The organism is Enterococcus sp. 4E1_DIV0656 (assembly GCF_002140695.1).
GTDB classification, from domain to species: Bacteria; Bacillota; Bacilli; order Lactobacillales; family Enterococcaceae; genus Enterococcus_D; species Enterococcus_D entomosocium.
The window spans coordinates 623,890-854,575 of the sequence record NZ_NGLF01000002.1; the positions used below are offsets into that span (position 1 = coordinate 623,890).

The 230,686-nt window shown below is 43.8% G+C and carries 213 protein-coding genes, 1 tRNA gene, 1 riboswitch and 3 other annotated features (1 of these 218 cut by a window edge); of the genes, 58 read left to right on the top strand and 156 right to left on the bottom strand.

The features are described 5' to 3' along the window. Positions 1-456: 456 nt before the first annotated feature. Positions 457-1,926, top strand: a complete 1,470-nt coding sequence (locus A5882_RS16215) for a helix-turn-helix domain-containing protein (RefSeq protein ID WP_005234967.1) — start codon at positions 457-459, stop codon at positions 1,924-1,926. A 300-nt stretch (positions 1,927-2,226) separates the two neighbouring features. Here the strand turns inward: A5882_RS16215 and A5882_RS16220 are convergent, their stop codons facing one another. From A5882_RS16220 to A5882_RS16230, 3 genes are all read right to left on the bottom strand, one after another. After that, positions 2,227-3,423, bottom strand: a complete 1,197-nt coding sequence (locus A5882_RS16220; protein WP_005234966.1) for a 3D domain-containing protein — start codon at positions 3,421-3,423, stop codon at positions 2,227-2,229. A 205-nt stretch (positions 3,424-3,628) separates the two neighbouring features. Beyond that, entirely contained in the window at positions 3,629-4,396 is a 768-nt protein-coding gene (locus A5882_RS16225; protein WP_005234965.1) for a putative ABC transporter permease, read from the bottom strand. Between the two features lie 138 nt (positions 4,397-4,534). Continuing rightward, on the bottom strand, positions 4,535-4,912 hold the full coding sequence (locus A5882_RS16230; RefSeq protein ID WP_005234961.1) for a hypothetical protein: 378 nt from the start codon (positions 4,910-4,912) through the stop codon (positions 4,535-4,537). 489 nt (positions 4,913-5,401) lie between these two features. On the opposite strand from A5882_RS16230, the gene A5882_RS16240 reads away from it, so the two are divergent. Continuing rightward, positions 5,402-6,025 (top strand): hypothetical protein, encoded by a 624-nt coding sequence (locus A5882_RS16240; RefSeq protein WP_005234960.1) that lies wholly within the window; start codon positions 5,402-5,404, stop codon positions 6,023-6,025. A 62-nt stretch (positions 6,026-6,087) separates the two neighbouring features. Here the strand turns inward: A5882_RS16240 and A5882_RS16245 are convergent, their stop codons facing one another. The 3 genes from A5882_RS16245 to A5882_RS16255 form a co-directional block, all read right to left on the bottom strand. Next, a complete protein-coding gene (locus A5882_RS16245) occupies positions 6,088-7,953 on the bottom strand; it encodes a glucosaminidase domain-containing protein (protein ID WP_086373134.1) in 1,866 nt (621 codons plus the stop codon). A gap of 33 nt (positions 7,954-7,986) precedes the next feature. Beyond that, positions 7,987-9,477: an NlpC/P60 family protein gene (locus tag A5882_RS16250; RefSeq protein WP_086373135.1), complete on the bottom strand. Its 1,491-nt coding sequence runs from the start codon at positions 9,475-9,477 to the stop codon at positions 7,987-7,989. 368 nt (positions 9,478-9,845) lie between these two features. Next, positions 9,846-10,466, bottom strand: a complete 621-nt coding sequence (locus A5882_RS16255) for a TetR/AcrR family transcriptional regulator (protein ID WP_005225615.1) — start codon at positions 10,464-10,466, stop codon at positions 9,846-9,848. Positions 10,467-10,575: 109 nt separating this feature from the next. Here A5882_RS16255 and A5882_RS16260 point away from each other — a divergent pair, with 109 nt between their 5' ends. Then, positions 10,576-11,178, top strand: coding sequence for an ECF transporter S component (locus tag A5882_RS16260; protein ID WP_086373136.1), 603 nt, complete (start codon positions 10,576-10,578; stop codon positions 11,176-11,178). Between the two features lie 132 nt (positions 11,179-11,310). On the opposite strand, the gene A5882_RS16265 is transcribed toward A5882_RS16260, so the two are convergent. From A5882_RS16265 to A5882_RS16300, 8 genes are all read right to left on the bottom strand, one after another. Then, positions 11,311-11,670, bottom strand: a complete 360-nt coding sequence (locus A5882_RS16265; RefSeq protein ID WP_086373137.1) for a DUF1304 domain-containing protein — start codon at positions 11,668-11,670, stop codon at positions 11,311-11,313. Between the two features lie 2 nt (positions 11,671-11,672). Further along, positions 11,673-11,960, bottom strand: a complete 288-nt coding sequence (locus A5882_RS16270) for a putative quinol monooxygenase (protein WP_086373138.1) — start codon at positions 11,958-11,960, stop codon at positions 11,673-11,675. Between the two features lie 14 nt (positions 11,961-11,974). Then, complete coding sequence (locus A5882_RS16275; protein ID WP_008378805.1) at positions 11,975-12,610, bottom strand: nitroreductase family protein; 636 nt, start codon at positions 12,608-12,610, stop codon at positions 11,975-11,977. Between the two features lie 14 nt (positions 12,611-12,624). Next, entirely contained in the window at positions 12,625-13,032 is a 408-nt protein-coding gene (locus tag A5882_RS16280) for a MarR family winged helix-turn-helix transcriptional regulator (RefSeq protein WP_086373139.1), read from the bottom strand. A gap of 209 nt (positions 13,033-13,241) precedes the next feature. After that, a complete protein-coding gene (locus tag A5882_RS16285) occupies positions 13,242-15,908 on the bottom strand; it encodes an HAD-IC family P-type ATPase (protein ID WP_086373140.1) in 2,667 nt (888 codons plus the stop codon). 771 nt (positions 15,909-16,679) lie between these two features. Then, positions 16,680-17,597, bottom strand: coding sequence for a cation diffusion facilitator family transporter (locus tag A5882_RS16290; RefSeq protein WP_086373141.1), 918 nt, complete (start codon positions 17,595-17,597; stop codon positions 16,680-16,682). A 176-nt stretch (positions 17,598-17,773) separates the two neighbouring features. Continuing rightward, positions 17,774-18,901, bottom strand: a complete 1,128-nt coding sequence (locus A5882_RS16295) for an LCP family protein (protein WP_008378814.1) — start codon at positions 18,899-18,901, stop codon at positions 17,774-17,776. A gap of 193 nt (positions 18,902-19,094) precedes the next feature. Continuing rightward, the gene (locus A5882_RS16300; protein WP_086373142.1) at positions 19,095-19,559 is read right to left on the bottom strand and encodes a VOC family protein; all 465 of its coding nucleotides are present in this window, start codon (positions 19,557-19,559) and stop codon (positions 19,095-19,097) included. 77 nt (positions 19,560-19,636) lie between these two features. Between A5882_RS16300 and A5882_RS16305 the strand changes: the two genes are divergently transcribed. The 5 genes from A5882_RS16305 to A5882_RS16325 all read left to right on the top strand — a co-directional run bounded on the left by A5882_RS16305 (position 19,637) and on the right by A5882_RS16325 (position 25,228). Beyond that, positions 19,637-20,569: a YafY family protein gene (locus tag A5882_RS16305; protein WP_086373143.1), complete on the top strand. Its 933-nt coding sequence runs from the start codon at positions 19,637-19,639 to the stop codon at positions 20,567-20,569. Between the two features lie 73 nt (positions 20,570-20,642). Beyond that, complete coding sequence (locus tag A5882_RS16310; protein ID WP_005234941.1) at positions 20,643-21,002, top strand: hypothetical protein; 360 nt, start codon at positions 20,643-20,645, stop codon at positions 21,000-21,002. A 149-nt stretch (positions 21,003-21,151) separates the two neighbouring features. Further along, complete coding sequence (locus tag A5882_RS16315) at positions 21,152-21,694, top strand: GNAT family N-acetyltransferase (RefSeq protein ID WP_034878476.1); 543 nt, start codon at positions 21,152-21,154, stop codon at positions 21,692-21,694. Between the two features lie 52 nt (positions 21,695-21,746). Continuing rightward, positions 21,747-23,477 carry an ABC transporter ATP-binding protein gene (locus tag A5882_RS16320; RefSeq protein WP_086373144.1) on the top strand — a complete coding sequence of 577 codons (1,731 nt, stop codon included), beginning with the start codon at positions 21,747-21,749 and terminating at the stop codon, positions 23,475-23,477. Continuing rightward, positions 23,474-25,228 carry an ABC transporter ATP-binding protein gene (locus A5882_RS16325; protein ID WP_061054371.1) on the top strand — a complete coding sequence of 585 codons (1,755 nt, stop codon included), beginning with the start codon at positions 23,474-23,476 and terminating at the stop codon, positions 25,226-25,228. The genes A5882_RS16320 and A5882_RS16325 overlap by 4 nt, the downstream gene beginning before the upstream one ends. Before the next feature lie 69 nt (positions 25,229-25,297). On the opposite strand, the gene A5882_RS16330 is transcribed toward A5882_RS16325, so the two are convergent. The 6 genes from A5882_RS16330 to A5882_RS16355 form a co-directional block, all read right to left on the bottom strand. Beyond that, positions 25,298-25,570 carry a GNAT family N-acetyltransferase gene (locus A5882_RS16330; RefSeq protein ID WP_005234932.1) on the bottom strand — a complete coding sequence of 91 codons (273 nt, stop codon included), beginning with the start codon at positions 25,568-25,570 and terminating at the stop codon, positions 25,298-25,300. Continuing rightward, positions 25,558-25,836, bottom strand: coding sequence for a (4Fe-4S)-binding protein (locus A5882_RS16335; RefSeq protein ID WP_008378829.1), 279 nt, complete (start codon positions 25,834-25,836; stop codon positions 25,558-25,560). The genes A5882_RS16330 and A5882_RS16335 overlap by 13 nt, the downstream gene beginning before the upstream one ends. Before the next feature lie 190 nt (positions 25,837-26,026). Continuing rightward, positions 26,027-28,219, bottom strand: coding sequence for an alpha-galactosidase (locus tag A5882_RS16340; protein WP_086373145.1), 2,193 nt, complete (start codon positions 28,217-28,219; stop codon positions 26,027-26,029). Between the two features lie 40 nt (positions 28,220-28,259). Then, a complete protein-coding gene (locus A5882_RS16345) occupies positions 28,260-29,081 on the bottom strand; it encodes a carbohydrate ABC transporter permease (RefSeq protein ID WP_008378833.1) in 822 nt (273 codons plus the stop codon). After that, positions 29,078-29,953 (bottom strand): carbohydrate ABC transporter permease, encoded by an 876-nt coding sequence (locus A5882_RS16350; protein WP_005225588.1) that lies wholly within the window; start codon positions 29,951-29,953, stop codon positions 29,078-29,080. The genes A5882_RS16345 and A5882_RS16350 overlap by 4 nt, the downstream gene beginning before the upstream one ends. Positions 29,954-30,014: 61 nt before the next feature. Further along, on the bottom strand, positions 30,015-31,304 hold the full coding sequence (locus A5882_RS16355) for an ABC transporter substrate-binding protein (protein ID WP_005234924.1): 1,290 nt from the start codon (positions 31,302-31,304) through the stop codon (positions 30,015-30,017). A gap of 168 nt (positions 31,305-31,472) precedes the next feature. Between A5882_RS16355 and A5882_RS16360 the strand changes: the two genes are divergently transcribed. Together A5882_RS16360 and A5882_RS16365 are read left to right on the top strand one after the other, a co-directional pair. Then, the gene (locus A5882_RS16360) at positions 31,473-32,996 is read left to right on the top strand and encodes a response regulator (protein WP_086373146.1); all 1,524 of its coding nucleotides are present in this window, start codon (positions 31,473-31,475) and stop codon (positions 32,994-32,996) included. Then, entirely contained in the window at positions 32,993-34,696 is a 1,704-nt protein-coding gene (locus A5882_RS16365; RefSeq protein WP_086373147.1) for a sensor histidine kinase, read from the top strand. Before A5882_RS16360 ends, A5882_RS16365 begins: the two co-directional genes overlap by 4 nt. 106 nt (positions 34,697-34,802) lie before the next feature. On the opposite strand, the gene A5882_RS16370 is transcribed toward A5882_RS16365, so the two are convergent. From A5882_RS16370 to A5882_RS16395, 6 genes are all read right to left on the bottom strand, one after another. Further along, positions 34,803-36,230: a 6-phospho-beta-glucosidase gene (locus tag A5882_RS16370; protein ID WP_086373148.1), complete on the bottom strand. Its 1,428-nt coding sequence runs from the start codon at positions 36,228-36,230 to the stop codon at positions 34,803-34,805. 16 nt (positions 36,231-36,246) lie between these two features. Then, positions 36,247-38,118 carry a beta-glucoside-specific PTS transporter subunit IIABC gene (locus tag A5882_RS16375; protein ID WP_086332550.1) on the bottom strand — a complete coding sequence of 624 codons (1,872 nt, stop codon included), beginning with the start codon at positions 38,116-38,118 and terminating at the stop codon, positions 36,247-36,249. Between the two features lie 116 nt (positions 38,119-38,234). Then, complete coding sequence (gene licT / locus A5882_RS16380; RefSeq protein ID WP_005234912.1) at positions 38,235-39,071, bottom strand: BglG family transcription antiterminator LicT; 837 nt, start codon at positions 39,069-39,071, stop codon at positions 38,235-38,237. 228 nt (positions 39,072-39,299) lie between these two features. Then, the gene (locus A5882_RS16385; RefSeq protein ID WP_176462044.1) at positions 39,300-40,346 is read right to left on the bottom strand and encodes a hypothetical protein; all 1,047 of its coding nucleotides are present in this window, start codon (positions 40,344-40,346) and stop codon (positions 39,300-39,302) included. A gap of 347 nt (positions 40,347-40,693) precedes the next feature. Further along, positions 40,694-41,806, bottom strand: coding sequence for an NADH-dependent flavin oxidoreductase (locus tag A5882_RS16390; protein WP_086373150.1), 1,113 nt, complete (start codon positions 41,804-41,806; stop codon positions 40,694-40,696). A 171-nt stretch (positions 41,807-41,977) separates the two neighbouring features. Beyond that, positions 41,978-42,349: a MarR family winged helix-turn-helix transcriptional regulator gene (locus A5882_RS16395; RefSeq protein ID WP_086373151.1), complete on the bottom strand. Its 372-nt coding sequence runs from the start codon at positions 42,347-42,349 to the stop codon at positions 41,978-41,980. A 321-nt stretch (positions 42,350-42,670) separates the two neighbouring features. On the opposite strand from A5882_RS16395, the gene A5882_RS16400 reads away from it, so the two are divergent. Further along, a complete protein-coding gene (locus A5882_RS16400) occupies positions 42,671-43,330 on the top strand; it encodes a hypothetical protein (RefSeq protein WP_016613535.1) in 660 nt (219 codons plus the stop codon). A gap of 43 nt (positions 43,331-43,373) precedes the next feature. Here the strand turns inward: A5882_RS16400 and A5882_RS16405 are convergent, their stop codons facing one another. From A5882_RS16405 to A5882_RS16450, 10 genes are all read right to left on the bottom strand, one after another. Next, positions 43,374-44,750 (bottom strand): TrkH family potassium uptake protein, encoded by a 1,377-nt coding sequence (locus A5882_RS16405; RefSeq protein ID WP_086373152.1) that lies wholly within the window; start codon positions 44,748-44,750, stop codon positions 43,374-43,376. A 77-nt stretch (positions 44,751-44,827) separates the two neighbouring features. After that, a complete protein-coding gene (locus tag A5882_RS16410; protein WP_077452708.1) occupies positions 44,828-45,457 on the bottom strand; it encodes a V-type ATP synthase subunit D in 630 nt (209 codons plus the stop codon). Next, on the bottom strand, positions 45,438-46,835 hold the full coding sequence (locus A5882_RS16415; RefSeq protein ID WP_061054381.1) for a V-type ATP synthase subunit B: 1,398 nt from the start codon (positions 46,833-46,835) through the stop codon (positions 45,438-45,440). The genes A5882_RS16410 and A5882_RS16415 overlap by 20 nt, the downstream gene beginning before the upstream one ends. Continuing rightward, on the bottom strand, positions 46,819-48,606 hold the full coding sequence (locus A5882_RS16420; RefSeq protein ID WP_086373153.1) for a V-type ATP synthase subunit A: 1,788 nt from the start codon (positions 48,604-48,606) through the stop codon (positions 46,819-46,821). The genes A5882_RS16415 and A5882_RS16420 overlap by 17 nt, the downstream gene beginning before the upstream one ends. A 15-nt stretch (positions 48,607-48,621) precedes the next feature. After that, positions 48,622-48,930 (bottom strand): V-type ATP synthase subunit F, encoded by a 309-nt coding sequence (locus A5882_RS16425; protein ID WP_005234891.1) that lies wholly within the window; start codon positions 48,928-48,930, stop codon positions 48,622-48,624. Further along, positions 48,920-49,906 carry a V-type ATPase subunit gene (locus A5882_RS16430; RefSeq protein WP_074535045.1) on the bottom strand — a complete coding sequence of 329 codons (987 nt, stop codon included), beginning with the start codon at positions 49,904-49,906 and terminating at the stop codon, positions 48,920-48,922. Before A5882_RS16430 ends, A5882_RS16425 begins: the two co-directional genes overlap by 11 nt. Positions 49,907-49,909: 3 nt before the next feature. Then, a complete protein-coding gene (locus tag A5882_RS16435) occupies positions 49,910-50,494 on the bottom strand; it encodes a hypothetical protein (protein ID WP_086373154.1) in 585 nt (194 codons plus the stop codon). Between the two features lie 13 nt (positions 50,495-50,507). Continuing rightward, positions 50,508-50,978 carry a V-type ATP synthase subunit K gene (locus tag A5882_RS16440; RefSeq protein WP_005225567.1) on the bottom strand — a complete coding sequence of 157 codons (471 nt, stop codon included), beginning with the start codon at positions 50,976-50,978 and terminating at the stop codon, positions 50,508-50,510. Next, positions 50,975-52,936, bottom strand: coding sequence for a V-type ATP synthase subunit I (locus tag A5882_RS16445; protein ID WP_086373155.1), 1,962 nt, complete (start codon positions 52,934-52,936; stop codon positions 50,975-50,977). The genes A5882_RS16440 and A5882_RS16445 overlap by 4 nt, the downstream gene beginning before the upstream one ends. Then, positions 52,914-53,246 (bottom strand): V-type ATPase, subunit F family protein, encoded by a 333-nt coding sequence (locus A5882_RS16450; RefSeq protein ID WP_254908535.1) that lies wholly within the window; start codon positions 53,244-53,246, stop codon positions 52,914-52,916. The genes A5882_RS16445 and A5882_RS16450 overlap by 23 nt, the downstream gene beginning before the upstream one ends. Before the next feature lie 111 nt (positions 53,247-53,357). After that, positions 53,358-53,411, bottom strand: a sequence feature (sodium ion sensor (DUF1646 type); this cis-regulatory element may regulate processes involved in with the transportation of sodium ions). Positions 53,412-54,131: 720 nt separating this feature from the next. On the opposite strand from A5882_RS16450, the gene A5882_RS16455 reads away from it, so the two are divergent. The 9 genes from A5882_RS16455 to A5882_RS16490 all read left to right on the top strand — a co-directional run bounded on the left by A5882_RS16455 (position 54,132) and on the right by A5882_RS16490 (position 59,236). Further along, positions 54,132-54,344: a hypothetical protein gene (locus A5882_RS16455; protein WP_008378885.1), complete on the top strand. Its 213-nt coding sequence runs from the start codon at positions 54,132-54,134 to the stop codon at positions 54,342-54,344. 24 nt (positions 54,345-54,368) lie between these two features. Next, positions 54,369-54,896, top strand: coding sequence for a GNAT family N-acetyltransferase (locus A5882_RS16460; RefSeq protein ID WP_016613544.1), 528 nt, complete (start codon positions 54,369-54,371; stop codon positions 54,894-54,896). A gap of 57 nt (positions 54,897-54,953) precedes the next feature. Next, positions 54,954-55,439, top strand: coding sequence for a tetratricopeptide repeat protein (locus A5882_RS16465; RefSeq protein ID WP_086373157.1), 486 nt, complete (start codon positions 54,954-54,956; stop codon positions 55,437-55,439). A gap of 257 nt (positions 55,440-55,696) precedes the next feature. Beyond that, entirely contained in the window at positions 55,697-56,068 is a 372-nt protein-coding gene (locus A5882_RS16470) for a hypothetical protein (protein ID WP_008378891.1), read from the top strand. A gap of 116 nt (positions 56,069-56,184) precedes the next feature. Next, positions 56,185-56,769, top strand: a complete 585-nt coding sequence (locus tag A5882_RS16475; protein ID WP_016613547.1) for an AAA family ATPase — start codon at positions 56,185-56,187, stop codon at positions 56,767-56,769. A gap of 103 nt (positions 56,770-56,872) precedes the next feature. Beyond that, the gene (locus A5882_RS16480; protein WP_016613548.1) at positions 56,873-57,295 is read left to right on the top strand and encodes a VOC family protein; all 423 of its coding nucleotides are present in this window, start codon (positions 56,873-56,875) and stop codon (positions 57,293-57,295) included. Between the two features lie 213 nt (positions 57,296-57,508). Further along, the gene (locus A5882_RS19890) at positions 57,509-57,667 is read left to right on the top strand and encodes a hypothetical protein (RefSeq protein WP_167823014.1); all 159 of its coding nucleotides are present in this window, start codon (positions 57,509-57,511) and stop codon (positions 57,665-57,667) included. 124 nt (positions 57,668-57,791) lie between these two features. Then, positions 57,792-57,980 carry a hypothetical protein gene (locus A5882_RS16485; protein ID WP_005234854.1) on the top strand — a complete coding sequence of 63 codons (189 nt, stop codon included), beginning with the start codon at positions 57,792-57,794 and terminating at the stop codon, positions 57,978-57,980. Between the two features lie 404 nt (positions 57,981-58,384). Further along, the gene (locus A5882_RS16490) at positions 58,385-59,236 is read left to right on the top strand and encodes an Rgg/GadR/MutR family transcriptional regulator (RefSeq protein WP_086373158.1); all 852 of its coding nucleotides are present in this window, start codon (positions 58,385-58,387) and stop codon (positions 59,234-59,236) included. 72 nt (positions 59,237-59,308) lie between these two features. Here A5882_RS16490 and A5882_RS16495 read toward each other — a convergent pair whose 3' ends face one another. The 4 genes from A5882_RS16495 to A5882_RS16510 form a co-directional block, all read right to left on the bottom strand. Beyond that, positions 59,309-60,535 carry a glycoside hydrolase family 3 protein gene (locus A5882_RS16495; protein ID WP_086373159.1) on the bottom strand — a complete coding sequence of 409 codons (1,227 nt, stop codon included), beginning with the start codon at positions 60,533-60,535 and terminating at the stop codon, positions 59,309-59,311. A gap of 130 nt (positions 60,536-60,665) precedes the next feature. Next, positions 60,666-61,196, bottom strand: a complete 531-nt coding sequence (locus A5882_RS16500; RefSeq protein WP_005234846.1) for a folate family ECF transporter S component — start codon at positions 61,194-61,196, stop codon at positions 60,666-60,668. Positions 61,197-61,222: 26 nt separating this feature from the next. Continuing rightward, positions 61,223-61,324, bottom strand: a riboswitch (THF riboswitch). A gap of 223 nt (positions 61,325-61,547) precedes the next feature. Further along, a complete protein-coding gene (locus tag A5882_RS16505) occupies positions 61,548-61,730 on the bottom strand; it encodes a hypothetical protein (protein ID WP_005225550.1) in 183 nt (60 codons plus the stop codon). A gap of 31 nt (positions 61,731-61,761) precedes the next feature. Continuing rightward, entirely contained in the window at positions 61,762-63,027 is a 1,266-nt protein-coding gene (locus A5882_RS16510) for an MFS transporter (protein WP_016613551.1), read from the bottom strand. A gap of 222 nt (positions 63,028-63,249) precedes the next feature. Here A5882_RS16510 and A5882_RS16515 point away from each other — a divergent pair, with 222 nt between their 5' ends. After that, positions 63,250-63,906, top strand: a complete 657-nt coding sequence (locus tag A5882_RS16515; protein ID WP_086373160.1) for a Crp/Fnr family transcriptional regulator — start codon at positions 63,250-63,252, stop codon at positions 63,904-63,906. Positions 63,907-63,960: 54 nt separating this feature from the next. On the opposite strand, the gene A5882_RS16520 is transcribed toward A5882_RS16515, so the two are convergent. The 15 genes from A5882_RS16520 to A5882_RS16590 form a co-directional block, all read right to left on the bottom strand. Beyond that, positions 63,961-64,353 (bottom strand): OsmC family protein, encoded by a 393-nt coding sequence (locus A5882_RS16520; RefSeq protein WP_016621556.1) that lies wholly within the window; start codon positions 64,351-64,353, stop codon positions 63,961-63,963. After that, a complete protein-coding gene (locus tag A5882_RS16525) occupies positions 64,350-65,240 on the bottom strand; it encodes an ATP-binding cassette domain-containing protein (protein ID WP_008378908.1) in 891 nt (296 codons plus the stop codon). The genes A5882_RS16520 and A5882_RS16525 overlap by 4 nt, the downstream gene beginning before the upstream one ends. Next, positions 65,240-66,118, bottom strand: coding sequence for an ABC transporter ATP-binding protein (locus tag A5882_RS16530; RefSeq protein WP_005234835.1), 879 nt, complete (start codon positions 66,116-66,118; stop codon positions 65,240-65,242). Before A5882_RS16530 ends, A5882_RS16525 begins: the two co-directional genes overlap by 1 nt. 3 nt (positions 66,119-66,121) lie before the next feature. After that, positions 66,122-66,952 (bottom strand): ABC transporter permease, encoded by an 831-nt coding sequence (locus A5882_RS16535; RefSeq protein ID WP_005234832.1) that lies wholly within the window; start codon positions 66,950-66,952, stop codon positions 66,122-66,124. Continuing rightward, positions 66,952-67,911, bottom strand: a complete 960-nt coding sequence (locus A5882_RS16540) for an ABC transporter permease (protein WP_005234830.1) — start codon at positions 67,909-67,911, stop codon at positions 66,952-66,954. Before A5882_RS16540 ends, A5882_RS16535 begins: the two co-directional genes overlap by 1 nt. A 72-nt stretch (positions 67,912-67,983) precedes the next feature. Continuing rightward, on the bottom strand, positions 67,984-69,564 hold the full coding sequence (locus A5882_RS16545; RefSeq protein ID WP_016613557.1) for an ABC transporter substrate-binding protein: 1,581 nt from the start codon (positions 69,562-69,564) through the stop codon (positions 67,984-67,986). 50 nt (positions 69,565-69,614) lie between these two features. Then, a complete protein-coding gene (locus A5882_RS16550; RefSeq protein ID WP_005234826.1) occupies positions 69,615-70,445 on the bottom strand; it encodes a MetQ/NlpA family ABC transporter substrate-binding protein in 831 nt (276 codons plus the stop codon). A 255-nt stretch (positions 70,446-70,700) separates the two neighbouring features. Continuing rightward, a complete protein-coding gene (locus A5882_RS16555; RefSeq protein ID WP_086332559.1) occupies positions 70,701-71,795 on the bottom strand; it encodes an aminotransferase class I/II-fold pyridoxal phosphate-dependent enzyme in 1,095 nt (364 codons plus the stop codon). Next, on the bottom strand, positions 71,785-72,984 hold the full coding sequence (locus tag A5882_RS16560) for a MalY/PatB family protein (RefSeq protein WP_086373161.1): 1,200 nt from the start codon (positions 72,982-72,984) through the stop codon (positions 71,785-71,787). The genes A5882_RS16555 and A5882_RS16560 overlap by 11 nt, the downstream gene beginning before the upstream one ends. A gap of 6 nt (positions 72,985-72,990) precedes the next feature. Beyond that, positions 72,991-73,941 (bottom strand): homoserine O-succinyltransferase, encoded by a 951-nt coding sequence (gene metA, locus A5882_RS16565; protein WP_086373162.1) that lies wholly within the window; start codon positions 73,939-73,941, stop codon positions 72,991-72,993. A gap of 399 nt (positions 73,942-74,340) precedes the next feature. Beyond that, the gene (locus A5882_RS16570) at positions 74,341-75,111 is read right to left on the bottom strand and encodes a C39 family peptidase (RefSeq protein WP_016613561.1); all 771 of its coding nucleotides are present in this window, start codon (positions 75,109-75,111) and stop codon (positions 74,341-74,343) included. A 138-nt stretch (positions 75,112-75,249) separates the two neighbouring features. Next, on the bottom strand, positions 75,250-75,861 hold the full coding sequence (locus A5882_RS16575; protein WP_005225537.1) for a hypothetical protein: 612 nt from the start codon (positions 75,859-75,861) through the stop codon (positions 75,250-75,252). A 120-nt stretch (positions 75,862-75,981) separates the two neighbouring features. Then, positions 75,982-76,869, bottom strand: coding sequence for a 16S rRNA (adenine(1518)-N(6)/adenine(1519)-N(6))-dimethyltransferase RsmA (gene rsmA, locus A5882_RS16580; protein WP_008378923.1), 888 nt, complete (start codon positions 76,867-76,869; stop codon positions 75,982-75,984). After that, the gene (gene rnmV, locus A5882_RS16585; protein ID WP_005234813.1) at positions 76,866-77,438 is read right to left on the bottom strand and encodes a ribonuclease M5; all 573 of its coding nucleotides are present in this window, start codon (positions 77,436-77,438) and stop codon (positions 76,866-76,868) included. The genes rsmA and rnmV overlap by 4 nt, the downstream gene beginning before the upstream one ends. After that, positions 77,431-78,201 carry a TatD family hydrolase gene (locus tag A5882_RS16590; RefSeq protein WP_016613564.1) on the bottom strand — a complete coding sequence of 257 codons (771 nt, stop codon included), beginning with the start codon at positions 78,199-78,201 and terminating at the stop codon, positions 77,431-77,433. The genes rnmV and A5882_RS16590 overlap by 8 nt, the downstream gene beginning before the upstream one ends. Before the next feature lie 185 nt (positions 78,202-78,386). Between A5882_RS16590 and A5882_RS16595 the strand changes: the two genes are divergently transcribed. From A5882_RS16595 to A5882_RS19895, 3 genes are all read left to right on the top strand, one after another. Continuing rightward, positions 78,387-79,103 (top strand): hypothetical protein, encoded by a 717-nt coding sequence (locus A5882_RS16595; RefSeq protein WP_005234809.1) that lies wholly within the window; start codon positions 78,387-78,389, stop codon positions 79,101-79,103. A gap of 173 nt (positions 79,104-79,276) precedes the next feature. Continuing rightward, complete coding sequence (locus tag A5882_RS16600) at positions 79,277-80,137, top strand: metallophosphoesterase (RefSeq protein WP_005234806.1); 861 nt, start codon at positions 79,277-79,279, stop codon at positions 80,135-80,137. Between the two features lie 134 nt (positions 80,138-80,271). Then, the gene (locus tag A5882_RS19895; RefSeq protein WP_010747796.1) at positions 80,272-80,445 is read left to right on the top strand and encodes a hypothetical protein; all 174 of its coding nucleotides are present in this window, start codon (positions 80,272-80,274) and stop codon (positions 80,443-80,445) included. Between the two features lie 28 nt (positions 80,446-80,473). Here the strand turns inward: A5882_RS19895 and A5882_RS20240 are convergent, their stop codons facing one another. Further along, complete coding sequence (locus A5882_RS20240; RefSeq protein ID WP_086373163.1) at positions 80,474-82,231, bottom strand: metal ABC transporter permease subunit; 1,758 nt, start codon at positions 82,229-82,231, stop codon at positions 80,474-80,476. A gap of 1 nt (position 82,232) precedes the next feature. Continuing rightward, on the bottom strand, positions 82,233-82,955 hold the full coding sequence (locus A5882_RS16610; RefSeq protein WP_008378931.1) for a metal ABC transporter ATP-binding protein: 723 nt from the start codon (positions 82,953-82,955) through the stop codon (positions 82,233-82,235). Between the two features lie 572 nt (positions 82,956-83,527). Between A5882_RS16610 and A5882_RS16625 the strand changes: the two genes are divergently transcribed. Then, positions 83,528-85,042, top strand: coding sequence for a flavocytochrome c (locus A5882_RS16625; protein ID WP_008378933.1), 1,515 nt, complete (start codon positions 83,528-83,530; stop codon positions 85,040-85,042). Positions 85,043-85,133: 91 nt separating this feature from the next. Here A5882_RS16625 and A5882_RS16630 read toward each other — a convergent pair whose 3' ends face one another. The 4 genes from A5882_RS16630 to A5882_RS16645 all read right to left on the bottom strand — a co-directional run bounded on the left by A5882_RS16630 (position 85,134) and on the right by A5882_RS16645 (position 90,703). Continuing rightward, complete coding sequence (locus A5882_RS16630) at positions 85,134-87,191, bottom strand: beta-galactosidase (protein ID WP_086373164.1); 2,058 nt, start codon at positions 87,189-87,191, stop codon at positions 85,134-85,136. Between the two features lie 9 nt (positions 87,192-87,200). Further along, positions 87,201-88,055 (bottom strand): sugar ABC transporter permease, encoded by an 855-nt coding sequence (locus A5882_RS16635; protein WP_008378938.1) that lies wholly within the window; start codon positions 88,053-88,055, stop codon positions 87,201-87,203. A 1-nt stretch (position 88,056) separates the two neighbouring features. Beyond that, positions 88,057-89,292 carry a carbohydrate ABC transporter permease gene (locus A5882_RS16640; protein ID WP_086373215.1) on the bottom strand — a complete coding sequence of 412 codons (1,236 nt, stop codon included), beginning with the start codon at positions 89,290-89,292 and terminating at the stop codon, positions 88,057-88,059. A gap of 139 nt (positions 89,293-89,431) precedes the next feature. After that, positions 89,432-90,703: an extracellular solute-binding protein gene (locus tag A5882_RS16645; protein ID WP_086373165.1), complete on the bottom strand. Its 1,272-nt coding sequence runs from the start codon at positions 90,701-90,703 to the stop codon at positions 89,432-89,434. A 255-nt stretch (positions 90,704-90,958) separates the two neighbouring features. Between A5882_RS16645 and A5882_RS16650 the strand changes: the two genes are divergently transcribed. Beyond that, a complete protein-coding gene (locus tag A5882_RS16650; RefSeq protein WP_086373166.1) occupies positions 90,959-91,957 on the top strand; it encodes a LacI family DNA-binding transcriptional regulator in 999 nt (332 codons plus the stop codon). 82 nt (positions 91,958-92,039) lie between these two features. Here the strand turns inward: A5882_RS16650 and A5882_RS16655 are convergent, their stop codons facing one another. From A5882_RS16655 to A5882_RS16735, 17 genes are all read right to left on the bottom strand, one after another. Continuing rightward, on the bottom strand, positions 92,040-92,561 hold the full coding sequence (locus A5882_RS16655) for a GNAT family N-acetyltransferase (RefSeq protein WP_086373167.1): 522 nt from the start codon (positions 92,559-92,561) through the stop codon (positions 92,040-92,042). A gap of 17 nt (positions 92,562-92,578) precedes the next feature. Beyond that, positions 92,579-93,340 (bottom strand): YibE/F family protein, encoded by a 762-nt coding sequence (locus tag A5882_RS16660; protein WP_086373168.1) that lies wholly within the window; start codon positions 93,338-93,340, stop codon positions 92,579-92,581. Next, complete coding sequence (locus tag A5882_RS16665) at positions 93,337-94,368, bottom strand: YibE/F family protein (protein ID WP_086373169.1); 1,032 nt, start codon at positions 94,366-94,368, stop codon at positions 93,337-93,339. Before A5882_RS16665 ends, A5882_RS16660 begins: the two co-directional genes overlap by 4 nt. A gap of 168 nt (positions 94,369-94,536) precedes the next feature. Next, entirely contained in the window at positions 94,537-95,496 is a 960-nt protein-coding gene (locus A5882_RS16670) for a D-2-hydroxyacid dehydrogenase (RefSeq protein ID WP_086373170.1), read from the bottom strand. Further along, positions 95,493-96,824 carry an APC family permease gene (locus tag A5882_RS16675; protein ID WP_086332566.1) on the bottom strand — a complete coding sequence of 444 codons (1,332 nt, stop codon included), beginning with the start codon at positions 96,822-96,824 and terminating at the stop codon, positions 95,493-95,495. The genes A5882_RS16670 and A5882_RS16675 overlap by 4 nt, the downstream gene beginning before the upstream one ends. A 123-nt stretch (positions 96,825-96,947) precedes the next feature. Next, positions 96,948-98,168, bottom strand: a complete 1,221-nt coding sequence (locus A5882_RS16680) for a sugar MFS transporter (RefSeq protein ID WP_042890478.1) — start codon at positions 98,166-98,168, stop codon at positions 96,948-96,950. 188 nt (positions 98,169-98,356) lie between these two features. Next, positions 98,357-98,956, bottom strand: coding sequence for a YitT family protein (locus A5882_RS16685; RefSeq protein ID WP_005234774.1), 600 nt, complete (start codon positions 98,954-98,956; stop codon positions 98,357-98,359). A gap of 107 nt (positions 98,957-99,063) precedes the next feature. Continuing rightward, positions 99,064-100,548 carry a response regulator transcription factor gene (locus A5882_RS16690; protein WP_086373171.1) on the bottom strand — a complete coding sequence of 495 codons (1,485 nt, stop codon included), beginning with the start codon at positions 100,546-100,548 and terminating at the stop codon, positions 99,064-99,066. Beyond that, a complete protein-coding gene (locus A5882_RS16695) occupies positions 100,541-102,289 on the bottom strand; it encodes a sensor histidine kinase (protein WP_016621577.1) in 1,749 nt (582 codons plus the stop codon). The genes A5882_RS16690 and A5882_RS16695 overlap by 8 nt, the downstream gene beginning before the upstream one ends. Beyond that, the gene (locus A5882_RS16700) at positions 102,282-102,902 is read right to left on the bottom strand and encodes a DUF624 domain-containing protein (RefSeq protein ID WP_086373172.1); all 621 of its coding nucleotides are present in this window, start codon (positions 102,900-102,902) and stop codon (positions 102,282-102,284) included. The genes A5882_RS16695 and A5882_RS16700 overlap by 8 nt, the downstream gene beginning before the upstream one ends. A gap of 278 nt (positions 102,903-103,180) precedes the next feature. Continuing rightward, the gene (locus A5882_RS16705) at positions 103,181-104,650 is read right to left on the bottom strand and encodes an ABC transporter substrate-binding protein (protein ID WP_016613578.1); all 1,470 of its coding nucleotides are present in this window, start codon (positions 104,648-104,650) and stop codon (positions 103,181-103,183) included. 27 nt (positions 104,651-104,677) lie between these two features. Further along, positions 104,678-105,598, bottom strand: a complete 921-nt coding sequence (locus A5882_RS16710; protein ID WP_005225516.1) for a carbohydrate ABC transporter permease — start codon at positions 105,596-105,598, stop codon at positions 104,678-104,680. Between the two features lie 13 nt (positions 105,599-105,611). Further along, complete coding sequence (locus tag A5882_RS16715) at positions 105,612-106,493, bottom strand: sugar ABC transporter permease (protein WP_086294872.1); 882 nt, start codon at positions 106,491-106,493, stop codon at positions 105,612-105,614. 240 nt (positions 106,494-106,733) lie between these two features. Continuing rightward, positions 106,734-108,125: a glycoside hydrolase family 1 protein gene (locus A5882_RS16720; RefSeq protein ID WP_086373173.1), complete on the bottom strand. Its 1,392-nt coding sequence runs from the start codon at positions 108,123-108,125 to the stop codon at positions 106,734-106,736. Then, complete coding sequence (locus A5882_RS16725) at positions 108,118-108,993, bottom strand: ROK family protein (protein ID WP_086373174.1); 876 nt, start codon at positions 108,991-108,993, stop codon at positions 108,118-108,120. Before A5882_RS16725 ends, A5882_RS16720 begins: the two co-directional genes overlap by 8 nt. Before the next feature lie 3 nt (positions 108,994-108,996). Beyond that, complete coding sequence (locus A5882_RS16730) at positions 108,997-111,675, bottom strand: alpha-mannosidase (protein ID WP_016613581.1); 2,679 nt, start codon at positions 111,673-111,675, stop codon at positions 108,997-108,999. Between the two features lie 73 nt (positions 111,676-111,748). Further along, positions 111,749-113,038, bottom strand: a complete 1,290-nt coding sequence (locus tag A5882_RS16735; RefSeq protein WP_016613582.1) for a glycoside hydrolase family 125 protein — start codon at positions 113,036-113,038, stop codon at positions 111,749-111,751. Positions 113,039-113,193: 155 nt separating this feature from the next. Here A5882_RS16735 and A5882_RS16740 point away from each other — a divergent pair, with 155 nt between their 5' ends. After that, a complete protein-coding gene (locus A5882_RS16740) occupies positions 113,194-114,246 on the top strand; it encodes a substrate-binding domain-containing protein (RefSeq protein ID WP_016613583.1) in 1,053 nt (350 codons plus the stop codon). A 5-nt stretch (positions 114,247-114,251) separates the two neighbouring features. Next, the gene (locus A5882_RS16745; RefSeq protein ID WP_034872311.1) at positions 114,252-116,402 is read left to right on the top strand and encodes a GH92 family glycosyl hydrolase; all 2,151 of its coding nucleotides are present in this window, start codon (positions 114,252-114,254) and stop codon (positions 116,400-116,402) included. An 85-nt stretch (positions 116,403-116,487) separates the two neighbouring features. On the opposite strand, the gene A5882_RS16750 is transcribed toward A5882_RS16745, so the two are convergent. Continuing rightward, positions 116,488-117,294: a Cof-type HAD-IIB family hydrolase gene (locus A5882_RS16750; RefSeq protein ID WP_042890481.1), complete on the bottom strand. Its 807-nt coding sequence runs from the start codon at positions 117,292-117,294 to the stop codon at positions 116,488-116,490. A 172-nt stretch (positions 117,295-117,466) separates the two neighbouring features. Here A5882_RS16750 and A5882_RS16755 point away from each other — a divergent pair, with 172 nt between their 5' ends. From A5882_RS16755 to A5882_RS16775, 5 genes are all read left to right on the top strand, one after another. Then, positions 117,467-118,462, top strand: a complete 996-nt coding sequence (locus A5882_RS16755; protein ID WP_016621584.1) for an ROK family protein — start codon at positions 117,467-117,469, stop codon at positions 118,460-118,462. Positions 118,463-118,499: 37 nt separating this feature from the next. Continuing rightward, on the top strand, positions 118,500-120,341 hold the full coding sequence (locus A5882_RS16760) for an FAD/NAD(P)-binding domain-containing protein (RefSeq protein ID WP_086373175.1): 1,842 nt from the start codon (positions 118,500-118,502) through the stop codon (positions 120,339-120,341). A 192-nt stretch (positions 120,342-120,533) separates the two neighbouring features. Beyond that, the gene (locus A5882_RS16765; RefSeq protein ID WP_086373176.1) at positions 120,534-121,472 is read left to right on the top strand and encodes a MoxR family ATPase; all 939 of its coding nucleotides are present in this window, start codon (positions 120,534-120,536) and stop codon (positions 121,470-121,472) included. Positions 121,473-121,474: 2 nt separating this feature from the next. After that, a complete protein-coding gene (locus tag A5882_RS16770; RefSeq protein WP_005234735.1) occupies positions 121,475-122,518 on the top strand; it encodes a DUF58 domain-containing protein in 1,044 nt (347 codons plus the stop codon). Continuing rightward, positions 122,515-124,653 (top strand): transglutaminase family protein, encoded by a 2,139-nt coding sequence (locus A5882_RS16775; protein ID WP_016613590.1) that lies wholly within the window; start codon positions 122,515-122,517, stop codon positions 124,651-124,653. Before A5882_RS16770 ends, A5882_RS16775 begins: the two co-directional genes overlap by 4 nt. A gap of 58 nt (positions 124,654-124,711) precedes the next feature. On the opposite strand, the gene A5882_RS16780 is transcribed toward A5882_RS16775, so the two are convergent. After that, positions 124,712-127,363, bottom strand: coding sequence for a cation-translocating P-type ATPase (locus A5882_RS16780; RefSeq protein ID WP_016613591.1), 2,652 nt, complete (start codon positions 127,361-127,363; stop codon positions 124,712-124,714). A 349-nt stretch (positions 127,364-127,712) separates the two neighbouring features. On the opposite strand from A5882_RS16780, the gene A5882_RS16785 reads away from it, so the two are divergent. Then, positions 127,713-128,456: an NADPH-dependent oxidoreductase gene (locus A5882_RS16785; protein WP_008378980.1), complete on the top strand. Its 744-nt coding sequence runs from the start codon at positions 127,713-127,715 to the stop codon at positions 128,454-128,456. A gap of 120 nt (positions 128,457-128,576) precedes the next feature. Here A5882_RS16785 and A5882_RS16790 read toward each other — a convergent pair whose 3' ends face one another. Continuing rightward, complete coding sequence (locus A5882_RS16790) at positions 128,577-128,927, bottom strand: hypothetical protein (protein WP_008378982.1); 351 nt, start codon at positions 128,925-128,927, stop codon at positions 128,577-128,579. A 160-nt stretch (positions 128,928-129,087) separates the two neighbouring features. Here A5882_RS16790 and A5882_RS16795 point away from each other — a divergent pair, with 160 nt between their 5' ends. After that, entirely contained in the window at positions 129,088-129,396 is a 309-nt protein-coding gene (locus tag A5882_RS16795; protein ID WP_008378984.1) for a DUF5960 family protein, read from the top strand. Positions 129,397-129,527: 131 nt separating this feature from the next. Further along, positions 129,528-129,734, top strand: coding sequence for a glycine zipper family protein (locus A5882_RS16800; protein WP_086373177.1), 207 nt, complete (start codon positions 129,528-129,530; stop codon positions 129,732-129,734). 143 nt (positions 129,735-129,877) lie between these two features. On the opposite strand, the gene A5882_RS16805 is transcribed toward A5882_RS16800, so the two are convergent. After that, positions 129,878-130,171 (bottom strand): hypothetical protein, encoded by a 294-nt coding sequence (locus tag A5882_RS16805; RefSeq protein ID WP_061054403.1) that lies wholly within the window; start codon positions 130,169-130,171, stop codon positions 129,878-129,880. Positions 130,172-130,392: 221 nt separating this feature from the next. Further along, the gene (pepV, locus tag A5882_RS16810; protein ID WP_005225493.1) at positions 130,393-131,817 is read right to left on the bottom strand and encodes a dipeptidase PepV; all 1,425 of its coding nucleotides are present in this window, start codon (positions 131,815-131,817) and stop codon (positions 130,393-130,395) included. Between the two features lie 159 nt (positions 131,818-131,976). Between pepV and A5882_RS16815 the strand changes: the two genes are divergently transcribed. Next, positions 131,977-132,813: an NAD(P)H-hydrate dehydratase gene (locus A5882_RS16815; protein ID WP_086292014.1), complete on the top strand. Its 837-nt coding sequence runs from the start codon at positions 131,977-131,979 to the stop codon at positions 132,811-132,813. A gap of 74 nt (positions 132,814-132,887) precedes the next feature. Here the strand turns inward: A5882_RS16815 and A5882_RS16820 are convergent, their stop codons facing one another. From A5882_RS16820 to A5882_RS16860, 9 genes are all read right to left on the bottom strand, one after another. Continuing rightward, a complete protein-coding gene (locus tag A5882_RS16820; protein ID WP_086373178.1) occupies positions 132,888-134,942 on the bottom strand; it encodes a beta-galactosidase in 2,055 nt (684 codons plus the stop codon). Further along, positions 134,939-137,176, bottom strand: coding sequence for an alpha-galactosidase (locus A5882_RS16825; protein ID WP_086373179.1), 2,238 nt, complete (start codon positions 137,174-137,176; stop codon positions 134,939-134,941). Before A5882_RS16825 ends, A5882_RS16820 begins: the two co-directional genes overlap by 4 nt. Before the next feature lie 8 nt (positions 137,177-137,184). Further along, on the bottom strand, positions 137,185-137,652 hold the full coding sequence (locus A5882_RS16830; protein WP_086373180.1) for a hypothetical protein: 468 nt from the start codon (positions 137,650-137,652) through the stop codon (positions 137,185-137,187). Positions 137,653-137,705: 53 nt separating this feature from the next. Further along, entirely contained in the window at positions 137,706-139,040 is a 1,335-nt protein-coding gene (locus A5882_RS16835; RefSeq protein WP_008379001.1) for a PTS sugar transporter subunit IIC, read from the bottom strand. Positions 139,041-139,139: 99 nt separating this feature from the next. Continuing rightward, complete coding sequence (locus tag A5882_RS16840; protein WP_016613602.1) at positions 139,140-140,174, bottom strand: LacI family DNA-binding transcriptional regulator; 1,035 nt, start codon at positions 140,172-140,174, stop codon at positions 139,140-139,142. A gap of 141 nt (positions 140,175-140,315) precedes the next feature. Continuing rightward, on the bottom strand, positions 140,316-140,918 hold the full coding sequence (locus tag A5882_RS16845) for a hypothetical protein (protein ID WP_016613603.1): 603 nt from the start codon (positions 140,916-140,918) through the stop codon (positions 140,316-140,318). Further along, complete coding sequence (locus A5882_RS16850) at positions 140,915-141,775, bottom strand: carbohydrate ABC transporter permease (RefSeq protein ID WP_086373181.1); 861 nt, start codon at positions 141,773-141,775, stop codon at positions 140,915-140,917. The genes A5882_RS16845 and A5882_RS16850 overlap by 4 nt, the downstream gene beginning before the upstream one ends. Then, positions 141,775-142,686 carry a carbohydrate ABC transporter permease gene (locus tag A5882_RS16855; protein ID WP_086373182.1) on the bottom strand — a complete coding sequence of 304 codons (912 nt, stop codon included), beginning with the start codon at positions 142,684-142,686 and terminating at the stop codon, positions 141,775-141,777. Before A5882_RS16855 ends, A5882_RS16850 begins: the two co-directional genes overlap by 1 nt. 132 nt (positions 142,687-142,818) lie before the next feature. Continuing rightward, the gene (locus A5882_RS16860; RefSeq protein WP_086373183.1) at positions 142,819-144,135 is read right to left on the bottom strand and encodes an ABC transporter substrate-binding protein; all 1,317 of its coding nucleotides are present in this window, start codon (positions 144,133-144,135) and stop codon (positions 142,819-142,821) included. Positions 144,136-144,377: 242 nt separating this feature from the next. Here A5882_RS16860 and A5882_RS16865 point away from each other — a divergent pair, with 242 nt between their 5' ends. Continuing rightward, a complete protein-coding gene (locus A5882_RS16865; protein ID WP_016613606.1) occupies positions 144,378-144,881 on the top strand; it encodes an isochorismatase family cysteine hydrolase in 504 nt (167 codons plus the stop codon). A gap of 70 nt (positions 144,882-144,951) precedes the next feature. Here A5882_RS16865 and A5882_RS16870 read toward each other — a convergent pair whose 3' ends face one another. Then, entirely contained in the window at positions 144,952-145,236 is a 285-nt protein-coding gene (locus A5882_RS16870) for a hypothetical protein (protein WP_005234711.1), read from the bottom strand. Positions 145,237-145,524: 288 nt separating this feature from the next. Here A5882_RS16870 and A5882_RS16875 point away from each other — a divergent pair, with 288 nt between their 5' ends. The 4 genes from A5882_RS16875 to A5882_RS16890 all read left to right on the top strand — a co-directional run bounded on the left by A5882_RS16875 (position 145,525) and on the right by A5882_RS16890 (position 148,290). Beyond that, positions 145,525-146,658, top strand: a complete 1,134-nt coding sequence (locus tag A5882_RS16875) for an alcohol dehydrogenase catalytic domain-containing protein (RefSeq protein ID WP_034872378.1) — start codon at positions 145,525-145,527, stop codon at positions 146,656-146,658. Between the two features lie 19 nt (positions 146,659-146,677). Then, positions 146,678-147,022, top strand: coding sequence for a YrhK family protein (locus tag A5882_RS16880; RefSeq protein WP_005234707.1), 345 nt, complete (start codon positions 146,678-146,680; stop codon positions 147,020-147,022). A gap of 28 nt (positions 147,023-147,050) precedes the next feature. Continuing rightward, positions 147,051-147,266, top strand: coding sequence for a DUF378 domain-containing protein (locus A5882_RS16885; RefSeq protein WP_008379021.1), 216 nt, complete (start codon positions 147,051-147,053; stop codon positions 147,264-147,266). 181 nt (positions 147,267-147,447) lie between these two features. Continuing rightward, positions 147,448-148,290 (top strand): hypothetical protein, encoded by an 843-nt coding sequence (locus A5882_RS16890; protein ID WP_086373184.1) that lies wholly within the window; start codon positions 147,448-147,450, stop codon positions 148,288-148,290. Positions 148,291-148,341: 51 nt separating this feature from the next. Here A5882_RS16890 and A5882_RS16895 read toward each other — a convergent pair whose 3' ends face one another. The 10 genes from A5882_RS16895 to A5882_RS16940 form a co-directional block, all read right to left on the bottom strand. Next, positions 148,342-149,205, bottom strand: coding sequence for a formylglycine-generating enzyme family protein (locus A5882_RS16895; protein WP_016613608.1), 864 nt, complete (start codon positions 149,203-149,205; stop codon positions 148,342-148,344). A 15-nt stretch (positions 149,206-149,220) separates the two neighbouring features. Further along, complete coding sequence (locus A5882_RS16900) at positions 149,221-149,997, bottom strand: sulfite exporter TauE/SafE family protein (RefSeq protein WP_016621059.1); 777 nt, start codon at positions 149,995-149,997, stop codon at positions 149,221-149,223. Further along, positions 149,994-151,106, bottom strand: a complete 1,113-nt coding sequence (locus A5882_RS16905) for an SPASM domain-containing protein (RefSeq protein WP_086373185.1) — start codon at positions 151,104-151,106, stop codon at positions 149,994-149,996. Before A5882_RS16905 ends, A5882_RS16900 begins: the two co-directional genes overlap by 4 nt. A gap of 18 nt (positions 151,107-151,124) precedes the next feature. After that, positions 151,125-152,630, bottom strand: a complete 1,506-nt coding sequence (locus A5882_RS16910) for a sulfatase-like hydrolase/transferase (protein ID WP_016613611.1) — start codon at positions 152,628-152,630, stop codon at positions 151,125-151,127. 47 nt (positions 152,631-152,677) lie between these two features. After that, positions 152,678-154,579 (bottom strand): beta-glucoside-specific PTS transporter subunit IIABC, encoded by a 1,902-nt coding sequence (locus tag A5882_RS16915; protein ID WP_034872328.1) that lies wholly within the window; start codon positions 154,577-154,579, stop codon positions 152,678-152,680. Between the two features lie 97 nt (positions 154,580-154,676). Beyond that, positions 154,677-155,501: a PRD domain-containing protein gene (locus tag A5882_RS16920; protein WP_225869304.1), complete on the bottom strand. Its 825-nt coding sequence runs from the start codon at positions 155,499-155,501 to the stop codon at positions 154,677-154,679. Between the two features lie 215 nt (positions 155,502-155,716). Continuing rightward, positions 155,717-157,030, bottom strand: a complete 1,314-nt coding sequence (locus A5882_RS16925) for a DUF438 domain-containing protein (protein WP_016613614.1) — start codon at positions 157,028-157,030, stop codon at positions 155,717-155,719. Continuing rightward, the gene (locus A5882_RS16930; protein WP_008379040.1) at positions 157,027-157,260 is read right to left on the bottom strand and encodes a DUF1858 domain-containing protein; all 234 of its coding nucleotides are present in this window, start codon (positions 157,258-157,260) and stop codon (positions 157,027-157,029) included. The genes A5882_RS16925 and A5882_RS16930 overlap by 4 nt, the downstream gene beginning before the upstream one ends. Positions 157,261-157,373: 113 nt before the next feature. Further along, complete coding sequence (locus tag A5882_RS16935) at positions 157,374-158,108, bottom strand: ABC transporter permease (RefSeq protein WP_008379042.1); 735 nt, start codon at positions 158,106-158,108, stop codon at positions 157,374-157,376. Further along, positions 158,105-158,824 (bottom strand): ABC transporter ATP-binding protein, encoded by a 720-nt coding sequence (locus A5882_RS16940; protein WP_034872330.1) that lies wholly within the window; start codon positions 158,822-158,824, stop codon positions 158,105-158,107. Before A5882_RS16940 ends, A5882_RS16935 begins: the two co-directional genes overlap by 4 nt. Before the next feature lie 96 nt (positions 158,825-158,920). Between A5882_RS16940 and A5882_RS16945 the strand changes: the two genes are divergently transcribed. From A5882_RS16945 to A5882_RS16955, 3 genes are read left to right on the top strand one after another with little or no spacing between them, the layout of a single operon-like run. Then, positions 158,921-159,673: a polysaccharide deacetylase family protein gene (locus A5882_RS16945; RefSeq protein WP_176462045.1), complete on the top strand. Its 753-nt coding sequence runs from the start codon at positions 158,921-158,923 to the stop codon at positions 159,671-159,673. Further along, positions 159,670-160,647: an ABC transporter substrate-binding protein gene (locus A5882_RS16950; RefSeq protein ID WP_016613617.1), complete on the top strand. Its 978-nt coding sequence runs from the start codon at positions 159,670-159,672 to the stop codon at positions 160,645-160,647. The genes A5882_RS16945 and A5882_RS16950 overlap by 4 nt, the downstream gene beginning before the upstream one ends. Before the next feature lie 50 nt (positions 160,648-160,697). After that, positions 160,698-161,102, top strand: coding sequence for an arsenic metallochaperone ArsD family protein (locus A5882_RS16955; RefSeq protein ID WP_086373216.1), 405 nt, complete (start codon positions 160,698-160,700; stop codon positions 161,100-161,102). 21 nt (positions 161,103-161,123) lie between these two features. Here the strand turns inward: A5882_RS16955 and A5882_RS16960 are convergent, their stop codons facing one another. Continuing rightward, complete coding sequence (locus tag A5882_RS16960) at positions 161,124-161,783, bottom strand: YitT family protein (protein ID WP_034872334.1); 660 nt, start codon at positions 161,781-161,783, stop codon at positions 161,124-161,126. A 92-nt stretch (positions 161,784-161,875) separates the two neighbouring features. Between A5882_RS16960 and A5882_RS16965 the strand changes: the two genes are divergently transcribed. Continuing rightward, the gene (locus A5882_RS16965; protein ID WP_086373186.1) at positions 161,876-162,547 is read left to right on the top strand and encodes a cyclic nucleotide-binding domain-containing protein; all 672 of its coding nucleotides are present in this window, start codon (positions 161,876-161,878) and stop codon (positions 162,545-162,547) included. A gap of 121 nt (positions 162,548-162,668) precedes the next feature. Here the strand turns inward: A5882_RS16965 and A5882_RS16970 are convergent, their stop codons facing one another. The 20 genes from A5882_RS16970 to A5882_RS17075 all read right to left on the bottom strand — a co-directional run bounded on the left by A5882_RS16970 (position 162,669) and on the right by A5882_RS17075 (position 184,342). Next, positions 162,669-164,111 (bottom strand): glycoside hydrolase family 32 protein, encoded by a 1,443-nt coding sequence (locus A5882_RS16970; protein ID WP_016613621.1) that lies wholly within the window; start codon positions 164,109-164,111, stop codon positions 162,669-162,671. A gap of 43 nt (positions 164,112-164,154) precedes the next feature. Continuing rightward, complete coding sequence (locus tag A5882_RS16975) at positions 164,155-165,531, bottom strand: PTS transporter subunit EIIC (protein WP_016613622.1); 1,377 nt, start codon at positions 165,529-165,531, stop codon at positions 164,155-164,157. 146 nt (positions 165,532-165,677) lie between these two features. Next, positions 165,678-166,673 carry a LacI family DNA-binding transcriptional regulator gene (locus tag A5882_RS16980; RefSeq protein ID WP_008379063.1) on the bottom strand — a complete coding sequence of 332 codons (996 nt, stop codon included), beginning with the start codon at positions 166,671-166,673 and terminating at the stop codon, positions 165,678-165,680. Positions 166,674-167,046: 373 nt separating this feature from the next. Continuing rightward, positions 167,047-168,357, bottom strand: coding sequence for an NCS2 family permease (locus A5882_RS16985; protein ID WP_008379064.1), 1,311 nt, complete (start codon positions 168,355-168,357; stop codon positions 167,047-167,049). A gap of 160 nt (positions 168,358-168,517) precedes the next feature. After that, positions 168,518-169,117 (bottom strand): NUDIX hydrolase, encoded by a 600-nt coding sequence (locus A5882_RS16990; protein WP_008379067.1) that lies wholly within the window; start codon positions 169,115-169,117, stop codon positions 168,518-168,520. 206 nt (positions 169,118-169,323) lie between these two features. Next, positions 169,324-169,944: a zeta toxin family protein gene (locus A5882_RS16995; RefSeq protein WP_016621396.1), complete on the bottom strand. Its 621-nt coding sequence runs from the start codon at positions 169,942-169,944 to the stop codon at positions 169,324-169,326. Further along, positions 169,945-170,811, bottom strand: coding sequence for a class II fructose-bisphosphate aldolase (locus tag A5882_RS17000; RefSeq protein ID WP_016621397.1), 867 nt, complete (start codon positions 170,809-170,811; stop codon positions 169,945-169,947). A 22-nt stretch (positions 170,812-170,833) separates the two neighbouring features. Further along, a complete protein-coding gene (locus A5882_RS17005; protein WP_005225457.1) occupies positions 170,834-171,226 on the bottom strand; it encodes a hypothetical protein in 393 nt (130 codons plus the stop codon). A gap of 18 nt (positions 171,227-171,244) precedes the next feature. Next, entirely contained in the window at positions 171,245-172,534 is a 1,290-nt protein-coding gene (locus A5882_RS17010) for a PTS sugar transporter subunit IIC (RefSeq protein WP_008379073.1), read from the bottom strand. A 31-nt stretch (positions 172,535-172,565) separates the two neighbouring features. Then, positions 172,566-172,868 (bottom strand): PTS sugar transporter subunit IIB, encoded by a 303-nt coding sequence (locus A5882_RS17015; protein WP_015509266.1) that lies wholly within the window; start codon positions 172,866-172,868, stop codon positions 172,566-172,568. Between the two features lie 24 nt (positions 172,869-172,892). Further along, entirely contained in the window at positions 172,893-174,962 is a 2,070-nt protein-coding gene (locus A5882_RS17020; protein WP_086373187.1) for a BglG family transcription antiterminator, read from the bottom strand. Positions 174,963-175,197: 235 nt separating this feature from the next. Beyond that, positions 175,198-176,247, bottom strand: coding sequence for an FUSC family protein (locus tag A5882_RS17025; protein WP_005234658.1), 1,050 nt, complete (start codon positions 176,245-176,247; stop codon positions 175,198-175,200). Between the two features lie 648 nt (positions 176,248-176,895). After that, positions 176,896-177,606 carry a deoxynucleoside kinase gene (locus A5882_RS17035; RefSeq protein ID WP_034872337.1) on the bottom strand — a complete coding sequence of 237 codons (711 nt, stop codon included), beginning with the start codon at positions 177,604-177,606 and terminating at the stop codon, positions 176,896-176,898. 114 nt (positions 177,607-177,720) lie between these two features. Further along, positions 177,721-178,056, bottom strand: a complete 336-nt coding sequence (locus A5882_RS17040; RefSeq protein ID WP_016613630.1) for a nucleoside 2-deoxyribosyltransferase — start codon at positions 178,054-178,056, stop codon at positions 177,721-177,723. Beyond that, entirely contained in the window at positions 178,053-178,631 is a 579-nt protein-coding gene (locus tag A5882_RS17045) for an LOG family protein (RefSeq protein ID WP_086373188.1), read from the bottom strand. The genes A5882_RS17040 and A5882_RS17045 overlap by 4 nt, the downstream gene beginning before the upstream one ends. Before the next feature lie 322 nt (positions 178,632-178,953). Then, positions 178,954-179,361 carry a helix-turn-helix domain-containing protein gene (locus A5882_RS17050; protein ID WP_061054425.1) on the bottom strand — a complete coding sequence of 136 codons (408 nt, stop codon included), beginning with the start codon at positions 179,359-179,361 and terminating at the stop codon, positions 178,954-178,956. 246 nt (positions 179,362-179,607) lie between these two features. Beyond that, a complete protein-coding gene (locus tag A5882_RS17055; RefSeq protein ID WP_016613635.1) occupies positions 179,608-180,831 on the bottom strand; it encodes an amidohydrolase family protein in 1,224 nt (407 codons plus the stop codon). A gap of 16 nt (positions 180,832-180,847) precedes the next feature. Continuing rightward, positions 180,848-182,209, bottom strand: coding sequence for a citrate transporter (locus A5882_RS17060; RefSeq protein ID WP_086373189.1), 1,362 nt, complete (start codon positions 182,207-182,209; stop codon positions 180,848-180,850). A 348-nt stretch (positions 182,210-182,557) separates the two neighbouring features. After that, the gene (msrA, locus tag A5882_RS17065) at positions 182,558-183,481 is read right to left on the bottom strand and encodes a peptide-methionine (S)-S-oxide reductase MsrA (RefSeq protein ID WP_086373190.1); all 924 of its coding nucleotides are present in this window, start codon (positions 183,479-183,481) and stop codon (positions 182,558-182,560) included. Between the two features lie 315 nt (positions 183,482-183,796). Continuing rightward, a complete protein-coding gene (locus A5882_RS17075) occupies positions 183,797-184,342 on the bottom strand; it encodes a cysteine hydrolase family protein (protein WP_034872341.1) in 546 nt (181 codons plus the stop codon). 102 nt (positions 184,343-184,444) lie between these two features. Here A5882_RS17075 and A5882_RS17080 point away from each other — a divergent pair, with 102 nt between their 5' ends. Then, positions 184,445-184,870, top strand: a complete 426-nt coding sequence (locus tag A5882_RS17080; RefSeq protein WP_016613640.1) for an Lrp/AsnC family transcriptional regulator — start codon at positions 184,445-184,447, stop codon at positions 184,868-184,870. Between the two features lie 229 nt (positions 184,871-185,099). Here the strand turns inward: A5882_RS17080 and A5882_RS17085 are convergent, their stop codons facing one another. The 4 genes from A5882_RS17085 to rlmH form a co-directional block, all read right to left on the bottom strand. Next, on the bottom strand, positions 185,100-186,620 hold the full coding sequence (locus A5882_RS17085; protein ID WP_016613641.1) for a C40 family peptidase: 1,521 nt from the start codon (positions 186,618-186,620) through the stop codon (positions 185,100-185,102). A 406-nt stretch (positions 186,621-187,026) separates the two neighbouring features. Next, the gene (gene map / locus A5882_RS17090; protein ID WP_034872343.1) at positions 187,027-187,800 is read right to left on the bottom strand and encodes a type I methionyl aminopeptidase; all 774 of its coding nucleotides are present in this window, start codon (positions 187,798-187,800) and stop codon (positions 187,027-187,029) included. Positions 187,801-187,842: 42 nt separating this feature from the next. Next, positions 187,843-188,580 carry a tRNA pseudouridine(38-40) synthase TruA gene (truA, locus tag A5882_RS17095; protein WP_005225435.1) on the bottom strand — a complete coding sequence of 246 codons (738 nt, stop codon included), beginning with the start codon at positions 188,578-188,580 and terminating at the stop codon, positions 187,843-187,845. Positions 188,581-188,645: 65 nt separating this feature from the next. Beyond that, complete coding sequence (rlmH, locus tag A5882_RS17100; protein WP_008379108.1) at positions 188,646-189,125, bottom strand: 23S rRNA (pseudouridine(1915)-N(3))-methyltransferase RlmH; 480 nt, start codon at positions 189,123-189,125, stop codon at positions 188,646-188,648. A 373-nt stretch (positions 189,126-189,498) separates the two neighbouring features. On the opposite strand from rlmH, the gene A5882_RS17105 reads away from it, so the two are divergent. Further along, positions 189,499-190,803: a S1C family serine protease gene (locus A5882_RS17105; RefSeq protein WP_008379110.1), complete on the top strand. Its 1,305-nt coding sequence runs from the start codon at positions 189,499-189,501 to the stop codon at positions 190,801-190,803. A 67-nt stretch (positions 190,804-190,870) separates the two neighbouring features. Here A5882_RS17105 and ytpR read toward each other — a convergent pair whose 3' ends face one another. The 4 genes from ytpR to pepA all read right to left on the bottom strand — a co-directional run bounded on the left by ytpR (position 190,871) and on the right by pepA (position 193,759). Next, complete coding sequence (gene ytpR, locus A5882_RS17110; RefSeq protein ID WP_005234600.1) at positions 190,871-191,485, bottom strand: YtpR family tRNA-binding protein; 615 nt, start codon at positions 191,483-191,485, stop codon at positions 190,871-190,873. A gap of 272 nt (positions 191,486-191,757) precedes the next feature. Continuing rightward, the gene (locus A5882_RS17115; RefSeq protein WP_086373191.1) at positions 191,758-192,219 is read right to left on the bottom strand and encodes a universal stress protein; all 462 of its coding nucleotides are present in this window, start codon (positions 192,217-192,219) and stop codon (positions 191,758-191,760) included. 12 nt (positions 192,220-192,231) lie between these two features. Continuing rightward, a complete protein-coding gene (locus A5882_RS17120; protein ID WP_008379116.1) occupies positions 192,232-192,552 on the bottom strand; it encodes a thioredoxin family protein in 321 nt (106 codons plus the stop codon). A 130-nt stretch (positions 192,553-192,682) separates the two neighbouring features. Further along, positions 192,683-193,759: a glutamyl aminopeptidase gene (pepA, locus tag A5882_RS17125; protein WP_086373217.1), complete on the bottom strand. Its 1,077-nt coding sequence runs from the start codon at positions 193,757-193,759 to the stop codon at positions 192,683-192,685. Positions 193,760-194,051: 292 nt separating this feature from the next. Here pepA and A5882_RS17135 point away from each other — a divergent pair, with 292 nt between their 5' ends. Beyond that, on the top strand, positions 194,052-194,396 hold the full coding sequence (locus A5882_RS17135; protein WP_005234590.1) for a peptidase: 345 nt from the start codon (positions 194,052-194,054) through the stop codon (positions 194,394-194,396). A 60-nt stretch (positions 194,397-194,456) separates the two neighbouring features. Here the strand turns inward: A5882_RS17135 and A5882_RS17140 are convergent, their stop codons facing one another. From A5882_RS17140 to A5882_RS17150, 3 genes are all read right to left on the bottom strand, one after another. Beyond that, positions 194,457-195,491 carry a hypothetical protein gene (locus A5882_RS17140; RefSeq protein ID WP_086373192.1) on the bottom strand — a complete coding sequence of 345 codons (1,035 nt, stop codon included), beginning with the start codon at positions 195,489-195,491 and terminating at the stop codon, positions 194,457-194,459. 77 nt (positions 195,492-195,568) lie between these two features. Beyond that, positions 195,569-195,970, bottom strand: a complete 402-nt coding sequence (locus tag A5882_RS17145; protein WP_005225423.1) for an Ohr family peroxiredoxin — start codon at positions 195,968-195,970, stop codon at positions 195,569-195,571. A 181-nt stretch (positions 195,971-196,151) separates the two neighbouring features. After that, positions 196,152-196,400, bottom strand: coding sequence for a GlsB/YeaQ/YmgE family stress response membrane protein (locus tag A5882_RS17150; protein WP_005225422.1), 249 nt, complete (start codon positions 196,398-196,400; stop codon positions 196,152-196,154). Between the two features lie 454 nt (positions 196,401-196,854). On the opposite strand from A5882_RS17150, the gene A5882_RS19900 reads away from it, so the two are divergent. Both A5882_RS19900 and A5882_RS17160 read left to right on the top strand, forming a co-directional pair. Continuing rightward, on the top strand, positions 196,855-197,046 hold the full coding sequence (locus A5882_RS19900) for a hypothetical protein (protein ID WP_176462033.1): 192 nt from the start codon (positions 196,855-196,857) through the stop codon (positions 197,044-197,046). Between the two features lie 13 nt (positions 197,047-197,059). Further along, positions 197,060-197,248, top strand: a complete 189-nt coding sequence (locus A5882_RS17160) for a hypothetical protein (protein WP_034872345.1) — start codon at positions 197,060-197,062, stop codon at positions 197,246-197,248. A 71-nt stretch (positions 197,249-197,319) separates the two neighbouring features. Here the strand turns inward: A5882_RS17160 and A5882_RS17165 are convergent, their stop codons facing one another. Further along, positions 197,320-198,261, bottom strand: coding sequence for a magnesium transporter CorA family protein (locus A5882_RS17165; RefSeq protein ID WP_005234580.1), 942 nt, complete (start codon positions 198,259-198,261; stop codon positions 197,320-197,322). 186 nt (positions 198,262-198,447) lie between these two features. Here A5882_RS17165 and A5882_RS17170 point away from each other — a divergent pair, with 186 nt between their 5' ends. Next, positions 198,448-199,275: a manganese catalase family protein gene (locus A5882_RS17170; protein WP_034872349.1), complete on the top strand. Its 828-nt coding sequence runs from the start codon at positions 198,448-198,450 to the stop codon at positions 199,273-199,275. Between the two features lie 128 nt (positions 199,276-199,403). Continuing rightward, positions 199,404-200,243, top strand: coding sequence for an aldo/keto reductase (locus A5882_RS17175; protein WP_016613649.1), 840 nt, complete (start codon positions 199,404-199,406; stop codon positions 200,241-200,243). Positions 200,244-200,594: 351 nt separating this feature from the next. Here the strand turns inward: A5882_RS17175 and A5882_RS17180 are convergent, their stop codons facing one another. The 8 genes from A5882_RS17180 to A5882_RS17215 all read right to left on the bottom strand — a co-directional run bounded on the left by A5882_RS17180 (position 200,595) and on the right by A5882_RS17215 (position 212,743). Further along, a complete protein-coding gene (locus tag A5882_RS17180) occupies positions 200,595-202,124 on the bottom strand; it encodes a hypothetical protein (RefSeq protein ID WP_016613651.1) in 1,530 nt (509 codons plus the stop codon). A 67-nt stretch (positions 202,125-202,191) separates the two neighbouring features. After that, positions 202,192-203,733, bottom strand: a complete 1,542-nt coding sequence (locus tag A5882_RS17185; protein ID WP_016613652.1) for a hypothetical protein — start codon at positions 203,731-203,733, stop codon at positions 202,192-202,194. A gap of 132 nt (positions 203,734-203,865) precedes the next feature. Continuing rightward, positions 203,866-207,993 (bottom strand): S8 family serine peptidase, encoded by a 4,128-nt coding sequence (locus A5882_RS17190; protein WP_086373193.1) that lies wholly within the window; start codon positions 207,991-207,993, stop codon positions 203,866-203,868. Between the two features lie 399 nt (positions 207,994-208,392). After that, the gene (locus A5882_RS17195) at positions 208,393-209,130 is read right to left on the bottom strand and encodes an SIS domain-containing protein (RefSeq protein WP_005234557.1); all 738 of its coding nucleotides are present in this window, start codon (positions 209,128-209,130) and stop codon (positions 208,393-208,395) included. Continuing rightward, positions 209,131-210,381 (bottom strand): PTS ascorbate transporter subunit IIC, encoded by a 1,251-nt coding sequence (locus A5882_RS17200; protein WP_005234555.1) that lies wholly within the window; start codon positions 210,379-210,381, stop codon positions 209,131-209,133. Positions 210,382-210,383: 2 nt separating this feature from the next. Continuing rightward, positions 210,384-210,665 (bottom strand): PTS sugar transporter subunit IIB, encoded by a 282-nt coding sequence (locus A5882_RS17205; protein WP_016613655.1) that lies wholly within the window; start codon positions 210,663-210,665, stop codon positions 210,384-210,386. Positions 210,666-210,677: 12 nt separating this feature from the next. Further along, positions 210,678-211,106, bottom strand: a complete 429-nt coding sequence (locus A5882_RS17210) for a PTS sugar transporter subunit IIA (RefSeq protein ID WP_016613656.1) — start codon at positions 211,104-211,106, stop codon at positions 210,678-210,680. Continuing rightward, positions 211,103-212,743 carry a PRD domain-containing protein gene (locus tag A5882_RS17215; RefSeq protein WP_086316425.1) on the bottom strand — a complete coding sequence of 547 codons (1,641 nt, stop codon included), beginning with the start codon at positions 212,741-212,743 and terminating at the stop codon, positions 211,103-211,105. Before A5882_RS17215 ends, A5882_RS17210 begins: the two co-directional genes overlap by 4 nt. A gap of 201 nt (positions 212,744-212,944) precedes the next feature. Here A5882_RS17215 and A5882_RS17220 point away from each other — a divergent pair, with 201 nt between their 5' ends. Beyond that, positions 212,945-213,835, top strand: coding sequence for a neutral zinc metallopeptidase (locus A5882_RS17220; RefSeq protein WP_016613658.1), 891 nt, complete (start codon positions 212,945-212,947; stop codon positions 213,833-213,835). A gap of 284 nt (positions 213,836-214,119) precedes the next feature. Here the strand turns inward: A5882_RS17220 and A5882_RS17225 are convergent, their stop codons facing one another. The 6 genes from A5882_RS17225 to A5882_RS17250 form a co-directional block, all read right to left on the bottom strand. Beyond that, positions 214,120-214,935 carry an ABC transporter permease subunit gene (locus A5882_RS17225; protein ID WP_086297638.1) on the bottom strand — a complete coding sequence of 272 codons (816 nt, stop codon included), beginning with the start codon at positions 214,933-214,935 and terminating at the stop codon, positions 214,120-214,122. Further along, positions 214,932-215,816, bottom strand: coding sequence for an ABC transporter ATP-binding protein (locus tag A5882_RS17230; RefSeq protein WP_016613660.1), 885 nt, complete (start codon positions 215,814-215,816; stop codon positions 214,932-214,934). Before A5882_RS17230 ends, A5882_RS17225 begins: the two co-directional genes overlap by 4 nt. A 445-nt stretch (positions 215,817-216,261) precedes the next feature. Continuing rightward, positions 216,262-217,092, bottom strand: a complete 831-nt coding sequence (locus A5882_RS17235) for an energy-coupling factor transporter transmembrane protein EcfT (protein ID WP_005234547.1) — start codon at positions 217,090-217,092, stop codon at positions 216,262-216,264. Next, positions 217,082-218,791: an ABC transporter ATP-binding protein gene (locus tag A5882_RS17240; RefSeq protein WP_086373194.1), complete on the bottom strand. Its 1,710-nt coding sequence runs from the start codon at positions 218,789-218,791 to the stop codon at positions 217,082-217,084. Before A5882_RS17240 ends, A5882_RS17235 begins: the two co-directional genes overlap by 11 nt. Before the next feature lie 26 nt (positions 218,792-218,817). After that, the gene (locus A5882_RS17245; RefSeq protein WP_005234545.1) at positions 218,818-219,372 is read right to left on the bottom strand and encodes an ECF-type riboflavin transporter substrate-binding protein; all 555 of its coding nucleotides are present in this window, start codon (positions 219,370-219,372) and stop codon (positions 218,818-218,820) included. After that, positions 219,369-220,217, bottom strand: coding sequence for an S-adenosyl-l-methionine hydroxide adenosyltransferase family protein (locus tag A5882_RS17250; protein ID WP_008379156.1), 849 nt, complete (start codon positions 220,215-220,217; stop codon positions 219,369-219,371). The genes A5882_RS17245 and A5882_RS17250 overlap by 4 nt, the downstream gene beginning before the upstream one ends. A gap of 92 nt (positions 220,218-220,309) precedes the next feature. Continuing rightward, positions 220,310-220,549, bottom strand: a binding site (T-box leader). 631 nt (positions 220,550-221,180) lie between these two features. Here A5882_RS17250 and A5882_RS17255 point away from each other — a divergent pair. Continuing rightward, positions 221,181-221,262 (top strand) — tRNA-Leu (locus tag A5882_RS17255). 93 nt (positions 221,263-221,355) lie between these two features. Here the strand turns inward: A5882_RS17255 and A5882_RS17260 are convergent. After that, positions 221,356-223,008 (bottom strand): peptide ABC transporter substrate-binding protein, encoded by a 1,653-nt coding sequence (locus A5882_RS17260; protein ID WP_086373195.1) that lies wholly within the window; start codon positions 223,006-223,008, stop codon positions 221,356-221,358. 111 nt (positions 223,009-223,119) lie between these two features. Then, positions 223,120-223,348: a binding site (T-box leader), on the bottom strand. 221 nt (positions 223,349-223,569) lie between these two features. On the opposite strand from A5882_RS17260, the gene A5882_RS17270 reads away from it, so the two are divergent. Next, positions 223,570-224,022 (top strand): DIP1984 family protein, encoded by a 453-nt coding sequence (locus tag A5882_RS17270; RefSeq protein WP_005234539.1) that lies wholly within the window; start codon positions 223,570-223,572, stop codon positions 224,020-224,022. Between the two features lie 234 nt (positions 224,023-224,256). On the opposite strand, the gene A5882_RS17275 is transcribed toward A5882_RS17270, so the two are convergent. The 4 genes from A5882_RS17275 to A5882_RS17290 all read right to left on the bottom strand — a co-directional run bounded on the left by A5882_RS17275 (position 224,257) and on the right by A5882_RS17290 (position 227,526). Next, the gene (locus A5882_RS17275; RefSeq protein ID WP_086373197.1) at positions 224,257-224,973 is read right to left on the bottom strand and encodes an NADPH-dependent F420 reductase; all 717 of its coding nucleotides are present in this window, start codon (positions 224,971-224,973) and stop codon (positions 224,257-224,259) included. Then, positions 224,966-226,027 carry an LLM class flavin-dependent oxidoreductase gene (locus tag A5882_RS17280; RefSeq protein WP_086373198.1) on the bottom strand — a complete coding sequence of 354 codons (1,062 nt, stop codon included), beginning with the start codon at positions 226,025-226,027 and terminating at the stop codon, positions 224,966-224,968. Before A5882_RS17280 ends, A5882_RS17275 begins: the two co-directional genes overlap by 8 nt. A 153-nt stretch (positions 226,028-226,180) precedes the next feature. Beyond that, the gene (locus A5882_RS17285) at positions 226,181-226,543 is read right to left on the bottom strand and encodes a TIGR02328 family protein (RefSeq protein WP_005234536.1); all 363 of its coding nucleotides are present in this window, start codon (positions 226,541-226,543) and stop codon (positions 226,181-226,183) included. Positions 226,544-226,557: 14 nt separating this feature from the next. Continuing rightward, positions 226,558-227,526 (bottom strand): NADP-dependent oxidoreductase, encoded by a 969-nt coding sequence (locus tag A5882_RS17290; RefSeq protein ID WP_034878421.1) that lies wholly within the window; start codon positions 227,524-227,526, stop codon positions 226,558-226,560. A 267-nt stretch (positions 227,527-227,793) separates the two neighbouring features. On the opposite strand from A5882_RS17290, the gene A5882_RS17295 reads away from it, so the two are divergent. Together A5882_RS17295 and A5882_RS17300 are read left to right on the top strand one after the other, a co-directional pair. Beyond that, entirely contained in the window at positions 227,794-228,873 is a 1,080-nt protein-coding gene (locus A5882_RS17295; RefSeq protein WP_061054440.1) for a PotD/PotF family extracellular solute-binding protein, read from the top strand. After that, positions 228,874-230,478 carry an amidohydrolase gene (locus tag A5882_RS17300; protein WP_086373199.1) on the top strand — a complete coding sequence of 535 codons (1,605 nt, stop codon included), beginning with the start codon at positions 228,874-228,876 and terminating at the stop codon, positions 230,476-230,478. A gap of 117 nt (positions 230,479-230,595) precedes the next feature. On the opposite strand, the gene A5882_RS17305 is transcribed toward A5882_RS17300, so the two are convergent. Continuing rightward, positions 230,596-230,686, bottom strand: partial view of a glycoside hydrolase family 1 protein gene (locus A5882_RS17305; protein ID WP_086316434.1) — the 3' portion only. The gene runs 1,340 nt beyond the window's last position; only the last 91 of its 1,431 coding nucleotides appear in the window; the start codon falls outside the window, past its right edge; its stop codon occupies positions 230,596-230,598.

Consider the following 230,686-nt stretch of genomic DNA (forward strand, 5'->3'; position numbering starts at 1 on the left):
GTTATTATAAATTAATTTGGCAAAGCTGAATTCTTTTCTTGGCGCACTTAGGGTTTCCATTGCGGCTGCTATTTTTTTACGTCAATCGTTCCTGTTAAAATTATAAGTTGTCTTTCGCAAAGTGACTTTTTTCTTCAATTCTATTCCCCTTAATATTCAATCGCCCCCCGAAAAACAATAATCATTTAATTTTTATTCCACCACTAAAAACTTATCGTCTCGCCCCTCTCTGGCTATTCAATTTCCATCAATCTTCTTCGACATGCTGGAAAAAAACGTGTTTCTACCTATATATATGCCGATCGTCAGTTGATTTATAGAAAATGCAAAAAATCTCGCATAGACTCAGGTATAGATTTCACCAATCGATGAAATACGTGATTTGTTTTTTCTTCCCTATCTTCTTTAAGATGAATAAGTAAGATTTGCGATTTTGTTCATGAAAGGAGCCACGTCTTGAGAAATTTTCAAATAAATTTTATTACTAACACTGCAACGATTCGATGGCTGAAAATTTTGAGGGCATTCGAGAAAAATTATCAATGTTCGACTCAAGGTTTGGCAAAAATTTCAGGAAGTACCACGCGAACGATCGTTACGGATGTGACGGATCTAAAAGAGTACTTTGGCGATTGTTTATCGATCGACTCTTCTCACAAGGGGTATATTTTTTCGATCAAACATTCCACTGTTTATTTAACGAAAAAACGTGCGCTGATTGCCAATGAGATTCTGTTCCATATCATCGAAAGTATTTTCCACAATGATCTTTATAGCTCATCTGAATGGGCAGAGAAGTACCATATATCAGAAAGCACTGTTCTTCGCTATTTGCGGAAAGTGCAACCGATTTTTTCTTTCTATCGTTTGGAGATCCAAACCAATCCTATTTGCTTTATTGGTGAGGAGATCAATATTCGCAAGTTTTTCCATGATTTCTATTACGAATCGGAAATTACTGCCCATACGATTTTCCCGCCGATCGCCATCCAAAATATCACTGCTAGCGCTTTTTCTAGATGTTATCAACTTGACCAGCATGCTTGTTCGTTTGGTGAATTCAATTATTACTTGTATATCACCTTTGAGCGCCATTGTGCGGGTCAAGGTATCGAGTTGCCTAAGCAAATAAAAAAAATATTTGAGCAATATAATGATTTTCGGCTATTTTCTGAAATCAACGAGGCAATGAGTGAACAATACCAAAAAGAACTTCCCTATGAGGAAGTCCTTTATTTGTTCTTATTGGTGAAAACCCGTCGCTCGATCAGCAATTTGGCGATCGAACAAACCTTTTGTAAAGAGTATAATCATTGGCTTGAAATTAAGCAGCTTGCTGCAGCCTTTGTCAAGGATTGTTTGCCAGATACTCAAGATAGCGCTCGTGACCGGCTCTTAGTAGAATCCTTTTTTACGGTAGCAAAAATCAAGCAATTATTATCCCCCTTATTAAACCATATGATTTCGGATACCGTTCATTTTGTCGAAGAGGCGTATATGGATGATTACCATCTATTTAAAAACTATCTGTTGACGCAACCATTAGCCAGAGAAATTTGGGACAGTATCACACTGGAACACTTAGGAACGAGTCTTACGATGTACGTTACCTCTATTAAATCTTTGTACTGGCAAGCAAAGAAGAATATCGCTTTTTTGTTTGAAGGCCCCTTTTATTTATGCCAATTATTAAAATGCAAATCTGTTCGTTATTTGCGCAGCTCTCGGACATTTTATTTTCCAGACTCCAATGAATTGTCGGCAGGCTATTTGGAAAAAAATCAAATTGACTTGATCGTCACCAACTATACGGAATACATTACCGAATATGCCCAAGACATTGATTATTTGCTATTCAAAACTTTTCCCGATGAGCATGACTGGGAAGCTTTAGAAGAAAAACTGAATGCCAACTTCAATCCTTGATAAATGAAAATCTTGACTCTTTAATTTATGGGACTGAGGAATCATAACTGATTCTTCAGCCCCATTTTCATTTTAGGTATTAAAAAGCATATCGTTCTCTAGTATGATTAGATCACCACAAAATAAATAACTGAGAGAACGATTGTAAGGACTTGTGAGCAATTTAAATCAAAATAGAGCGTATCGTTCGGGTCGGCACTGACACAGCGATACGCTCTCTACTTATGCCTTATTCTATTAAAAGCAAAAAAAAAGAAGCAGCCACTTCATTCAGTGAGCTGCCTCTTGCTAGTTGATTGATTAATCGAGAATCGTTACTTTTACTTGACGACGTCCCCATTGGATACATTGTGCTACGTTATCAAAGTGAACATCAATGATATTTCCTTTGATCGCGCCACCAGTATCAAGCGCTAGTGCTACGCCATAACCTTCAACATTGACTAAGGTGCCTAACGGAATCACGCTTGGATCCACGGCAACTGCCATTGGATTTTTACGTAAGTCTGTACCGCTTGCTGTAAAGAAACTGGAGCCAGCTTCTTTATAAGAGTAGGCAGTTGATTCCATCATCAATGTCCGACCACTGCTTGTATTGCTGTTGTTGCTATTGTTATTGTTATTGTTTGTATTGCTTGAGCTGCTATTTGAGCTATTGTTACTGCTTGAAGAGCTGCTCGATGATGAGGTGCTGCTTTCAGTCGTATCGCTGCTCGATGAAGCAGCCGCTTGTGATTCAGAAGCGCTTGAACGTTCGGCAGCTTGGGCTGCTTCTTTTTCTGCTTTTTCTTTCGCTGCTTGTTCTGCCGCTTCTTTAGCTGCTCGTTCTTCTGCTGCTTTTTCAGCAGCTAAGCGAGCTGTTTCAGCTTCTTTGCTTGAAGCGATTTGTGCCAAGGTTGATTCGTTTTCTTTCAATTGGGCTTGTAGATTCGCAATTTTTGAATCCAGTGTTTTGGCTTCTGATTCTAATGCGGTTTGATTTTCTTTCAATGATTGCTGTGTTGACTGTGCTTTTTCTTCTAAAGCTTCTAGCTTTTCTTTTTCAGCTGTTAATGAATCGATCTTTTCTTTTTCCAAGTTTTGTAACATCGTCATCGCATAGGCACGATTGATAAAATCTTGGATGTTTGATGATTCTAACAGTACCGTCCAGTCTCTGGTAGCCCCGCCATTGACTTGGATGTCTTTCATACGTTCCGCAACGACTGCTTCACGCTTTTCAATTGTTTCTTGTGCAGTTTTGATTTCTGCTTTGGTTGTTGCTAATGATTCTTCATTTTCAGCGATTTGAGCTTTTAGCTCTTCTACCTCACTGTATTTCGCATTCACATCAGTCAATGCAATCTGTACTTCCGTACTGATTTCCTGACTTTGCTGCATGACGGCACTTTCTTGCTCTTGCAATGATTCAAGTGACTCAGCCTGCGCAAAGATTGGAGAAACGATTCCTGCCGCAAAGACAGCGACAACGATTGTTCGTAGTTTCTTTGCCTTCAAAAAATTCCCTCACTTCTCACTATGTTTTCCAACATATCCTATTATACAAATTCTTAAGAAGAATTTTATTGCAGGACCTTTACAATTTGTTACAAATTATCGTAATAGTGGGTGTTTTAATCGTCTTTTTCAACTGAAATCAGTCAGAAGTGGGAAGAATCAGCATTGATAAGGGTTTATTGTTTGTAATCTTACCGTAACAAACCTATTTTTTCTTACGGATCGCTTCAATAAATCGAGACAATTCCTGACTGCTTTTTATCTGATTGATTTCTAACTTTTGAAAGTTTTTTAAGAGTCTTCTTTGATGGAAATTCAATCTCGGTAGATTCTGTTTTAATACGCGCCATTCTTCTGGAAACGCTGCGAAGCGCCCTTGCCAATCGTTTTTATATTGCTCAATATTTTCAGCCAATTCTTTTTTGTGCTGTTCAAAGGCTTGATTGACCTGTTGCACCGCTTTCTGAAAGGCAACCAAGTTAGCTAGGGTATAGCCCATATCAAAAGAGAGAACCATTAATAAGAAAACTGGCAATAAGAATCCTACGCGAGCACTCAATGTTTGAACAATCTCCAGCATTTGCGGATGAACAAATCGAACAATGAGCACACAGCACACGCCCCAAAAAAGAGAAATCGGCAATGCCACCCGTCCATTGATATTTAATGGGACTTCTTTATAATCCCACCATGAGGCATGAAAAAAACGCTCAAGTAAATAACTTGTCACATATTCAAGCACGGTAACCAACAACGCTGCCGCAAAGAACAGTGGAATCACTTGCTCATGCAATGGCCGCAATAAATAGACAACGCCAAGAATCCCAAAGCCGTAGATGGGTGTGATGGGACCAACAAGGAAGCCCCGATAAACAAAGTGCTTGGCTTTTAGTGAGCAATAAATGGTTTCCCAAAGCCAACCGATAAATGAGTACAAGAAAAATAATAAAATGATCCGTTCAAATTGAACCATACCTATCCGCTCCTTTTCAAACTGTCACAATGATCTGTGCAATCGTACTTGTCATCACAATCATACCACAAATCAATCAGTCTTATTTTGAATCAGTGCAGTAGCTTATTCCCTGTTTGAACGTTCTTTTTTCGTTGCTTATTGATCACCAAAAATAATTGATGGGTGCACTTGTTCTTTCAAACTATAGCCACATAGTTCTTTGTTAAAGGTAAAATGATCTTGTTCCACATTTGCAATGATCTCATCTTCGGAAAATCCGTGAAAATCGTAGTCATTGATATAACTGCGAAGTAATACTAATTTTGCATCGATCAAGAGAACTCTTTGGATATCCATCCAAAAAGCCATGTCTTTGTTTTTCAATATTTTTTTCAATTCTGCTTCCTGTGCTAACCAGTACGCATAGACTGATGGCATTTCACCTTTAATGGTTTCAGCAGATAATCCTTCTCTCATTTTTACTAGATACTCATTTACTGATTGATAAAACAATTTCCTTCCCCCTAGTTCCATTATTTTTAAACGTAGATCTTATGTTTCTTCTATTCCTCGCCGCTTTGAGCTATCTTTCTCTATCCGGCTGTTGCTGATGTCGCCCTACTTTTTGTATCGAAAGAAGCCATAGTATTTCGCAACAAAATTCTGACAATTATTCAAAACAAATAGATAAATAAAAAACACACTATTATTTTATAGATATAACCGACACAATTTTTAACTTCACTATTCTTTTAATGCTTCCTTTCTTTTCTAAAGCATAGCAAAAGTCGCCCCGTATTTATAATCAACTTTTGCATCAATCTAAGAAAAAAGTGAAAATAAGCGGTAACAGTCAGTTATTTCGACTTCATTTTTTTAAATTTATTATTTAACAATCCTTTATTTTTTTCTTTTCATGCAGTAACTGAGAATATTTTATTGCGTTATTTCCTTTCCTATTATACGATTAACTAAATAATGTTGGTTATTTGAAAATAGAAAACAAAGGGGAACGTGAGAATAATGAGAAAAAGTGTTGTTTTTAGTTTATTGGGGTTCACACTTCTTTTTGCTGGCTGTACGCCAAAAGAGGAGAAACCAGCTTCAGAAAGCACGGAAAATGCAAGCGCTACAAGCTTATCTATGACTTCGTCAACAGAAGTCGCGCAAGAATCGACGGGCTCTTCCAGCGAAGCGGCTTTACCGAGTTCGGAACAAACCATCACAGGCGTGAGTGGAACAAACTATACCATCGATTTGCCTAGTAATTGGCAAGAGGTACCCGATTTCACTTCATTGAATCCTGACAATGATTTCATGTTGTCAGATGCGTTAGAAACGAAATACTTAGCTGCAGTCGTTGAATCGAAACAAGATTTTGCCGATTTAGAAACTTATCTCGGATTGGTTCAAGAAAATTTGGCAACAAGCTTCGATACGACCGCCACCTTTTTACCAATTCCTGACACGAAGGCCTATTTCGTTGATTTCCCAGCGACAGTTGAAGGGCTAAATATCCACTATATTTATTATGTACTTGAAACCGACAATAATTATGTTCAGTTGTATGGTTGGACGTTAGAAAGCTTATACGACTCTTCAAAAGACGAGCTAACAGCGATCATGAACAGCTTCAAAGAAGAATAAACAAAACATCTGGAACCATTTTGGCAAATAGCCGCAAAAATGGTTCCAGATGTTTTTTCATTTTATCTACGGACTACAAGACGCTGTCCTACAAGAATCAATGAGCCAGAAAGATTATTCCACTGCATCAACTGATTCACAGTCACACTGTAGCGTTGCGAAATGCCCCATAGAGTGTCTCCCGAACGTACGGTATAGGTGGTGCTGTTTGATGAGGAAGTGTTCGTTTCTTGAACATACGCTGCACTTACCCAGCCACGCCCTTCAATTCGATACCAGACGTTGTTGCCATTCACACTGGTTCCGGTCTTTTGCGCAACCGCGCGAAAAGAGGAGTTGTTTAACAAAGAACCAACTATTCTGGCACTGGTAGACGCATCAGAGCGAATATTCAATGTTGCGGTTGTACGAAACTCTTTGTTGATGCTTTGCTCAGAGCTATTACTTCCAGCGTTCACTTCTGTCACGTACGTAGCACTCACCCAGCCGCGTCCTTGAATTCGATACCACACATTGTTTCCGTTGACACTCGTTCCCGTCTTTTGAGCGACTGCTCGAAATGTCGCATTACTTGCCAAGGAGCCAACAACAGAAGCGCTAGTCGATGCATCTGAACGGATGTTCAAGGCAGCAGTTGTGCGGAACTCTTTGTTGATGCTTTGTTCGGCATTGTTGTTATTGTTGTTATTGTTGTTGTTACCATTATTATTGTTGTTATCATTCCCACCCGTATTCGATGAGATCTCCGTCACGTGAGCAGCACTTACCCAGCCACGTCCTTGAATTCGATACCACGTCGTATTGCCGTTCACACTGGTACCAGTTTTTTGCGCTACTGCTTCAAATGTTGCATTGGCAGCCAATGAACCAACGATCGAGGCGCTAGTGGAAGCATCCGAACGGATATTGAGTGCTGCATTTGTTCTGAATTGCTTATTGATCGCCTGCTCAGAATTGTTATTGTTGTTATCATTTGAACCGCCACCACTTGATGTATCGTACTGGGTCAAATTGTGCGTTTCAATCAAGTTGTTTAGCTTACTTGCATAAGAAGTATCGGTGGCATAACGTCCTTGCAGCCATTGAGTCGCGTCACGATAAGAATTTGTATTAGACTTCCATGCCCCATGGTAGAAGAAAACACCCGGCGAAAATGAGGTAGTTCTCAAAACGTGCGCATTGTCTTGAAAAGATTCTTTTAATGAGGGGTATTTACGAAACCTAGCAATAATCGGATAGAGATTGCCATTCCCGTCATCTTCCATGGTTTGCATCTCTACAAATTGTCCATTGTAAGATCCCTTGATACCAAACATATTATTTGCAAGAGTGGTCAGCGTGGATTGCCCCCAACCTGATTCTAAGATCGCTTGGGCAATCATGACCGAAGCGTAGAGGTCATTTGCCCCGGCAACTTCTTGTGCCATTGGTCCTACTTGCTGAATAAATGCTTGCTGATTGTTGGAACGTGCCATTGGATTGTTGTAGTTGGGCATGACCTTCGTTTCAATGGCGATCCGCTCTTCTTCTGACAGAACAGGAATATCACTATCGGTTTCTGCTTCATTCTGTTCAGAAGCATCATCTGCTGGTGCATTTTCGGGTACCTCTTGGATTTCTACTCCATCCGCACTTTCAGCTTCTGATGGATCGGTACTATCTTGAGTTGCTGGTGATCCCTCGTTCACTTCTTGATCTTCTACAATGCTCACTGAATCATGCGTCGATGTGTCTTGGGTTGACTCTGCTGTTTCAACTACTTGAACACCATTTTGGGCTTCTGCTGACTCGAGTGTATCTGCTAAAACATTCATCGGCAAAATATTCACCGTACTAACAAGTGCAGCGGTTGCCGCCGCACTTTTACGGTAAAGAAGCCCTCTTTTTTGTTTCTTCGCACGATAACGAAGTTGTTTTCTTTCTTCCATTTGTCTCTCCTTAAAACTACAGCTAGCTACTTCTTACATTCTTACTGCAAAGCTAGGTGTAAAATGAGCGGTGCTGCCAACAGAAACATTTTGTCCTGGGCGTGGTGCATGAATGTATTGTCCGCCACCTAAAGCAATGGCTACATGATAGGTGCTACCTGATGAACCCCAGAATAAAAGATCTCCTGGTTGTGCTTGGCTAACGGAAATCACTGTACCGGCTGTTTCTTGTGGCACCGTCCATCCACCAATATCTCTCCCTGTTACTTGTAAAAAGACATAGCGAGTAAACCCAGAACAGTCAAAGCTGTCCGGTCCTTTGGCACCCCACACATAGGGTTTTCCGATATGCTTATAAGCTTCTGCCACGATTGCAGCACCATTTGTTGATGCTGGTGCAGAAGGTGCTGGCGGCGTCACGATCGGTGCAGGTGACGGAGCAGGCGTTGGCGCCGGTGTTGGTGTAACTGGCGTCGGTGCTGGCGTTGGTGCAGGAACTGCAGGTGCACTGTCCGCTGGCGTCTCCGGTGCTGCAGGTGTCACTGGTGTTTCTGGCTCTTGAATTTCTGGTGTATCTACTGGTGTTTCCTCTGGAACCTCTGGTGTTTCAACCGGTTCAGATTCTTGCGTTTCCTCTGGTTGCGTTTCTGCTGGTGCTTCTGGCTCTTCCACTGGCGCTGGGCTCTCTGTTTCTGCGTCAGGTTCTGTGCTCTCTACTTGAACAGCTGCTTCATTCAAGGCTGCTTCTTCCGCTGCAGCTTGTTCTGCCTGCTGTTGCGCCGCTTGTTCCGCTTGGGCTTGTAAAGCAGCTACTCGGGCAGCTTCTTCACGAATTCTTGCTTGCTCCGCTTCATAGGCTTCTTTTTCCGCACGCAGCTGTTCTTTTTCTTCTTCTTTCGTTGCTTCTTCGTAGGCTAAATTACTAACTAAGACATTTAATTCTGCTTGGCTTGCTTCCAAAACACCTTTTTGTGCTTCCAGATGGCTCTGTGCTGCTTGCAATTCTGCCACTTTTTCTTGTGATTCCGCACGCTTTTGTTCAACAGCTTGTTGGTCGGCTTTTTGCTGTTCGATCACTTCATTATTCGCTCGAATGATCGTCGTCATCGCATGCAAACGACCGACTAGATCACTGACAGAGTCCGCCTCTAGTACCGCTGTTAGAAAATGGTCGCCTTTTCCATTAACTTGTGTTTCTCTGGCTTGCTTTTCAATGTTTTCTGAGCGTTTGGCAATGCGCTCTTCTAACTGACTGATTTCCTGATCCAATCCTTCGATCGCTTGCAACAAATCACTTTGCTGCGCTAAAATGATTGCTGCTTCTTGATTTAACGAATCAATTTCTGCAGACAATCCGTCAATTTCCCCTTGTACGCTTTGACGTTGCTGTCTCAACTGATCAATTTCGTTATTTTTTTGTTCAATCAATTGATCGTGATTCGTAGCAAAAACGGTCACAGGTCCGCCGAATGATGACAATACAATGCCGCACATACACACTGTTGCAAAGATTTTCTTCTTCATCTGATCCTCCAAATTCAATTTTAAAACTTTTTTTTCATTTATTTGACCATTTTCATTTTACCATAGTTCAGCAACAAACCCAATCCGTAAGCGATTTACATTTTAGTTACATAAATAAGCTCTGTTTTTTTATTACATGTTCCCCACTCCTATCCCACCGACACGCCGAGTGAATCCCTATGTATCAACTGTTCAAGAAAACTTCATAGAAAAAGTCCTTTTTCTTAAGAAAAAATAAATAATGTTGTAGATTTCACTTTTATTACATTAATTTTCTGCAAAATATGCTTGATTCACAAAGTTATAAACAGACGAAAAAAGCTCCTTCCTAGTGTTTTCTAGAAAAGAGCGAGGTTTTTTTGTCTGTGTTATTCACGATAAGGGAGTAGTTGTCTCATTACGGCGATTTGGTCATCAATGGTCTGTTCTGTGATGTGACCGGTCAGAGCCAAAATCCCTAATCCTTCAATCACGAACATATAGTTTTCTGCAATCACTGCCAAGTTTTCATCTTTTAATACACCTTGCTGAACGCCCACTTGAAAAATCTCATGGATCGTCCGTTTCGTCTCAGCGAGTTGAGCTTGCTGCAGTGAACTGGAGGCTTCGGTTTTATGCGTATAGTAATACTCATAGACGGCTCGCAGCATACCGTCAGAAATGCTGTGGAGTAGACGCTTGCGATGGTCGGAAAAATATTTGTTTAAAATCGTTTCAAAGGGTACTTGCTCCATGATCATCTCTCGTACATCATCAAATTTTCGTTTGGAACGCTGCTCTAACACTGCCAAAAAAATCTCATCCACCGAACGAAAGTACAAATAAATGCCGCCGCGACTAATGCCGCACTCTTCGATAATGTCCTTCATTGTCGCATCAATCAAACCTTTCTTACTAAAGACGACTTTGGCACTTTCAAGAATCAAATCACGCTTTTGTTGTTTTTTCTTTTCAGCTGTAGTCAATTCGCTCTGCTGCTTCTTCGCCATTTTTTTGGCTCCTTTCATCACATTATTAATGACACTCGTGTCATTTTGTTGTATAATCAACCTAACTTAAAAATGACACGAGTGTCATTATAAAAAAGGAGTTTTTACAATGAATACAAAAAGCAAAACCTATCGCCTTGTCATTCGTGCCATTTTGACTGCTATTATTATTTTACAGACGATGGTGCCTTTCCTTGGATTTATTCCGATCGGTATCACTAGTTTGACGATCATCCATATCACGGTAATCGTCGCTGCCATCGTTTTAGGGACAAAAGACGGGATGTTCATTGGCTTAGTCTGGGGCATTTTTACCATGATCCGTGCGTTTACCTCCCCGACAACGCCCTTGGACATTGCCGTTTTCACCAACCCAATCATCTCAGTGGTCCCCCGTGTGTTGGTTGGCTTAGTGGCTGGTCTCTTATTTACGATCATTTACAAAAAGACCAAAAAAGTCGTCGCTGCTTCGATTGTTGCAGCGATCTTTGGGACCATCACAAATACAGTTTTGGTCTTAACCCTAATGGGAACCTTATATACTGGGTTAGTTGCCAATACCTATGGTGTCGATGCTTCGGCTTTATTCGTGACCCTCGGTGGAATTGCTATAACGAATGGAATCTCTGAGGTGATCACAGCTGCGATCTTAACACCCATTCTAGTAAAAGCCTTATTTGCGGCAACCAGTTTACTTCCAGAAAATCGTTAGTCCCTTCTCTTATCCTATCATTTTTTTCACGTTCTGAGTACTCTTTGCCCAAACATTAAAAGCCCCCGATTTAAGAAAGCTTCTATTGTATAGAAAGGCTTTCTTAGATTAGGGGGCTTCTTCTTTTATTGGTTAAAAAAAGGTGGACAGCAAGGCAAGGATCGCTAGACCGCCTTGGGTCAAAATAATTTTCTTGTCGCTAGTCACACTGCCATATGCAGCTACTAAGATAATGTAGATCAGCGACAAGCGACTGATTTCCAATGGTGCTGAAGCAAAGGTAATACTATACAGTAACCCCAAACCAATGAGTCCATTGTAAACCCCTTGGTTTTTGAACAAGGTCAAAACGATCGGTCGTTCAAGTTCTGCTTTCGTCACGTTGAAGACCCGCGCCGTTGCTTTGGACGTAGTGGCAAATGTTTCTAAATAGAGAATATAGAAAAACTCTAAGGCAACCAGTACAATCAAAATCGTCGATAAAATCGTCATCTTTATTCTCCTTGATGAGCGACAACGATCTCGCTCGGTTTGGCTGCAAAGTCAGGCATTTGTTGGAATAATTGTTGCAGCAGCGGGTTTTGATTGTGAGCGGTGATCGCTTCTTGATTCGCCCATTTTTCGACCATGACAAACCGATTGTTCTCTTCCAATGATTCATAGAGATGATAGCCGTGGCAGCCATCCTCAGTTCTTGCCGATGCTATTAATGGGGTAACAGCGGCTAAAAAATCTGCCCGCTTTTCTTCTTTGATGTAAAACGTTGCATTGATGATTTCCATCGTTTTCCCTCCTCTTATAGAAATGTCGTAATTTGTTCTGCGTCTAACCGAACGGATTCATAGCCTAATTCTTTGGCTTTTCCGACTGAAAGGATCATGACAGGAACATAACGTTCTTTGTCTAAGCCAAAAGCTTCTGCTAATTGATCTGCTTCAAAACCGCCGATTGGGTTGGTTTCATAGCCATGCGCCCGCGCAACTAACATAAATTGCATCGCTGCTAAACTAGCGTCGATCTTCACCACATCATTCATTTGTTCTTTTGTAAGATTTTCGTAATGAGGAATGATCGCTGCTAATTGTTGGTCACGTACTTCCGCTGGCATTTTGCCTTCTGCTACTGCTTTGTTATAAATTTCTTCTCCTAGTTCATGACAAAGCATATCGCCAAAAATCAAGACCATTGCAGAAGATGTATCATTTTGTCGGACGTTGAAACGAATCAACGGTTTCAATTTTGCTTTTTGCTCATCGCTTTCCACAACGACAAAGCGCCAAGGCTGCATATTGACTGAGGAAGGTGCTGTCGTTGACTCTTGGATCATGGTCAACATTTCTTCATGAGGGATTTTGTAGGTTTCATCATAGACACGGACCGATTTTCGGCCAAAGGTAATCTCTGAAAAATTGTTATTGCTGTATTCTGTCATGGGTTTGCCTTCTTTCATGGAACTAATTTCATAAGTAATGTTAGAAGCTGTGCTTCTTCTTCTTCGGTCAAATTGATGCCTAACGTCTCCTCAGAGCTGGCATGCTTTGAAGCACAACTAGCCAAATCGGCTTGTGCTTTCGGTGTCAAAGAAACAAAAATCTCGCGGTTATTGTCTTTGTTTCGTTCCCGTGTCACAAATTGTTTTTCTTCGAGAATCTTCAAATGCCGAGTGACCGCTGCACTATCGATCTTCAATTCATTCTGTACTTGATTTTGGGTACAGCGTCCTTGCTCATTCAAAAACTGCAGCAACTGATAACGGGTCAGACTAAAGCCAGTCTCTTTTTCAAAGATCGCCGTTAATTCTTGATTCACGATTTTCATCCGATACAGCAATCCGCTTAGCTCACGTAAATTCATTGCATAAACCGCTCCTTTCATCATTGACTTGTCAACTGTTGACTAGTCAAGTATAAATCATTTTCTTTTGCTTGTAAAGAGTAAGCAAAAAAGACCCGCAGCTAGGCGAACTTCATCAAGGATCGAATCAAGAATCCTTTGGCGAAGTTGCGCCATTAGGCTGCGGGTCTTCGTTACTCCGGTATTGAGAAAATACTGGAGAATTTATTTTATTTTAATTGGAAGAGTTTCTTCAAGCCCATCACAATCAGTGTAGAGATCGCTGCAGCAGCGAAGATGATCCCCCACGTGCCGGCTTGAATTGGCATCGTGTCTAATAGCTCATTCATAAACGGTACATAGACTGCTGAAAGCTGCAAACCTACGGAAAGGAGCAATGCCCCCATCAACGGTTTGTTTTTCAAGAGAGTTTTGTCTAAGCCAAAACCGCTGCTCTTACGAACGTTGAAAATATGCATCAATTGCGCTACTGCCATAAAGGTAAAGGTCGCTGTTTGTGCATAAAGCAACTCGTGATCCGTCAACATCAAGAAATTGAAGAAGCCAAACGCCACCAAACCAATCACAACACCACTTAAAATGATGCGTCCTAAGAAGCGTTTGTTGACGAGGCCATCAGCTTTCGACCGTGGCTGACGTTTCATGATATCGTCTTCTGCTGGTTCAAAGGCTAACGCCATTGCTGGCGCAATATCGATGACTAGATTTAAGAAAAGGATATGCAGCGGTTGGATCGGCATTGGCATCAAGAAGATGACACTTAAAAAGATCGTCACGATCTCAACCATATTACATGAGAATAAGAAAGAAACATATTTTTTGATGTTGTCAAAAATGATGCGTCCTTCTTTGATGGCATCGACGATTGTTCCAAAACGGTCATCCGTTAAAATCATATCGGAAGATTCTTTGGCTACTTCTGTCCCACGAATCCCCATGGCGATCCCGATATCGGCGCCGTTGAGTGCCGGCGCATCGTTAACGCCATCGCCAGTCATAGAAACGATATCGCCTTCTTCACGCAAGGCTTCCACAAGTTGTAATTTATTTTTTGGAGAGACTCGAGCAAAGACAGCGACTTCTTCGATTTTTTCGTTAAAGCCTTCCTGCCCTGCCAATTCATCGATCTCGCGACCTGTCATGGTTTTTTCATGATCTTTTAAGCCAATTTCTTTGGCGATCATGGATGCCGTCTTCGGATGGTCCCCCGTGATCATCTTCACTCGGATCCCCGCTTCTTGGGCGACCTTCACTGCCTCTTTGACATCTGTTCGTGGCGGATCGACGATGCCCGCAAAGCCTTGGATCTTGATTTCCTGTAATGCTGCTTTCAGTTCTGCTTCGTCCGTCCCACCTTGATAATCCTTGATGCAACCGACAGCGATCACCCGCTGCCCATGACTGGCTAATGTGTCATTGTATTCATGAAGTTGTTCTTTTTCTGTGGCATCAGCATCAGCTAAATCAATTAAGACATCTGGTGCCCCTTTGATGATCAATGTCCGTTGCTCTCCTTCATACACGGTCACCATGTATTTGTTGTCGGAATCAAAGGGCATTTCTGCGATTTTCTTCAGCCCGCTGTCCTGCTCTTTTTGCCGATCGATGCCAATCTTTTGACCTAAAACGACAAACGCCCCATCCGTTGGATCACCGAGGATCTCGTATTGCCCTTCCTTTTCACGTAAAGTGGCGGTGGTACATAAAGCGCCATTTGCAACCATCCCTTGCAGCGCATCATGATTGGCTGCATCGATCTCGGAATTATCATCCGAGTCTGCCTTATAGAATTTTCCGTTGGGTTCATACCCATTTCCTGTCACTTTGAACATTTCTCCTGAACCTAAAATGATCTCAGCAACCGTCATTTGGTTTTCTGTCAGCGTCCCCGTTTTGTCACTGGCAATGATACTGGTTGCGCCAAGAGTCTCTACGGCTGATAACGATTTGACGAGTGCTTTGTGCTCGGCCATCGTCCGCATGCCTCGAGACAATGTGATTGTCGAAACGGCTGGCATTGCTTCAGGAATGGCTGCGACCGCTAAAATAATCGAAATATGGATCATTTCGACAAATGGCTGATTCGTCAAAATACCTGCGACCAAAACTGCCACCGCAGCAAAGAGCGCTGCAATAATGATTGCTTTTCCAAGCTTGTCCAATTCGATATCTAACGGCGTTTGACGCTTTTTATCCCCCGTCAGCATGTCACTGATTTTTCCGACCTCGGTCTTCATGCCGGTTTCTGTCACTACTGCATAGGCATTTCCCCGAGTTGCCGCAGTTCCTGCGAAAACGACATTGCGGCGATCGCCTAATGGAACATCTTCTTCATAAGTTTCTCGTGCATCTTTTTCAACAGCTTCTGACTCACCGGTCAGCGCTGATTCGATGCAGGCAAAGTTGCTCGTTTCAAGTAAGCGGGCATCTGCCGCAATAGCATCCCCTTCTTCCAAAACGAGAATATCGCCTGGAACGATCTTTGCCGACTCGATCTCCATTACTTCTCCATCACGAATCACTTTTGCGGTAGTGTAAATCATGCTTTGAAGTGAATCAATTGATTTTTGTGCTCGTAATTCTGTAATGAAACCGGTCATTACAGCAATCACCACGGCAATCAATACTGCAATTCCTTCAACCGTTTCCCCCATCGCAAAAGAGAGTAACGCAGCTGCTAGCAAGAGATAAACAATCAAGTTGTTCAAGTTATGCCACAGCAATTCCCATACAGAAAGGGATTCTTGTTGCTGGATCGTGTTTTCTCCGTATTTTTCTAAGCGTTTGTCGGCTTCTTTCCCGCTTAGGCCTTGCTTGCGGTCACTTTCAAAATGTTTCAAGGTCTCTTCAGTCTTTTGCTGGTAAAATTTTTCCATCAAATTCCTCCTTTTAATTGTAAACTTCTTGCCGAGGGTTTCCACGTTTCTGAAGGGATAAATCGGTACAGATACCTTGCACAGTCACTTTTTGATTTTTAATCGGTTCAGGCAATTGCTGATCGAAGGGAATATAACCAATAAGAAAAGCAAGCGCAGATTGACTGGCTGAGGGAAAAGGTATGTGTGATGAGCATCGATCATTTTGCGAGCAGTGAAGTAACTTTTTTTGGTAGTCGCAAGTGATCTTTCTATGTACGTACTTTGTGAAAAAACCATTCGGCCTATTTCTAACCTATCATGGATGAAGATGTTCGCAAAGGATTTTGCTTCACAAGTAAAGTAAAAAAACAGTCGTAACAAAATTAGCACCACCGCTTTTGGTGACGATTGGGCAGCATGTCAGTAATGGCAAACAGGCACTCGTTTCGGCGTTTTCTTAATAACCTCAGCTTTCGCTATGTTGTGATTTACAATGTTACAACTCTAGCAAAAAAATAACTTCAAAAAGAGAACACTCGCTGCCCTTACTTTATTTTAACAAAAAAACACAAAATTTTGAACAAAAAAACTGTTTACTGCTAAAAAAATAGATAAATCACTGGATCTTTCCGCTTACAATCTAATTCCTGATCGTCAGAAAAGCCTAAAGTTAAAACAAGCCATTGATCCTTTGTGTTCATTCAACACGAGCTCACCACTACCCAAAACAAGCATTCATCGGTTGATTGATGAATCACCAGCCGATGAATGCTTCGCATTTATTCTACTTTAAGAGGTAATTTCCTCACTCTCGATATAGCAATAGACCCTCAGTTCAGGCAAAGCCTGCTTTATTTGCTGCTCAATGGTATCAATAAACGTGCTTGGTTCTTCATCCGGCGCTAGTTTCAAGCTAAGGTCGGCGACGATCAAAAGTTCCTCTGGGCTTAGATGGAGGGTTCGTAAATCTTTGATTTGAATGATGGCAGGGTTGGCTAAAATTTGTTTGATCGCCATTAAATCTGATGCGGATGCCCCTTCGCCAATCAAAAGGCTATAAAATTCTTTGGCTAAAAAGACAGCAGCAGCTATCAACAACAATCCACCTAAAATGCCCCCGAGGGAATCAAATACCGGATTGCCTGTCAAAGCAGTCAATGAGATTCCTGCGATGGCGATCGTCACACTACCTAAGGCAAACAAATTTTCCGTGAAGCCTAAAAGCAGATCGGAATCGCGGCTTTCTTTTAAGAAACGGACGAGGGGCTGGTTTTGCTTGTTTTGTTCTTTGACTTCTTGCCATCCCTCTTGTACAGCCGTCACTTCAATGAACAAACTGACAAATAAGATCGCTGCCACCAGCTGGAGCTGTTCCACTTCGTGGGTTGGGTCTAGTAGATCACGGCTGGCTTCAACAACCGCTAAAATCCCACCGCCTAAAAAAACTGTCATGGCAACTACGGTACTAAAAAAATAGGTCGCTCGTCCTTCACCAAACTGATGCAGTTCACTGCGTCCTCGCTGTGCTCGGTTTTCACCGATGGCCAAAAGACCTTGATTGATGCAATCGATCATACTGTGAATACTTTCGTTCATTAAAACTGCACTGCCGCTAAGGAAGTACCCGATGGCTTTCATGAGCAACCCTAAGACATGGGTCAACAAGACGATTCTTCGGGCTTTTTGTTCTTGCTGTTTTTCCATCATGGTTCCTCCCCCAGTGTATGACTTGCTGCAACAAGCTGTCTCTTTTCTTAAGAATAGCACTGCACTTCTGAGATGCAAACGAAAGCGGCTTGAGAGACTGAACTTGTTTTCAATCGATTTTTAAAGGTCTGAGGGTACAAAAAAAGTCAGGAATGTTCCTGACTTTTTTCTCTTGATTAGTAGCCGGTTCCGTCATCAACGACATCCGAGCCGTATCCGTCACCAGTTCCTGCACCTGTCTCGTTTCCAACACCGGTTTGTGTTTCTGTATTGGCATCTGCTTGCGAATCTGCTGGTGCTTGACCTAATGCTTTCAACATATCATTACGGATTTCATTGTAAGAATAGTCTTGAATATATACGATCGATTGACCATCATAAGATTCCCCATCGTACCATTCAAAGGTATGTTTTTGAATATCGAACCCAGACAACATATTGCCCGCTAAAGATACTAAGTCTTCAAACTTAAAGTTTGTATTCACATCTTCGCTGACAGAATCTAAAATTTCTTGGTACTTGGTGACATTATTGATTTTCAAAGCTTGGTGGATCGCTGCTTCAATAACTTCTTGCTGACGGTTTCCTCGATCCACATCAGTATCCATTTTCCGGATACGGGCAAAAATCAAGGCTTGTTCACCGTTCAACAATTGACGTCCTTCTGGAATCAACGTTTCTCCCGTGTTGTCTGAAGTATATTTCTTGTTGATGTCGTAAGGCACATCAACAGTGATTCCGCCAATCGCATCGATTATTTTTTCAAAACTTGTAAAATTGATGTTTACGTAATAGTCAATTGGCAATTGCAGGTAATTTTGGACTGTTTCAATCGTTGCGTCTTCCTCACCAATCGTGAATGCACTATTGATTTTGGCTGTAGTAGCAATTGTCCCAGTTCCTGTTCCATCATAAATATTGGTCCAAATATCTCTAGGGAGACTAACCATATCGATTTTCTTGTTTTCGCCATCATATACCATGTAAATCAAACTGTCGGTACGGGCACTGTCCAAATGTTCTGTCTTTTCACGTTCCGCGTCATTATCGACACCCATCAGCAAGATCCCAAACTTTGAATTAACATCAGAAGCTTTCAATGAGTTGTCTTCTTTACTTTTATTGGAACTGATTACAGCGGATTCTTTAAACATTTTATCCACTGAATTTTTTGCTGCATAATACGTATAGCCGGCAAATAAAACGATGCCTGCAATGGCGAAAAGAAAGATTCCTCCAATAATCACGCGTTTGTTGCGCGCTTTGTGGGCTCTTTGCTGTTTATATCTCGTCTTTCTATCCATAGTGCCTCCTTCATTTCTCCTGAATTGCTCTCCCCGATTGTACCAGAATTTTTGCGATCCGCCTATTTTTTTAAGAAGTTTTATTCTTTTTCTGTGAAGTCCTTTAAACATTCCTTAAAAATAATTCTGATGATGAAAGAAAGCTGGATAATTAGTCAACTTCTATGGATATTTTATTAAAAAACGATTTTTTTCATTCACCCTTTTTTGATGGATCAACTTCTTTTTCGACAGTAAGCTGAATAATTACACCAAATGGATCGCGAACACTTGCATAAAAAAACGCAAACGGATTTTCACTAGGTGCCTGGATCACCTGACTGCCCTTTTCCACTAGTCGTTGATAAAGCTTTTGAGCTGTTTTGGTGTCGTCTATCGTCAAACTCAAGGATAAGTGATTCCCTGCTTGAATGGGCTCCCCTTCGATCAATGGATTGTCAGCCAGCTGCAACTGGAAATCTCCGATTTGTAGGATGGAATGAGAAAGATACTGTTCTTGACCTGCAAGAATCTCCAATGTTGGATCAAGTTTTTCTTGATATTCTTGGTTGGTGATGGCGAATAAGAGGGTCGCGTCTAATGTTTCCTGATAAAAGTGGATGGCTTCTTGGGCTTTGCCGTCTAAGGTTAAAAATAAAGCGATTTTTGGTTCGATCATTTGTTGGTTCCTCCTTTTCTTGTTACCATAAGTGTAACTGTGAATATTGCCAAAACTTGGCACCATTGGAGAAAGAAATGAAAAAATCAGAACGTTTAACTCAGGAGCTATTGTATTTACAAGGAAAAACCACTTTTCATCTAGCTGATTTGATGAAAACCTTTGCGATTTCAAAACGCACAGCCGTCCGCGATGTCCAATCGTTGGAAGAGCTGGGCTTGCCTCTCGTGGTAGAAACCGGTCGTTATGGCGGCTATCAGATCTTAAAAAATCAACTGACCCCCTTGTACTTTGACAAAAATGAACGTTATACCCTTTTCTTTGCTTTACAGCTCTTACAAAAATTATCCGATTCTCCTTTTGATCGGAGCTATCAAGGGCTGCGGCGAAAACTTTTGCAGTCTTTTTATCAAGGAGATACCGACTGGTTAGAAAAAATGGAGACGGCGGTTTCATTTCAAGGGGTGCCTCAATTGACGAGTGCACCGATCCTCTCAGCGCTTTTTTCAGCGATCGTACAAGAACAGGTCATCCAATTTACCTATCAGCGTTATCAAAAAACGAACAAGACCGTACAACCCTATCAGCTGGATTTTCGTGCTGGTTACTGGTATTGTTTGGCCTTTGATTGTCAAAAGCAGGCCTTTCGCCGCTATCGCTGTGATGCAATTCAGGGACTTGCTCCGACTGAAAAAACAGGCTATACCTTGCAGCAGTTAGCTGAAAAACAGCTGCAGCAACAAGTGTTGACACAAACACTGGGCTATCACATCCGCTTTGATCTATCGGCAAAGGAACGCTTGTGGCAAGAAAAATATCCTGATATGGCAGTGGTGGAACGTCCTAGTGAGCTTTGCTTAGAAGGACACATTGCCGACAATGAGCTTGATTTTCTAGCTGACTTTCTCTTGCAATTTGGGCCAACCATCAAAGAAATCGAACCGTTAGCCCTCAAACAGGCGTATACTGAAAAAGTTCGGCGGATGCTGCAGCCATTTACAACTGACTAAGCGTCTTCACGCTGTTCGATGATGGTTGACACTCTGCCTAAAACGATTCTTACTTATAAGGAGTTTTCTACCCATGTTTCTTTTAAATAAAAAAACCTTCCAAGCGTTGGCAGCCCCCTATTTGACGGAAGGAGCTGTGATCGGCTATGCAAAATGGCAGTCCTTCAATGCCATCACCAGCCGTACCCTGCTCGTCTTAGATGATCAGCAATTGACGATTTTGGCATTGAATCTTTTCTCGACAAAAGTCCTGCAGCACAAAAGCGTGCCGCTTGCTGAGCTAAAAAAACAGCACAAAGATCCTGTTGTAGGGATGCTCGTCCCGATTCGCTTTACTTATAAAGGGGAAACCTACCGTTTTCAAATGCAGCGAGTGATTTTGCCCTTGGGGGATTGGCAAAAAACCTTTCTTGCCCGCTGGCAGGCGTGGTAAATAGGCAGCAACTGGCAAGTTCTAATTGTAACAGAAAGAATTTTCATGAAATTTACACTCTTTTACAAGAAAGTTGTTGTATTTTTCTGATAATGTTTTCGGCTATTTCGTTCTATGGTAAGATGTCCCTAAAGAAATGGAGGCTGTCTATGGTATGTATGGAAAGTGAACGGTTAACGATCCGTCCGTTTCAAGAAAGTGATTTTGCCGATACCTTTGCTATTTATCAGCAAGCGGAAGTTTGCCGTTTCTTACTTCATGAGCCTTGGCAGACAGAAACGGCAGCGGCGTCTTTTGCCAAAAAATGTCAACAGCACACCTTGACGGACCAAGCAGGTCTTTCTTTGGCGGTACTACACGATCAAACGGTCATCGGCGATTTGTCGGTGTGGTCTACTGGTCAGCCGTCTTCCGTTGAAATCGGCTATGCCTTCCATCCGTCATTTGGCGGACAAGGGTTTGCTCAAGAAGCCTTGAAAGAGTTGTTGGACTGGTTGTTTGCCAGTCAGAAGATCCATCGGGTCCAAGCGACGCTAGATGCCCGCAATCAGGCCTCAGCCAAGCTTTGCCAACGGATTGGATTGCGCCAAGAAGCACATTTTATCCAAGACTGGTGGAACAAGGGGGAATGGACCGATAGTTTGGTTTTTGCCTGTTTAGTCAGTGAACATCTTGCTGAAGTTCACTCATAAGCTCATGAGGATGAACAAGTCCGCTCATCCGCAATAATTTAGGAGGTTTTTTATGATAAGCTTGTTACGCTACGCCAAGGATTATCGCAAACAGATTATTCTTGGTCCGTTTTTCAAATTTTTAGAAGCGGTGTTTGAATTGGTCCTGCCTTTACAGATGGCCGCTTTAGTCGATGAGGGCCTACGGCAAAACAATTGGTCGAAAGTCGTTGAAATGACGATCTGGATGATCGTGATGTCCGTGGTAGGCATGATCTGTGCCGTCATCTGTCAGTATTATGCTTCCGTCGCTTCTCAAGGATTCGGGACAGAATTACGCAATCGCTTGATGAAAAAAATCAACACCCTTTCCCATAGCGAACTGAACTTATTCGGTACTGATACGTTGATTACTCGAATGACCAACGACATCAATCAGATGCAGATTGCTTTGGCGATGCTGATTCGGCTGGTTGTCCGGGCGCCCTTCTTAAGTATCGGTTCTGTGATTATGGCCTTTGTCATTGATTGGCAAGCTGGCTTGATTTTCCTACTCGTTTTACCGCTCTTTTGTATCGTCTTATTCTGGATCATCGCCAAAACCGTGCCATTGTATAAGAAAGTTCAAGTCCATTTAGATGAGTTGAATGAGCTAGTTAGTCAAAATTTAAGCGGGATTCGGGTGATTCGTGCCTTTGCCCGCACAAAAACGGAAACGAAGCGCTTTGATAAGGCAACTGATGATTTAAGTGATGTCTATTTACGGGTGACAAACCTGTCTGCTTTATTGACGCCTGCCACCACCTTGATCATGAATGTCGGCATTATCGCGTTGTTTTATATCGGTGGATTCAAAGTCAATATAGGCAATTTGCAGCAAGGACAAGTGCTGGCACTGGTCAATTACATGAATCAAATGCTCTTAGCATTGATCGTGGTTTCCAACTTAGTGATCATCTTTACCCGTGCGGCAGCATCAGGTTCACGGATCAACGAAGTTTTAACCACTGAGCCATCGATCGGCGATGAACTTTCAGAAGTCTTTATGGATCAGCCGAAAAACAACGTCGGAGCGATTCGCTTTGAACATGTTGATTTCCGCTTTTCAAAAGAATACGGATTAGCTTTGAAAAACATTGATTTCCAAGTCGCGCCAGGGTCTATTTTAGGTATCACTGGACCAACCGGTAGTGGGAAATCTGCCTTGACCCAATTGATTCCCCGCTTCTACGATGTAGCAGATGGCAAAGTGATCGTTGACGGTCACGATGTGCGGAAATGGCCTTTACAGCAATTACGCCAAAAAATTGCTATGGTGCCTCAAACCGCCGTGCTGTTTACGGGGACGATTCGGGAAAACTTGCAATGGGGCAAAAAAGAGGCCACCGATGAAGAATGCTGGCGCGCCTTAGAGATCGCTCAAAGCCGTGACTTCGTTGAAGCCTTGCCGCAGCAACTGGATACCCCGATTTTTGAAGGTGGCAAGAACTTTTCTGGGGGACAAAAACAACGGTTAACGATCGCCAGAGCGTTGATTGCTAAACCAGATATCTTGATTTTGGATGATTCTCTGAGCGCCCTTGACTATCAAACCGATCTTGATTTGCGGATGGCTTTAAAAGAAAGCATTCGTGGCACGGTCATCATTATCTCTCAACGGGTTCGCTCCATTCAAGACGCGCAGCAGATCTTAGTCTTAGACCAAGGGAATTTGGTAGGCAAAGGGACCCATGAAGAGCTGTTGGCATCTTCAAAAGAATACCAAGAAATCGTCGCATCACAGGCAGAGGAGGAAGAAGCATGAAAAAGAAATCATTCGATTGGTCGGCCTTTCGTCGCTACCTCCCTTATTTAACTGCCTACGCGAAGGAAACTTGGGCAGCAGTTGTCCTCGGGATCGCTGCTGGCGTCTCCTCGGTTTATATGACGTATCAGATTGGTCAAGCCGTCGATCAGCTGATAGGTGCTGATCAAGTGCAATTTAGCACTCTCTATCGTATTTTGCTTCTGTTTGCCGGAGTGGTTTTAGTGACTGTGGTCAGTCAATGGTTGATCCAGCGACTGGGCAACCGCGTGGCGTATTTATCTGTCGCCGATTTGCGCAAAAAAGGTTTTGCGCATCTCAATACATTGCCTTTGCGCTATTATGACCAAAACTCCCACGGCAACATCGTCAGTCGTTTTACCAATGACATGGATAATATTTCCATTGCCGTCGCTGCAGTCTTTAACCAGCTGTTTTCTGGTATTTCGGTCGTCTTGATCGCCTTAGTCGTCATGCTGCAAATGAGTGTGCCCTTAACGTTGGTCGTATTGGTTTCGACCCCGATCATCTTTTTGGTCAACTGGATCGTGGCACGAACGTCACAATCGCATTTTGCTCGCCAACAAGAAATCGTCGGCGAAATTTCTGGCTTTGTTACGGAAATGATTGGCAATCAAAAAATCGTCAAAGCCTTTGATCGAGAAACCATCAACCAAAACCGTTTTGAAACGATCAACCAAGAATTGAATGTCCGGGGGCAAAAGGCACAGTTTTCTTCTTCTTTGACCAATCCCCTTTCACGATTCGTCGATCATTTGGCGTATCTGTCAGTCGGCTTTGTCGGCGGTCTGCTTTACTTTTCTGGTTCAGGTGCTGTCACGGTTGGGATGATTTCCAGCTTTACGATCTACTCCAGTCAGTTTTCGAAACCATTCATTGAATTGTCAGGAATTACGACCCAGATCCAAACGGCATTGGCTGGACTTTCAAGAACCTTTGAGCTGTTGGATCAAGAACCAGAAACAGCCGATGACCAAGAATCTCAATCACTGGGTGAGATCAAAGGCGAGATTGCCTTTGAGGAGGTGTCTTTTGCTTATGATCCTGGTCAAAAATTGATCGAAGATTTCACTTTTACTGCAAAACCTGGAGAAACCGTCGCGATCGTCGGAAAAACCGGTGCCGGTAAATCGACGTTGGTCAATTTGTTGATGCGTTTCTATGATGTTGATAAAGGCGCGATCAAGATCGATGGCACCGATATTCGTCAGTTGAAACGAGAAGAATTACGGCAAAGCTTCGGAATGGTCTTGCAAGATACATGGCTCTTTGATGCCTCTTTACGAGAAAACTTGCAATACGGAAATGACACTGCCACAGATGAAGAAATCTATGATGCCCTAAAGCATGCCTATATGTATGAATATGTGATGCGCTTACCAGAAACACTAGATACACCGATCGGTCATCAAGGCATCAAGATCTCTGATGGACAACGACAGCTATTGACGATTGCCCGCACGATGATCAGTAACCCACCAATGCTGATTTTGGATGAAGCAACCAGTTCGGTTGATACTCTGACTGAGAAAAAAATTCAAGATGCCTTTTTGAAAATGATGGAAGGCAAAACCAGCTTTGTGATCGCCCATCGGTTATCAACGATTCGAGCAGCAGACAAGATCCTTGTAATGGATGCCGGTCAAATCGTGGAGCAAGGAACCCATGAAGAATTACTGGCAGAACAAGGCTATTACTATCGCCTGTACCATGCTCAATTCCAACATTGATCAGTCATACAACAACCCCCACCACCTCAAAGAGAGACTCTTGAGTTGGTGGGGGTTGTTTTGGTTGATTTATTGGTTCCAAACATCGGCATATTCTGGTTTGCGTTCAAATTCTTTTTTGGCAAAGGGACACAAAGGAATGATTTTCTTTTGTTCTTTGCGGGCTTTTTCCACCCCTTTTGCCACTAATTTTTCGGCGAGTCCTTGTCCCCGATAAGCAGGATCGACAAAGGTATGATCAATGATCATACGCGTTTCACCGGCTTTTGACCACGTCATTTCACCAATTTCTTTGTCACCGTCTTTTAACACAAATCGAGCATTTTCTTCTAAGATTTCCATGATTGTTCCTCCTTTAACACATACTTTAATGCACCGCTTGGACAGGTATGGATCACTTGTGCCGCTTGGGCTGCTTCCCCATTATCAGGAATCACCCAGGGACGCCGTCCAACTTCAAAAATGGCGGGATTGCCCCGCACACAATTACCGCTGTGGGTGCAGATCTCTTTGTTGTAATAAATATCGATCGCTTCACCACGATACTTCCGATATCCTGCAGCAATCAACCCTTCTTCTGTTTCATTCGCTAGTGGCTGTTCGTCCATGTTGAACACCCTCCTCTTACTGATTGTCAGAAGCAAACTGCCTGCCTCCTCCTTCATCATACGACTTCTCGAGAAAAAAATAAATCATTTGTTCTAAAATAGCCTCTCAGTTGCCGATCATTAGCCAAAAGCTTGCGGCAGCACAATAAAGCGTTCCGTCAAAACAGCATGTTTTGACGGAACGCTTTTTTCATTCGTGGGGCACTTTTGCAACAAAATGAAACCGCTGCGTGGCATAATCCCCGGCTAAATGAGGATCGATATACAACCCGAGTTGCATCAATTCATCGCCACCGAAGCTCTCTCCCCCACTTTGATAGGTAAGGTCAGGATCTAAGCCAGCCAGTTTTAAAGTAACCAATGGTGCAGAGGCTTCAGCTAAGACTCGGAAGTAAAAGACGATCGCTTCTTTTTTATCTGGGGAAACATACAGCCAGGCGGTGTCATTGCCTTCATAAGGGCTGAGCAGTCGAACAAAGCGACCCAACTGCAGCAGGCGCCGATGTTTTTTATAAAAAGCGATTTGATCTTTGATCTGCGCTTTTTCCTTTTGTGTCAGCTGTGTTAAATCAAGCTCATAGCCCAGTAAGCCAGACATCGCAGCATTGCCGCGAATCGCTAGATCCGTTGCCCGTTGGGTCTGATGGTTCGGGATCGCTGAGACATGGGCACCCATGGTGGATGGTGGATAGACCAGACTGGTTCCGTATTGGATCTTCAGGCGGGCGATGGCATCGGTGTTGTCGCTGGTCCAAATCTGCGGCATATAATACAAGAAGCCAGCATCAAAGCGCCCACCGCCACCAGAACAGCCTTCAAACAGGATCGTTGGATAGGCAGTGGTCAGTTTCTCTAGGAACTCATACAAGCCCAGCAGATAGCGATGCGCGACCTCCCCTTGCTGGGCAGGATCGAGGAGCAAGGAATAGACATCCGACAGACTGCGGTTCATGTCCCATTTGATATAGTCGATGGCAACCGTATCAAACAGTTGGGATAATTGCTGATAGAGATGGTCTCTGACATCTTGTCGAGAAAAGTCCAACACATACTGACTGCGGCTAAGCGCTGGCTTGCGATTTGGTACTTGTAACAGCCAATCGGGGTGTTGTCGGTTCAGTTCACTGTCGCCCGAAACCATTTCTGGTTCCAGCCAAAGCCCGAATTGCAGCCCTTTGTCATGGACTTTTTGGGCAAATCCTGCCAAGCCAGAAGCTAGCTTGCCTTCGTTTTCAAACCAATCGCCTAATGAGGTTTGGTCATCTTCTCGCTGACCAAACCAGCCGTCATCCAAAACAAACAGTTCGATTCCCAGCTCCTTCGCTTCATCAACGAGGGCATCCAGTTTTTCTTCATTGAAATCAAAGTACGTTGCTTCCCAGTTATTGATCAGGATCGGCCGTTCTTGCTTTTTGTATTTGCCCCGAATCAAATGCTCATCATAAAAGTCATGATAGGTGGCTGACAGCTGGTTCAAGCCAGCCTCACTATAAGCAATCACGGCTTCTGGGGCTTGAAAGCTTTCTGTTGGCGGCAATTGCCAGGCAAATTGATGGCTGTTGATCCCCATGATCACACGAGTCTGATGGTAAGGATCTTTTTCGATGATAATTTCATGGTTGCCACTATAAAGCAAACTAAAACCAAAACACTCCCCAGCAAACTCCGTAGCATTAGGTTCCAGTATGACGGCAAAGGGATTTTGCTGATGGCTACTGGAACCACGCTTGCTGTCCAAACGCTTGATGCCGCGATTGATTGGTTCTCGGATGACTTGGCGTTCTTTCGCCCATGCCCCCGGCAAGTGGATCAAATCAAAGGGACGGTTAGGAAAATCGAGCGCTTGACTCGCCAGCTGCTCGATCGTAACAGGCTGGTTTCCGTGGTTGATTACTTTACTTGAGCGGACGATCACTGCCGCATCCTCGAAAATCGTGTAAAACAGCTGCAGTTCGAGTCCCGTCACATCATCTTTTAAGGACAGAATCAGTGTTTCGATCCCGTCGACGGCACCATGGGTCTGAGGCAATCCTGCTAGGGCGGGTTTGCCTTGTTGAATCTGGTAATCACTAAAGACAAAATGGCTGACTCGGCTACCGTTAGACTGGCGAATCCTATAAGCTGCTTCTCGAAAATCTCCGAAGCCGTTGCCAGGAAATTCCATCATCAAGGTGTCTAATGAGAAAAGTCGGTCGCTGCTGTCTGGGGGATTGGGCGAAAAGGACCGATCAAGACGTGGATAACGATAGCCGCCAGAATAATGAGCGATTTTTTTTCCAAAATAAAGGTGTGCCACATTGCCCCCTTCTTCTATTTGTATGAGATAGCTGATTTGGTCGTTGCTTAAATGAAAGACGTTTAATTGTTTGTCAAAAAGAATCATATCGTACCCTCTACTTTATAATTGTTCGCTGATGCCCCGCTTATTTCACGGATCCCAGCATACCTTGGACAAATTGTTTTTGTAAAACGAAGAAAATGATGGCCGTTGGCAGTGTGGCGATCACAATGCCGCACATCATCATGCCATAATCAGGTGTATAAGAAGCACCCATAGCCGAAAGAACCAGTGGAACGGTCCGTTTGTCTGGTGATTGCAAGGCAACTAATGGCCACAAATAATTGTTCCAGCTGCCCATAAACGTAATGATCGCGGCAGCTGCATAAGTATTTTTAGCCGTCGGCATGTAGACTCTAAAGAAAATACTCAGTTCATTCAAGCCATCGATCCGAGCAGCTTCGACTAATTCTCTAGGGAATGCCTTGATGTTTTGGCGGAAAAAGAAAATCAAAAAGGCGGTACAGACCGAGGGCAAAATCACGACAGCGAAGGTATTGATCCCGATTGGTGTGCCGCTAAGCTTGCTGAACATCCGATATAACGGGATCATTAGAGCGGCAAAAGGTACCATCATCGACAGCAATAGAATATTAAAGATACGGTCTTTGGTTTTCGTCCGATAGATCTCAAAGCCATACCCTGCCATGGAGGAGAACAACAGTGCAAAGAAGGTCGTAATCACGGCAATCACCGCTGAGTTTCCTAATGCCCGAGTAAAATTCAAATCGGAAGAAAAAAGATTTTGGAAGTTGATCACCAACTGATCCCCAATCATGATTTTCCCGGCAACGATATCAAAGGTTTGATTGGTCATCCCTAGGATCATCCAAACAAATGGAAAAATAGAGATGAAAGCCAAAATCGCAAGAAAGACGTATTTTAAAGTGAGTGAGATTGTTTTCAATTTTCTTTTCCTCCTATTTTCGTTTGGATGATCGATAAAATCACGATTGCAATCACGATAACAAAGGAGACCGCAGCGGCATATCCAAAGTTTGGCGTGAATTTGTAACTTAAATTGTAGATGTATTGTGACAAGGTCGTCGTAGCATTGGCTGGTCCACCGCCAGTAATATTTTGAACTTCATCGAATAATTGCAGCGTACCGATCGTTGAAGTGATCGTGGTAAATAGGATGATTGGACGCAAGTTGGGAATCGTGATTTTGAAGAATTGATCCCATTTTGAAGCGCCATCGATCTCTGCCGCTTCATAAATACTTGGATCGATATTCTGCATGCCTGAGATGAAAAAGATCATATTGTAGCCGGTCCAACGCCACGTGATGGCAAAAATAATCAGTACTTTTGCCCAAAAAGGATCTGTCAACCATTGGATCGGCGCATCGATCAGATGTAGCTGCGTCAAAAAGTTATTGACTAACCCGTTTGCCGAAAAGAGACTTTTCATGATCAAGGAATAAGAAACCAAAGATGTGATACATGGTAAAAACAAGGCGGTGCGGAACAGCCCTTTAAATTTCAATTTTTTGTCATTCAATATGTTCGATACGATCAGCGCCAAAAAGAGCATGATCGGAACTTGGACTAATAAGTATAAAAACGTATTGCCAAAAGCTTTTTTAAAGGTTGAGTCGCTCAACATCCGCTGATAGTTGCCAAGACCGTTGAAGGTCATCGCTGTCGGTGGTCCTGATTGGAATGACGTGAACAATGCCGAGACCATCGGGATAAAGACCAGCATCGTTATCAAAATGACGGGTAAGGTAATAAAGGCATTGCCGTTTGCAAACCAATTTTTTGTTTTGTTTTTCATTGTAATTCCCCCTTAACACAGAAACTCGCGATCGCTCACGAGTTTCTGCAAAGTTGTTCGATTAGTTTGCAATTTGTGCTTCCACTTGTGATTGTGCTTCTTCTAATACTTTATCGATGTCTTCGCCGTTGATCACTCGTTGCAAGCTTTCAGTCAAGACAGATTCAATGGCATAGGTGTGATTGCCGTAGTTCACGGCTGGAATTTCTTGTGACCATTGAGAGAAATCTTGGAAGACTTTTTGACCGCCATAGAAATCAAGCCCCGACGTATATTCTTCCGTTTCTTCTGCAGCATTCATGGTTGAAACCAAACCGATCTCGGTAGCTAATGTACCCATCAATTCTTTATTTGAAGCAAAGGTATTGGCTAAAAAGTCTTTGGCATTTTCTTCACCGTCAACCCCTTTGATCACGTACCAGCCTGCTCCGCCGATGCTGGAAGCATTGACTGAATTGCTGTCGCCAGCGATAGATGGGATTGGAGCGATCGCCCATTTGCCGCTTTGATCTTCAGCGCCTTGAATTGTGCTAGAATACCACGCACCGGTTGGCGCAGACGCAACATTCCCCGATTGAACAGCATTGACCCCGCCATCCCAATCGGAAACTTGTTCAACTAAGCCTTCATTCAACAATGTTGCCAAGACAGTTAGACCGGCTTTGAAGGATTCATTGTCTTTGATGGTCACGGTGGAGCCATCTTCACCGGTATACCATTCGCCTGCCGATTGCATAATGATTCGTGCCAAGCCAAGATCGCTTGGGTCTAACGACATCATAGCGTGACCCGTTTTTTCTTTGACATCTTTGGCAATGCTGATAAAATCATCCCAGGTAATATCTTGGAGATCCGCTTGCTCATAGCCTGCATCGGTCAAATAATCTGTGCGGTAAAATAGTCCTGCGACGCCACTGTCAAATGGCACCCCATAAATGACATCGTCGACTTTATTGACCGCAAATTTATAGCTGGAGAAATCCTCCTCATTCACGATATCCGTTAGATCACTAAACGCATCTGGATAAGAAGAAAGGTACCCTTGGATGCGGTAGTCTTCGATCAAGACGATATTTGGCAGTCCGTCCGTATTTCCTGATGCCAGACTAGTATTTAATTTTTGGACGATATCATCTTGCGACATCGTCACAACTTCCACATCGACATCTTGATTTTCATACACTTTTTTGGCTTCATTGACTGCCTTGATGTTGAAGGTCTCATCCCATGCCCAGACCGTGACTTTGTTTGAGGACTCGCCGGAATCCCCAGAGCTTGTGTTGCTGTTTCCGCAAGCCGCCAAAGTCAGCACTGCAGCCGCCGTTACCATCGATGCAAGTAGTTTTTTCATTTTTATCCCTCTTTCCTTTTATTTACAAGGCTAACTATACACTGATTTTGTAACCGTATTCAATGATTATGAAAGAGCTTACTAAATTTGTCCAAAAATAGAAAAAAGTTACAATACCTTTCTTTTTTGAAAGCGTTTATAATAAAGAAGAGATATAGGGGGGATACCATGACTATTTTACGCACGGTCTTAGTCGTTGATGATGAGGCAACGATCCGAGATGGATTGAAACATATGATACGTTGGGAGCAAGAAGGGTTCCGTCTCTTAGGCGATGCAGCGAACGGGCAAGAAGCATTGGCGCTGATCCATGAGCTAAATCCCGACATCGTGATTACGGATTTGAAAATGCCACAAATGGACGGCCTTCAACTCACAACGATCATTCAACAACAATATCCAGAAGTCCATTTTTTGGTCTTGAGCAGCTACGATGATTTCCAATATGTCAGTCAATCTTTTAGAAATGGTGCCGTAGATTATCTTTTAAAACCGACACTGACACCGACACTCTTGTTGAAGACGCTACACAACATCACACAAAAGCTGTCACATACAAAAGGCTCCGTGACTGAGGAGACGCAGCTGCAAGAATCGTTGAATCGCTATTTAGCAGGGTATGAAGAACCGTTGGCTCCTTTGGCGGACTACCTTGCATTGGATCAGCCGCAACAGCAAGCCCAAATTTTGACCACCAATTTTAGCGGCTTTCGTGCCAATGATCAGCTACTACATGCGTTGACAGAATTTACTCAATCACAACCGCAGGTAAAGACGCTCTTTTTTCAAACCAGTAATAAAGATGCCGGCTTAGTGATCAGTTATCCAGAAGGAACGGATGTTTATTCCTCCTTGAAAGAAACGTTGGAGCAATTGCGTTTTACCGAGCCAGATGCCTTCTTTACTTTCAGTGTGCCCTTTCGAAAGATTGAGCAGTTACGGGATCATTTTGTGACCCTTAAAGCCAAAAGCCAAGGACAATCGTTTTTTTATAAACGCCAACGGTTGGTGCAAGAACACGAACTCTTTTTGTACATCGAAAGTGATCGCTTTGATACTAAGAAGTTCTTACGGGCTTTGTTAGACAACAACTTTTTGCTAGGAATCACCAGAATCGAGGAATATTTTAATGACATGATTTTATCCAATGTCGATCCGACATTTTTAAAACAGCAGGCCAGCAGTATTTTTTACACGTTACTCTCCCGCTTGGAAGAAGAATTTCCCACTGCTCCCCGCTTTAGCCGCTTAAAAGCTGAATTTTTGCATGCTATCGGTCACGTGCAGTATTTGGAAGATTTTTCTGATTTATTGTTGGCGACCATCGATGATATTCGTCAACAGCTGACGACCTTATCACCGCTGGATGAAGATGATCTACTCGTTGCGATCCAGCGCTTTATTCAAGACAACTACACCAAAAGTCTGTCTTTGTCTGAACTGGCTGAAACCTTTCATTTTAGTTACACCTATCTTTCGGCTTTTCTTTCTGCAAAACTGAAAATGAGCTTTTCTGAGTACGTTAAGAAAACCCGTTTGGATAAAGCCAAAGAACTGCTGACACAATCTGATCTGAATCTATCTGAAATCAGTGAAGCGGTCGGGTATTCGGATATCAGCTATTTTTCTCGTATCTTTAAGAAAGAATGTCAGGTCACTCCATCGAAGTATCGGCGGTTGAATCAATTATGAAAATCAACCAATGGATTCAGAAAAATGAATTATTCAGTCGGATCTTCCTCTTTGTTGTCGTCGGGGTCATTAGTGTATGTCTGCTAACCGTCGTCGTGATCTATGGTCGCTCGAAAGATGCCTATGTTGCTTCGTACCAAAGCTCCAATCAGCTACTGCTGGAAAAAATCCAAGAAGATTATGAGCGTCTGAACGAGAATATCCATCGGATTTTTGACATTGTCGATGAAAGCAAAGCCGTTGAAACTTACTTAGAAGGCGACATGAATCAAGGGCGCACGATTTTAGAATTAAACGAGCAATTAAAAGACACCCGCTCTTTGTTTCAAGACATCCCCTCGAATTTAGTGTTGATAGGGGTCAACGGAGGTACTTTTTTTCAAAACGATGCGGTTCGCAATCAATCGGTGGATGATTTTCTCGCCAGTGCCTTTATCCAGCAGATCAATGACAATGACGCCATCAGTCAGTATTATTTCTTGGACCAAGGCTTAAGTACCTCCACCAGCGACTCCCCCGGCTTGATGTACGTGCGCAAATTAATGAAAGAAGAAACGATTTTCGGCTATGCCCTGATTTTCTTAAAGGAATCTGATTTTTCTTCGATCTATCGTCAACTCTTAGATACCAGTCTTCACTCAATCTATATCGTCAATGAGCAGAATCAAATTCTCTCCACTTCTGATCCGAGCCTTTTAGGCATGCCGTTTGAGGATCGTCTCGTCACGGTCAAAAGAGATACTAGCATCAATCAGCTGCCCCTTTATTCGTATCACTTTACTTTTTATGATGTTCTGGATGAATCGCATCTGGTACGCAATATGAATCTGATCAAGCCAGCTCTTTTGATTTCTGTCGTCAGTATTTTACTCTTTAGCCTGCTGGCATTTTGGATCATCCGTAACATTACCCAACCGATTTATCAGCTGATCGCCAAGCTGCCGGCGGTCACGCAAGGCGATTTCAGCGATAAAGTCACCATCAACGGGACGTATGAAACGCGAGAATTGGGGCGTGCCTATAACTTGATGCTGGAGGACTTGGAATCTTATGTCGATCATTTAATGGTTACAGAAGCTGAAAAACGCAAGTTCGAGATTCGTTCACTGCAAATGCAGATCCAACCGCATTTTGTCTACAACACCTTGACTGCTATCAAGTTTTTAATCTGGCAAAACGAACAAGAGGCCGCCACCCAAGCGATTGAAAGTTTTGTCCAATTGTTGCGGCATACCTTTAACCGCAAAGAGATCGTCCCTTTAAAAGATGAACTAGCGATCGTGGAAGAATACCTCGTTTTAATGAACGTGCGTTATGGCAATCGCATCCAATCGACGATTTTTTCAGAAGATGGCTGTGAAAATATTCTCGTACCGAAAATGATTTTGCAACCGATTATTGAAAATGCCTACCTGCATGCCTTTCCCGAAGAGGATTCAGGATTGATCCAGATTTTTTCTCGTGTCAGTAAGGAAGGCCTGAAAATTGAGATCATCGATACGGGCATCGGGTTCAATGAAGAGCACCCAACCAGCTCCGCGAACCATTTTGAACACTATTCGGGTATTGGCTTAGACAATATTGATCAGCGTATCAAGCTGCTCTATGGGGAAAAATACGGATTGACTGTAGAATCACGCATCAACGAAGGAACCACCGTTCGCTTGCTGCTGCCGATCCAGCGGGAGGAAGCAGCATAATTTCTTTCATTAAATAAGAAAAACGCCAACTGAACCAGGCTGCTTCCATGAGCAGTTCTGTTCCGCTGGCGTTTCTTTCCTTAATGATAATCGTTAATTAACTGGCTTAAGCCAAATCTTCCCCATTTGTGGCAATCACTTTTTTGTACCAATAAAAGGATTGCTTTTTGCTGCGGGCTAATGTGCCATTGCCTTCATTGTCGCGATCGACATAGATATAGCCATAGCGTTTCTTCATTTCTCCGGTTCCTGCAGAAACCAAATCGATACAGCCCCATGAAGTATAGCCCAACAGTTCCACACCGTCTTTGTCAATCGCTTCTTTCATCGCAGCGATATGCGCACGTAGATAGTCGATGCGATACACATCATTGATTTTTCCATCTTCGTTTGGCGTATCCACCGCTCCTAGACCGTTTTCGACGATGAAAAGCGGCTTTTGGTAACGATCATAGAGATCATTCATCGTGATTCGCAAACCAAGCGGATCAATCTGCCAGCCCCATTCTGACGCTTCTAAATACGGGTTTTTAATGGTCGGGAACAAGTTGCCTTCCGTTTTCTCAACACCGGAATCTTCTGAAGCAGCAACCCGAGAGGCATAGTATGAAAAGGAAATAAAATCGACGGTATGGGCTTTTAATAAAGCCGCATCTTCGGCGGTTCGTTCCAAAGTGATTCCTTTATCAGCTAGCATCTTCAAACCATAATTTGGATATTCTCCTCGCGATTGCACATCGATAAAGAAATAGTTGCCGCGATCGCTTTTTTTGCTTTCCCAGACATCTTTCGGATTGCAGCTGTAAGGATAATAACTAGCCGCAGCCAGCATACAGCCAACTTTATTTTCTGGATCGATCTCGTGGGCGATTTTTGTTGCCAACGCACTTGCGACTAACTCATGATGAGCAGCTTGGTATTTGACTTGTTCTTCATTTTCGCCTTCAGCAAAGGTCAGCCCTGCACCGAGAAACGGGGCATGCAAAATCATATTAATTTCGTTAAAGGTCAGCCAGTACTTCACCAATCCTTTGTATCGAGTGAAGATCGCTCGACAAAGGTTTTCATAAAAGGTGATCATCTTACGGTTGCGCCAACCGCCATATTCTTTGATCAAATGGATCGGACAGTCAAAATGCGTGATCGTCACCAAGGGCTCGATTTGGTATTTACGGCACTCTAAAAAAAGTTCTTCATAAAAGCGCAAGCCTTCTTCATTAGGGGTTTCTTCATCCCCCTTCGGAAAAATTCTTGACCAAGCAATCGATAAACGATAGGTTTTAAAGCCCATCTCCGCAAACAAGGCGATATCTTCTCTGAAATGATGGTACATATCGATCGCTTCTTTGGCTGGATAGAAATACCCTTCTTCAAAGGCAAGCATCTCACGCTTTCCGGTAATAACTGCTCGGCGGTCCTTGCCAGTCGGAATTACATCGACATTGGCAAGCCCACGCCCGCCTTGATCAAACCCGCCTTCACATTGATTGGCGGCTGTTGCACCGCCCCATAAAAAGTTTTCTGGAAATCCCATGTCTTATTCTCCTTTTTTAGCCGATCACTTTGATGATTTGATCGCCAAACGTAATCGGGCCACTGTTAGCCGTCAAAATGTCCCCCACTTCAGTACTGTTTGTGATAACGATCGGCGTGATTACTGGATAGCCTTTTTCTTTAATAAATTCAATATCAAACGTAATCAATGGATCCCCGACTGTCACTTTTTGCCCTTTTTCTACTTGATAGGCATAGCCTTCACCATTTAATTGCACTGTATCGATCCCCACGTGGATCAATAGTTCAATGCCTTCCTCACTGGTCAAGCCAATAGCATGTTTTGAATCAAAGACTGCTGTGACAGTCCCGTTTACTGGAGCTAGCACTTCTCCGACGGTTGGCTCAATCGCTACCCCTTGGCCAAGAATCTCTTCCGAAAACATGCCGTCATTGACTGCTTGCAGGCTTTTTAGTTCCCCTTTTAAAGGTGCTTTGATCTCCGCACCGCTGATTTGATGGGTTGGTTCTTGCTCTTTGTCTGCTGGTGTTGCTTCAGGTGCTTCTTCTGTGACAGGGTCTTTGTATAAGAATAATGTCGCAATAAATGTGACCACGATACTGATTGCCGCACCGATACAAGCATTGGTCAAATGACGTAAGGTGTCATCGCCGATATAGCTTGGCAAAGTCAACAGGCCTGGTGATCCGCCTGAGAAATTGCGGACACGCATGATCCCCATAAATAGACCACCAAATCCGCCACCGATCATTGCTGCATACAAGGGTGTTTTAAACCGCAAATTGACCCCATACAACGCCGGTTCAGTAATGCCGAATAGCCCAGTCAGACCAGCAGAAAATGCCAATTGTTTGATCGTAGAATCTTTTGATTTAAAACCAACGCCGATAGCTGCAGCTCCCTGACTGACGTTTGAAGCCAGCATGCCAGGGTAGATCACTGTGTCATAACCTGTGGTCATCCGGTTGTTGATACCGATAGGAACCAATCCATAGTGGGTACCAGTTGCCACGAACAATGGCGTGAAGGCACCAATCAGTAATGGAACGATCCATGGGCTAACCGTTTCTAAGGCTTGGATCCCTGTAGAGATCGCTTCACTGATCATGTAGCCTAGAGGGCCTAAAGCAACTAATGCTACTGTCCCTACGACGAAGATCGTTAGCAACGGTTTGCTGAAGAATTTGATTGCTTTTGGCGAGACTTTATCGGCGATCGGTTCAACGTAAGACATGAACCAAACACTCAAGATGATTGGGATAACCGATGATGAATAACTCACTGGTGAAATCGGCAAGCCGAATAAATGGATGCCGCCGCCTGCCTCATTGACTGCTGTCACCATCGCGATAAAGTTCGGATGGAGTAAAATCCCCCCTACCATCATAGCTAAGTACATATTGGCTTTGAATTTTTGTGCAGAAGAAGCAGCCAGCAAAATTGGCAAGAAGTAGAACGCCGCATCCGCCATAAAGTTTAATATTTGGTAACTTTGACTCTCTGCCGTCAAGACATTGAAGACCACTAGCAATGAAAGAACCGCTTTTAGCATCCCAGCTGCCGTGATGGCTGGTAATATTGGAGTGAAGATCCCGGTGATCGTATCGATGACTTTCGCAACACGTCCGCGATCGTCTTCTACTGTTTCTTGGTCACTAGTCAAATTGGTTTGGGCAGTGATTTCGTTGTAAACATTGCCAACATCACTGCCGATGATTACTTGGTATTGCCCACCTTTATTGACCACACCCATGATCCCTGGTGTATGTTTTAAAGTACTTTCTTGGGGTTTGCTATCATCTTTCAAGTTGAAGCGCAAGCGTGTCGCACAATGGGTCAAGCTTTGGATATTTTCTTCCCCACCAACATTGGTGATGATCGTTTTTGCTAACTCTTTGTAATTCATGTCGTTCCTCCTATTTTGGTCTTTCGCTTGTTTTTTGTGTGTCAAACCATAAAAAAATACCTAAACAAACCCCTTGGGAGTTCATTTAGGTATAGCCTGCCAATCCAGTAACAATCCTAAGCACTTGTTATTCGTTTGATGTGTATAGTTAAATAGATCAATTCGTCTTCTTCTAACGGTCTACCGAATTCTTTGTTGATGTAGTCACTGATTTTCAACGCACACGCATATTCCTTCATGTAGCGGTCTTTCAACATAAAAATAAAACTGCCGGTTCCTGCATCATCGAGCTTTGTACCGCTGAATAAGCGCTGGACAAAAAATTTCAAATGGGTCACAAAGCGCTCGTAGTTCAATGAATACTCATCAAGCTCCATTGAAAAATGATATTTGACGATGTTTAGGATATGCTGAATGATCTTCGCCATTTCCGATACTTGACTGACCTGCGCCATATCCAACTCCGCATTAACGATGTGCAATGCAATGAAGCCGGCTTCATCTTCTGGCAGCTCGATCGCCAAGCGATTTTTGATAATCGATAACGCTTCTTTGCCAATGAGGTATTCATGGTTATAAAACCGCTTGATTTCCCATAGCAAGGCATTTTTGATTTCCATGCCGTTTTGATAGCGCTCGATAGCATAATTGATATGATCGGTCAGCGTCAGAAACAATTTTTCGCTCAACTTTTTCCCAAGGGAAACTTTTGCAAAACTGATGATCTCATTCGCTGCTTGAATATGTTCGATAGGGATAGAAGAAAGTAATTGGGTTAGTTTTGTGACATTCCACTCTTGTGTACTGAGATAGACTTTTTCAATCTTGGTATCGTCGATCGCATCGCCCGGCTTTTTCTTAAAGCCTAAGCCTTTGCCCATGACAACCAATTCTTGTTTTTCCTCATTCTCAGAAATCACAATGTTGTTATTGATCACTTTTGTTACGTTCATTTTAACGACCCTATTCTTCTTTAGATTTCTTCACACAAAAAAATAGGTATAGCCCGCCTAAAGCGGTAACAATCCTCAGAGCCAGTGTAGCATGAGAAAAAACACTCGTCAATGGGGATTTTCAACCGCTTGTTTAAAAGCAGAAAACAGCGCTGCTGCCATTTGACTCTTTGGCAGAACGCTGTTCACTGGTTTATAAATCACTAGCTCTCTTGATGAGAGGTAAAATTAGATACGGTTTTCGTGGTCAGCAGTTTTAACTAAGTTTGCTCCCACCATACCACCGATTGACGTAAGAGCGAGTCCTAAGACCATTGCCACAAAGCCCCAAATAGACGCTTTGGCTGTTGCATCACTTGCTTCTTCCGCTTTTTGACGAGCGTCTTCCACTGCTTGGTCAATGTCTTGTTTGGCTTGTTCAAGATTTTGTTGTGCATTTTCGATTTGTTTTTGTGCTTCATCAGAAGCATCTTGTAAGCCGTTCACGATATTGTTCGTTGCTTCTTCCGCTTCTTGTTGGCTTAGATCTGTGTTTTGAGCCACTGCATTTGAGATTGCTTCTTTATCGACTGAATCACCGATCGTTGTAGCACGATCTTGTAATTTGCTTGCTAAATCATCAATGATTTTATCCGCATCATTTGGATTGGTTGCAATGTCTTTGCCGGCATCTTTGATGTCGTTCGTCGCATCAGACAATTGATTTTGCAAGTAGTCTGGTTGCAATTCAGGAACATCGGTATCTTGTAAAACATCATTGACATTCGCTTGTAATTCATCTGTATTGACGTCTTCCATGTTTCCTGTTATTTCATCGAAGGCTTTTGAAGCGACATCGCCAGCACCTGAGGCAACTGTTTCAACGCCACTGCCAACAGCAGAAGCAACGTTTCCTAAAAGTGAACCGACTACAGAAAATGCACCGATCGTTAAGTAAGAGAGCATAACCATCATCACGATCATACTAGTTGCCCATGTTAAGAAACCATGAACCAATCCAACACGTCGAGCCGCCACACCTGAAACAAAACCTGCACCGAATAATGCCAAGACAAAGGTAATGACTGTCCAAATCAATAATCCTGTACCCACACCATCTAATGGATTATTTGATGTTGGTTCCACCAAACCAAAACCGATTGCTGAGCCGATCATTGACAGTGTCATGAACAATGCGATAAATGTTACGACCCCTGCAAAGATAGAACCCCAAGACAAATTATAACCTGCCTCCCGCTCATTTGAACCTAAATAATTTCTGAATCCTTTTTTCATCATTACATCCCCTTTTTGTTTTTTTAACCTGTATTCAGTCTAACAACTGATTGTTTTTTTATCAATCAACTCGACTTGCGCTATCTTTTTGTAAGAAAAATGAATGATTCTGAATTGTTTGACTATTTATTAAAATAAAACAAAAATTCATTCATGTATTTTAACTAAAAAAATCTTTCCACGCTCTTTCTTCCGATTACAGGCTTGTTTCTCACATTCTTCTCTTGATTCGCCATTTTGAAGCTAACAAGGTTTCATTAGAGAAAAAAACAGCTTTTCTCAACGTGACCCAAATGAGGGGCAATCGCGAAAAACCACCTTTGCCCAAGGCAAACGTGGTTGTCTACTTATTTTTCTTCATTTAGTCGATCTGGCATCATGTTTTCCATAAAACCCCAAACGCCGTTTTGTAATACGAGTTCCTCACGTTCGTAAGTAGAAACCGTGGTGCGGATCAACTCATCTTGACCGTCTAAGACTTTTTGTCCCCAATGAGGATCGATCAACAATGCCCGCCCCACTGCAACAAAATCTGCATGTTCTAGCAAGCCCGCGGCATCTTTCGACGTTCGGACATCCCCTACACCAATCAAAGGAACCCGCTGAGCGATTTTTTCATAGACATACGCCAACATCGATTTTTCTTGATACGCTTTTGAAATCGATTTACGGGTATAATCCGCAAGAGAAATGTGCAGATAGTCTAATCCTTTTTCTGCCAGTTGGTCCACTAAGAACAACGTATCTTCAAAGCGAATCCCTGGTTCTTCGAATTCTTCCGGTGAAAACCGATAACCGACGATAAACTCCTTCACACCTGATTGGTCTACTGTTTCCAATACTTCATCGACAAGCTTCTCAATAAAACGATAACGGTTCTCTAGTGAGCCACCCCATTCATCGGACCGACGATTTGAGTGAGGAGAAAAGAATTGTTGGATCAAATACGTATTGGCTCCGTGGAGTTCTACGCCATCAAACCCTGCCTTGATCGCCCGTTCGGTAGCTTTTTTAAAGTTTTCAATAATCGTTAAAATCTCATCCACCGTAACTTCTCGGGGAACTTGGGCATTTGGTCGTTCAGCTGCAACCGCGCTGGCGGATATGGGTTGTGTGCCTCGTAAAACTGAGTCATCCGTCATCCGACCGGCATGAAAAATCTGTAAAATGGCTTTGGTCCCATTTGTTTTGATGGTGCTGGCTAATTTGCTTAATCCAGGTAAAAAGGCATCGTCATAAGCGCCTAATTCCCCTTCCCAGCCCTTGCCATCTTCTTGGACATTGGCTGCCGCTGTGATGACTGCTCCGACTTCCCCAGAGCGTAAGCCATAGTAAGCCAACTCATCTTTCGTAATCACTCCATCAAAGAAGGACATCTTGGTCGTCATTGGTGCCATAATGATTCGATTTTTCAACTGTAATCCGCGCTTAAATGTTGCTTTGTCTGTTACATTTCGCATGGGTTTCCCACCTTTTCCATTGGATTCATATCGCTTTGTAAATCTGACTGGCTTGGTTACCTAAGGAGATACTTAAAGCAAATCGGTGCATTTTTTTCTCTTTTGCCAAAATATACATGCACATGCATTTATATTACAAAAGAATCAAGGAGAAAACAAGCGAAAACATCTTTAGTCTAGCATTTCCTCCAAGACTTTTTCAAAAACGACTTTTGAGCGCTGCAGTTTCTTTTTCCCTGATTGGGTCAAATCAATATAGATCCCCCGCTTATCCTCTTGACAAGAATGCCGTTCGATCACACCACACAGGTTGTCTTCCATGCGCATGATCATGCGTGACATCGCACTTTGACTCAAATCAAAATGGGCGATCAAATCGTTGAGGCGCATGCTATGATTGGGGGTCTTTTCTAAGTAATAAAGCACGTAATACTCATTCAAAGACAGATTGCTTTCTGCTTTGAGGGCTTGTTCCAAGCGAGCTTCGATCGCTTGATGCTGATTCGTGAAGGCTAACCATTGGCCCATTCGTTCTTTTTCCATCCTCTTCACCACCCCATTCTCCTATACCAAGGTATTTTAATCTAGATCCCTGCGTTACGCAAGCCGCCAGAAAGCTTCGCCACTATGGCTGAAACTTTATTATACAAAACTAGCCAGCTGCTGCGGACGTTAATGAATATTTTATGATAGAATTGGCGAAAAATTCAGCAAAAACTTCCTATTCTTTTTCAGTGTTCTGGATTACAATATCTTTAACATTAAAGAATATTTAAACGCTATGTCAGCAAAATTGTGCATTTCGACACAATAGTTTGCTTGTTTCAGATGCTTTAGTATTCTAAGGAAAGGATGAAGTAAACAATGAAAAAAACATTTTCTTTGATTGGGACACTGACGCTCGTCAGTTTGGGGCTTTTGACAGGCTGTAACAACGAAAAAGATACCGCGCAATCAACAAGCGAGCTAAGTCAGAGTCGTGTGTCTACTGAAAGCAAACAAAGCACGACGACGCAAACGACTGAAAGCAGCTCCTTAGCGTCAAGCTCCACTTCAAAAACTTCAACCACAAGCCAGCAATCGACGGATCACTCTGACGCAACGCAAACAACAGCAAGCTCAGTATCCGCCAATGAGTTTCCATATGCCGTTGATCTTTCCCAATATGGCCCTTCACTGACTTTTTATTTCCATGGCGTCAATGTACCAGATGCTGTCACGATTCAAAACACGAGTCCTTTGATCATTTCGATCGGCGACAGCGCAAGCTATGAAGCACAAGTCGATACGATCGCAACAAAAGAGATTCGCGTGTTTTCTGCGAAAAACAATGAGATTCGCACAGTAAAAGTGAACACTCAGTTGACCTTTTCGAAAGGGATCACTTCCAATGGAAATCCTGATTTTAACCAAAACCTGTACCTATTTACAAATAAAGAGGGTGGTCTATCTTTAATCACACCAAATTATGCGGGGAATGTCAGCGATGACCAACGAGATGTGATGTTAGAAGTACTTCAATAAACGAAAAACAGGGAAACGAAGCGTGCTTCGTTTCCCTGTTTCGTTACCCGATCATCACGGTTTCATCAGGATATTTGTAGCCAGCTTCTTGTTTGTTGGCGTTTTTCATCAATGAAAAAGCAACGGTCATGATGCCGACTCGACCAATGAACATCAAAAAAATGATCAGTAGTTTGCCAAAAACCGACAAGTAAGGCGTCAACCCCATGGTCAACCCCACGGTTCCAAAAGCGGAAAAAACTTCAAAGGCAATGGTTGGCAACCCAAAGTTTGGGGTTTGCGGCATACGCTCAGTGATCGACAATAAGAAAATCGCTACGAAGCATAACGTCAAGGTAAGGAAGAACAACGTAAAGGCACGCGATACAGCAGATTCTTTGATCGTGCGACCGAACACTTCCGCTCGACTGCGCCCTTTCAATAAACTGCGGATCTTGATGATCAAGACTGCAAACGTCGTTGTCTTCAATCCCCCAGCCGTTGATCCCGAGGTCCCGCCGATATACATTAAAATCATCGTCAGCATCAAGCCTGCTTGACTCATTCGTCCGTAATCAATACTGAAAAATCCCGCGGTTCTTGGGGTGACCGCTAAGAAGAGGTATTGGAAAAAACGTTCGATGACCGAGTCACCCGTGATCAACTGTGAATTGGCTTCGGTCAAAAAGAACCCTGCCGTTCCAAAAACCACCAAAACGATCATAGCGATCCATGCCAAGCGGCTATGCAGGGACCGTTTTTTGGACGCCGTATGCAGGAGATCGAACCAAACGAGAAACCCAAGACCGCCGGCAATGATCAAGAAACTAATAATCCCCAGCACAAACGGGTCATTTTGAAACCCTAACATGCTGTTTCCGAACAAATCAAACCCAGCATTACAAAAGGCCGAGATCGCATGAAAAACACTGTACCAAAGGCCTTGCTCCCAACCAAAACGGGGCACGAATGCAAAAGCCAGCAAGATAATCCCGCTGACTTGGATCAAAAAGGCGATCCGAATCAGGTACCATGCCAAATGGATCTCTCCAGACATCCGATCCAGATTCAATGATTCCCGCAAAATCATCCTGGTACTAAGATGGACTCTTTTTCTCGCCAAGATGTAAAAGAAGACGGGAATCGACATGAAGCCGATCCCACCGATCTCAATCAACATCAGCAAGACCCCTTGGCCCCAGAGATTGTAATGGTCGGCTACTGTCAAGGTCGAAAGACCCGTCACGCAAACAGCCGATGTGGCAGTAAACAGTGCATCTAAAAAGTTGGTACCTTCACCACTTTGGGTGACAGCCGGCAGCATCAGTAAGCCAGTTCCTGCCAATATCAACAAAACGAAGACCAGTGTGACGATCTGCGGAATCAAAAAGCGTTGCGATGCCAGCTTTTTTTTCAACCGATTTCTTTTTTTCATTTTCATTTCCTTTGACCTTTTCCAAAAACCAATGGCTTGGTAATCCTAGTTTATTGCAGTTGTTTTTCTCTTATCATACCATTTTATTTTGATTTATTCTTCACTTTGATCATTCTTGTTACGTTTGCTCGTTCGTTTTCTTCCAGCCGCATTTTGATACCATAAATGGCTTCTTCCAGCTCGGGAATCGTCAAATATTCTAGGGCATTGACGCGTCGGCGAGTACGTTCGATTTCCCCTGCCATCAATTGACAGGTCTTTTCGATTTCCGTTAGCTCCAACAGCTTCGGCATGACGTCGGTAAAACGGGCGACCGCATTATCTAACGGAACATTGGAATTCAAAAAGCCATACTCGATCGGCGCTTGCATCACCGTATCGTCATAATCAAAATGCATCACTGGCACTTCCACACTCATGATATTTTTCGTGGATAACTCAAGGGAGACCTCAGTTGCTGGTAAAATAAACATTTCTTCAATGTATTTTTCATTGATCGTGGCATTGGCTAAGCGAAATGCCTTCATGGCACGCTGCAATTGTTCTTCTACTTCTTTACGCAAGTGGTCATTCTTTTTGATCAATTCAATAAATTGACGCATGAGTTCGTCTTGTTTGTCTTTTAATAATTTATGTCCGCGTTTGGCTGTCGCCAATTGTTTGCTGAGGCGCGACAACTCCATGCGGGTTGGATTAACGGTTTTTTGCGCCATTGTTCTCCTCTCCCGGTAAGTATTCCGCCAGTAAGGCATCGCTGATCCGCTTCAGTTCGACTTTTGGCAGCATCGCCAACAAGTCCCACCCTAATTCCAAGGTTTCGATAATCGAACGGTTGGTGCGGTACCCTTGGTTCAAGTATTCATTTTCGAAGCGTTCCGCAAATTTGGCATAGGTTTTATCTACTTCCGACAATGCCGATTCTCCTAAAACGACTGCCAATTCCTTGGCTTGCTTTCCTTGAGCATACGCAGAAAACAACTGGTTCATCGTTGCGGCATGGTCTTTACGTGTCTTGCCTTCGCCGGTCCCTTTATCTTTTAACCGTGACAATGACGGCAAGACATCGATGGGCGGCTGGATGCCGTTTTTATACAAATCACGAGACAAGATGATTTGTCCTTCGGTGATATAGCCGGTCAAATCGGGAATCGGATGGGTTTTGTCATCTTCTGGCATGGTCAAAATCGGCAGCTGGGTCACTGAGCCTTTCAAGCCGCGAATCCGTCCAGCACGTTCATATAACGTGGATAGATTGGTATATAGATACCCAGGATAGCCGCGACGTCCTGGCACTTCACGACGAGCAGAGGAGATCTCCCGCAAAGCTTCACAGTAGTTGGTCATATCCGTCATGATCACCAAGACATGCATGCCCTTTTCATAAGCCAAGTATTCGGCTGCCGTCAGTGCCATTCGGGGAGTAGCGATCCGCTCGATCGCTGGGTCATTGGCTAGATTCATAAAGACGACAGAATGGTCGATGGCGCCCGTTTGACGAAAATCTTCCATGAAATATTCTGCTTCTTCAAAGGTGATCCCGATGCCAGCAAACACAACAGCGAAATCGTCTTCTGAATTCAGCACTTGTGCTTGACGCGCAATTTGCGAAGCCAATTCTTTATGAGGCAGACCAGAACCAGAAAAAATCGGTAGCTTTTGTCCCCGAACGAGCGTATTCAAGTGGTCGATCGATGAGATCCCCGTTTGAATAAACTCATCAGGATAATCCCGCGCTGCTGGATTGATCACTTCGCCGTTGATGTCCATAAATTTTTCTGGGACGATCTCTACTCCGCCATCTTTGACCCGACCTAAACCGTCAAAGACTCGCCCGATCATTTGCTCGGAAACGCCTAATTCCAAAGGATGTCCTAAGAAACGCACCGCAGATTCCCGCAAATTGATCCCGCCGGTTCCTTCAAAAATTTGGACCAACGCTTTGTCTTCTTGGATCTCCAGTACTTGTCCTTGCCGCGTTTCGCCGTTTTGCATGCGGACTTCGATCAACTCTTCGTATTTGACACCGGAGACGCGATCGACGGCCATCAATGGTCCGACGACTTCTCCAATCGTTTTATATTCCTTGATCATCGGTGCGGTCTCCTTTCTGTAAAATTTCTTTCATCGTTGCTTTGATCTCTTGATGCAAAGCAGGAATTTTTGCTAATTCCGTTTCAGGCAGGTACTTCATACGTGCCACTTTGTCTCGCAATTCTTCGGTTCCTGCATAGATTTCTGAAAGATACGCACCTAGCGTCAACGCATCTTCCGCTTCTTTGTGGAGCAGCAAGATCGTTTCCAGCATTTTGAACTGCTTTTCACGAGAGGTAAACGTATCGACGTCGTCAAAAGCGTTTTGCTGCAAGAAATCTTCTCGCAATGACTTGGTGGTTTCCAGCAATAACTGATCTTTTTCGGATAAAGCGTCGATGCCGACAAGACGCACGATCTCTGACAACTCAGATTCTTTTTGCAGCATCCGCATGGCTTCTGTTACTTGTTTGGACCAATCCACTTGCATTTGTTGGTCCAAAAAGGCACCCAATTCATTTTCGTATAAAGAATAGCTCTTCAACCAATCGATCGATGGAAAATGACGCTTTTGCGCTAAGGTGGCATCTAAGCCCCAAAAGACTTTAACGACCCGCAACGTATTTTGGGTAACTGGTTCTGAAATATCGCCGCCTGATGGTGAAACGGCGCTGATGGCAGTGATGCTGCCTTCTTGATCAGAACCTAAGCAAATCGCTTTTCCAGAACGCTCATAATACTCTGCCAAGCGGCTGCCTAAGTATGCTGGATACCCTTCATCCCCAGGCATTTCTTCCAGACGACCAGACATTTCTCGCAGTGCTTCTGCCCAACGTGAGGTGGAATCCGCCATGATCGCCACTGAATACCCCATGTCTCGGAAGTATTCCGCAATCGTGATCCCAGTATAAATCGACGCTTCCCGAGCGGCTACCGGCATATTGGAGGTGTTAGCGATCAACACGGTTCTCGCCATTAAAGATTCACCACTACGAGGGTCGATCAACTCTGGAAACTCGTTCATTACATCGGTCATTTCATTGCCGCGTTCGCCGCAGCCGACATAGACGACCAGGTCGACATCCGCCCATTTGGCGATTTGGTGCTGAACGACAGTTTTCCCTGCACCAAAAGGTCCTGGAACGGCTGACGCCCCGCCTTTAGCGATTGGAAAGAAGGTGTCGATCACTCGCTGGCCAGTAATCATTGGTTCGACTGGATTCAGTTTTTGCTTTACTGGACGGCTATGACGAACGGGCCATTTTTGCAGCATCGTGAAAGACCGTTCTCCTTTGGGTGTATCTAAAACATAAATCGTATCATCGATGGTAAATTCCCCCGCATAAACAGCCTTGACTGTTCCTGAAACACCATGAGGAACCATGATCTTGTGATTGATCAATGGTGTTTCTTGCACGGTGCCGATGACCATCCCGGTACTGACTACTTCGCCGACTTCGACTGTCGGTACAAAGGGCCACTTTTTCTCATGATCCAACGCAGGCAATTGCACCCCACGTGTCAAGAAGTTGCTTTGGGTGACAGACATGAAGGTTTCTAAGGGACGTTGGATGCCATCAAACATTTGTGACATGATCCCAGGCGCCAATTCGACGGATAGCGGTTCACCGGTGGTTTCGACTGGTTCACCAGGTCCGATCCCATACGTTTCTTCATAGACTTGGATCGAAGCGACGTCGCCGCGCATTTCGATGATCTCACCGACCACGCCTAAATCTCCTACATAACAGATATCTTCTAAACTTGCATGGCCCATATTTTTGGCTAACACCAATGGACCAGATACTTTGATAATTGTTCCTTTTTCCACAACATCGGCTCCTCTCTATAGTATGTTTTGTCCAACTGCTTTTTCGACATTTTCTTGAATCATTCGCTTGCCGATTCCTCGGGAACCATCATAATCAGGAATCAAGATGACTGCAGGTGTCATTTTTTGTTGGACTTTTGCTAATTCATCGGGAATCAGCTCGGCACATTTTTCAGTCAGGTAGATGATCGTACTGTTCTTTATTAATTTTGCCAGCGCCTGCTTCACTTCTTTTTCTTCCGAGGCATAGCAGACCTGAAAGCCAAATAGTTGAAAAGGAATGACGGATTCTTTCTCGCCGATTACGCCGATTTTATGAGTCATAGTGCCGCATCCTTTCTCTGAGTTGTTCTTCCGTAAAGCCACTGCGTTTGCCTACTAGCAAGATACGCAGATTTTGCAGTTCCAAAACCTTAGCATTCAAAAATGCGAGTAAAGGCAGTGGTCCTAAAGCATCTGTTTGGGCTTGGCCATAGCTTTCTGTGATCAAATTGTCTTGCAAAAGTGCCAAGCCAGCAAAGTCGATCACCTGTTCATGAATCAAAGGCCGCAACACTTCCTGATAATCACTTTCTAATAAGAAGGCTAAAAAGTCACTATAGGACGCATCCGCAAATGCTAAAAATTCTTCTTTCGGGATACTGCCGACACTCACTAAGACTGCCTCCATAAAACTACGCGATCGCTTTTGAAGTACACAACGAGCGGCAATCGTTATATTGGTCAGATCGATCATCTTGATGACAGCTTCTTGTAGCTCAGGGATCTTGATTTCATCTGCCAGTCGCCGTTGTTCATGTAAATACCGGCGATCGTAAATGATATCGATGCCTTGTAGCACGGCGCCGCCTTCTAAGTACTCCCGCACTTCTTGGATCGTAGTCACGATTTTCTCAGGCAATACCTCTGAGGTTCCCGTTTTGATGGCGGTCCGACACTCATCGATCGTGTAAAAACCATCTTCGATCAGTAGATGATCATAATCTTTTCCAGTGACTGACTCTTTGGTCAAGACTTTTAGATTATGGAAAGTAAAAGGCATCATATACAGTCGGAGGATCTCTTGATCAGGAACCAGCTCGGCCAATTCTTTGATCGTCTTTAACAATTCTTCATCGAGATAGGTTTCGAATCGTTCATGAAAATCTGGCTTCAAATAGCGTTGATAATGGGTCTGCTGCAAGACAGCTTCGACTTCAGCAAACCCTTCTGCCGCAATCATTTGTTCGACTTCTTGCGGCTTTAGCAACGTCATCTCTTTCAGCCGAATGATTGGATTCAATTGATGATAGTTCCTCATGGATCAACCTCCTTGTTGTATGATCTGCAACCACCGTTCCCGGGTTTCTTTCTTGTATTCATCAAGCAAAACCTGATAGGTAAAATTGTATTGAATGCCGTTGTCATCCACCAAAAAGCCTGCTTCTGTCAATGGTGGGCCTGCTTTGATTTGATACGGTAGTTTTGATTGACAAGACGTAAGCCAAGCGGCATCTAGATGGGCTGCTTGCTCAGGACCAGCGTGGAAGGTCACCGTCCCGCTGATCGGCAGCTGTTGCAGCACATTTTCAGCAAATGACTGCAGCTCTTCTGGCGTCCAGGCAATCATTTGTTGATACGCTTGCTCAAAAAGTTGTGTCAGGTATTCGTTTTGTTTCACCATTTGCTGCTGCTTAGCGGCACTTGCTTGGCGATTCAGCGCTTGCTGATAATTTTTTTCGGCTTGCTTTTTTGCTTGCTGGGCACGAAGCTGCAAGTCCGACTCTTTTTTCGCCCAGTCACGTGCCATCGTTTCACTGATCCTAGCACGTTCAGCGGCAGCCAAACGTTCCCGTTTTGTCTGCGCTTCTTGGTCTAGTTCAGCAATCATTTTGTCGATTGCATCCATACCTTCGCCCCCTTTAAATCGTTCCTAAAAGTAAGAAAGAAATAACAAAGCCTAAGATGGCATACATCTCAACCATTACTGAGAACATGACCCCTTTAAAGAAATGCTCTGGTTTCTTCGCTAAAATTTGAATCCCAGCTGCAGCGACCTTCCCTTGGGCCATTCCTGAGAATAAGCCAGTAAAGGCAACTGGCAGTGAGGCCATCAAGTACGCCATACCAGTCACTGTCGACATTTCACCACTTAAGCTACCATAGATCATAAATGCAATAACGAATCCGTATAGCCCTTGTGTTCCGGGAAGTAATTGTAAAATCAAGGCTTGTCCAAACTTCTCCGGCTGATTCGTCGTTAAGGCTGCCGCTGCTTCACCAGTTTGGCCCACCCCTTTGGCTGAACCGATCCCAGAAAAGATCGTAGCGATCCCCATTCCGATAATTGCAAACACCATACCACCATTATTATTAATTAAGTAATCAATCATTTATTGTCTCCTCCATTTTCTTTATCAAAATCAACGTATTTCTCACTTGGCTTAAAGGTTTCAAATTGGCGCCCCCCACCAGTGAAAAATTTTCCGAAAAACTCTACATATTGTAAACGTGCGGCATGCACATATGCACTCAGTAACGATAAAAAGATGTTTAAAGCTTGTAGGACAACCAATAAGAGAATGCCTACAGAAAAACGAGCGGTTGGCGGCAAGTAGCCCACCAATAAGTTGAAAGCTGCTGCGATACTCCCACCGGAGATCCCTAATGCCATCAAGCGGCTGTAGCTGACAAAGTCGCCGATGTAACTGGTCACACCGTACAAGTCATACAACCCTAAAAAGAAGCCGCCCACTTTGGTTTTCCCTTTCAGAATCGGTACCACGATGATCAATAAGGCACTAAAGCCTGCTAAAATCAAGCCGACGGTTGTTAGTGCTGGGACATCGATCAAAAGATTGCCTGCGGCTGCCACTAAAAGACCACTCAAAAGTCCTAGCCACGCAAAGCCTTCGTTGACTGCACCTAAAAGATCCTTTTTGCGGATATTTTCTTTGGCTGCTAAATAAAGGCCTGTAAACAGTTGGATGCCACCAAAAATCATGGATAGACCAAAGATCGCCATAAAATCTTCGGAGGGCGATAAAAGTTGGAAGGGCAATGTAGCACCAAAGAAGGAGCCGTAGATTGCGCCCCAAATCATAGTTGGCACAGACAAAATCTGGAACAATTTCAGAAACCGTTTGGTCCCTTTGGGCAAACGCAAGGCGTGTAGCCCAATCGTGGTCGCGACAGCCATTAATGCACCATAACCTAAGTCAGCCACCATCATACCAAAGAAAACATAGTAAAAAGGCGTCATCCATGGGGTTGGATCGATCTCATCGTATTTTGGCAAGCTGTACATTTCCGTCAACATTTCAAAGGGTTGAATAAACGAGGCGTTTTTTAGCTTCGTTGGCACTTGATTGGCAGCGATCTCCTCTGCAGTGGGTTCTTCAAATGAATAGTAAATCTCGTTGGCAAAGGATTCTTGGACCATTTCCGCCACTAACGGCTGATCCTTTTCTTCGATCCAGCCGCGCAAGAGGGCAAAGGTCTGACCAGCTGCTAAGCGCTGTTGCATCATTGCCCGATTCTCACGAGTCAAAAACAGTTCTTCCGCTTGCTGCAGCAGGATCAGCCGTTGTTTGTGCTGACTGATTTCTGTAATCAGTTCTTTGCGCTGTTGCGTCAAGGAAATCAAGGCTTGTTTCGCATTTTGCAAAACCACTTTTGGTGATTCGGATGTCAGTCCAGTTTCTTTCTTCACCCCATATCGGTGAAACAATTGGAACACTCGCTCTTCGATCGCTGTTAAAAACAGGCAGCTGAAATTGACTTTTTTTGGCTCAGAATAGATCACTTCGATATGAACCTCTTCCAATTGACGCAAGGCTTCAGCTAGATCTTCCCAGCGTGGACCTTCGACACGCCCAGCAAAAAAACTTGTATGTGCAGGCGCTTCGATCTCCAAGGGTACGTCAAGATTTTGCCATTGTGTCGCCCATTCTTCCGACTGCGTCGCTGCTTCGATCGCTTCGATCGTCTCTACCCAGCGCTCTTGCAACTTCTCGACTTCAACCAGCTCCGTCAATGCTGCTGCTTCATCGAAGCTTGTTTCAAAGTCCGACAGCCGCAAGGCATCTCGTTGCCATTCTATGCCTTTTTTCGCATCACCATTTTGGCGAATAAAGCGGATTGCTTCTTGCAGTCGACGAATCATTGGTTGGTGAGAAGCACCTTCTGGGGTGGCTCCTGCAAAAAATTCCCGTAGCCAAGTTTCGTTCGCTTCCTGCTCAAATACGTTCTCGATTTCAACAAACTGCATCGTTTGTAGCTTCGTCAATACCCTTTCTTGGTAGTGCTTCGGGGTGATCAACGTTAGTTTATTTAGTTTGGTTACTGCCATAAGTCCCGATCACTCCTTCAACGATCTGTTGAACCGCTTGCTCTTGGAAGCTTTGCATATTTTTTTGGTAACGATCTAACACTTGCTGGGTCTCTTTTGCCAGCTGCTGCTTTTGTGCTTCTAGTGACTGTTCCAACTGGTCTTCGACTGTTGCTTGTTCTTGAGCAAGAGCTTCTTCCAAAGCGGAAGCCCGCTCTTGCAATGCTTGTTGCTTCTGCGCTTCTTCCGACTGCAGTTCTTTTTTCAAAGCGAGCAATTGCTGTTCATTGGCTTCTTCTGCTTCTCGTAAACGAGTCAAAGCTTCTCTCATCGATTTCCCTCCCATAGTGATTTATATTCTCAACTGAAAAATAAACAAAAAAAGCATACCTCACGAAGAAGTATGCTGATAACAAAAAAAGGCCAGCATTCCTTCAAGAACGTTTGCCTCACCCCTTGGCAAACCTGATCCTTGAAGCATAAAAAATGCTCAACCTTTGTCTATTTTATTTTTCAATTCCTGAACTATTATAGCAAAAAAAAATGTTCCCTTCAAGTAGAATCGTTTTTTATGAGAAAAAGACGATTTCTACTATTGTATGTTCGCTCGTAATTCCACTGCTATTGGCTGTCCGAATAACCATTACTATTCGTTCAGTCTCTTGGGGACTTTTCACCTAACATTTGTCAGTGATCGGATTGTTCTTACTAAATTGAAATCGGTCAAAATCAATTTAAGCCTTAGAATGGTCTGAATGAAGAACGTTGAGATTTTTTGAAAATGCTAGACATCATTTGATTGGTACCAAAAAGGAGATAACAATTCCAACAACCCGTTCGATCCCTGACAAATCTTAAGTGAGAAGTTCGCTTATTTCGCTTCTCTTTTTATCGATGGCAGCGGTTGGCCCTTTTCTTCACAAATGAAATAACCGCCTCGGTAAAGGCATGTATAAATCTTACCGGGCTCCATTGTTAGGGGAAGCCCACTTTTTAAATACATCGGTTTTCTTTCCATTGAGCTCACCTTGTCTTTCGTGGGATAATAAGTCAAAATAAAAAACAACAGCTATTTCTAATCTTATCTTCAAGATTACCAAAAAATAAACTAATTTTCTAGTTTTTAATCAAAATATCGCAACTATATTGAATATTTTATAAAAAAATGGATATTTATCCGAGAGCGTGTGTAAAGAATGAACAGGAGGAAAAAAGGATGTCAGATGAACGTTGGTTTCAAATAAGAAGAAAGCGAAACATCGAATTAGGAATTTGTTTGCTCGTCGTCCTGCCGATGGTCTATGGCTTGTGGTTTCAACTGGCTTTTTTGATCCATTACATGTCGTTTTTGTTTCTGGTTGCTGTCTTTACTGCAATCTACGAAGGAATTCGTTGTATCTGGGCTTTCATTAGAAAAAAACGATCTTGAGAAAGCTTTGCTCTGCTATAATAAATGAAACGAGCAGAGAGGAGTGCTTCTATGAAACGAATCATTATGGCTTGTGACTTACAACATACCCCCAAAGCTTTACAAGAATCCGCCCTTTCTTTTGACCCCTTTATCCCGGATTCTCGAAGTGTCGCAGAACTTTTTTATTCGGCCTATCATGAAACGACGGATGACGAAGGGGAATCGATTGCTGACTGGCAAAGAGAGCTGAGAGAGACTGCTGACGGAAAATACGGTCCCTTGAGTCCAGAGCTTTCTTTTCGGTTGCAAATGGATAATTATCCTATCGGTGCCGTAGTAACCAGCACGTTTCAAGAGCTTCCCCTGCTATTATTTGTTGTTATGAGCGCAGCCTTTAAAGGCAAAGGCTTATCCAAGCTAATGATGAATGAAGTGATCCAACGAGCAAAAGCCATGGGACTCACTCACCTTTATCTGGTAGTGACGGTTGAAAATCAGCCAGCCTACAAGCTGTATGAAGCATGCGGTTTTTCCTTTGCAGGTGAAAGCTGGGCTGATCTTTCCCCTTAGCTAGGCTCGCAAGTTATCCGTGTCATTTTCTACTATTTGAAAAGGAGCTTCGAACCAATGAATGAACGACTAGCTGCTGCGATCCAACTGCGGGCTGAAAAAAAGCTGCAACAATCAAATGAACAATTGATTCAATTAGCTGCCGAAAATTCCCAAGATGCCTTTGTCCACTACCAAACGGCTTGGAGCTATGATCTTTTAGGGGAAGAACAACAGGCAATTCCTTATTATGAACAAGCAATCGCGTTAGGTTTATCAGAAAACGACTTGCCAGATGCCTACCTAGGTCTAGGCAGCACCTATCGTGCCCTCGGCAAGTATCAAAAAGCCGAAGAAGTGTTTGTACACGCGATACAGCTGTTTCCAAAAAATCATGCTTTGCAAACCTTCTATGCCATGACACTGTTTAATCTAGCCGAGTATGAGCAAGCCGCTGAACGATTATTGACTCTGCTTGCCGAAACCTCTAGCGATCCAGACATCCAGTCTTACCGACAGGCACTTTTGTTTTATGCGGATAAACTCAATGAGACATGGGGTTAGATGTTTCCGTCGGATCAATCAACCACTCCCTTCTCGATTAAAGAAAGGGAGTATTTCTTTTTTCCTGTCCCTTAATTACTCCTTCGCTATCAGCGCTTTGCTGAATCAATAGCCATCGACTTTCCTATGATCCTTTTTCCTTCAATCAATACCAATCATCCATTATCGAAAATTTCGATAACAAAACCAATTGACGAGTACTGTCAAATTTGCTAATTTATCTATGCTTTTTTTATCAATATTTTGGAGGAATGACTATGCCCTTTATTGTCTATTTTTTTCTATCCTTATTGATTATTTATATTCCGACACCCACACTTTTGCTATTTTTTCAAAAACTTGCCTCCCAGCATGACAATCTGACGGCTTTTAGCAAACTTTTTCTATTATTGATGATCTTGCTGGATTATTACTTAAGCTATTATTGGTTGAAAAACTGCAAGGTCAAAAAAGCGCACTACCTTTATTTAGTTTTTGTCAATGTCTTCGAATGGCTGATCCACTTCTATCTTTATTCACGATTTGAAACGATCAATCTACTAGTCATTTTGTTGTTCCAAACCGTGCTACTATGCTGTATGATCTTTTTTCCTGTCTCAGAGAAATTTCGCTCATTCCTTTTTACCTAAAAAAGAGCATCCTTGGTTTCCACATAAAAAAATCCAGCTTCTCAATCGTTTCTTTCTAAGAACGGATTTACACGATAGCCCACCTTTGTTACGATTGATAAAAAGGATGTGTTGTGATGTCATTGATCGTCTTGATTGGCGCGCAAGCGGTAGGAAAAATGACTGTGGGGAAAGAACTGGAAAAACGATTGGATGCAAAACTATTATTCAATCACCAGACCATTGATCTTTTTGCGAATTTTCTTGGCTATAGCCCAGCAGCATTTGCTTTGTCTAATCAAACGCGGATCGAACTCTTCAAAGCCTTTGTTCATAATGAAGCCAATAATACGACAAAATCAATCATCTTTACGGTCTTGATTGATTTCGATCAAGCGGGAGATTTAGCTTTTTTACAAGAGATCGCCCAGCTATTTACCGATGCCCGACAAGAGGTCTATTTTATCGAATTAGTGGCTGATATTGAGGAACGTTTAAAGCGCAATTGCCATGAGGACCGTTTAGCCGCAAAGCCGTCAAAAAGAGCGCTGGCTTTTTCTAGAAATGAGCTTTTGTCTTCGTTTGAAAACTATCGCTTAGAAAGCCTGCCACAGGAATTAACTACCCTTTTCCCAACGATTCCTTCGCTGAAAATCAACAATACCCACTTGTCACCTAATGAAGTGAGTCAAAAAATTATTGCCCATTTTTCCTTGACTTAAGTGCCAAAGAAACGCCATTATCAAGCTTTGCTTCAATACGAAAATGTCTATTGACTTTGACGCTGCGTCAAGCGGTATCCTCTAATCAAGAGGAGGTGTCAAAATGAAAGTTTATGTTATGACAATGTTTTACCAAATGAAGACAAAAGATATTGTGCAATCATCGAAATGGTTCACAGAAATCTTGGGTTTCCAGTCATTGTATCAGTTTCGCAATCAAGAAAATCAAGTGATGATGGACCACCTGCGTCTTGCTGACTACCAAGATTTGATGCTGATTGCAGCAGAAGCGTTCACTGTTGGCGATGGGGCAATTTTGAATGTAGCGATGAATGATCTTCAGAATATCGCTCAGAAAATTCCCGCAAAGTGGATCGTGGAACCTTTGATGGAAAAGCCTTGGAATGCCCTTGAAATGACCATCAAAGACCCCAACGGTTATTTGTTTACCCTAACAGAGGCAATAAGAAAAAACGAATCAGACTTTCAAACCTTGATGGACCAAGCCAAGGATTATTTTCAATAAAAGGAACCGAGTAAGAAGAATTGCTTTCTTACTCGGTTCTTTTTCTCTTTGTATTACCAGCTATCTAATACATATATTCTTATAACACAAAAGAGAATTATTGCTCATATAAAACAAATAAAAAGAACATAGTTTATTTATTTTGAATACTTTCATTGTTTTTAATTCTGTTCAAATATATAATGGTTTTATCTTAATAAAAGGAGTGACGCAATGAACGTAAAAATAATTTCAAGTGGTTTTTCTGAAAAATCCTTTGAGAATAAAGTCAACCAGTATTTAGACTTTATTCAGGATAATGGTTTAAAAATTGTTGAGATTCAGTATCGCCCAAGTTTTTACGGCTATTCTGCCATGATCATCTACAACTGATCCTATACAATTCCTAAATCAGTGTAACGAATGATACACATCCCCCAAACGAAATTTTATCAACATCATATTTATTCACACCGACTTAAGAACATGTTACACTAAGTGAAAAGGGGGATTTCCTATGGAAAAGAAATCGCAGCTTCCGTGGTACAAGCGTAAAAAATTCTACCTTCCAGTTGCCGTCGTCCTCGGCGTGATTGGGTTTCTTCCCAGTCTCGTTTCTCTTTTCGGGGTATCGATCGATGATGAATTCAATCCTGATTACTATTCTGATCCGAATGAACCAATGTTTAAGAAAAAGCAAAACTGACTGTTGCGATGCCGTATGCAGTTTTTTTGACCAACAAAAAAAGAGCAATCACTCGCTGTTGTGTTTGCTCCTTTTTTAAAAGGGATTCGGCAAACCTACGCACCTTGACAGGGTAAGCTGTTTGGGGAGAGGGCGTTTGAATGCGCGAATGAACAGTAACTTATTACGTGAAACCACTTATACTTTTTTCCTGTTAAAAAATCAATTGCTAACCAATCACAAAGGATCGATTATTTGAAGAAAGAAAAAACGTTAGCCATTAGTTCTACAACTTCCCAGGGAAAACTAAAAAAATCAAACATCCATTTCTCCTCCTTTAATTGACTTTCTTCAAGTTTACCCGCAAAATAAAGCTGTAACATATTTGGACTATTTTTCCGTCCACTTTTTTTAGGAGGGATTTTTTGAAGGCCAATGACTTGTTAAAAGAGTTACGAACGGAACGAAATATCTCACAGCGAAAATTGGTTGAGAACATTTCAGAACGCAGTACACTGGCAACCTTTGAACAAAAAGGGCATCGCATCGCCTTTGATATTTTGCACCAATATTTGGACCGCTTAAATGTCACCTTAGAGGAATTTGAGTATCGCTTGGATGACAATCAAGTCAGCGAGAAAAAACAGCTATCCAAACAGTTGACCACCGCTTACTATGAAAGCAATTATTCTGAAGTACTCTCTTTGATCAACAAAGCCCAAGCACTGTATAAAACCACGAAGGATTTTTTCTATTATGTATTGTATAGTCAATTCTATTTGATTTTAGAGAAAAAAGGCGTAGTTACCGACGAGGAAGAACGTTGCATCATCGAAACGACCATCAAGAAATACTTGGAACGAATCGACACGTGGGGAAAGTTTGAAATCTCCTTATTTACCAATCTGCTTTTCCTTTTTTCTGACGAGTACATCTTGTATCAAATGAAACACCTGAATAAAAAAATTTTTTACAGCAATACGCTAAGTATCAATTATCAAATCTACACAAAATTGCTGACGAATGCGGCTTTCTTGTTTATCGATCGCAAAAAACCTGCCGAGTTGGCGCATGTGCTGACGTATCTAGCCGATCACCTGCCGCCGGACAATGATCGTATCCGCCTGATGATTCGTTATTTCGAAGGCATTTACGCCTTGTTCCAAGGAGATCGTACGCTGGGAATGGCCACGATTGAAAAAGCCTTGGACTATCTGCGATTTATTGGACAAGAAGCCTTTGCCAAAGAATTAGAGGTACTGGCTCATAGTATCTAAAAAAAACCTGCTGCTTCCTCTCAGTAAGAGAACGACTCCCTTACACGGAGGAAACAGCAGGTTTATTTTTTCTTAAAGTAAATGCAATGCTTCTTTCCAGAGCAAAACTCGTTTGACGGAAGCATTCAAATCAGCTTCCAAATAGCGGCCATCTTCAACCGCTTGTACGACAAAGGGGATCTGTTCTTGGTAGGTAGATGAGATCACTAGATCATTTCCCGCCTGCAACGCCTGTAATGCGGCTTCATTTTGCGGAATGAACTCAGAAAGTCCTACCATATCCAAGTCATCCGTCATGATGACCCCTTCAAAATGCAATTCATTTCGGAGCAACTCATGCACGGGTTTTGAAATAGAGGCGGGTACAGTGTTATCGATACTATTGACAATCGTATGGGCCACCAAAATACTATCGGCACCAGCCTTGATCCCTGCGGCAAAAGGCAGAAAATCCGTTTCCCGCAGTGCAGATAGCGGGCGGTCATCGGTGACGACGGCGACATGCGAGTCACGATTGTTGCCATAGCCGGGAAAATGCTTCAAGGTTGACCCCACGTGGTGTTTCTGCAAAACATGAACCACACGTTCTACAAACGCACTCGTGCCCTGCGCATCCATGCCAATGGTTCGGTCGTAGATAAAGGACTGCGGATCAGTGGAAACATCGGCAACGGGAAACAGCCCGGCATTGATGCCATACGCTTTTAAAATTTCCGCTTTCTTTGCTGTATCTTCTTCGATCGCCGACCATCCACCTTGGGCATATAGCTGTTGTGGTGAGAGAAAACGCTGATCCGTAAGGTTCGGATTGCGGCTGATGCGAGTCACCGTGCCCCCTTCTTCATCCATACCGATCAACAGCGGAATGGCGCTGGCTGCTTGGTAATCTGAAATTTTCTGTTTCAAGCTCTCCGCCGTCTCATTTTCGGTATCACGGCCGAATAACAGATAGCCGCCAAAGTGATAGTTTTGAAGTTCTTCGATTTGATTGCTTTCAGGTACACGGACAAAAAACAATTGCCCGACCTTCTCCTCTAAACTCATCGTGGCGATTTTTTCTGCTATCGCCTCTTCTGGCTGTTCTTGCGCGGAAGTTGAAACAGAAGGTGACGTGGAAACTGAGGTGGTTTCTTGGCTTGCACTGCTTTCTTCCTTTGTTTCGTCTCTCGAGCTGCTTTGCTGGATCACGGATGACTCCTCCGTTTGCTGTTTTTGCTGTTCTATCACCCACTTCATCCCTCCCATTGCTGCTAAGACCAAGAAAAGAAACAGTCCCATAGCGAGTCCTTTTTTATTCATAGGTTCACCTTCCCCTCTAAACAAGTTATTGAGAATGACTAAGCCCATCCTTAGAAAGAAAAAAGTGAACCACTGTCGAAATATTCGCAGATGATTCACTTCAATGGATGTTATCGTTCTTTTTTACTCGTTAAACGAACCGTCGGATCAGCCGTTTGTATGGTACCGCACGCCCTACGATGTAAATCAACGCAGTTTGTATCGGGAACATGATGACTGCTTTTAGCAAGCGGACCGACCAGATGGCCCAGCTTGTCAAAGGAATATTCAGCATCATGGCTAACCAGATCGGAGTTAAGATCAAGGTTATCAAAATAGTATTTAACAAGACGACCGTTGCCGCTCGTTTTAATGTGACTTCTTTCCGATAGAAGAAGTAGCCATAAATCAGTCCACCAACAAAGGCATTGATGGTAAAGCCGAAAAAGTAGGCTGATTTTGGAAAAATCACCATTCCTGCGATATCAGCTAATGACGATCCAACTGCGGTCCAAAACGGACCAAACAGCATACCCATGATCAGCTGTGGTACAAAGGAAAATGTGATTTTGATATAGGAGGTTTCAAACCCCAAGATTTGCGACAAGACCACCATTAAGGCAATCAAAAGTCCCATGACCGCAATCATGTGTGCATCGACTTTTCTTTTCATAGCGAGCATCTCCTTTTAGAGTTGCTACAAATTCATGCAGCGAATGCGAAAATAAAACCGCGAACGAATGATCGTTCTTCGTCCGAAAGGCAACATCCCATCCTTTCAGCACTTAACGCTTTATTTCCTACTCTGATTTTTATTAGGTATTGCTACCCAGACACACTATAGCATATAAGCGCGGACTGCCACAATTTTTCTTGCTTATTTTCTTGTACAAACTCTGCCAATGTTCGCTTTTCTTTTTTGCGCATCAAAAAAACGCTTTTCTTATGTGAATTTTTCTGCCACCAGTAAGTGAGCAACAAATATTCTCAAAAAAAGCGTTCATTCCTGTTTCTTGTTTCATTTCGTGCCTTACTACCCAATCAGATTGTCATTGATCAATACCGATTTGATGTCGCGTAACTGATGATCGATAGCAAGTTGTTCATGGGTCATCGTTGCGGTGACCTCTTTCATAGCGTGCATTTCTTCATTTAATTCGTTGATGTTCGTCACTAATTTGTTCAATGCTTCAATAATCAATTGATTGTTATCCATGGTGAAACACTCCTTTTTGTGATGGTTGAGGTCATTCTTCTTCGTTGATTGGCTGCTTCAAAGTACCAACGGCGGCAACTGCGCGTTTCGTTTTATAAAACAATTTGTATAAAACAAGAACGACGACTGGGATCAGTCCGCATAAGATGTAGATCTGCGAGTAATCAAACAGACCGTGCAAGCTTCCTAATGCATAGGGACCTACGCCTAAGCCGAGGTCCAGCCCGATGAAATAGGTGGAGAGTGCTACGCCGACACGGTGAGGATCGACCTCTTTTAGACAAACGGCTTGGCCATTCGACATGAAGGTGCCATAGCCCAAGCCGACAAAGCAACCCGCAAGCAACAACATCCAGCTGTTGCCGGTAATACTCAATAGGAAAAGACCAAGGGTCAAGAAAAGAAAGCTAGGATACATGACCGCATCTGCGCCATGGCGGTCAAATAGTTTGCCAGTCATTGGTCGTGTGAAGGTCACGGAAAGTGCATAGACGATGAAGAAAAAAGCACCGGCCGTTTCTAACCCAAGGTCACTGGCGTAGATTGACAAGAAGCCGAGAACACTGGAATAAGCCAACCCGATCAAAAAGGCAATCCCGGAAATGAAAAAGACTTTTGGTTCGACAAAACTTTTGATGGACCATTTTTTTAGTTGTGCTCTGTGTTCTTCTGTTAATGGGATGTTTTTGACTGGGAACCAGAAACACGCGATGGCTGTTGCGATTGATAAGATGGTTGCTAACCAAATAATGAAATCAAAGCCGACGGTCGGTAATAATAGCATGCCAATAAAAGGCCCGACTGCCGCTGCTAAACTGGTACTTAATCCATAGTAATTGATCCCTTCGCCATGTTTGGAAGCTGGGATATATGCTGTGACGATCGCATTAGCCGCAGTTGAGACAGCACCATAAGCAAAGCCATTGAAAAAGCGCACGGTATCTAAAATGTAGATGTTGACCGAGATTAAATAGGCAGCGGTGGTAATAACATAAAACAAAATCCCCCAGCGCAAAACGGCTTTGCGACCGACTAATTCTAAAATTTTTCCGACATACAAGCGAGCGATCAAGGTCCCGATGATGTAGATCCCCGCTGCCAAGCCAGCTTGTGCGGTGGATGCCCCTAACTCCTGAGTGGCAAATTTCGCAGTGATGACGACAAAACAATAATACACGAGAAAGACGATAAAATTGATCAAGGTAATCGTGATAAACCCTTTGTTCCATAGTTTTTCATTTTTGGTTGACGGCGTCGAGCTGACGATTCCTTCTTGATTGGTTTCCCTGTCTGACATGTTTCTTCCATTCCTCCTGTTTGTGCTGTGATGCGTTTTACTATACCGAAACTTCCTCTACTTGAAATGCGCTTTTGCTGTTAAAAAAGAGCATTAACAAGAAACATTAACATTTGTTATTGCTTTTTCACTAGAAATGTCTTTTAATGAAGCTTGAATAGAGGATATTTCATCTTTTTTTCAGAAAATGTTGGGTTGGCATCAAGTGAAGGAGTAACGCGGGTGGAAAAACAGATATTACGTGATTATTTAGAAAAACAAGCAATACCGGTCGTTATCCGCAAGAAAAAGAGTTACTTGACGTATGAAGGCATCCCGGATCGGTACGTCTATATTTTAAAAAAAGGCATCATCAAAACTAGCGTAGTGACCCATGAAGGGCGCGAATTCAACTTGCGCTATTTGACGGATTTCGAGATCGTCTCTTTGTTTAAAGACGAATCCTCTCAAGAAGTCGAAGCCCCTTTTAATGTGCGGGTTGAATCAGAAGAAGCCGAATTATACAAAATCGTGCGGGATCAATTTTGGGCAGATGTCAATCGTGACCGTCTGCTACAGGATTATGTCAAAGAGTATTATCGGAGAAACTTGATGGATACGATGAAAAAGATGCAGCAAATGCTGATGAACGGCAAATTCGGTGCTGTCTGTACCCAAATCAATGAGCTCTATGAAACTTTTGGGGTTCAAACAACAGAGGGCGTCTTGATCGACTTTGAAGTCACCAATGAAGAGATCGCTCGCTTTTGCGGCATTACCTCTGCCAGCAGTGTCAATCGAATGATGCAAAAATTACGAGAATCTAGTGCCCTAAAAAGTGTCGATCGCAAACTATTAGTGACAGATATCGACTTTATTCGGGAGAATATTATTTATTGATCAAAAAAGACTTTGTACGCCTTTTGGTTTCAGGCACACAAAGTCTTTTTTCGATTAAATAAACGTCACCGTTTCCGTCACTTCGATCGTTGGATCTAACGATTGGATCACGGGGCAATTTGGTGAAACGAGTTTTAGGCAACGGGTCGCTTTGTCATGATCAGCTTCGGCGATTTTCGCATAAAACTGAATTTGGATAGCACTGACTGGTTGGGCTTTTTTATTGTCGTCTCGGTCATAGCTGACTTCGATCTTTTCGATTTCTGCTTCAACCTTTGAATTCTCTAAGACGGATGCGTATACATAGCCGCCGCAAGCAGCTACCGCACTCACAAGCATTTGGACTGGCGAATAGCCTTTTTCCCGTGCTAACACCCAATTGCCAGTTGGGGTCGTCATTTCAAATTTGTCGCTTCCTTGATGGATCGTCAATGTTTCTACTGTCATCGTTTTTCTCTCCTCACAAAATGATCTGGTTCAACTTCGACCCATTCATACAATGGTGTCAAAGTAATCGTGCTTTGAATTTCCGTTTGTTCCATCGCACCTCTTGCTAACACAGGATCAGCGATCGGAGCTGCTGCTAATAATTTCTTCGTGTAAGGATGCAGCGGATTTTCAAACAAACGATCGGTAGGTGCCAATTCAACTAATTTCCCTTGATACATGACGGCTGTTCGATCACTGATATGACGAATCACGGACAAGTCATGGGAAATGAATAAATAAGACAATGAAAACTCTTTTTGTAGACGCAGTAGCAATTGGATGATCTGAGCCTGAATGGAGACATCTAATGCCGAAGTCGGTTCGTCACACAAGACGAACGCCGGGCGATTGACCACCGCACGAGCGATACCGATCCGTTGCCGTTGTCCGCCGCTGAAACTGCGAGGCAGTTTATGAACATCATCACCGGTGATCCCGACGATCGCTAAGATTTCTTTGGCTTTCGCTCGAGCAGCATCTTTCGTTTCATGATACAACGGCTCCATCACCAGTTCAAGTGCTGTCATACGGGGATTCAATGATGAATACGGATCTTGGAAAATGATCTGCATTTGCTGATACGCTGCTTTGCGATCTTCTGCCGTCAATGCTGTTATCTCTTTGCCTTCAAAGAAAATCTCCCCGCTTGTTAAGGTCTCTAAATTTAAAATACTGCGTCCTAAAGTGGTTTTCCCACTCCCAGATTCCCCCACTAGCCCCAATGTCTCGCCCCGATGGATCGTAAGGCTGACATCTTCGACCGCTCGGACTTCACTGACAGTGCCGCGCCAGTTTTTACTGCGAAAGATTTTCGTCGCATGTTCTACGCGAATCAGTTCTTCCATTATTCTGTCACCTCCTGATTGCGCCAGACGCGATGTGTCTTAGATAGTTGCGTTTCTTGCAGTTCATCTGCCAATGTCTCATGATAGTCAAAGACTTTTAATTCGGCATGCTTGTCGCCTAAATGGGCCGCCTGCAATAATTGTTTCGTATAAGGATGTTCCGGCTGATAAAAAATTTCTTCCGTGGTTCCTTCTTCCACGACTCGGCCTTGATACATCACTTTAATAAAGTCGCACATTCCTGCAACGACCCCAAAGTCATGGGTCACAAGGACGACGGAAAGCTGGTTCTCTCTTTGCAGGTTTTTGATCAATGCCAAAATCTGTGCTTGGATCGTCACATCTAAAGCCGTTGTCGGTTCATCTGCGATCAGCAATTTCGGTTGCGCCAACAAAGCCATGGCAATCATCACCCGCTGACGCATCCCCCCAGATAGCTCATGAGGATATTGTTTCATGCGTTGTGCTGGAAAAGGTATGCCGACTTTTTCTAACTCTTTGACGGCGATTTCTTGTGCTGCTTTTTTCGATACTTTTTGTGAGCGGCGAATCACTTCGATCAAATGATAGCCAATTGTGCGCAAAGGATTTAACGAAGTCATCGGGTCTTGAAAAATCATGGCGATCGGTAATGTTCGACGATCGGTCACTGCTGCTCCTTCAAATGTATAACTGGTATAGTGATCGGTCACTTTATCAGGCAAAAGATCCATGACGCTTTTCATGGTCATACTTTTGCCGCTGCCAGATTCGCCAACGATCCCAACGACTTTGCCCTTAGGAATTACCAGATCAAGATTTTTTACTAACGGTTTCGGACCGGTTTTGCTTTGAAATGTCACATTCAACGCTTCGATCGCTAATAACTCTGTCTTCATCGGTCACACCTCTCTCTGCAAGACATGTTTGATCATGTCGCCGATATTGTTAAAGGAATAGATGGTGAAAATAACAAAGAGCCCTGGAAGAATCGCCATGTATGGTGCCCGCTGCAAGCTGTTTTGCGCGTTTTGCAACAGACTGCCCCACGAAGCCATCGGTTGCTGTATTCCTAAGCCTAGAAAACTCAAAGCCGATTCGGTCATGATCGCTCCTGAAATACTTGCAGATGCCGCAACGATCAAGGTAGGAAGCACTGCTGGGAAAACATGCTTCACGATAATACTAAATGAAGAACGTCCGATAAATTTCCCGTAAGCGACATATTCCCGTTCTTTCGCCGCTAACGTTTCACCACGAATCAAACGAGCGATGTTCATCCAGGAGAAGCCGCCGATCACAATAATAATCGTGGTTAGTCCGGGACGTAAAAAGACGCTCAAAACGATCACTAACACCAACCAAGGAATCGATGACAATACATCGACGAGCCGCATCAGCAGGTTGTCGATCCAACCGCCAAAGTAGCCAGAAACAAGACCGACAAGAGTCCCAATAAACGTCGCTGTGATCATTGCCAAAACACCTACAAACAATGATACCCGACCGCCGTAGACGACCCGAATAAAGTAATCTCGCCCCACTTCATCGGTTCCAAATAAATGAGACCAACTCGGCGGCTGTGACATGTTGCTGACATCCGTTGCATTAGGATCGATGGGGATCAAAGGTGCAACAAGCGACAAAATAATCAATAACGTCAGGAAAACGACAGAAAAGGTATAGATGGGCGAAGCAAGCATGACTTCACTGATTTTTTTGAAACGTTTCATTACTTACTCCCTCCTTTACGGATACGTGGATCAACCACGGAGTATAATACATCCGCTAACAAATTCCCTAAGATGACCAGTGTTGCTGACAACAGCATGATGGCCATGATCACAGGATAATCGAGGCTTTTCGTCGCACTCATCAAGTAAGGGCCGACGCCCGGCCAGCCGTAGATCGTTTCTGTAATGATCGCACCGGTAACTAACATCGGCAACGCCAAGCCGATTTGGGTGACAACAGGAATCAAAATATTTCGACTAATATGACGGCTGAAAATCTGCCATTTGCTGGCATGAAATGCCCGTTGCACCATCACGTAGTCTTCTGAAACTTGTTGTGTCGCTGATGCGCGGATATACCGCGTCAAATCTGGAAAGAAGGCGACTGTCAATGTGGTATAAGGCAAAATAAAATGCTGCAGAAAATCGCCAAAATCCCCTTCTTTACCGACCGTATACATGCCAATGATTGGAAACATATTTAATAAGTAACCAAACACATAAATCAAGATCATCGCAAACCAGAAGGTCGGCACAGCGATTCCTAGAGATGCCACAGCGTCAATGATCCGATCCCAAATCTTTCCTTTGTTGGCAGCAGCCAACAGGCCCAAAATGATGGCCAGCAACAAGGCAGTCAAATAAGCGGGGATCACTAGGCGCATGGTATTGGGAATCCGAGTCGCAAGTTCTTGTGAAATACTACTTTGAGACACCAAAGAAAATCCAAGATTACCGGTAAGAATATTTCTGATCCAAAGAAAATATTGAACCAAAAAGGGTTGATCCAAGCCATAGCGCTGCCGCAAAAGATCGATTTGCTCTTGCGACATATTGGGTGTCGTGATAGAGTCGATCACATCATACGGTGCGATATGTATAAGTGAAAAAACGATAAAAGAGATCACAAACAGCAAAGGGATTGCTTGCAATACTCGTTTTGCAATGTATCGAAACATAACTGACCTACTTTCTTTTTCATAGAAAAAAGCTGTGATAAAAAAGATTCCTCTTTATCACAGCCAATGGATTTACTTGATTGTCAATTTAGACATATCTTCGAATGTATAGATTGGGATCAAACCTGCATCTTCTACATTACCAATTCGGTTATTGACCGCTAGGATTTTCTTGTTGTCAACGATTGGGTAAATGATCGCTTCGTCAGCAATGGCCTTTTGCAAATCATCATACAATGCTTCACGTTTGTCCGTGTCTAATTCAACTGCTGCTTGGGCAAACAAATTGTCAATGGTTTCGCTATTGCTTTGGAAGTAGTTGGCACTACCGCCAGTTTCAAATAGACTGCCGTATAAGTCAGGGTCATTTCCCATGATATACCCGCCAAGGAATAAGTTGTACTTCGTTGAATCAGGTTTCTTCAACTCGGTAAAGATCGCTGTACCATCGCCACCTTCAAGTGTAACCGTTATGCCTGCTTGTTGCAATTGTTGTTGGATCAACGTAGCTTGGATCGTTTGGGCTGGATCGGTTGAGTTGAAAGCCAAATTCAATGACAAATCAGTCACACCAGCTTCTTGTAAAAGTTCTTTTGCTTTTTCAGCATTCGTCTCATATTTTTCAACATCATCAGTGACGTATGGGTTGTTCGGTGGCAAGAATGAATATGGTGTTGCATAATACTCTTCATCTAAATATGCTGCTTGATTTAATTCATCTTTGTTCAACGCATAGAGAACTGCTTGTCGAACTTTCACATCTTGCAAAGCATCTGAGTGAGTGTTCAAGCCTAGATAACCAACACGGTTTTCAGTATAAGGATAAACAGAGATCTGCTCATCATCTAAGTCTTCAATATCTGAAGGCAAGACAACGGCTGCATCCACTTCCCCTTTTTGCAAAGCGACTTTCGCAGTATCGGTACTTTCGATGATGCGCAACGTCACATTTTGAATCGAAGGCTTGCCGCCATAATAGTTTTCATTGGCTTCAAAAGTAAAGTACTCACCACGTTTGTATTCTTTCAGTTGATACGGACCAGTGCCGACTGGTTTTTCAGGCAGTTCACTGACAGAGAAGTCGGTAACATCTTTAAAGATATGCTCGGGAATGATGTATGTTTCGGTTGCAATATTGCTGATCGCTGCCGCACTCGGTGTCGGCAACACGAATTTGACGGTGTATTCATCCACTTTTTCGATCGCGATTGGTTGGTCGTCGACCCAAAGGGAATCGGCATTGCCATTTTCTTTTTTGACTTTTTGTTCATATGTGAAAACAACGTCATCGGCGGTAAAGTCTTCGCCATCTGACCATTTCACATCTTGTTTCAAATGTACTGTCAATGAAAGGCCGTCTTCAGCTGGTTCCACTGATTCTGCCAACGCATTTTGTGTTGTTCCGTCTGCTTCCACTGTAACTAGTGGAGAATAGATCATGTTTGTCACTGTCAATCCCCAACGATCACTGGTGTTGATCGGGTTAGTGGACGATGGGTCCCCGCTGATCGCATAAGTGAATGTTGAATCATCCCCAGCTCCAGCTGCACTACTGGTTGACGTTTCTTCTGTATTTGATCCACCGCAGGCTGCTAGAACAAATCCTAGTCCAACGACGGCAACACTTGCTAAACCTTTTTTCCAATTTATCATTTTTCCATCCTACTTCCTGTTCCTATATAGTAATAGTCGTTTTTAACTTTCTATTCCCATACAGGTATACTAGATTTCTTTGTTACTTCCTCGATGATTGCTTTTACTTCATCGGTCTGATAATATCGAACGACCGTTTGGTAAACGTCATTGTCTGCTTCGTCTGCTCGCGCAGCGATCACATTATAATAAGGCTTGGAGGAATCAGCCACAGGTTCTAAGAAAATCGCATCTTCTGTAGGAACCAAACCAGCATCGACGGCCATGCCATTATTGATCAAAGAAATGTCGACATCGGTCATTGCCCGAGCAGTTTGATTGGAGTCAAGTAGCTCAAATTTCAGGGCTTTGGGATTGTCAATGACATCACTGGTTGTTGGCAGTAAACCTTTTGATTCATCCAAAGTGATCAAACCGGCGGTCTGTAAGAGTAATAGTGCACGGCTCTCATTTGAGACATCATTGGGTAAAGCCACCGTAGCACCATCTGCCAATTCGTTGACATCGGTGATTTTATCGGAATAAATACCAAGTGGGTTTAATGTCGTATAGGCAATCGTCGTGTTGGAATAACCACTTTCTTCGTTGACATTGTCCATAAAAATCTCCGTCAATGCTGCGTGAAGGTCAATTGAGCCATCCTCAAGCGCCACGATTGGCTGACGATAATCGGTGAATTTCACCAATTGCAAGTCGATATTTTCGTTTTCCTTCAATTCTTCCTGCACATGTTCCCAGGCTTCGTTTTGCTCACCCACGACACCCAATTTGACAACGGTGGCTTCCTCATCTGCTTGACTGCTGCCGCAAGCGGCGAAGCTGAACAATGCCAGCAATCCAAGAGCCCCTGTTGCCAATCCCTTTACTACGTTTCTTTTCATCCCTTTTTCCCCTTTTGTTCCCTCCTCAGATCAATCGTCCCGTTTTCTTGACGTATTGCTCAACTAGACCAATTTCACCTCTGTTTCTCAAAACAAATTGTTTTTTCAAAGGAGAAATGGCAAATGCCTGTTGCCGTCAACCGAAAACATCGGACTCACTATTCATATGTAGTGTAACTTTATCCTATACAACTAAAACTGTCAATAAAATTACTCTACAAAAGTAAGTTTTTAACTAGCTGATCTGTGGTCGGGTTATTTGAATATCTTCAGTGCATTTTCTAAGTCATCGATCAAATCTTTACTACTTTCGATCCCGATGGAGATCCGTAAAAGATCCGGCGTCAACCCATAAGATTCTCGTACCTCTTGAGGAATATCCGCGTGGGTCTGTGTCGTTGGATATGTGATGAGACTTTCCACACCACCTAGGCTTTCCGCAAAGGTAAAGACCTGTAATGCTGCTAAAAAGCCGCTGATTTTGGTTTCATCAAGCACCCGAATACTGATCATCGCGCCGGCGTTCGGATAAAGCACCTCTTTGATCGCCGGATGGGCTCGTAAAAAGCGGCCGACTTCCTTAGCGTTGGCTTCCTGCCGTTCAAAGCGCAATGGCAGCGTCTTTAAACTACGAATAAATAACCACGTATCAAAGCTGCTCAAGGTAGGGCCAGAAGTATTGGCTAAATAGTTCAAACGCTCCCCCAGCTGCGCATCTTTTGCGATGACGACGCCTGCCAAAATATCATTGTGACCAGATAAGAACTTGGTACCTGAATGGATCACTAGATCCGCGCCATCTTCTAAGGGCAACTGCCGTAAGGGCGTCAAAAAGGTATTATCTACGATCAATAGCGCCCCCTGTTCGTGAGCAAGCTTGGCGGTTTCAGCAATATCCGTCACGGTCATCAAAGGATTCGTCGGGGTCTCTAAGAAGACAGCCGTTACCTCGTCAGTTAATTTTTCACTTAATTCGGCTAAAGTACTGAAGGTATCGAAAAAGGCCCGCTGGCTATTTTCCAGTTCCGCAAAATAGCGAAAGCTACCGCCGTACAAGTCACGAGAAACCAAAAAGCGGCTGCCGCTGGCAAATAAATCAAAAATCAAAGCGATCGCACTCATGCCAGAGCTGGTCACTACTGCCCGAGCCCCTTTTTCTAATTCGGCAAGGCCTGCTTCTAAAATATCCCGGGTCGGATTTTTGGTCCTAGTATAATCATAGCCGGTACTTTGCCCCAATTCAGGATGTGCAAAGGTCGTGGAAAGATAAATTGGCGGACTGATCGCCCCGGTTTGCTGATCCGAATGATTGCCTAATTGGGCCAGAAAAGTTGCTGTATCAATGGTCATGTCGTTCCTCCTTTTTGATTGCCTCGATCAAACGATCAAGGGCTTTTTGAATGATCGTTGGTGTTGTCGCAAGATTCAGACGAATCATGCCCTGACCGTCTTTGGCGAACCATTCCCCATAATCGACTGCGAGACCGGCAGTATCTTGGACCACCTGCTTGGTTCGTTCTTTGGCGATGACTTGCCTCAGATCGACCCAGAGAAGATAGGTTCCTTCTAATGGCAGGAGCTCAATTTTGGGAAATGCTTCTTGCAGTTGCTGGCGGACCATTTGTTCATTGGCAGCAATCACCAAAAGCAGGTCATCTAGCCATTGATCCCCCGATTCATACGCGGCTTTCGCAGCCACCAATCCCAAACGATTGACTTCCGTCTGCTTGTATTGTCGGCACCAAGCCTGATAGGCTCTGCGCATCTCTAAATCAGGAATCCAAACATGAGAGAGTAACAATCCTGCTAAGTTGAAGGTTTTTGAGGGCGAATCCAGAACGATCAGCTTCTCAAAGCCGAACCCCTGTGCCACTGTCACGGCTGAAACAAATTGCTGCTCACCGAGTATCAGTTCACGATGGATCTCGTCGGCGATCACGACAACCTCATGTTTTTGGCAAATGGCCAATAACTGATGCAATTCTTTCTCTTGCCAGACCCGCCCTACTGGATTGTGGGGGGAGCAGAGAATAAATAGTTTCACTTTTTCTTCAATGATTTTGGCTTCAAAAGCAGCAAAATCGATTTGATAGGAATTCTTCACCTTTTGCAAGGGTGCTTCTATCAAGCACCTTTTCGTCTCTTTGATGCTGTCAAAAAAGGGATAATAGACGGGCGGCTGGATCAAGATGCCATCGTCTCGTTCTGTGAAACAATGAAGCAAATCAACCAAAGATTGGACGACCCCTGTGGAAAACGAGAGCCATTTTTCTTCGAATTTCGTCCCCCAGTGGCGATCTTGCCAAGCTTGATAGGCTAAAAAATAGCCTGAGGGGGGAATCGCATAGCCAAAGGTTCCTTGAGCAACCAGTTGCTGCAAGGCTTCTTCCACTGCCTTTGGCGCCGCAAAATCCATATCAGCTACCCATAAAGGCAAAAGCTTTTCTCCTTGGAACCGTTGATCGACAAGATCCCATTTTAAAGAATTGGTGCCTTTTCGCTGCCTGGCATAGTGGGAGAGAAAATGCTCAATCGTCATTGATACTCACCCGACTTCTGGCTCGCTACCGATCCGATAGCCTTCTTTCGTGGGCGTGACGGACAGGTCATACGGCGTTCGCAAATAGGTTTCATTGATCCAATTGCTGAAAAACAAAGAGGCATGTCCTCGCCAACGGTTGGTGATTTTTCCGCCTAAGCGGTCATAGGCAAAGTAATTTTTGGGCAATGCGGTATCTAAGCCCCGTTCCATGTCTCGCAAGTACTCTTCATTCAAGGTCGTTGAATGGTATTCAAAATGTCCTAGCAAGAAGGCATTTTTATGATCTTCTGATACGAAGATGGAAGGCCCTGTTTCAACGCCCGCTGCCAATATTTCTAAAGGCGCTTGGGCCAGCTGGACATCATCGATGCCAGTATAGCGCGAATGCGGTGTATAAAAGACGTCGTCAAAGCCCCGAACCAGTGGATGAAAATGCGTGACTGTTTGTTCGAAGACACCGAACAATTTGCTTTGGTACAATACTTTGTCGATGCCGTAATGGTAATAAAGCCCCGCTTGTGCCCCCCAGCAAATATGTAGGACTGAAGTGCAATTCGTCTGACTCCAATCCATGATTTCTTGTAGTTCTTGCCAATAGTCAATGGCTTCGAATGCCATTTTTTCAACTGGGGCTCCGGTGATGATCAAGCCATCGAATCGTTGCGGCTGGATCACTGAAAATTCTTGATAAAACTTTTCCATGTGATCGACAGAGGTGTTTTTGCTTTCGTGGTATTTCATTTTTAGTAAAGTCACCTCAATTTGCAGTGGACTTTGGGAAAGTAAACGCAACAACTGATTTTCTGTAGCGATCTTTTTCGGCATCAAATTGACGATCGCGATTTTCAAGGGACGGATCTCTTGCTTCGCCGCTTTATGCTGCAGTAAGGCAAAGACATTTTCTTTTTGCAGGACCGCTGCAGCGGGTAATTCTTTGGGAATAATGATTGGCATTGCTTCAACCCCTTACAGATAAATTTCTTGTCGAAGAGAAAGCGAACAGTTTCGGCTGTGAAAAACAAAAAAAGCCGCCCTTTTATCCTTATGGATAAAAGGGACGACTTGATGCGCGTTACCACCCTAATTCGTGCTATTCTCACAAATAACACCTCAACAGTACACTATGATACTTGGCGCTGTAACGGGCGCATGCCGTTTTGCTGGCGTGAACCAACAAAAAAACTCAGAGCTCATCTTCACTGATCACCGCATGTCTCCTTTTTCACCAACCGGAGTCTCTGTACCTTTGTTGATCTGCTACTCTTCTCTTCAACGTTATCGAATTCTTTGTTTAATTTTAAAAAATTATAATTGTTTTTTCATTTACTGTCAACGGCAAGTTGAGACTTTTTCTTAGATTTCTTCTAAATATAAGTATTGCTGACCCATTTTTTCATAGATCGCTGCTAAGTCTTCTTTGCTGACTTCGCGATCCTTATGCCCATAAGGGTCGTTGACATACATCGTATCACCATCGATGCCAGTGATCACTACCGAATGGATCAATGCAGTCACAAGGATTTCGCCATTTTGGGTATTCCATTGAAAGAAATCAGCATCGGTAGGTACTTGTAATTCTAACGTCGCGATCATCCAAACTGGTTTCCCAGATTGCAGGACTTTGACGATCTCATCAAAACTTTTGTCTCGTCCACTAACGACTTCATATTGCTCTTTTACAATACTTTCGGCGACATCAGTGATCGGTTCTACGTCAACACCCATCGCGCTATCGCCGCCATAGATGTTTCCAACAAAGCCTTCTCGCGGATCTCCATGGTGATTATAATCCTCATAAAGTGGGACATACACTAATTCTTCTGCCAATTGATTTTTATTGGTATCAAATCCGTAAAAATTCAAGAGCATCGATAAAGCCGTTACTTCACAACCATTTCCTAACGTAACTTCATCGAATTGATTTTCTAACGGAACGTCCAATTGAATAACGTCACTGTATTCAGGCTCTGGTGTTTGTTCTTCATCCGAAAGTGCTAGTGTCAATTCATCCTCTATCTTTTCAAAGGGGGACTGCCCATTCTTACTGTCATAAAAAATCAGCAGAAAGAAGAGCATCAAGACGAACATACCTAAAAGTAACCGTTTTAACTTTTTCTTCTTCATCTACTTCCTCCTCTTTTATATTATAACTTATTTCTGTTTATTATTTCACTATAATAAACGTTTTAAGAGGGAGTATTTTCTTAATCTAAACACAAAAAAATAGACCCGTTTACGCAGCGGGTCTATTCAAACTGGCGCTTATGCCGCTTTCTTCTGTTTCTGAATAAAGCGTCCTTTTGCTTTTGAAAACGAACGAATATCAAATTGTTTGCTTAAGGCACCTGCAACAAAATAAGCCAAATTGAAATCGATCAAGCTATGGATCAAGCCACCGATCCCCATCAAAACGAACAAGAAATAGTAGAAATTGCCATCGAATGCTGTCCCTGGTACATTTCCTGTGAAGTAAAAGGCGGCAACGACTGCCATTTCAACGGCAGAATGAATCAATCCGATAATCAAGTTAAAGCTCTGAAATTTGATATTCAATAAAGAGGGTTTGCCATTTTTCAGTAAAATATCTGGGTGCTTCTGTAAATAAAAGGCACCGATGACTGCAAAAACAACATGGGACAATGCCCGTAATGCAATGATTGGTGGTAGTGTTAAGAAAAAGCCAAAGGTCGTTCCTAAAGCTACAGCGATCGCCATCGCTGGTGAAAAGAACATCGCCACAAATACGGGAACATGGCTAGCTAAGGTAAAAGATGCAGGTCCGATGACGATTTTGGGCATTACCATGGGAATGACGATCCCCATGCCTATTAACAATGCAGCGATCGTTAAATGGCGGATGGAATGATTTTTCATTTATACTCTCTCCTTAAATGTGTCATGACAGTTCTGTCTTGCTTATTCTACTGGTATTTCCACAAGGTGTCAAGACACAAAAAAAAACGAATGTTTATTCAACATCCGTTTTTATAGAAGTTATCCTTTGCGCGCTTGCATTTCATTGCTTAATTTGGCAAATTCCGCTAACGACAGCGTTTCTCCACGACGTTTCGGATCGATCCCACTTGCTTCTAAACTGTCTGCCAACCACTGTTTGGTTTCTTCATCTTTTCCATAGCTATTTTGCAAATTGTTCCAAAGGGTTTTACGACGCAACTGAAAGGCTGCTTTCGTTAATTTAAAGAACTCTTTTTCATCGGTGACTGCGACCGCTGGTTGTGGACGGCGCGTCAATTTCAAAATAGCCGAATCAACATTCGGTTGGGGTACAAAAACGGTTTTCGGGACGATGAATGCCAGTTTTGCTTCCATGTAGTATTGCACAGCGATCGACAACGAGCCATAGGCTTTGGTCCCGGGAACTGCTGAGATTCGATCAGCCACTTCTTTTTGCATCATCACGACCATTTCATCTACTGGTACCTGAGACTCTAAAAAGTGCATCATGATAGGCGTAGTAATATAATAAGGCAGATTTGCGACAACTTTTAATGAAGCAGCCGTATCGCTGAATTCTGACCGAATGGTCGTTGATAGGTCTGCTTGCAAGACATCTTGATGAATGATCTTTACGTTTGCGTAAGGCTGCATCGTATCAGCTAATACAGGGATCAACCGATCATCAATTTCAAACGCCAACACTTGCTTGGCATGTTTTGCCAACTGTTCGGTCAGCGCACCGATTCCAGGTCCAACCTCAATGACGTTTGTCGTTTCGTCGATGCCTGCTGTTTCTACGATTTTCCGTAAAATATTCGGTTCTGTTAAGAAGTTTTGTCCTAAACTTTTTTTAAAGGTAAAGCCATGTTTCGCTAAAATCTCTTTGGTTCTTGAGGGGGTTGCTATATCCCGTTCTTCCTTCACAATTCTTCCTCCACTGTTTTCATAGCTTCTGCCAACTCTGCATCGGTGATACGAAACATTGCCAGCCGCTTCTCTAATTGTTTGCCGTTCGTATAGCCGATGCGTAAAAGATCTCCTAGCCGCTCTCGTTTCTCTTTTGCTCCAGCGCCTGCGATCAAGCCATACGCTAATAACTGTTGGCGATCAATGGTTCCTTCACTGACTTCATTTGAAGCAATCGGGGTTACGACTTTTCGCAAGGCTTCTTTCAATGCTTCATGGCTGGCGTGTTCCACGCCCAAACTGCCTTTGCTTTTCGGTGCTGCCTGACTGCGCGGTAAAAAGGCATGCTTGGCATCCGGAACCACTTCCATAATGATTTTGCGGATCTTTTCTCCCGAAAAATCGGGATCGGTAAACACGATGACCCCTCGTGTCTCTTGGGCATGCTCGATTTGATCAAGGATCGTATCATCGATCGCTGAACCGATCGTTTCGATCGTATCTACTTCGAACACTTCTTGCAATCGACGGGTGTCGTCTTTGCCTTCGACGACAATGATTTCTTCGATTTTCGGTTTATCAGTCATTGATCCTAAACAAGCGGTGGGCATTTTTTGTCGTGTAGGCCGCAACATCAGCGACCGCTTCTTGCCGCAGCTCCGCGATTTTATCCACCACATAATGGGTATAGCCGGGTTCATTGCGTTTGCCGCGATAAGGAACAGGGGCTAAATACGGCGCGTCAGTCTCAACGAGTAGCCGATCTTGTGGTACGACTAGTGCAGCTTCTTGTACCTCCGTGGCCTTTTTGAAGGTCACGACACCACTAAAGGAAATGTACATTCCTAGATCCAAGAACTTTTTCGCCCATTCTCCGTCTCCACTAAAGCTGTGCATAATACCACCGATTGTTTGGACTTTTTCATCCTTTAAGATCGCATAGGTATCTTCTAAGGCTTCACGGGTATGAATACTGATGGGCAGCTGATGTTCACGAGCGATTGCCATTTGCCGACGAAAGACCTTTTCTTGAACTTCTTTCGGATCTTCCATCCAATGGTAGTCTAAACCGATTTCACCTAGGGCAACGACTTTTGGTCGTTCCAAGCGCTCTTGCAAATAGGTTTCTACGTGTGGGGTATAAGAACCAGCTTCGGTGGGATGCCAACCGATAATGCTGTAAATGCCAGGATATTCTTTGCTTAATGCTAACGATTTTTCAATCGTTGGCTGATCGAAACCGACGACCGCCATCTCCGTTACTCCTAGTTCATGCGCACGGGCGACGGTTTCGGGAATGTCTTCGTTAAACTGTTCTGCATTCAAATGTGTATGAGAATCAAAAATCATGAAATCTCCTCCTTAGTCCTTCTATACTCTAGCATATTTTGACGGTTTAAGAAACGAATCCTCTCCGCTTTTTTCAGCAGTTTAAGAAAACTTTCAGCAAGCAAAAAAAATCCGCCCAAAGTTGGAGGACGCCGAAGCTGATTTTCTCTATACTGAGGGTAACGAAATCGTATGGAGGTGGAAATATGGAACGATCAAAAATTGATCCCGGCCGCTTTTTTTCTGGCCAAAAAGCAGCAACTAAAGGCACGTTAAAAAATCAATATCACTACTATCGGCAGCAAAATGCCCATCAAGCATTCAATAGCGATTTTCAGCGAAATTTCCAGCAAGATTTCCCCAATTTTGCTACATGGCTAAAACTGCAGCAGCAGACGCCACAAAAGAATCAAACAGCGACTTTTTCTCACTGGTTATTGGTTGGTTTCTTCGGACTTTTGACGGCAGCAAGTTTTTCGCAACAGCTCTTATTCCTACTTTTTGTCTTTGTCATAGCTGCTCTCGTCAAAGGCCCAGGCATGATCTTATGGGGCATCGTTTATTCCTTCTTAGTTAGTCTGTTTCCTCCATTGGGTATCGTTCTTTCTGGCTTGTTTTTCTTACTGACCTTGCGTCAATTAACCAAAAATGTCACTTTCGTTTTGACTGCATTGTACTTTTACGGCTATCCGTTTGTCATCACAGCCCTCCAGCACTTCACGAATTGGGACCCGCAATGGCTGTGGGTCGGTAGTATCGGTTTTGCCTTGATCAGTGGCCATTTTGTCTTACAGCAAAACTATCCCTTTGCTTCAAGTAAAAGTCTCGCATGGGCGATCATCTCTGTCCCTTATGATTGTGTCATGGCTTTGATCCCTGTCAAACACAAGGCACGCTTCAAACGATTGGTGAAAATCAAATAATTGCGATCTAGGATACAAAAGATAGGCTGTTGCAGCTTCTTTTGTATCTTTTTTAATGGAAAAATCAAGCGAAATACGATGGATATTTTTTGTTATTTTTGCTTCCGTATGATTGCTTTTTTTGTAAGAATCTACTATGCTAGAAACTAGCAAATCAAAAAAGGAGCCACGCCATGTACACCCTCATTCTTATTGCATTCCTCCTTACGGGCTTGCTAGTTTACTCCTTTATTATTGAACCGCATCTTCTCAAACAACGGCATTATCTCATAAAAAAAGACAAGCGCACCGTCTTAGATATTTCAAAAGCTTATGACCTTTACCAAGCAGAAAGCAATATCGTGATTGCCCATATCAGTGATCTCCATTTTTCTCGTTGGTTTAAACCAAGACGAATGAATCGCATCATTCGATCAACGATCCAAAACAAGCCGGATCTGATCATCATCACGGGGGATCTGATCGATAATTATAAAAAATGGCCGCATCGTTCAACCAAGCGACTGATCGAAAAGCTGAAAAAATTGCAAGCGCCTCTGGGTAAGATCGCAGTTATGGGGAACCATGACCATTTGAATGACGGTCATTACTTTGTTAAGGAAATATACCAGCATGCAGGGTTTACCTTACTTGATAATGAGTCGGTTTTTGGTTCTGATGACAAGACGTCGATGAATATTGTCGGTATCGATATAGAAAGTCCGAAAGTCAGTTTTACCTATGAAGCAACCTTAGCAGAATGGCAGCTGCTTTTGCTCCATGAACCCGATTATGTTTCTCGGATCACCAATCTGCCAAACTACGACTTGATTCTTTCTGGCCATAGCCATGGCGGGCAGATTCGCTTGCCTTTTTATTATGCGAAAACAAAGGGCGCGTTGAAATATACCGATGGGCTCTACCTTTTAGGAAATGAGACCTTATTGAGTGTTTCCAGTGGGGTCGGTATGACCAAGATTCCCGCCCGACTCGGCGTCCCGCCAGAGATCCTTTATTACCATTTAGAACCGCAACAGCAATTGAACGTTTCTTAACTGTTCATCGTTGTAATTGGGAAAAAATCAGCAAATCGTTTCAGCAAACGTTCGATTCGCTGATTTTCTTTTTGCCCCTATCGTGTTAAAATATACCAAATAAATACTTTTAAACAATTAGGAGGAACCAAAAAATGCTCATCTCGGGAACGCTTTGGTTTTTGATCGCCTTCTTCGCTTATACAGCCTATGTATACGGTCAGGGGTTGTACTTTCCTGTCATCGCTTTTCTTGCTGCCTTGATGGGCTGCGGATTTTATCTCTTTGCTTTTCTCCAGCACAAAAATACGACGAAAAAACATCCTTAGCCAGAACGAGCTAAGGATGTTTTTTGCATTATTGATTCAAGCCCTGATAAATCGTATCGAGATTCCACTTCATCATGTTATAGTAGCTGTCGCCTTCTTCTCCCGGTTCTGCAATCGAATCGGTAAAGACGGTTCCGAATATCGGAATACCTGCATCACGAGAAACACTTTGCATCGGACGAGTATTGACGCTGCTTTCGACAAACAAGGAAGCGACGGCTGAGTTTTGCAGCTGATCCACTAAGTTCTTGATTTGCGCAGGGGTTCCTTCTTCTTCGGTATTGATTTCCCAGATATAGGCAGACGGTACACCGTAGGCTTTGGAGAAGTATTTGAAGGCTCCCTCACTGGTGACGATCAATTTCTTCTCTTCGGGAATCGATTGGAAGTTTTCCTTCGCTTGCTGATCCAGTTCTTCTAATGAAGCCAAGTAGCGTTCAAGGTTTTCTTCATAGAAAGAGCGATTGTCAGGGTCCTTTTCGCTCAAGCGTTGAGCAATGTTGCGGGCATAGATCATGCCGTTTTCTAGATTCAACCAGGCATGAGGATCGGCTTTGCTGTGGTCTTCGTCATCAGAAAGATAAAGCACATCCACGCCATCACTGACGGCAAAGTAATCTTCATTTTCTACCTTATTGGCATTGTTCATCAATTTGGTAAACCAGCCATTGCCGCCAGTTTCTAGATTCAAGCCGTTGTAAAGGATAAGATCGGCATCGGTCGCTTTTCGAACATCTTCCACTAAAGGTTCATACTCATGGGGATCACGCCCCACCGGTACGATACTGTGAAGATCGATTCGATCACCGGCAATGTTTTCCGTAATATCAGCAATGATCGAATTGGTCGCTACTACTGAAAGTTTCCCTTCTGTTTGGTCCATCTGTCCGTTTTGCTGTGCCAAAAAGAAGCCACCGGCTACAGCTGCCGTTGCTAAAACCGCTGTCGCTGACCAGCGCTTGACTGGACTGGTCTTTTGTTTTGGTGAGAACAAGAAACCGATCACGAAAAAGGCTCCTGCGGTCAAAACGATACTTGATCCTGCGGCAATATTAAAGCTGTACCCGATAAACAAGCCGATAAATGAGGCGAGACCACCTAAAACCCCTGCGATGATCATCATATGCTTCAATTGTTTTGTATATAAATAAGCCGTTGCTGCTGGAGTGACTAATAAAGCCACGATCAAGATCGTTCCGACGCTTTGCATCGCTGTCACTGAAACCAAAGTTAATAAGAACATCAATAAGTAGTGATAGGCTTGCACTTTCATCCCAAAAGCCTTTGCCATCATCGGATCAAAAGACGTGATCAACAGTGGACGGAAGAAAAGGATGATCACTGCCAGCACAAGGATAGCGATAGCGATCGTCAGCCATTTGTCGCTATCTTGTACCGCTAGCACATTCCCAAACAAAATGTGAAACAAATCAGTCGAACTGTTTGCTACTCCAATCAAGATAACCCCTAAAGCTAGAAACGAACTAAAGGTGATACCGATCGCCGTATCGCTTTTGATCAGGCTGTTATTGGCGATATAGGTAATGATCATGGAAGCCAAGATCCCAAAGAAGATCGCCCCGACAAAAAAATGAACGCCGAAGATATAAGACAAGGCTACCCCTGGTAAGACCGCATGAGAGATTGCATCCCCCATCAAGGACATCCCTCGTAAGATAATAAAACAACCGATCACCCCTGCGACGATTCCGATCGCGACTGCCGTGATCAAGGCATTTTGCAAGAAATGATAGTTACTTAAACTGGTAAAAAAGCTTGTCAACATGTTAAACGCCTCCTTTCACGATGATCGCATCACCAAATGTTTGCTTCAAATTGCTTTCGGTAAAGACTTCACTGACTGGTCCCGCAGCGATCAGGGTTTGATTGAGCAAAACCAAGTAATCAAAGTATTCGGTGATTTTCCCCAGATCATGATGAACGATAAAAATCGTCTTGCCAGCATCTCGCAAGTTACGTAACAGCCCGACGATGATCGCTTCACTGGTGGCATCGATCCCTACAAAGGGCTCATCGAGGAAGATATAGTTAGCATCTTGCACCAACGTTCGAGCAATCAAGACCCGCTGAAACTGCCCACCGGACAATTCCCCAATCTGACGCTCCGCAAAGGATTCCATTTCTACCGCTGCCAGAGCGGCTGTCACTTTCTGCCAATCGTTGGCCGACATTCTTTGGAACATGCGCATCTTAGGATACAAGCCTAAAGATACGACTTCTTTGACTGTGATCGGAAACGTGTAATCAACCGCAGTCTTTTGTTCGACATAGGCAATTTCCTTTTGAAAGTCTTTTAACGTTTTTTTGTTGACACTCATGTTCCCACTGGAAGGGATCAACTTCAACGCCGCTTTGATCAGCGTCGACTTCCCTGCCCCATTTGGTCCGATGATCCCTACGATCGCCGGTTTCTCTACTTGAAACGACAAATCCGAGATCACTTGATGATCGCCATCATAGGCTGCGGATATTTCTGAAAAAGTAATCATTATTTTCACTCCATTTCCATAGTTAAGGATAGTTTATTTATTTTTTAGGTAGACCTAACTTATTTTTATTATACAAGAAAGGATTGGTTTTGCAAGACAGTTCTCTTGATTTTTTTAAGAAACACCGCAGTTTCTTGGCAATGACTCTTGAAAACTAAGGTTCTATCTTTATTTATTGAGTAAAAATTGGTGCCCACAAACACGGATGCCATCAATTTCTTTCTATCTTTTGATCGCAAAGCGTTTGATTTATTCTTAATAAAAGAGATCATTCCTCGGCACCTCAGTGACGTACGTTTTTCAATAACAGAAGAGAGGCTAATCAAAGCCTCTTTGCTTTCTCCCTTTATGATTAATACCAAACAAATCAAAGAATCAATAATTCTTCTATTTCCATAAATTCACGAATTCACTCTTTTTTATGATGACCAAGAAACCCTTTCATCTCGACTAAAACGCTTTATAAATTAAACTTTTCTAATTATTATGTGATTTTTCGAACAAAAGCTAAAAATAACATGACAACTATGTTAGTCTTTGATTTGGAAAAAGTTTTAGGAGGAATAAAAACAATGAAGAAAATTTTCCAAACACTATTAGTCCTAACCTCGTTAGCAACTTTGAGTGCTTGTGGCGCTGATTCACAAACAAGCAGCAGCACAAGTACTGGTTCATCTGCTAATGAAGAAACAGATGCAACTTCAGCTGCATCTGGTCAAGAATACACAGACCCTAGCGAACTTGCAGACAGCTACGATGTCGTGATTGTCGGTGCGGGTGGCGCTGGAATGGCCGCTGCGATCCAAGCAAAGGAAGCTGGCGCAAACCCAGTTATTTTAGAAAAAATGCCAATTTCTGGTGGGAATACATTGAAATCTTCTGCAGGAATGAACGCTTCAGAAACCAAATTCCAAGAAGCAGAAGGCATTGAAGATTCAAACGATCTATTCTATGAAGAAACATTAGCTGGCGGTCACAACACCAATGATGAAGAATTGTTGCGCTACTTTGTGGATCATTCAGCAGAAGCGATCGATTGGTTAGATTCCATGGGTATCACTTTAGACAACTTAACAACGACTGGCGGGATGAGTGAAAAAAGAACGCACCGTCCATCTGATGGTTCCGCGGTTGGGGAATACTTAGTTGATGGCTTGATGCGCAACATCCATGAATTGGAAATCCCAATTTTTGTAAATGCCGATGTCAAAGAAATCAATGAAGAAGATGGTCAAGTCAACGGGGTGACCGTTGAAGTAGAAGGAAACGAACAAACCATTGATGCCAAAGCAGTTGTCGTTACAACAGGCGGTTTCGGTGCCAATTTCGACATGATCACCGAGTACAAACCAGAATTGGCAGACTACGTGACAACGAACCAAGAGGGTTCGACTGGTGATGGAATCAAAATGATCGAAGCGTTAGGCGGACAAACGGTTGATTTAGAGCAAATCCAAATCCACCCAACAGTGGATCAGTCTAAATCACTGTTGATCACTGAAGCTGTCCGTGGAGAAGGCGCGATCTTGGTCAATCAAGAAGGCGAACGGTTCTTCAATGAAATGGAAACACGAGACAAAGTCTCTGAAGCGATTATTGCCCTACCTGAAAAATCGGCAACGTTAGTTTTTGATGCAGGTGTCAAAGAACGCGTAACAGCCATTGATTTTTACGAGCAACAAGGGTTAGTCAAATCCGCTGACACGATCGAAGAATTAGCAAAAGAATTGGACATGCCAGAAGCAGCGCTTGCTGAAACGATCGCTACTTGGAACAGCAGTGTGGCTGCTGGTGAAGACGAAGCCTTTGGACGCAGCACAGCAATGGACAACGATTTGTCAACAGGACCTTACTATGCCATCGCCATTGCTCCTGGTATCCACCACACGATGGGCGGCGTGAAGATCAACACGAACACAGAAGTGATCGCTACGGATAACGAGATCATTCCAGGTCTCTTTGCAGCCGGAGAAGTAACTGGTGGGTTGCATGGTGAAAACCGAATTGGCGGAAATGCAGTTGCCGATATCATCATCTTCGGACGCCAAGCAGGAACAAAAGCTGCCGAATTTGCGCAAGAAAATTAAACCATTCTCTATAAAAAAGAAGTACTAACGCTTTTCATCAGCGTTAGTACTTCTTTTTTCTCATATAATTGACACAATAGTTTTATTGATCTTATGCTGTCACTTTGATGATCTGCACCTCATAAGGCGCCAACTGAAGAAGTTGGTTTGTCGTTTTTCCTGTAAGCAAGTCGATTCCTGAAGTTGCTACCTCTACTTCTTGATTTTCTTCGGAAAAATTCATCACAAAATAATAGGTAGTCGGAGCGAGCTGCTCTTGCTGACTTTCTCTACTTTGAATCGACACGTTCGTTGAACCTTGGCGGACCCACTCATTTTGTAAGCGAAGCTGTTGTGTTACTTCTTGATAGAAGTCTTCCAAAAAGGCTTGATCCGTCCGTCCCCCAAGATAGTAGGCACTTCCTTCACCATAATCATTTACGGTCACTGCAGCTTGACCTTGATAAAAATCTGCACCGTACACCCCTAACGTTTGGGCGGTGTTTGTTTGGACAATACTACAATAATCATGAATTTGGTACTGCTGTTCCTTCATTAAAAGCAGATTTTTTTGTTTCGGATATAACGTATCGATTTCTTTCACAGACACACCAAACAGTTCTTCTAACTCTTGGGGCCATCCTCCTAAATAGGTCAAGTCCGTTTCATTCACGATCCCCGTCAAATAAGTGGAAACCAGTGTCCCGCCATTTTTCGTATACTGTTGAAATTTTTTCATAGTTTCTTTTGGTAAGAGGTAAAGCATCGGAGCGATGATCAATTGGTAAGCATCAAAGTCATGGTCTTTCGTGATGACATCAACCGCGATGTCATGATCCCAAAAATAGCGATAATGCTCTTGCAACGTTTGTGGGTAGCGTTTGCTCTCCAAACCAAAACCTTGCGCATCATTGAGCGCCCAATTGTTATCCCAATCATAGATGATCGCCACTTTGGCTTTTTTGTGCAATCCTTTGATTTCTTTGATTTCTTCTAAGGCTTTCCCCACTTGTGCTACACCTTGAAAAACACGATTTTGCTCGTCGTTGTCATGGTCCACGACGGCCCCATGGAACTTCTCAGATGAGCCTCGAGATTTTCGCCATTGAAAATAAAGATTACTATCTGAACCGTGAGCAATAAATTGCATAGAAGACAACAGATGCATCCCGGGGCGTTTCGTGCGGTTGACTGGATGCCAATTCACACCACTAGGGGTTGATTCCATGATCAAAAATGGTTGCTTTTTCAAGCTACGATATTGATCATTGATAAACCCAACCTTACTTGCCAAATCGGCTGTCGTTCCCCAATCATTATGCCAAGCAGGATAACAGTCCCAACTAATGACATCCACATGCTGGGCAAATTTTCCATAATCAAGACTATAAAAGGGAATCAAATCACGGGTATCTGCCATGAAATTCGTTGTGATCGGCACATCTGGAGACAAACGACGAATGTCTTTGATCTCATGTTCATAGAAATCAATAGTCTGATCGGTTACAAAACGATGCCAGTCTAGATTTAGTCCATGAACTTGCATTTCGCCGATCGGTGAAGGAGATTCGATTTGCGACCAATCGGTGATCGTATGGCTCCAGAACGGTCCCCACCAGGCCTCATTCAAGGCTGCTAGCGTTTGATACTTCTGCTTGACCCACTGACGAAAGTTTTCTTGGCAAATAGGACAATGACAATCTCCAGAATACTCATTGGAAATATGCCACATCAATAGTGCTGGGTGATCGTGGTAGCGTTCAGCTAATTTCCGATTGATGATCGCCACTTTCTCACGATAGATTGGCGAAGAAAAACAGTGATTGTGTCGCCCACCGTGTAACATTTTTTCCCGTTTTTCATTGGTCCGGAGAACTTCAGGGTATGCTTTAGACAACCAGGCAGGACGCGCACCGCTTGGCGTCGCTAAAATGACGTTACTGTTTCGTTCGGCGAGCTGATCCATGATTTTGTCTAACCATTCAAATTGAAACACCCCTTCTGCTGGCTCTAAGGCACTCCAAGCAAAAATACCAAGGGAAAATGTATTAGCATGAGCTTTTTCCATTAGTTCTAAATCTTTGGCTAAGATCTCGGGATAATTTAGCCACTGGTCAGGATTATAATCCCCACCATGTAAAAAGCGTTCTTCTAAGTTATATCTTGTCATCTTCTCTTCCTATCCTTTTGTGCCGCCAGCGGTCAAACCGGTGACAAAATGTTTTTGTAATGCAATAAAGACGAGCGCGATCGGAATACTGATCAAAATGGCCCCTGCCGCAAAAGTCGTATAGCTGGCACCCATTTTATCCGTGACTAATTTGTATAACCCGATGGGTAATGTATAGTACTCAGGATTACGTAAAATCACTGAAGACAGGGCAAAGTCTCCCAGTGGTCCGGTGAAACCATTCATGGCAACCACTGCGAGCATTGGTCGAGATAATGGAATCAAAATTTGCCAGAATATTCGCGTATTGCTTGCACCATCTATCTTGGCACTCTCGTCTAAATCTAACGGAATCGAGTCAAAATATCCTTTCAATAAGTACGTGTTCATGGGAATCTGACCCCCAACGTAAATCAAGATCAGCAACCAATGACTATTGATCAAGCCGAGCATTTGCGCCAGTACAAAAATTGCGATCAAGGCAGAGAACTGCGGGATCATTTGTAGTAGTAAGAACAGCATCAATCCATTTTTACGGCCTGTAAAACGAAACCGTGAAAAGGAATAAGCCGTCATGGAGACAAAGATCAGTGACAGGAACATAGTGCATACACTGATTTTCAATGAATTCAAATACCATTGACTATAATATAGCGAGTTGTCACCAGCAAACAATTTCGTGTAGTGACTTAATGTCGGACTCGTCGGAATCAGACTCGTACTTATTAAACTGTTCCCAGGATTAAAACTAGCACCGATCGTCCATAGTAAAGGGTAGACGATCACCACTACCGTAAAAATCAGTACAAGATATGTCAAGGATAGGCGGACAAATTTTTGTTTTTTCATACTTGCTGCCTTCATGTTATCCAACCTCCTTGAATGAATTTGTTCGGCGGAATTGCCATAAAGCAATCGCGATCACGACGATCGATAAGAGAATCGTCAATGCTGCTGCTAGTGCATATTGACTATTTTGCATCGTGAGCTTATAGATCCATGAAACCAAAATATCGGTACCACCAGCGGTCGAACCAGGAACTGCCGGTCCGCCAGAATTAAACAGATAAATAATATTGAAATTGTTGAAGTTAAACGTATATTGCGTAATCAAAATTGGTGCCATTGCATAAAGCAGTAATGGCAATGTGATTCGTCGGAATTTTTGCATAGCTGAAGCACCATCGATGGTCGCCGCCTCATACAAATCATCAGGAATGGATTGCAGCGTCCCTGTAGTCACGATAAAAATATACGGAAAGCCTAGCCAGCCTTGAATCAGTAACAAAGCTAAACGGGTCCAATTCGCACTCGTTAGCCAAGGAATCGGTGAAATCTGGAAGAAATTCAAAATCGTATTATTGATCGCACCAAAGGAATCATTGAACATTCCTGAAAATACCAAGATCGTAACAAATCCCGGAACTGCCCATGGGAGGATCAAAATCGTTCGAAAGAACTTTTTGAATCGTAGTTCTTTTTGATGCACCAGCACCGCTAAAAATATTCCGATAGAAACTTGTAACGTTGAGGCGATCAAGGTCCAGATAACTGTCCAGCCTAGAACATTGAAGAAGGTACTACGCCAAATATCGACAGTAAAAATCTTCTTAAAGGTCTCTAATCCCACCCAATCTGCTAAATTGGCAGGTGCAGAATGATAGAGATCATAGTTCGTAAAAGCTAACGCGATACTAAAGAGAATCGGAAAAATAACAGAAAACACGAGTAAGAAAAATGCTGGGCTACTCATTAAATAAGGATAGCCTTCTCTTAATAGTGCCTGGTAGCTTTCACGGATAGAGTTGACTGGTAGCTCATTGTCTCTTAATTCGCCGTTTTTATAGGCATCACGGATGTTTAAATAATAGAACAACAGACCAAAACCGATGACGATCAAGGCAACTAATCCTTCTGCTAATAAAAAGATGGAATTGTCTCTCGGCACTTCCACGCCTAATGTCACGATGCCCCAAAGTCCCATATTAAATAAATCTTTAAAGACGACAAGATACATAGTAAAAAAGAAGAAAAATAAAGCGCCTTTGATTTTTTGCCGATTATAAAATTGACCGAATCCTGGTATTATCGAGAATAGCATTGCTCGTTTTGCATACGACTGCGTGTTTTTCACATTTTCGCCCCCTGTAAGAAAAAGCCGCTGACAAACGTTTCGTTCGGCATTACTTGATTCCTAGTACTGAATCACCATCCGAAACGTTTGTCCTCGTAACGACTTTTTAGTTTTGAATTGCTGCAATGGCTGATTTGATCTGATCGACTGCCTGTGGTAGAGCTGTTTTCGGTTCAGCCTTTCCAGTAGCAATTGTCTGCAATGCGGCATCCATTGGTTCCCATACTGAATTCATTTCAGTGATCCCAGGCGTTAGTTCTGCGTATTGGGACTGAGCAGCAATGGCTGCAGCACTTTCGCTTTCTTGAACTGCTGGATCATCTGCCAATGAAGCAACCGCTGGTACTTCTTGCGTTTTTTCATAACGGACTTTTGAATTTTCCTCATTGCTGATGAATTTCACGAACGCTTCAGCTAATTCAGGGTTTTGGGAATAACTGCTTACGTTGTAGCTTTTGACACCGATAAAGGAGCCCATATGTTCACCATTGCCTAATAATGGCAATTCTTTCACACCATAGTCGATGCCCGCTTCTTTATAAGGAGACAAGTTCCATGGACCAGAGACGACAGCTGCAGCTTTTCCTTCCGTAAATAAAGAGTCCAACACATTGATTCCTTGTTCACCGACCAATCCGGATGGAAAAACACCTGCATCATAAAACTGTTGGATATAGTCCGCTCCTTCGATCGCACCTTCATTAGCTAATCCAATATCTTCAGGGTCATAGGATCCATCGGCATTCTCGCCAAAAACATAACCGCCATAACCGCTCAATACACCTTGTGCGTAATAAATTTGATCCCATAATGCCAGTAACCCATAACTGTCAGCACCTAAAACAGATTTAGAATACTCTAGCCACTCATCCGTTGTCTGTGGCAAGTCTTCTTCGGAAATTAGCTCTTTGTTATAATACAAAATTTGTGTTTCAACCGCTTTTGGTAAGCCGTAAACTTTGCCATCAACGATTTGCGATTGCATTGCTGATTCCGTATACAGATCTTGTAGCGTTTGATCGACTGTTAATTCTTTCAACAACCCTTCGGTAACTGCTGTACCGATTTGATCACCAGGAATTGTGATGACATCCGCACCTGTACCAGCGGGTCCATCCAATCGTAAATCTTCAATCTGTCCACCATAGGCTTTTTCGACCACTTTGATCGTCACATCGTGTTCTTCTTCAAATTGTTTGACTGCCTCTTCAATCCCAGCTGATTTTGCTTGGTCTTCCCAGACCAATAGATCATAGTCCTTATCGCTGCCACTATTTGCTGCAGTACTATCTGTCCCTTCACTTTGTGGACCGCAAGCACCTAATCCTAAAGCTGCTACACTTAAAAAAAGAACTCGAGACATTTTTTTCATCATCATTTCTCCACCTTTTCTTTATTTTGCAAACGCTATCTTCTCGTTTATAATAAATTATTTTACTTAATATGTAAATAGTTTTACTAAATTAATTTCTTCAATGGAGTAAATAAACGGATAAAATCAAGGTTTATCACACAAATTTTTTTTTCGAAATACCTCTATGTTACTAACTTCCACTATTCAGTAAATATATTTAGTAAATTCATTTACTTGGTAAAGTTGTTAGCGTATACTAGAAGAAAGAGGTGAAGAAGATTGGTTACAATAAAAAAAATTGCCGAGCAATCAGGCTTTTCACAAGCGACTGTTTCCCGATTATTGAAAGGCGACGAATCGTTGTCGATCGCAGCCGATACGCGTCAAAAAATTATTCATACCGCTTTATCACTAGGTTATGATCGCTCAAAAATAAAAACAACACTAGAAAAAATCGCCGTCCTTTTCTGGCTGACAGAACAAGAAGAGCTTCAAGATGTCTATTTTCGACAATTGCGAATCTCTTTAGAAAAATATGCGAAAATCAACAATTTGGAAATTCAACTGATCACCCATGAAGATGATGTTTTAGAAACATTGCAAGAGGTCGCGGGGTTTATTGGGATTGGCTCTTTCACTGAGAAAGAAACGCAGCAGTTCAAATCCGTTTGCCCCTATGGTGTCCTTTTGGAAATCAACCCCTGTCCAGAGCTGTTCGATACGGTCAAACCCGATACTGATCGAATGACGCAACTGGCGATCGATCTGTTTTTAACAAAAGGATACCGAAAGATCGGCTTTATTGGTGGCGCTTATCTAAATCCTGATACTCAACGTGCAGAAATGGATAGTCGCGAGATCATCTTCCGTCAAACGCTGGCTCGTCGAGATGCGTTCGATGAGGCGTTCTTATTTAGTGGTGGCAATTTTTCCGTTGAAACCGGCTATCGTTTGGCGAAAAAAATGGTGGAGTCCCTTGGTGACAATTTGCCAGAGGCGCTCTTTGTGGCTTCTGACACCGTCGCAGTTGGTGTGCTCCAAGCGTTAAATGAACGATCTATCATCATTCCTGATCGCTTGGAATTAATCAGTATCAATGACAATGAGATCGCAAAATTTGTGGCTCCCCCACTAACAACGTTTAACATCGATGTGGAGGAAATCGCCAAAACCGCGATCGATTTGCTGGTGGATCAGATCGTTCATCCTCGAGCGATCACCAAAACAGTCCTTTTAGGGGCTGATCTCATCGAGCGAAAAAGCTTTACGCAAGCTTAAAAAACGCCCCTAGAAAGTTAGAAAAAGCTAACTTTCTAGGGGCGTTTCATTGTCTAAATCGAAAAAAGCATTCTTTCGTTTTTCACATCTCTTTCGCCACAGCATACACAAGATGCGGCATGTCCACTTGTCGATAGTGTTTAACAAAGCGATCCACCAGCTTCATTCCATTGCGCAATGCCACATTTATGGAGGCTTGATTGGACTCACGAATGATCGAATAAACAATATCGGCATTCAGCGTTCCAAACGCATAGTCTTTACAAGCCTGGGCGGCTTCTGTGGCAAACCCATGATGCCAGAAGTTCTTTTGAAACAAGTACCCAATTTCTAAAACAGCTTCTCCCTTGACGTCTTGCCACGTCAAGCCGCATTGACCGATCGCTTGCCCGGATGCTTTCTCAATCACTAGCCACAAGCCAATGTGATCGTTTTGATAGCGTTGCAGCTGTTTGTCGATCCAACCAGTGACTTCCTGCTCACTGAAGGGTCCTTCATAGGCAATCATGACTCCTGGATCTTGCAAAATCTTTTCAATCGCTGGACGATCGTCATGACTCATTTCTCGCAACAATAATCGCTCGGTTTCAATTAGTGGTTCCATAGTTGTTGCGCTCCCTTCTATTCCATTCGGTTTCTTTTCAAAAAATACCAACTCGCTGCCCATGCGGTGATGGGTAAAATAATCACCGCTGCCAGACCCGTGATCAAACAAACGATCAATTCTGAGACGAACGCCTTTGAATTGATCATTTCACCAAAGGAGATCGACAAATCTTGAAACCACGCAATCAACGCCAGATTACTTCCCATAAAGGCAAACAATAAGGTATTGATCGTCGAAGACAATACGTCTGATACCACTGTCATACTACTTTTACTTAATGCCTTGATTGAGACTTGCGGGTTTGCTTGAAAAAGTTCATAGGTCGCAGTGCTGATCGCCATACTCCCATCTGCCACCGCCCCCGAAAAACTCATCAAAATGATCGCAGTCATCAATGTCTTAAAATCGATGGCTACATCAAAGGAATACATCGCCAACTCATCGAGTTCCTCTGCCGAAAACCCATGAAGATTCATTGCAGAGAGCACAAGAGGAAATAATAGTAGAAAAAGCCCTAGAAAGACCAACACACAGACAAAGGCAATTTTGGTTTTCTGATTGACGCCGTTCACGAAAAACAAGGTGATCGCCGCCACGGCTAAAAAGGCAACACAAGCCGCTGGTAAAATCGGTGCCCCTCGGTCAATCAGGACCAGTAGCGCTAGAAAGACGGCCACATTCATAAACAGACCTGTGACTTGAAACAGCCCTTCGATCCGAAAAACAGCGAAAGTCAGCAAGAGAAAAAGCAAGATCAACACAAACAAAACAGTCATTTTGCTTTCCTCCTATGCACTTCAAAACAAAGGAGCGTCAACGGTACCGATAAAACCAACGCAAAGCCGCCGCATACTGTACGCACTATTTCTAAAGAAAGATGCATCGGCAATGCTTGCGAAAGCAGCCAGCCATTGGCTAGGTAAAACAATAGCGCTGGCATACTCCCACTTAAATAGGCAAACAACAAGACATTGATCATCGAAGAAGTCGTATCTTGCGCGATGGACCGACCGATCGCTAATCGTTCCTTGCGGCTCGTCTGGGGATTGATGCGTTGGATCTCATCTAAACTGGCAATCAGCATGACGATGTTGTCCATGCTGGCACCGATTGCGCCAATCAGCAGACTTCCTAGATAGACACTGCGATACGGACGGGTCAGAAACGACATTTCCTCATAGCGCAACCCATGATCTTGCAAAAGATCCATGGCGAATCGACAGAGAAAAAACGCCAAGAGAACGCTGGCTAAGGAGGCAATGATTTTGCGGCTGTCGATCGTGCGAAAGCCATAAGAAATCCCCATCGTCATAACCAACGAGACGATCGTAAAAACGATCATCAAAAAGACCAATGAAAAGGAGCTGTTGCCTTTGTGAAACCAAAGAAAAAGGAGCAGCAAGCCAGTATTCACAAAGATACTAAGCAAAGCCCGTAAGCCTTTTTTGCCACCAATTGCGACTACTGCCATCAGGAATAAGGCAAGGAAGAAAAAGAGATACCCATCCCGTTTTTGTGTTTGTACCTTCCAGCCATCTCCTTCTTTTTGCAAAAGCAGCTGTTGTCCGGTCTGATACAACGGATGAATCGCACCGTTGGGCGTGTATTCTGTAGTGACTGTCCGCAGTGCCCCAGCTTCTTCTCCGTTGCGAAGGATCCCTTGAATCTGCTGCTGTTCGGCGGTGACTTGAACCGTTTGTACTTCTATGATCGGCTGTGCATAAAAGCGACTGCTTTGGGTTTGGATCAGCCAGCTCAAGACCAGCATGCTAACAAAGGCCGCTAGATAATAATACTTTTTCAAGACCGTCTCCTTTCTTTTTCAGCAAAAAAAGACTTAGACAAACCACCAGTCCTACGACCAATCACCTTGTGAGGCTGGCTGACTGGTCGAAATGGTTACTGTGTTGGCGAGACTAACTGCTTTGCTAGTCGCCTGCTTTGTCAAAGTCCTTTTAATTGCTCGTTTTGCTTACACGACATTTTGCGCTGTACCTGCTTTAAAGCCGCTTAAGTTCGCCACAGCGATCCCCATCAAACGACGTCGGGTTTCGACTGGCGCCCAAGCGATATGCGGCGTCAAATAGCAATTTGGTGCTTGCAACAAGGGATTGTCCGCTGCAATCGGTTCTTTCGAGACGACATCTGCCGCCAAGGCTGCAATCTGCCCGATTTTCAGCGCTTCAGCAACTGCTGCTTCATCAATCAAGCCGCCACGCGAGGTATTGATCAGGATCGCAGAAGGTTTCATTTGCGCCAAAGCTGTGCGATCGATCATTTTTTCTGTCTCAGGAAACTGTGGAACATGAAGGCTAATGATATCTGCTTCTTGATACAGTTCCGCCAACGACACTTGTTTTGCCCAATCCGCTTGTGCTGGTTTTGGTCGATGATTAAAGTAGATTACTTTCAATTGAAACGCATGTGCGATCGTGGCAACTGCTTGAGCGATCGCACCATATCCAATCAGCCCAATCGTTTTGCCTGCCAATTCCATCAACGGTGTCTGCCAATAAGAAAAATCTTTGCTAGTTTGCCAGTCTCCCTGATGCACGGAACGATTATGGTGTCCCACTTGATTCGTCACTTCCAGCAGCAAAGCAAAGGTCGCTTGTGCCAATGCATTGGTACTGTAGCTAGGAATATTGGTCACGGTGATTCCTTGTTCTTTCGCTGCTGCCAAATCAACGACATTGTATCCAGTTGCTAATACCCCAATGTAGGTCAATTGCGGACATGCTTTGAGCACATCAGCGGTGATCGGCGTTTTATTTGTCAAAATCGCTTCGGCATCACCGATTCGCTCAATAATTTCTTGTTTATCTGTATATGAGGTACGATCATACACCGTCACCTCTCCTAATTCTTCAAACCCTTGCCAAGCCAAATCCCCTGGATTCAACGCATAGCCATCAAGTACAACGATCTTCATTCTTTCGCCCCTCTCGCTTTTCCTTTTGCTTTTCCATAAAAAACGGGAATTCCTAGTAACGTCACGCCGATTCCCACGACTGCTAACCACGTGTCAGTGATCAAGGTCATGATCAAGATAAAACAGCCGCCTAAAATCGCAATCAAGGGAATGATTGGATAGAAAGGAACTTTATACGGACGCTTCATCTGCGGTTCTGTTTTTCGCAAACGAAAAACTCCTACAAACAATAATACACTAAAGAACCACATAACAAAAACCAGCATATCGGTCAAGAGATCAAAGGTGCCTAAAAGCATCATGACACACGCGATCCCTAATTGTAAAAAGGCCGCCGCATAGGGTGCATTAGTGGTTTTACTTAAGGTCGCAAAGGTCTTGCTGAAAGGAATCTCATCTTCCAACGCCATCGCATATGGGACCCGCAAGCCAGTCATTGTATAGCCGTTCAATGCGCCATACACAGAGATCAAGATACCGATCGTGACCAATTTTCCGCCAAAACTGCCGAACAAGGCCATCGCAGTTTCTGAGGCACTGTTCAAATTACCAGCGATTTGATCGATCGGCAATGTTTTTAAAAAGGCAACATTGATCAACACATACACCAAGGTAACAAAACTCAACCCAAAGATGATGGCTTTTGGCAAATCTTTTTCGGGTCGCTTCATTTCTCCAGCGACATTGCCGACCCCCATCCAGCCATCATAAGCAAAAAGGGTTGCTAAGAGGGCACTACTGATACCAGCTGCAAGGGAGCCTTGAGTATTGGAAGAAAAATCCACCAATGAGACCGATACTTGCCCTGGTGTCATCAGGCCAGCCACGATAATCACCGCAATCGGAATCAGCTTGACTGCTAAGGTGACGGACTGGACTTGAGCTGCAGCTTTTGTTCCCAAAAGATTAATCAAGGTCACACTCGTTCCGGTCAAAATCGATAAAGGAAGCAAATAATTGCTAGGTAGATGAAATAAGTTCAAACATTGTGTTGCGAAAATAATACTTAAAGCCGCCACGTTCGCTGGAAAGTAAATGATACTTTGTGCCCAGCCTAATAAAAAGGAGGGTAATTTCCCATAAATTCTTTCGATATATCGAATAGGTCCGCCGGTCTCAGGAATCGCCGTCGCTAACTCTGCCACGGTCAAGCCGCCGCAAATCGTTAGAAAGCCGGCAAGCAGCCAAACCAACAAGGTCAATCCAGTCGATTGGGTCTGCTGGACCACAGCCGCTGCTTTGAAAAACACGCCGGCGCCAATCACCGTTCCCATTACTGTCGATAATGCCCCAAAAAAACTGATTTCTTTTTTCAATTGACTTTTCACAACATCACTTCCTTTTTAAATGAATAAGTCAAAGTATAGCGGATAGAAACTATCTTGACTAGAGGAATTTCAGAAAACAAAAAGCAAATACCATGAAAAGACGGCATTTGCTCCAAAATTTTTTTATTCTTTTGTGGATTCTTGAAAAACCAGCAACGGAAGCTGTCGTTTTTTGTGCATTTGTTGAACCAAATAAATTCCTGCCAGCAAGATGATCGGGAAAATGATCGCACCTAAAATCCCAACCTGCAGCTGTTGTCCCGTCCATTCGACGATGCTACCGACGACAGCGGGTCCGATTGAACATCCTAGATCTCCCGCTAATGCCAAATAAGCAAATAGCGCCGTCCCGCCGTTGCGAATGTATTGCGCAGAAAGACTAAAGACCCCCGGCCACATGATCCCTACGGCAAAACCGCTTAAGCCGCAGCCAAGGAACCCGATCAATGGCAATGAAGCAAAGCCGATCATCATATACGCCAGTAGGCAAAGCAAAACACTCAAAAACATAAAGCGTTTCAAATCGATTCGTTCTCCAAATTTGCCGTAAAGCAAGCGGGAGATCCCCATCATCAAGGCAAAAACCATCGGTCCTGCCAAATCGCCTAGTGTCTTACTAACACCTAAGCCCTGTTCAGCAAAGGTCGATGCCCATTGGCTGACTGCTTGTTCGCTGGCTCCAGCACAGACCATCATCACCAGAAACAGCCAAAAGCTTTTCAAGGAAAAGAGCTGCCGAGTGGTCAACCCTCGTTCTCCTTCGGCAACGATTGGCGCCAACGGGACTTTGGTAAAGAAAAACAAATTGACCAACGGGATCAGCGCCCAGACGATCGCTAAAATCGGCCACTGTTGAATACCGAACACCATGAAGAACGCCGTTGAGAACAAAACGACCCCCACGTACCCCCAGCAATAAAACGAGTGCAGCATGCTCATCGTTTTTTCCTTATGTTCCGTTGGACAGGCTTCAACGATGGGACTGACTAAAACTTCCAGCAAGCCACCGCCAATGGCATACAACAAAACCGCTGCTAATAATCCACTAAACGGGGTCGGAAACCATAAGGGAAAAATGGCTAAACCAATCAAGCCGATCGCTGCAAAAAAATGCGCCGCTACGATCGAAATACGATAGCCGATACGGTCTACAAAAAAGATTGCTGCAAAATCGACGGCTAACTGAGTCAAAAAGTTAAAACTGACCAACAAAGTTATCTGGCTGATTGGTAGCTGGTATTGGCTTTGAAAGGTCAAAAATAATAAGGGGGCAAAATTATTGATCACGGCTTGAACGATGTACCCTACAAAGCAAGCCGCAATCGTCGAACGATAACTTTTCATTTTCACTTCTCCTTTGCTCGTCTTATCAGTATACCAAGTCCAATCAGTCGGGAACCATGGAGAAAACACTTTTTTTACCCAGAGAATCTTAAGGAAATCAGGATTCCTCTTTCTTCAGATGATTTCCTTAAATAGAAGCAGCAAAAAAGCTGCCCTCACAGACAGCTTTTTCCGACTTATTCTCAAGGCTAGGCGTTTTTCCTCCGGGCAGCGATGGTTTTCATGGTGGCTTCAAAGATTGGGCCAATAAAGACGATACACAAGAGAGTACCTAACCCCACACTGGCGCCTAACGCAAAACCGATCAAGACCATCGCAGCATCCAAGCCGATACGGATCGTTTTTTGGGTCAATTTGCTTCGTTTGTAGATCAAGGCAGTCAAGGCTTCAAGTGCGGCCGACCCTTTGTTGGAAGAAACGTAAATGCCGGCGCCGATGCCAAATAAGATCGGTGCAGCGAAAATAGCGATCCATGGGTAGAAAGGCAAATGAATTGATACTTTGTCCATCACTGGTTCAAAGATCCCAATCAACAAGCCTAAGCCGATCCCGTTGATAAAACTGCCAATGCCTAATTCGGCACGATCAAAGACTGCAACGATCAACAAAACAACAATGTTAAAACACAAACTGGCTATCCAAAAAGGGACATCGATAAAATTCAAAATTCCTAACAAAAACGTACTGATCGTATCATATCCTTGATGGGCAGTGATCAATAAGGATATGGCTAACGCAATCAGCCCGGTACCTATCAAAACTTGTGCAAATTTTTTGGTTTCTTTCACAACATCACGCTCTCTTCTTTATTTTTCCTCTCTTAGTTTACCGTGAAAGCGTCACAATTACTATCATTTAATCACAAAAACCGGATTTTTTTTGAAGAAATCTAAATTCAATCAAGGGATTCATAATGCTGTTCATAGGTATCGCGAAACTCTTTGGGGGTCAAGCCATTTAACTTCTTAAACATCTTCGAAAAATAGTTGGTATTGTTGTAACCAATACGATCGCCGATCTCACTGATCGTGGCTTTCGAATGAAGCAGCAGCTGTTGGGCTTGCTTGATGCGCACCAGATTGACGTACTGATTAAAGCTCATTTCCGTTTCTTTCTTAAAGAGTTGCCCCAAATAAACAACGCTAACGTGCAGTTCTTCTGCCGCTGATTTGACCGTCAAATCATGGGTGTAGCCTTCTTCAATCAGCTGGATCGTCTTTTGAACGATCTCTGAATAACGTTTTTGCGGCGGCTGCGATTTGGCCAGCTCCAACACATCATCAAAAAGTTGCCGCAAATCTGCCAATGTATTGGACTCGCGAATCCGTGCCAAAATCTGCTCATGGTTTTCTTGGGAAAGCACCGGCAGTTGCCGATAAATATCATTGAACAACAAAAAAGAAACATAGCGAACATGTTCAGGGTCTGCTTGGGTTTGTTCCAAAATAGCGAACATTTTATCTAGCTCATGTTGGATCGTTTTAACATCCCCGATGGTCAGCGCTTTGTTAAAAGATAGAAACGGTAGTTCTTCGTTTCGCTCTAATATATCCACGTGGATCGTCTGTTCTTGTAAAAACAGATCTGGATAGAAGGCTTGCAGCGATTGAACTTGCTTGATTTTCTCATAGGCTTTATACAAATTCTCCCACTCGTTGATGGTTTCGCTCATGATCAACTGCCAGTCTTTACTATTAAGTTGCTGGGCTAATGCTTTTAAGACAGCGTTGATTTGTTGTCTTGGTCCGGCTGCGGTAATGATCACTTGGTTTTCATCTAATCGCCCTGGTAAGATCAATGGCTGATCGTGTTGCTGAAAAAACGTCGTGATTTTTTGTAAGATCTCGGCAGTCCCATTGAACTGCAAAACGGTAAAGGGGGCTGCTAGCGGCACCCTCTGTTGCGCCAGCAAATGGAGGTACTCGCTTTCGTTCAATTCATCATTCAACCAAAGCAGCAGGCTTGATTCTTGATAAAGTTCTTTTTCTGCCAACAGTTTTTGCTGCTCCTCTAACTCAGCTGCAATCGCTTGAACACTGCTACGCAGTTCTTCTTTGTTAACAGGTTTGACTAGATAATTACGCACACCTAACGCCATGCCTTGTTTGACAAAGGCAAACTCTTGATAACCAGATAGAATGATCGAAAAAAATCGATTCCCAAACGCTTGCGCTTGGCGGATCATATCGATGCCGTTCATTTCTGGCATCCGAATATCCGTGATCAGCAAATCAACGGAATGTTCTTGTAGATACTCTAGGGCCTCACTAGCACTTTTCGCTGTATGCACCACCTCAAAGCCCAGCTCTTGCCAAGGCAAGATCATTTGCAGCCCTTGCAAGATCATATATTCATCATCAACGAACATTGCTTTATACATCTGCCTCATGCCCCCTTTGCAAATTGTTTTCATCTAGACGGATCTTGACCGTAAACCCAGCGGCTGCTTGAGACGTAACGTCCATTTGATAAGCGCCATTGAACATGCCCCGCAACCGTTCGTGAACATTTTTGATCCCGATTGAGGTTTGGGCTCCGATCTCCTGATTTTGCAATTCTTCATGAATCATCCCTAACTGCTGCGGATCTGCGCCTTTGCCGTTGTCTTTGACTTCAATCACGATTTGACCGGCTTCTTTATAAGCTTTGATACTGATGGCGTTATCATTGCGCTGATAATCGATGCCGTGAACAAAATAGTTTTCGACAAGTGGCTGCAGTGTGAACTTCGGCAATTCTAACTGTTCTAATGCCGGATCGATGGTTACATGATAGGCGATCTTATCTGGGTAGCGCATCTGAAACAAGTAGACATATTTTTCACAAAAATCGATTTCTTCTTTTAAGGTCTTCGTCTTTTCTTGCGTCGTGTTGTTCCGTAATAGGGCCGAAAAAGCATAGACGACATCCGCCAGCTCTTCTTGGTTGCGGCTCAAGGCATACATTCGAATGTATTCTAACGTGTTATACAGAAAATGCGGATTGATCTGGGCTTGCAGCGCCCGCATGTCGGCATCCCGTTGTTTGATCTCTAGCGTGTAAATATCTTTGATGTACTCGTTGATACTGTAGGTCATTTGATTGATGGCTTCTGCGATTTCTTTCAGCTCTTGTTGGACATTGGCGGTATCGATCCGTTTGTCAAAATTCCCTTGGCTGACTTCTTTCGTCGCATAGACGATCTGCTGTACTTGCGATGTATAGCGCTTAAAGGTGCGATGAAGCACCCATAGGACCAATAATAGAATCCCAATCCCAAAACTAAAGATCCAAATGGCGCTGGAAAAAATATCACGCCAGATAACCCTTTTTGACAACAAAACCAGGGACACTTCTCCGCTGACAGTGGTTTGTTTTTTGATATAAAAGTCTTTCGAAAGAGTGTCGTGAATGGTTCCGTGAGCAACCGCCTGATCAATTTTGGCTAAAGTTTCCTTGCTGAGGTTCGTGGCATCCTTGTACAGCCGCTGACCATTTGAGGTATACAAAAAACTGTTGATTCCATGAATTTGGTTGTCTTCTTGTCGATTGGCTAAAACATCGTCTGAACGAAAGATCACGTAGACTTGGCCTAAGGGCTGGGCATAATTACTTGGTTGGGCGATCGAACGAACAAAAAACAGACGATTTTTTAAATCAATCTGTTTGCCGCTGTGTTTTTCTCCATAAGGTGTATCCGGCGTTGCCACTAATGTCTCATTGCTTTCATCCAATTGAATGATGATCTCTTCGATACTAGGATGATTACGAATCAAACGATAGAGAATATTGGGCAAGTATACACTCTGTCCCGTCTGGCGAAAAATATCATTACTATAGGAAAAATAATCTGGCAGTGAAAGCTGCAAATAGTTGCGTAATGATTCAAAGGCGGTATCTGAACTAGTAAATTCGCCAAGTACCGTTGAAACAACGGTATTTTGATCTTGCACGTAAGCATCCAGCTGCAAGCTTGTGCTCTCCACTAAACGTTCACTCGTAGTAAAACGATCCGCTCCGGTATAAGCGGTCAGGACCAACATAATAATGATGGAGATGATCACCAAGAGTACACTGTACAGCTGCATCAACTGATTGATCAAAAAATCGTGTTTGAACAAACGAAAACGCCACTTAGTCATGTGCCAAATCCCGATCAATGACGTTTTTTTCCTGACTGATCGCCACATGGCACCATAAAATCAGTAAGCTGAAGGTTCCAAAGAGCAAGAGCCCTTTCATCATCCAAGTAAAAACTAGAATACTAGCGATCCCAACCAGCAATTTTAGAAAGGTCGCCATATGAAGAAACAGACACACAAAGGACAATTTCAGGTTATTCCACAAGGAAATCTCATAGGACGTGTCAAAAACCACACTTAACAGGTACAGTAAAACACTCAATCCACTGACAACAACTAAAACAAAAGAGATCATCAACCAAATCAAGCCTTGGATCTGGGTAGCTAAATACAGGTTATACACTAAGAACCCTGTCAGTAGGAAGAACAGATAAAACTGCTTATTGGCCTTGACAAAGACGTTGCGCCAAATGCGCCATGCGCTGCGAAAGCTTTGATGCTCATAATTTAAACCGTCTTCGTGGATCAAGGTACTAATGGTATGAAACGCTGGACCGATCCCTAAGATTCCGCCACCTGCCAATGTCAATACGACGAAAAACAAATTCAACTTCACGATCGCCCAAATCAAGCGAAAGCCCTTGACCAACCCACTATTTGCTGTTTCTTCCATTTAAAATTCCTCCCTTATTTGTTCCCTATCGAAAATGTAGCATGATTTTAGCTTCCTACTCAAGCTACCTGAGAATCTTTTAATGCTATGTACGTTTTAGATGCTCCATGCTTGCTGCTTGAAGGTTAAAAAACAAAAGTAACGTTATTTTTTCATCAAAGATTTTGCTACTTACTTTAAAGAAAAAGCAGCCAGAAGCTAGACGTGGGAACCATTGGTCCTGATGCGTTTAGCCTCCGGCTTGCTTGATCTATTGATTGGTGAGCGGCGCCTGTTGCTTATTCTTGGCTTGCGCGGTACTCATCAAATTGTTTTTGCATTTCATCGCGGACCTTCTCCCAGCCAGCGGTTTTTAATTCTTCGTTTAGTTTCGGAACATTTTCTTCTGGATCGATCGTTCCGGTTGCTAAACTTGCTTTGTAACGGTTCATGACATTGGCGATATTCGTGATTTCTGTTTTCACATTATCAGTCTTGAAGTTGAAGCCTAAGATTGGTGATGCTTCCGCGTTAGCAATGTTTTCATCACGCTCTTTGATCATATCGTCTGTGATGGATTCTTGTGTGTAAAGGATCATGTTGTTCCCAGTGTTCCAAGCAGCCATCCGGGTATTTGGCAAGTAGCCATCAAGGAGACGGATTTTGTTGTCTTGGCCTTCGATTTTTTCCCATGCTTCACCTTCGACACCCCAAACCAATCCATTCAACAATTCAGGATCGCTGTTCAACAAGCCCAACACTTCCACTGCTTTTTCTTTGTTTTTCGAAACATTCGCTACGACAAAGTTTGCCATTTGCGCTTGTCCGGTTGATTTTAATTGTTTCGTGATTGGACGTGAAACCAATTCATGACCTGCGGCATTGCTTAAGATCGTATCGCCGTAATCCATTGGTCCTTGGGTTTCTTCACGCATGAACCATGTGTTGCCTTCTAATGGGTAACCAGTTGTATTGGTGGCTGCATCGGTTGGGATCAAGCCTTCGTTGTACCATTTGTGCATCAATTTCAAGTTTTCCATTTGTTCATCATCTTCGTATTGATTGATGATCTTCGTTGTATCGCCATCCAATTTGACAGCAAATGGGTAATCTTTCCCAATCACATAATCATAGTTTCCAGAAACATTAAAGGTTTGTCCGATCGCAAACGGTGCGATGTTTGGTTCTTCTTCTTTGAACTTCTTCAACACGTCTTCGGCATCTGCATAAGATTCGATCCCGCTGATATCCAAATCATATTTGTCTAAATATTGTTTATTGAAGGTCAAGACTTGTTGGGCATAAATATTGCCGTTGACTGGAAAGGCATATAATTTTCCGTCGATCGTATTGCCTTTGATATAAGATTCGTCTAATTGATCATACGCTTCTTTGGCATATTTTGGTGCTAACTCCGTCAAATCTGCATACGCGCCTTTTTGCGCATTGGCAACATAGTTTGAGGCAAAGGAAATATCGTAGTTTTCACCCGATGAAATGATGGTACTCATTTTTTGATCCCAATCACCCCAGCCGATATACTGCAGATCGATGCGAGCGTTGGTTTTTTCTTCAATGCGTTTATTGGCGATCTCCATTAATTGATCAAAGTTTTCTGGCTTGTCCCCGACTTGATACATCAATAAAGTCGTTACGCCGTCTGCATTGTTTTCTGAATCGGATGTTGCGCCGTTCGACCCACAGGCAGCCATTCCCAAAGTTGCCGCTGCGGCCATCCCAGCAAAAGCTGTTTTTTTCCACAAATTCATTTTTGTTTCCTCCCTATACTTATTTGATTATTCTTTGACGCCACCAATTGTCAGACCACCGACAAAATACCGTTGGAAGAATGGATAGGTGATCGCAATCGGTAAGGTTGCAACAACAACGATTGCCATGCGAGCAGTTTCGCTTGGCAAAGCGGCCAAACCACCTTGGATCTGGGCAGCCATACCAGAGCTTTTGGCTAGATAGTCCAAGTTACTTTGAATCCGCATCAAAAGTGCTTGTAACGGCACTAAAGAGTCTTTTTGAATATACAACAATGCATTGAACCAGTCGTTCCAATAGCCAAGAGCGGCAAATAGACTGATCGTTGCGATCCCTGGAACCGCTAAGGGCAACACGATGGACAGAAAAATCTTCATTTCGCTGGCACCGTCGATGCGCGCAGATTCTATAATACTATCTGGTACCGTCTTTTTAAAGAAGGTCCGCATAACAAGGATATTAAAAGGCCCTAAGGCAAGGGGTAAAATCAACGCCCAAATCGTGTCTTTCAATTGGATCAAGTTGACCATCACTAAGTAATTGGCAACCATCCCTGGCGCAAATAACATGGTGATCAAAGCGAAGATCGTAAAGAACCGACGGAATGGAAAATTTGAGCGAGAGATGACATAGGCATATAGCGAAGTCATCGTTGCATTGACGAAGGTACCAAAAACAGTGATAAAAATAGATACGCCAAATGCTTGGAAAATTTTGCTGCTCATTTGTCCGCTAAACAGGTAGGTATATGCTGCGAACGAAAATTCTTGTGGCCAAAAGCGATAGCCGTTTTCTGCCAAAGAGGTTTCACTGGTCAATGAGATCGCGATCACAAAGAGAAACGGCAAGACACAGGAAATCGCGAACAGACCGATCACGATATTAAAAATCAGGTTGACCGTTGGGTTAAAGGAGCGGATCTCGACTTTCGTTACTTTTTTCTTCATTTATCCATCCTCCTTAGAATAATGCTGAATCTGGTTCTAGTTTACGAACAACCAAATTCGCTGTTAGTAATAATAATGCCCCAACCACTGATTGATAAAGGCCGGCAGCTGCGGTCATCCCGAAGTCGCCTGTGGCAGTCAGTCCATTATAAATGTACGTATCTAAAACGGAGGTGACTTGGTACAACGCCCCAGAGTTTCGTGGGACTTGATAGAAAAGTCCGAAGTCGGCACGGAAGATCCCACCGATGTTCAAAATCAACAAGACGGAAATCATTGGAATCAGTTGTGGCAACGTCACATTTTTAATCTGCTGCCATTTGCTGGCACCATCGACCATCGCGGCTTCGTAATACGTTTGATCGATCCCGACCACTGACGCATAATAGATGATGCTGTTGTAGCCTAAGCTCTTCCAGACATTCATAAAGACGAAAATAAACGGCCACCATTTCGGATCAGCATACCAGTTGATTCCTTCACCGCCCATACCCGTGATCCATTGGTTGATGATCCCTTTGTCTGGACTCAAAAAGGCATAGACAAAGTACGAAATAACCACCCAAGAAAGGAAGTACGGCAACAGTGACATCGTGTGATAAACTTTTACCAAACGCTTATTGCGTAGCTCACTCATTATAATGGCAAAGGCAATCGCAAAGAATAGGTTGAATGCTAAAAATACGATATTGTAAAGTAATGTATTTCTAGTGATCAGCCAAGCATCATTGGATGCAAATAAAAATTTAAAGTTATCAAAGCCGACCCACGGGCTTTGTTTCAAACTGGCAAAAAAGCCGTCTGGTGAAATGTGGAAATCTTTGAACGCCACCACATTTGCGAATACAGGTATATAGAAAAAAAAGATAAACCAGACAACACCTGGCAAAGCCATCAATATTAACGCTTTGTATTGCCAGACATTCCTCCAAAACCCCTTTTTCTTCACATCTCATCATCTCCTTCATGCTACTAGAATAACGCTTTCATCCCTAAAAAATAAGGAACAAACTAAAGATAAAATGAAACAAATTAAAGGTCTTTGTTTATATTTTGTTTTTATTCTCTAAAAACCAGAAAAACGTCCTACCTTTTGCAAGATAGGACGCTTCATTGAGTTGTTTTTTACAAAGGATCAATCGACAAAGCCGTTTTGCTGAATCACTTCGCGGAACCACTCACCTGACTTTTTGATGGTGCGTTTTTGGGTAGCCAAATCAACGGCAATAAACCCGTAACGATTTTTGAATTCATTCAGCCAAGACCAATTATCCATGCAAGTCCACATGTGATACCCGCGGCACCGGCTGCCTTCTTGGATTGCTTGGTGAACATACCGCAAATGATCTTTGATAAAGGTGATGCGGTACTCATCTTGGATCTGACCGCTGGCATCGATAAAGCGTGTTTCATCTTCGACTCCCATGCCGTTTTCTGAAATATAACAAGGGATATTGCCGTAGTTGTCTCGTAGGTTGATCAAGGTATCATAAATGCCTCGTTCATAAATTTCCCAGCCTCGATGGGGATTGATTTTCTTTTCTGGCCAATCATAAACATCGAAGTAATCTTCTGGCATTGGAGTGTCCGCTGTTTTGGCAGAACGCTTTTGCTGCACCCGCCGCGGCTGATAATAGTTGACCCCCAAGAGATCGACCGTGTTTTCTTTAATGATCTGCAAATCTTCTGCTCTGGTTTCTGGCATGATCGCCAACTCGTTTAAGACAGTGATCAATTCTTCCGGAAAGGTGCCTTTGACCGCTGGATCTAAGAAGGAACGGTTGAAAAAGGCATCTGCCAGTTGCGCCGCTTGGCCATCTTTTTCATCATTCGGATCTTTCGGATAGGTCGGTGTCAAATTCAAGATGATGCCGATTTCGCCTGATTGCTGAGACTGACGGAAGCGTTGGATCGCTAAAGCGCTGGCGAGTGCTTCATGGTAGCCGACTTGCACCGCATGTGCCAAGTTGATTTCTGCTGGGTAATGCTGTTGATACAAATACCCCATCTCCACTGGCACGATCGGTTCATTTTGCGTGAACCAATGACGGACTTGATCACCGAACAACTCAAAACACAAAGCGGCATAATCTGCAAATGCTGTGACAGTCTCGCGATTGAGCCAGCCGCCTTCTTTTTGCAGTGCCATCGGCATATCAAAATGATACAAATTGATGAAAGGCTCGATGCCATTTTCGATCAAAGTGGCGAAGTACTCGCGATAAAACGCCACCGCTTGTTGATTGACCGCTCCTCTTCCTTCTGGCAGCAAGCGACTCCACTGGATCGAGGTTCGAAAAGAATTAAAGCCGATCTCTTTCATCAATGCTACATCTTCTGGGTAACGCTGCAGCAGCTGGACGGTATCTTCGGGTCCCCGTTTTTGATAAAAGCGTTCTGGTTCCGTTGCGTACCAATAGTCCCAAATCGAATCCCCTTTGCCATCATCGACCGTTCGTCCTTCAGTTTGCGGACCGCTGGCAGCGGCTCCCCACCAAAAATCTTTAGGAAAATGCAGGTTAGTCATGGGCAGTCACCTGCTCTTTGCCTAACAAGAGACAGCCGATAATGCCACTTTTGTTCGGCAAGCCCCAAGTGACGATGTAGTCTTCCACTGGTGGTGTCTCCATATAGCCTGCCATTTGTTTCAGGAAGGCTTGTTGGATTTGAGCGAGTAAATGCGGCTGATTCATGACCCCACCGCCTAAAATGATTATCTCAGGTGCTAAAGTTAACGTGATATTGACCAGCGCTTGCCCTAGATAAAAGGCCTGCAACCCCCAAATCTCGTGCGCTTGCGGCAAGTCTTGTCCTTTGATCCCCGTACGTCCTTCCAAAGAAGGCCCTGCGGCTAATCCTTCCAGACAGTCGCCGTGATACGGGCATGTACCAGCATACATATCTTCACTGTGACGTTTGACATAGATATGACCGATTTCTGGATGACCGATCCCTTCGAAAATCTTTCCTTCACGAACGACCCCGGCGCCAATGCCGGTCCCTACCGTCAAATAGACACAGCTGTCTTTGCCTTGTGCCGCTCCTTGGCGTAATTCTCCATAAGCGGCAGCATTGACATCTGTTGTCCAAGCAAATGCTGTCTCTGGGTAGCGCTTCTTCAACGCACCGAGAAAATCGAACTGCTGCCAGCCCTGTTTCGGCGTGGCTAGTATGTGGCCATAGGTCGCTTGGGTTGGATCGATCCCGATCGGACCAAAGGAACCGACCCCTAATGACACGAGATCGTAGGGATCGAAAAAGGCAAAGATCGCCGCTAACGTTTCCTCTGGCGTTGTCGTTGGGATCGACTCTTGGGCGATGATCGTCAGCTGTTCATCGGCAACGGCACAAATCATTTTTGTGCCGCCGGCTTCAATTCCTCCGTAAACCATCATTTCTCACTCCTTTACTCCAATGGTTCGAATTTCATATGGGTGTAATTGCTCATTGACGGACGATGCTTGTTCTTCCTCTAATAGGTTCAACAGACAGAGTGTCGCCTGCTCTTTTTGCACATGAAAGGCAGTGGCTTGATCCGCCAAATTATAGCCCCGCAAAACGATCTGCTGGTCTTGGCGATTGCGTTTTAAGGCGGTGATAGCTACCGTCGTTCCATGAGCTTCCATGTATTGGTTGCTGCTGGCTAGCTTGCCTTGATGCTTGTCGGTCTGGCTTGCCGTCCAAGGAACTTGGGCAGCTTGTGCTTGGCGATACGTTTCATAACGTTCTTCAGGAGCCCCATGACAGGCTACGCCATATTCAAAGGTGTGGCTGCCTAAGCATTGCGCTTCTGGTGTTGGGAAGTAGCCCCAATCGCCTAGCTCTCCCGTACAGCGCAACAAGGTCAAGCAGATCTGATCCTTCACGATTTCATATTCGTTCAAACCAAAATTAGAAACCGTCATGCCGCCTGTTTCATCATGCAAGTTGACAAAGGCGTGTTGATGCTGCGGATTCGTTGGGTTTTCCCAATGACTGGAAACCTGATTCGGCCGTTTTACGACTTCATAAATGCTGTCAGCTTCATGGAAATCCGTGATAATCCCTGTTGGGAATAAAACCCGCAGTCGGTGATCTTTGCTTTGGTTGTTGACGGTGGTTTTAAATGCCAGGCGGTTGCTGGTTCGTTCTAAGCGAATCTCCGTCTCGATCTTGAAAGCAACCAATTCTTGACTCCGCTGTGCTTTACGGAAACGGAAATCGACGACAGCTTTTTGTTCTTCTAACAAGCGGTCATCTGCTGAAACAGGAATCTGTAATTCTTGTGTCAGTCGCACAATTCCCACCAGCGGATCGTTTTGTTCGATCGTCACCTGATGCGGAAATTGCGTCGATAAGATTGCTTGATCCCCTTCTGGTTGTTTGAAGATGTACTCATTGGCGATATCCCCCACATCCTCGAAAACCAGTAAATTGCGATACGTTTTTTGGGTTGCTTTGTCTGTAATCGTCAAGCTGCCGTTTTCAGTAATGACGGCTTCCAAATGTGCGTTGGCAAGTTTACGCCCTCCTTCTGAAACGATCGGTGCGCTCTCTACTGGCGTAGCGGCTTTTTCCACTAGGGCAAAGGTCTGCCATGAAAATTCCGGCAACTGGTTTGCTTCTACTTGAACCGTGACAAAGCGTTTCATGAAAGGAATCCGAAAGGCATCTTTAGGCAATTCATAGTCAAAAAGGACCTCTTCTTCACTGATGATCGCAGCAACAGGTTTCCCCTGTTCATCGATCACCGAATAAGAACCTTTTGGCTTCGCCAATAATTCGTGGTAAAGCTTGCTTGGCAATCCTTCACGGAATGTTTTACGCTCAAGTTCGATCACGACTTCCACTAAACCAGAACGGGTGCTGCCAGTGGTGTTGAAGACCACAAAGGGACGACTCTCCTCAGGAAACCTGCTCGTGTCGATGGCGGCTACTAAATTGCGTAACGCTTCATCTGCCACGAACTTACCAATTTCATTGGCTTTTTCAAACCGCGGCATCATTTCTCGGTGTACTTCGTCCACTGAACAGCCGCAGATACTGTCGTGAGGATGATTTTGCATCAGTGTTTTCCACGCATGATCCAACATATCGTGAGGATAGCTGCCGCTTGCTTCATAAGCCATAGTTGCTAATGGTTCAGCGACATTTTCTAATTGGCGGGAAACCTTTGTATTCCATTGTTTCAGATAGACTCGGGAAGAGGCGGTATTGGCTAGAGTATACCAACCATCGGTTTCTTGACTGGTCAATTCACCTGTGACAGTTCCTAGGTCATCTGGCAGATCTGCTTGCACCGCTTCAAGGTATTCGGTAAAGCTGGCGTGTTTGAATTCATACTCTGGGAAAAGCTCGTTAGCTGTACGAATCGCTGCCGAAATGTCTTTTTGGACAGGTTGATGATCGACCCCATTCATCATTAAGTAATGATTGGTGGCACCAAATTTCTCTACATCTTGCAGTTTTTGTGTCCAAAAAGCTTTGGCTTCTGCTTTATCCACTGGAATCTCATTGCCATTGGAGTACCAGTTGGCAAAAAGTAGACCAAAGATTTGACTGCCATCTGGACCTTCCCAATGCATTTCAGAATATTGGGAAGTAAATTGATCATCGGGTAAAACTTCGTTGTCAAAGCCGATTGGTTTGACGCCACGTCCAAATGCAGCACTTTCAAGATTGGCTTGCAGCATCATTTGCGGGGTTTGCCCCATATTGCCGAAAGTATCTGGGAAATACCCCAACATAACAGGGGTGCCCCACTTTTTGCTTTCTGCCATTCCAATCAGCATATTACGGGTGTTTGATTCAGCACTTATCAAAAAGTCATCTTGCAAAATATAAAACGGACCGATCTGTAATTTTCCTTGTTTGATGGCCGCTTTGACCGCTTCGCGTTTTTCAGGTCGCACTTCTAAATAGTCATCCAAGATGATCGTCTGCCCATCTAGATGGAAGCTGTGGAACTCAGGGTCATTTTCAATTAACTCTAAAAGATCATCCATCAATTCAACTAGCCGCATGTGATGCTGTTCGTAAGGCATGTACCATTCCCGATCCCAGTGGCTGTGAGAGATGATATAAACTTGTTTCTTCATTGATTTTTACTCCTCGCTGTTTGCGTCGTTGGACTGCTTTTTGTGTCACTCGAACGGTCGTGGGTCGTGCTGCTTATTTTTCCACTCGGATATCGAAATAATCCATGACCAATTCACAAAACATCATGTTCGCCCAAGAGAACCATTCTCTCGTGTATTGCGAAGGATCATCGACATCGAACCCTTCATGCATCAAATTTGTACCCGCATCTGTCGCCACTAACTGATCCAAAATTCGTTTCTTTTCTTCTTTGTCAGTGGTGGTCATGCCTTCCATTGCCATGGCGATCGGCCACACATAATTTTCTGGCGTATGAGAGCTGCCAATGCCTTTAGCGTATTTGCCTTCATAGAAATACGGATTTTCACTGCTTAACAACGTTTTACGGGTCTGAAGATAAAGGGGATCTTCCATACTGCCATACCCCAAGTAAGGGGCAGCGATCAAATTCGGCACGTTGCTGTCATCCATCAGTGTGCCATTGCCGAATCCATCCACTTCATACGCGTAGACTTCTTCGCCAGCTTGATTTTTGGTCAACCCGTATGCTTTAATCCCTGCTTCGATCTCTGCTTGCAATTTTTTCGCTTGTGCCACGATCGCTGTGTCTTCTAAAACCGTCGTAAAGATTTCTTGGATATAGCCTAAGACCACCACCGCAAACATATTGGAGGGAATCAAATAGCCGTATTTGCAGGCATCATCACTTGGTCGAAAACCTGACCAAGTCAAGCCAACGGGTTTCACCGGCGCGCCTTTGCCGTCATGAGTCAAGGTATCTTCTTTTCGCCAGGTATCCCGTTCAAAGCGATACGGGGATTCCTCATGGTTTTGTTCTGTTACAAACACCTCCAAGGCTTTTTTGATGCCTGTTACAAAATCATCATTGAACTGATCTGTTCTGCCTGTGTTTTTATATAGCAGATAGGCCAGTTGGATCGGATAACACAAAGAATCGATCTCATATTTGCGTTCCCAGATCCAATCGTTCATTTCTGTATCGTCTGTTTGGTGGCCAGCGCCATTGGCTGATTCGTTAAAGGCATTTGCGTAAGGATCGATCGTAATATAGTAGAATTGCTTCTTGACCAACCCGCTGATCATACTTGCTAAGTCTTCATCTTCTTTGGCGATCACTAAATACGGACGAACTTGCGCAGTGGAATCTCGCAGCCACATGGCTGGAATATCCCCCGTCAGTAAAAAGGTCGTGCCATCCTCATGACGCTTGACCGTCGTTAATAGTGTATTAGCAAAAGCTGCATTAAAATTTTTCGCCCAATCGGCATGCGTTTCTCCGCATAGATCCGTAATCGTTTCCATAAATGTTGCTACTGAAGTTGGTATTTCTTTATAAACCATTCCATCACCTTCCCTGATTTGATATATCAATTTACGAACCTAGTATATCATGAATCATGTGAATGTCTAGCGCTTTTTCAAAATAATTAAAGGGTTTTCATTTTTATCGGTTTATGGTATGCTAACAAATATGATATATCAAAAGGGGTTTTCTTATGAAACAACCATTATATAAAAAAATTTACTCGGAGCTTCACGAAGCCATCGTTGAAGGGCGATTAGCTCCGGGCAGTCGTGTCCCTACTGAAAAAGAACTATCTGAACAATACCAAGTCAGTCGGATCACCTCTAAAAGAGCCTTGACGGAACTGGAACAAAATCAGCTGATCTATCGCGTGCAAGGCAGCGGCAGCTTTGTCCGAGAATTGAAGGAAAAAAAAGCGACTGGACGAATTTTGTTTGTCTTGCCCTTTGCCAATGATCTCTCTTTAGGAAACTTTACCGAAGGCATTTACCCCGTGATGCAAGAACACGGCTTTGAACTTTTGATGACACCAGTGGATTATTTGGAAAAAACGACGGCAGCTGAGCTGATGCAAGAATTCGACGGCCTGATCTATTACGCCAGCAATACGTTTTCTTACTATGACTTGCTGTTCGAATGTGCTGAAAAACACTTTCCTATCGTGACCTTAGATAAAAAGCTGCATGAGTTTGATTTTCCAGCGGTCATGCCAGATAACTTTCAAGGTGGACAGCTAGCTACGGAGCATTTACTTGCGTTGGGGCATCAACGGATCGCTTATATTTTTGGTGATACCCACCATCCACAATCCGTCCGTCAGCGTTATCTAGGTTACATCGATGCGCTGAAAAAAAACCAAAGAACCTTTCGCACCAAGCTAGACGACGCTACTGCCAGTATCGCAAATGCGCTTGCCTACCTGGAAGAACATCAGGTCACGGCAGCCGTCTGTGAAAATGACTTGATCGCCATCGAATTGATGCGTGCACTGCGTCAAGCAGATTTGCACGTCCCTGCCAACATTTCCCTGGTTGGTTTCGATAATATCCAAGCCGCTGCCCTCGTTGATCCAGCACTAACGACCATCGGGCAGAATTTTGCGGAGATGGGGCGCTTGGCAGGAAACCAAGTGATTGAGAAAATCAACGCTGCGAAGGCAGCACCCCCAGTACCAACGGAGACGACCACCCATTTAGTGGCTGTTTCTTTGATCAAAAGAGAATCAACCCAATTAAAGGAGTGAACCAAGTGAACGTATCAATGATCGACACACGACACGGAACAGACAACCAATATAGTTTTTCCCATGGCAACTGCCTGCCTTATACAGGGGTTCCTTTTGGCATGAACTACTTTGCCCCGCAAACCAGCGATCAACGAGGCAGTTGGTGGTTTCATCCAGAAGATCGAACCTTTCAGGGCTTTCGCATCACCCATCAGCCTAGCCCTTGGATGGGTGATTTCAGCCATCTGACGATGCTGCCGATAAACGGCACGCTTTCTGAAAATACCCTTTTCCATGCGCAAAGCTCGTATCGTCCGGAAGAAAGCACCTTTAATCCAGCCTTTCTTAAAATCAAGACGCAGCGGTATTTAACAACAACGACTTTGATTCCCAGTATGTATGGCGGTGTGCTGTCTATTGAAAACTGCGGGGATCAGCCGGGTCTTGGCTTGTCACTGCCGGGTGACTATGTCTTAGAACAGTTGGATGAACAGACAGTGGCTGGTCAACTGATCGTATTTTCAGGATGCGAAGACGAAAGCTTCACCATCCATTTCGTCTATCGTTTTGAAACACCCATCACGGCGATCGAAGGTGCCTTGACAGGCAAAGAAGCCTTCGTCGTTCTCCGCTTTGATGATTGCCAAACACAGACGATCCGTTTTGCAACCTCGTTTCTCAGTCGCGAACAAGCTTGTTTGAACTTGCAGCGGGAACAGCAATGGGCTCCTGCCGATTATCTGGCTTCTGTCCAACAGCAATGGAATCATTTTTTGCAAAAAATCGAGATCGAGCATCACGATCAAGCACAAGTTTCTACTTTTTATCATAATTTTTATCGCTTATTCTTGTTTCCTCAAACCTTCTTCGAAATCGATCAAGAGGGTCGCAAAGTGCACTGGGATACCTTGGCAAAAGCGATCAAACCAGGACCACTGTACACAAACAACGGCTTTTGGGATACGTATAAAACTGTCTACCCGCTCTTTTCACTCTTGGCTGTCGAACAATTGGAAGACATGCTGGAAGGCTTTTTGAACAGTTATCGCGAAAGCGGCTTTTTACCAAAATGGCTATCACCTGATGAGCGGGGGTTGATGCCCGGGACGCTGATCGATGCCGTGATCGCTGATGCCGCAGTAAAAGGTATCCGTCCCGATTTGATGCCCGAATTTTTAGCAGCGATGAAAAAAGGTGCCACCGTCCAAAGTGAAAATCCCAATTATGGTCGGCGCGGCACGACGGACTATTTGACTTACGGGTATGTGCCATTGACGCATCATGAATCGGTCAATCACACCCTTGATTATTGTTACAGTGATTTTTGTATCTCACAAGTCGCGCAACAGCTGGGTGACGAGCAAGCAGACTATTATCAGCAGCAATCGCAAAATTACCGCAACATTTTCGATCAGGAGACCGGCTTTATGCGGGCAAAAGACCCAGATGGCGCTTTTCGTCCAGAGTTTAGTGACACACGCTGGGGCTTGGATTATGCAGAAGGCAGTGCGTGGCAAAGTAGTTTTGCTGTTTACCATGATTTCGCTGGCTTGATCACTGCACACGGCGGCAAAGCGGCCTTTGAAGCAAAACTGATCGACTTGTGCAATCAAGAACCTCGCTATACGACAGAAGGCTACGGGTTCGAGATCCATGAAATGAGTGAGATGGCCGCACTCGATTTTGGTCAGCTGGCGATCTCCAATCAGCCAAGCTTCCACTATCCGTATCTATTCAGCTATTTGGGCAAACCAGAAATGGCACAGCCCTTGATCAAGCAGCTACTGACACAGTGCTTCAATGACTCACCAAAAGGCTTTCCTGGCGATGAAGACAACGGCAGCATGGCTGGTTGGTACATTTTCAATGCCTTGGGCTTTTATCCAGTCACACCGGGGACAGGCGAATATGTCATTGGCATGCCCTTATTTGATCAAGCAACACTGCATCTTGCTTCAGGCAAAGACTTAGTGATCAAGAGCACGCCCAATGCGCCGCAACAGCTCTTCGTGGATAAAATTACATTGAACGAAGAACCCTTCGAGCGATTATTTTTCACCCACCAAGAATTGACTGCCGGTGGTACATTGAACTTCCAGCTAGGTATCGTCCCTCGCAGCAAAGAGTGGTCAGCCGATGCCTATCCTTATAGCGTCAGTCAACCACATGCATAACGAAAAAACCGCTCCTTAGCAACAGGCAGCAGTCTACTTTCAGTCAATTGAAAGTGCACGCTGTCCCTGCCAGGGAGCGATTTTTTTATTGTTTCATTTGTAGCGGTAACAGACGTTCGATAGTTTTCAGCACGCCATTTTCATCGTTTGATTTGGTCACAAACGCTGCCGCTGCCTTGACTTCCTCAAAGGCATTGCTCATGGCGAAACTAAACGTGCCAGCTGCCATCAACTCCAAATCGTTCAAGCCATCGCCGAAAACCATTGTCTCCTCGGGTGTGACGTGCAGCAATTCTTGCAAGTGTGCCACAGTCGTTCCTTTGTGGACGCCTTGATTGGTGATATCGATCCAAGCGGCTTCCGAAGCCACGATGTACGCTTCATTGGTAAATTCGCTTAACTGTTGGACATGCTCAAAACAACGTAGTTTGGGATCAAAAATAGTAAGCTTCACAAAATCTTCTGTGATAGTTTGATAATCCGCCACCGTTTTGACCACCCGATAAGAGCCACGCACTTTCTGCGCATCCGCTTCATTGGTTGTGTCAGCAATGTACGCCGCAGTCGGTGTACAAGCGATGATCACATGATCTTGCGCAATCGCAGCGAGCTTCGCAATGATCCGCCGCCCTAATTCGTTTGGCAGCAGCGATTCAAAGATGTACTCTCCTTGATGTTTGATGCGGGTCGCGCTATCCCCAAGAATCCAAACATCCGCTGCTGCTTCACCAAACAGTTCTTCCACTCGTTCACACTGTTTGCCGGTACACGCAGCAAAAGCAACACCCGCTTCTTTCATTTGTTGGCTGACTTGTTCATAATAAGGCCGATCAAAACTGCCTTGGCTGTTCAAAAATGTACCGTCTAAATCTGTGATGACTAATTTGATCATACGTTTCTCTTCCCCTCTACCTCGTGTCCTCTTCATTCCAAATCACTTAATTAACGTTATTAATTAAGTATACTTATTTTCAAGTTTTCCGTCAAGTCAGTCTTTTAAAAACTTTACATCGTTTCATCCCGTCGGTATACTTAATTAAATCACTTCATTAAGGAGAACATTTATGGCTTCTACCACCCATACCATTCGCCAGCAAAACAAACAGCTGGTTTTAAAAACTTTGTTTCAAAACGGGGCATTATTCGCCTCCGATTTAGTGAAGAAAACCGGCATCAGCATGGTCACCACTAACTCATTATTAAAAGAATTGTTAACAGAGGGGGAAATCACGAAAGGTCCGCTGGAGCAAAAAGAGCTAGGACGACCAGCAGTGACCTATCAGCTAAATCAAGACCGAGGTCATTCTCTTTTGCTTAGCTTTATCGATCACGATGGCTCCTTGGCTCTTTGGTCCATGCTGATCGACCGCAAGGGGAAGGTTTTGGCAAAACACGACCAGCCCTTTCCTGATGTTGCCCCTCATCGCTTTCAAGAATGTGTAACGAACGAGCTGGCATTATTTCCTTCTGTGGAACAGATCGCCCTCTTTTTACCAGGAAAAATCAGTGGAGGAACCGTGACTTCCAGCTGGTATGAAAAATTTAACGGCTGGCAGCTGGCAGCCCTCGTGGCAGAGGTCACTGCACTGCCCTTCTACTGTCAAAACGATGCCCATATTTTAACGATCGGCTATTGCATCGCCCAACAGATCTCCTTGCAGCAAACCATCGTTGGCATGTACAATCCTGAAAAAAGCATGCCCGGTATCACGCTCCTAGTCAATGGTGCGCTTTTAGAAGGAAAAGATGCCCTAGCGGGAGAGGCAAAATTTTTACCCGGCTACTTGGATCAAGGTGCACCGCAAGACCGCACGGCTTTGGTCCAGCGCCTGACAAGCATACTGCCATTTTACAATGCAGCTTTTGCCCCCCACTGTATCATTTTAGCCAGCAGTGATGCAGTAAAAACCGATCTCCTAGACGCGATCCAAAAAAATCCATTGCTGCAGCAACAACCCAATCAGCCCGCTTTCCATTATATCGATGCTATCGAGGAAGCCATGGTGCTAGGCATGCACTGGCTGATTTTCCGCAAGACACCTTTTGACTTAGCCCGTTGATGACACAAAGACCATAGAATAATTGAGGTGGTGTGATATGAAAATAGCGATCATTGGTGCTGGTCCTCGTGGACTTTCACTTTCAGAACGGCTGATTGCTCATAGCAAACAAAACAAACAAGCCATCGACTTGCTGCTGTTTGATCCTTTTCTTCCTGGGGCAGTTTGGCGCACGGACCAATCGGCAGATTTGCTATTGAATTCTGTGACCAGCCAAGTCACCCTTTTCACGGATGACACATTAAGCACCGGCGGCCCCGTGGTCAAAGGACCTACCTTATACGAATGGGCAGTGACAGAAGGGAAACATTTCGCAGCCACGCATGCCCCTGAGCTCATTGCGAAATGCACAGCACTTGATTCACTTGATCCTCACGGGCATTGCTCGCGGGCGTTATATGGACTCTATCAACAGTGGTTTTATCAGCAGTTGTTAATAGAGCTACCTGAATCCATTACCGTCAACCATCTGTCAGATAGTGTCAGCTCTTTGATCCCTCTTTCCAAAAATCGCTACCAGTTGACGACGGCTCACCAAACATTCCTTGTTGATGCCGTCGTCTTAGCTACAGGCCATTCACAGGCCCAACTGTCATCAGGGGAACAACAATTGGCGGCTGCCGCAGAAAATAATGGCTGGTTTTATGCACCGCCAGCCAATGCGGCAGATACGGATCTAACGGCTGTGAAAGCCGGAGAACCTGTGATTTTACGGGGACTAGGACTTGCCTTTTACGATTACGTCACCCGCTTGACCAGTGGTCGGGGCGGAACCTTCGTCAAAGTCAATGAATCCCTCGTCTATCAACCTTCTGGTGAAGAACCGCAAATCATCGCCGGTTCTCGTCGGGGTGTCCCGTATCATCCTCGTGGCCGCAATCAAAAAACACCAACGCAGCAGCGAAAGCCCGTTTTTTTGACCCCTGAACGCCTAGCTGCTTGGCAAGCAGCCAAAACGGTTGCTGGCAAGACACTGCTCTTCTATTTAAAGAAAGAGGCAGAACTCGTCTATTATCAGACGCTGCTTTTAGAAAAACAGCGGCTTGACAAAGAGCAGCTTGACGCTTTTACCACCGCCTTTGTTGCCACGGAAGGATCTGAAGACTTGCTAAAAAAATGGCAGCTTCCTAAGAGGGAATGGTGGTCATGGCACCAACTAGCCGATCCCTTTGCTCAGAAAGAGCAGCAGTCCTTGCAAGACTTTTTCATTGCGCTATTACGTACCCAAATCCAAGATGCCGAAAAAGGCAATCTAGCGGGACCTATCAGCAGTGCCTTGGAAGTCTTCAAAGATCTGCGTGACCCGATTCGGTTTGTTCTCGATCATCAGCTAATGCCAGCAAAAGACCTGAAAACACTCTTTTGGCAGTCTTTCGTTCCCTTTAACAGCTTTTTATCGATCGGTCCGCCGGTTCAACGACTGCAGGAACTGGTCGCCTTGATGGAAGCCGGAGTGGTGACCTTACTAGGTCCTGACATGACTGTTGAGATTGAGGAGGCTTATTGTACGTATTCAAAGCGATTTCCCGACACACGCTATCACGCGACGCAACTAATTGAGGCCCGCATTCCATCGACAGCGATTCGTCGAACCAACAATTCCTTATTGCGGCAACTGCTAAACGATCGGATCATTCACCCGCACCGGTTGCCGATACCCAATGAGGTGCCTTTTGAGACGGGTGCTATCGCCATCGATCCTGAGACCAATCAGGTCCTTGGACCAGATGAACGCCCCTACACTGCCCTCTATTGTTTCGGGATTCCCACAGAAGGCATCCACTGGCTGACGGCTGCCACTGCTCAGCCAGGAACCGATGCTTGGAATTTACGGCAGGCGGACCAGATCGCCGCTGACCTCTTACACCACATCTTCTAGTCGCTTCTTTTCTATCAAACGCAAACTTCCGAGGAAACGCTTCGGAAGTTTTTTGTTTTTCTTTCGCAAATCCGCAGAAAGGATTTTTCTTTTTTTGAATATTCTTGAAATTTTCTTTAATTGTTACACGAAAATTGCGACAGTCCTAGAAAACCGTTACAATAGAAGAAAAGAACGCAAGGAGGTTGTTTCATGACCGCTGAATTACAAAAAATTGATGCCTTGATCGCAGAAGTGGAAAAAGTGATTTTAGGCAAACGAGATGTGATCCAATTTACCGTGGCTGCGCTGCTTGCTGGTGGACACGTTTTATTCGAAGATATCCCCGGTGTTGGGAAAACGATGTTGGTCAAATCATTAGCCAAAGCCATTCAAAGTGACTACAAGCGGGTACAGTTTACCCCAGACCTTTTACCTAACGATGTGTTAGGTGTGTCGATTTTTAATTCCCAAAGCCACCAGTTCGAGTTTCGTCCCGGCCCGATCTTCACCTCCGTCCTCTTGGCAGATGAGATCAACCGAACCACACCAAGGACGCAAGCCTCGCTCTTAGAAGCCATGTCAGAAAATCATGTCACCATCGACAATCAAACGTACCCATTGAGTCCCCACTTTTTTGTGTTAGCTACCCAAAACCCAATCGAATATGAAGGAACGTATCCCTTGCCCGAAGCCCAATTGGATCGTTTTTTGTTCCGCCTGCATATCGGTTACCCAGATTTTCAAGATGAGCTCGCCCTCTTGACTGGAAAACGACAGCAAAGCTTGGATCAGATCCAAACCATTTTACATGCTGATGAAGTGACCGCTTTGAAAGCGATGGTGGACGACGTGTATGTCGATGAGCGGGTCGCCCGTTACGCATTGCAGCTGGTTCAAGCGAGCCGCCAGCATAATGCCATTGACCTTGGTATCAGTCCTCGTGGTGGGATCGCCTTCTTAAAAGGGGCAAAAGCGTTAGCGTTGACGGAAGGACGGACCTTTGTCACGCCGCAAGACTTGCAGCGAATTTCACCAGCAGTCTTCGGTCATCGTTTATTACTGAAAGGCGGCGTTCATGCTAGCGCGGAGACCCTTTCAGATTTGATGAAACAGATGATCCAACGGGTGCCTGTCCCTACGAGGAAATAGCGATGAAGAAAAAAAAGCTTGAACGCGTGCTGCGCCTCCTGTTGTTTAGCGCTGCCTATTTTTTGCTGCTGGCTTACTGTGTGATCTTTAATAATAATGCCGGTTGGAGCCTCTGGTTTTTACTGACTCTGTTATTGTTGCTTGACGCAGTATTCTTGCTGCCCTCCCTCAAGAAGGTCCAAATCGTTTTAGAAGAATCGATCCAAGCTGAAACACAGACAGCGATCACCTTACCGCTGCAAGTCTTCAAGTATCGCCCGACGCTGCTGCCGCTGGTCGATTTCACCTTGCAGTTTGACGATCGTTTCAAGAATAGTCATCACAGCGCCTTTTATCGAGGCAATCTGATTCGGCTCCATCTGCCTTGGACCCCAAAGGAGCGCGGCAGCTATGAAGAATTGCCCGTTCAATTGTACAGCCATGATCTCTTTGGCTTTTTTGAAAAAAGCTACGCTGCAGGTGCGAAACAATCGATTTTGATCCTACCGAAATTGAAGCTAGAAGCCGTTGCCCTATTGCCATTTTTTAAACAGCAAGTCCGCAGCCAAACCCATGGGGAACCCAATTTTTCTATTCGACAGTTCCGTCAATACCAGTTAGGGGATTCATTAAAAAATATCGATTGGAAATTATCCAGCAAACAACAGGAATTGATCTATCGCGAACGAGAATACGAAGAAGAACAAGACATCTTTCTGCTCTTTTGGGGAGAAGATCATCCTGCTTTTGAAGAGACCTTGACACTGTTTTATTCGATCCACCATTTCTCACAAAATCAACGACTTTTTCAGCCGCTCTTGATTGGTGACGGATTGACTTCTCCTTACCAAACGGATGCCGCTGCCTATGCCCAGATCCTTCCCTTCGAGAAAGTTCCTGAAGGGGTACCGCTCTTGACTGGCAGCCATCTTATCTTCATTACCCCGGTTTTCACCCCACAACTGGAAAACTACCTCAGTCAGTTGGAAGCAAAAAACAGCTGCCAAGTGTTTACCTACGCTGATTTAATGAGGCAGTTGAATGAACTTGAGGAGGTGGTAGGATGAGATTTATTAAGAAAGCACTGATTGGTCTTTTGACCCTTCTCAGTCTATCACTGGTGATCTTGCCGTTTATCGCAGTTTATGACCTTGGCAATCAGTTCACCCTGTTAACTTATGCCTTTAGTATCTGTTTGATTTTGACCGTCGTGCCGAAAGTCCGTTACAGTTTGCCTTTGCTGGCAGCCGCTTGGCTGATCGTCTTGTATCGGATCTTTCCTTATGGGACTGCCTTTTCTTTTGACTGGCTACTGCGTTTTTTGCTAGACCTGCACCGTGCCTTTCAAGAGATCCTCAGTGGTGAAGTCGGCTATATCACCGAACTGGCGGCGGTGACATTGATCGTTAGTTGGGTCTTGTTTTTAGCGATCTTACCGATTGCTTATCAACGCTTTTTCTTGATTTACGGTACCATGATCGGCTACTTGCTGACAGTCGTGATTTTTAATCAATTTGACTTGACGTGGCATTTGATTGGTATTTTTCTTTGCGCACTGGCTTCTTCACTGATCCAGCGCAGCACCTTTCGATCCAGTCAAACGATCGCCCCTTGGTTTGGTGTGATGCTATTGATTGGTGGCTTAGCCGTCACTGCTGTCTACTTGCCGCAAACGAGCGTGCGGGATCAGTTGGCAGCCCGTTCCACGCCTATACGGACAAATCTGAATCAGCTGGGTTTTTATCAATTTATTGAAGAACATGGCACCCCCACTGGTTCTCGCACGGGTTTCAGTGAAAATGATCGTCAATTAGGCGGACCACTACTTGATGATGCGACGATTTTATTTGAAGCGCAACAAGAAACCCCGCATTACTGGCGGGTGGAAAGCAAAGACTTTTATTCTGGTAAAGGCTGGATCAGTACGAGCCGCGAAGACGTTCGCTTGGAAGCAGACGATGTCACCATCGCTGACCAGAGCTATCAACAAACCTATCCTGAGAATGAACAAGTGCGGATCCAATTCCAAAACCATGGAGACTATGTGCCATTGCCCTATGGCCGCAGTAGGTTATCCCTTGAAAGCGGCGCGCGTGGCTTTCAAATCAGCGACGCTATTCAACGGGTCGATTTGATTGATTCGCTACCAGACACGGCCTTGACCCTCGATTGGGACCATCCAGATTTTTCCGCAGAAAATCTTCAAAATCTGCCTTTGATCTATCCGGATTCTCCGATCGATTATATCCAATTACCCGATTCTTTGCCGCAGCGGGTACGAGATCTCGCCGCTGCGATCACCACTGACAGCAACAGTCTGTTTGACCGAGTCACCGCAATTGAAAGCTATTTGAAAGATCCGCTCGTATTCCGCTATTCCAAGACCGATGCCGTCGTGCCTGCAGAAGAGCAAGATTACGTTGATCAATTTTTATTTGAATCACAAGTCGGCTACTGCGACAATTTTTCCACGGCAATGGTCGTGCTACTACGGAGTTTAGAGATCCCTGCTCGCTGGGCTAAAGGCTTTTCTCCTGGATCCCCCGTGACAGAAAACGGCATCACTACTTATACTGTCCGTAACTTGAATGCCCACTCATGGGTGGAAGTCTACTTTGACGGATACGGTTGGGTGCCTTTTGAACCGACACCTAGTTTCCAAAATCCAGATCGTCCCGTGTTGACCGAAGAATCTACTAGCTCAGAAGAAACACCGACCGCTAGCAGCGAGACAACACCAACGAGCAGCACGGAAACAGAAAGTAGTGAAACCACGACCAGCAGTTCTGCAACAGCCTCGGTTACCAATGATGTTTGGTTGACTGAGGAGCTGAAACAAACGCTGCGCAATGGCTTCTTTGGAGGCTTAGCTCTCCTAGGACTTGGCCTGCTTTTCTATTTCCGCCATTCGTTTTTCCGTATTCGTTTATGGTTGATCTGCCGCTTTAACAAACAGCCGCTAGTTGCTGCCTATCCTTTGTTTTTAAGGCAAACGACGAAAGTTTTGTACCGTAACGAGGCGGAGCCGTTGATCGATTATGCCCAACGACTCGAAGCATTCTATCCACTGTTTCATGGTGATTTTATCCGCTTGACGCAGCAATACGAAGCCTACCTTTACAGTCAAGAACAGCCGGCTGGCCAAGAAGCCTTCTTGAAGCAAGTCGCTGCCCAAATCAGTCAGCTGAAAAAAATCAACTAAGCGGTGAGGAGAAACGACAAAAAAACGTATCGATCAAAGGATCGATACGTTTTTTGCTCTAGGCGTTTCCTTGACGTTTTTGAACGGCAATAATAATCAGCTTTGTGATTTCCATCAAAACAACTGCCACAGCAGCCATTGCGATACATAGACCGACATGTCCTAAAGTGAAGGTTGCTGGAATCGCAAAGACTTCACGGATGCCAGGAATCAAGGTAATGCTGTATAGTCCACCACAAACGACGATCGCCAACCACACCATTTTATTGGCAAAAAGGCCAGCTTGCCAAGCAGTCTCGGTATTTGAGCGTGCTGGCAATGTTTGCAATGTCCGGCTCCAGATAAGTGTTGAGAAGGCCATCGCTACACCTAACTCAGGTGATTGGCTCATCCCTAACCATTGTGCCAAAATCACGACAGCGGCAATCAAAATACCGCGATACGTTACTGAGATCAAAGTTTTTCCAGTGAAGATACCTGCATTTGGATCTCTAGGCTGACGTTGCATGATGGTTGGTTCGGCTTTTTCCATTCCCAGAGCAATTGCTGGTAATGAGTCGTTGACTAAGTTGATAAAGAGTAGCTGCAAGGCAGTAAATGGATTGTCCCAACCCATCACTAAGGCAAAGACGATCGCAATGATCGCACCTAAGTTTCCAGCAAACAAATACGAAATGGCTTTTTTGATGTTGTCAAAGACGTTTCGGCCAACTTCTACGGCACGAATGATCGAGGCAAAGTTATCATCCGTCAAGACCATCGCCGCTGCATCTTTGGCAACGTCCGTTCCGGTTCCCATTGCGATCCCGATATCCGCTTGTTTCAAGGCGGGTGCATCATTGACTCCATCTCCGGTCATGGCAGAGATCTTGCCTTTGTCTTGCCAAGCCCGCACGATACGGATTTTGTTTTCCGGCGAAACACGAGCATAAACCGTGATTTTGTCTAATTGATCCGCTAGTTCGGTTTCAGAAAGAGCATCCAATTCCGTACCAGTCAAAGCTAAGTCGCCCTCGGCTGAAATACCGATCTCTTGTGCGATCGCCACGGCTGTCGTTTTGTGGTCCCCTGTGATCATCACTGTTTTGATACCAGCAGATTTAGCATCCGCTACGGCTTGTTTGACTTCTTTACGAGGAGGATCGATCATCGCCATCAAACCAACCAAAATCAACTCGTTTTCATCCTCAAGTGTCAATTCTCGTGATTGGGCATCAGTCAATGGACGGTAAGCAAACGCCAAGACCCGTAATGCCCGTTTTGAGAATTCTTCGTTTTGATGCTGCAATTTATTTCTAATTTCATCTGTTAAAGGCACGACTTGATCATCGATCAAGACTTTGGTACTGCGGCCAAAGACGATGTCTGGACCACCTTTGGTCAACAACAAATGTTCGCCATCGATCTCATGTAAGGTGGACATCAATTTACGATCAGAATCGAAAGGCAATTCTTGCAAACGAGGAAACTGTTGACGAATCGCCCGATATGGCTGATTTAGTTTCTCACTGTAATCCAGAAAAGCAATTTCAGTAGGGTCTCCTAGCTTCGCCCCATCTTCACTGATGGCAGCATCATTTGCCAAGACACTGATCTCTACTAAGCGTTTTTCAGGCAATGTCCAGGTAGTTGGCTCATCGGGGAACGTGCCCGTTTGCCCATTTGGTAAATAGTAGTCAACAACGGTCATTTTGTTTTGGGTCAAGGTCCCTGTCTTATCTGTACAAACGATACTCGTTGAACCCAATGTTTCAACCGCTGGTAGTTTTCGAATGATGGCATGACGCTTCGCCATTTGTTTTGTTCCGATCGAAAGGACGATCGTCACGATCGATTGCAATGCTTCTGGAATCGCTGCAACGGCTACGGCTACCGCAAACATAAAGGCGTTGACTAAGTCTTCCGTCATATCACCTGTTCCGTCACCTAAGAACAACCGTGCTACTTGAACCCCTAAAATAATCAATGAAAGGACCAAGATCGCCAAGCTCAGTTTTTTACTGAAGCTGTCCAGTCCTCGTTGCAATGGTGTTTTGTGTTCAACTGTACTTTCCAATAAGCCAGCCACTTGACCGATTTCCGTCACATTACCAGTCGCGGTTACGATAAACCGACCACGTCCATAAGTGACGATCGTTCCACTGAAGACCATGTTGTCACGGTCGCCGATCGGTGCGGTACGATCGATCACACCTAATTCTTTTTCCGCTGGCGTTGATTCCCCAGTCAGCATTCCTTCATCGACCTTCAAAGAACCCTCTTCGATCAATCGACCATCTGCTGGTACATAGTCCCCAGCTTCTAAAATAACGATATCGCCGACAACCAATTCTTTCGCCAGCACACTTTGTTCTTTGCCATCCCGAATGACGTTAGCATCTGGTGCTGACAAGCTTTTCAAAGCGTCTAACGATCCTTCGGCTTTTTTCGTTTGTATCACACTGACGACGGAATTCAACAAGAGTACTGCGAAGATAACGATGGACTCAACGTGTGCACCCATAACCATTTGGATGATTGCCACAATCAACAAGACGATCACCATCGCATCTTTGAAGGTATCTAAGAATAAGGCAAAGCTTGATTTCTTAGGTGCTTCCTTCAGCTGGTTCAGGCCATTTTCTAACCGCTTGGCTGCCTCTTGCTGCGTCAACCCCTCTGGACTGCTCTGGACCTCTGCCATAATTTCCGAGATTTCTTTTTGATACATTTCTTTCGCCAATTTTTTTGCCCCTTTTAATTTTATTTTCCTTAGGCACTCTGCTAGAAAAAAAGAGACCTAAGACAAGTATACGCTTGTCTTAGGTCTCACCATTTCAAATAATACCAGAAAGCTGTCGCCAGCTTACTTACTGTTGATATTATCGCAGCTTGCGCCACCGGTTACTCCCCTAAGGAATAATAATAAGAATGTATCATTATCATAACGGAAACTGTTGTTCTTGGCAACTATAAAACATCAATTTGAAAATTTTTTGAAAACATTCTTTTTGTTCCCATTCCTTTTTTTCTGTTACACTAAAGAAGAAAGAAATTTGTACGTTACAGGAGGAAAAACGATGGATCTTTTTGATACTTTTACCCGCCACAGCTCTGTCAGAGATTTTCAACCACGCCCACTATCAAAGGAACTCAAGCAAAAATTAGTAACGGTTGCCCAGAGCGGTTCCAGTTCGAACTTTGTTCAAGCCTATTCGATCATTGAGGTCAGTGATCCTGAAAAACTGGCTGCCATCGAAAAAATTGCCGGTGCCCCAAATTACATTACTCGAACGGGCGTCTTCTATCTTTTTGTCGCCGACTTACATAAGCATCAGCAGCTGCTGACCCAAGCAGGGTTGCCGGATACCCACTTAACCACGATGGAACCGTTTATTGTGTCTGTCGTTGATACGACGATCGCTGCCCAAAATATGGTAGCATATGCTGAAGCACAAGACTTAGGAATTTGCTACATCGGCGGCATCCGCAATGATTTGCCTCGTATCGCAGAACTTGTCGGCTTACCAAAATTGACGTTTCCGTTATTCGGCTTGACGATCGGTTATCCGCAACATAGAAATGAGCCGAAAGTCCGCTTGCCTCAAGAAGCGATCGTAAGTGTCGATCAGTATCAACCGCTGACGCAGGAGCAAACAGCCCAGTACAACCAAACGACGGAAGCCTATTATGCACAGCGCAGCAGCAATCAACAGCAAACCAATTGGCAAACGAAAATGACGGAATTTTTCCGTGAACCGCGACGTCCAGATGTCGCTGCCTTTATGAAGCAACAAGGCTTCTCAGACCACTTCGGCGAATGAGGACACTAATCACCACGGGAAAATAAAAAACGATCTTTGGCAAGGAATCTTGTCAGGATCGTTTTTTTGCTTGATGTAAAAAATCAGGTTCAGGCGGCTCTTGTATCTTTGTCGCGCTAATTAACGTGCGGCTTCTTGTGCGGTTTCGTTGACGGCAACTGCCTGCTCACATTTTTCCATTAATTCTACGAATGCTTTATCTAACACGGCTGCATTTTCGGAGGTTCGCTGACTGATTTGCGTCATAGGTTGCGCCGCAAGATCCAGCAAATAGGTAGGGATTGCTTCTTTTTCAGAAAAAGTGCCCTTGATCAGCGGCTGGTAGACAGACTCGCCACAAGGTCCAGTTTTGATAAAGGCTAGTTCGAACTGCGCCTTCCCTGACAAGCGCAACCGATAGAACCCTTCATTGGTCAGCAGTTTTTCATCGGTAAAGCGTGCCTGTAATCGTGCAAAGCGTTCATAATCCATGGTATCTGCTCCTTTTTGATTCCTTCTTTTCTCTAGTGTAGCAAATTTCTTGTTAGCAAAACATCTTTTTCATAGAGAACTCCCCCTGTTTCCTCGTTTGGTGATTTTCCACTTTACAAATAGAACAAACGTTCGTATAATTCAAGTGAGGTGAATGCGTATGCCAGCTGCAAAAATCGCTTATGCAAAACAAGAAACCTATGCATTTGAAAAACACTATTATGAATTGGTAAACTTTCCCACACCAGTGGCGCTTTTGTTTGATGAATTCGCATTGACGATGGAGCGCAATCAAAAATCATATATTGCGATCCCCGCGCGCTATTCCGTCTTAAAGGTTCCGCTAGTCTTTGTTTTTCGACTAGAGACTAAGGATGCGCCTGTTTATTATTATGAGCACGTACTTGCTGAAAATAAGATCATTCGCCGCTACAACCCCGAGCGTAACTATTTGCCCGGCGGAAGATAGACCAATGGTCCCCACCCCCGTTTACTGTACCAAGCGGCTGCTCTCTCCTCATGAAAATCACTGAGCAGCAGTTCGAATGTTTGTCATCAAAACAAAACCCCTCTATACTAAAAAGAAAGGGGTTTTTCACAATGACGAAAAAACCGCCGCAAACGTCTGAAGAAAAAGAAGCCACTTCTAACAATATGGGATTGGGGATCGGTGTCGGAATGGCCTTAGGTGCTGCATTTGGGATGCTGTTTTTTGACAACCTGGCATTAGGCATGGGTTTAGGCATCGCACTAGGTGTAGCGATCGGTGCCGGTATGGATCAAAAAAGCAACAAAGACAAGAAATAGCTGAAGCAAAGAGCTGTGTTTATCTGTCACAGCTTGCTGCCCAGTAAATACAAAAAAAGCCTAGGTTCTGCACTTGTTGTACAGGACCTGGGCTTTTTTGCTACTTCGAGCAATTTTCTCGAAAACAGTTGCTTCACAGTTGGTTACAGCAGATTTCTTTTCGCCATTTCCGCGCGATACAGTTCATAAACCGCATCACTTTGCTTTGCATGACTGCGGTAAAAGAGCCCATAAGAGAAAATCGCTTGGAAATTGCTTCCTTGATTTGCTCGTGCTACAGCGTGGTACAAATTCGCCAACTGCTGATCAGACATCTTCCCGCTTTTGATTCGTTTGGTAACTGCTTTTTGGGAAAGGGTAAATAAAATCGTCGTAAATACTTGATAAACCACCCAAATCGCCAGAATAACCAAAATAAATTTCACCAAATCAGGCATCACTTTTCAACTCCTTACAAAAAGTAAATCATTCGGATGATTTGATGTCAATAATAAAATAACCCAACGAAAATAAAATATTTATTTCCCAAAGTAATAAAATAGCAGTATGACAATGATTGAAACAATCAGTCGTACTGCTATTCCTTTATTGCCTCTATTCATCTAAGTATTAATAAATCGACTCAGCTAAAAAAAGAATAGACGGTATCAATGTCTCTTTATTTCGCCAAACGGTAGATAGCATCTGCATAGATCACCGCTGCGTTGAATAGGTCATCCAAGCTCATGAATTCATTGGCTTGGTGCATGGTGTCAACATAGCCTGGGAACATTGCGCCATAGGCAACGCCGCGTTTCAATAGACGACCGTATGTGCCGCCGCCGATGATTTGTTCGAAGCCTTTTTCGCCGGTATGTTCTTCATAAACCGCCAATAAAGTTTCTACCAATGGATCATCTGCTGGCACGTAGTGAGGTTCCATGTTACGGTCATTGCGAGTAACGGTGGCCCCTTCCATACCGACGGTGCGTTCCACACCGATTTCAAGTCCTTCCGCAGTTACCCCTTTAGGATAACGGAAGTTCAATGCGATAAAGTTGTCTGCTTGCGTTCCTGCTTGGTTCGCTTTAAAAGCAAACAAGCCAGCATTCATAGTTAATTTACCCATTTTTTCGTCTTCGTACGCCACACCTAATTTTTCACCGTAGAAATCTTCATGGACATAGGCTGCTGCTGCATGGATGAATTGTTTTGCGCCGCCGCCAAAGGCATAGTTATCTAAGAAGACAGCTAAGAAGGTTCCCGCATTGATTCCTGATTGTGGGCTGGCACCATGGGCACCTTTACCGACTAATTCGATCGTCACTTGTTCATTTTCTGTTTCAATTGTGCCCGTCACTGGATTGGCTTCAACGTAATCGAAAAAGGCTTTTTCGATCGCTAATGCTTCTTCTGTTGATGGAGCAATGAAGCTTGCTGTTGCCGTTCCTGGTACCATATTTTCTCGCAAGCCAGCAGTAAAGCTTTGCAGCGTGAAGTCTCCTTCATTGTTGCCTTGGAAATGGATCCCTAATGTCACATTTCCTTTTTCTCCATTGATGATTGGGAAATTGGCATCTGGTGAGAAGCCAAAATCAGGCTTTTCTTCATGCTCAAAGTAGTAATCCATATCTGCCCAGCCGCTTTCTTCATCAGAACCAACGACAAAACGGATTTTTTTCGATAATGGCAAGCCTAATTCTTTGATGATCTTCATCCCATAATAGGCAGCCATTGAAGGACCTTTATCATCAGAAGAACCACGAGCATAGATTTTGTTGTCATTGATGACTGGATCATAAGGATCGGTTGACCAGCCGTCACCTGCAGGAACAACATCCATGTGGCCGAAGATCCCTAATGTTTCGTCTCCTTCACCAAATTCGATGTGACCAGCGTAGTTATCGACGTTTTTGACTGTGAAGCCATCACGTTCGCCATAAGCTAGCATGTGTAGCAACGCATCACGAGGTCCAGGACCAAATGGCGCATCCGCAGTCGCTTTATCATCTTCTCTTTCACTTTTTACTTTCAATAGATCAATCAAGTCGTTCAGCAAATCGTCTTTGCGGGCTTCGACCTCTTTTTTCCAATCGATTGTCATAGTGTTCCCTCCATTTCTGTTCTCGCTATTTATGATAACACTCTTAAACCAAAAAAGGAAAAAAAATTGCGCCTTTTTCCATGGGTCTTTTCTATGAAATTTCTAGGAAACAGGTATAATAAATATAACTCGATTTTGATTAACGAAAGGAGTCATTGCATGGAGCAACTTGATTCTGCAATTTTATCCAAAGTGATCCAACAGCGCCCGACAAAAAGCCACAAAGGCACTTTTGGCCGAGCCGTTTTAGTAGGGGGCAACCGCCAATTCGGTGGGGCGATCTTAATGGCTGCACAAGCCTGTGTGTATGGGGGAACTGGTTTGACCACCGTGATCTCCGATGGCGTCAACCGAACCGCCCTGCACGCCCGCTTGCCTGAAGCGATGTTTGTCGATTGGCAGCAAACAGAACTGATCGATACGGTCACCGAATCGGCAGACGTCCTACTGATTGGTCCTGGATTAGGCGAAGGAAAAAGCAATTTTGATCTGCTGCAGCGGATCGTTTCTGCCCAAAAAGAACACCAATGGTTGGTGATCGATGGTTCGGCGATCAATTTGGCTGCCAAATATCCGCTGATCATCCCCTTTCCTGAACAAGTCGTCTTCACGCCGCATCAGATGGAATGGCAACGGCTCAGCGGACTGGCAATTGCCGACCAGACAGAGGAAAACAACCAGCAAGCCCAACAAAAACTCGGAAGTCTGGTAGTCTTAAAAAGCCATCGCACACAAATTTACGGCAGCAGCATCGCCCAAAATCCCCTCGGAACACCCGCAATGGCGACTGGCGGCATGGGTGATACGCTGGCAGGCATGATCACCAGCTTTTTGGCACAGTTTGAAAAAACAGAGGAAACGATCCACGCGGCTGTCTATCTCCATAGCCTGATTGGCGAAGCATTGGCAAAAGAGCACTATGTCGTTTTGCCGACACAAATCAGTGCCGCATTGCCTCAATGGATGAAAAAGCACCAAGCATCCGATCCAGAATGATTTCTGATAAACCATTCATCAAAAAAACGTCCCTTTCTGCATTTATCGAAAGGGACGTTTTTTCCAATGGTCAGCTAATTGTTAAAATAAACCACTCGCACTTCATACGGCGCCAAGGTTGCTGTTTGAGGGACTGCTTGATTGGTCTCTAAATCAACGACTTCTTTGATCAAGTCCAATGTCTGCTCTTTCTCAGAAAAATTCATGATGAAAAAGTACGTTCGTTCTGGACTGATCCTGCCTTGGATCGAGACTGCAGGATTGGCATGCGCGATCCTTTCCTCTGCCAAGGACAGCTCACGGACCAAAGAGGCATAAAACTGTTCGAAAAAGTCATAGTTGGTGCGAGCCGCCAGATAGTAGGCAGTGCCTGCACCAAAGGCATTTTTGGTGATCGCAGGTGTTCCTTGGTAAAAATCCGCTTGATACTCCCCTAGTACCTCCGCTGTTTCGGCTTCAATGATTGCAGAATAGTCCCGTGTTTCAAAGGGCTGTCCTTGAAAAACCAACTGATTGTGTTCAGTGTCAAAAAGAGTTTCTAGCTCCAGCACGTTGATGCCTAATAACCCTCGCAACGGCTGTGGCAAGCCCCCCAGATACAACAGGTCGGTTTCATTGACCATGCCGCTAAAGTAACTGGAAATCAAGGTACCACCGGTTTGTGTATACTGGCAAAGTTTTGCCATCGTCTCTGATGTCATCAAGTAAAGCATTGGAGCGATCACCAACTGATAGTCAGAAAAATCTTGCTCTGGCGTCAAAATATCGACAGCGATGTCTTGTTCCCAGAAATAACGATAATGCTCCTGCAACGTTTGCGGATACCGTCTGGTTGGTCGACCAAACCCGCCGCCTCGCTTCAATGCCCAGTTGCTTTCCCAGTCAAATAGGATCGCCACTGCTTTTTTTCTTGTGGTTCCTTGAATCTCTTTGATTTTTTCCAAGCGCTTGCCGTAAGCCGCAACTTCTTTGAAGACCCGATTCTCCGTGGAATCATCATGTCCCACGACTGCTCCATGGAATTTTTCTGAATTGCCGCGGGATTGGCGCCATTGAAAATACAAGGTACTATCTGAGCCGTGAGCGATCTGCTGCATAGCACTCAACTGATGGACACCAGGCTTTTTCGCTTTATTAAAGGAATGCCAGTTAACAAAACTCGGCGTGCATTCCATCACTAAAAAGGGCTGTTTCTTCAATGACCAGTATTGATCATGTACATAGGCGGATTTCATCGCTGTCGCTGCCAAGGATTCAAAGTTGTTGTTCCAATCAGGGTAACTATCCCAGCTAACGATGTCCACATGACGAGCAAACTTGCTGTAGTCAATGCCTTCCAAAGGAATAAAGTCTTGGGTAGCATGTCCTTCCGCCATAAAATTCGTCGTCACAGGAATGTCCGGTGTCAGTTGGCGAATCGGCGTATATTCATGCAAATAAAAATCGATCGTCCTATCTGTAACAAATCGTTTCCAATCAAGATCCATGCCATGCACTTTGTGTTCTCCTAGAGGCGAAGGCGGTAAAACCTGCGACCAATCGGAGTACGTACCACTCCAAAAAGAAGTCCACCAGGCATGATTCAACGTGGCTAAATCACCATATTTCTTTTGCAGCCAACTGCGCCAGTTTTCTTGACAATAGGAGCAAAAGCATTCCCCAGAGTACTCATTGGAGATATGCCACATGGCTAATGCCGGATGATTGCCGTAACGTTTTGCCAACTGCTGATTGATTTGCGTTACCTTTTCCCGATAGATCGGTGAAGAGTAACAGTGATTGTGGCGAAACCCATGGGTATGTTTTTGCCCTTGGGCGTTGGTCCGATTGACTTCGGGATACTTTTGGCTCAACCATTGCGGACGTCCACCGCTAGGAGTGGCCAAAATGACTTTGCCGCCGATGCCATGGATCTGATCAAACACACGATCCAACCAGTCAAACTGATAAACGCCTTCTTGCGGCTCTAAGGCACTCCAAGCAAACACCCCTAATGTGACGGTGTTGACATGGGCTTGCTGCATATAAGCAAGATCCTTTTGCAAGATTTCTGGATAAGCCAGCCATTGATCGGGGTTGTAATCCCCGCCATGCATAAACTGCTGATCAAAAAATTGATTGCTCATCATTCTGCTCCTTTTTTGGCTTGTAAATGGTAGACAAATGATTGAAAATCGCCAGTGACTTGCGCCGTTCCATGGTTGACGGCATTAAACTGATAGGGTTTACGCAACCCTAATTGCCTTAACAGCTGACCAGAAACGGGTTCGCCATTGACCTGATACACCTGTTGGCCATCGAGAAAGGCTGCGGGCAAAAAGTCTTCCGCCGTCGGATTGGCTTGTGCCAACACGCGAAAGAAAGCAACCAATGCTTCTTCGTTTTGCGGATCATACACCGCCCAAGTTTTTTCATTGGCATGTTCCAACTGCTGCAGCTGATAAAAAGTACCAAAGGTCAGCAATTGCCGCTGCTTTTTATAAAAAACGATTTGGGATTTGATTGCCTGCTTTTCAGCGTCAGACAAGTGAAAGAGATCGAGTTCATACCCCAATGGCCCAAACATTGCGACGGTTTGCCGAAAGGCTAAAGAAGTTGTCCTGCCGACTTGGTGGTTTGGTGCCGCCGACACGTGATTGCTGAAGGAGGACAACGGATACCCTAACAACGTTCCGCTTTGGATGGCTAAACGTTCCACTGCATCACTATCATCACTAGGCCAAATCTGCGGACTGTAAAACAAGATCCCCAAATCGTATCTGCCCCCGCCGCCAGCACAGCCTTCGATCAAAAGGGTCGGAAACGCCGCTAAGATTTTTTCATATAAGCGATAAAGGCCTAAAATATAACGATGATAAAACTCCGTCTGAGAAATTCCCTGTTCCGCTAAGTAAGGAGAGTAAGCTTCCGTGATATTGCGGTTCATATCCCATTTGATGTAATCCAGCTTGGTTTCAAGGATCACTTTTTGCATCGCTTCGAAAATTGCCTCGACCACTGCTGGATTGGCAAAATCCAACACGTATTGCCCGCGCCCCACAGAGATCCGCTCATAAGGATGCTTGACTACCCACTCAGGATGCTCTTGGTACAACTGACTATCTGGCGAAACCATTTCCGGTTCAAACCAAATCCCCAGCTGCAGCTGCATGGCATGAATTTTCTCAGCAAAAGAACCGATTCCTTTTGGAAATTTGGCAGGGTCCGCCACCCAATCGCCTAATGAACTGCGGTCGTTGTTACGTTTTCCAAACCAACCATCATCCAGCACAAAGCACTCCATCCCTAACGCCTTGCTTTCTTGGGCTAAGGTCAACAGCTTCTCTTCATTAAAATCAAAATAAGTCGCTTCCCAGTTATTAAAGACGATCGGCCGCTGCCGCTTTTGCCAATAAGGGGCAATCACATGCTTTTCGATAAATTGGGCGGATTCTTGACTCAAACCATTCAGGCCAGCAGCGGTGAAGGTGAAGAGACATTCCGGCGCTTCAAAGGTTTCTCCTTGTGAAAGCTGCCAGCTGAAACGTTCAGGATGTATCCCCAACATCAATCGAACGTTGTCCCATTCATCCATTTCTGCTTGCGCCAAAAAGTTACCAGAATAAATCAGGTTGGCACCGTAGACGTGACCAGTGTCATTGGTGGCTTGCTGTTCTTTTAAGGCAACAAAAGGATTGTGCTGATGACCAGACGCTCCTTTTAACGAGCCGACACTGATCGTCCCTTGGGTCAAAGGAACCGTCTTGATATGTCGTTCTTTCAGCCAGGCGCCTGAAAGATGCAGCAGTTCAAAATCGCGATTTTTCAGCTCCAAGACACCACTCAAAAAGCGCTGGATGGTTCTAGGCTTGCTCCCCGTATTGGTCAGTGTCTGCTGCCTCGTGATGGTTCCTGATCCTTTGAAGATCGTATAGGTGATCGCCATTTCCAGCTGTCGCTCTTGATCTACTAATTCAAAGACGATGCTTTGGCTTTCATCGGCAGCCGCGAAGCTGGCTGGTTGCGCCAGCTTTCGTTCTTTGCCCTCAAAACAGTGAAAAGCCACAAGTTTAAAATCAACATAAAGTGGGGTTTCTTCCTCAAAAACCGACACTACCCCTTCTCGAAAATCAGAAGTCCCATACGTTGGCAATTCTTGAAAACGGTCTGCCAAGGTAAAAAGATTGTCTGCTTCAAAAAATTTGACGGTTCCTGCCGATTTATTCTCTTTTTTCTCAAGGTACGCTTGATCAAACGGCGCCAGTGTGCCTAGAGATGGCCCAAAATAGACATGACCCAGTTGCTGATTTGGTAACACATTTATGATATAACTGATTTTTTCATTGTATAAGTGAAAGAGTTGTTCGTTCTTTATTTCTATCATTGCTATCCTCAATTTTCCCCATTTTTTTCATTTGTCCCTGCTCGTTGACAAGCTGCTTCAAGATAACGCAAGCGTTTTTTGACACCACGATTGAAAAAGAATTTGTAAAACAGCGCCGCCAACATAAAGCTGTAGGTTGTTTTCTGCTGCTCAAAACGGCTTTGTTCCGAATACGTGACTTGCAGCTTCCCTTTTCGTCCTGGAGCAAAACTATACCGTTGATCGATCACTCCTTCTTCATGGGTCGTACAAAGCCACAGCGCATCCGCGGCAATTTTTTTGACCGTCATAACGGCTGGTACCATCCGCGGAGCGGTTTTGGTTTGAATCATCGTTTCAATACGGCAACCTTCCCCGAACGGTTCTTGGGCTTGTTTGGCTCGAAAGAATTTCTCTTGTTCCGCCAATAACACACTGGAAAAATCCGTAGATGTGGTATTCATTTGATAACTACAAGACAATGTATCGGTTCTCATCACAAATTCCTTTCTAAAGGATGCGCTTATTGCATTCCTTTACGTTTCTGGGCTTATCTTTCTTCTACCCTTTGATTGATCGTCTCAGATGCCGCTTGTTCATTTAATGCCGCTTCCGCTTTTTCTTCTTTCAAGTACCCACGATCCATTACGATCAAGAATGGCACCCAGATCAAGGTCATTACGGCAACCGTCACTAACTGTAAGATTGCGCCGGCAACAGAACCCGTGCCTAACCAACCAGATAAGAAGACCGGGGTCGTCCAAACAACCGTTGCTCCGATTGGCCGCGGAACCAAACCTGCGGCAATCGCAAAGTAAGAGATCGTCGTACTGGCTAATGGCGCTAAGATCCATGGGACAAAAGCGATTGGGTTCAAGACGATCGGCAAACCAAAGGTCATCGGTTCAGATACGTTGAAAACAGATGGAGCGATCACTGTCTTCATTAATTTTTTCATCCGAATCGAACGAGCGATAAAGAAGGCCATTGTAATCGAGATCCCCAACTGCATTCCTTGATTGACGAACACGCCCATAAACGTAGTGTTAATGATATGAGGCAGTTGTTCAGCCCCTGCTTTGTAGGCTTCATAGTTTTCGATCGCTAACGCATTCATGATTGGATCGATCACCGCATTGACCACCAAGGTACCGTGAATCCCAAACCACCAGAAGAATTGGGTGAACAAGACGGCGATCAGTACTGCTGGCAACGTACCGCCCAAGCCCATCAATGGTTTTTGCAGAATTTCATAAACGAAATCAACGGCATTGCCCCATGAAGTAAAGGTGAACAAGTAGCGGATCAAATTGAAAAGGAACAACGGTGCCGCCCCAGGAATGATGGCGACAAATGATTCTGCGATCATTGGCGGAACCGAATCTGGCATTTTGATCGTCAGCCCAGCCGCACTGATTTTGCAATAGATCTGCGTAGCGATAATGGCCGTGATGATTCCGACAAACATTCCCTCAGCCCCTAATTTCGACAAGGGGATCACTGTACCTAACTCTTCGGATGAGCCAAAAGGCAGCAGCATCAAAAACGAAGACAGTGAGATGGCACCCGCAAATAATTTGGCTTGTCCATATTTGCCAGCCAACTGATAGCCGATCCCAAAAACAACGAAAATAGCGGTGATACTCATGGTCGCATTTCCGATAGGACCAAAAAAGTCGTTTAGAAACGTGATGAATCCCTCTGGAAGTTTTTCCGAGAGTCCGAAAGTAGCAGGCAGATTTTGAATAATAATCATAATTGACGCAAACATTGTCGCAGGAAAAGCGACCATAAACCCATCACGCAGACTTAACAAGTATTTGTTGTTGGCAATGATCTGAGCAAAAGGCACCATCTTTTCGGCTAATTTATCAATAAACTTCATTTCGTTTTCTCCTTTATTTTTAACTGTAAACGTTTACTACAATCAGTATAGTTGTTTAGTTAATGTTTACACAACCCCTAAAATAAAAAAGATCAGACGTCACTGATCTTTTTCGGCAATCGATTCTCTAATGATCAATTCACTGCCACAAACGACGCGAACCGGCATCGTCCGCACCCCTAGGATTTTATTTTTCGCTAATTCGACACTCATCTGCCCCATCTCTTCGGCTTTCATCTTGACGGAGGACAGTGCGGGCGTCATAAATTGCGCCATTTCGATATCATCAAAACTAACGACTGACACATCTTTAGGAATCGATAGCCCCGCTTCAGCGAGTGCCTTGTAAACCCCGACTGCCATAGGATCGCTGGCAACGACGATCGCTGTGGGGCGAGGATTCATTTGCGCAATCTGCTGACCAAAATGCAAACCGGTCTCCGGTGACCACTTCCCCTGAAGCACGGTTGTGAACTTTTCCAATTTGTTGAGCAGCATCCATTGGCGGTAGTTTTCTGCTCGAATCTCTTGTTCATCGTAAACGACTTCGCCAGAAATCGTGACTCGGCTGGCAACACCACCCACAAAGGCGATATGCTCATGACCCTTCTCTTTTAACATCGTGAGGATCTGGTGGGTCTTTTGGGCAAAATCGGTTTGGATGCAATCGTAGCTGGGTGCTTCACTATAATTATCCACCAGGATAATATTGGCATTTTGCTGACTGATCTCTGCCAAAGCATCGCTGGTCATCTCTCCAATAATAATGACTGCGCCATACTTCGCCAATTGTGCCAAATCTTTTTGAGGCTCCCGCATGGAAAAGGCCCGAATCGTTTTTAAGCGCCACTTCGCCGCTTCCTTTTCGATCCCATTGCGGATCATCATAAAATACGGATCGTTTCTTTCCGACTCTCGATCGTGGCGGGTAATAATGGCAATCGTGTTTTGGTCGCCGACTTCACGGGAATGGGGTTGATTTTTTTCTTTTGAATAATTCATTTGGTTGGCGATCTCAATGACTCGTTGACGCGTGTGTTCATTGATACTGAAGGTTTCATCATTGTTAAGGATTCTAGAAACACTTGCTACCGACACCCCGGCTAATTTCGCGATATCTCTCATACTTGCCATAGCTGCACCTCATCTGTTTACTGTTTACTAAATTTACATTCAGCATAGGCATAATTTTTGGCCCTGTCAACCTTCTTTTCACAAAAAAACCGAAACTCCTTAGCTTTTCACTAAGGAAGTTTCGGGATACCCATTTGTTTTCTATTTGAGCGCTTGGTCACAGAGCACGACATTGACTAAATACAAGGTGCTGATTCCTAAGACCAATAAGTAGACTGGACCAAACAGCAAAAAGGTCAAGACAAGCGTCACTGTTGCTAAAAGATGCGCCAGTACTCGTTTGGGTGAACGAGCAAACTGATAAAAACTATAAAACAATGAGCTGGGCTGCTGCGGATAGGTGTGAAGCAGCCTCGTTTGATAAAGTAAGACCAAGCAAAACAAGCCAAAGGTGAACGCTAACGCGTAACTAGCGATCTGAAACAGCGGGTGCTGCAAACGGCTAAAGATAAAGCTGTCCGCCAAAAGCAGCAGGAAGAATAGACTGAGCAAACGGTCTTGCCCTTTTCTTGTTGTCCACTGTTGATGAAATGCCTGCTGAAAACGAGCTTTGCTGCTTGCCTCCAAGCCATCGTTCCGCAGTTCCGTCAACGTCTCGATCAATGCTCGACTAGCGGTGGTACTGGTGATCAAAGGCAAGGAAAACAACAGCCACATGCCTTGTAAAACCAGTAAATGCGGAAGCCAGTTGATGCCAGTCAACAGCGCTTGGTTCAAGCGTTGCGGGGTAACTTTTGTTCTCATCCTTTGGAACCTCCCGTCAGATCCATTCCTTCAATAAAGTAGCGTTGTGCGAGGAAGAACAGCAAGATCGTCGGCAATAACACAAGCGTTGCTCCTGCCATCAAGTAGTTCCACTGGGTCGTTGATTGGTTTTGGAAGACTTGCAAGCCAATCTGCAGCGTGTACTTTTCTTGGTTTTGAATATACAGTAACGGCCCTAAGAAATCATTCCACGCCCCATTGAAGGAGTTGATGGCGATGGTGATCAGTGCGGGTTTCGTCAATGGGATCATTAGATGGCTCCAAATATAAAGATGATTGGCGCCATCGATCTTAGCGGCTTCGATCAATTCATTGTTGACGGACAAGTAAAACTGCCGCATCAAGAAAATGTTAAAGGCGTTGCCGAAAAACGCTGGAACGATCAGCGGCAGATAGGTGCCGACCCAGCCGATTTTGGAAAACAAAACATACTGCGGGATCATCGTCACAAAGCCAGGAATCATCATGGTAGACAAGACGAGGGCAAAGATCAGATTTTTTCCTGGAAAGGCTAATTTTGCAAAACCATAAGCAATGAAGGAATTTGATAAGATATTCCCGAAGACCACTAAGACAGTAATGAATAACGTATTTTTTGCATACTGCCAAAAAGGAAAGGCGTTGATGGTCTCCAAATAATTGCCAAGATTGATTTCTTCTGGGAAAAAGGTCGGCGGGTAACGCACGATCTCCTCCATCGGTTTCAATGACGTAAAGACCATCCACAGCAACGGAATCAGCAGCACGATCCCGATGATCGACATCACCACATAGCTGATGATTTTCTTGACTCGCTGTTGGCTTGATTTGCTTCGCGTTTTTGTCGTCATTTCCATTAGCTGCCACCTCCGGTATAGTGAACCCAGCGTGGTGCCAGCTTGAGATTGATAAAGGTCAAGACTAAGACGATCATGAACAAGATCATCGACATTGCCATCGCATAACCCATATCAAAGGCAACAAATGCTTTGTTCCACATATGCAAATTATAGAATAGCAACGAATTCGCCGGACCGCCGGTACCATTTTTGGTCATCACGTATGCTTCTTGGAAAATTTGAAAAGAACCGATCGTTGAAGTAATCACATCATAGAAGATGATCGGCGTGATCAAAGGAATCGTAATATTTTTGAATTTCGCCCAAACCCCCGCTCCATCGATCTCAGCCGATTCGTACAGCGTCGGCGAAATATTTTGCAAGGTAGCTAGATACAAGAGCATCGCGCCCCCTGAACTCCAAATCTTCATCAAAATCAACGCTGGTTTCGTCCATTCTGGATCAAACAGCCATGCCGGACCTTTGATATTGAACCAGCTCAAGAAGGTATTGATCAATCCTGCGGAAGGAGATAATAATTGCATCCATAAGACGTAGACGGCAACCCCTGAAAGGATCGCTGGTAAGTAAAAGGTCGTTCGGAAAAAACTGATTCCGCGGATTTTTTGATTCAGTAAAGTGGCTAGAAAAACACTGAATAACGTTGTTAAGGGAACATTGAAGAGTACAAAATACGCCGTGTTATAAAGAGATTTCCAAAACAGGGTATCTTGCGTGAACATGCGGGTAAAGTTCTTAAAGCCGATAAAATTCATTTTTGAAGTCAGATTGTAATCGGTAAAGCTTCCTACGAAGGAAAACAGCATGGGCCCTAACATAAACACCACGAACCCAAGCAAAAATGGTGCTACGAAGAAGTAGCCCCAAAGAGCTTCTTGCCGTTTACTTTTTGAACGCTTCTTTGGCATTCCTTCCACTCCATTCTATTTTTACTCATTGTTTGTTCAAGAAAACATGTCCGCTTCGCAAAGCAGAAAGCAAAGCCCAGTCCGCTAACCGACTGGACTTTCCTTCTTTTTTAAAAACGCTCGTTTTGAGGTTTATTTGTTTTGCTCAACAAGATCTTCCACCGCTTTTTGCGCATCTGCCAACCCTTCAGCCGGTGTTTTGCTGCCCAGCATGATTTGGTCGATCTGTTCATTGACAAGACTGCTGAAATCAGGCGCTGTCAATGGTACAGGTGTGATCACCGTATTGACAAAGTTTTCATCTGCCATTTGGTAGATCATTTGGCCGTTTTCATCTAGATTGTCGTTGTTGACCAAGTTTTCGTTGGCTGTTCGATTCGCCATGATATCAAAGCTTTTCTCACCAAATTTCTCTTGAACTTCTGGTGTCGACAAGTATTTGATAAACTCATAGGACGCTTCAGGATCTTTGGCTCCGTATGGCACTTCTAAGACGAACCCGCCACCCCATGACCAGTGACCAGAACCACTTTCTTTTTCAGGAATTTGAATGACCCCAAATTCAAAGTCATCCGGTGCATTTTCCGCTAAACTTGAGTAGTAGTTGATGTTTTGCGCACGCATCGCCACTAATCCAGAAATGAATGGATCGGCAACACCTGAACCAAATTCAGCTTCTAACCGATTGATGGTATCTTGACCATAATACTCTTGCCAGTCTAAGATCCATTCCAACGCTTCCACTTTGTTGTCTGTATCGATTTTGACGTTCTCATCCTTGTCAAACCAGCTGACGCCATCGTCGGCATTCAAGGCCCACACATCGGCGCCTAAATTCCACAATGGGTAAAAACCGATCCGCTCAAAGTCATCACCGTTTTTGACATCTAATTTACGAGCAACTGTTTCTAACTCCTCCCACGTTTGGGGCAGTTGCTCTTCACTGATACCTGCCTCTTTAAAGAGTGTCTTGTTGTAGAAAATCACTTGCGTATCTGTATTGAAAGGAACAGCATACGCATCCCCTTCATACTCCACCGTATCCCATAATTGCGGATAAAATTCATCAGAAAAGCCTTCTTCGATATACTCGCTTAAATTTGTTGCTTGCTGCGCTTCTGCCCGCTGAGCAACAGAATTAATATCTTGTACAATAACATCAGGCGGATTACCAGCAGTGATCGACGACAGTGATTTTGTCCAAATATCGCCCCAAGGCTGGTAGCTGTATTTGACCTCGATTTTATCTTGTGACGCATTAAAATCATCAATAATTTCTTCAATTACTTCTTGTCTTGCACCAGACCCCCAGAAGGACCAAAAATCCAACGTCGTTTTGCCATCTGCTGACTCATTCCCCGAGGAATCAGCGGTTTCGCTATTGCCACATCCTGCCGCCAGTACACCAACTGAAAAAAGCAAAGTCCCCATATAAAATAACTTTCTCATTTAACCTAACCTACTTTCATTTATTTTTAATGTACTATTTAAAAGCTATCACTACTTCTTCTTTTCAGCAAACAAAAGGCATCGTTATTCGAATAAAAAAATAACATTTTTACCGTTTCACGATAAGAAGAGCGTTTTCTTTGAAAATTTAAAAAAAGTGGGGCATCATAGAAATAGCACCTATTTTTCAACCTCTCGTTAGATCATTTGAAAAACGATGTTTATAGAAAGGGAGTAACCACATGCTAGTCATTGTCGATATGCAAAACCAAATTCTCGATGAAGAGAACGAAGCGTATGTGCCAGATAGCGCCGCTCTCGTCAAACGAATCGCCAAGCGCCTAGAACAAGCGCGGGCGAATGGGGAGTACATCTTACACACCCGCGACATCCCAATCGAAGTCAAAGGAACGCCTGATGAAGAAGCCGCTGCCCTGCAGCTTATCCCAGAACTTAAGCCTCTCGAAAATGAAAAAGTCGTCAAGAAATACTATTACAGTATTCCACCTGAAGTCTTGATCGACATCAAGAAAAATCTATTTGAACCCGAGGAAAAAAAGAAAATCGAAATCACCGGTGTTGAAACCAACATCTGTGTCCTTTCCAATACGATCGAGATCCAAAGCGCCTTTCCTGACGCTGATTTCACCATCAATAAAACATTAGTCGCCGGTAAAAATCACGAGTCGCAAGGACTCGACATCTTACGAGACTTCAATGTCCAAATCATTGATGGGACAAAATAAACCAATGACCAATAAATAACGAAAGCTCCCTGTTCAAGGAACAGGGAGCTTTTTCAATTTAATTATTCATTCAATTCATTGAGCCATCTAATAGCTCGGTCGGAATTTCAATCCGAACCTCATTTTCAGTCTGACAGTTTGGACATACGAAGGTTCCTTCAATGGCTTCCTTCACTTCCCCGTAAGTATAATGAATAGCGATTTCATCTTCTGCCAATTCATTCGTTTCCAACGGTGGTACCATGGTTAATTGCCCCTCGCTGTCTTCTTGTAAATGAACGACCAGCTTCCCATCAAAGTTTTCATTGCAATTGGTGCAAGAAGCTTTTCCTCGAATCGTTAGATCCATGATCATCCCTCCTCATTTCTTGTCACTGGTTGATGCAGGTTCCAATAGATACTCGTAACACATGCATGCTTCACTTTAATAGTGTCACGCTTTCACTTTTTTAGCAAATCATCTGTTTTTCTTTTTTTAAACCATTGATGAAGAAAAATCCTAATCAACCGTTTTGAGCGTTTTCGTTGTCAAATCGTTAAAATCCTTGCAGAATTAACTTATCTGTTACTGAAAAGTAAAAACATGTTGTTGGAAAAATTAGTGATTGTCCGAACTTATCTGAACAAACAAGGAGGAAAAATGATGCAAGCAGTAACCTGGCAAGGAAATCAAAAAATGGACGTTCGCCGTGTAGAAGATCCAACGATTTTAGAACCGACGGATGCGATCATCCGAATCACCGCAACTGCAATCTGCGGCTCTGATCTCCACCTTTACCACCATGGCGGCTCGGTTTTGGAAGAAGGCTATGTCGTTGGTCACGAACCAATGGGTATTGTCGAAGAAGTCGGCAGTCAAGTACAGAAACTAAAAAAAGGCGACCGCGTCGTCATCCCTTTCAATATCGGTTGCGGCCATTGCCACTTTTGTCAAAATGAGATGGAAAGTCAATGCGACAATTCTTCAGAAGATACATTGTATGGCGGCTTATTCGGTTTTGGAAAAATGAACGGCAACCACTGGGGCGGTCAAGCCGAATTCTTGCGCGTACCGTTCGCAGATTTCACCTCGTTTATCGTACCTGAATCAACGATCCCTGATGAAAAAGTATTGTTTTTATCTGACATCTTACCTACAGCATTTTGGAGCGTCCAAAATGCCGGCGTCAAAAAAGATGATACCGTGATCGTCTTAGGCTCAGGACCAGTTGGCTTGTTTGCGCAAAAATTTGCTGTGATGGCAGGCGCTAAGCGGGTGATTGCCGTGGACCCTGTTGCTCATCGCTTAGAAAAAGCCAGCAGCTACAATCAAGTCGAAACATTCCAATTGGATGATCTGGCTACTAGTGCCGATGAATTGTATGAACTGACCAAAGGTGGCGCTGATGTGATCATCGACTGTGTTGGGATGGATGGTTTAGAACCCGTAAAAGAAAAAGCCAAAAATCTAGTCAGCTTGCAAAGTGGAACAATCTCACCGATCCAGATGGCCGCCAAGGCAGTCAAAAAATTTGGTACCGTCCAAATCACTGGCGTTTACATGACACCTGCTTCTTCTTATCCATTGCAAGAATTCTTTATGCGCAACATTGATGTCAAACACGGGCAAGCACCTGTGATCCATTTGATGCCAAAAATTTATGATATGATCGCGGACGGTTTGTTTGACCCGTCACAGATCATCACCCACACGATGCCTTTAGCAGATGCTGCCAAAGCGTATGAGATTTTTGACAAAAAAGAAGACAAGAACATCAAAGTTGTCTTGAAACCTTAGCACAAACAAAGGAGCAGTGATGGCACCTATGCCAAAAATCAAACGGAGTGAACATCAATTCGATCCGGGAAAAGAAGAAGATGTGATCATCAAGGCAAGTCGCTTTCGCATCTACTTTCAAAATCGCTACATGTTGATCTCACTTACGAATGATATTTTGACGGGCTTGTTTTATATTTTCGGGAGTATCGTTTCATTAACTAGCTTGCCTGCGATTTACGGAACGATCGCCTATTTGATCGGCGGTGTCTTTTTGACCATTCGTCCGCTGATTAAAATCGTTCGCCATGTCTATATCTATAATGATCGCAATCAAGAAGGTGAGAAAGAAAAAGATGTCACCATCACCGACGATGAACGTTGATGGGGCGACAACTAGAGAGGAGTTTCCTATGTTAAAAACATTTGATGGGATCGCACTGACACTATTGATCATCGGTGGGATCAATTGGCTGCTGGTCGGCGCCTTCGAGTTTGACCTTGTCGCAGCGATCACCGGCGGCAGCACGTCAATCATTGCCCGCGTCATTTATATTCTAGTTGGGATCAGTGCATTGTATAGCCTGAAATTCTTTCCAGCTATCGCCCGCCAACAAACCCTCGACTAATTGAAAATAAAACCTGCATCTGCGGTGTCCTGACCCCAAAAAAGTTAGATTTTTGGTCTAACTTTTTGAGGTCGCATCTGTGGATGTAGTTTTTTTGTCTACAATCATTGAAAAAAAACACCAGTTGTACTACTCTTGTATTTAACCTACTATTTTCGAAAATATAAAAAGGACGTGACTCATGACCCCACCTACTAGACCCTCGCTGATACGTCGGATACTCGGTCGGATGCTTTTGCTATTGATTTTCTTATTTATTCTAGGTATTATTGGCGGAATTATTGTTTTAAATAACCTCACCATCGCGGAAAACTGGTTTGGTCTGAATGAATACCAAGTCGTTGAAACCAGGCATCAGATCATTCGTTTGTTCCCCTACTTTTGGGTAGCAGGGATCCTGCTGGTCTTTTTGATCGGTCTGATCATCGGCCTCAAAAAACACAAAAAATCGCCATTTTACTGGTTATTCTCATTGCTCTTGCTACCAGCGATTCTCTTTTGTATTGGCGTAGTTTCCACCTTTTTACCTGTAGACCGCCAACTCTTTCGAGAAGAAACCAGTGCCAAAGAAATTATGGCGGCGCTGCCAAATCAATCTTCATTCAAGGACAAAGAGCTGCAACTGGTCAGCTATAGTTTTCACATCCGCAATGTCCCGCTAAAAAGCGGCATTTATGCAGTTGCGCGAGTGATCAATCCAAACACAGGCCTACAAGACGAGTATTGGTATTACCCAGAAAATCTGTTGACCAAATGGAAAAAAGACGACGATACGATCGAGCTTTCGATGGAAGATACCATTGCCTTTGATGCCATCGACTGGGGCGTCATTCCCAAGATCATCAAGGATTCTGAGGTGCGAGCAGCTCAGCTAGATCACTATGTTCCTGGCGTCAGCATCGTCATTTTAAACGGCTTCCAAGGTGAATGGACTTGGACCGTTGGTTTAAATGGGATTCGTAATCGAACCGAGATCAATTATGTCTATGATCTCAAAGGAAATTATCAATCCGAATGGCAATAAAACAAGCGGCACCTATCCCTGTGAATAGGTGCCACTTTTGCTTTTATCGGTTTACTGATCCAAGTCTTTGACACACCGAAACCCTAAATTATTGGCTGCCGACATCCCAGAATTACCATTTCTAGCGGCAATTCGGTATCGTTTGCAATAGGATTCATGGCACAAAAATGAACCGCCGCGAGTCGCATACAGTTGATCATCTTGTGTTTGATTCCTTATCCAAAAGGTTTGTCCCGTCTGTTGTTGAAACTGCGTCAACGGGATGCGGGCAGGATTGACGCACCATTCCCAGACGTTGCCGATCACTTGATAAAGACCAAAGCCATTGGGCTCATACCATTTCGCGGGCGCTGTATTGGCAAAGCCGTCTGCTCGCGTGTTGCTTTTTGGAAACTCGCCTTGCCAAATATTGCAATGATAGGTATTTTCTGTCAAAAATTCCCTTCCCCAAGGATATTTTTCAAAACTTGTCCCGCCTTTTGCAGCGATCTCCCACTCTGCTTCTGTCGGGAGGCGTTTTTTTGCCCATTGGCAATAGGCGATCGCATCGTTGCGAGACACTTGAACCACTGGGTGATCCATCCGCTGGGCAATCGTTGAATCAGGTCCTTCAGGATGACGCCAATCTGCGCCGCTAACCGCGTACCACCAAGCCATATTCGGTACCTTTTGACTGCGGTGTTTCGTTTGCTCACTTAAAAAATAGTGAAAAACGAACGACCAGCCAAAACGCTCGGCTTCTGTGACATATCCTGTTGCTTCCTCAAAAACTTGGAAAGCTTGGTTCGTTACTGTCGTGGCATCAATGGCAAATGCTGGGCTGTCGAGGCTGATTTGCGGTCCCTCAAGATCCCCGGCAAAGCCGTCCATCGTATTCGTGCCAATTCGGTAAGTTCCTGCTGGAATCGTGGGCATCTGCTTGCCTCCTTTTTACAATAATTGATAGCCATTGTACAGATTGATCAGTAACACCAGCACGATCACACTTTGAAATACCAGTGTCACCCGCTGCGGTGACAGGACGTTGCTAGCCTTGGCGCCTAATAGTCCCCCCACGATCGCGGCTGGAATAACAAACCACAAAATTTGCAGATCATACGCACCAAAACCTGTCGAAAAAGCGATCGTCAAAATTTTTGCCAGCTGCGAGAAAAAAATCGTACAAATGGAATAAATCGTCGCCTCTTTGATCCGCATGGCAAACAGTAGCATCAATAAAGAAACATTGATGGGTCCGCCGCCGATCCCCAGCAAACTGGCTAGAAAACCGAGAATCAAACCGCAAGCTGCATACCAGCCGACTTTTTCCAACGCAAACCCGCGCCAGTTATATTTTGTATACAAAAAAGCAAACAATAGTGTCAGCACGGTCACAAGGATTTGGATCAGCTGAACCATCTTGTCGTCTCGAAAAACCAGCAATAGCTGTTCAAAGGCAACATTGCCTAAAACACCGCCTAACACAGCACCACCAGAAACCCACAAGGCAATCGACCAATTGATTTTCCGTCCACTGGCTAATTGTCTAGCTGTCGAAACGATAGACATCGTGAAGACAGCTGTCGCCGAGTAAAAAGAGATTGCAGCAACAGAATGGGCGCCGATAAAATCGAAAATCGGTTTGATCAGCACGCCGCCCCCCATGCCCGAAACTGCCCCTACGGTATTTGCTAAGACGATCACGAGAAAATAAATCAGTCCGATCATTGTCTCACCCCTTGCAAAAGCTCCAGTATCTCATTGATTCTAGGTGTGAAGTCTTTTAACAGCTCCTGATAACCGCAAAACCCCTCACTATCCACGTACATTGCATCTTTCATTCGTTTACAGCCTCCTCGGCACATTTTTTGGAAAGGACATTGCGTACACTTCGAAGGCATGTCTTTTTTCTGGCACAAAAACTGCTGCGAACAGTCTTGAGAAAACAATTCCCGTAACGTTTGCTCTTGGATATAGCCCATGCGAAACTCATCTAATACATAGAAGTCACAAGGATAGACACTGCCGTCGGCTTCGATCACATACTGCACTTGGCAGTTGCCTAGAATCCCGCAGGCAGTAACTTGCTGCCGCACCAATAGATTTAGTAAATCATCGAACAGCTTAATACTTAAGTAGCGCCCTTGTGTCAATTCCTGCAGCCAAAAAGCCAATAGCTGCTGATAAAAGTGCGCAAAGCTTCTTGGTGTCAAGGCATAGTTGTTGGTTGATGTGGCATCCAAATCAGCCAAACAAGGAATGAACTGCACAAAGGCAATCTGCTCTTCCTTGAGAAAATCAAACACACGCTGGGCTTCCTTTGCTAAGGGATTAGTCAACACGCACAAGACATTGTACTCAATCTGATAGGCGTCCAATAATCGCTTGGTCTGCAAAACCCGCGCAAAGGTCCCCCGCCCTTTGGCGTCTAATCGATGCCGATCGTGCGCAAGCGGATGCCCATCGATCGACAGCCCGACTAAAAAGCGATACTCTTTCAAAAAACGACACCATTTATCATTGATCACCATGCCGTTGGTCTGGATCGCATAGTGTACTGTCACTCGCTTTTTTTGCGCCGCAACATAAGCCGTTAGTTTTCTAAAATAACTCAGCCCTGCCATCGTCGGCTCTCCGCCTTGAAATGCCAACGTCAAATGATCGCCAGCTTCTAAGTCTGCATAGATGTTTGCAATCATCTTTTCCATTACATCCTCTTTCATTTTGCCAAAGGAACGCACTTCGCGCAAGGAACTGACGTTGGCATAAAAGCAATAGGTGCAGCGCAGATTGCAAAGAGAGGATGCTGGCTTGATCAATACGGAGATGTGTTTCATTTGTTGTTCCTCACTTCTTTATTTCTTTTGTGCGATTGTCTGCCTCTGACTATTGCTTAAACCTAAGCGCTGATACTCGCTTTCAGGAGCTTCAATCTGATTCATTACTTTAATCAATTTCTGAATCATTTCTTGTTCAATCAGTGGGTCATGAAACGGTGTTAACTGCTTTGGATCATTCTTTAAATCAAACAACAAGTGGCCTACCGAATAAGAATCGATATAGGTGGAAACTTCGACTTCTGTGTAAGGAAAATGATTTGTAAATCGATTGCCCTTTTTCAAGACCATGCTGTCTAAGACCTCTTTATTCAAAAAACCACGCAATGAAGCATAACTAAGCGTCTGCATGGTGATTGGTCCATTAGAAGGGTGAACCGATGCACGCATATACACATAACGACCATCGTAGATATTGACATGACCGCCGTTTGTACCAAAAATAATTTCTTGATGAAGCGGTTGCGAATGCTGTTTTTTCAACACAGGCAACAAAGATTTGCCATCCATATCTAAGGTGTTCTCAATTTCAAAATAATCCAATAAAGTTGCTGGAATATCGATGGTTTGACTCAATACTGGAGTATGGGTTCCCGATTCAGCTTGTGGGTAACTGATGAAAAAGGGCAGATGAATGATTTCTTCATACATCGGTGCTACGTTTTTTCCTAACCAGTCATGTTCCCCTAACAAAAAGCCATGGTCGGTATTCACAATGATCAAGGTATCCTCCCACATATTATTTTTTTCTATAAAGTCCAGCACTCGTCCTAAGTGATGGTCACACATACTGATCAACGCTGCGTATTCTTTTTGCAGCTCAATCAAATCCTGCTCGCCAACGTCTTCTGTTACACGACCATATTTTGGCCAAAAGTAAGGTGATTCATTTGGTGTCTCCTGGTACAATTTGCGATAGGTTTCTGGCACATAAAATGGTTCATGGGGGTCAAAACATTCGACTTGCAAAAACCATTGATCTTCATTTTTGTACTGTTCCAAAAAATCCAAACCGGCTTGGATCGTTTGAACCGTGGACAGGTCTTCTTCTACTGCTTGCCGTGTTCGATTCGCAAAATGCTGTTCCACAGAAATACCACTCTTATTTAACGGATTCAGCGGTGGATGATTCTCTGCCTGTTTTCTTGGAACCCATCGGTCGCCTTCTTGTCCTCTAAATCCTTCCCATGTGGAATAACGGTTATGATACGTGGCACCGCCATCTTCAAAGTAATGGGAATGGTCGGTTACCAAATGACAATAGACACCATTTTGCTGCAGCGTATCAAAAATTGACGAATCAAACGGTTCTAATTGTCCCCACGAACGATGCATAAAATTGTAACGACCTGTATGAATTTCTCTTCTCGCTGGCATACAAGGCATGCTGCCACCATAAAAGTTGTCAAACGTAATCGTTTTTTCTCTTAACCGTTCAAAATTTGGCGTGTTGATCCAATCGTTTCCGTAGTTTGATAAAAAATCTCTAGCCAGAGTATCAAACATCAGCATAATTGCTCGCATAGCATTCTTTCCTTCTTTCTTTTCTTTCCTTTTCTTGGTCGTTGCGACTACTTGACGATCGTTATCGCCCCTCGATTATCATCAGCGATCACATCTAAGTATGCGAAAGTATTCGTAACGACGATCGGCGTCACTAACGAGTATCCTGCCTCTTCAATTTCTTCTTTATCAAATGTAAGCAATACCTCTCCTTGCTTGACCTGATCCCCTTGCTTGACTTTTGTTTCAAAAAAACGACCATCTAAGTTCACTGTATCCATGCCGATGTGAATCAACACTTCCACGCCATCGTCCGACTTCAAGCCAATCGCATGCTTCGTTGGAAACAGTGTTTCAACTACTCCGTCAAAAGGTGCTCGAACCAGTCCTTCATCTGGTGAAACTGCTAAGCCTTTTCCTAATAGTCCATTTGCAAATGCTTGATCTTCTACTGCCGACAAAGGCAAAACGATGCCTGTTAATGGTAACGAAAAAGTGATTTCTTTCGCTGCTCTTTCTTCTGGGATCAAAGGCGAGGCTTCGTTATTACTAGCTGTTGCTTCTTGCCGATCCTCTTGCGGATCATACAAGAAAGTAATCGTTAAAATAAATGATAAGACGAATGCTACAGTGATTGCTAATACATACCCATAAAAGCCGCTTCCAATGCCTTCTGTCGGATCAATGTAGTTGGGTAAACTGAATATACCCATCCCACCTATAATAAAGGATTTTGTTCCCATTGCACCCATGATCAATCCGCCGATCGATGCTGAAATCAAGGTCGCAATAAATGGTTTTTTTCTAGGCAACGTGATACCGTACAAGGATGGCTCCGATACCCCAAATAGACTGGAAATAAATGCGGGAATCCCGATTGCCCGAATAGAATTATTTCTAGACTTAATAATAACTGCCAGCACAGCTCCTGCGGTCGCGAAAGGAGTCGCTTGTCCTAAGACCATCACTGGGTCGTAACCAAGAACACCAATATTGTTGATTGCGATCGGAATGATCCCCCAGTGAAGACCAAACATGACCAACACTTGCCAAACAGCACCAACTGCAATCCCTGCAATAATTGGGCTGAAGTTATAGATCGCCAACACAGCCGCACCCAACAAATTGCCGATCCATGTCGCGATCGGACCAATGACAATGAAAGTCAGCGGAACCATGATCAAGACAGTTAGAAACGGAACTAAGAAACTCCGTACAATACTAGGAATGATTTTTGTAATGCCTTTTTCTAATCTGGCACCAAAATAGGTAGCAATGACGATTGGAATAACACTGGAACTATAACTCATTAAAATGACTGGTATTCCTAAAAAAGTGACATAAACAGGCGATTCAAAAACGGTTCCTGCAAACAAGGTATACAACGGTTCGGCATTTGCCGTCAAGCCAGACAAGGCTGGATAAACAAGGGCAGCACCGATCGCCATACCGACAAATTGCTTTAAACCAAATTTTTTCGCTGCGGTATATCCTAAAAAGATTGGAAAGAAGTAGAAGAAACAATCACCTGCTGCTTGCAAAATCGCATAGGTTCCTGACGTATTCTCAATCCATCCCAAAGAAACAAATAGCGCATTTAATCCTTTGATCATTCCTGTGGCAGCTAGAAGACCCAATACAGGTGTAAAGATACTGGAGATCACATCGATAAAAGCATCCAGCGGTCCTTTCTTTTCTCCCGAAGGTGCCTCATCATTTCCTGCCAATCCTGCATGTTGAACAAATTCTTGGTACACCTCTGGCACATGATTGCCGATCACGACTTGGTATTGACCGCCGCTTTGAACGACTGTCACGATTCCTTTCGTCTTTTTCAGTGTTTCTGTGTCTGCTTGCTCCTCATGTTTTAAATCAAAACGCAGTCTTGTGATGCAGTGGGTCACCCCATTGATATTTTCTTTTCCGCCGACTCCTTTTAAAATTTCATCGACCAATTCTTGATATGCCATCGTTCTCATCCTTTCAATGTAAAAATAAAAAGCAAGACAAATAACTATTCCTTGATGGAATAATTATCAGTCTTTCCTGCATTATCAGTAACAACCTTTATTCGTTCTCTATTAATTTTTGAATGTGTAACGTTAAGTACAGCTTTTCATCATCGTTCAAGGGAACACCTAAATACTTTTCAATCAAAAGCATCGTCTTATACGCGTCTGCATACTGTCCGCTCACGTGTCCCAATAGCGGATTTGCTTTTACCACATCTGGTCGAGCCTTCAATCGCTGGAAAAAAAAGCGCAAATGGGTGATAAATCGATCGAATGCCAAAGAGTTTTCATCAATTTGTATCTTGTTAGAAAATCGAATAAGTGAAATAATATCGCGAATCTTTTTTGCAATCGATTGGACATCTTTTGGCTGATCAATCTCATCTGTTACTTGTGCATTGATCAAATGCATTGCTATATTTCCTGCTTCTTCTTCCTCAAAGACGACCCCTGTTTCTTGTCCGATCCGTTCCAATGCTTTTTTACCAACTTCAAATTCCTGCGGATAAAACTTCTTTAATTCCCATGATAATCGGTTCGTAACTGTGATTCCTTGTTCATGCAGTTTGAACAGATTATACAAATGATCGGTAAGTGATACATACAGCGTCTCGCTTAACTCCTGTTTTATTTCTGCTTTCGCAAGTGAGATAATATCATCCGCTAAAGACACATATTTTGTCGGAATGGATGACAATAAACTTAAAAATCGCTCGGAAACTTTGTTCTTATGAAGCACAAACACTTTTTCAATTTTTGATTCATCGGCGGTTTGTCCTGGTTTCATTTTGAAGCCAAGGCCGGTACCGATCCAGATAAAATCTTTGCCATCTTGTCCGACCAAAACTGCATTGTTGTTTAAGATTTTTTTGATCTTCAAGACGCTTCTCACCTCCTTAAAATGAAAAAAGGCGATACCTTAATACATGTGTAGGATCCATACACACGTAAAAAGGTATAGCCTGCATTATCAGTAACTACCCATTTGATTGCCTTTACTATACTATTTTTCCAGAAACGTTGCAAGCGTTTTATTGATTTTTCTTTTTTTCGCTTCGTTTTGAATAGACGCAGATCAGCCTTTCTCCAAACTGTTCACTGATCCAGCAAACGGCTTTGCCCTTCGATTTTTTGGATCTCCGTAATGTCTTGCGTGACTTCTAGACAACCTAAATAGATGCCTGCTTCGTTTTTTAATGCAAAATAGCGAATATAGATTTTACGGCCTCGCATATCGATCCAAAATTCAGCAGTCTCCCGTGTGCCCGCTCGAAAATCATCCAAAATCTGCTGCACGAGATGCATGCTTTTCGGTGGATGGCAGTTGACGACTTCACGGCCTAAAACCGAATTCGTTCGTGGAAAGACGCGACTCTTGCCTTCTGAATAAAAGCGCACCCGCTCTTCACTATCTACAAAGGTCAAGTCCACTGGCAACGTTTGAAAAATCGCCACCAATTGTTCAAATTGCAAATTACCAGTAGGCAATGAGATGGTCGGCTGTTCAGCAATTTGCGGCGAATTTTCCGTTTCTATGACTTGAAATTCATCGAATCCTAAACCGGCTGCGATGCCGGCGGTTGTTTCTTGGGCTTGTTTGATCGCCGCTTGCCTTGCGGGTTCTGCCGCCTGTTCCTTTTCAAGAGCTTCTTGGCTCGGTTTCCAAGGAAGCGGTTCTGGAATAAAGGCAAAGCCGATGTCTAAACTGTCAGCCGCAATTTGTTCCCAATCTTTAAGACTGAAGACATCCAGCGTCATTGGCACCATGATTTCTTCTTCTTTGAAAATCATCTCTTCGATTTCGTTTTTGACCGCTTCCCATTGGACAGCAATCGGATTATAGGCAGTTTTTTCGGAAGCCAAAAGCTCATTGAGCGCTTTGATCATGACCCGAATATTATCATCGACACCCCACATCACTTTTGGCGGTGCAGTGATGCCGTACTTCTCCATGTAAGAAAAAATCAACGTTTCTTTTCGCGCATAATGTTTGTCGATCTGCATTAAATCATTGCAGGCAGCTTTTAGACGCTTTTTAGGCGTCCAATCACCGGTTTTTATTTTAGCTAAGAGGCTATCGATCTCATCGGTCAACAAGGATTGCAGGACTTGGTTCTCCAATTTCAGAGTATGCACAGGATGGCCTGGTTGCCCATATTCTTCATTGGAGTGATGGATCTCATTGATCGATCCTTTAAAAACAGCAGCATGAATATTGCACAAACGCTGAATCTCAGAAGGGTCCAACCCCGTTTGGATCAAAGCTTTTTCAGCAGCAGTGATCTCCGTCACATCCACACCATCAAATTCTTCGTTAAACAAGCGTTTAGCTTCTTCAAAGGAACCGCCTTGGTGAAGCAAACTCAGTATTTCGACGATCCGTTCTTGTCTTTGACTGTTAGTTTTCATTTCGTCGCTCCTTTCACAAGAAACCCTTGTTTTTCGAAAGCGAGACAAACCCTTTCCAAGGGGATCTTCTTCATCTGAGCCCCTTTGGGAATCGTCATGTAACGTCCAGCAGTTTGTAGCATCCCTGGTTGATTGATCGCCGTAAACCCTATTTTACTCATGATTTCTTGTATTTCAGGGTATTGTGCCACAAGTTCATAGAGCGTTTTTGACAGATCGATTTCTTTCATAGTAAGGTCTTCCTTTCAGTGAGAATGATTCTCAATAAGATATCCTTAGTATAAATCATTTTGTTCAAAAATACACGAACTGCCGCAAACATTTATCAATCGATCATTCTTTTCTAAGATTGTCGGTAACGGCACACCACTTTTTCCAACCAATCGATACTGGCAAAAAGCAGATAGCCCATCAAAGCAATCAGGAGGATACCCGAAAGCATTTGTGGGTAGTCCATTTTTGACCACGCACTTAAGATCAGATAGCCGACACCATACGTCGTGTTATAGTTTTCGGCAAAAAAGAGGGAAGCCAACGCGATCCCGATACTGACCCGCACACTGGCAAAAAGTGCTGGCATGAGCGCGGGCAAAATAACGAAGCGCAAGACATGGTGCCATTGGTTGGTATAATTTTTCATGACCTGAAAATACGCTGGTGGGATCTTCGTGACTGCATCACGAATCGAGACGATCACTTGAATGACGATCACCGCAAAAATCAAGAGAATTTTTGAGAGATTGCCTAAGCCAAAGAAAATCATAAAGACAGGTAAAAACGCAACTTTAGGAATCGGATATAAAAAGTAAAGCAGTGGACCAAGCAGCCGATCCACTCTTTGGGATCGCCCAATCAAGATTCCTAACGGCACCCCGACTAGCAACGCCCCACTCAACGCCGCAAATACCCGCAGCAAACTGGCACCTGTGTGGATCAGTAAGACTTCTCGCAGTGCCCAAAAACGTTCGGCCGTTTCTAAAGGATTAGGCAGTGAGCGATTGTTGGTCACCCAGCTTACGCCCCACCAAACCACGACAAACGAACAGAAGCCCCAAGCAAAAGATTTGATGGGTTTCATTGCCTCGCCTCCCTCATTTGTTCTTTCAACTGCAAGACGACTTCATAAAAAGCCAACGAGTCTCGTTCCAGCTGGCTGCCGTAAAATGGATTACTGATCGGCGTAACGTCCTGATCTTTTAGCAACAAAATCGTCTGCCCCAAAAACACTGCCTCTTCTGGATCGTGGGTCACCACGATTAAGCTGTTTTGTCTGCGCTGCTGTTGAGCAGCGATCATGGCTTGTGCGTTTGCTTTGGTTTCTTGGTCCAGTGAAGCAGTCGGCTCATCCAATAATAAAACATCGGGCTGTGTGATCAGTCCCCGCCCCATGGCAGCCCGCTGTTTTTGACCGCCGCTAAGCTGATGTGGATAGCGGTCCTGCACCTGCGTCAATCCCAACTCCGCCAAACAGCTTGTGACCCGTTTTTTACGGCTCTCACTGGGTGTTTGATTGATAAGCAGCGGCATTTCCAGTACTTGGTAAACTGTTTGCCAAGGAAACAAATGCAGTTCTTGGAAAACGACCTCGATGTTGTCAGGGGAACAGCCTTGGTAAGTGATCGTGCCTGATTGCGGTCGCTGCAACCCTTTGATCAAGGATAAAAGCGTGCTTTTGCCAATCCCCGATTCTCCCAGCAGCACATAGGTCGTTCCTTGTTCAAAACAAAACGAAAGATCCTTAAAAATGACGGTTTCCCCATACGTAAAGGAAACGGAATCGAATCGAATACTCATAAGAGAATAAACTTCTTTCTTCAAATTATTTGTGTTGGTTTTCACATTTTATGCTATACTATTTTTTGCGTGATTGACAAGAAAGGATGGTTTATGATGTTTCAGACCCTCGTATTTCATGAAATACGTCCCGAAGCAGAACTTTATGATCAGGTGCGCCCGATCAAAGTCGCAGACGGCTATCAAGATGCCTTGCCTCTGCCCTTATTCAATAGCACTTCTCATTTTAAACAACAAATCGACTTTTTGAAAGCAGAAAATTACCATACGTTGACCCTTGCAGAAGTCAAAGATTTTTATTTCCGGCAGCAGCCGCTACCAGAAAAATCCGTGTTGCTGACCTTTGACGACTGTTATCAATCAATGAAAGAATATGCCTACCCACTGTTGAAGGAAGCTGGTTTCAAGGCCACTGCCTTTGTCGTGACCGGCTGGCTTTTTGATGCCCCTCAGCCTTACGAACCAGAAGTTTCGCGGACATTGAGCAGTGCCGAATTAGCCGAAATGAGCGATGTCTTCGAATATGCCAATCATACCGCTCATTTTCACGAACGCAAGAACCAGCAAGGGCGGTCAATGTGGGAAACACCGGCAGCCTTTGCGCAAGACTTACGAAGCTGCAATCAGCACGTGGCCATCAAGGATGTTTTTGCCTATCCCTTTGGCTTTTATGATCAGCAGACGATCGCAACACTAGAAAAGGAAGGCTTTGTTCTGGCATTTACAACCAAACCTGGCATCAATACGACAAAAACCAAGCCAATGGAACTCCATCGGGCTGTCCTCCCGTTCTCACTACCAATGGCTGCTTTTGAACAACGATTTAGAAACGAGGAAATGAACCAATGAAAAAAACGATTTTAGCAAGTATCCTAGCACTATTCGCTGTCGGCGCTGCCGCCTGCGGCAACACTGGCGAAACAGCAAGTACCAGCAATTCCAGCACTAGCAGTACAGAAGCTGCGGTCACGGATCAAACATTGACGATCGGGGTGTTACCAGCAGAATCAGCGATTCCGATCATTCTAGCAAAAGAAGAAGGCTTTTTCGAAAAGCAAGGATTGACTGTGGAACTCAAATCCTTCACTTCCCCAAATGACCGCAATGTGGCAGTGCAGGCAGGCGAGCTGGATGGTACGATCAGCGATGTCATGACAGAAGCGACCTTCAAGCAAAACGGCATCGATATGACGATCACTTCTGATATTTTGGAAAACTTCAAGATTCTCGCTTCACCGAATTCAGGGATTACTGAGATGAAAGGGTTAGCGGATAAAAAAATCACCCTTGTACCGAATTTCATTTTAGAATACATCATGGATCAATTTGCACAAGAAAATGATTTTACTTATGACATCGTGGATATCGCTTCTTTTTCTGCCCGTTCCGAAGCATTGCTCAATGACCAAGTCGATGGCGCTGTTTATACGGAACCGCAAGCCAGCATGTTGGCTGCCCAAGGGGCGATTGTTTTAGGCAGCTCTAAAGATGCTGGCATCAAAGGCGGGACGCTGCAATTTATGGACGAAGTCATCCAAAATCGACCGCAAGACCTAAAAGCATTCTACAGTGCTTACAACGAAGCCATCGATTACATGAATGCTCATTCAGCAAGAGACTATGCCGACATCTTGGCAGACTATCAATTTCCCGATGCTATGAGTACTTACTTAGACAGCCAGGAAGACTATCCGTATGCCCAGGCAGTGCCGCAAGAGCAATTCGACGCAATCATTGCTTGGACGAAAGACAAGGGTCAAATCGACCAAGCGTATTCTTACAACGAGTTGACCAATTTCGATTTTTTACCCGCTGACGAATAAGAAACAACAAAAAAGACGCATTTGCGTCTTTTTTGTTGTTTCACTTCTTTTTGATACTCTTTTTTGCTCGTGGCAAGAAATTCAGGTATACTTTTGACAATTCAGCTGCCATGAAAGGATTTGATGCAATGCCAACGATCGCGGTTTATGCCGACCAGAAAGAAGATAATTGGGAAGCACACTTGACTCACCAGTTAAAAATAAATGAAGAAAGGACCCAGGCTCATCAAACATTTCATAACGAATCTTTAACGATCGACGAATACTTCTTTACAGAAGATTCTGCCCCTTTTCATACGAATCAAGCCGTCAAGCAGCAATTAGCAAGCAATGGCCGCAGCTGTTTGCCACTCGTGTATGTCGACGATCAGCTATTTTGCCAAGGTCGCTTGCCAACGATCCGTGAATGGGAACAATTGACCAAATCCGGGATCACTTTGCAATTTGATGCGTAAGATCAAAAGGCGTTGAAGGATTTACCCTTGACGCTTTTGCCGAGTCGGTATTCCCAAAGTCAAATCACGTTCCTTCGACCAAGCGATGGCACCTGACAGCAAAAAGAAACTAATGACCGTCCCTTCCCTCACCGCTAGCGGTAAGCCCAAACTGATCGCTAGCAAGAGTGCCCCCGAAATACAGACTGCATCAACGCCATAACGGTACTGCTTAAATGTCCAACGACTGCGTTGCGCCAGCAAATGACAGCAGTGCTCGATTGGAAATTTCAAGACCTGCAACCGTAGGACTTGTCCCGTCGCCGTTCCAGAAATCAAGATCCCACCGATCAAAGCAGCTAGTTGGCTCCAATAATTCGTCAAGTGCAGCGATGCCAAGAAGTAGTAAACAAAGCCATTGATCAAATAGCCGAATGCCAGCAAAGCGAAAAACATAATCAAGTACTCACTGCCTTTTTGTTTGAGGGACGTCTGCCGCCGATCCAATAGCCAACAGGCAGCTAAAAAGCCCAAGTTGATGGCTGTTGTGATGGTGCCGACTTTGATTCCTGACATCGTTGCCAGCGTGACATTCAAGGCATTAAAACTACTGACCCCAACGCTTGCTTTAATGGTCAAGCTGATCCCGAATGCACTCAGCCCATAAAAAATCCCTGATCCTATCCATTGCTTTTTATTCATTTTTTCTCCCACACTTTCTTTTTTGCTTTTCTAAGTATGTGCTATACTGACTAAAAACAAATAGGAGATTTCTCCTAGTTTGGAGGGAAAAAGTGAAAAAAACCGCTTATGCCTTGGCAATAAAGCAGGTACCAATCAAAGAAAGCTGCCCCTTACCGATTCCTGAGGAGATTTTACAACAAAGTGCCCTCTGGACCTTTGATCATCGAGAAGCGATCCAAAAAGAAACGGTGCCGATGTCGGTCTTTTTCGTCCTATTGACTGGCAAAGCCAAGATCATTCAAACGCAAGAAAACGGCAAACGTGCCTTGCTGCAGTTTCTCCATTCTGGTGATTGCATTGGCGATCTCACGTTGATTGGCGCCGAAACAGTACCGAAAACCGTGGTTGCGATCGGTGAAACAACATGTCTGGGCATTCCGATGCAAGCAGCAGCTCACGGGCTCATGCAAGACCTGGCTTTCGTACAAACACTAGGCAAAACTATCGGTGAAAAATTGCTGCTGCGTATGGATCATTTTTCCGTCAATCAAACCTATCCCTTAACTTGGCGCCTTGCTCATCTACTGTTGGAAGCTTCGATCGATGATCTTTTTCAAGAAAAATTGACGGAGACCGCCGAATACTTAGGCGTGAGCTATCGCCATTTGACGTATACCTTAAAAGAATTCAAAACGCAAAAACTAGTCACAAAAACTGAAGACGGCTATCGGATCGATGTGCCTGCGCTGCAGACCTTTATCCAAAACCAACAAAAGCAGTAACAAGCAAATAACGACAGCGAAATAGTTGGTATGATGCCCCCCTAAAAGCCAGAGAAAAAGCTGACTCTTGGGGGTGCAACAAGAAAAACCAACTGTTTGCTGTCGTTTTCGGATCGTTGCTTTATTTTTTCGCCAATGCCCAAGCATTGACAGTAACCGTGCCGGTTCCGCTGAGAGCGATCGCCTCGGTCCGTTTTGGATACACGCGAGAGGTCAAACAATATTGCCCGCCATTTAGGAAGATCTCAATCGAAGACGTATCGACAAAAATCTGCAGCTGCGTCAGTTCATCGACCTTGACACTGCGCTGTTTACGGCCGTAGCCAGAAACGCCATGATGGATCGTGAAGACACCAGCTTCATAAGCCAAAGTCGTATCTTGCAAAAGTCCAAGCTGGAACTGCTGCAATGGGGCTTCCGCCGTAACTTGCAACTCATATGCCAATTCATCGAAAGACAAGTGCTGCGGTTTATCTGAAAGCACAATTTTTTGGCTGACTTGCTTGTCTCGCAATTTTTGGAATTCTGGCAAAGGTTCTTGATACAACTGGTCATTTTTGACCGAAAGCTGTCTTGGCAGCGTTGCGGCATGCTGCCAGCCGCGAGGGATCGTAGGATTGCTGTATTCAGGACTGGTATCCCCTAGCCCCATCCAGCCCCACAAGATCCGACGTTTCTGCTCATCTTCAAAGGTTTGCGGGGCATAGAAGTCAAACCCATAATCAAGTTCACGAAACGCAGAAGTTTCTTTAAACGTCAGGGTTTCCCAATCCACCTCACCGATCAGATACCCTGATTGATGAATATTTTGGTAGGCATGTTCTTTGGCTGCCAAACCTTGCGGTGAGAAGACCAACACATCTTTGCCATCTAAATGGAAGTAGTCTGGGCATTCCCACATGTAGCCTAGAGCATAGTCCTCACCGAAAAAGATTCCTCGATAGGTCCATTCATTTAAATCCGTCGATTCATAAATCAAAATTTTGCCTTCGTTTTCCAACGTACGCGCGCCTAGCAGCATATAGTAGGTGTCTTCATGGGCAAAAACTTTTGGGTCACGAATATGATCGGTAAATCCTTCAGGGTAGTCCTCATGAGGAATCACGACTTCTTGCTTTTCGACGGTATAGCCGTCTTTGCTGATTACATGGACCGTGTTTTGTTCTCGTCCACTAAAGGTATAGTCATGATCACCAGGATGTTTGACATTCCCAGTATAGAAGAAATGGATCGCGTCATTCTCGATAAAGGCAGAGCCCGAGTAGACCCCGTCTTTGTCATAGTCGTGTTCGGGAGAAAGAAACAGCGCTTCTTCTTGAAACGTGACATAATCCGTCGACGTTTTGTGTCCCCAGTGAGGTGGTTCCCCGCCATGGGGCGTTTGCGGTACATATTGATGGTAAAAATGAACCACGCCTTTGAATTGGCAAAGACCATTCGGGTCGTTCATCCATCCTGTTTCTGGCATCAAATGATAGTTCAAGCGCCACGCATCAGCACTGATTTTTTCTGCTAATTCGTTTTGTGTTTGGGCAAGCTGTGCCCAGTATTTCTTCGTTAACAATGCGGTACCTCTTTTCTCTTGCCGATGAACAGCAAGGGATTATTTATTGATTCAACTCTTTGGCTAGCGGTTTGCGCTGCAATTGGACACCAGCAAAACCGACTGCAAAGGCAATCAAAATCACGACAACGTATTTCAGCATGGCACCGAAATCTCCAGTATACAACAACAGTCCTGGTATAAAAGTGATGCCCATCCCAGTGGCAGCTAATTGGAAGACATACGTCGCAAACCCGCCGACTGCGCCCCCCAGCATGCCTGCGCCAAAAATCCGCATCGAGCGTAAGTTGACCCCAAATAGTAAAGGTTCAGTGATCCCAAATAAGGTTGGAACCGCCGCACTGATGGCATTTGAGCGTTTGACTTTGTTTTTATAAATAAATGCCGCAGCGATCGCAGCCCCGAATTGTCCCGCCATACTTGCTGTACCTAAGACTTGTAGGACGTTTTCGCCTGTCGTATTCAATAACCCTAACTCAATAATACTTAACGAATGGTGCAATCCAGTGATCACGATCACTTGCTGAACCCCTCCGTAAATGATATAACCGATGCCCAATGGCGCTTGCACCAAGTAGACGATACTGTTGATGACTGCTCTTTCAGCTACTTGCAAGATTGGTCCTAACGCAAACAAAATCAAGCCTAAAGTAATGACGATCGTTAAGAATGGTGTCACGATCAAATCCATCATTTGCGGAACAAATTTACGGAACCATTTTTCTAGCTTAGAAACTAAGATCCCGACAATAATTGCTGGAAAAATCGACCCTTGATACCCAGAGATCGATAAACCGAATAAGTGCAATGGCTCTGCATCTCCGCTGGCAACTGCCCAAGCGTTCGGCAATTGCGGTGCCACCATCATTAACCCTACCACGATCCCGATGATCGGATTACCGCCGAATTTTTTCGTCGCACTATAGGCGATCAAAACAGGTAAAAAGGCAAAGGCTGTATCCGTTAACATTTCAAACATGGCTAACCAGTCAGCACTATAGGTGACCCCCAACTCGGTCAATAACCCCCGAATCCCCATCAAGAGCCCCGTCGTTACCAAAGCTGGAATCAATGGCACCAAGACATCTGACAACGTGCGGACAACTTTTTGGACGGGTGACAGATTCGAATAAACATCATCTTTGAAGCCAGCTTTTTCAGCGGAGGCGTCATTGCCCATTTCTGCTGCGAAGGCTTGATAAACTTCATTGACTTTTCCTGTTCCAAAAATGAACTGATGCTGTCCCGTGTTGAAAAAATAGCCCTTGCTGCCCTCAACTGCTTCCGCTTTGTCTTTATCTACTAACTGATCGTCTTTCAAAATCAAGCGCAAACGTGTGGCACAGTGTTCAAAGTTTTTGACATTTTCTTTGCCGCCAATAGCTTCTAACACTTGGTCGATCGTTTTTTGTTCCTTCATTTTTCCCACTCCTTTGATCGTCGGTTCATTTGTGGAACCGGTTCTACATCTGTAGATTAACAGAAACCGTTTGCAATTGCAAGCAAAGAAAATAAAAAAACAGAACGCCGCAAATGGTCGTCCTGTTTTCTCTAAAAATATTTGCTTTATTTCTCCTGCTTTTCACGCTTGGCAGTCGACTGTTTGACCACTAATCGATTCGGCAATTCGATCACTTCAGGAACCTCTTCCCCTTGCGTCAGTTTTTGGATTGTTAAGACGGCATCGATGCCTAATTGGACATAGGGATATTGGGTCGTTGTGATGGTCGGATAGACATAATCCGTCGAATCATAGCCGCCAAAGCCGTTCAAGGAAAAGTCTTGCGGCACTTGATACCCTAGTTCATGGGCGGCTTTCAATACAGCAACAGCAATATTGTCGGTAGCACAGGCGATGTACGTTGCCGGTTGATCTTTCAAGAACACAAGGGCTTTTTGGTACGTTTCTCTTCTTGAAAAAGACGTTTCGATAAAGTCGACTTTGACGTTGGGGGTTTGTGCCAAGACATCAAGAAATCCTTTTTTCCGCAAGACACCTACCGCATAATCATTTTCGCTGACACCAACAAATAAATAACGTCGGTGGCCAGCGCTGACTGCATATTCTGCCATGGTTTTGCCAGCTTGATAATCTTCATGGACGATGGAATGAATGCCAGCTAACTGTTGACCTAACAATAAAACAGGCATAGGAACCTCTGCCAGCACCGCTTGCAGCTGCGGCGTGATTTTGCGCGCAAAAAGGATCATCCCTGCTACTTTTTGTTTGACTAGCATTTCGATATTTTCTAGTTCCCGTTCATCGCTTTGATCAGAGTTGGTGATCAGCATTTGATAGCCGTTTTCCCGAGCCGTCGTATCGATCCCTTTTAACACATCATTTGTCGAGGGCGAATTCAATCGAGGAATGATCACGCCCAGCAATTTCGTGTCTTGGGCTTTCAGCGATCGAGCAAATGTATTGGGGCGATAACCAGTTTCAGCAATGATCTGATCAATTTTTTTGCGCTTTTCTTCACTGATATAGCCATTGTTCAGATAGCGGGAAACCGTACTTTTCGCTACTCCCGCCTTTTCAGCAATGTCCTTGATCGTTGTCATGATTTCCCACCTTTGCATTTTCTTTTATTATAACAATAACTGAAAGAAAAGCGCAGGTTTTGCGTAAAAATTGTTGGGTTGGGCGGTTTTGGAATGAAGCTTCACTTCAAAGTAATCTTACAATCAATGAATGGTTGAGAAACTAAAATCTCCCTTTACAAGCTATGGCGAAGATCGATCAGATCATTGAGCATATTTTTTAAGCAATATACCGCCATGATTCGTCAGCAGATAAACCACGGATAGTAAACCATTATTGGATTCTGAACATTTTTATAGCAAGCGACATATAAGAAAAAAACCAGTTAAGCCACGCTTAGCTGGTTTTTCATTAGTAGAAATCCAATCCTAAGTTTACATTAAAACGCCTCTATCACACATTCAAAATCCACATAAACCCAAGAAAGACAAAGAACAAGCCGTACATGATCGGTGAGACTTCTTTGCCGCGTTTGGCTGCTAACATGGTGATTGGGTAAAAGATGAAGCCCAAGGCGATCCCATCGGAGATGCTGTAGGTCAACGGCATGCCTAGTAGAATCAAGAAGGCTGGGATTGCGATTTCCATTTCGTGCCATTTGATTTCTCGTAGCGATTGTGCCATCAGCACACCTACGACGATCAGTGCTGGTGCCGTCACTTGGGAAGTAACAACGGATAGCAATGGTGAAAAGAACAAGCCGAACAAGAAGAAAATTCCAGTCGTCACAGCAGTCAAGCCAGAACGACCGCCCACGGCGATCCCAGCGGAAGATTCCACATACGCCCCTACTGGTGAGGTCCCTAATAAAGAACCGGCGAGCATGGCAGTGGAGTCAGAAGCAAGTGCTTTGCCGACTCGTGGCATTTTGTTGTCTTTCATGAAGCCAGCTTGATTGGCAAGTCCCACCAAGGTGCCTGCGGTATCAAAGAAAGTGACGAGTAAGAAAGTCAGCACCACGACCCACATTTGCAGGGAGTTGATGTCTCCTACATGGTTGAGCGCCACTAAGAATGTGGAAGAAATACTTGGTGCAGCAGAAACGATACTGGATGGTGCTTGGATCAAGCCAGTCAAAAGACCTAAAACAGTTGTTGCGGCCATCCCGATAAAAATTCCACCAGGAACTCGGCGAACCATCAAGACGGCAGTGATCACTAGACCAAAAATCGTCAGCCACGTCGTACCGACACTCAATGAACCTAGTGCCACAAGGGTCGAATCGTCGGAAACGATGATCCCGCCTTCGCTCAGTCCCAAAAAGGCGATGAACAGACCGATCCCGCCAGAGATGGCGTATTTTAAATCAGCAGGGATCGCATCAATGATCAGCTCCCGTAATTTGAAGATCGTGATCACGATGAAAATCAGTGATGCCACAAAAACGCCAGCTAATGCTGTTTGCCATGGAACCCCCATTCCAATACAGACTGAATAAGAAAAGAAAGCGTTGATCCCTAATGCGGGTGCTGTAGCGATCGGATATTTTGCTAAAACCCCCATCAAGATACAGCCCAATGCACTGGCTAACGCCGTTGCTGTAAAGACGGCACCTTCGTCCATCCCAGATGCCCCGAGGACCGTTGGATTGACGAATAAAATATAGGCCATTGAGATAAAGGTGGTGAAACCAGCTAAGATTTCTCGTTTGACCGTTGTTTGTAAGGTATCTAGCCCAAAAAAGGAATTGATTTGATTCTTCATTTTTACTCCTCCAGCAATCAAGCAAAGGTGTCGCAATTGCTTGATTTTTTATAATGAAAACGACGAAATCAATCATAAACCAACTTTATCTGCAAGTAAATATTATCCGGTTAAAAAAACCAATAAAACGCTTTTTCCAACATCTTACCCTTAGTTGTTTCTAATCAACGTGTAACGACTTCTCATTCACCAATTGCTCCAGCTGTTCCTTGGTGGTGCGCTTGATGGAAAGCTTTGGCAACTCGTTCAACGCAAAGTAATCGCTGTTGGAGGTTTCACTGTTTTTGATAAAGTCCCCTGCCAGAACCTCACATTCAAAGACCAACTTATAGTATTGAAACACTTGCGGAATGTCTTGTCTTAGATTCGTATCAAAAATTGCTCGCAGCTCCTTCACCTCTACTAGCAAACCGGTTTCTTCCAGCACTTCTTTTTTGATGTTTTCCCGAGGCGTCAAGCCAATCTCTGCATAGCCACCCGGCAGTGACCATTCTTTCGTCAGGCTGTCTTCCACTAGCAAGATTTTTTCGTCTTTTTGGATCAATGCTCGTACGTCGACTTTAGGTGTAGGATACCCCTCATTTTTTTCTGTTAAAAGGGTCAACGCAGCTGCGTCTTGATCCACGACGGTACTCATCAAATGCAATGCCAACTCTTTGATTTCTTGGTATCGTTCCTTATCGTACACATCTTTGCCATAGTACAAACCTGCTTCAGCGATCGATAACAGGCGTTTGTATTGCGCAAAATAATCTTTCATCCATTCCCCGCCTTTTCCATTTCTCTGTTATGCTTCTTATTCTAGAGGAAATCGGCGGTTTTGCAAAAGAAAGTCTTCTGAGACATAAGAAACAATCCGTCTTGCTTTGACAGCTAAACTTCCCCAAAAGCTGAATCATGAGAAATAGCTCCTCAAAAAAAGCAGTTGGCATGTACCTAGAACAGGTATAACGCCCACTGCTTTGCTTATTTACTTAGCTCAATTGCGATTCTCTCGATCAATGGGCGATAATCCACTTGCTTGTAATCTTCCACATTGACTTCGATAAGCTCCCCTAACTGAAAGTCATCGTAACGGCGATCGGTGATGATTTGCCGAAACGCTTCTTTGGTTATATGGTTGGTTGCAGCTTGTCTATCTTCCAGCACATCCCCGTAATGGTATCGTTCCATAATAAAACTCAAATGACGGTCATCCGCTCGATCACGTATGAAACGTCTTTCCCATAAGGTTTCAAACGAGGCAGTCAAACGTATGGTCAAGCAGTCGTAGCCATAGCTTTGAGCGAGAAAAGTCAGCAAGGGCTTCTGCTTTTCACTAAAGGGGTATTCCGAGACCACCAAACGTTTTCCTAGAGACATGTACAAACCCAATGCCTGATAGTAAAAAGGCCAAACATACTGCTTTTCGATCTGGGCTTTTTCTGCCAATGAATCAAAGCCAAGGGATTCGGCATAGCACTCTTTGATTTCATCTGGCGTAAGAGCGAAAAGATTGGGAAAACGTGCCTTCAGCAGATTCAGTAAATAACTTTTTCCAGTCCCAGGGCTGCCTGCCAATAAAACAAGCATCTTTTTGCGTACCATCTATTTGCCGATCACAGTCGGCGCTTTCGTATTCATGAAAAGGCCGATCTTGTGCTTGACGATTTCTTTGATGGCTTCATTGGATGGGATCACGTTGTGGCGCAATGATTTGTTGACTTCCGTTGCCCCAAAATTTTCTTTCGCAATCTTCGTCCAATTGACCAACAATTCAGTACCTACATTAAACTTGCGAATGCCGTTATTGATCAATTCAGGATAATCTTCTTCTTTGACGCCAGTTCCTCCATGAATGACTAGCGGCACGTCGACGACTGCATGGATCTCCTTCAATAACGCAACATTCACTTCGGTTTTGGAGCGGAATTGGCCGTGATTGGTTCCGATAGCGATGGCTAGCGCATCGACGCCAGTAGCAGCGACAAATTCTACTGCATCTTCTGGGCGTGTGAAGACTTTATCGTCTTCTTCCACATGAATGCCTTCTTCTGTGCCGCCGATCGTTCCTAGTTCTCCTTCGACGGACACCCCATGGGCATGGGCGTATTCTACGACTGCGCGCGTTTTCAAAATATTCTCTTTGAAGGGCAAATGCGAACCATCATACATCACCGAGCTATAGCCGCTATCAATCGCCGCTTTGATCTCATCGAAATCTCTGGCATGGTCCAAATGCAAGACAGCGTCCACCAGCTCGTGATCGGCAATCGTTTTGACGACATTGACCAAGACATCATAGCCGATGTATTTCGCCGTATCGATACTTGTTTGAATGATGATAGGTGCCCCCATCTCTTTGGCTGCCCGCAGCATGCTTGGCAGCATTTCTAAATTATGGGTATTAAAAGCCCCCACTGTAAAATTCAATGCTTCTGCTGTTTTCGTTACTTCTTTTAATGTTGTATACATCCTTGATTCCACCTCGTCTAGTTTAATTGCCGCTGATCGTAAGTTGTTTGGCGATTTGCCGCATTTCTTCCATTTTATCCATGTAATAGTCGATCTTTGCATCGTCGCCATTTCGTGCGGCGGCGGCACGCTGAGCATTGTAAAGGGACATCAGTTTTTTGTAGCCGTCCCCGATCGATTTCTTCGCCTGCAAACTTTTTTCCAATGCGTCGATCGCTTCTTCTGTGCGAGAAAGTTTTGCCTGGGCTAAGCCTAACGCTTCATACAATTTTGCCTGTTCGTCGATGTCGGTTTCTGCTTGCAACTGACTTTCTAGATTTGCAATAAGCGCTTCTGCCTCTTGGCTTTCTTCAGCGGTCAAAGGAACCGCTGGTGTTTCTGTGGGCTTTTTTTCTTTTTTGAAAAAAGAGAACATGCGTCTTCCTCCTAGCGATTAAAAGTTTTTCAATAAGGGACTGATGATCCAAGCATATAGCAAGGCTGCCGTGACGGTATCCACATCAGTTGCCGTAGCGTTAACAAAGCCCATTTGATTGAAGATCGTTACAAGTAGGGCTGGCAATAACGTAATGAAGAAACCGTGAAAGATCCCTCCGATGATCGCCCCTCGACGTCCACCGACCGCATTGCCGAAGATCCCAGCGGTGCCGCCTGCAAAGAAGTTCGTCAGCATCCCTGGCAAGATCATCGCCAAGCCAAAGACTGGTAAAACGAACATGGCGATGACTGTCCCAATCGTTGTAGTAATGAAGCCTAAAATAACTGCATTGGGGCTATATGGGAAGAACACTGGGCAATCGAGTGCTGGTTTTGCATCAGGCACCAATTTCATGGCGATCCCACGAAACGCAGGGACGATCTCGCCTAAGAGCAACCGAACGCCAGCTAGCAAAACATAGACCCCAACCACGAATTGAATGGCTTGTAAGAAGGCATACATGATGTAATTTTGATCACCAGAGAGCGTAGAAGCAAAGGTTTCTCCAGCAAACAAGACCGTCACGATATACAGTGGAACCATCACGACCATGACAGAAAGATAGGTATCTTGTAAAAATTCAAAAGAACGTGGCAGTTTGATGTCTTCGATCGATTTTTTCTTCTCGCCTCTTTCTCCAAACAGATAGGCAACGCCTGCTTCAAAGAGGTAACCGATCGTACAGAAATGTCCGAGAGCAATGTCGTCTGAACCAGTGACTTTGCGGATGATGGGCTGAGCCATCGCTGGCATCGCTACGGCAAAGATCGCCCCAATCAACCCACCGACAAGAATCAAGACAACGCCCCGTAAACCAGCGAAATAGCCAAAGACCGTCGTCATGGTCGCCATCCATAAAATGGCTTGACCCGTCAAGAAAATATATTTCCATTTTGTAAAGCGTGCCAATAAAATATTAAAAACAAAGATGGCTAAAAATGTCAGCGCTATGTCCCGACCCAAGCCCAACTCATTCATCGCTTGCCCGTTGATGGCTTCGATGGAAGGGATTATTCCTTGCATGTCGAATCCTTCTGTGAAAATCTCGCCGAAATAGGTCAAACTACCGACGATGATGCTAGAACCAGCGCTTAAAACCTGGAAGCCCAATAGCGTCTTCAAACTTCCTGAAATGACTTGACCTGCTGACTTTTTCTGAAGCAACAGCCCTAACATCGCGATCAAAGCGATCGTGATCGATGCCTGCGTTAAAATATTATCAATGATAAAATTGATGATGCCCATTTTTTCAAACTCCCTTCGTCATGCCTCTTCCTTACAGTGCGCCTTTTTCCGTTAATACTGGGATGATTTTTTCTTCGATTTCTGGTTTTGAAACGATGTTGCGTAAATAAATGATTGCGGTTGTCGGGTCCAAAGCAAACTTTTCAAATTGCGTCCGAAAATTCTCTGCCGTAATGATGATGTCTGGTTTCATTGATACTGCTGATGAGATATCGACATGATCCAATTTCGCCTCCACTCCTAATTTCGTTAAGACATCTTCTGTTGACATCTGAGCCGCAAAACTGCTGCCAAGACCTGCACCGCATACGAATAAGATCGATAATTTGTTCATGATTTTTTCCCCTTTTCTTGTTTTTTATGAAAATAGCAATGATTGAAACGCTTCAATCGTAGAGCAAGCCAGCAACTGCGTGACTTTTTCTTCGTCATTGATCAGTTCGATCAATTCCTTCATGATGGCAAGATGAGAGTAGGAGTCCACCGCAGCCAAGCAAAAAATGATTTTGACAGGGTCCATTTCTGGGTTCCCAAATGCTACTGGCGGCGCCAAGGTGAGGACACTCACACCCAACTGCTGGGCGCCATCTTCTGGTCGGGCATGCGCCAGCGCCAAATGTTTACCAATGACGATATAAGGACCGTATTCCTTCACCGCAGCAACCATTGCCTCGATATAGCGTTTTTCGATGATCTGTTCTTTTACTAGCGGCTGCGCCGAGCGTTCAATGGCTTCTTCCCAATTTTGAACAGGAACATTTAATTGAATATGACTAGCGGATAATACATCTTTTAACATTGGCTGAATCTCCCTTGCATTAATGGCTAATTGATTTTGTTCAAACAAGTGTGTCAATTTGCGATAGGCGGCAGCATCGACCGTCCCACCGCTTTCTTCAATGACTGTAAGCAATTGATTGAAGAACAGCGTGGCATTTTTTTGGTCAAAGGCGATCCGCTTGAATTGTTCATTGTTTTTTAAGAAACGGCGGATCACTTGGTGATTTTCTTCATTGATGATCGGTGGGATCAGTAATACCGGCTTTTCTCGATAATCGATCTCATAGGTTGAAAAAACCAGATCCACATCGAATTTCGTGATCAAATTGACTTCTTGTGAATTCAAGACTGCCGCAACTTCTACTTCTGGAAACTTCTCCTTGAGGCTGGCTGCCAGCAGATTGCCGGTTGCCATTCCATGGTTACAGACGACGACCGCCTTATAGATCGTAATAATCTCGTGGTTCAATGAACTTAGGGCTGTAGAAAAATGAATCACGAGAAATGTCAGTTCATCTTCTGATAGTGGTTGACCGACGATCTCTTCGATCGTGGGGGCGAATCCCTTGACGGCTTGGTAGATTTGTCCATAATTTTTGCGAACGGTCTCTTTGATCGGATTGGGTACTTGAATGCCGCTCTTGGCTCGAACGATCAGCGCTGCCATATGTTTATACAATCCCTCTAACAACTCTTCTTCCTTTTTACTAAAAGGGATCTTGGTTTGGCATTCCACAAATTGGATCAGCTGCAGCGACAAGAGTTGCGCATGCGCCCATTCGATGGAATTGGACAAATCTTTAAAATTCAGTGATTCGATGATGAAAGAAAGATAGTTGACTTCGATTTCTGGTGGCTCGATCGAAAAGGTTTCAGCGATCGCCTGGATATAGGCTGACCCTTGGAGCGGATTGCTGGAAGTAGACCAGTTCATGCGAGTGATAAATTCCTTCATTCTGATGCGCATCAGCCAAATGGCGGTAAATAATAAGATTTGGCTGCTGTACAACTCATTTTGATTTGGCGGCAACACTGCTTGCATCACTTGTTGGATCTGTTTGATTTCTTTTTGCGGCAAATAGCGATAAAGCAATTTTGTAAAGACTAAATCTGGGGTCTGTTTATCAAGTGGCAGTCTACCGATCCGCTGATTGATGATGTCAAAAATCATCGTCCGAATCGCTCGTTCCGATCCATTCAACCGCAGTCCTTTTTTTCCTAGACTAATGATCTCAATGCCATATTTATTGATGTCCGCCCGCAAACGGCGCATGTCTTCATCCATGCTGCTTTTCGATATCTGGTACGCTTCTTCTTTTTTATTCAACACCAGGATCTCTTTTGAAAATGTCAGATGCAGTAGCAGATCAAAACTACGCTCTTCACGGGTCATATATTCCGACTGTTGTGCCTGTAATGCCTGCCAAACGATGGCTTGCTGCTTTGAGGGCATTTTCAAAAGGATGCCCTTTCCTCGAAGGGTTTGGACCGGTCCGATGTGTAAGTCAGCGAGAAACGTGTTGATCTCATTCAAATCATTGCGGATCGTCCGCCCACTCGCTGCGGTCTCTTCTGCCAGTTGCTCGATGGATAGTGGATAATCAGTCACCAACAGGCGATGCAAAACATCTACGATTCGTTTTTTCACAACTTTCTCTCCTTCTCTGATTTGAGTATATGATTTCGCTTACAACAAAAAAAGTAGATGTTTCTGCCACTTTAGTTTGCAAAAATGTAAACGCTTCTATTTCGAAATAGGAATCTTTGATCGATTATTTCATATTTTCCTTATTTTTCCTATCCGATGGAGAAAACGTTTAGATAGAGGATCAGATGCAAAAAAAGCAAGAGCAGCTGCTCTTGCTTTTCGATGATGGTGCATTCTATTGTGTTTGATCCGTCGTGTCTTCTGGCTTATTTCCCAGCGCTTGCTCCATTTGCTTTACTGCCCAATCCATTAGAAAGATCAACAGCATTGCCAGCACGCTGCCAATCAATGCCCCTGAAAAACGCAATGGGATCAATTTCAGTGGCGTAAAACTAGTACCGATCGTCATTAACAGCAGGACTTGTGGGTTGGTAAAGAAATTAGCAACGGTATAATTGACTGGCATAAAAAACTCCGTCAATATGTTTAGAATGATCAAGACAACTGCGATCGCTTCAAGGGGCATATGCAAGGACATCAATAAGAAACCCAGCAGCAGCCCTACGATTCCTCCCAGTACCCTGCCGATCGTGCGATTTTTGATTTTTTCCATATGTTCCCCTGCCAATACGGCAGCAGCGGAAATCAAGATCCAATACCCGTTGCTGTCCCGCAACAGATAGGCAATGTAGGTCGCAATAAACAATATCAAAGAAAAGTGCAGTGCTTTGATGACCATTTCTGGTTGCTGAGATAATGCCAGCGAATATTTCTCGTGCAAGCTCAGTTGTTGAAAAGCCGTTTTTTCTTCTTTCAACGGTAGCTGTTCAGCTAACGAAATCACCAGTCCAGCAAGCAATGAGCCTGCGATGCCGTAAAGCAAATAGGAACTGTGGTGCAAGATTTCTCCAAGATGAGCGGCGTGAAAGTTAAAGCCGGTGGCATAAAGCATCAACACGAAGAAATAATCCGGCTTGGGGATCCGCATCACTTTTGACAACAAAAACGCGGAAAACGATAAAGCACCGATAATAAAAGGCGCGCTCCAAGGAATCAGTGCTGTCCCAGCGCCTAAAATAAAGGCCAGCAGCAACGCCGCCCCGTGGGTCAAAATGGCGCGCAGATTATAAAAAAGGGACCGATGTTGAAAAGCTAAGTATGAAAAAGCCCCCATCGCCCCCACAGAACTTATCAAAGGGTCCTGAACAAGGATCCCTATAAACAAAGGAACCGCCATCGCAAACCCTGATCCTAACGGACGCAAGACTTTTCGTTTGTCTTTCATGCAATTCCTCCTATCAAAAAAATATGTACGATGATACAGCGTTTTATAAACAACGTCCTAAACTAGTATACGGAGCAAAAGATGAATATGCAAATTTTTTTCAGAAACTTTTCGATATAATCGTATCGATGTTTTCTTGATCAAATCATACGCTGGCACAAAACAGCCCTTACCAATAAAAAAAGAGAAGCATTCGCTTGGCAATAGACTACAAGCGAATCTCTCTACCTTTAGGCAAAATATTCTTCAATGAAGTGCTGGTGATTGTATCAACTATTAGTATTTCGCAGCATTCACCCGTTAGAATAACACTTGATGCACTCAATCAGCTAGTGTCTCACCCTAGTGATCACATGGACAGACTCTTGATACACCGACACGAGTCATTACCTTTGTTGCTGGTGTCTGGCGCGAATATTTCTCTCAATAGATAATTGAAACACTAAAGCACCGAAAACGGCGTCTTCAGTGCTGACCAATTTTCTTTTGTTTACTGCAAACGCCATTGAATGATTGGTTTGACAACGAGAATTGCTCTATAATCCTGTAGAATCGCCGTTTTCAAGCACTTCGATTAATCATAAAAAAGCTGACAGGGACGAGTGCTCTTTCAACCAACTGGCAAGAATCATCGGTTGCTTCTCTGCTTTAATTTTTCTTGGAAAAATCACCTTTTGCGATGGCTTTGTTCGTACAATAGTGGCCTTTGCCATGGGTCTGACGGACTTCCACCAATTTTTCTTGAATCATCTCGAGGATCACCATGAGATTGTCTTCATTGGCAACAAAGTCCAATTGATCCCCATCAATTTGCATTTTCGGACAGACATCAAAGTTTTCATACCATTCATCGTATCGCTGATTCAATTCTTTGTAATAGTCATACAATGTCGGATCATTGGCAATTTGTTCATAGGAACGCCCACGTTTATTGATCCGTTCAATCATTGTATCCAAGGAAACCTTAATATGAACCATTAAATCTGGATGTTTCAACGGCGCCGATTCTTCCAATTCCCGCAGCATCGTATTCAACAGGTTATCGTATTGTTCGACCTCCATCGGTGCGATGCGACCTAGATCCGCATTTAGATGAAACATCAAACTGTCCTCATAGATGGAGCGGTCAATGACATTGTCATCATTCGATAACGCTTCCCGCATCCCTAAAAAACTTTTGTTTAAGAAAAAAATCTGCAATAAAAAAGCGTATCGTTCTGGATTGGAATAAAACAATGGCAGAACATCGTTGTCCTCCACGTTTTCATAAAAAGGCTTCGACGCCATTTCCTTCGATAAAAAATCAGTCAAACTGCTTTTTCCTGCCCCGATCGTACCTGCGATTAATAACACATTCATCCATCCTTTATTAAATATAGTCACCGACAAATGCTCGGTGCGCCATCTCTTCAAAATCATACGTTGTTCGTGCCGCCAGATCAGTCAAATACGCTTGCACCGACTCCGTCAACATCAGATTGACCGCCGCGGCTTTTCCTGAAAAGCGATCACTGGTTTATTTCGTACGTGTGCTGCGCCGATTTCAAAGGCTGTTCCCGGATCAGTGATTCCTTCATGGTAATCCAAAACGGCAACGACGACGTCGGCTCGTGTCAATTCCAGCATGTCTTTTTCAAAAACTTCTCTCGCCCATTCCGGTGTATAGGGTTCAGATGAACTTTTTTGATACAAGCGCGGCGCATAGACCGCCAAGGGCTGCGGGTCCTCAGCTAAACTGCTTTCTGCTTGATTGAGTCGTGCGATTGGTTCGTTTGAAAAAAACGGTCCAGCTAAATAGACCTGCTTCATCCTGCCAAGCACTCCTTTCCTGACCCCTTCGCCGCCAATCGTTGGATCAACGACTCAACGTCAGATAGGAAAAAGAGCGTTTCCGGCAGTTCAGCCCAAGCAAAGCTGGAAGCTTCAAACATTTTTAGCAGTGGCTTCAGTCCATCCTTCAAGCCTTCGTTCATCAACACACCGATTGGCTTGACTGGCAATTTCCCAAGAGTCATAAAAGAGCATATTGATGACAACTCCTCTAGTGTACCAAATCCACCAGGTAATACAAGATAGGCATCGCTCATTTCCAGCAATTGTTGTGTTTGCTCCTCCCTCGTCTCCGTATAGAACTCAGTGTATGTGCTTGATCCAGTGACAATTGGCGGCAAATCTTCTGCAAAGGAACCTGATGGATAGATCCCCGTCACTGCGCCTTCTTTTTCAAAGACCCCATTAACGATCTCCCTCATCAAGCCAGCCAAAGGGGCGCAATAAATCAACTCGATGTGATTTTTTGCTAAGGCATTGCCGATGGCACGAGCGGTCTTTGCCAACTTTTCCTCATTTTCTAAACGGGTACCGCAAAATACAGTTACTCTCAAAAACAACAGCTCCTTCTTCACTACACCTGCTATTTTACACAATCTATTAAAAAAGTAAATACTACATATTGTGCTTTATTTAGATAAAAATCGATCTATTCACTATATATTGTATGAATCCGTTTACGTCTTTTCGCTTTCCCTTAAACGTTACAAACTTTGAAAATAGCAGATAAGAAAAAACAGAATCAGCTGCCATCGATTGCCTCAGTCCTCTTTCATCCCACATAAAAAAACACGATGCAGGTAGGCTCGTGTTTTTTTATCCATCACTTTTTTTCTCTTGTCCAAGCAAAATTTAGCAAAAATCTGTATAAAAAAATTATTTTTCGTCGGTGGCTGCTTTCAGCTTTTTCAAATCCTCTTGCTCGACAAAAAAGGTCACTTCTCCTGTTTCTAAATCGACGGATGCTTTGACTTCAACCCCTCGTGGGAAAAACTTGCTGGCATCAGTCTCGATTTTCAAACGCATCGTTCCGTCTTTCAATCCAGCACCATAGGTCATCGTACGAAAGTTCTTTTTCATTCCTGCTCGCTCCTTTTTTAATAGCTCATCGACACTGCACCCATAAAGGGTACTCAGTTTCAATAAATTCAAACTGTCTGGTACCGTCTTGCCGGTTTCCCAATTTGAGATCGATGTGCGGGTCACTAAAATTTTTTTTGCTACTTCTTCTTGGCTCATTTGCTGTGTGACTCGATGGTTCTTTAGTGCTTCCCCAATCGTCATCTTGTCCTCCTTCTTCTACCTTAACGCAGAACTGCTGTGGTTTCTGCTCAAATCCATTGATATTACGGCATTGTCAAACAGTTTTGACAGGATTTTCTTAAACGAACTCTCCGTGATAGCGGTTTTCTTTCTATCATAGATGAAAAAAGAACAAATGACTAGAAAATGATTTTTTTATTTCGACTATATTACGACAAAAAAAGTAGCACGAATAAATCGTACTACTTGAGAAAACATGACCTGTTGTTAACGGTGGATCGTCACTTCTTTTTTGACTTCCACGGTGATGCGGCCATTTTTGATGACCACTAAACGTTCAGGAATATCGATCAGCACATCGGCTTTTCTCTGGGTATCTAAAAGAATCAAATCTGCGCGGTTGCCAACAGCGATCCCATAGTCTTTGATATTTAATGCTTTGGCGGTATTGGTCGTAATCATTGGCAAGACTGTCGGCAGGTCATCGGCGCCGCCTAAATGCGCCACTGGCACAGCCAACATAGCGATTTGAATCAAATCACCGTTGCCATAGGGCGTAAAGGCGTTACGAATATTGTTGCTGCCTAAGCAAATATTCACACCGGCATCACGTAATTTGCGAATCGGCGTAACGGCACGACGAACGTTGTAGGCATCATTTCTAGCACCTAAGTGTAAGTCGGTCGCAGGCAACGGCATCACATTGATTTGGGCTTTGACCATCAAATCGATAACTTCTGCCAGCTGATCCGGTTCCATAGCGTGCAGCGCAGTCAAATGTCCTACAGATACCCGACCTTGGTAGCCTTCTGCGATGGTTTTTTCACACAGGTAGACGATCGATGTATCGTCTGCTTCGTCAGCAAAATCCTGATGCAAGTCAATGTCTTTGTCAAATCGTTTGGCGATCTCAAAGATCAAGTCGATGTGTTCATTGGCTGGCGCATCATTGTAAGGAATGCCGCCAACGACATCGGCGCCTTTCTCCATCGCTTCGATCATCATTTTATCCGTCCCTGGGGCTTTAAAAATTCCTTCTTGCGGAAAGGCAACGACCTGAATGTCGATCAGGTCTCGGTATTCTTCTTTTAAGCGCATGATGGTGTCAAACCCTGTGAAGCCTTGCGCCGGATCAAATTCGGCATGGGTGCGAACAGCAGTCGTACCATGTACGATCAGCATTTCTAATGCACGTTTCGCTCGATCATAAATATCTTCTTCGGTAAAAGTCGGTTTGAGCTTTGCCGTAACTTGGATCGCTTCTTGTAATGTACCTGAATTATTAGGTTCACGATCGGCAATCAAGGCTTTGTCTAAGTGGATATGGCTTTCGATCAATCCGGGAATCACCACTTTGCCTTTCGCCTCAATCGTTTTTGCTGCTGATTCTTCAATGTTGGGTGCAACTGCGGTGATTTTTCCTCCTGAAATGGCAATGTCTACTAATTCTGCATCGTCTTCAAGACGTGCTTGCTTGATCAATAAATCCATGTTTTCCTCCTATCCATCAGCCAAACACTAAGCCGATGACTAATAATAATACGGCTGCTAAACTCAACCACTTCACGTTTCCTTTGACCACATCTAGAATCGGAATTTGGAAACCAGAAGATAAAGCTTGCATCGTAATGTTGACGAAACTCATTTGACTGCCGAGTCCAACCCCCATCGTTACAAAACCAAGAGCTAACACTGGGAAGCCTAATGAAACGGCAACTGGTAACACTAATGTTAATACGGAGCCAACATAGGCACCTGCGGGAATCCCAATCAAGACACCCGTCAAGATCGCCACGGGAACGACGATCGCTGCGGGGGCATTTTGTGCCGCACCAGCAATAACAGCAAATGTCCCAGTTTCAGCGATCACGTTGATGAAGGCTAAAAAGATCCCCACTTGGAACAAGCGGGTCAAAATATACGTGGATCCGTCCACCATCGCTTCCACCGATTGATTCATCGAAAAGTCGGTACAAACAAAAATCAACGCCAACGTGACCACCATATAAACTAGCGGCGTAAAGAGGACAAAGCCGATCAGGTCATTGATCAACGGGCCAAAGATGACCGCAAAAAGCAAGAAGATCGCAGGCAATGTCGTTTTGAATAACTCGCCATTGCTTTTGTTTTCGTACTCTTGGTTGGCTGATTCTTTGAAGCCCAGATGACGACGCTTGGTCCCGAAGAATGCCAATAAAATCGCCAAACCAACGAATAACAACCAAAATGGGCGCATTTGATCGACATAAGAAGCGACACTAAAGCCGCCCAGTTCAGACACGATACTAGATTCCAAAGAGGCAGGAGAGGTCGTAAAGGAGACAGCTGCCGCTAACGACATCGCTGCGATCAATTCGGGTACCACCCCAACTGCCGCAAATGCTAATGGTGCGATCACCATTGCACTCCCGCCGCCGATCCCAGACATATAAGTCGCTGCTGCCAATAAGATGACAATAAAACCAGCCACATATTCCACTTTTCCTTTGGTCCCTCTTTTGGCTAAGGTTAAGGCTGCCGTATAACTACCGGCTTTGAAGACCGCCATCGCTACAGCGGAATTGATGATTGGCACCGTAATACTTAACATCGTCGGAATAGCTTCCAACAGTTGCGAATTGGCTTCAGCTAAACTGATCCCGCCAATAATCATCGCCAATATCCCAGCAATCAAGCCAGCAATGATCATATCTACTTTATTAAAGAGTAAAACCAGTACTAACACTAACGGAATCAGTACTAAAAATGCTTTGACTCCAGTTGGTGCAACGATCTCATTGATCGCTTCTGCCGCAAACACTGTTCTTTCTGAAAAGATAAAAAGAATGAGAGCCATAAACAGTGAGACGAACGTTCCCTTTTTTTTCATCACATTTCTCCTAACTTATATGAATCTTCATATAATAAATGTTGTGTTGCTATGGGGTGTTGCTGATTGATTTTTCCGCTGATTTTTCTCTGGTGTTTCCCACCTTCTTTCCTCGAAGAAAGGAACCAAGCAAAAGGAACCTGCTTTTTCGACCTTTTTCGCCACTTTTTCTTTCTCTATTATAATTCTTGTTGTTAACGCTTTCTTTGGACATTATTCTAAAATAAATCTTCGTTTTTTATCCAATTGGCTAAACGCGCAGAAAAAAGCGCGGCCTGTGGAGAAAAGAGCCTTCATTTGATCCTCTGGCCTTTTCTCGGAGCCCCGCTTTTTTGATGTATCTTCTGCCTATGATCGTTTTTCCCCTCGGTTTGTCCAGCGTTTCAGTTTATAAAAAAGCATCAGTTGCTTGCGCGCTCGCTTGATCCGCTGGTAGCGCTTGGGCTGCTTCTTGTAAAATTCTTGATGGTAGTTTTCCGCTGGCCAAAAGGGTGCAGCCATGCGGATCTCGGTCACGATGGGTTGCTGATAATAACCAGATTGTGCTAGTTCCTTTTTGGCTCGTTGCGCAAGCACTTCTTGCTCAGCAGTCGTATAGAAAATGATTGGACGATAAAAATTGCCGCGATCTTGAAATTGTCCGAAAGCATCTGTCGGGTCTGTCACTTGCCAATACAACTGTAACAAGTCCTGATAGGTGATGATTTTGGGATCAAAAATGATCTCTACTGCTTCGACATGCCCTGTTGTTCCACTTAGTACTTGATCATACGTCGGATTCGGGACTGTTCCCCCAGTATACCCCGACAAAACGGAAAGAATGCCCGGCTGGTCTTCAAAAGGCTCTACCATACACCAAAAGCAGCCGCCAGCAAAAATAGCCACTTCTTGTGCTTTTCCACCTGTTTCGGTCGGCTCCACGGAAACTTCTGCTGGTTGGGCTTTGCTTGTTTCTTCATTCATTGCCTTTTTCGGTGCTGGCTGGCTGATTGTTTGATAAAACTCGGCGACATTCGGGGTCAGATTGTTTCTCAGTGCCAAAGGACGCAACGACGCTTCTAGTTTTTCCAAAACCCGCCTGGTCTGTTGGTCTTCAAGACTATTTGACGATTCCTTTTCGTGTTTGCCTGCTTTTTGTTTGGTCACCAGCTGGGTTTCCAAGGTATTTTTCGCTTGCACCAGTTGTTCTCGTTCCCACTGTCTCGTGCCAGGATGCAAGATCAAATTATAGATTTCTGACAGCCACGCCATCGTTGTTTGCTTCATCACCATTGCCCCTTTGCCTCATGAACGAGCCGCTTTTACTCCTTGTTTGGTTGCACTGTACCATAGTTTCGACGATTCGCCCAATTTGATGCCCAAGAAACGTTCAAGAGAATGTCTCGAACGTTTTTGGCTTTTGTATGGGTTAGTTCTTATTCATCCTCTGAGGGATCAGCTCAGTATCATTGGTGGGTACGCAATTGGGCATTCATTTTTTTTAGAAACATTGAAGCGGAATGAGATAGGATTGCCAATTTCAAAGAGTGATCAAGAACCACTCAATGCAAATGAACCTTTGCCTTTGTTGGTAAATACGCAATTTTTCTACAATCCGTTTAAATAGTCATCGGTTTTCATCACCGTAGAGAAGGTTTCCAACGCCGATAAAAACGCTCGTTGAACAGCTTCCGCAGGAATTTCGTGTGCTTCAAATGTTAATGCTTTCGTTGCCGTGGCATCAGAAATCAGTATGGGCTGATAACCGAGTTCTTTACTAGCTCTTGTGGTTGAATCGATGCACATATGCGTCATCATCCCAGTGATGATAACTTGTTGAACACCTAAAGAGTCTAACGTCTCTTTTAAATTTGTTTCAATGAAGGAGTTAGGAAAGTGCTTTTCGATAATAATAGAAGAATGCGTTGTTTTTAACTGTTCATGCAGCAGTACACCTTCGGTCCCTCGTTCAAAAAAATCAGCTGCTTCTTGATGGTTGATGTGTTGGATATAGATGATCGGGAGTTGCTTTTCGATAAAAGACGCTTCTAGTTTATTTATGTTTGCAAGCGCCTGTTCAGGGGAATGAAGGGCCATTCTTCCTTCTTTAAAATAATCATTTTGGACATCAATCATTACTAAAGCTTTTTTCATAGAATCACCATTTCTTTTCTTATTTGTTATAATCCAGTATAAATACATATGAACCTACAACAAAGTGTCTCTTGAAAAAGATAAAGTCAATTTACTTTCATTATGAAAGGAGGAACCCTTATGGACATCATCGATGAACAAATCCTAGCTATCCTGAAACACAACAGCAAATTATCGAACAAAGAAATCGGCGAAATGGTCCACCTGACGGGACAAGCCGTGGGCAATCGGATCTTGAAATTGCAAGATGAGGGAATCATTCAGCGATTTAGTATTGTAGTAAACTACCCAAGTACGCAATACATCCGGTTTTTTATGGATTCAAATCGCTATACAGCTTTTGAAGCCTTCGTGAATCAATACAAAGAAATTGAGGTCTTTCATAAAGTTTCGGGTCAAGCTTGTTATCTCTTGGTCAGTCATTTTACAGATGTAACCTTCCCTTTATTTATAGAGAGTCTCTCAAAATGGGGCAGGTATAGTGTAGAAACCTTTGTGGCTGACAAACTCAATCATGGGGATGTTTGATGTTAGCCGCTTGCTAAAGGGTTGTGGAATAAAGCTTTCACTGGAGCGGTGAGAGGGATAAGAAAAAGGGGCAAAACGATTTGAATTTTTTCCTTTTAAATGAATTGTTCGAAATTCATTGTCCTAATTATATTAATTAAACTTGAGAAAGCAAAAAGCGAATCAAGTGTGGATTCGCTTTTTGCTTTCATCTAGGATAGTAAAAAATATTGATAATTTTTGCGAGAACTTATTTAACACTTGTACCTTGAGTGTTAACATATCCAATCCATGTATTTGTATTATCATATAAGGAATAGAAGGTCTTTCCATTTCCTAATGTATATTTTACTTTAGCAGTGTAACTATTACCATACAACTGACCTGCTTCGAATTTTTTACTAGTCCAATAAAAATTGTTCCACATAGGATAGTTTTTGCTAGTAATCTGTACTTCTATGTTAATATTTTCAGTTCTTAAATCTTCAGTAGCATCAGAATTAATATAACCTATCCAAGTGTCGCCCTGATATATAGAATAAAATATCTTTCCATTTGACAGAGTATATTTATATTTTGCTTTATAGACCAAACCACTCGAATAATTTTCTGTACTTCCTAATTTACTCGTCCAATATAGGTTTCCCCAAATCGGATAATTCTTCGTCGCACTGACAAATTTATCAATATTTTCAGCCTTTAAATCAATAACCGCTTCAGCATTGATATAACCAAACCATTGATCACCACGATAGAGAGAATAAAACTTTTTACCATTTGTCAAAGTATAACTAACAGATGCATAGTACACCGGATTATCGGCGAAATCAGAAGTATCACCTAGTTTACTAGTCCAATAGAGATTTCCCCATCTTGGATAATTTTTAGTTGCCATAATATTTTTATTCTCGCTTGTAGCGGTTAATTCTTCAACTGCTACAGTATTAATAAATCCTACAAAGGAATCTCCACGATATAGTTCATAAAATGTTCTACCATCACTAAAAGAGATTTGATTTTTCGCATAATAAACTAAACCATCTTGAAAATTAGAAGTATTTCCATTTTGAGAAGTAAATTCCAAGTTGTTCCATAGTGGATAATTACTGACCGCCATAACCGTTTTTCCATAAGACACTGTTTGGTATTCTGATAGATCCATCCTGATGGCAAATGATGGATAGAAACTGTCCCAGATTGGAGATAATTCAACCGTTCTTCCAAAAGTTGGAGCATGAATATACTGATTATTTCCAATATAAATGGCAGTATGACTCGTTTTCCCTCTACTTCCCCAAAAAAGTAAGTCACCTGGTTTAGCCTCAGAGATAGGAATTTGCTTTCCAGCATACTCTTGCTCCCACGTCAATTTTCCGACATCTTTTCCTGTAACTTGATTAAAAACATAATAAACTAAGCCAGAACAATCAAATTTGTCAGGTCCCAATCTATCAGGATTTGTTTGAGTATATGGTTTCCCTATATGTTTTTTTGCTTCTGCTACAATTTGCTCTCTTTGACTCAGATTACCGCCTGATAATGAACGAGATACGACCTCTCTTGTTAGTTGATTATTTTGAGAATTAATTTTATTGATGAATTCTACATATTCTTCATATGTCATAACTGAACTACGATTATCCTTTGAATAGTCTTCAAAAGTCACCTGCCCATCGTCAAACTCGTCTGCTTGTACAGATTGAAATGTGAAATTATGAACAAAGAAACAACCAATTCCCAATAATAAAATACCCCATACACGTTTTTTCACTTTATCTCCCCCTTGTATTTTTATCTTAAAAGTATATCACGGTTTTTTCAGTAAATAAAGGATGTAAAGATATAAATATAGATGAATAATAACTTCTAAATTTAACGATTCTGATTTTTCCGAGAATTTTTTTGGTTCTCTCAAAACTATGACAATATTTTAAAAAGAAAATAACCAAAAAATGATTCGATACCGGCTCTTCTTATTTCCAGCTTTTATATCTTTGAATGTTTACTCCAAAAAGCTTCTACTGGAAGTAGTTTGATTGTTTCATAATCATTTCCTAAAAAGACCTACTTTTCTTCCTATTTGACTGTGCTGTACCCTAGCTTCGCAACTTCGACAAGTAAATGCAAAAAATCGTTCGTGTAGAAACACTCGAACGATTTTCGTATTTTCTTCTATTCTATCGGCCTTGTGTTGGAGTTTCTTCCTTTTGCAACGTCATGATGACTGGACCTTCTTTGGTGATGGCGATCGAATGTTCATATTGGGCACAATAGCTCCCGTCAATCGTGCGTGCTGTCCAGCCGTTTGGGTCCATCTTCATGCGCCAAGTGCCGGTCGTGATCATCGGTTCGATGGTGATCGTCATGCCCTCTTTCAAACGAATTCCTTTGCCAGGTAACCCGAAATGAGGAAAGAATGGTTCTTCATGAATGGTTGGGCCAATGCCGTGAGCAATAAAGTCCCGCACGACACCATACCCTTTTTCTTCAGCGAAGCTTTGGATCGCATAACCAATATCGCCGACTCGGTTGCCAACCTGTGCTTGCTCGATGCCTCTCATCAAGGCTTCTTTCGTTACTTCCATCAGTGCTTGATGTTCTGGCGAAATCTCTCCTACAGCATATGTCCAACAGCTGTCAGAGATTGCTCCTTTGTAATCGACACAAAAATCGACTTTGACGACATCGCCTGATTTTAAAACATATTCTGAAGGGAAACCATGACAAATCTCTTCATTGACACTGATACACGTCGCAAATTCATACCCTTCAAACCCGATTTGCGCGGCTGTTGCCCCTGCAGCTTCTATCTGTTGATGGACAAAGGCGTTGATTTGGTTCGTGGTGATACCGGGAACGATTTTTTCCCGTAGCTGCTCGTGAATACTTGCCAAGATACGACCAGAAGTTTTCATTTGTTCGATCTCTCGCGGGGATTTTAATGTGATCAATAGATGATCTCCTTTCCTTAAATAGCCATTACCATGTTTCTTTTAATAATACACCTCATCTAGAAATAAGCCATGAGAAGGCACTGTTTCACCAGCTGCTTGTCGTACTTTATCGGCTAACACTTGATCGATCACTTCTGGCGGTAGCGTGCCATCGCCAATGGCAATCAGTGTGCCTGTCAAGATTCGGACCATTTTATGCAAAAAGCCGTTGCCTTTGAAGGTAAACCGCAATAGGTCGCCTTCTGGTGTGATAGTGATTTCATCGATTGTGCGCACCGTTGATTTTTTTGATTTTTTCAACGCAGAAAAGCCAATAAAATCATGGGTGCCGATCAACTTCTCAGCCGCTTGCTGCATTTTTTCCAAATCAAGGGGCTGCGGGCAATGAAAACTGGTATTGCGAGCAAAGACCGATGGGATCGCGTTGTTCCAAACATAATAGCTGTATTGCTTGCCTTTAGCGTGATAGCGTGCATGGAATCGTTCAGGCACTTCTTCAATCTTGTTGACAACGATGTCTTGCGGCAAATAGCGGTTAAAGAACTGCTGCATCTCTGGCAAACTCATTTGATGGGTCGTCTTGAAATTTGCCACTTGTCCTCGAGCATGTGTGCCCGCATCGGTTCTACCAGAACCCACGATCTCAATTTCTTCTCCCGTCAATAATTTGATGACCCCTTCAACTTTTTCTTGGATCGTTTTTTCAGAATCTCCTAGTCGTTGCCACCCTAAGTAGCGCTTGCCGTCGTATTCAATCGTTAGTTTGATATTTCGCATGGTTGTTGCTCCTTTTTACCGGTAGTACCGGTGGATAATTTTTTCTATTATATTGCTTGAGATATTTACTTATGATAAGGCGCCCCCGTATTGATTCGATACGCGCGATAAATCTGCTCCAATAAGATCAGTTTCATGAGTTGGTGGGGGTAGGTCATTTTGCCAAAGGAGATTTTGGCATCACTGCGAGTCATGACTTCTTGGCTTAAGCCTAGGGATCCGCCGATGACGAAGGTCAGTTGGCTTTTTCCTTGGATGCCGAGTTGATCGATTTGTTTGGCGAAGGCTTCGCTGGTGGGATTGGTGCCTTCGATTGCTAAGGCAAAGACATATTCGGTGTCTTTGATTTTGGCTAAAATGCGCTGGCCTTCTTTTTCTTTGATTTGCAGCATTTGGGCTTCACTCAAGGTTTCTGGCGCTTTTTCATCTGGTACTTCGACAAACTCAAGCTTTGCGTATGCCCCCAATCGTTTGGCGTACTCGTTGATTCCTTGAACGAGGTACTTTTCTTTTAGTTTTCCTACTGTGACGATTTTGATTTTCATAGGTCCCTCCTCGTTATCCCCTTATTTTATGAAAATGTGGACAATGCTATCCACAACCTTTTACACACTTTGACTTTCTTTGAAATTCTTCTATCTTATCTATAAAACTGTGACACTTCAACGATTTCTTCATCCACCCAACCAACCCCATCAAGATTGTCCACACACTGTGGATAAAAAAACCTTTGCTCCTCCCCAGATTTCTCTGCTATTTTTATTCAAAAATGAACGGGTCTTGCGAAGAAAATTTCATCGTTTGAAACAGATTCTTACGCAACTTCTTCATATTTTTTTCAAAATCTCTTAGTAGACTAATCTCAGATAGAAGGAATATACTGATTATAACGAATTATTCATTAAGGGGGAAATAGTAATGGCAAGAAAATATGTCACACCAGGTAAGAAAACTTCTCCTGGTTTATTAAAACGATTAGGTATTGGGATTTTAGGCGGTATGGTCGGCGGATTATTGACCTTCGGCGGTCTGTATCTGGCAATGGGTTCATCCTTGACTTCAACACCAGAAACCACGACCAACAGCGGGGTCCAAGATTCTAACGGACAAACCCAAGTATCCAATGTAAAACTTGATGTGACTAGCGATGTCACTGAGGCAGTTGAAAAAGTACAAGATTCGGTGGTTTCCATCATTAATCTACAACAAAGTCAAAGCAACGACTGGAACAGCCTCTTTGGTCAGCAAGGTGGACAAAGTGAAGGCGATAGCCAAAGCGAAGACGACAGCGCCTTAGAAGCTTCTTCTGAAGGGAGTGGTGTCATCTACAAAATCGATGGCGACGATGCCTATGTCGTAACCAACAACCACGTAGTTGAAGGTCAAGATGGTTTGGAAGTTGTCTTAGCAGATGGTACAAAAGTCAAAGCTGAATTGGTAGGTACCGATTCTTACACAGACTTAGCCGTCTTAAAAATCTCTTCTGAAAAAGTTACAACTGCCGCAACATTTGGCGATTCAAGTGCCTTGAAAGTCGGCGAACCAGCAATCGCGATCGGTTCTCCTCTAGGCTCTGACTATGCAAACTCTGTGACACAAGGGATCGTGTCTTCCTTGAATCGTCAAGTAACAAGCCAAAACGAATCTGGTGGTACGATCAGTATCAATGCGATCCAAACGGATGCTGCAATCAACCCAGGGAACTCAGGTGGTCCACTGATCAACGTTGATGGTCAAGTGATTGGGATCAACTCAAGTAAAATCGCCAGCACCTCGGGCTCTGCTTCAGGCGTTAGTGTCGAAGGGATGGGCTTTGCGATCCCAAGTAACGATGTCGTTGAAATCATCAATCAACTAGAAGCAGACGGCAAAGTGGTTCGCCCTGCACTAGGGATCCAAACGATTGATTTAGGTTCAATCACATCACAACAACAAGAACAAATCTTGAAAGTTCCTTCATCTGTAACTTCAGGCGTTGTGATCTACTCAGTCAACAATGCAACACCAGCAGAACAAGCAGGATTGCAACAATATGACGTTATCACGAAAATCGATGATACAGAAGTCAGCACCACAACGGATCTGCAATCTGCGTTGTACAAACACAAAGTCGGTGACACGATCACTGTAACCTTCTATCGTGGCGATGAAGAAAAAACAGCAGAAGTAAAACTTTCCGTTGATACATCGATCAACGAACAATCAACAGACAGCAGCAACTAATCACCAAAACCAATCGAAACAATCAAAAAATGAACTGCCGCAAAAACAGGAAGCGGCAGTTCATTTTTTAGGCTTTACCGACTGGAAAAGCTTCACCTACAACGGCATCTTGAGGCAGCTCAAGGATGCCTTTTTTCATTGGGGCACCTTCTAAATGTAGTTCTTTAGCAGAACAGATCATTCCGAAGCTTTCTACGCCACGAAGTGTCCCCGGCCAAATCATCAAGCCATCCGGCATCATTGCGCCAGGTTTTGCGACAACGACTTTCAATCCTTTACGAATATTGGCAGCGCCACAGACGATTTGCAAGACTTTCCCATCTCCAACTTCTGTTTCCGTGATAGAAAGATGGTCGCTGTCTGGATGTTCTACACAAGATTTCACATAGCCAACGACGATTTTTGGTTCCGTATCTGCAGGCAGTTCTTCGCTGAATCCTGCTTCTTTGATCATGGTGTTCAATTGTTGGATTTGTTCTTTCGTCAACGTCACTTGACCACGGCCTTCGATCGTCATCACTTCTGAGATCGCAAAAAAGTTCCAGCCAACGATCGTGCCTTCTTCATTTTTGATTTGGGCAACATTGCCTTTGCGTTCGACGGTTTGTTCTAATCCTTTATCATCTGCTGTGATGGCAAGCAGTGTATCACTGACATATTCTTTGTTATAAGCAAAAATCACGTTTTTTCCTCCTTAGGTACTTACACATTCCGCCCATAATCTTATCAAATTTTTCGGCATCCGTCATGGAATTTCTTTGTTTTCCTTGAAATTCTAGTTATTTTCAAAGACAAAAAAGCCTGAAAACCAGCTACTGCTCATTTGCTAAAGACAATGCTTCACTAGCGAGCAAAACCGCTGGTTCTCAGGAACTTCCTTTTGTCACTTGTTACTACCATGCAAACTATGGAAAAGAACACGGCAACGACAAGCTTATTTTTTCCAAAATGACCTTACGCTTTGTTTTCTTCAGGTGATACGATCAGCACGTCGCACCGGGCTTCACGGATAACGAAGCTGGCGACACTCCCCATCATGAAGCGTTCCACGGCGTTCAGCCCGGATTGCCCCACCATGATCAAATCGATGTCGTATTGATCCGGTAATTGGGTGGCAAGGGCGTCTTTGATGGAGCCGTAAGCGACGATGCCTTCTACTAGATCAAAATCCACTGATTTTGCGTAGGCTTTGCAGTCGTCGATCAGATTTTTCGCCGTGTCTTTTTCTTGTTCTAAGATGGAACTATCCAAAGGTGCATAGCCCATCATGGTCGGCACTTGCTGATCGATGATCGTTGCGGCATAGACCTTCCCTTGGTTTCGACGAGCGACTTCCACTGCTTTTTTGAAGGCTGACATCGCTTGATCTGAACCGTCGATCCCTACTAAAATATTTTGATATCTTTGTGCTTCCATCTTTTTCCCCTCCTATGCTGATTGTACGCTGGTTAAAAAGGCTTCGATCTCTTCTTTGGTTTTGCGATCCTTGTTGACTAACCGTCCCAGCTCCTTGCCGTCTTCGATAACGACGAGGCTAGGAATACCAAAAATGTTCCATTCAACCGCTACATCCATGTATTCATCACGGTCGACTTCGATAAACTGAAGCGCTGGAAAATCCGCTTCGATCTCAGGCAATTGCGGTTTGATATATCGACAATCGCCACACCAATCGGCGGTGAAAAAGAAGACATTTTTGCCTTTCTCCACATATGTTGCTAACTCTGCTAAATCTTTTGGAATAATCAAATACTCACCACTTTCTTTTCTTTAAGTATACACCTTTCTTTCAGGGACTACCAACTGACATGCTGATCTTGCAAAGCCCTGCAGAAAAAAAAGAGACAACGGGTGGCTGTCTCTTTGCTTTCGTTCTCGCTTATTGTCCTGCTAAGATCGTATCAACGGTTGAACGATCCAATCCTTTCAAGACTTGAATCACCATTTCCCGTGCCGCTTCAAAATCAGCGATACTGAATAAGGTTTGGTGAGTATGGATGTACCGTCCAGGAACACCGATGACAGAACTTGGGATCCCTTCATTTGCCATGTGTGCTGCACCAGCATCGGTACCACCTTTTGAAACAAAGTATTGGTAAGGAATGTTGTTGCTTTCTGCTGTATCCAACAAGAATTCTTTCATCCGTGGCAACATGATCATGCCTGGATCATAGATTCGCATCAAAGTCCCGGCTCCTAGATGACCAAAGGTGCCATTTTTCGTGACTGTGTCATCCGCTGGCGAGCAATCGACCGCAAAGAACAAGTCTGGTTTGAATTTCATCACAGACGGACGAGAACCCCGTAAGCCGACTTCTTCCTGAACGTTGGCACCAGCAATCAACGTATGGCCTAATGTTTCCTCTTTCAAGGCTTCAAGTGCTTCTAATACGACAGCACAGCCGTAACGGTTGTCCCAAGCTTTCGAGATGATGTTTTTCCCATTGACTGTTTTGATGGTTTCCACTTGTGGGACGATCGTATCGCCAGGACGTACGCCAAAGCTTTCTGCTTCTTCTTTTGATTCAAACCCAGCATCAAACAAAATATCTGTCACTTCGACATTTTTTTGACCGCTGCTTCCTCGCAATAAATGTGGCGGTACTGAAGAAGAAACGCATGGGTAATCGCCCTTCGCTGTTTTCAATGTAAACCGTTGAGCAGATACCACATAAGGGTTCCATCCGCCTAAAGGAGTGACTTTGAATAAGCCGCGATCGGTGATCGTCGTCAATAAGAAACCAACTTCGTCCATGTGAGCAGCTAACATCACTCGTGGTGCATCTGCTTCTTGGTGGTGACGCAAACCGAAGATGCCGCCTAAGCCATCTTGTTGGATTTCATCTACCAATGGAGTCATCGCTTCACGCATATACGCTCGCACGTCGTGTTCAAACCCGCTGGTTCCTTGTAGCTCCGTTAGTTCTTTGATACGTTGAAATGTTTTTTCTTCCATGATCATTCGAGAAACACGTATCAGTTGTTTGCTGCCCCAAAGAAACAAAGCTGCTTTTTTTGAAAAAGCAACGCTTGCTGTTGCTGTGTTTTCCAGCAATTTTTGGGTGAAACAACGGATGTGCTCTCTTCCTCCTTATTCCTACTGATATTCTTTATTATAGCGCAAATTTCTATTGTTGGTTATTTTTCTTATAGAATATTTCTAAACTATGGTAAACTATTGTTAAGAGAACCTGTGCTTTCACCGAGATCAAAACATTCGGGAAAACTTACTTTAGGAGGGACATTAGATGGAGAATGAGCATCCATTGCATTATTTTAAAAATGGACTGACCATCGGTTTAGGTCTTGGCTTTGCAGGAGGGATTTTTTCAACGATCTGGTTGAAGAAAAGGCAAGCCATGAATGCCGATGATGTCTTAGACAATATAAAAGCGGCGTTTATCAAAGAAGGACCGATCGAAGGTTCTTGGATCAATTTCGAAAAACAACCTTTGCGCAAATTTGCGATCACTTCCCAAGGATATACTGGCGGCATCACCCGCACCGAAGACGGACAGCTTGTCACCTATGAATTTTTGGCAGATGCTCATACCGGCACCGTCTTAGATATCCAACGAGCAATCGTGGAATAATTACTGCACTTACGACCAGCTTCTTAAGAGGCTGGTCTTTTTTCTTTTTAAGCAGTGATTTTACTTAAGTAAGGTCGCAAGGTCCAATACCACGACTTCATCGATGCTGCCGCCTTTTTGCCGATACGCCCATGCCCCACTTTCAAACAAGCAGTACAGCTGCCCTTTTTCTACCACGATCTGTTCAAGGTAATGGGGAAACTTGATGCGCCGCAACGCATGTTTGCGGGTCAGCACCGTTGCATCCTTTGAAAAGACCCATAACTCAGCCGACCCTGGTCCAAAGGAACGTGCCAGCAACAAGTATTCAGTGGTAAAGGCGACACTTTGGACTTTCGTGGTGGTGACCCTTCTCTTACGCGGCTTGAGGCGAGGAAATGCTTTGCGACCGCTTTCTGAAAGAACAGGCAGCGGATAATTCGCCACCACGCCACCGTTTTTCAAGGCAAAGGTCCCTGAGACAAGTTCACCGCTATCGGCTGCCAAATAGGAGCTGTGAGTGATGCCTGCCAATTCGATGACTTGCTGATAAGCGATCGGCTGACTGGTTGCCAAGGAATCATCTTCCAGCAGTGTCTGCAAAGAAACACACGCCACTCGTCCCATTCCTTTCCCAGTGATGGTTAGCCACAGCACTTGCGTTGCTCGATCAAAGACTAATCCGCCGACATGGGGGCGTTTTGGCAGAACCACCGTTTTCAGATGCCGTCCGCTCGTTCTTTCTATTATATAAAGCTGTGAGTGATGTTCCTGCTGCGAACAGTACGCAGAGAGGAACAAATAGTCCTCCGAAACGGCCAACCCTTGTGGGGTCATTGCCTGACACTGATCCGCATGCTTGTACAGCCTCGTTTCTGCTTTCGCCGTTGCCGTCGTTGCAACTGCGGCAGTAGCTTTTTTTAAACCAGGAACCAAAAGGACTGCTTCCCTTTTTGCCCCGGCTGCCAGCCACGCTTTCCGCACGCTGGGATAACGCTTCAGCTGAGCTGCCAGTGCTTGATTGTGGCGCGCATGTCGGTGCTTTTTCAGCCAGTACACCACAAAAAGGCCAACCACAAACACGCCCAAAAGCAGCAAGATCTCTGTTTGTCTCATTGATTGGCCTCCTTGATGAATTCCCTCTTGTCGGCTGATTCATCAGCCGCTTATTTTTTGTCTAGCTGCAATAATGCTTAGACTACTTGTACTTCGACATCAATGTTGCCACGAGTTGCCCGAGAATACGGACAAAAATCATGGGCTTCTTCTGCGATTTTCTCTGCCTCGGCTTTTTCAACGCCTGGTAACGACACTTCTAAAATCACGCCGATTTGGTAACTGCCGTCCTCATGCTGATACAAAGACACTCTTGCTTTAACTTCGGATTCGGATTCGATGTTATGCTCTTTCAGCATATGCTGTACGGCACCGTTGAAACAAGAAGCATAGCCAGCGGCAAATAATTGTTCTGGGTTTGTGCCCTCACTGTGAAGACCCGGTTTGTCGATTTTCAGGTGAAAACTGCCATTTGGTGCTTCGACCTCTCCGACACGTCCGCCTCGATTGATCATCGCTGTTTCATATTGCTTTTTCATTGAACCTCTTCCTTTCTTTTTTTGACCTACTTCAAGTGTAACGACAATTTCCCGATATGACAAAAGGATTGCTTATGCTTCCTTAAAAACAAAAAAGGCAAACCCAGAAAATCTGGATTTGCCTGTCTATTCGAGGTAATTACTACCCGAAATAAATGAATGGAAACAATTGCTGAATGGACTAGCCGTTTGAACGTCCTAAGAAGAATGAAACAACAGCAACTACAATAACCGCACCAATAATTGATGGGACGATTGCCATTCCAGCAAGTGATGGACCCCAAGAACCTAAGATTGCTTGTCCAATAGCTGAACCTACTAAACCTGCAACGATGTTGGCGATCCAACCCATTGATCCACCTTTATTTGTGATAGCTCCGGCGATCAAACCGATAATAGCTCCTACGATTAATACCCATAACCAATGCATATTTTTCTCCTTCTTTCTTTTAAGTAGTTATTACACATATTATGTTACGCTTAATCCCCGTTTTAGACAAAAGATTTGCACTCAATTTGCAAAAAAAAATTTCAAACCTTGTTATATTAACGTTTACCAGTACTTCTTAATTATCGTTGTAAGAGCTTTAATTCGTTTTTTTTAATATTCGTGCATTTTTTGAAATCGCTTTATTTTTTATTTTGCATCTTCTTCGCTAAACTGAGGGAGAGCCACTCTCATTTTGTCAGATAATTGGCACTTTTTACTCCTCAGTGCGTTTTAGGACAGCTATCTTTTCAGCACTTCATCTATTTTTCATTAGAGGACGTTTCGATCGTTGCCGATTGGAAATGTCTTCGCAGATTCCCATGTTTGCTTCCAGAGCTCCCAGCGAAAGCGGTACTTATTTGAAAATGACGGGAAAATACTCAGAAAAAACGGTGTGACTGTAGAAGTTCCTGATTTGCCTTACGCGGATTTATTGAGGATTCTAGTCAGTGCCGACTGCAGCTATGCGCTTACAAAATACGATGCCATTTTTTTCTTCCTCTATCATCGCCATCACCATGCTGCCGATTGCCCGACCAATCATTATGACACTGGAGATCTTCTCCTTCCAGTAGCGATGGAATGATTATATCTGGCCCTTGATCGTCTTGAATAATCCGAAAAAATACACCTTGCAAGTGGCGAACCGCAGCTTGGTGGGCGCGGAAAATATCCATTGGACGATTTTGATTGCTGCCTCGGTAATTTCTGTTTTGCCTTTGCTGCTGGTCTTTCTCGCCTTTCAGCGCTGGACTCTCGACAGCAATTTGGACAGCGGGTTAAAATAAAAAAATGCCAACTGCTTCGTCGCACCATTCTCCTTTTATGGATGAACGGTGCCACAGAGCAGCGGCGCTTTTTATTTTGAAAAGTCTTTCCGTGACAAGTAAATGGCGGTTAATATCCCAACTAAAATAGCCAAACCAAAGACAATGATCGTACCGATGGCATTGTCTTTTCCTGGCAGTCCCCCAGTGTTGATCCCCCATAGCCCCGCGATCAAGGACGGCACAGCCACCACCAATGCCGCAGAATCTAAGTATTTCATCAGATGGTTTAGATTGTTGTCCATCATATCGGAGAACAAGCCACCAATGGTTTCTAACAAGTCGCGATAGATAGTGACCATTTTCATGGCAAACTTCTGTCGTAGCTTAATGTCATAAACGAGTGCTTCATTATCCAAACGATCCAAAAATTCTTTGCGATCCATCAAACGATCGACGGTATGGTTCTGATCCCGTAAGGTGTGATCCAGATAGACCATGTCTCGTTCGGTATCGGCTAAATTAAACAATTCGTTGTTTTCCGTCGTTTTACGAGCTGCTTCATCTAGTGCATCGATCTGTTTCTTCATTTCCTGCAGACCTTTGATGTAATGGGTGTAGATCATCAGCGTCGAGTAGGCAACAATATCTTCATACCGTTGAATATCTTGCTCATGCTTTTCAATCAGGCGTTTAATCAGTGTAGATTGATGAGAGACATAAGTGATTAAAAGATCTTTGGTATAAATAAACGTCACCGGTTCTAAACGATCTTCGATGCGGTCTTGTGTCACTTCTGACAAATCGATCAAGGTATAAAGAATCGGATGATTTAACTTAGTGTTACGTAAGTATTCCAAACGTGAGACTTCTTCCGGTTCGTTGGCGCCAATAAAAATATCTTCGGGCAGTTGATACTTATCTAACAAGTGGCGTTGTTCCTCTGGATCTGTCCCAGAAACCACCAGCCAATTGTAATCTTCCCCCGAGGATTCCCTTATTTTTCGGTCGTCCATTTTGTAATACTGAAACATGGTGACTCGCTCCTTTTCTAATTCTCTCTTAATTTAACTATCTAACGCTTCTCGCTTTTTGTCAAAGTAAATGGCTTTTCTTTTTGGAGCTTTTTTCATTTTGAACTAAGTGCATTTTATTAGACGAACCTTTCGATTCATGAGAAACTTTTTATGGGCCCAATAAAAAATTTTAGGAGGAATAGTATGTTTCGTCATCAAAAAGAACTACAGTTTGAAGCTAAACCAGAAAAACCAAATCCGTTAGTTGCGAAATACCTTCAAGAATTAATCGGTGGACAATATGGAGAGATGAGTGTTGCCATGCAATACTTATTCCAAGGATGGAGCTGCCGTGGGGAAGAAAAATACAAAGATATGTTGATGGATATCGCTACTGAAGAGCTTGGACACGTTGAAATGTTAGCAACGATGGTTGCACGTCTGCTGGAAGGTGCACCTGTGGAAGATCAGGAAGCTGCCATGAAAAAAGACCCAACGATCGGTGCGATCATTTCCGGAATGAACCCGCAACATGCCATCGTTGCCGGCTTAGGACCACGTCCTGCTGATAGCGTCGGCAATCCATGGTCAGGTGCGTATATCATTGCTAGTGGCAACTTGCTTGCTGATTTCCGTGCCAACTTAAATGCAGAATCACAAGGACGTCTGCAAGTAGCACGCATCTATGAAATGATCGATGACCGTGGGGTCAAAGACTTACTTTCGGTCTTATTAGCGCGTGATAGCTACCACCAAAATCTTTGGGCAGCTGCCGTGAAAGAATTGGAAGAAAATGAAGGCTCGATTTTAGTGCCGACTACCTTTGACCGCAAAAACGAACGCTTAGATATCGCTTATGATTTCTATAACTTCTCAGAAGGCGACCAAAGTAAAGAAGGCTCTTGGGCGAAAGGCAAAGCCCTTGATGGTGAAGGCGAATACCAATGGCTAGACGAACCAAAGATCGAAGGAAAAGCGCCAAAACTCGATCAAGTCACACCAAAAATGTATGGCACACCGCCTGAAAAATAATTTAATCAAAAAGAGCAATTGTTTCTGAAACAGAAACCGTTGCTCTTTTTTCTTTGTTTGAGCAAGTTGGTTACGTTCCTGGCAAAAAAGCGTTAGAGTAGAATGTAAAGAAAAGGAGGAATCATTTTATGAAAGCACCTTTACTGACATTAAACGACGGCAATTTACGCCCCGCCGTGGGCATCGGTACCTATCAGATCCGCGGTGGCGAAGGGTTGAGCCAGCTGCAAGCAGCGATCGCTGACGGGTATCGATTGATCGATTCTTCAACCAATTATGACAATGAAGGCATTGTCGGCAAAGCGATCCGTCGCTCTGGTATCCCACGTTCAGAATTTTATATCACCTCAAAATTACCGGGAAAATACCATGGCTATGATGATGCCTTAACCAGCATTCAAGAATCCCTTGCTCGCATGGGACTCAACTACTTCGATGCCTTTTTGATCCACTGGCCATTACCAAAACGCGGCAAATATGTCGAAGCTTGGCAAGCCTTAGTGACCGCCCAGAAATTAGGTTTGATCCGTTCCATCGGCGTTTCCAATTTCGAGCCAGAACATTTGGATGCCATCATTGAAGCAACTGGTGTGACCCCTGCGCTAAATCAAATTGAGATCCATCCTTACTGGGTCCAAGAACGAATGGTTACAGAGAACAAAAAACGCGGCATCGTAACGGAAGCTTGGAGCCCATTAGGCCGCGGCAGCGATGCCCTGAAAGAGCCACTGATCACTGAATTAGCTGAGAAATACCAAAAATCAGCTGGTCAAATCATCTTGCGCTGGCATGTGGAACGTGGCATTTTGCCCCTACCTAAATCAAGAAACCTCGCCCATCAACGAGAAAATCTTGCGATCTTCGACTTTGAACTGACTGAAGATGAAATCAATCAAATCAATCAGTTAAACAAAGCAGACGGCCGCATCGATGGTCAAGACCCAAATGAGTATGAAGAATTTGAATAAACAATTTCAACTGGAAAAAACACCATAGCTATCTCTTGGTAGACAAAACCTCTCAAAAATCAGCGACCAGCTGCTTTTGAGAGGTTTTTTATGTAACCAAGGCTCCAGTGGTTAGCTTTGCCTGGATCAAAGTCGTAAGATCAAAATATTCTTTTTGGCAGAAATTTCCTTGCTAGCAGTTCGATTTTCTTAAAGGCGACAAGCCTCAGCTAGGCGTTCATCACAGCTTTTAATCGAATGTCGGTTTCTTGAAAGAAGGTTGTCCTTCACTGTTTCGACACTTAAAGACAACAACGTTCCCCCCGTTCTCCTTCAGCTTGAAAGGAATTTCCACATGCCCATCAGTGAACATTATCCCCAAAATTCGTGTTTCTTGCGAGGAGGTCTTTTTCGGTAAATGAAGATGGCGAAACTCAGAATGCCACAAAATAGACCGGCACCTCCTAGTAGTTTCACGATAGTCGGCAGCCCTCTCAAGCCCATATCTGCCATTGAAGAAACTGTGCCATTTTCATTAATGCTTCCCCAAAATTGGTATATTTGTTGTTCTAAGTGATTTAATCGCCTATCAAGAGGTTTTCTTTCGTATTCAGGAATTGTGTCATAACGTGGTGTTTTTATGTCTGCCAATATAGCTAAACGTGCTTCTGCAAAAATGTTGGGGTGCTCTGCCAATAGTTTTTGGGCTTTTTTTATCAATTCTCTAGGTGTCCCATCAGCAACCTTTACGCGGAAAAGAGAATAACTAGAAGGATTTCTTTCCAATCGAATCCCATCTATTGCTGTAATTGTTTCATCAATCTTATTTTCAATCAGTTTTTTACTAAGGTAAGTCTCTGGAAACGTTTCAGCATTCAAAAAAGATGTTTCTTCATGCAATTGAAAGCTCAACACATTGTTTTGGTACCTTCTCAAAAACAATCCAGGAACAAAACCAACTCGCACCATTTCAGGTTTTAACTCAAAGGAGCGGTTGACAGGTTCTTCCTCACTAGGCAATAAGTCTGATGTGGCTAAATCTATCTCTTGGATCTTTCCATCAGCGATAAATCCATAGGATTCTGAGATTGACTTCTGTATAATCCTTTCAAGCTCTTCATAAGAAGTTCCCTTCAAACGAATTGTTGCAAAATCATTTTTATCTGGACCGGATAGAAGTTCACCACCAAAATATGAAAGTTCATAAAGCAATTTGTCTAAAACCGTTTCATGGTTTGACCCGAATTCTTGATTAAAGCGCTTCCTATCCAGTTGAAACTGGATCCGATTGTTAATGAAGGTCACTTCTTCATCGAAATACTCTTCCGTCGTTACATCAGCGATAGTCGGCGATGGTGGTTCGGGATTTTCGGATAACCAAAATGACTGTTCTATGGGATAGTAAGTCCTTTTGTTACTGCTATCGACGGCGACCAATTCAAATCGGCTTTTTTGTTGATTTTCAGAAATAAAAAGTCGTGCTTCGCCAAATTTCCGCTCTGTGACCTTTGGCTCCCCCATCGCTCTTTGATACAAATGCCGATCGTATTCGCCATTCACATTGACATAGACTTCTTTCAGCATTTCCCCCTCACTTGGTGTTACCGCATAAATCAATTCAAAGAAGGGAATCATTAGTTCTGAATCGGGTAGCTCTGTGACAATTTCCAGCAATGGTTCAGTGAGTGGCTCTGTGGGTTCTGGGGTAATCCTTTCGCTGTTGAGGATGTCGGCTAAGACGCCTTGGGACTGGTCGGTTGGTTCTTCGGCTGCTAATACTTGCCAACTGGACATATGATAGATGGTAAGAGCAAAGAAACACAGACTAAAGATTTTATGGTTGCGAAAGAGGTTTTTAATGCCTTTCTCGTCGTTTGAATTTATTTGCGCAGCGGATTGCATTCACTTTGCTCCTTTCTTCTTTGGAGGTAACAGAATTCTATTAGAATTTAAGAATGACAAACGGGTATCAGTTTCTACCTGATTGCCTATTCCTTTTTCGTTTTTCTGCCCTTTGACAAGCAAAAAGTTCACATATAAATACAATAAAGCCGATAGAACCAAATCCTATCACTAACGCCATGCTAACAGTCACGCCGTGCCAACCTATATCCATTAACGAAGAAACTGTGCCATTCGGGTTGATGATTGCCCGGATAGGGTAGTTTCGTTCTTCAAAATTACTCCTAACACGCCATCGTCGTTTGTATTCGGCTGTGGTAGTATAGCCATAAATATTTTGCCTTCCTCTGATTATTACATACCCTTTTGAAAAGACTTCGGGATAATTCGTCAGTAGTTGCTGCCCTTTCTTCACTAAATTCCTTGGTGTATTTCCTCTTACAGCTATTTGCACATAAGGATAAGAAAGTCGATTTTCTTCTAAACGAATGCCGTCAATCGCTGCAACAGCTTCGTCGATTTTTTCATTTATCAGTTTCTTACTGAGATAAGTTTCAGGAAACGACTCGGGATTTAAAAAAATGGTTTCTTCATGCAGCTTGAAACCTACCACGTTGTCCTGATACCTTCGGAAAAACAAGCCCGGTACCCAACCGATTTTTAACATATGCCGTTTAAACTCAACCGAGCGATCGACAGGTGCTGCTGTTTTGGGTAACTGGTCCACCTCAGCTAAAGTCATCTCTTCAATTTCTCCATCGGTAACAATACCAGAAGTAAATGTTTCTAAATCATAAATAAATCTATTAAGCTCTCTATAAGGAGTTTGCTTTAACTGAATCGTTACTCTCTCATTCTTGTCTGGTCCAGCAATCAACTCCATGTCATAGTAAGAAAGTTCATCCAACAGCTGATCTAAACTCGTTTCGCCGTTTTGCTCGTTTATTCCTGTAAGTATCTCGTCATTATATTGGAGATGGAGACGATTATGTACAAAAGCTATCTTTCCTTCATAACGATCAAGTATTGATATGTCGGCAATAGTCGGCAACGGCGGTTCGGGATTTTCCGATAACCAAAATGACTGCTCTATGGGATAATAAGTCCTTCTGTTACTGCTATCGACGGCGACTAATTCAAATCGGCTCTCCTGTTCATCGGTAGAAAGAAAGAGACGAGCTTCACCGAATGTTCGCTCTGTAACTTCAGGTTCTCCCGCTTTTTTTTGATACAAGTGCTGATCGTATTCGCCGTTCACATTGACATAGACTTCTTCTAACGTTTGCCCTTCGCTTGGTGTGACCGCATAAATCAATTCTAAAAAAGGAACCATCAATTCTGAATTCGGAAGTTCCGTGACGATTTCCAGCAATGGTTCAGTGAGCGGCTCTGTGGGTTCTGGATTAATTCTTTCGCTGTTGAGGATGGCCGCTAAGGTGCCTTCTATCTGAATTGAATCAGTATCTGAAACTTCGGCTGCTTTTACAGGTAAAACTAAAAAGTGACAGATGGTGAAACAAATTAATAAAATACAAAGAATGATACATAAAGGATTTGCTCTATCAGCCTCTTTCTTACTCATTGCGGCTATGCGTTGATCTGATTGCATTCAATTCACTCCTTACATCTGAGGTTTTCGAAGTTTATGAAAAATGTTCATCAAATGATTATTTTTCACTAGTAAAAAAACTAATTGATAACCATTTGATGAACAACAAATTCATGTTCCTTAAAAAGAACCTTATGCTGCTAAACGTTCAGACTCCACATTGGTCGTCTGAAGATTTTGAGCACTAGTTTCTGAGAGTTCGATTTGCAGCTTTTGAATATTTTCATCAAATAGCTCGTAACGAATTTTTTCAAAAATTTCTGCTAATTGTTGGAAGTTAGAGATGTGGAAGAATTCACCATCTGTTTCTTTTGCAATATTTTCGAGAAAGCGTTGATTTAGATTATTCCCCACCCCTATAGAAAAGATTGTTACATCGTTTTCTTTAGCCTGTTGGATCAATTCTGCCTCTGGGGGACCTGAAATATTATTGTGTCCATCTGTAAGAACAACCATTACTTTTTTTGCGTTTTTTCGTCCATACTGTTCAAATTCTTGGTTACCTTGCGCAATTGCTTGGTTTAATGCAGTACTACCGCCAACTTGCCTAGGAAGCCGTTCAGCTGCAAGTAAAGGATTTAAAAATGAGAAATGTCGATTTACTCTAGAATTAAAGGTAAACAAGCTAATCCGATCGTCACTCGTAAAAGCATCTTCATTTAAAAATAATGCCTGTACTTCATTAGTCATCTGCCTAAAATTATTCGCGCTGATACTGCCAGAATCATCTAATAAAAAGACAGTGTCAATTCCTACATAAGAGGAATCATGTAGAACAACTGTCCCAACATCTCTTTCTTTGATACCCTCTGGAACAGAAAAATTATTGATTCTTGCAGCAATATGCCATGGGTAATGAACTGTGATTCGATAATCATGACCGGGTGGTTGATTGAAGAAACGAAATTCACCCAATGAATTCGTCCATGTTTGTTCTAATAGTTTATTATTCTGATACAAATGAACGCGAGCATTTTCTAATAAGTAACCGGTAGATTCTTGTCTGACTTTCCCTCGAATCAGAACCGTATCCCTGTCCGGATCTACACCACGAGCTTGCTTTAAAGCCGCAAAAGCACTTACTTGATAATAGGTCATTTCAGGAGTATTTGGTCTGGTTTCTGTGACTTTTAAACCAGAGCGTATCGCAGACTGAGTAATAACCCCCTTAACTTGAGCACCAGAAAGACCTGGGTTTTCCGACCATACAAGAGCGGCAAGACCAGTAACATGAGGTGCTGCCATGGAAGTACCGTTCTTATTAACATATAAGTCCTTGCTAACCGATGAAGCACTTTTTATATCATGCCCTGGTGCAACAACATCTACAATTGTTCCATAATTAGAGAAACTAGCCATCCGAATTCTATTATTCACATTAGTCGTTGCTCCGACTGTTATAATTCGTTCTCTTAATGCATGATTTTCTCCAATATTAGAAAAGGATTGCCCATATCTAGCATCAATCGCATTGTTTCCTGCAGCATGAACAATGACAAACTCATAGTTCTCATCAACTAATCGTTGAGTTTTCCTAATGAAAATATTAAAAAGTCCCAATTGCGGAAATTGAAATCCGCTACCACCAAGACTCACGTTTACAACTTGAGCCCCATTTTCGACATTCCATTTTAAACCACTTAATTGAGCATTAGCACTGGTTGATAAAAATTTTTTACCCGTGTTTCTATTTGTAGCTATTCCATCAAACGAATTATAACTAAGAAGATTCTGCCGTGAAATATTAATCACTCCACTGACTCCTAGTTGATTATCTTGAATGGCTCCGATCGTTCCCATAACATGCGTACCATGATCGGCTGTAAATAGTTCCGTATTTGTTTTAGCGTTTGGATCATTTTCAGTATTTCCAGCTGGTATCTGTAGGTCCTCATGCTTCCCCCAAACACCATCATCAATAATCCCTACTTTGACATTCTCCCTTTCATGTGTGCCAAATAACGCCCATGCTTCGGGTAAATTAATCGCACGTAGCCCCCATTCACCGTTATTCCACCAAGGATCGTCAGGAAAATATTCCTTATTGCTCAGTGTTTCCACAGGGGTGACTTCGTTGATTGATGCATCATCTAATGTATCAAGATTGCCATCTTCAAAGACTTCTGGGAAATTTTCTATCACATCTTCAATCATTTCAATCAGCTCTTCTGCCGTACTTTCTTTCACTTGAACAGTAAGCTGACCGAGCCAATCAGGTTCGATCAATAAAGTGGCATCAATGGAAGCAAGTGCTTCTTCAATCAGCTCTGGCGTCACATTTTTTCTTTCCTCAACGGTAGCTCCTGTAAGCCATAACTGGAAGCGATTATTCACAAAGGTGCGTTCATCTTCCCAAAAGAACTCCGTACTAATTTCTTCTGGTTTTGGTGAATCTGGAACAGGATGTTCCACCACTTTCACAGGTTGATCAACTTTATAACTTCCTGTCACACCACTACTATCAAAAGCCACGACCTCAATATGATTTTCTCCTTGTATCGGTCGGAAAAAGACTCTCCCTGTGCCCAACTCACCCTTGGGCGTAATACCATTCCCGCCTTTCAGATACAAATAACTATCAAAATTACCGTTGATCTTCACATAGACTTCTATAATCTCATTGCCTATTGTTGGGGTTGCTGTATACTCAATGTCAATGAATGGGACAGTGACTTCTCCTTCTGGAAACGCTGTATGAACAATGATCATGGGTTCTTCGATCTCCTTTGGAATGTCAGGTTCTTTATAGGAAAATTGAAATACTGGATAGCCCTTATCAATGATCCAAGTATCTTCAAAGTCCCACCCATCGAATGTCCCTGACTGTGAAAATTCTTGCGTATCTTTTCCTTGAGGTCTAGCACCACTCGTTTGCTCGCCGCCTGCATTACTTAAATTTTGTGCGATACCAGCTATTTGCTGATCAAAATAATTCGTCCCTGCATATTGTTGCCGTGTGCCAAGATGTTGACCGGCAAAAGCACCTGCACGCTCTTGATTTCTTTCATCCGTATGGATCGTATTCGCTGCATAGCTGTTTTCAATGATCGCTGAATCATAGAATGTACCAACAAAGCCACCTAGTTCGGTTGTTCCAGTCACTGCTCCTCGTGCGTAAGAATTACTTACAGAGGCCGAGTTATACAACGCTCCGACAAAGCCACCTGTATAGCGCACAGCCTCGACAGAACCATAAGCCGCAGACTGGTCAACCGTTGAACGATCGTAAATAACTCCAGCAAAGCCGCCATTGTAGGCCCCTTTGCCGACTACTTTCGCATGCGTCAGTGTTTGCCGCACTTCACTGCCTTCATAAATTGCCCCAAATGCCCCTCCGGCATAGGAGCCTCTTCCCTGTACGCTGCTTTCAGTATCGACAATGTTTTTCGTTACTAATGTGCCATTGCTGTGCGCCTGAGCAGAGTATCCATAAGTAACCCCAGCTATCCCTCCAGCATAGGAATACGCCTCTACCTTGGCACGATTGATTGCATTATCGAATAATGAAGAGTTACGAGCAGCACCGACAAGTCCTCCGGCGTAATTGCTAACGCTATTTGTCAGGACATTGATATGTTCTACCTGATTGTTTTCCAGTCGTGTATTATCTCCAGAATAACCAATCAGCCCGCCGGCATACCCAAGCAGCGCCGTGGCTCTAACTGTATGCCCGTTGCCAATCACCTGATTGTTTTCTAAAACGGCACCATTGTTTGTTACATGCGTCGTTCGCCCTGCAATGACACCAACAGCGGAAGATCCTAGGATATCCCCACCAAGTGCAACGGTCACATTTTTGATTGTCGCTCCATTGACTGAACCAAATAAACCTAAAAAACTACTACCTGTTCGATTTATCCGCAACCCACTGATCGTATGGCCATTACCATTGAACACACCCGTAAAGTTTGGGATCGGTAGCCATCCTTGATTCGCAGTATTTGTATTAGAACGATAGTCGGATAGATCAATGTCCTTAACTAGCTTAAAATTACCGTTTAGTTCCTTACGTATTAAGGTATCTAATTCTTCTGCTGAATGAATCTCTGTATATTCGATACCATCTTCACTATTTTGCTTTTGTTCTGTAGAAGTAACGGCTTCTACCACATTGTCAGCATAACGACCAAATGGAAATAGATTAAGTACAAGGACAACGATCAGTCCGACAAGCAGATACTTATGTAGTTTCCGACTCCTTCGCTTGTCTGTTTCTTCACAATAACTTTTATCACCTAACATTCTCTTTTCTTTTTTCATATTCTTCCTCTCCTTCTTATCGAAAAATCGATACCCACTACCTACTCCATAAGCTGCTCCTTTCTAATCAACGGTTTGTAGATTTTTTATTCATTATTTGTTGTCTTGCTGTAGCTCCCAAGCTAATTATACCGAGCGGGAAGTTAAACAACAATCGTTTTTGTAGTATTTTATTCATATTTTAGCTAGCATTTTATATAATTTTATTTTTAAAGACCATTATTAAGTAAAAATACATAATTCCAGTTTAAGTCTTCTTTGCTTGAATCGCTTTTTCATCCCTATGCTCCGGCCCTTTTCTAACAAGTAAGCAAAAAAAGACATTCTCTCGCAAGGAGAAAATGTCTTGAATGGTTTCTTTGACCGTCTTATTTCGCTAAGGAACGACTAACTCTTGACTTACAGCTGATAATGGATCGCTTCTTGGTACTTTTCAAACAGGGACTGGTTCAATTCATCCCCGCCGTCTAGATTCGCTGAGTAAAAAATCGGCGGATAGTCGACACCGGCTTCTTTTAGTTTTTGGCAAACTTCAACGATGATCGCATTTAAGATCGTTGCGCCGACTACGGTGGATGTAGGTCCGACTTTTTGTTCTACGTCTGGAATCGTACACGCAGCATCGCCAATCTCCCCATGATTGTCGATGACGATATCCGCCGTTTCAAACAAACGCAAGCCTGATGTATGACGGCTGCTGACTGTTTTCGAATAGGTAAGGTTCGTTAATGCGATGATCTTGACCCCTTTTTCTTTGGCATGAAGCGCCATATCGATGATAACTGGATTTCGCCCAGACACCGAATGCAAGATCAGCACATCGCCTGCTGTAAAGGGCTGGGTCGCCGCCAAGGCACTACCGTAGCCTTCTAAGCGCTCCATTTTACTAGTGAAGGTGATTGGGCTGCGATCAAGCATCAGTTCTCTTCCAAAGATCGCGTTGATCGTCATCATGCCGCCTGCTCGATAATACATCTCTTCGGCTAAGATCCCAGCGTGACTAGCGCCAAAAATGTAGATGGCTTTTTTGGTCAAGTTGGCTTGCGTCAGTAATTCAATGGCTTGCTCAATCGCTGGTGCTTCTTTTTCTTCTACAATAGACAATAGTTCTTTTGCTTTTTCAAAGTATTGAAACATTTAAAACCCTCCAAACAGCTTGCCGATCAATTCACCAAGGATGCCCCATAAAGATAAATCGTTCCCACCGAAAATCAAGATCCAGTTTTGAATCGTCGTTGAGAATAACGCTGCAGAGATCCCAACGAGTGCTACCATAACGACAGAAGCTGTGATCGTACCAATAATGGCCCCTCGCAAGCCCCCTTGTCCTTCGCCAATCACCGCAGCACCGCCACATTCAAAGAAGCTGGTGATGACTAAAGGAACGATCAAAATGCCAAAGACGTTGGTCGTATTGGCAATGACCACTAAAATCGTTGAGGTGATCATCGCCACGATAAAGCCGATGATTACAGCATTTGGACGATAGTTGAACAAGATGGGCACATCAAAAGCTGGTTTTGCTCCAGGAACGACTTTTTCTGCGATCCCTTGAAAGGCGGGAATGATTTGGTTGATCAATAGACGTACCCCATACAACATGATCAATAGTCCTGCACCGAAGTTCAAGCCAGCATCAACCGCAAACATCACCAAGTTGCCCCCTTCAGGAACTAATACGGGCGCAATCAGACCGATAACGATATTCATCAAAAACATCACTAACGCGCCAGTAATCGATATTTCACGGAAAAACGATAGATTTTCTGGCACTTTCAAATCTTCCGTCGATTTTTCTTTGTTTCCGACCCGTTTTGCAACAAAGCCTGAAACCAATGACAAGATCCCCGTTGGATGACCGATCAAGAATGAATCATCGCCTGTGGCATCCCACACATATTTACGCATGATCCATGGCATGAAGGACCAGTAACAAGCAGATAGAACCGCCCCTAAGATCAACAGTGGGATTCCGGTAAGTCCGCCTTCAACGCCCCCAGCGACGATGACGAATGGGAACCACCACAACATGTGACCGGTGAGGAAAATCGTCTTCACAGGTGTAAAGCGAGCAATCAATAGATGAATGATCAGGCCGAAAAACATCGCTAAACCAACTGTTCCGCCGTATTCTGCCGTAAAGGTGATGTCAGAGAGTCCATCTGACACAGCAACGCCTAATTGGGTTTGAACCGCAGCATTGATCGGTGCGATCGTTCCCACCAACATGTTTACCCCAGCCGTCAATGCCACCATCCCGAAGGAAGCTGTTAAGGTTCCTTTGACGACTTCTGCGAAGGGCTTTCTTTGTACCAATAACCCAATCATGGCAATGATCCCCAATAGGACTGGCGGATTTTTTAAAATATAATCCGTGACAAAATTCATGATTATCCCTCTCTTTCAGCTAAAAATTTTTCCATTTGCTGTTTGACTTCTTCTTTATCCATATACTTTTTGATTGGATAAACGGGTGCTTTCACGGATCCTTTTAACTCATTCAATAATTCATTACTCGTAAAATAAACATCTGCTGGTGTCGCTTTTGCCGTTGATAAATCAGTATTCTCGGCAGTTGCCGTCAACCCTAACTCTTTGATCACCTTATCGATCGTCATCTTCAATACCATTGAGCTTCCTACACCAAATCCACATACTGCTAAAATTTTCATATCCTTTTCCTCCTATTGGAATAATTGACAAATTTGTTCCCGATCGCCGTTTAATATCACGTTGTATTTTTCTTCATCCATAAAGATCGCCATGATCTCTTTCAAGCTTTCTAGATGGCTTTCACTATCTGCGGCGGCTAAGACAAGAAATATCCGCACCGGTTTGCCCTCAAGATCGATGGGCTGTTTCGTTACTAAAAGGCTCATACTTTGCTCCAAAACCCCTTCTCCAGGACGGGCATGCATCAGCGCAAAGTAATCCGCCAACACCATGTAAGGACCATTTTCTTCCACGCTTTGAATCATCGCTTCGATGTAAGCTGACGTGATCAGCGCTTCATCGAGCAAGGGCTGACTGGCTAATTTTACAGCTGAGCGCCAATCTGCCACTGTCTCATCCGTCTGTATATGCTTCTCAGGCAAATAATCCTTCACTTTCATTCTGATTTAACCTCCAACATTTTTGATAGGAACCATTCTTTGTTTTCGATTCCTTGCATGATCAATTTCATCATTGGTTCCACCTTTTGCGTCTCATCCTCTCGGATCATCAATAAAATAATGATGTCGGCTTTTTGGTTGCCCCATTCTACTGGCTGATCCAAAAGCAGGATCGAGATCGCTGTTTTTTCGACATAATTCGGATTGCCATGAGGGATGGCAAAGCCATTATCTAAATAGGTTGATTGTAGCTGCTCTCTTTCAATGACGGATTGCCGAAACTGCGCTTTTCGTTTTTCATCACTAAAAGGGGTTTGTTCGACCAAAAAATTGATGGCTTCTGTTTTACTGGCAAATCGCTCGAAAAAGACGGTTGGCTGGATCATCGATTGGGCTTGAAGAAGTAAACCATTTTGATCGACCACCGCCTCATTATCGATGACTAAATCGATGTAGTGATTCATGATCCGCTTCATGTCGCGATTAGTCACCATAGGCGAGATCCGCACCACAGGTTTTTGAATCCCGACGAGATCGATGGTTGAAATAATAAAATCGATCGCCGAGATGTCCATCTGCTTTAATTTTTCTACTGAAACGGTTTCGATACTGTCGATTTCAGGCAGAATGCGACGAATTTTCGCAGAGACAAATGAGCTAGTGCCGACACCATTGGGACAGACAAAAATGATTTTGTTCATGCGACGCATTCGCTCGATTGCTGCTTGAAAATGGATCGTGACAAATCCGATCTCATCATCAGAGATCCCCACTTGATACGCTTTCAAGAAATCATGAAGCGAGAACCAGACCACGCCATACAAGGCAGGATAGTTTTGTTTGATTTCTTCTAACAAAGGGTTGATGACTGTGGTTTGCGCTTCGATCCGCAGCAGTAGTTGATACAGATGGATCGTCACATCTTCTTCCAAACGATTGTCTTGGGTCAAGTCGGTGCCTAAGCCTTCGCTGATCTTTTGAATCAAGTTACGCACTTTTCCCCGAAAGACAAAAGGAACTTTTTCACTTTTCATAAAAAATTTCAAGCCGCTACCGACAATCAGGTAGGTTAGATATTGCACTTCTTTTGGTGAAAATTGATAAATGTGTTGTTCTTCGATTTCTTTCAGTAGCTCATAGACTAACGGATATTTGTCGAACTCCAAAAACAACTTCCCCACTTGGCGGTTTTCTTCAATCACTAAGCTTTCCGCATGACTCGCCCGCTCGATCAGCAGCACGATGGAAAGGACGATACTTTGGATATAGCTGTCGGGCATTTCTACTTGTTTTTCCACTAATGCTCGACGAAAGGCCTGATTTACTTCCTGGTATTTCGCAGGTTCCACCAACAAGGAAAACGCCGCTGGTTGATCCAGCATCATTAAGCAAAAGCGTTTGAGCACTCGATGGATCTGGGATTCACTTCCTTCAAAAAATGTACCTGAATTATCAAATCTCAGACGTAAGCTTTCTTTTTGAAACAGCTCTTTTAAATAAGAAATATCTTTAGCAATGCTGCTGCGGGAAACGAAATAATCCTCTGCTAACTGCTGATAGCTGAGGTGCTCGCCAGCAATCAACCGTTTAAAAATCAAAATCCTTCGTTCCGATGTCCCCGAATAATTCATTTTCATACGCTCACCCTCTACATCTATTTTATTGCTACTGTACCAAATTAGAAGGCTAATTGTTAGATTAAAGAATGATTAAAAGGAGTGTACACTTTGATTTTTAAGGCTCCTGAAGGCATTTTATAACAATTTCAAGGCGCTTTTTTTCACAATCTGCCGCCTTTCTCTTATAATTAAGCTAGGATTTATATAGGAGGAGATAACATGAAATGGCGTGGGGGTAGACAAAGCAGCAATGTCGATGATCGAACGGGGCGATCATCTGGCTCAGGTGGGATGTTGGCTGCTGGTGGCGGGATCGGTACGGTGATCATCGCTGTTTTATTTTTCCTGTTTAGCGGTGGTGATTTAAATTCGCTGCCGGATGTCTTGGGTGGCAGCGGACAAGCAGCCAATTACCAGACAGAAAATGTGGGCACCAGTGAGTACACGGAAGAAAAAGAGTTTTCCGCAGTCGTGTTCGGCTATTTAGAAGATTACTGGCAAGACGTTTTTCAAGAGCGGCAAGAAACCTATCAAGACCCAACACTCGTATTATTTACGGGAAGTGTCCAGTCGGCATGCGGATATGCCACGTCACAGGTTGGTCCGTTTTATTGCCCAGCAGATGAGAATGTGTACCTTGATCTGAGTTTTGCCAATGAGCTTTCTGATAAATATGGCGCAAGCGGCGACTTTGCAATGGCCTATGTCATCGCCCATGAAGTCGGTCATCATGTGCAAAATGAGCTGGGGATCACCCAACAATTGGAAAAAATCCGCCAGCAAGTTTCAGAGAAGGAGTACAACCAGTACAGCGTTCGCTTGGAGTTGCAAGCTGACTACTTAGCTGGTACCTTTGCGAAATATTTGCAAGGCGAAACCTATCAAGGACAGCCGATTTTAGAAGCTGGCGATATTCAAGAAGCGATCACGGCTGCCAATGCCATCGGGGATGATACGCTGCAAAAAGAATACCAAGGCTATGTTGTTCCAGATAGTTTTACGCACGGCACATCGCAGCAGCGCGTGGACTGGTTTAACCGTGGCTATCGTTATGGTGACTTAGCACATGGCGACACCTTTAATGTCGATAGCCTTGATTTGAGCAAGTAGCTTCAACTAAAAAAACACTCCGTAACAGCATGAACCGCCTGCTGCTTCGGAGTGTTTTTAGGTTCTGGGTGTCCCTTCAAGCCTTTTGGTGAAGGGGCACTTTAGGCTTTCTTAACTTTCGCAACGATTTTTTCGCAAAAACGTGCCTGCTTCGTCATACTTTTTTCACATTTCGAGACTATTATATAAGCATACCAACAAACAACCCTAACACTTTTTCATTTTTACTCCTTTGCCTGTCAGTCCCCGCTGACAGGCTCTTTTTTGTCTTTTGATTGTAGTGCTCAGACCTGCAAGTCTTTGCGCTCGTAACGGTAAAAGGTGCCAAAGAAACACAATACACCGATCAGCAGTACCCATAGGATTGATGTGGCGCCGTTATCCATGAGTTGGACGGGTAATGCCATCCGCACAGGCGAAAGTCCTGCCAGCCATTCCAATTTATCGTAGAGTTCCCCCACGATGCCGAGCAAATACAGACCGAACACGCAGCCTAAGCCGACACTTGCGGTTTGTTTGCTGGAACGCAAGATCGTGGATAAAAAGAAACCTAGACAGAGGAAGAAGACTAAGACACCATACTCGGCAACGAAGATTTTGCTGATTTCTTCTATAAAAGAGGACAGGTCGTCTCCTGGTAGTTTGAATAGAGCAAACGAGGCCAGACTACTGCCATAGGCAATCAGCCAAAAGCCAGTCAGCAGCAACAATCGGGCGAGGAACTTCCACCCAGCGATTTCTCTGCGGCTAATAGGCTGAGCATATAAATACTCGATCGTTCCTTCTGATTCTTCAGTGATCAGACTGTTCAAGCCTAAAAGCATCCCATAAATACACGCGGCGATAAATAAGTATTGAAAGTAGTACCCGAAAAAGCCTGTCGGTGAAACCAAGCTTGAGGGTCCTGTCAGTTGGATGTTAAAGATGCCTAGTAATTCTGGGCTGAAAGAGCCCAACATCTGGTCTAAGGACGTTTTCATTTCTGGCGTGATCATTTGAGGATAGATAGCCGTAAATGCAAAAATGATTGCTGCAAAAAGGATCGTCCAGACCAGCCAGCCTTTGAAGGTATTTTTAAGGTCGATTTTCATTAAAGTCATTTTTGAGAACCTCCTTCATAGAGCAGCATAAATTGCTGTTCAAGGGTTGGGTGTTCGATCGTGAACTCTTTAATGGCAGGATTGGTTAAAAAATGTGCCAGCTGATTCATGTCCCCTTGATAGAAAAAACGCAAGCTGTGTGATTCCTGAGCAAGAACTTGCACGTTTTCCAAGCCGGCTAATGAGAGGCTCCCCTCATTCGTGAGCGTTACAACTTTGCCGAAATTTTCTTCCTCACTCAGTTCTTTCACGGTGATGATCTGTCCTTCACGAATAAAGGCGGTCCGATGGGCATAGGTCTGAATTTCATGCAAATCATGGCTAGATAGAAAAATCGTCATCCCCTGTTTGTTTCTTCTAAGGAGCTCTTCAAACAGCCGTTTTTGAATCAAGGGATCTAAGCCATTGGTCGGTTCATCTAAAATCAACATTCTCGGTTGTGCAATCAAGGCGCTCGCAAGCCCGACTTTTTTCTTGTTGCCCAAAGAAAGTTCTGCGATCGATTTGTTTGGATCAATTTGAAAAAGCTCCATCAAATTCTGAATCTCTTTTTTTGGCTGCTTGACTTGATGAAAATCTGCCGTAAATGCCAGCAATTCTGCTGTCGTCATTTTTGAATAAAACCGTACATCACTGGAAACATATCCAGTAAACGTCTTGATTTCTTTGGCTGCTTGTTGGCAATCTCGTCCAAAAATCGCCGCATGCCCTGCATCCGGTTTAATAAAATTCAACAATACTTTGATGGTCGTTGATTTTCCCGCACCATTTGGTCCGATAAAGCCAAAAATCTCTCCTTCTGCCACTTGCAATGATACATTCTCGATGGCGTACTTCTTGTTGTATTGTTTGCTTAATCCGTTGATCGTAATGGCATCCATCCTGTCCCCTCCTTGTACTGCTTTGATGCCATCAGTGTAGCCTTATTTCGTGTTTCCGTCAATCAAAGACCTAAAAGGGTTCCGCTGGAATGTTTTACGAAAATCATCAAAAGATTGACACACTTCTATTACTTTCTCTTCCGATATTTTTCACATTTTCCCGCTATTATCAATACATACCAACAAACAACCCTAACACTTTTTCATTTTTACTCCTATCCCGCCAGTCCCCGCTGGCGGGCTCCTTTTTTTTATCGGCAAAAAAACGCAGACCTAGCAGCAACTGGCTTTAGCAAATGTAGCACTCGCTAAAGTCAATTGACTGACTGTCCTGCGTTTTTTGTCTCGATCATTTATGGGACCGGATGAATCAGAGTTGATTCATCCGTCCCACTTTCATTATTGACAATGAGTCCGTTTTTTTAAGTTTTCATGTGTTGATTTGTTAACGAAACGGATTGTAGAAGCGTCCGCCATTAAGGACCATCAAGAACAATCCAAGCGCCACGATCAAGCAAACGACAGCAATCGCCAAGAGATCTTTGCCTTGGATCGGCTTAGCTTTCAGCCAGGTACGCTGCTTATGCTTGCCAAACCTTCTTAGCTCCATGGCAGCAGAAATATGGTCGATCCGTTCCAAGCTGGAAAAAATCAAAGGAATCGCGATCGCGACATTGCCTGCCACTCGTTTGCGCAAAGGTGCTTTTTTAGAAAGCTCCACGCCACGTGCTTGCTGCGCTTTGGCAATGGTTCGAAAATCCTCTTGAATATCAGGGATGTAACGCAAAGCCAGTGCGACTGCATAGGCGATCTTGTAGGAAATCCCGATGCGGTTGATACTGGACGCCAACTCGCTTGGATTAGTGGTAAACAGGAAAATCAACCCTGGCGGAATCGTGACAAAATATTTGATCAACAGATTCAACTCATAAAACACTTGCTCTTGGGTCAATGTATACCGACCGATCCCTTCGAAAATCACGTGGCGCGTCCCGTAGATCTCCACCCCGTATTCTGGAGCGAAAAGATAGACCGCCACCAAATTCAAAATCGAAAAGAAGATGATAAATTTTAATACAAAAGCGATATCTCGGTAGCGAATTCCAGCACTGGCAAATAGAAAGACCGAAAACAATGCCAGTCCAATAAGAAAACGCGTATCATAAGAGATCATCCCGATAACGGATAGCAGCAAAAAACAAATCAGTTTTGCGGCACCGCTTAATTGGTGGATCCACGTTTTGCGGTCAAGATAGCCGATTAGATTACTCTCCATCGTGTCCCTCCTTCTCGCTGGCAATGAAGGCGGCTGTAAAAGCGGCGGGATCTGTCAACTGGTTAAGGGTCGCCAGTGTATACAAGCTGGTTTCTTTAAGGTTCGCGGCACTCACCACTTGTTTGTCTGCTAAAACAACTTCTGGCGGTGCGTCCAGCAAAATCGTTCCTTGCGTCAAAACGATCGTCCGCTGTGTATACTCCAACATCAGGTGCATATCGTGGGTGATCATAACAATCGTTAATCCCCGCTGGTTCAACTCCTGTAAAAATTGCATCATTTCGGTGTAATGGCGATAGTCTTGTCCCGCTGTCGGCTCATCCAATAAAATGAGTTCAGGATCTAAGACGAGGATCGCTGCAATGGCGGCTCGGCGTTTTTGCCCATGACTTAGTGCCGACAATGGCCATGAGCGAAACGGATAAAGACCACAAATTTTCAAGGTCTGATGAACTTTTTCTGTGATTTCAGCCTCTGGGACATTTCGGTTGCGCAAGCCTAAGGCAACTTCGTCAAACAGGAAGTTTTTTGACAGCATTTGATTGCTGTTTTGCAAAACATACCCGATTTTTTGCGCTCGTTCTTTGATGGAATCATTGCCCATGTCTGTTCCTTGCCAAAGCAACTTGCCAGAAGTCGGTGTCAAAAAGCCGGTAATCAAATGGGACAAGGTCGATTTTCCTGCGCCATTATGCCCAACCAAACTAATCATTTCTCCTTGATGGATGGTAAAATCCAGTGCCTGCAAGATTGGTTTGCCCACTTGGTAAGAAAACGATAAATTCTTCGCTTCCAACAACGGCGGCTGTTGGCTAGGAAGTGCCGATTTCGGATATTCCTTTTGAAACCTAGTCAGTTTTTCGGCAATCTCATGTGATGCAAATGCTTCTACCGCGACCAAATCAGCAGCATCGGTCACAGGAACCCCCGCTTTTTTTAAAGCGGCTAAATACAGTGGTTCACGAATGCCGACTTGCTGCAGCATGTCCGTTTTTAATAGTTCATTCGGTGTACTGTCGGTAATGATGCGGCCTTCTTCCATCACGATGATGCGATCGACAGCGGCGGCTAACACTTCTTCTAAGCGATGTTCGATGATGATGGTGGTAAAACGCTTCTCTTGATACAGCTGGTCGATCATTTTGATGGCTTCCACACCTGTTTGCGGATCTAAGTTGGCTAGGGGCTCATCAAATAGTAGAATCGGTGTTTCGTCGATCAAAACACCTGCCATTGAAACACGCTGCTTTTGGCCACCCGATAATTCCTGCGGTTTTTTTGCCAAATGATCCATTAAGTCGGTCTTTTCTGCCCAAACGCGCAGCGTCTCCTGCATCACAGCTTGACTACGCTGATCGTTTTCCAAGGAAAACACGATATCTTCTGCTACGGTCAAACCTACAAATTGGCTATCGGTGTCTTGCAGCACCGTGCCAACGGTCAAAGACAGCTCATAGATGGAAGCTTGCCCAAAGGCATTGGTACCGATCGTCAATGCTCCGGTACTACTACCTTCGTCATTTTGCGGGATCAAACCGTTCAAACATTTTCCTAATGTACTTTTGCCAGAACCGCTAGCACCGACGATCAGGACTTTTTCTCCTTCAAAGATCGTTAGATCGATGTTTTTCAAGGTCGGTTCCGCTTGTGCATCATATTGGAAAGAAAAATTCGTAAATTGAATGATTTTTTGTTTCATTTTTTAGCCTTCACACATTTCTTTGTTTAGGATTCCTTGCTCAAGCTGCCTTTTTTGGTTTTGGTTTGGGCATAGGCTTTTAGCAGGATCACTCCGATTATCCCAGTTACGACTGCGTTGGTCAATCCCGCGATGACTCCTTGCGCAAAGACTTTGTTCGCTGGTTCGCCATAGATCAAAATATCACCGATTGGGGCAATGATCACCCAGACGACCAAATTTGCGATCGATTCACCAATCAAGAAGGTCCGAATTTCTTTAGCGCCAAAGGTTCCTTGCTGGATTGGAATCCAACGAGTCAAAAGTCCGAAGAACACCCCTAAGATCCCAGAGGCGGCGATCCAAGACCACCACGGACCATAAGTCGTCAAATCTCCTAGGGCATGGCCGATAAAGCCCGCTAAACCAGCAACGATTGGACCGTAGACAACGCCTAATAGTGCCAAGAAAGGATAGGCTGTGGCGATATCTGTATTTGGAAAACCAGTTGGAATCGTGACGAAACGTTTTAAGACGAAAAAGACGGCAGCACCGATTCCGATAGCAACAATGTGTTTTACTGTAAATTTTGATTGATTCATTTTTCATTTCTCCTTTTTTTGAGGGTAATTTTCCAATTCGTGCCAGTCCCGATTTTATAGGTTTCAGCAAATGAAGCCAAGTTGAGCCCTAAACCAATATTCAATAGGGAATTGACATATAAGACAGGTTCATTTTCCGACACTTGCGCAAAAGAGCGTCCGAAGCGCACTTCTTCTTGATAACGCAGCGTATCTTGGTAATAAATACTGACGAGCAGCGGCTCATTGTACTGTACCTGCCATTGCTTAAAGAACGTATGGGGAATATTCGTCCACAACGAACCAAAACGAATATCAAGAATATCGATCGTGCCAGTGATCGTTTCTGCTGTTTGGCTTGGCTTTTCAATGGCAAAGACTTGGATCGCTTTTTTAGGTTCGGGTGTTCCTAGCTCATCAAAGCTGATGGCGCCACTGGCGAGACGCGCGGCGTTATACATATAAACATCCCGACCATGAAATGTATGGCTTTCGGCTGATCCTGCCAACCGCTCAGTTGCCTCATTGATCACCCGTAGTTCAGTGATTCCGATATAAGTCGCTAAATAAGTCAGTGTGCCATTATCTGGTGTCAAAACCAACTGTCCGGTCGCCAACTTGGCAACCACACTTCGTCGATCAGACCCTACGCCAGGATCGACCACTGAAACAAAGACCGTTCCTGCCGGCCAATAGGTGACGCTTTGCAGCAGACGATAGCTGGCATCATGAATGTTGTATGGCTCGATCTCATGAGTCAAATCAGCAATGACCAGCTCCGGTGCCACTTGATAAGCTACCCCGTACATCGCATTAACCGCTCCATCTTGCAAACCAAAATCGGTTTGAACCACTAATTTGTGCATTTTTCTCTCCTCCCAACAACCTTTCTCCTTTTTAACAAAACCTGCGCTTGAAACAGCTGACCGTGCAGACACAAAAAAAGCCCTTAGCCAAAGCTAAGGGCATCACCTGCGGTACCACCTTAATCTGCAAAACCTTCACAGGCTTCACCTCATTCAGTACCCGAAAACACTCGGAGACTGTCGCTTGTTAACGGGGCAACCGTATTTTCCTAATTAGTCAGAAAATCCTCTCCAAAGTCATTTTCAAATCATTCGTTGTCGTTCCTTCCCACCTACCGGAACTCTCTGCTAGACAACTTCCTTGATTCTACTTTCTTTTTCATCGCGTTTGCATTTTGTTTCATTTAAATTATCAAAGCTTGTGCCTTTTGTCAATTCTCTTTTAAGAAAAAATTCAAACAGAAGGCATAATTTGTCAAAATATTCACGCAATTCCTAAATTTCGCTCGAAAATTCTTCATATTTTCTCGGTATGATACTTGTATACCAACAAACAACCCTAACACTTTTTCATTTTTACTCCTTCCCGCCAGTCCCCGCTGGCGGGCTCCTTTTTGTCTTCTGACTGTTTTACATGGTTTCACTTTTTCTTGGCGATTTCTTCTCAGAATTCTGTTTGATTCGTCAACTTTTTTTCACATTTACACGCTATTATAAATGCATACCAACAAACAACCCTAACACTTTTTCATTTTTACTCCTATCCCGTCAGTCCCCGCTGGCGGGCTCCTTTTTGTCTTCTGATTGTTTTATCTAGTTTCACTTTTTCTTGGCGATTTCTTCTCAGAATTCTGTTTGATTCGTCAATTTTTTTTCACATTTACACGCTATTATAAATGCATACCAACAAACAACCCTAACACTTTTTCATTTTTACTCCTATCCCGCCAGTCCCCGCTGGCGGGCTCCTTTTTGTGAGATTGGACTTGCATTTCTTCCTAGAAAGGATTATCTTTATCTTATGCGGAAGTGGCGGAATGGCAGACGCGCACGCTTCAGGCGCGTGTGAGTTTATCTCGTGTGGGTTCAACTCCCATCTTCCGCATTTAGCAGTTCAGCTTTCTGAACTGCTTTTTTTGTTGCAAAAAGCGCATGTTCATCGAATAAACATGCGCTCTTCATTCAGCTATTTTTCTCCTTATTCACTGACATAGGCGGTGCGGAAAAAGAAATGCGCGCCATAGGCTGGGAATTGGATGTCTTTTACATTTGATTTGATCAGATAATTTGAAGCACTCTGGTATAGAGGGACTTGCGCAGCATCTTGTTCCAACAAAATTTCTTCTGCCGCTTTGTAATCTTCAAAATATTGATCGGGGTCATTGGCATGAACGGTGCGAGCATCTTCCGTCAATGCCGTATATTCTTCGTTGACATAGCCGCCGTAGTTAAAGGAAGCGCCATTTTTGTATAAGATAAAGAACATATCCATGTCACTACTTCCAGCGATCCAGCCAGAAACGGAAAGCTCGTAATCACTATTTGCTCTTGATTGATTCAAGCTGGCACGTGGCTGTTTGTTGATGGAGATCGACAAGCCTGGCAAGTTTTCTTGCAGTTGGCTTTGCAAGTACTCCCCGATTTTTTGACCATTGTCATCATCTGTCACTAATAAACGCAACGTCGTACTTTCGCCAATTTCCGCTTGGGCTTTTTCCCACTCTTCCTTGGCCGCCTCTAAATCATACAAGTTGTAATCACCGCTATATGCTCGAAAATCTTCGCCAGTATTTGGATTCGTAGCTAAGCCGGTGGGGACCAGCCCGTTTAAAACTTTCGCTCCATCGTTCAACACATTATCCACGAGACTTTCTTTGTCGATCGCCAACGCGATCGCTTTACGCACATGAACATTTGCCAAGGCATCGTTGGCCGTTTTGTTAAAGTCTAAGAAAAAGTTCGCAACATCATTTTGCGTAACTAGCTCTTCATTGTCTCCATATTGTTGAACGTAGATCCCACTGATTTTTTGCAAATCCAGGTCGCCGCTTTCAAACAATTGGATCCCAGTATTTTCTTCTTTGATGGTGGAGCCTTTGATCTCCTCCAATTGAACGACATCAGCATCATAGTATTGGTCATTTTTCACCAATGTCCACTCATCCCCAGTCTGTTGCCAATCGGTCAAGGTAAAGGGACCAGAATACAGCAAATCTTCACTTGTACGAGCATAGGTATCACCTTTTTCTTCAACAAAGGCTTGGTTTTGCGGTGCCAACCAGCCGATGGAAATCAAGGATAAAAAGGATGGCTGTGGCTGCTCCAACTGCACGATAAAGGTCGCGTCATCTGGGGTCTCCAGACCAATCGTTTCTATATCAGCATTGCCTTCACGAATGTCTTTACTATTAACTACATTATCTAACAAATAGGCGTTAGGTCCCATCGTTGCTGGATCGACTAACTTTTTCCACGCATAAGCAAAGTCAGCTGAAGTGATCGCTTCGCCATTGCTCCACTTCGCATCCTCTCGCAAGGTAAAGGTATAGGTTTTGCCATCTTCACTGATTTCGACTCCTTCTGCCAAGCCCGGAACTGGTTCACTGTTTTCATCGAAACGGTAAAGCCCTTCGAATAAATGTTGAACGATGGTAAATGTTGCTTTATCCGTCGTTTGAGTCGTATCGAGAGTCGTCAGCTCAGCCGGTAGACTCACCGCAATCGCTTGATTCGGCGCTCCGTTAGTTTCAGCCTCTGATCCCTCGGTATTTCCTGTTGTCGTGCAGCCGGAAAGGGTCAACCCAATCACTCCTGCTGCAACCAATAAACGCTTCTTCCAGATCATTTCCATTCTTCCTCCTATGTGATTGCGCAACCAACGCAAGTGTTTTTCATGACGGCAAAAACGCATTCATCGATAAAAAGAAAAAACCTCATCCCTTTGCTTATCAATTTTGACAAACAAAGGGACGAGATTTTCGTGTTACCACCCTTTTTCGCACCATCCTCACAAATGGCACCTCAACAGTACGCTAAGATACTTGGCACGATAACGGCTGCTTTCCGTCTGATTTGCGTGAACAAATCAGATCACTCAGAGCTCATCTTCACTTTTTTTCTGCTGCCCTTTCTCACCATCCGGGTTCTCTTCTAACAGATTCCAAAGCTACTCTTCTCTTCATCGTCTTTCTTTTTATCTAAAAAACAGGTAAATGACGTTTTTTTGTCTATTTCATGATTGTTATAAAGTATACTATTGGTGTTTTTGGAAGTCAACAAGAATTGCGAATATTCAGTTTTTTATGATTTTTCTGGCAGACCTTTTTTTGCATCTTGCTTGCCTTTCATCACGTTCTTCTCTAGGATAAGAACTAGATAAGCTGTTCTCATTTGTAAAAAGGAGTGTGCCAAAATGAAATTAGCAGAAGCGTTACTTTTAAGACGGGATTTGAACAATCGTCTGTTTCAATTACGTAACGAGATCTCTAGCAGTGTGTTAGTCCAAGAAGGCGATACCTTGGATCGTAGTATCACAGAATTGTTCAAGGAATACGATGAGATCAATCAACAATATTCAGAATTAGTCGTTGCCATCAATCGGAAAAATGCGACTGCCTCTTTAGCAGATAGTGCGTTATTGCTGATGGAAGCACTAGAACAGCGAGAACAGCTGCGCCGCAAGCATGCACTGCTAACGCAAGCACTGGATGAAACCAAAGCAGCTCCCCGAATAGGTCGCAACGAAATTCGACTGGTGCGTACGATCGATACAAAAACGCTAACGGAGCAATTGAATGCGACCGCCAAGCAGCTGCGAGAATTAGATGGAAAGATCCAACAAACCAACTGGCTGGTCGATCTTTAATCAATATGGGTGGGTGTCAAAGGCGAGCACAAAGCAGGTACAGGCTGATATGTACACTATGGAACGTCTGGCAGAGACGTAAACGTAACAACCACTGCTTACGAATCACAATCGTAGCAATCACATTGTATTTTTTAGCGACCACGTGCTGATTTGACTGGATGGGAAAACCCTCTTCTTTTTTGAGAAGAGGGTTGTTTTTATCGTATCCAGTCGTACATGGAGGCGGCTCTTTTACTGCGAAGCCTGCTGCTTGTTACTCACAGCGGAAGGACGCGCCAGAAACGCTTGCCCTTTCTCACTGCTCCAAAACTCCTTCATCAATGCCGTCAATCCCTCTTTGTTTTGATTGGCTCCGAAGAAAGGGCTGCCGGGTTCTAACATGATGCCATTAGCTAAAGCACCGATAGGAAAGGGATCAAAACCGAAAGCGGCAACGATTTCGTCTGTCTGATCGAGGGCGGTTTGGTCATCACCAGCAATGGCGATGGCTTTTTTGGTAGTTCCTTGAGCAGCCGTTCTCGTCAGCAAGGATTCCTCTTGGATGTCGTGGTACCCCATATGATTGAATCCTTTGACTACTTTACTTTGGGAAAAATAGCGTTGCACACGTTCCGAAGAAGTCTGCTCGATGGATGAGTATTCTGTTTCTTTGCCATCGACTTCCCACCAATAATTCATGGCATCGATCACTAGCTTGCCAGCCAATGCTTCTGCCGGCAGCTGTTGGTACTTACTCAATGGGATTGCCAAAATGATCGTTTGAGCTTCCGCCATCACTTCAGCGGCATTTTTTGCGATCGCTCCCGGAGCCAACACAGAAACGGACAAGGCGATTTTTTCTGCTGGCTTCGTACTGGCGATCAAGACCCGATAGCCCGCCTGGGCACCAAGATTTGCGAGCGCTAAGCCTAACTTGCCTGCGCCTAAAATACCGATGGTTTTAGGCATTGCCATCACCTGCTGCCAACAATTCTTTCACCCGTGGAATCACTTTGGTTCCATACAATTCAATCGTTTTGAAACGGTCTTTTTGCAGCTGGCCGCCAGTACCGTATACCAGATCAAAGCGTTGTACTCCGACTTGCGGCATCATACGAGCGATTTTTTGCGCCACGGTTTCTGGACTGCCTACATAATAAGACCCATGTTCGACTTCAAAGTCAAAGCGCTCTTTGCTCATGGCTGGCCAGCCGCGATCAAGACCGATTTTGTCCATGCTCTTTTTGATGTAGTTCCAGCCGATTTCATAGGCTTCTTCATCGGTGTCGGCGATCACACCATGGGAGTGCATGCCGATTGGTAAAATCGGTTGCCCTAGTTGCTGCGCTGCCTTTTTATATAGGTCAACATAGGGCGCAAAACGAGCGGGTTCGCCACCGATGATCGCTAACATAACAGGAAACCCATAACGGACGGCACGAATGATCGATTCAGGGGTTCCACCGACACCCACATAGGTATCTAGTTGATGCCCCTCAATTTTTGGAAAAACGTCGGCATGTTTTAAGGATTGCGTAAACTTGCCTTCCCAAGTTAATGGTTTGCCTTTTCTCAATTCACTGAACATTGCTGTTTTTTCTTCAAATAGTTCTTCATAATCTTGCAAGTCATAGCCGAATAGAGGGAATGATTCAGTAAAAGATCCTCGTCCCAGCATGATTTGTGCGCGACCGTTCGACAACGCATCAACGGTCGCGAACCGTTCGTAGACCCGCACAGGATCATCCGAACTCAAGACGGTTACACCGGTACCTAATTTGATGGTTTTGGTAACCATTGCTAAAGCCGCTAGTACCGTATCAGGACTTGAGATCGAATATTCTTCCCGATGGTGCTCCCCTAAGGCAATGACATCGATGCCGACTTCATCGGCTAATTTTCCTTCTGCTACGATATTGCGCAACGATTCGCTGTAACTGATTCGTTCTTTCGTTGTATCATCAAAGGCTAGATCGCCAAAAGTATCTAACCCAAATTCAAGATTTCTGTGATTGATGGTCATTTTCTTTTCCTCATTTCTCATTACTGATTCTCTGTTCTCACTATAACAAGGAACAAAAAAAGTTGCGAACAATATGCTTACTTTTTGTAAGTTACCGATTTTAAAGCGAAAAAAACACTTTCCCGAACAAAAATTCAGGAAAGTGTTTGGTCTTTAAAGATAGATCCCCTTACGATGGAGATTCACTAAGCATTCTTCCAAGTATGCTTCATCATGTTCTGGATAGATCGGCGTAGTCAAAGGGACGGCTTGAACGGATGATTCCAGCGGCAGATTTTTGCCACGATACGCCGGATCGTACCATTCAGGTGCTGGCCGATAGCCTCGACGAGTCATTTCATCCAGCACTAACTGATGGTATTGAAACAATTTATAGGGTGGATGAGTAAAAACGTAATCGACGGTTGCATGCTTCTTGCCCCAGCCTAACCCTCGTAAGGCTGCTGCTTCACGATGCTGGCCTAACAGCTGCTGCCGAGGCAAAGCAAGTATCAGTGCTTCATGCCATAAGCGCATCGGTTCAGCCTCCTTTATTCTGCGTCTTGGCTGATGAAATTGTCTTGATTTTCAATAACGATCTTGCCGACCGCATGATGTGTCTCACTCAATGCGTGGGCATCGTAAATTCCTTGTGCCGTCAATGGGAAGGTTGCACCGATGACACTGTTGACTTTTTCCGCTTCGATCAGCTCTGTCAATTCTGCCAATTGTTTGCCGTTGGTTCGTAACCAAACTGCTTTGGCGAAGATGTCTTTTTCTTTTGCCAAGTCTTCGTCTTCAATACTCAAAATCGAGATCAGACGGCCCTTAGGTTTTAAGACAGTGAAACTTTTCTTCTGGGTGTCGCCCCCCATCGTATCAAAGACCAAATCGATGTCTTGCAAGACTTCTTCAAAATCTGTCGTGTGGTAATCGATGATCTCATCGGCACCAAGTTTTTGCAATAACTCATGGTTACGTGGACTAGCCGTCGTGATGACGTAAGCGCCAACTGCTTTGGCCAGTTGGATCGCATAGGTACCAACTCCGCCTGCTCCGGCATGGATCAAGACTTTTTCCCCTTCTTTTAAACGACCGTGTTCAAACAACGCTTGGTAAGCAGTCAAACCAGCTAATGGCACTGCAGCTGCTTCTGCGTAGTTTTGGTTTTCTGGTTTAATCGCTGCTAACTCAGCATCCACGATGGCATAATCAGCATACGTCCCAAAACGAGTCGTTTCAGGGCGGGCATAGATTGCATCACCAACTTTGAATTCTGTCACGTCAGCGCCTATTTCTACGATATCCCCTGCGACATCCCATCCTAAAATAATTGGGAAGTCCCATGGAAACATTTGTTTCAAATAGCCTTCTCTTAATTTCCAATCGATTGGGTTGATGGATGTTGCGGCAACTTTGACTAATAATTGATTTGCTTTTAATTCTGGTAATTGGACCGTTGCTTCTTTTAATTGGTCTTTTCCACCATAGGCTTCAATAACGACAGCACGTGTTTCCATTGATGCTTCACTCCTTACATTCATTCTTCATCAAAGAGAGGTTCCTGTTTTTCCATCCCTTGATTTCTCACTTCCCTAGCTTAGGCAAAAGGAAGAAATTTGACAAATGATATGTTTGGAAACTGCCGCAGCCACCTGGCCATTCCTCCTGCTAAGCCTTGAAAGAAACGGGTTTATTTTTTCTTCATTTTTTTATTGCCTTTTCTTTAAAAATCAATTACGCTACTCAAGAAATACGAAATTGTAAAGAAAGAAGGAATTGATGAATTGAAAAGGTTGTGGGTATTTTTTGGCGGTGTGATCGGCATCACCGCATTGCTGTTTTTCGGTGCTTCGGTGTTAACGAAAGAATCGGGGGCAGCAACGTCGTCTGACAAAAATACAGTGATTATTTACAATTGGGGCGAATATATTGACCCCGAATTGATCAAAACATTCGAAACTGAGACTGGTTACTCAGTGATTTATAATACATTTGACTCCAACGAAGCGATGGAAACAAAAATCAAACAAGGCGGCTCACGCTATGATTTGGTTTTCCCTAGCGAATCGATCATTCCGAAAATGATCGAAGAAGGACTGTTAGTGCCTTTAGATCATCAGAAATTGACGGGAACGGAAGATCTGTCGCCTTTTTTGATGGATCAAGCCTTTGATCCAAACAATACCTATTCGATCCCCTATTTTTGGGGCACGATCGGGATCATGGCAAATACTGAAGAAGTCGATGTTTCTTCGATCCATGGCTGGGGGGATTTATGGAACCCTGCATTTAAAAATGATGTATTGATGGTGGATGGTGCTCGCGAAACCTTAGGAATCGCGTTACAGACGCTCGGTCTTTCCCAAAATGAAAAAGACCCGACCAAAGTCGCCAAAGCCTTGAAGAAGCTGGAAAGTATCCGTCCCAATGTCAAAGCAGTTTTGACCGACGAGATCAAAACCTTGATGATCAACAACGATGCCCCTTTAGGAATCGGGTATTCGGGCGATGCCGCTTATGTGATGGCGGAAAATCCTGCCGTCACCTATATCGTTCCCAATGACGGCGGTGCGATTTGGACAGACAATTTTGCGATCCCGAAAACCGTTGGTAATCTTGAAGGAGCCTACGCCTTCATCAATTTTATGCTCCGCCCAGAAAATGCCGCACAAAATGCCGAATACGTAGGCTATGCCACGCCGAGTGAAACGGCCAAAGCCATGCTACCGGCTGAACTGACTGCTGACAAAGCTTTCTACCCTGAGCCAAGTGCGATGGAACAAATGGAACATTATGAATACTTAGGAAAAGAAGCGGTTGAGCTTTACAACGACCTTTTCCTTGAATGGAAGTTGGGATTATAATTGTCACTATTACTAAAATCTGAACACATCTTTGATACCAAAACGAAAACGACTTTTGCGGGCTTTCTCCTGATAGAAGACCAGAAAATCACGGCTGTGGGTCCTCTTTCAGCGCTGCCAACACTTGCTGAAGACACCCAGGTCATTGATCTCAAAGAACAAATGATCATCCCGGGCTTTATTGATGCTCATGTTCATTTTTATCTTTCCGCATTACTCCATCAAGGGGCACTGACCCATCTTACGGGAGTGACAGAAGAAGCCGTTGCCCAGCAAGTGCCCGCGCTGCCCATCACCCATGGATGGAAAATCGGCATCGGCTGGTTCAGCAGTGATTTCGGTCAGCAAGTCTACCCAACGAAAGATTCGATCGACAACTATTGTGCCGACACGCCTGTCATGCTGATTTCCGGTGATGCCCACAGCATTTGGTTGAATAGCCAAGGGATCGCTGCTTTAGGGATCACACCTGAGAACTTGCCAACGGGGATCAGCGGGGAGGCATTGCTTGACGAAAACAGCGGACAATTAAGCGGCTGCTTTTTAGAAGCGATCGCCATTCATTATTTAGCAAAGGTCTTACAGTCATTCCAAGCTCAAAGCCCTGCTGCGTTTTTGACCTATATGAAACAGCTCAATCAATACGGCATCACGACGATCGGCGATGTTGCCTTGACAGGAGAAAGCTGGGACGATTTGGTCTACCCCAATCTTTATCGACAAACGGAAGCAGAAGCGACCTTGCGCGCTGTCTTTTATCCAGCCATGCGAGAAGACATCACACAACTAAAAGAAACTTACCGTACGTATCGCTCCGAAAAAGTACAAATGGGCGGCGTCAAACAATTTTTTGACGGCGTGACGAGTACTCACACCGCTTTTTTAAAAGCGGAATATGAAACACCGTATTTTGCTGGTGATGTCGGGATGCCGTTGATCGATGTTCAACGGATGCGCCGCTTTATATTACAAGCTAACCAGCAAGACTGGCCGATGCGCATCCATACCATCGGTGATGAAGCGATTCGACAAGCACTCCTCTTTTATCAAGAAAGTGCTGCTGCTCACCCGCTTTCTAAAGGAAAAGCCAATACCTTGGAACACTTGGAAGTGATGGATGCCGCCGATTTGCCACTAGTTCGCCAAGAACAACTGGTACTCTCCGTACAGCCTAGCCATTTATTAGTCGGTTATGAGACCCTCGATGAAGAAGTAGGACCTCAGCGTGCCAGTCAAATGTTTCCTTTTCAATCCTTTCTAGAGCAAGGTGCCACCTTGGCTTTTGGGACTGATACGCCGGTCGTGATCGACGTGCCCCCTTTAGACTCGCTGTATTATGCGGTTGCTCGGAAAGAAAAAAATGGCCAGCCAGCAGGCGGATTGATGCCACAGGAAAAAATCACCATCGCCGATGCCCTCTATGCCCACACCGCAGGCGCCGCCAAAGCCTTGAGTCGGCAAGATATCGGTCAATTAGAAGTTGGCTGTTTAGCCGATCTTTGTATTTTGTCACAAAACATCTTGCCTTTAACTGCCGAAGAATTGCTTCAAACGACCGTTGAAGCCACCGTATTTGATGGACGATTTGTTTATCGGGGCAACTAACATGAACCCCTGATATGGACCACGCGTGTTTTACGCGTGGTTTTTGTTTTGTACGCGCTGAAATTGATACGCAAAAAAACTCCAGCACTTGTACACCGCAAGTACTGGAGTATTTAATCATAAGCCGTTTCGTTCAATCACTTTTTGATACCAATAGAAACTGTCTTTTTTCTTTCTATCTAAAGTCCCTGTCCCGTCGTCATATTTA

What these genes read in the sequence shown, in the direction of transcription:
- A5882_RS17245 (WP_005234545.1), bottom strand. Translation starts at nt 219,372, where the DNA reads ATGAATCAATCAAAATTTACAGTAAAACACATTGTTGCTATCGGAATC.
- A5882_RS17200 (WP_005234555.1), bottom strand. Translation starts at nt 210,381, where the DNA reads ATGAATTTTGTCACGGATTATATTTTAAAAAATCCGCCAGTCCTATTG.
- A5882_RS16290 (WP_086373141.1), bottom strand. Translation starts at nt 17,597, where the DNA reads ATGATGGAAAAACAGCAAGAACAAAAAGCCCGAAGAATCGTCTTGTTG.
- A5882_RS16900 (WP_016621059.1), bottom strand. Translation starts at nt 149,997, where the DNA reads ATGATCGGACTGATTTATTTTCTCGTGATCGTCTTAGCAAATACCGTA.
- A5882_RS19895 (WP_010747796.1), top strand. Translation starts at nt 80,272, where the DNA reads ATGCTCATCTCGGGAACGCTTTGGTTTTTGATCGCCTTCTTCGCTTAT.
- A5882_RS16855 (WP_086373182.1), bottom strand. Translation starts at nt 142,686, where the DNA reads ATGCCAAAGAAGCGTTCAAAAAGTAAACGGCAAGAAGCTCTTTGGGGC.
- A5882_RS16360 (WP_086373146.1), top strand. Translation starts at nt 31,473, where the DNA reads ATGACTATTTTACGCACGGTCTTAGTCGTTGATGATGAGGCAACGATC.
- A5882_RS16470 (WP_008378891.1), top strand. Translation starts at nt 55,697, where the DNA reads ATGCCCTTTATTGTCTATTTTTTTCTATCCTTATTGATTATTTATATT.
- A5882_RS16350 (WP_005225588.1), bottom strand. Translation starts at nt 29,953, where the DNA reads ATGAAAAACAAAACAAAAAATTGGTTTGCAAACGGCAATGCCTTTATT.
- A5882_RS16740 (WP_016613583.1), top strand. Translation starts at nt 113,194, where the DNA reads ATGAAACAACCATTATATAAAAAAATTTACTCGGAGCTTCACGAAGCC.
- A5882_RS17115 (WP_086373191.1), bottom strand. Translation starts at nt 192,219, where the DNA reads ATGGAAGCACAAAGATATCAAAATATTTTAGTAGGGATCGACGGTTCA.
- A5882_RS16840 (WP_016613602.1), bottom strand. Translation starts at nt 140,174, where the DNA reads ATGGCAAGTATGAGAGATATCGCGAAATTAGCCGGGGTGTCGGTAGCA.
- A5882_RS17250 (WP_008379156.1), bottom strand. Translation starts at nt 220,217, where the DNA reads ATGCACAAATTAGTGGTTCAAACCGATTTTGGTTTGCAAGATGGAGCG.
- A5882_RS17080 (WP_016613640.1), top strand. Translation starts at nt 184,445, where the DNA reads ATGAAAGGAGGAACCCTTATGGACATCATCGATGAACAAATCCTAGCT.
- A5882_RS17175 (WP_016613649.1), top strand. Translation starts at nt 199,404, where the DNA reads ATGAAAGCACCTTTACTGACATTAAACGACGGCAATTTACGCCCCGCC.
- A5882_RS16875 (WP_034872378.1), top strand. Translation starts at nt 145,525, where the DNA reads ATGCAAGCAGTAACCTGGCAAGGAAATCAAAAAATGGACGTTCGCCGT.
- A5882_RS16770 (WP_005234735.1), top strand. Translation starts at nt 121,475, where the DNA reads ATGAAGAAAAAAAAGCTTGAACGCGTGCTGCGCCTCCTGTTGTTTAGC.
- A5882_RS17140 (WP_086373192.1), bottom strand. Translation starts at nt 195,491, where the DNA reads ATGAGACAAACAGAGATCTTGCTGCTTTTGGGCGTGTTTGTGGTTGGC.
- A5882_RS16395 (WP_086373151.1), bottom strand. Translation starts at nt 42,349, where the DNA reads ATGGAAAAAGAACGAATGGGCCAATGGTTAGCCTTCACGAATCAGCAT.
- A5882_RS16230 (WP_005234961.1), bottom strand. Translation starts at nt 4,912, where the DNA reads ATGGAACTAGGGGGAAGGAAATTGTTTTATCAATCAGTAAATGAGTAT.
- A5882_RS16315 (WP_034878476.1), top strand. Translation starts at nt 21,152, where the DNA reads ATGGTATGTATGGAAAGTGAACGGTTAACGATCCGTCCGTTTCAAGAA.
- A5882_RS16405 (WP_086373152.1), bottom strand. Translation starts at nt 44,750, where the DNA reads ATGAAAATGAAAAAAAGAAATCGGTTGAAAAAAAAGCTGGCATCGCAA.
- A5882_RS16985 (WP_008379064.1), bottom strand. Translation starts at nt 168,357, where the DNA reads ATGAAGAATCAAATCAATTCCTTTTTTGGGCTAGATACCTTACAAACA.
- A5882_RS17105 (WP_008379110.1), top strand. Translation starts at nt 189,499, where the DNA reads ATGGCAAGAAAATATGTCACACCAGGTAAGAAAACTTCTCCTGGTTTA.
- A5882_RS16990 (WP_008379067.1), bottom strand. Translation starts at nt 169,117, where the DNA reads ATGAAAGATTATTTTGCGCAATACAAACGCCTGTTATCGATCGCTGAA.
- A5882_RS16735 (WP_016613582.1), bottom strand. Translation starts at nt 113,038, where the DNA reads ATGGTTTATAAAGAAATACCAACTTCAGTAGCAACATTTATGGAAACG.
- A5882_RS16720 (WP_086373173.1), bottom strand. Translation starts at nt 108,125, where the DNA reads ATGACTAACCTGCATTTTCCTAAAGATTTTTGGTGGGGAGCCGCTGCC.
- A5882_RS16800 (WP_086373177.1), top strand. Translation starts at nt 129,528, where the DNA reads ATGACGAAAAAACCGCCGCAAACGTCTGAAGAAAAAGAAGCCACTTCT.
- A5882_RS17010 (WP_008379073.1), bottom strand. Translation starts at nt 172,534, where the DNA reads ATGGGCATCATCAATTTTATCATTGATAATATTTTAACGCAGGCATCG.
- A5882_RS16330 (WP_005234932.1), bottom strand. Translation starts at nt 25,570, where the DNA reads ATGGAAATCTTAGAAGAAAATGCTCGATTTGTGTTAAAAGACGGTGAC.
- A5882_RS16545 (WP_016613557.1), bottom strand. Translation starts at nt 69,564, where the DNA reads ATGATAAATTGGAAAAAAGGTTTAGCAAGTGTTGCCGTCGTTGGACTA.
- A5882_RS16245 (WP_086373134.1), bottom strand. Translation starts at nt 7,953, where the DNA reads ATGGAAGAAAGAAAACAACTTCGTTATCGTGCGAAGAAACAAAAAAGA.
- A5882_RS17165 (WP_005234580.1), bottom strand. Translation starts at nt 198,261, where the DNA reads ATGTTTCAGTATTACAAAATGGACGACCGAAAAATAAGGGAATCCTCG.
- A5882_RS16505 (WP_005225550.1), bottom strand. Translation starts at nt 61,730, where the DNA reads ATGGATAACAATCAATTGATTATTGAAGCATTGAACAAATTAGTGACG.
- A5882_RS16500 (WP_005234846.1), bottom strand. Translation starts at nt 61,196, where the DNA reads ATGCTCGCTATGAAAAGAAAAGTCGATGCACACATGATTGCGGTCATG.
- A5882_RS16260 (WP_086373136.1), top strand. Translation starts at nt 10,576, where the DNA reads ATGAATACAAAAAGCAAAACCTATCGCCTTGTCATTCGTGCCATTTTG.
- A5882_RS16730 (WP_016613581.1), bottom strand. Translation starts at nt 111,675, where the DNA reads ATGAAGAAACAAGTTTATATCATCTCTCACAGCCACTGGGATCGGGAA.
- pepA (WP_086373217.1), bottom strand. Translation starts at nt 193,759, where the DNA reads ATGGAAGAAAAAACATTTCAACGTATCAAAGAACTAACGGAGCTACAA.
- A5882_RS16610 (WP_008378931.1), bottom strand. Translation starts at nt 82,955, where the DNA reads ATGATTACTTTTTCAGAAATATCCGCAGCCTATGATGGCGATCATCAA.
- A5882_RS16725 (WP_086373174.1), bottom strand. Translation starts at nt 108,993, where the DNA reads ATGATGGTTTACGGAGGAATTGAAGCCGGCGGCACAAAAATGATTTGT.
- A5882_RS16785 (WP_008378980.1), top strand. Translation starts at nt 127,713, where the DNA reads ATGGATCTTTTTGATACTTTTACCCGCCACAGCTCTGTCAGAGATTTT.
- metA (WP_086373162.1), bottom strand. Translation starts at nt 73,941, where the DNA reads ATGCCAATCATTATTCCCAAAGAATTACCCGCTGCAGCGGTCCTGCAA.
- A5882_RS16285 (WP_086373140.1), bottom strand. Translation starts at nt 15,908, where the DNA reads ATGGAAAAATTTTACCAGCAAAAGACTGAAGAGACCTTGAAACATTTT.
- A5882_RS16820 (WP_086373178.1), bottom strand. Translation starts at nt 134,942, where the DNA reads ATGATGAGCAATCAATTTTTTGATCAGCAGTTTATGCATGGCGGGGAT.
- A5882_RS16375 (WP_086332550.1), bottom strand. Translation starts at nt 38,118, where the DNA reads ATGAATTACAAAGAGTTAGCAAAAACGATCATCACCAATGTTGGTGGG.
- A5882_RS17205 (WP_016613655.1), bottom strand. Translation starts at nt 210,665, where the DNA reads ATGAAAATTTTAGCAGTATGTGGATTTGGTGTAGGAAGCTCAATGGTA.
- A5882_RS16425 (WP_005234891.1), bottom strand. Translation starts at nt 48,930, where the DNA reads ATGACTCATAAAATCGGCGTAATCGGCGAGAAAGAATCCGTCATTCCT.
- A5882_RS16915 (WP_034872328.1), bottom strand. Translation starts at nt 154,579, where the DNA reads ATGGCATATCAAGAATTGGTCGATGAAATTTTAAAAGGAGTCGGCGGA.
- A5882_RS16760 (WP_086373175.1), top strand. Translation starts at nt 118,500, where the DNA reads ATGAAAATAGCGATCATTGGTGCTGGTCCTCGTGGACTTTCACTTTCA.
- A5882_RS16310 (WP_005234941.1), top strand. Translation starts at nt 20,643, where the DNA reads ATGTTTCTTTTAAATAAAAAAACCTTCCAAGCGTTGGCAGCCCCCTAT.
- A5882_RS16570 (WP_016613561.1), bottom strand. Translation starts at nt 75,111, where the DNA reads ATGAAGAAGAAAAAGTTAAAACGGTTACTTTTAGGTATGTTCGTCTTG.
- A5882_RS16385 (WP_176462044.1), bottom strand. Translation starts at nt 40,346, where the DNA reads ATGAAAAAAGGATTCAGAAATTATTTAGGTTCAAATGAGCGGGAGGCA.
- A5882_RS16440 (WP_005225567.1), bottom strand. Translation starts at nt 50,978, where the DNA reads ATGATTGATTACTTAATTAATAATAATGGTGGTATGGTGTTTGCAATT.
- A5882_RS17005 (WP_005225457.1), bottom strand. Translation starts at nt 171,226, where the DNA reads ATGTTCTCTTTTTTCAAAAAAGAAAAAAAGCCCACAGAAACACCAGCG.
- A5882_RS16415 (WP_061054381.1), bottom strand. Translation starts at nt 46,835, where the DNA reads ATGATCAAGGAATATAAAACGATTGGAGAAGTCGTCGGACCATTGATG.
- A5882_RS16595 (WP_005234809.1), top strand. Translation starts at nt 78,387, where the DNA reads ATGGAACGATCAAAAATTGATCCCGGCCGCTTTTTTTCTGGCCAAAAA.
- A5882_RS16765 (WP_086373176.1), top strand. Translation starts at nt 120,534, where the DNA reads ATGACCGCTGAATTACAAAAAATTGATGCCTTGATCGCAGAAGTGGAA.
- A5882_RS16645 (WP_086373165.1), bottom strand. Translation starts at nt 90,703, where the DNA reads ATGATGATGAAAAAAATGTCTCGAGTTCTTTTTTTAAGTGTAGCAGCT.
- A5882_RS16925 (WP_016613614.1), bottom strand. Translation starts at nt 157,030, where the DNA reads ATGAAAACTAACAGTCAAAGACAAGAACGGATCGTCGAAATACTGAGT.
- A5882_RS16880 (WP_005234707.1), top strand. Translation starts at nt 146,678, where the DNA reads ATGGCACCTATGCCAAAAATCAAACGGAGTGAACATCAATTCGATCCG.
- A5882_RS16435 (WP_086373154.1), bottom strand. Translation starts at nt 50,494, where the DNA reads ATGGATGCAATCGACAAAATGATTGCTGAACTAGACCAAGAAGCGCAG.
- A5882_RS17135 (WP_005234590.1), top strand. Translation starts at nt 194,052, where the DNA reads ATGGAGAATGAGCATCCATTGCATTATTTTAAAAATGGACTGACCATC.
- A5882_RS16525 (WP_008378908.1), bottom strand. Translation starts at nt 65,240, where the DNA reads ATGGAAGAACTGATTCGCGTAGAACATGCGACGAAAATCTTTCGCAGT.
- A5882_RS16510 (WP_016613551.1), bottom strand. Translation starts at nt 63,027, where the DNA reads ATGTCAGACAGGGAAACCAATCAAGAAGGAATCGTCAGCTCGACGCCG.
- A5882_RS16835 (WP_008379001.1), bottom strand. Translation starts at nt 139,040, where the DNA reads ATGAAGTTTATTGATAAATTAGCCGAAAAGATGGTGCCTTTTGCTCAG.
- A5882_RS17210 (WP_016613656.1), bottom strand. Translation starts at nt 211,106, where the DNA reads ATGAAAGTGAAGGATTATTTGCCTGAGAAGCATATACAGACGGATGAG.
- A5882_RS16950 (WP_016613617.1), top strand. Translation starts at nt 159,670, where the DNA reads ATGAAAAAAACGATTTTAGCAAGTATCCTAGCACTATTCGCTGTCGGC.
- A5882_RS16960 (WP_034872334.1), bottom strand. Translation starts at nt 161,783, where the DNA reads ATGAATAAAAAGCAATGGATAGGATCAGGGATTTTTTATGGGCTGAGT.
- A5882_RS16700 (WP_086373172.1), bottom strand. Translation starts at nt 102,902, where the DNA reads ATGGAAGAAACAGCAAATAGTGGGTTGGTCAAGGGCTTTCGCTTGATT.
- A5882_RS16945 (WP_176462045.1), top strand. Translation starts at nt 158,921, where the DNA reads ATGTTTCAGACCCTCGTATTTCATGAAATACGTCCCGAAGCAGAACTT.
- A5882_RS16910 (WP_016613611.1), bottom strand. Translation starts at nt 152,630, where the DNA reads ATGCGAGCAATTATGCTGATGTTTGATACTCTGGCTAGAGATTTTTTA.
- A5882_RS16895 (WP_016613608.1), bottom strand. Translation starts at nt 149,205, where the DNA reads ATGCCCACGATTCCAGCAGGAACTTACCGAATTGGCACGAATACGATG.
- A5882_RS17075 (WP_034872341.1), bottom strand. Translation starts at nt 184,342, where the DNA reads ATGAAAAAAGCTTTAGTAATGATTGATGTCCAAAATGATTATTTTAAA.
- A5882_RS16905 (WP_086373185.1), bottom strand. Translation starts at nt 151,106, where the DNA reads ATGAAACACATCTCCGTATTGATCAAGCCAGCATCCTCTCTTTGCAAT.
- A5882_RS16690 (WP_086373171.1), bottom strand. Translation starts at nt 100,548, where the DNA reads ATGTATAAAGCAATGTTCGTTGATGATGAATATATGATCTTGCAAGGG.
- A5882_RS17000 (WP_016621397.1), bottom strand. Translation starts at nt 170,811, where the DNA reads ATGTATACAACATTAAAAGAAGTAACGAAAACAGCAGAAGCATTGAAT.
- A5882_RS16390 (WP_086373150.1), bottom strand. Translation starts at nt 41,806, where the DNA reads ATGCGAAATGTAACAGACAAAGCAACATTTAAGCGCGGATTACAGTTG.
- A5882_RS16430 (WP_074535045.1), bottom strand. Translation starts at nt 49,906, where the DNA reads ATGAGGAACTATCATCAATTGAATCCAATCATTCGGCTGAAAGAGATG.
- A5882_RS17190 (WP_086373193.1), bottom strand. Translation starts at nt 207,993, where the DNA reads ATGAAAAAAGAAAAGAGAATGTTAGGTGATAAAAGTTATTGTGAAGAA.
- A5882_RS16995 (WP_016621396.1), bottom strand. Translation starts at nt 169,944, where the DNA reads ATGGTACGCAAAAAGATGCTTGTTTTATTGGCAGGCAGCCCTGGGACT.
- A5882_RS16560 (WP_086373161.1), bottom strand. Translation starts at nt 72,984, where the DNA reads ATGACGATTGAGCATTTTCTCTCCCACTATGCCAGGCAGCGAAAAGGC.
- A5882_RS16670 (WP_086373170.1), bottom strand. Translation starts at nt 95,496, where the DNA reads ATGAAGATCGTTGTACTTGATGGCTATGCGTTGAATCCAGGGGATTTG.
- A5882_RS17040 (WP_016613630.1), bottom strand. Translation starts at nt 178,056, where the DNA reads ATGAAGCAGGTCTATTTAGCTGGACCGTTTTTTTCAAACGAACCAATC.
- A5882_RS16240 (WP_005234960.1), top strand. Translation starts at nt 5,402, where the DNA reads ATGAGAAAAAGTGTTGTTTTTAGTTTATTGGGGTTCACACTTCTTTTT.
- A5882_RS16930 (WP_008379040.1), bottom strand. Translation starts at nt 157,260, where the DNA reads ATGAAAGAAATCGATCTGTCAAAAACGCTCTATGAACTTGTGGCACAA.
- rlmH (WP_008379108.1), bottom strand. Translation starts at nt 189,125, where the DNA reads ATGAAAATCAAAATCGTCACAGTAGGAAAACTAAAAGAAAAGTACCTC.
- A5882_RS16495 (WP_086373159.1), bottom strand. Translation starts at nt 60,535, where the DNA reads ATGAATAAAAAAGGACTCGCTATGGGACTGTTTCTTTTCTTGGTCTTA.
- A5882_RS16890 (WP_086373184.1), top strand. Translation starts at nt 147,448, where the DNA reads ATGACCCCACCTACTAGACCCTCGCTGATACGTCGGATACTCGGTCGG.
- A5882_RS16295 (WP_008378814.1), bottom strand. Translation starts at nt 18,901, where the DNA reads ATGGATAGAAAGACGAGATATAAACAGCAAAGAGCCCACAAAGCGCGC.
- A5882_RS16755 (WP_016621584.1), top strand. Translation starts at nt 117,467, where the DNA reads ATGGCTTCTACCACCCATACCATTCGCCAGCAAAACAAACAGCTGGTT.
- A5882_RS16935 (WP_008379042.1), bottom strand. Translation starts at nt 158,108, where the DNA reads ATGAAACCCATCAAATCTTTTGCTTGGGGCTTCTGTTCGTTTGTCGTG.
- A5882_RS16465 (WP_086373157.1), top strand. Translation starts at nt 54,954, where the DNA reads ATGAATGAACGACTAGCTGCTGCGATCCAACTGCGGGCTGAAAAAAAG.
- A5882_RS16475 (WP_016613547.1), top strand. Translation starts at nt 56,185, where the DNA reads ATGTCATTGATCGTCTTGATTGGCGCGCAAGCGGTAGGAAAAATGACT.
- A5882_RS16275 (WP_008378805.1), bottom strand. Translation starts at nt 12,610, where the DNA reads ATGACAGAATACAGCAATAACAATTTTTCAGAGATTACCTTTGGCCGA.
- A5882_RS17185 (WP_016613652.1), bottom strand. Translation starts at nt 203,733, where the DNA reads ATGCAATCAGATCAACGCATAGCCGCAATGAGTAAGAAAGAGGCTGAT.
- A5882_RS17145 (WP_005225423.1), bottom strand. Translation starts at nt 195,970, where the DNA reads ATGAAAAAGCAATATGAAACAGCGATGATCAATCGAGGCGGACGTGTC.
- A5882_RS16305 (WP_086373143.1), top strand. Translation starts at nt 19,637, where the DNA reads ATGAAAAAATCAGAACGTTTAACTCAGGAGCTATTGTATTTACAAGGA.
- rnmV (WP_005234813.1), bottom strand. Translation starts at nt 77,438, where the DNA reads ATGACTGATAAACCGAAAATCGAAGAAATCATTGTCGTCGAAGGCAAA.
- A5882_RS16715 (WP_086294872.1), bottom strand. Translation starts at nt 106,493, where the DNA reads ATGGCTTTGCCAGGTGTTGTCTGGTTTATCTTTTTTTTCTATATACCT.
- A5882_RS16480 (WP_016613548.1), top strand. Translation starts at nt 56,873, where the DNA reads ATGAAAGTTTATGTTATGACAATGTTTTACCAAATGAAGACAAAAGAT.
- A5882_RS17235 (WP_005234547.1), bottom strand. Translation starts at nt 217,092, where the DNA reads ATGGAGAGTAATCTAATCGGCTATCTTGACCGCAAAACGTGGATCCAC.
- A5882_RS16885 (WP_008379021.1), top strand. Translation starts at nt 147,051, where the DNA reads ATGTTAAAAACATTTGATGGGATCGCACTGACACTATTGATCATCGGT.
- A5882_RS16520 (WP_016621556.1), bottom strand. Translation starts at nt 64,353, where the DNA reads ATGACAGTAGAAACATTGACGATCCATCAAGGAAGCGACAAATTTGAA.
- A5882_RS16635 (WP_008378938.1), bottom strand. Translation starts at nt 88,055, where the DNA reads ATGAAGGCAGCAAGTATGAAAAAACAAAAATTTGTCCGCCTATCCTTG.
- A5882_RS16320 (WP_086373144.1), top strand. Translation starts at nt 21,747, where the DNA reads ATGATAAGCTTGTTACGCTACGCCAAGGATTATCGCAAACAGATTATT.
- A5882_RS16630 (WP_086373164.1), bottom strand. Translation starts at nt 87,191, where the DNA reads ATGACAAGATATAACTTAGAAGAACGCTTTTTACATGGTGGGGATTAT.
- A5882_RS16870 (WP_005234711.1), bottom strand. Translation starts at nt 145,236, where the DNA reads ATGATCATGGATCTAACGATTCGAGGAAAAGCTTCTTGCACCAATTGC.
- A5882_RS16850 (WP_086373181.1), bottom strand. Translation starts at nt 141,775, where the DNA reads ATGGAAATGACGACAAAAACGCGAAGCAAATCAAGCCAACAGCGAGTC.
- A5882_RS17060 (WP_086373189.1), bottom strand. Translation starts at nt 182,209, where the DNA reads ATGAAAAAAAAGGGAACGTTCGTCTCACTGTTTATGGCTCTCATTCTT.
- A5882_RS17025 (WP_005234658.1), bottom strand. Translation starts at nt 176,247, where the DNA reads ATGAAAGACAAACGAAAAGTCTTGCGTCCGTTAGGATCAGGGTTTGCG.
- A5882_RS16975 (WP_016613622.1), bottom strand. Translation starts at nt 165,531, where the DNA reads ATGAAGGAACAAAAAACGATCGACCAAGTGTTAGAAGCTATTGGCGGC.
- A5882_RS20240 (WP_086373163.1), bottom strand. Translation starts at nt 82,231, where the DNA reads ATGTTGACAAGCTTTTTTACCAGTTTAAGTAACTATCATTTCTTGCAA.
- A5882_RS17035 (WP_034872337.1), bottom strand. Translation starts at nt 177,606, where the DNA reads ATGAATGTGTTATTAATCGCAGGTACGATCGGGGCAGGAAAAAGCAGT.
- A5882_RS16660 (WP_086373168.1), bottom strand. Translation starts at nt 93,340, where the DNA reads ATGACTGTTTTGTTTGTGTTGATCTTGCTTTTTCTCTTGCTGACTTTC.
- A5882_RS16355 (WP_005234924.1), bottom strand. Translation starts at nt 31,304, where the DNA reads ATGAAAAAACTACTTGCATCGATGGTAACGGCGGCTGCAGTGCTGACT.
- A5882_RS16300 (WP_086373142.1), bottom strand. Translation starts at nt 19,559, where the DNA reads ATGATCGAACCAAAAATCGCTTTATTTTTAACCTTAGACGGCAAAGCC.
- A5882_RS16555 (WP_086332559.1), bottom strand. Translation starts at nt 71,795, where the DNA reads ATGACCATTGATACAGCAACTTTTCTGGCCCAATTAGGCAATCATTCG.
- A5882_RS16750 (WP_042890481.1), bottom strand. Translation starts at nt 117,294, where the DNA reads ATGATCAAATTAGTCATCACAGATTTAGACGGTACATTTTTGAACAGC.
- A5882_RS16535 (WP_005234832.1), bottom strand. Translation starts at nt 66,952, where the DNA reads ATGAAACGTTTCAAAAAAATCAGTGAAGTCATGCTTGCTTCGCCCATC.
- A5882_RS16705 (WP_016613578.1), bottom strand. Translation starts at nt 104,650, where the DNA reads ATGAATTTGTGGAAAAAAACAGCTTTTGCTGGGATGGCCGCAGCGGCA.
- A5882_RS16410 (WP_077452708.1), bottom strand. Translation starts at nt 45,457, where the DNA reads ATGGCGCAAAAAACCGTTAATCCAACCCGCATGGAGTTGTCGCGCCTC.
- A5882_RS16575 (WP_005225537.1), bottom strand. Translation starts at nt 75,861, where the DNA reads ATGAAAAATCATTCCATCCGCCATTTAACGATCGCTGCATTGTTAATA.
- A5882_RS17270 (WP_005234539.1), top strand. Translation starts at nt 223,570, where the DNA reads ATGAAATTAGCAGAAGCGTTACTTTTAAGACGGGATTTGAACAATCGT.
- A5882_RS16860 (WP_086373183.1), bottom strand. Translation starts at nt 144,135, where the DNA reads ATGAGAAAGTTATTTTATATGGGGACTTTGCTTTTTTCAGTTGGTGTA.
- A5882_RS16460 (WP_016613544.1), top strand. Translation starts at nt 54,369, where the DNA reads ATGAAACGAGCAGAGAGGAGTGCTTCTATGAAACGAATCATTATGGCT.
- A5882_RS16530 (WP_005234835.1), bottom strand. Translation starts at nt 66,118, where the DNA reads ATGAAGACAGAGTTATTAGCGATCGAAGCGTTGAATGTGACATTTCAA.
- A5882_RS16825 (WP_086373179.1), bottom strand. Translation starts at nt 137,176, where the DNA reads ATGATAGAAATAAAGAACGAACAACTCTTTCACTTATACAATGAAAAA.
- A5882_RS16805 (WP_061054403.1), bottom strand. Translation starts at nt 130,171, where the DNA reads ATGCCTGATTTGGTGAAATTTATTTTGGTTATTCTGGCGATTTGGGTG.
- A5882_RS16270 (WP_086373138.1), bottom strand. Translation starts at nt 11,960, where the DNA reads ATGGAAATCATCAATGCAACGTTTTACATCAAAGAAGAAAAGCGGGCA.
- A5882_RS17170 (WP_034872349.1), top strand. Translation starts at nt 198,448, where the DNA reads ATGTTTCGTCATCAAAAAGAACTACAGTTTGAAGCTAAACCAGAAAAA.
- A5882_RS17050 (WP_061054425.1), bottom strand. Translation starts at nt 179,361, where the DNA reads ATGACGATTGGGGAAGCACTAAAGAACCATCGAGTCACACAGCAAATG.
- A5882_RS17015 (WP_015509266.1), bottom strand. Translation starts at nt 172,868, where the DNA reads ATGAACAAATTATCGATCTTATTCGTATGCGGTGCAGGTCTTGGCAGC.
- A5882_RS16940 (WP_034872330.1), bottom strand. Translation starts at nt 158,824, where the DNA reads ATGAGTATTCGATTCGATTCCGTTTCCTTTACGTATGGGGAAACCGTC.
- A5882_RS16445 (WP_086373155.1), bottom strand. Translation starts at nt 52,936, where the DNA reads ATGGCAGTAACCAAACTAAATAAACTAACGTTGATCACCCCGAAGCAC.
- A5882_RS16255 (WP_005225615.1), bottom strand. Translation starts at nt 10,466, where the DNA reads ATGGCGAAGAAGCAGCAGAGCGAATTGACTACAGCTGAAAAGAAAAAA.
- A5882_RS16370 (WP_086373148.1), bottom strand. Translation starts at nt 36,230, where the DNA reads ATGGGATTTCCAGAAAACTTTTTATGGGGCGGTGCAACAGCCGCCAAT.
- A5882_RS16795 (WP_008378984.1), top strand. Translation starts at nt 129,088, where the DNA reads ATGCCAGCTGCAAAAATCGCTTATGCAAAACAAGAAACCTATGCATTT.
- A5882_RS16775 (WP_016613590.1), top strand. Translation starts at nt 122,515, where the DNA reads ATGAGATTTATTAAGAAAGCACTGATTGGTCTTTTGACCCTTCTCAGT.
- A5882_RS19890 (WP_167823014.1), top strand. Translation starts at nt 57,509, where the DNA reads ATGAACGTAAAAATAATTTCAAGTGGTTTTTCTGAAAAATCCTTTGAG.
- A5882_RS16790 (WP_008378982.1), bottom strand. Translation starts at nt 128,927, where the DNA reads ATGGATTATGAACGCTTTGCACGATTACAGGCACGCTTTACCGATGAA.
- licT (WP_005234912.1), bottom strand. Translation starts at nt 39,071, where the DNA reads ATGAACGTAACAAAAGTGATCAATAACAACATTGTGATTTCTGAGAAT.
- A5882_RS17150 (WP_005225422.1), bottom strand. Translation starts at nt 196,400, where the DNA reads ATGCATTGGTTATGGGTATTAATCGTAGGAGCTATTATCGGTTTGATC.
- A5882_RS17180 (WP_016613651.1), bottom strand. Translation starts at nt 202,124, where the DNA reads ATGCAATCCGCTGCGCAAATAAATTCAAACGACGAGAAAGGCATTAAA.
- A5882_RS16280 (WP_086373139.1), bottom strand. Translation starts at nt 13,032, where the DNA reads ATGAATTTACGTGAGCTAAGCGGATTGCTGTATCGGATGAAAATCGTG.
- A5882_RS16830 (WP_086373180.1), bottom strand. Translation starts at nt 137,652, where the DNA reads ATGAGAACCGATACATTGTCTTGTAGTTATCAAATGAATACCACATCT.
- A5882_RS16625 (WP_008378933.1), top strand. Translation starts at nt 83,528, where the DNA reads ATGAAGAAAATTTTCCAAACACTATTAGTCCTAACCTCGTTAGCAACT.
- A5882_RS17225 (WP_086297638.1), bottom strand. Translation starts at nt 214,935, where the DNA reads ATGACTTTAATGAAAATCGACCTTAAAAATACCTTCAAAGGCTGGCTG.
- A5882_RS16225 (WP_005234965.1), bottom strand. Translation starts at nt 4,396, where the DNA reads ATGGTTCAATTTGAACGGATCATTTTATTATTTTTCTTGTACTCATTT.
- A5882_RS17230 (WP_016613660.1), bottom strand. Translation starts at nt 215,816, where the DNA reads ATGGATGCCATTACGATCAACGGATTAAGCAAACAATACAACAAGAAG.
- A5882_RS16550 (WP_005234826.1), bottom strand. Translation starts at nt 70,445, where the DNA reads ATGAAAAGAAACGTAGTAAAGGGATTGGCAACAGGGGCTCTTGGATTG.
- A5882_RS17195 (WP_005234557.1), bottom strand. Translation starts at nt 209,130, where the DNA reads ATGTTTCAATACTTTGAAAAAGCAAAAGAACTATTGTCTATTGTAGAA.
- A5882_RS16680 (WP_042890478.1), bottom strand. Translation starts at nt 98,168, where the DNA reads ATGAAAAGTTATCGTTCGACGATTGCGGCTTGCTTTGTAGGGTACATC.
- A5882_RS16780 (WP_016613591.1), bottom strand. Translation starts at nt 127,363, where the DNA reads ATGTATCAAAAAGAAATCTCGGAAATTATGGCAGAGGTCCAGAGCAGT.
- A5882_RS16335 (WP_008378829.1), bottom strand. Translation starts at nt 25,836, where the DNA reads ATGGACGAACAGCCACTAGCGAATGAAACAGAAGAAGGGTTGATTGCT.
- A5882_RS16980 (WP_008379063.1), bottom strand. Translation starts at nt 166,673, where the DNA reads ATGACAACGATCAAGGACATTGCTGAAAAGGCGGGAGTAGCGAAAAGT.
- A5882_RS16250 (WP_086373135.1), bottom strand. Translation starts at nt 9,477, where the DNA reads ATGAAGAAGAAAATCTTTGCAACAGTGTGTATGTGCGGCATTGTATTG.
- A5882_RS17055 (WP_016613635.1), bottom strand. Translation starts at nt 180,831, where the DNA reads ATGGATTTATTGATCAAGCAAGCACGTCTTGAAGACGATGCAGAATTA.
- A5882_RS17290 (WP_034878421.1), bottom strand. Translation starts at nt 227,526, where the DNA reads ATGGAAACACGTGCTGTCGTTATTGAAGCCTATGGTGGAAAAGACCAA.
- A5882_RS16845 (WP_016613603.1), bottom strand. Translation starts at nt 140,918, where the DNA reads ATGAGAACAAAAGTTACCCCGCAACGCTTGAACCAAGCGCTGTTGACT.
- A5882_RS16365 (WP_086373147.1), top strand. Translation starts at nt 32,993, where the DNA reads ATGAAAATCAACCAATGGATTCAGAAAAATGAATTATTCAGTCGGATC.
- A5882_RS17240 (WP_086373194.1), bottom strand. Translation starts at nt 218,791, where the DNA reads ATGAAACAAAAAATCATTCAATTTACGAATTTTTCTTTCCAATATGAT.
- A5882_RS16325 (WP_061054371.1), top strand. Translation starts at nt 23,474, where the DNA reads ATGAAAAAGAAATCATTCGATTGGTCGGCCTTTCGTCGCTACCTCCCT.
- A5882_RS16265 (WP_086373137.1), bottom strand. Translation starts at nt 11,670, where the DNA reads ATGACGATTTTATCGACGATTTTGATTGTACTGGTTGCCTTAGAGTTT.
- A5882_RS16450 (WP_254908535.1), bottom strand. Translation starts at nt 53,246, where the DNA reads ATGAGAGAAGCTTTGACTCGTTTACGAGAAGCAGAAGAAGCCAATGAA.
- A5882_RS16455 (WP_008378885.1), top strand. Translation starts at nt 54,132, where the DNA reads ATGTCAGATGAACGTTGGTTTCAAATAAGAAGAAAGCGAAACATCGAA.
- A5882_RS17260 (WP_086373195.1), bottom strand. Translation starts at nt 223,008, where the DNA reads ATGGAAATGATCTGGAAGAAGCGTTTATTGGTTGCAGCAGGAGTGATT.
- A5882_RS16815 (WP_086292014.1), top strand. Translation starts at nt 131,977, where the DNA reads ATGGAGCAACTTGATTCTGCAATTTTATCCAAAGTGATCCAACAGCGC.
- A5882_RS16695 (WP_016621577.1), bottom strand. Translation starts at nt 102,289, where the DNA reads ATGACTAAGTGGCGTTTTCGTTTGTTCAAACACGATTTTTTGATCAAT.
- A5882_RS17275 (WP_086373197.1), bottom strand. Translation starts at nt 224,973, where the DNA reads ATGCCTAAAACCATCGGTATTTTAGGCGCAGGCAAGTTAGGCTTAGCG.
- A5882_RS16655 (WP_086373167.1), bottom strand. Translation starts at nt 92,561, where the DNA reads ATGGAACCACTAATTGAAACCGAGCGATTATTGTTGCGAGAAATGAGT.
- A5882_RS17280 (WP_086373198.1), bottom strand. Translation starts at nt 226,027, where the DNA reads ATGACCATCAATCACAGAAATCTTGAATTTGGGTTAGATACTTTTGGC.
- pepV (WP_005225493.1), bottom strand. Translation starts at nt 131,817, where the DNA reads ATGACAATCGATTGGAAAAAAGAGGTCGAAGCCCGCAAAGACGATTTG.
- A5882_RS16540 (WP_005234830.1), bottom strand. Translation starts at nt 67,911, where the DNA reads ATGTTTCGATACATTGCAAAACGAGTATTGCAAGCAATCCCTTTGCTG.
- A5882_RS16710 (WP_005225516.1), bottom strand. Translation starts at nt 105,598, where the DNA reads ATGAAGAAAAAAGTAACGAAAGTCGAGATCCGCTCCTTTAACCCAACG.
- A5882_RS16640 (WP_086373215.1), bottom strand. Translation starts at nt 89,292, where the DNA reads ATGCTATTCTCGATAATACCAGGATTCGGTCAATTTTATAATCGGCAA.
- msrA (WP_086373190.1), bottom strand. Translation starts at nt 183,481, where the DNA reads ATGGTGATGAAGCAAACAACGATGGCGTGGCTGTCAGAAATCTATAAT.
- A5882_RS17215 (WP_086316425.1), bottom strand. Translation starts at nt 212,743, where the DNA reads ATGAAAATGAATTATTCGGGGACATCGGAACGAAGGATTTTGATTTTT.
- A5882_RS17285 (WP_005234536.1), bottom strand. Translation starts at nt 226,543, where the DNA reads ATGCGCTTATGGCATGAAGCACTGATACTTGCTTTGCCTCGGCAGCAG.
- truA (WP_005225435.1), bottom strand. Translation starts at nt 188,580, where the DNA reads ATGCGAAATATCAAACTAACGATTGAATACGACGGCAAGCGCTACTTA.
- A5882_RS16600 (WP_005234806.1), top strand. Translation starts at nt 79,277, where the DNA reads ATGTACACCCTCATTCTTATTGCATTCCTCCTTACGGGCTTGCTAGTT.
- A5882_RS16340 (WP_086373145.1), bottom strand. Translation starts at nt 28,219, where the DNA reads ATGATTCTTTTTGACAAACAATTAAACGTCTTTCATTTAAGCAACGAC.
- A5882_RS16590 (WP_016613564.1), bottom strand. Translation starts at nt 78,201, where the DNA reads ATGATTTTTGATTCTCATACACATTTGAATGCAGAACAGTTTAACGAA.
- A5882_RS16485 (WP_005234854.1), top strand. Translation starts at nt 57,792, where the DNA reads ATGGAAAAGAAATCGCAGCTTCCGTGGTACAAGCGTAAAAAATTCTAC.
- A5882_RS17220 (WP_016613658.1), top strand. Translation starts at nt 212,945, where the DNA reads ATGAAATGGCGTGGGGGTAGACAAAGCAGCAATGTCGATGATCGAACG.
- A5882_RS16865 (WP_016613606.1), top strand. Translation starts at nt 144,378, where the DNA reads ATGCTAGTCATTGTCGATATGCAAAACCAAATTCTCGATGAAGAGAAC.
- A5882_RS16400 (WP_016613535.1), top strand. Translation starts at nt 42,671, where the DNA reads ATGAAAAAAACATTTTCTTTGATTGGGACACTGACGCTCGTCAGTTTG.